The sequence below is a fragment of the Janthinobacterium sp. FW305-128 genome (genome assembly GCF_020858135.1).
GTDB lineage: Bacteria > Pseudomonadota > Gammaproteobacteria > Burkholderiales > Burkholderiaceae_D > Janthinobacterium.
In genome coordinates this window covers 1-230,686 of the sequence record NZ_JACYMK010000013.1, presented here as the reverse complement: position 1 = coordinate 230,686, position 230,686 = coordinate 1, and the positions used below count along the sequence as shown (strand labels likewise).

Sequence of the window (230,686 nt, the reverse complement as noted above, 5' to 3'; positions counted from 1 at the left end):
TGGGGGAACTACCAGGCGATGGGCTTGCCGTCGTAGTTGCGGAACACGGCCTTGTCCGTGGCCGGCAGGCTGGCCAGGGTGGCGCGCATGCCGGCGGCGCTTTCTTCCGGTGAAATATCCGCGCCGGCACCGCCCATGTCCGTGCGCACCCAGCCCGGGTGGAAAGCGACGCAGCTGACGCCTTGCGGGCCATGCACGAGGGACGTGTCGATCAGCACGGAATTCAAGGCGGCCTTGCTGGCGCGGTACAGCGAACCGCTGGGGTTGCCCCGCTCGCTCAGGGAGCCCATGTGAGAGGACAGCACGGCCAGCTTGCCCTTGGCGTTAGCCACCAGCGGCGCCAATATCGGCAGCAGCCGCATGGCCGCCAGCACGTTGGTGTGCATGACGAGGTCAAAATCGGCTTGCGCAGGAAACCCGTCGTGGCGGGGGCCATACACGCCCGCGTTGAGGATGGCCACGTCGAGTTTTTCATCGTCGAGCTTCCAGCCCAGGCCGGCACAGCCTTCCACATCCGTCACGTCGAGCTGGTGCGCTTCCGCACCCAGTTGCTTGAGGGCCTCGCAAGCGTCCGGCGTGCGCGCCGTGGCGATCACACGCCAGCCATCGTGGCGGTATTGACGGACGATTTCGTGGCCGATGCCGCGCGAGGCGCCGATGATCAATGCGGTTGGCATATGTTTTCTCCCTGAAAATAAAATGAAAGGCGCGCACCGTGAACCGCGGTGCGCGCCCGTGCTCAGGAACAGCTTATACCAGTTCGATCGCCATTGCCGTCGCTTCGCCGCCGCCGATGCACAGGGCTGCCACGCCGCGCTTGCCGCCGGTTTTTTTCAGGGCGCCCAGCAGGGTGACGATGATGCGCGCGCCCGAGGCACCGATCGGGTGGCCCAGCGCGCAGGCGCCGCCGTGGATGTTGATTTTGCTGTGCGGAATGTCGAGGTCGTGCATGGCGGCCATCGGCACGGCGGCGAACGCTTCATTGATCTCGAACAAGTCGACATTGCTGCTGCTCCAGCCCGTTTTGGCGTAGAGTTTTTTCACCGCGCCGATGGGGGCCGTGGTGAACTCGTTCGGCGCCTGCGCATGCGTGGCGTGGCCGTGGATTTTCGCGAGGATGGTGCAGCCCAGTTTTTTCGCCGTCGATTCGCGCATCAGCACGAGGGCTGCCGCGCCATCGTTGATCGACGACGACGAGGCGGCCGTGATGGTGCCATCCTTCTTGAAGGCCGCCTTCAGGGTCGGGATTTTTTCCAGGCGGGCTTTTTGCGGGCCTTCATCGATGCTGACGACGGTGTCGCCGCCGCGGCCGGAAACGGTCACGGGCACGATTTCCCACTCGAAACTGCCATCCTTGGTAGCGGCCTGCGCGCGTTTCACGGATTCGATGGCAAACGCATCCTGCGCTTCGCGCGTGAACTGGTACTGGCTCGCGCACTCTTCGGCAAACGTGCCCATCGAGCGGGCATTGCCCTTTTCATCGCGGCTGTAGGCGTCTTCCAGGCCATCCATCATCATGTGGTCATAGATCATGCCGTGGCCGATGCGGTAGCCGCCGCGCGCTTTCGGCACGAGATAGGGGGCGTTGGTCATCGATTCCATGCCGCCCGCCACCACCACGTCGGCGCTGCCGGCGAGCAAGGTGTCGTGCGCGAACATGGTCGTCTGCATGGCCGAGCCGCACATTTTCGACAGGGTCACGGCGCCCGTGGAATCGGGCAAGCCCGCCTTGCGCAAGGCCTGGCGCGCGGGCGCCTGGCCCTGGCCAGCCATCAGGCAATTGCCGAAAAACACGTGTTCAACGGCATCCGGCGCCACGCCAGCCCGCTCGACGGCGGCGCGGATGGCCACGGCGCCCAGGTCGCTGGCGGTGACGTTGGCAAAGTCGCCCTGGAAGGCGCCCATGGGGGTGCGCGCGGCACCGACGATTACGACTGGATCATTCATGTTGGATCTCCGGTTGAGGGGTGGGAAGGTGACTGCATACAAAAACGCAGGTGCTGCGGATACGGGAAGACGTCCTCGATATGGCCGTCTTCGATGCGCTGCTTGCGCGCCTGCCAGTAGGCGGCCGTCAGCAGGTCGGCATGGTGCTGTATGAAATATTTACGGATACGGGGATTGCCCAGCAGGAAGGTGCCGAATTGTTCGGGAAACACATCGTGCTTGCCGATGGGATACCACGGTTCGGCCGACATTTCTTCCTCCTCCGTGCGGGCTTGCGGGATGACGCGGAACTGGCAATCGGTGATGTACTCGATTTCATCGTAATCGTAAAAAACGACACGCTGATGACGGGTCACGCCAAAATTTTTATACAGCATGTCGCCAGGAAAAATATTCGCCGCCACCAGTTCCTTGATGGCGTTGCCATACTCGACGATGGCGTGTTCGACCAGGTCATCGCGGCCTTCCTTCTCGGCATTGCTCAGCCACATGTTCAGCGGCACCATGCGCCGCTCGATGTACAGGTGGCGGATGATGATCTGCTCGTGGTCTTCCTCGATCAGCGAGGGGGCGAACTGTTTCAGTTCGGCCAGCAGTTCCGCGGCAAAGCGGGCGCGGGGAAAGGCCACATTGGAATACTCGAGCGTGTCGGCCATGCGGCCCACGCGGTCGTGGTGTTTCACCAGTAAATACTTTTGCTGGACTTGCGCGCGCGTGGTTTCCTTGGGAGGAGGAAAGAAATCCTTGATCACCTTGAAGACATACGGAAACGAAGGCAGGGCAAACACCAGCATCACCAGGCCGCGAATGCCGGGCGCGCTTTCGAAGTGGTCCGACGAGTGTTTTAAATGCTGCAGGTAGTCGCGGTAAAACAAGGTCTTGCCCTGCTTTTGCAAGCCCAGTATCGTATAAATCTCACTGCGAGGCTTGCGCGGGAGCAAACTTCGGAGAAATTGTACGTAGGCGGACGGTACTTCCATATCCACCAGGAAGTAGGCGCGCGTAAACGAAAACAGCACGGCGATCTGCTGCTGCTCGAACAGCACCGTGTCGAGCACCAGCTTGCCGTGGCGGTTGTGCAGGATGGGCACGACGAACGGGTATTCGCGGTTGCCGTTGATGGCCTTGCCGACCAGGTAGGCGCCCTTGTTGCGGTAGAACAAACTGGTCAGGACCTGGAGCTGGTGGTTCGGCTCCAGCCGGTCGCTGCCGAACAGCTGCTGCAGGCGCGCTTCCACCTGGGCTACATCGCGCTCCAGGTTGGCAAATGCGCAGTCCAGCTGGAAGTTGTTCACCATGCGCTGCAAGGTGTGGCGCAAGCCGTCCTGGCCCGGGTAATACACGCGGTAGGTGGGTGCGGGGTCTTGCGTTTCGATGTATTCCGTGGAAACGACGGGGCGCACGAAAATATAGTCGTTATTGAAATACGTGCGGTGCAGGATGTTGCAGCAGACGGAATTGAAGAAGGTTTCCGCCAGTTCCGGCTGCTTGTGTTCCGTCAGCATGCCGATGTAGTGCAGCTTGAGTTCTCGCCACACTTCGTCGCTCAACTCCGACTCTTCGTATTCATCTTCAAGCATCTGCACGCATTCCTGCACGCGCTTGTCATAGAAGTCGATGCGTTCGCGGGCCGCCGTCTGCGCCGCGCTCCAGGCACCTTGCTCGAAATACCGCTTGGCTTGCTGGCTCGTTGCGCGGAACAGGCGGTAATGCTTGTCGAAGCCGTCGCGGATGGTGCGCGCGATATCGAATGCAATCTGGGAAGAGAGCAATTTGGGGAAGGCAATGTGCGTCATAGCTGTGCTCGCATGAATGGCTCCTCACCCAGTCGATCGCCGCGCGCCCGTGCTTACTTGGTTTCCGCAAACAGTTCGCGGCCTATCAGCATGCGGCGGATTTCGCTGGTCCCGGCGCCGATTTCGTACAGCTTGGCATCGCGCCACAGGCGGCCGGCCGGATACTCGTTGATGTAGCCGTTGCCGCCCAGTGCCTGGATCGCTTCGCCCGCCATCCAGGTCGCCTTTTCCGCACTATACAGAATGGCGCCGGCCGCATCCTTGCGCAACTGGCGCACGGCTTCCGGCGTGGTGGCGCGGTCGCAAGCCTGGCCCACGGCGTAGACATAGGCCTTGCACGCCATCATGGTCGAATACATATCGGCCAGCTTACCTTGCATCAACTGGAATTCGCCGATGGGCTGGCCGAATTGCTTGCGGTCATGCACGTAGGGCACGACCAGGTCCATGCAGGCCTGCATGATGCCCAGCGGGCCGCCGGACAGCACGGTGCGCTCGAAATCGAGGCCCGACATCAGCACGTTGACGCCCTTGCCCAAGCCGCCGAGCACGTTTTCGGCCGGTACTTCGCAATCCTGGAATACCAGTTCGCCCGTGTGCGAGCCGCGCATGCCCAGCTTGTCGAGCTTTTGCGCGATGGAAAAGCCCTTGAAATTCTTTTCGATCAGGAAAGCCGTCATGCCGCGCGGACCCGCTTCCAGGTCGTTCTTCGCGTACACCACCAGCACGTCCGCGTCGGGACCGTTGGTGATCCACATCTTGGTGCCGTTCAAGACCCAGCGGTCGCCCTTGAAGTCGGCGCGCAGCTTCATGCTGACGACGTCCGAACCCGCGTTCGGTTCCGACATGGCCAGCGCGCCGATGTGTTCGCCCGTGATCAGTTTCGGCAGGTACTTCGCCTTTTGCTCGGCCGTGCCGTTGCGCTTGATCTGGTTCACGCACAGGTTCGAGTGGGCGCCGTAGGACAGGCCGACGGAGGCCGAGGCGCGCGAGATCTCTTCCATGGCGATGATGTGCGCCAGGTAACCCATGCCGGCGCCGCCGTATTCTTCGCTGACGGTTATGCCGAGCAAGCCCATGTCGCCCATCTTGCGCCACAGGTCCATGGGGAACTGGTCGGTGCGGTCGATCTCGGCCGCGCGCGGCGCGATTTCGGCGGCGGCAAATTGTTGGATCGCTTCGCGCAGGGAGGCGATGTCGTCGCCGTGGTCAAAGGTCAAGCCTGGGAGATGGAGCATGTCGTCCTCGTCGTCGTTATAAGTGTGGCGGTCATGGGTGCCGGGTCAGTGAAGCTATGATACTCAGTTGTGACGTTTACGTAAACGTAAAGTGGCGCACGCGGCAGGTGTGCGCCGCTTGCCTTGCTAGCTTGTTTGCGCCTTATCAAGGTTCAAGTCCGCCAGCATGCGCGCGCACGCGTCTTCATGCGCGCTGATTTCCGCCAGCGCCATTTCGATATCGATGCGTTGCTGCTCCAGGGTCTGCCGGTGCTGCGCCAGCACGCCCAGGAAGCGGTCCATCTGCGCGCGCGTGTCCTTCGGCGACTCGTACATGTCGACCAGGCTCTTGATCTCCGACAAGGCCAGGCCCAGGCGCTTGCCGCGCAGGGTCAGTTTCAGGCGGGTGCGGTCGCGCGGCGTGTAGACGCGGCTACGGCCGCCTGCGCCTTCGCGTTTCGGGCTGAGCAAGCCCTGGTCTTCATAGAAACGGATGGCGCGCGCCGTGATGTCGAATTCCCGCGCCAGTTCGGTAATGGTATAGGTCGTCATGGGTGCGGGCGGTGTCGGTTGCATGGGTGGTCGGTCGTCAGATGGGATGCGGCGAGACAGGTGGTGGCAAAGTGCCGTTTACGTCAACGTCAATACTATTGTAGCGTGCCCTGCCCGTGCTGCAACAAAGAAAAAAGAAGGCGTAAAGGGAGAATTTGGCGAATCAGACAACAATTACTGAAAATAAATTGATTCTTCTTGCAAAAACGCGCTTAAGATCGAGAGTTGGTGGCCAAGATGACACCAAAAAGAGCTTTCCTGGCATAACGGCGACATTCTTTTCGCTGCGATGGCAGTAAAATTTTTTAGGTGCAGATTCTTTCCAGTAGGCACGATCAAAAAACAACGTTTCACTATGAACACGTTGTTCATGTCGTTTCCATATTGGAAACAAAATGGCCCTTCTGAAAACTTTGTCTACAAGAAATTGTATGACATGGGCATTGCATGTATCGGTAGAGGAGGGCATTATCCGATACCGTACGTTGTAATGCCAAACCGAGGCTTTGAATCGTGCTGCAGTGCGAAAATCAAGGCTAGCCGCGAATTTGACCCGAAGCCACGCAGAATCGCAAGAGAAAATTCGGCCCACTTTTTGACCTGAAAAGCCCGGCCGGAGTGTTAATTGTTAATTGATACTCTTTTCAAATGTAACAATCTGTATGGTCATTCAAGAAACTGACTTTCATGTTACAACATGAAATAGTACACCTATGAATTCTTCTAACGAACGCGAAAGCTTCAGCCAGCGACTTCAGTTGGCTCTCAAAAACGCCCATTACTCTCCAGACAGCCCGACCAGACTGGCCCGGGAGTTCAACATCCGTTTCGATGGACGCCCGATTACTGTGCATGCAGCTAGGAAATGGTTAGTAGGTGAAGCAATTCCCACGCAAGAAAAATTGCGCATGATTGCCCAATGGTTGGGCGTTCCCGCGGAATGGTTGCGTTTTGGCGGTCCGGAAAGCGCCACGCCGAATGGCGAAGCGGGCAGCGCTTTATCGCGCTTTGAGTCCGCTGATGTGAAATTAATTGCCGATTTGCAAAGATTAGATGAACATCATCGTCAAATCGCGCGAGAATTTATTCGCATGCTGGTGAGAGTCAACTACCAAAAGTAAGCATTCAGGCCCTCCCCGGCCGGCGCCGTCCACCTTACGCTGACGGCGCTCCCCCTGTCCTTTTATTTGCGCAAGGTCATACTGGAGACATGATTTTGCCGCACAATAAGACCTCGCATGTTGCGCTGCAGCGGAATTATTTGACAATAATCCCGTACGCAGCGGCGCAGCGGCCAATACCAGCGCATAATCACATCAGAAGCAGCCAGTTCATCCACTACGGAGCCGAGCATTTGAGCCGTCTTATGAAAAGTAACTACAGCAATACCGCGCAGCTGAAGGACTTGATGACCGTGCCCCCCATGACTGCCGCGCAACATGCGGAAGTGATGCGCAAACGGATCGCCCACCGCAGGATGGTTGAAGAAGCCAGGGATTTGAAGCAGGCCAGTGCTCATCAGTTCGACAAGCGCTGAGTGGTGGATGCCTGACCAAAGCTACTGCGCGTCGGCATAGGTAGTCTGCGATGCTCACCGTGCTTCAGCACGGTTGCGCTTCTCGACCACCTCTTCCTTCCGCTCGCTACGCTTTTGTCAGGCATCGTGATGCCAGTTAATTCGTGACGCCAACTAGAGGATAGGGGTGTCGCCAGCGGACTTCAAACCATTCCACCGCGGTGCCAGGGCGTGCTCGATGCCGAGCAGGTCGATGACCCTCGCGACCGTATGGTCGACCATCTCCGCAATGCTGTGCGGGTGGTGATAAAAGCTCGGTAAGGGCGGGAAGATGATGCCGCCCATTTCGGTCACGGCCGTCATATTGCGCAGGTGCGCCAGGTTGAACGGCGTTTCGCGCACCATCAGGATCAGGCGCCGGCGCTCCTTGAGCACCACATCGGCGGCCCGCGTGATCAGATTATCCGACAAGCCGTGCGCGACGGCCGCCAGGGTCTTCATCGAGCACGGCGCGACGACCATGCCATCCGATTGAAACGAGCCGCTGGCGATCGACGCGCCGATGTCGCGCAGCTTGTGCACGACGTGCGCCTGCGCTTCGACGTCCTTGCGTCCCACGCCCGTTTCCTGGTGCAGGGTCAAAACAGCGGCATCGGACAGGACCAGATGCGTCTCGACGCCGGGGATGGCGCCGAGCAATTGCAGCAGCCGCAAGCCATACACGGCACCCGTGGCGCCCGTGATGGCCACGACGACACGGCGCGGCCGCTGCGTTTGGCTATCAGGCATCCAGCAGGGACTTCAGTTCGCCCGATTCAAACATTTCATTCATGATATCGGAACCACCGATGAACTCGCCTTTGACATACAGCTGCGGAATGGTCGGCCAGTTCGAGTAATCCTTGATGCCCTGGCGAACTTCCGGGTCATCCAGCACGTTGACGGTAGCGATGTTTTCCACGCCGCACGCTTTCAGGATCTGGATGGCGCGGCCGGAAAAGCCGCACTGCGGGAACTGGGCCGTGCCCTTCATGAACAGCACGACTGGCGTGTTCGTCACGGTTTCTTTGATCCAGGTTTGTACGTCGCTCATAGCTGCCTCTGATGGGTAAATAAATAGATGCCGTCATTTTATAAGAAAACGACGGCACGGGTATGCGCTCAAGTCATAAATCGGGCAAGTCAGCCACGTTGACACTTATAAGGTCTTGCCCAGGCAGGTCGATTGTGCCGCGCCCACGTATTTGCCCCAGGCAAGGACCGGCGCATAGCCGTGCCTGGCATAAAACGCCACCGCGCGGGCATTCGCCACGCGGGTGGACAGGTGCAGGGCCTGGTAGCCATGTGCACGCGCCTGCGCCTCCACATGGGCCAGCAGGGCCGCGCCCACGCCCAGGCCACCTTGGCCGGGGCGCGCATACATGCGCTTGAGTTCGCCTATGGCGCTGTCCGCTTTGCCCAGCGGGCGCAGGGCGGCGCAGCCCAGCAGTCCTCCAGCCGCATCGCGGGCCAGGTAAAAGCCGCCGCGCAAGGTTGCCGCTTCGACATCGAAGGAAGAGCGGCCGCTGTCGCCGTTGATGCGCAGCAGCGCGTCCGACAATGCGTCGAGCAGCAGCTGGGCATCCGGGCTGGCGGCGTCCACCGCCAGGATGACGAGGTCATGCCCGGCGGCCATGGACTTAACCGCGCAGCTTGGCGAAGGCGGCGGCCATGCTGCCGGCCGGCTCGGGCGCGTTGCGCGACTGCGACTGGTGCTGCGCCATGCTGCGGCGGTCGTTGCGGTCGCCACGCTGCTCGGGCTTGCTGCCCGCTTGCGGCGCACTGTCCGTCAGGCGCATGGTCAGCGCGATGCGCTTGCGTTTCTCGTCGACTTCCAGCACTTTCACGCGCACCACTTGCCCGGCTTTCACCACCGTGTGCGGGTCTTTCACAAACGTGTTCGACAGGGCCGAGATGTGCACGAGGCCGTCCTGGTGCACGCCGATATCGACAAAGGCGCCAAAGGCGGCCACGTTGGTGACCACGCCTTCGAGAATCATGTCCGGGCGCAAGTCGCGGATTTCTTCCACGCCTTCCTTGAAGGTGGCGGTGGTAAATTCCGGACGCGGGTCGCGGCCCGGCTTTTCCAGTTCCTTCAGAATGTCGGAAATGGTCGGCACGCCGAAGGTTTCATCCGCGTATTTTGCGGGGCTGAGGGTTTTCAACAAGGCGGTCTCACCGATGACGGCCTTGATATCCTTCTTGATGTCCGCCAGAATCTTTTCCACCAGCGGATACGATTCCGGGTGGACGGCCGAGGCGTCCAGCGGGTTCTCTCCGCCCATCACGCGCAGGAAGCCGGCCGCCTGTTCGTAGGTCTTGTCGCCCAGGCGCGGCACCGCCTTCAAGGCCGCGCGCGAGGTGAACGCGCCCTTCATGTCGCGGTAGGTGACGATGCTTTGCGCCACGCTGGCCGACAGGCCGGATACGCGCGCCAGCAGGGGCGCCGACGCCGTGTTGACGTCCACGCCCACGGCGTTCACGCAATCTTCCACCACGGCATCGAGCGAGCGAGCCAGCTGGCTTTGACTCACGTCATGCTGGTACTGGCCCACGCCGATCGATTTCGGGTCAATCTTGACCAGCTCGGCCAGTGGGTCTTGCAAGCGGCGCGCGATCGAGACGGCGCCGCGCAACGACACATCCATGTCCGGCAATTCCTTCGAGGCGAATTCGGACGCCGAATACACCGACGCGCCCGCTTCCGAGACGACGATCTTCGTCATCTTCGCTTCCGGGTGCTGCTTGATCAAATCCTGCGCCAGTTTATCGGTCTCGCGCGAGGCGGTGCCGTTGCCAATCGAAATCAAGGACACATTGTGCTTGGCAGCAAGACGGCCCAGGGTATGCAGCGAACCGTCCCAGTCGTTCTTCGGCTGGTGTGGATAGATCACGGCCGTGTCGACGACCTTGCCGGTGGCATCGACCACGGCGACCTTGACGCCCGTGCGCAGGCCAGGATCGAGGCCCATGGTGGCGCGCTGGCCGGCCGGCGCGGCCAGCAGCAGCGCTTTCAGATTGGTGGCGAAGACGTTGATCGCGTCGAGTTCCGAGCGTTCGCGCAGCGCGCCCATCAGTTCAGTTTCCAGGTGCATGAAGCTTTTCACGCGCCAGGTCCAGCGCGCCGTGTCTGCCAGCCATTTGTCGGCCGGGCGGCCTTGCTGCTTGATGCCGAAGCGGGCGGCGATGCGGCCTTCGCACGGATTGTGCGGCGCATCCCATTTCGGTTTTTCCGCTTCTGTGTCCAGGCGCAGGGTGACGTCGAGGATGCCTTCGCGGCGGCCGCGCAGCAGCGCCAGCGCGCGGTGCGATGGCACGGTGGAAATGGTTTCCGAGTAATCGAAATAATCGGCGAATTTTTCGCCTTCGTCCTGCTTGCCTTCCACCACTTTCGACTCGACGATGCCGTGTTCCTGCACGTATTCGCGCAAGGTTTGCAGCAGGGTCGCGTCTTCGGCGAAGCGCTCCATCAGAATCTGGCGCGCGCCGTCGAGGGCCGCTTTGGTGTCGGCCACGCCCGGGTTGTTGCCGTCGGCACTAGTAAACGCGTCGCGCAGGAACTTGCCCGCTTCCATTTCCGGCGTCAGTTCCGGGTTTTCCAGCAAGCCGTCGGCCAGCGGCATCAGGCCCGCTTCGATGGCGATCTGCGCCTTCGTGCGGCGCTTCTGCTTGTATGGCAAATACAGGTCTTCCAGGCGTGTCTTGTCTTCCGCGTGCATGACGGCGTCGAGCAGCTCGGGCGTCATCTTGTTCTGTTCCGTGATCGAGGCCACGATGGCGGCGCGCCGCTCTTCCAGCTCGCGCAGGTAGCGCAGGCGCTCTTCGAGCAGGCGCAGCTGGATATCGTCGAGGCCGCCGGTCGCTTCCTTGCGGTAACGGGCGATGAAGGGCACGGTAGCGCCTTCGTCGAGCAGTTCGATGGCGGCGGCAACCTGCACCGGTTTGGCGGCAAGTTCAAGGGCAAGGCGTTGTTCGATAGTGGGCAGCATGGTTGTTTCCAGAGCGATCAAGCCTGGAATGATACGCAATCGGCGCGATTGCGCAATCTTGACAGCGCAAATGGACTGTGCGTTGACAAGCGCTTCAACGGGCCGGCAGCAGCGGGCTGGCGGGCGCGGGAGCCGGCGGCCTCTGCGGCGTGACGGACTTGCCAAAGGCATTGCCCATGCGGTGTTCGAGGGCGGCGCGGTTGTACAGGCCCAGTTGGTTCGACGGACGCTGCATGATCGCTTCGGCGCCGGACAGGGCGGGCGGCGGCCGGTTCATGGTGTTGCTATTCGGCAATAATTTTTCATTCAGGCAAGACATCGATGGCGCGCGCTGGCCGTTCGCTTCCACTTCCACGCAGCCCTTTGGCGGCGCGGCGGCCTTCACGACGACGGTGTGCTCGTCCGCCTGCGCGGGCAGGGCGGCGCAGGCCAACAGCAACAGTGATAACAGGCGTGCCATGGCGGCTCCCGGAGCGGTGAATAAGCGTCCAGCATAGCAAGGTCATGTGTCGCGGCGATGACACAGAGCGGGACGCGGGCTGGCGCCATGTCATGCAGTTGTCATTTTATGAAGCTACCATCCTGCCATTCTGCAGACAACATTGCAGTCAAGACACTTCATGAGCAGGATTTTTCGTTGCGTCCCCTGGAAAATGACACTAAGCCACCGCCGCGCCGCAAGGGGCAATGCCCTGTCCGCCTGCTTGCTGATGACATTGATGACATTGATGACATTCGCGCGGCCCGCTGCCGGTGCGGATGGCGCTGATGCCGGCGCGCACTCTACCCTGCGCTTCGACTTGCCCGCCCAGCCGCTCGACGCGGCCCTGGTGGCGTTTGGCGAAGTGACCGGGTATTCCGTGCTCGTCAGCAGCCAGCTGGCGGCCGGCAGAGTGGCAGCGCCCGTGCGCGGCGACTACACGCCGGCCGAAGCGCTGCAGCGCCTGCTGGCCGGCACGCAACTGGGCGCGCGCTTTAGCGGCAGCAATGCGTTTACCTTGCTGGCGCTGGCCGACGCCCCGGCAGCGCCGGCGCCCTTGCCGGCCCAGGCCGCTCCTGCCGCGCCACCGCTGCAAGGCTATGCGGTCATCCTGCAGCGTTCGCTCACGCGCGCCCTGTGCCGCTTGCATCCGGACGCCTTCGGCCGCTACCGCCTGGCCTTCCAGTTGTGGCTCGACGAGCGGGGCAAGGTGCGCGCCGTGCACGTGCTGGAAGCGAGCGGTGTGGAACAGCGCGACAACGCCGTAGTGCAGCGTCTGCGCAGCCTGCTGATGGACGGCGCGCCACCGGCGGGCTTGCCGCAGCCGCTGACGATTTTACTGACGCCGCGGCCCGACCCAGCTGCCGATTGTGCGCCCTACCTGCCGGCCGGAGCGACTTGAGCATGTCGGACTTGCTGAAAGCCACCTTGCGCAAGCTGTTCCTGGAACGCTATGGACAGTTTCGCCGCCACCTGCAGCGCCGCCTGGGCTCGGAAGACCTGGCCAACGACGCGCTGCATGAAACATATTTAAGAGTGGAAAAGATGACCGCGCCCGAAGCGATCAGCTATCCGTCCGCGTATCTGATGCGCATCGCCATCAACATTGCGGAAGATCAACGCCGTGACAATGCGCGCCTGCTCAGCCTTCCCGATATCGACAACTTGTACGAGATGGCCGACGAGCTGGCCGACCCGGCCCGCACCTTCAGCGCGCGCGCCGAACTGGAAGAACTGGAACGGGCCTTGCAGGAGTTGCCGAAACGCCGGCGCGCCATCGTCATCGCCGCCCGCGTCGATCAGTTGCCGCACCGCGACATCGCCGAGCGCTTCGGCATTTCCGCCCGCACGGTGGAGAAGGAATTGCGCGCCGGCCTCGAACATTGCTGCGAGCGCATGGGACGCGATTTCATCCAGCGCTTCGGTCCCGGCGCGGGAAAAACGTCTAAACATCATGATTGAACAAGCGGAAGACGACATGGGTGTCATCCAGAAGGAAGCGCAGGCATGGGTCGTGCGCCTGGCCTCGGGCCAGGTCAGCGAACGCGATGCGCAAGTGTTTCGCCACTGGTGCGCGCGCAGCCGCAGGCATGCCAACGCGTTTGCCGAGGCGCGCGCCGTGTGGGGCGCCATGGCGCCGGCCGCGCATGCCGTCAAGCGGGCGCAGGCGCCGGTGAATACGGCGCGGCGCGCCTGGCTGGGCGCCGGCGTGGCCGCCTCGCTGGGCTTGCTGGCGCTGCGCCCGCCGACGGACCTGTGGCCGGCCGTGGCGGGCCTGGCCGCCGACTACGCCACGGGCACGGGCGAGCAGCGCGAAGTGGCGCTCGATGGCGGCGTGCTGGTGCAGATGAATACGCAGACGCGCCTCGACGCGGCGCCCGTGCAGGACGGCGCCGCATCGCTGGTGCTGCTGGCGGGCGAGGCGGAATTCCAGGCCGGCCTGCGCGGCGCGGCGCGGGTGCGCGTGCAGGCGGGCGACGGCAGCGTGTCGGCCGGCAGCGCGCGCTTCAATATCCGCCTGTTCGGCCAGGAAGTGTGCGTGACGTGCCTGGCGGGCCGCTTGCGCGTGGCGCAGGCCGGCCACGATGCGGAGCTGGCGGCGGGCCAGCAGCTGCGCTACCGGCCCGAGCATTTCGGTATTGCCCGCGCGGTGGCCAAGAGCGACGTCAGCGCGTGGCGCCACCGGCTGCTGGTTTTTAAACAAAGCACCCTGGCCGAGGTGGTGGACGAGGTGAACCGCTACCGTCCCGGCAAGCTGATCCTCAATGGCGACGCCTTGAAACAGACGCGCGTGCAAGCGAGCTTTTCGCTCGACCGCCTCGACGATGTGATCGCCCTGATCCAGGATGCGTATGGCGCGCGCGTGACGCGGCTGCCGGGCGGCATCGTGCTGTTCGGCTGAACCCCGTCTTGGCGCGCCAAGGCGGGGCGCCAATTATGACATTTTGATGACCTTTTGCAGTCCCGGACCTTGTTCCCTGTCAATGCTGCTGGAAGCCGCGAATCAGTGCCTGCCGCCCGCCCCGTGCGTGGTGCGCGCCGCCTCGCGATATCGGTCAGCAACGGAACATGAAAAGGGAATGTCGCCATGCAGCGAAGCAAGTCGGTCACGAAACACGCATCCTCCTCCGCCATGGCGGGCAACCGGACCGGTCTCCCGGTGCGTCTGAAACCGCTGGCGCTGGCCATCGCCATGCTGCTGCAGGCGGGCGGCGCGCAGGCGCAGCAGCCATTCAGCGGCGCCTGGTTCGCGGGCAAGGGTGCGCAGCAGGGCACGGCCGCCACCACGGGGCGCTTGCCGAATGGCCAGCCGGCTACCTCGCTGAACAATCCCCTGCTGCAGCAGCAAAAGGCCGAAGGCAAGCTGCAGCAATCGCTGAATAACCTGTTGCTGGCCGCGCGCGGCATCGCCGCCGAGCAGGCGGTGCAGGCGGCCGCGCGCCAGGCGGCGCTGGCGGCGGGCGGCGCGCCCGATGGCCTGGTCAAGGGCGGCTTGCAGGTCGACACGAACAGCCTGACGGCCGGCTGGCTCAATGCCCAGGGACCTGTGCAGACCCAGGCCGACGGCAAGACCGTCGTGAAGATCGTGCAGACGGACGACAAGGCGATACTGAACTGGGAAAGTTTTAACGTCGGCAAGAACACCAGCTTGCAATTCGACCAGAAATCGAACTGGTCCGTATTGAACCGGGTCAATGATCCGCTGGCGCGCCCCAGCCAGATCCAGGGCCAGATCAAGGCCGACGGCACGGTGATGATCGTCAACCGCAACGGCATCGTGTTTACGGGCAGCAGCCAGGTCGATACGCGCAACCTGGCGGCGGCCGCCATGGGCATGAGCGACAGCCAGTTCAAGAGCGGCCTGTACGGCAAGGCGCAGGGCACGGGCGCCGTACCGACCTTCGCGAATGACTTGCTGCTGGGCCAGAATACCTCCACGCATGGCAAGGCCGAGGCGGACGTCGTCGTCGCCGCCGGCGCGCGCATCGACACGCGCAAGCCGCAGACGGTGACGGAAGGCGGCGGCTACGTGCTGCTGGCCGGCCGCAGCGTCGACAACGCGGGTGCCATCACCACGCCGAATGGCCAGACCACCCTGGCCGCCGGCGACGCCATCATCGTGCGCCCGGGCCAGGGCACGGACAAGAACCAGTACTCGAGCACGCGCGGCAATGAAGTCGAGATGCTGCGCGTGGCGGACAGCAAGGCGGGCAGCGTCGTCAACAATGGGCTGATCCAGGCGGCCGGCGGCGACATCACGCTGAGCGGCAACACGCTGCGCCAGGATGGCGTGCTGCTGTCGAGCACCAGCGTCAACGGACGCGGCAGCATCCACCTGGCGGCGGCGGGCGAGAATGCCGGCGTCACCCTGGCGCGCGGCAGCGTCAGCGCCATTGTCATCGACGACAACGGCGCCACGGCGCTCGACGTGCAGCGCGATACCTTGCTGAAGGACACGGGCAAGGGCACGGACACGCCGCAGGACCGGCGCGACCAGTCGCTGGTGCGCATCGTCTCCGCTGGCAATGTCGAGTTCGAAGGCGATTCGCTGACCCTGGCCACGGGCGGCCAGGTGCTGGTCGACGCGGCCCGCCGCAGCCACGTGGCGCGCGACGCCGCCATCGACGTCTCGGGCGCCGTCGGCGTGAAGGTCGACATGAGCAGCAACAATGTGCTGATCAACGTGCAAGGCAACGAACAGCGTGACGCACCGGGCAGCCGCGACGCGAAATACCTGAACAACAGCGACGTGTGGGTTGACCGCCGCGACCTGGTGCTGGTGCCGGCCGGCACGAATGGCTACGCCACGGACCGCTGGTACACGGCCGGCGGCTTGCTGGAAGTGAGCGGCTACCTGAACACCAGCGGCCACGGCATCGGCGAATGGGCGGCCCAGGGCGGCACCGTCGGCTTTGGCGGCGGCGAAGTGGTGACGCAGGCCGGTTCGCGCATCAACATCGCCGGCGGTTCGCTGGACGTGCAGACGGGCATGGTCAAGCAGACGTGGCTGAAGGGCGCCGATGGCGCGATGTACAAGCTGAGCACGGCGCCCGGCGACAACCTGTACACGGGCCTGTACCGCGGCTATGAAAGCACGCATGCGCGCTGGGGCGCGAACACGACGGAAACGTACGCGAATGCCCTGATCGGCCCGCGCGAACGCCTGGAAAACGGCTATACGGTGGGCCGCGACGCGGGCCGCCTGATCGTGTCCACGGGCGCCGCCGTGCTCGAAGGCGATATCGACACCTCCGTCTTCCAGGGCGAGCGCCAGCAGCGCAAGCGCGATGACGGCATGGACAGCTACAAGCAGGCGCAGACGGCGGCGGCGCGTGCCGGTCAATTGATCGTCGGCAAAATGACGCCCGTCTTCGATCCGAAGGCGGGCCGGCTGCGCGACAGCCCGCAAGCCGTGCTGGAAAAGGTCGAGATCGGCAAGGTGGCGGGCATCGCCGATGGCCAGCTGCTGAGCGAAGCCTTGCCGGCCGCGCGCAGCAAGACCTTGCAGCTCGATGCGGACTGGCTCAACGGGCTGGAATTGGGTGCCCTGAATATCTACGCCTACGACAAGCTCGACGTCAATGCCGACGTGCGCGTGGCCGATGGCGGTGACATCGCCCTGCACGCCACCGACGTGGCCATCAAGGCGAATGTTAGCGCGCGCGGCGGCAGCATCGCCGCCGGCGACATCGTCTCGCGCTACCTGGCGGGGGCGGGCGACGTATGGGCTGAAGGCAAGCTGGTGCCGGACAACCGTCCCACGGGAACGGCCGGCGTGCGCGTGGCGCCCGGCGTGCGCCTCGATGCGCGCGGCCTGTGGAGCAACCTGGAACTCGATCCGGGCGCGGTCGCCGGCTTGCCGTATGTGAATGGCGGCAAGGTTACCCTGAAGAGCTCCGGCGGCATCGACCTGATGGGCGGCAGCGTCATCGACGTCTCGTCCGGCGCCGCCCTGATGGGCAATGGCAGCCTGCAGGGCGGGCGGGGCGGCGACATCACCCTGGCCGTCGACCTGCCGACGGAGAAAGCGCCGACGGGCGCCATGCTCAAGCTCGACGGCGAATTGCGCGGCCATGGCGTGAAGGGCGGCGGACGCCTGGTGATCGACAGCGGCGCGGCCGTCAGCATCGGCGGCAAGCTGCAGGGCGGCGACGTGCTGGCGGCGGGGACCGGCGCTGCGCCAGGCCTGCGCCTGGCCGATGAATTCCTGATCGCCCAGGGCGAGAAGATCCCCTTCGATCTTGCGCTCAGCACCAGCCTGATCAAGCCGGGCCAGGTTTTGAGCAAACCCGTGACGGCGGACGTGTCGGTGCAGAAACCGCTGGTGCTGGGAGCCGACCTGCTGGTGCCGTCAGGCGCCTATGTCGTCACCGCCGGCGGCACGTCTGTCTACCAGGGTTCCATCGTTCGCGCCGGCAGCGTGCTGACAGCCGTCAACAACCTGCCGGTCGGTTTCGTGGTCTCGGCGGCGGTCTTTCCGAACGGCTTGCCGATCCCGCCGGTGACGACGCAGTATGCGGCCGGCAGCATCGCCACCGACGACCTGCGCGCGCCGCGCGGCATGCTGCTGCCGGCCGGCACGGTGCTGGGGCGCGACGTGACCGTCAAGCCGCTGCTGGCGCTGGACGCCAGCCTGTTCCAGAGCGGCTTTGCCGACTATGCCGTCACGGGCCGCGATGGCGTGGTGGTGGTCAAGGACGCGCACATCGACGTCACCATGCCCGTGCTGCGCTTTAATCCCGCCACCGGCCACACGGTGGCAGGCGGCACCGACCCGGGCGCCGCGCTGGAAGTGTGGACGCCGCCGCTGTACCAGGAGGATGCGCGCAAGGCCCGCTTGACGCAGCGTACCGGCGCCGACCTGTCGCTGACGGCCGGCAGCTCCTACGTGAAGGGCGCCCTGGCGGTGCAGGAAGGCGCCGCCATCAAGGTCGATCCGGGCCGCCAGATCAGCCTGACGGGCAATGACCAGATCACCATTGACGGCCGCCTCGACGCCTGGGGCGGCAAGATCGCCGTCCTGCCGGGCACGTTTGGCATGGGCAATGAGGTGGATGTGCCGAACGGCAAGGGACATGCCACCTCGATCTGGATCGGTGACAAGGCCGTGCTCGACGTGGCCGGCCGCGCCACGGTCGCCACCGACATGCGCGGCGGGCGCTATGGCCGTGCCGACCAGGGCGGCAGCATCGAAATCGGCGCCCGCTACAAGGCCGATGCGGCCAGCGTCGACGTGGCCGATGCCTTTGTCGTCGTGCGTCCGGGCGCGCTGCTCGACGCCAGCGGCGCGCACGCCACGCTGGACTTGCCGCAGCAGGGCACCGTCAACGTGGCCGGCAACGGCGGTTTGATCTCGCTCAGTTCGTATAACGGCATCTTCGCCGACGGCACCCTGCGCGCGGCGGCCGGCGGCGCCGGGGCGGCCGGCGGCACCTTGGCACTGGCGCTGGACACGCCCAATTATGGCAAGGTCAACCGCTACACCTTGCAAGGCGACAACGTGGACAACGCGGTGCGCGTGCCGCGCGAAATGCAGCTGGCGCAGGTGCAGGGCGAGAGCGCCTTGCCCGACGACTTGCGCGCCGGCCAGCAGGATGCGGCGCTGCGCTACGGCAGCGCGCGCCTGGGCGCCGACCGCGTGCAGGCCGGCGGCTTCGACAACCTGGCCCTGCACGTGAACGGCATGCTCAGTTTTGACGGCGACGTCAGCCTGTCGCTGGGCCAGAGCCTGCGCCTGAGCGCCAGTTCGCTGGGGCTGGCGCAGCAGCCTTTGCCCGATGGCGAGGACAAGGCGGCCAGCCTCGCCAGCCAGGTGCGCCTGGCGGCGCCGTATGTGCGCCTGGGGACGGCCGCGCGTGCGCAGAAGGATGACTACATCGTGCCCAATGCCGTGAAAGGCTCGAAGAACCTGGGCAAGGGACGCGGCATGCTGGGCGTGCCGCTGGTGGCCGAGGATTCCTTGCTGCAGATCGATGCGGGCATGCTCGACATCGCGGGCGAGGTCAACATGGGCACGCGCGGCACCATCGCGCAGAGCAGCGGCGCCGACCTGGTGGTCGAACGCGACGCCTTCGAGCAGCTGACCCTGAGCAGCCGCGGTGACATGCGCCTGTCGAACAGCGCCGCCCTGTACCAGCCCGGCAATGCCAGCCTGGTGGCCGCGCAGATCTACCCGGCCACGGGCGACAGCGGCATGGTCACGGTGGGCCAGAAGAGCGGCATCGACGAGTATGGCAATATCCGCGTCTCGCTCGACCCGTTGCGCACGCTCAATATCGGGCGCAGCGGCGACGGCGCCACGCCGAACCAGCCGTTCTCCGTGTTCGGCACCCTGAGCCTGGTTGCGCCCACCATCAACCAGCATGGCGTGCTGCGCGCGCCGCTGGGCCAGATCAACCTGGGCGCCGAAGGCTTTGAAGCCAATACGGGCCGCGTCAATCTGTTGCCTGGCAGCCTGACCTCGGTCAGCGCGAAAGGCTTGACGATGCCCTACGGCGGCACGCTCGATGGCTTGAGCTACCTGTATGACGGCAACGATGTCGTCTTCAAGGGCGTGGGCAACGGCCCGGAGATCGCCTTGACGGGCGCCGCCATCGACGTGCAGCAAGGCGCCGTCCTCGACATGTCGGGCGGCGGCACCTTGACGGGCGCGGCCTTCCTGGCCGGACGCGGCGGCTCCACCGACGCGCGCCTCAATCCGCTGGTGCAGATGAAGCCGAACGGCGGTTTCACCTTGCCCGGCCTGAACACCAACCCCGTGTACGCCATCCTTCCCGGCGTGCAGCCGGACGTGGCGCCTTTGACGGCCGAGCAAGGCGCGGGCAAGCCCGCCGTGGGACGTCAGATCACTATCGGCGCGGGCGTGCCCGGCCTGGCGGCCGGCACCTACACCTTGCTGCCGTCGAATTTCGCCCTGCTGCCTGGTGCGTTCCGCGTGGAACTGAATGGCCTGGCCGGCGCCGTCGAGGCGGGCGGCACGGTGGCCATGCGCAATGGCTCGTATGCGACGGCGGCGCAGACGGGCGTGGCCGGCACGGCGATCCGCGACGTGGTGGCGCGCCAGGCCATCCTCACGCCGGCTGACGTGCTGCGCACCTATTCCCAATACAACGAGACGGGCTATGCCGCCTTCGCCGTGGCGCAGGCCACGCGCGACGGCGTGCCGCGCGCCGCGCTGGAGCGCGATGCCAAGGGCGTGCGCGTGCAGCTGATCGCCCCGTCCGTGCACAGCGTCAAGGACAACCATACGCCGTTGATGATGGATGGCAGCGCCCTGTACGCGCCGGCCGAGGGCGGCTTCGGCGGCTCCCTGCTGCTGGGCACGGGCAACCATGCGTCGACGCGCTACGAGGTGCTGGCCGACGGCACGGCGCCGCTGGCCGATTTCAATGGCGTCTCCGTGCATGCGTCGCAGATCAATGCCTTCGGCGCCCAGCGCGTGGGCATCGGCGGCTTGCCGCGCGTGACCTACAGCGACTTTGGCACGGGCAGCAACCAGCGCGCCAATATCGCCGCCATCAAGGAATCGGCGGGCGGCATCGTGCTGCGCGACGGCGCCGTGCTGAAGGCGGCCGAAGTGTTTCTGGTGACGGCGAGAAAAGACGACGGCATCATTCTGGAACAGGGTTCCGGCATCAATACGCTGGGCCGCGGCAAGGCCGCCTGGGACTCCCGCGACGGCTATGTGTACGAGCCCATGGGCAGCGTGCTGGCCGTCTCGAACGGCTGGCTGGACATGCTGCCGGCCGCGCCGCCGTCGTCCGAATCGTATGGTCCCGGCATCATCGATATCGGCGCCTGCGCGAAAACGGGCGGCGCCTGCGGCGGCAGCACCTCGCTGTATTCCGAGGGCACCATCGCCGCCGTGACGGAGCGCGCGTTTACCCTGCGCGACAACGTGCGCTACGGCACGCGCAACCTGGTGCTGGCGATGGGGTCGATCAATGTCGGCAGCGAGGCGTCGCTGGCCGACGCCAGCGCGCGCGGCGCCCTGCCGGACGGCCTGGCGCTGAACCAGGGCGTGCTCGACCGCCTGCTGCGCGGCGACACCAGCACGGGCGCACCGGCGCTGGAAAACCTGGGTTTGACGGCGCGCAATTCCTTCAATTTCTATGATTCGTCGCAACTGTCGACCATCGATGCGGCCACGGGCAAGTCGTCGCTGTCGCGCCTGGTGCTCAACACGCCTGCCATCTACGGCTATGGCGGCACCGACGCGCTGGCGCGCATCCACACGGACACCCTCGTGTGGCAGGGCGCGACGAATGCGCCCGGCGCCGTCGTCGCCAACGGCCCCGGCACGGGCAGCGGCCGCCTGCAGGTCGACGCCAGGCGCATCGAATTCGGCTTCACGCCGGACAGCCGTCCCGACACCATCCACAAGCTGGACCGTCTGGTGCTGGGCTTTGGCCAGGTGGCGCTCAATGCCAGCGAACAGCTGACGGCCAACAACAAGGGCAGCCTGTCCGTCTACCAGTCGCAAAGCGCGTGGGATACGGCCACCAATGGCTACCGCTACAGCGGCGGCGATTTGCTGATCAACACGCCGCTGTTGACGGGCGCGGCCGGCTCCGTCAACCGCATCACGGCGGGCGGCGCCGTCAAGGTGAGCGCACCGGCCGGTGCCGCCGCCGCCACGCCGACGAATGCGGCGCTGGCCGGTGCCCTGGGCGCCGAAGTGGCCCTCAGCGGTAACAGTGTCAGCGTGGATACGTCGGTGGTCTTGCCGAGCGGAAAATTGACCCTGTCGGCCGAGCGCGATGTATTGCTGGGTGACAAGGCCAAGCTGGACCTGGCGGGCCGCAAGATCGATTTCTACGACACCAGCAAGTACAGCTGGGGCGGCGACGTGATCCTCGACAGCCGCGAGGGCGACGTGCGTCAGGCGGCCGCTTCCGTGATCGACGTGTCGGCCGTGAACAACCGCGCTGGCAAGCTCAGCGTAATCGCCACGGGCGAGGCGGCCGGCACGGCCGACTTGCGCGGCAGCCTGCTGGGCGGCGCCAGCGGCAGCTATGACGCGGGCGGCACTCAGGTAGCCTACGCGGCGGGCGGCCTGGAGCTGCGCGCCCAGCATGTCGGCGATTTCGCCGGCTTGAACCAGCGCCTGAACACGGGCAAGGTATTCGGCAGCCGCGGCTTCCAGCTCAAACAGGGCAATCTGGCCATCGGCGACGAGCTCAAGGCGCGCGAAGTGAGCGTCTCCGTCGATGGCGGCAGCCTGACGGTGAATGGCCGCATCGACGCCAGCGGCGAACAGGTGGGCAGCATCCGCCTGGCCGGCCGCGACGGCGTCACCATCCAATCCGGCGCCGTGCTCGATGCGCACGGCACGGTGCTGCGCACGGACAGCTATGGCCAGGTGATCGAGGCGCCGAACCGCGCCGTGATCGAACTGGCCGCGCCTGGCGGCCGCCTGACCCTGGAAAACGGCGCGCGTTTCGACCTGCGCAGCGGTGACAAGGGCGGCAACTACGGCAGCATCGACCTGAACGCGCGCCGCCTCGGCGGCGCCACGGGCGACGACATCGACATCGACGCGGCTGGCGCGCTGAACATCGCCGGCGCGCGCACGATCAACGTCAATGCCTTCTGGCAATACAAGGATGCGCCAGCGGGCACGGGCAAGGATGCGGACGGCCGCAGCTACCAGAGCATCAACCAGGCTTACCTGAACGAGAAGCACGGGGACAGCCAGGCCTTCATGGCCAATGCGCTGGCGAACGGCAACTTGATGAACAACAAGCTGCGCGGCTTGCGCGGCGACGCCAACGCTTTCCACCTGCGCCCCGGCGTCGAGATCGTCAGCGCCACGCCGGGCGGCGACCTGCATATCGATGGCGACATCGACCTGTCCGGCCACCGCTATGACGGCGTCAATCCGCTGGCGCGCCTGAGCGGCGTGTACGGCTCGGGCGAAGCCGGTGCGCTGGTGCTGCGCGCCGGCGGCAAGCTCAGCGTCTTTGGCAGCATCACCGATGGTTTCGATACCAGCGTCCTGCCCGTCACGATCGATGACAAGGGCTGGCAGCTGGTGAAAGGCCGGTTGCCGTGGGGCGGCGAGGTCGTCGTGCCACAAGCGGGCCTGGTGACCCTGGCCGAAAACACCTATTTCAAATCGGGCACGAGCGTCAATTTCGCCGTGCCGATGAAAGCCATGGAGTTGCGCAGCGGTACCTTGCTGGCGGCGCGCGCCACCTTGACGGCGGAGTTGAACTTGCCTGCAGGCAGCGTGCTGGGCGGCGCCGTGCGCAATGCCGACGGCAGCGTGCTGTACGCGGCCGGCACCGTCTTGCCGAAGGCGCTGACTTTATCGAGCGGGATGCAGCTCGATGCCGGCCTGCGCCTGCCTGGCGCGGCCCAGGTGGCGGCCATGGTGTGGCCGGCGAACGTGGCCCTGCCTTTCCCGGAAGGCCGGCCGTGGGACGTGGCCGATGGCACGAATGCCGTCAATGGCGTGGTGCTGGCCTCGGCGCTGGCGCTGGACAAGGGCAGCGTGCTGCCCGCCGGCACCGTGGTCAGGCTGCCGGGCGACGTCACCATGGTGTCGCTGCGCAGCGCGGATGGCAGCGGAAGCCAGGGCCGCAACCTGGCGCTGGCGCCCATGCTGGCCCAGGGTTCGCAAGCGTGGTCGCTGCGCCTGGTGGGCGGCGCCGATACGGCGGCGGCCGACACGCGCGCGTTGAAACCGCATGCGAAGGACGCCCATCTGATGCTGGCCGATACGCATTACGGCCTGGACGCGGTGACTTCCATCGTGCCGGGCACGGGTTCGCCGGCCAAATATATCTTCAGCGAAGCGGCTCTCCTCGAAGGATATCCCGAAGGCGAGGTTGACATCAGCTGGTTTGGCGACGAGGCAAACATGCTGGAAAACTATGGCTATCTGGTGGTCAAGGTGGCCGACGGCACGCCGCCTGAGAAGGTGACCAGCGTGGAGCCGGCGCGCCAGCCCCTGTTCAGCGTGCTGCGCACGGGCACGGGCGACCTCGATTTGCTCGCCGCGGGCGACTTCGACATGCGTTCGCTGTATGGCGTCTACACGGCGGGCACGCAGTCGGCCTCGCCGCTGGTCGGCGGCAAGGATCTGTTCAACCTGCCGCGCGGCCTGAACGCCAAGGGCCAGCTGCTCGGTGCGCTGGGCACGGACTTTACGCCGTTTGTCGATGGCGGCAGCCAGAGCCTGTACCGCGCCTGGTATCCCGAGCACGGCGGCAATCTGCTGCTGCGCGCCCAGGGCGACGTCAAGGGCGATACGCTGGGCACCTCCACGCAACGCCGCGAGGATGCCATCGGCTGGCTGCGCGCGCAGCAGGACAGCAGCGATATCGGCACCTGGCTGTGGCGCCAGGGCAGCGGCAGCACGGGGGGCGGCGTGCCGACGGCATGGTGGATCAATTTCGGCACCTATGTCGCGCGTCCCGAAGGCGTCGACCTGTTCTCGGGCTTGCCGGGGCTGTCGGGCTTTACGGGCATCGGCACCCTGGGCGGCGGCAATCTGCTGCTGCAGGCGGGCGGCGATGCCGGCATGCTGGCCTCGCGCGCCGATCCGGGCGGCGAGTTCGCGCCGCGCAGCCAGGGCCTGAACGTGGCCGTGGGCAGCACGGGCAGGGTGACGCCGGACGGCAAGCTGCTGCTGACGGGCGGCGGCGACCTCGATATCCGCATCGGCGGCGGGCTGAACCCCGTGGCCGAGGTGCGCAGCTTCGACAGCAATAGCGACCGTCCTAACCCGAATACGCGTTTCGAACGCCAGATCCCTGGCCTGAACAGCACGCTCACCAACCTGCGCGGCGCGCTGCGCCTGGAGGCGGGCGCCGTGGGCGGCATCGAATTGCGCTTCGACCGCGCCGATCCGACGGAATCGCGGCCGTACGAAACCTACACGGCGGGCACGGCGATCGCCAGCGGCGGGCCGATTCTGGTGCCGGGCGACAGCGGCGTGCGCATCGATGCGCGCGGCGACGTGGTGCTGGGCGGCGTGGCCGATGCGGGCCGCGTGAAGCAACTGGGCTATGGTTCGCCGTTCAGCTACCAGGGCGTGGAGCGCACGGGCGAAGGCTGGAGCTGGTTCTCGCTGTGGACGCCGGCCACGGCCATCGACCTGTTCAGCGCGGGCGGCAACCTGACGCCCACCTCGTCCTGGATCAATGCGATGGCCGGCGACAACCACGCGCCGACGGACGGGCGCTTCGTCATGCCGTCCGTGCTGCGCGCCGTGGCCGCCAGCGGCAGCTTGTACTACGGCAATGCCAGCCTGGGCAGGCTGGGTGATGGCGGCAAGGTGGACATGCCGCAAAACGGCGTGATCCTGGCGCCGTCGCCAGTGGCGCCGCAATTTGTCAGGACGGGCGCGGGCCAGCTGGAAATGCTGGCCGCCGACTCCATCCATGCGGCCGGTTATCCGATCACGCCATCGGGCGCCGACCCGCGCCTGCTGCCGAATCCATTCAACCCGGGCTTCGTCGGCGCACTGGACAAGGTCTGGTTCGGCCTGCTGCCGCTGCATAACGTCAGCGCCGATGCGCTGGCGCCGGGGCCATTGAAATGGTTTGGTACGACGTCGAATGGCGCCAGCGATGCCAATCAGCAAGTGTATCCGCTGTTCAGCATGACGCCGCCGACGGTCTCCGACTATGTGCCGGCAGGCCAGATGCCTGCGCACTTCTATGCCAACAACGGCGACATCGTCGGCCTGCGCACGGGCGGCATCGTGTACCGGGCGAAGCTGAAGGGCGAAACGGGCCCGCTGGGCCTGTGGTACGAGGGCGGCGGCGCCGTGGCCGTGCGTGCCGGACGCGACATCGTCAACTCCGGCACGCCGCTGGGAACGGTCGAGAGCGTGCCGGACGGCGCGGCGGGATGGACCGGCCAGCCCTTTGCCAACAGTCCCGAGCTGCCGGAAAAGCCGGTCGTCTTCGGCAGTTCGTCGGCGCGCGGCAATCTGTTCGTGCACCGCCATGCCGACGACGTTTCCGTCGTCAGCGCCGGGCGCGATATCCGCTACAGCACCTTCTATGTGGCGGGGCCGGGCCAGCTCAATGTGAGCGCCGGGCGCGACCTGTACATGGCCGACAAGGCGGAATTGCGCAGCCTCGGCTCCATCGTCAATGTCGGCCAGGACAAGCGCGGCGATGGCGCCGGCATCAGCGTGGCCGCCGGCGTGGGCCGCAACGGTCCCGACTACGCGGCCTTCGCGGCGCGCTACCTGGACCCGGCCAAGCTGGCCGATCCAAGCAAGCCGCTGGCCGACCAGGCCGGCAGCGCCGTGTATGTCTACGGCGGCAAGCTGACCCTGGCCGACTGGCTGCGCGGCCAGTTTGCCTACAGCGGCGACGAGGCGGGCGCTGCCGCCTTCCTCGGCACGAAGCAGGCCGAGCTGGAGAAAGCCGGCCAGCAGACGGGCGGCGTGCGGCGCGACCTGGCGCGCGAATACGCGCAGGTCAGCCAGCTGCACCTGGTGAACTGGCTGACGACGCGTTTTGGCGGCGACAGCGGCCTGGGCATCCGCTACGACCCGGCCACCGATGCGCGCAGCTTCTTTGCCGCCTTGCCGAAGGAACAGCAGCAGGTGTACCTGAGCAATGTCTACTTTGCCGAGCTGAAGGCGGCCGGACGCGAGTACAACGATGCGGACGGCGCGCGCCGCGGCAGCTATCTGCGCGGCCGCGAAGCCATCGCCACCCTCTTCCCGGCGCAGGACAAGGCGGGCAAGAAGATCGAGTACCAGGGCGATCTGACGATGTTCAGCAGCGCGCTGTACACCGTCAGCGGATATGGCGGCGTGTTCACCAAGCGTCCCGTCGCGGGCGTGCGCTACCTGAGCCCGCAGGAATGGGCCGAGGCGGGCCGTCCCGACTACAACGTGCCTTACGTGACCGTCAACGATGCCGGCATCCACACGGATTTCGGCGGCGACATCGGCATCACGGTGCCGGGCGGCCGCGCGCTGATCGGCGTCGACGGCGGCTATGCGCCGGGCGAAGGCTCGGGCGTGCTGACGCAGGGACAGGGCGACATCCAGATGTATGCGAAAGACAGCATCCTGCTGGGCCAGAGCCGCATCTTTACTACCTTCGGCGGCAACATCCTGGCCTGGTCGGCCACGGGCGACATCAACGCGGGCCGCGGCACGAAGTCCACCGTCGTCTACACGCCGCAGCGCCGCGCGTACGACAGCATCGGCCTCGTCAGCCTGTCGCCGAGCACGCCGACGACGGGCGCCGGCATCGCCACGCTCAATCCGATCCCGGAGGTGCCGCCCGGCGACATCGACCTGATCGCCCCGCTGGGCAGCATCGATGCGGGCGAGGCGGGCATCCGCGTCTCGGGCAACGTCAATCTGGCCGCCCTGCAGGTGGTGAATGCGGAAAACATCCAGGTGCAGGGCAAGTCCACGGGCGTGCCAACCGTCGCCTCGGTGAACGTGGGAGCACTGAGCAATGCCAGCGCGGCCGCGACACAGGCCGTGACGGCGGCGCAGGACGTGCTGCAGCGCGAACGGGCCGCCACGCGCCAGGCGCAGCCATCGTTGTTCACCGTGAAAGTGTTGGGTTTTGGCAACGAGCAGGCGGATGAGGGCGGCACCGGCAAGCAGCAGGGCGGCGAGCCGCACGCGTCCAGCTACCAGCCGGCCGGCGTGGTGCAGGTGCTGGGCGCGGGACCGTTGACGGCGCCGCAGCTGCAGGCGCTCACGCCGAACGAGCGGCGCGGACTGCAACCGTGAGTTTTATGAACATTTGATGACATTCGGCAGTCGTCGCGCGCGGCGGCTGTCTAGGCATCAGTAGATGAACATCAGCAACAAAAAAACGCCGGCCCAGCGCCGCAATACAGGGCAACCGTTTGATTTTAAGGTGAATGGAAGATGCGTGAAATGACAACCAAGGGCAGGGGCGTGCCGCCAGCGGCGCCTGCAACCGCCTTGACGATGCTGTGCCTGGCCATGCTGGCGTTGCCCGGCATGGCGCGCGCGCAGGATGCGGTGCCGGCGGCGGCCCCCGTGGCCGCGCCGGAACGGCAAGTGACGATCGAGGAATACCTGGTGCGCGGCAATACCGTGCTCGACGCCCGCGCCATCGAAGAGGCGGTCACGCCCTTCCTGGGGCCGGGCCGCACTTTGAAGGACGTGGAAGGGGCGCGTGACGCCCTCGTTGCTGCATATCAAGCCCGGGGCTACCAGTCCGTCTACGTGGACTTGCCGGAGCAGCAGGTGGAGCAGGGCGTGGTGGTGCTGCAGGTGAGCGAAACGAAGGTGGGGCGCTTGCGCGTGGTCGGCGCGCAATACAACTCGCCGCTCGACGTGCGCCAGCAAGTGCCGGCCCTGACGGAAGGCACGGTGCCCGACTTTACGCAGGCGCAAGTGGAACTGACGGCCCTGAACCGCGGTCCCAAGCGCCAGGTGATGCCGCTGGTCAAGCAGGGCAGCCTGCCCGGCACCATGGACGTGGACCTGAAAGTGGACGACAGCAGCCCGTGGCGCGCCAGCGTGGGCTTGAACAACGATTACAGCGCCGATACGAAGAAATTGCGTACCAGCATGTCGGTCGGCCACGACAATCTGTGGCAGCTCGGGCATAGCGCCACCATCAGCTTTTTCGGCACGCCGGGCGACCTGAACCAGACCAAGGTGTGGTCCGCCTCGTACGTGGCGCCGATCGGCACGCAGGGCTGGAGCGTGGAAGCGACCGGCTACCAGTCGAACAGCAATGTGGCCAGCACGGGCGGCACCAGCGTGCTGGGCAAGGGCCATGCGCTGGGCATGAAAGTCAACTACACGGTGCCCAACAGCGGCATCTGGTGGCACAGTTTTTCTGCCGGCATCGATTTCAAGGATAACCAGGAAGCGCTCAAGCTCAATGGCACGGGCAGCAATATTCCGCTCAAGTACGTGCCCCTGAGCGTGTCGTATAACGGCTTTGCGCAGACGGAGGCGGCGACGTATGGCCTCGGCCTGTCGCTGGTGGCCGGCACGCGCGCTTCGTTCGGCTACGGCAGCGACAGCGCCGCCTATGACAACAAGCGCTACAAGGCCTCGCCCAGCTTCCTCGTGTTGAAGGGCGACGCCAATGCCACCACTACCCTGGGCAGCGGCGCGCAGCTGTACGGCAAGCTGGCGGGCCAGCTGGCCGATGCGGCGCTCGTGTCGGGCGAGCAGATGGCGGCCGGCGGCGCCAATTCCGTGCGCGGCTATCTGTCGGCCGAAGCGACGGGCGATTACGGCGTGTCCGGCACGGTCGAATGGCGCACGCCCCAGCTGACGTATTTCAGCCGCCTGGAAAATTGGCGCCTGTTCGCTTTTGCCGATGGCGCGCGCCTGCGCCTGCGCGATCCGATGATCGAGCAGAAAGACCTGTTCGGCCTGGCCTCCGTGGGCGTGGGCAGCAGCTTCCAGTTCCTGCGCTACCTGAATGGCCGCATCGACTTTTCGTATCCGCTGCGCGATGGCCCGCGCACGCACAAACACGTGCGCCGCATCAATTTCAACCTGTCGGCCAGCTACTGACGGGCCAGCTCAACAGCACTGCACTTTTTTAGACTTTTCTTCGGAGAATCACTGTCATGCAACGTTTTCTTTTTCTGCTCACGATCCTGGGCACGCTCGTTCCCGGCCTGGCGCATGCCTGGTGGCAGCCCGACTGGGCTTACCGCAAACCCGTCACCGTCGACGCCGGCCCGAAGGCGGGCGCGGTGGGCGGCGATCCCGGCCGCATCCCCGTGCTGCTGCGCTTGCATTCGGGTAACTTCAACTTCGAAGGCGTCAGCGATAACGGCGCCGACCTGCGCTTCGTGGCGGGCGACGATAAAACGGTGCTGAACCACCAGATCGAGCAATTCAATCCGCTCTTGGGCATCGCCCTGATCTGGGTCGACGTGCCGGCCCTGACGGCCGGTACGCCGCAGCAGCTGTGGATGTACTACGGCAATCCGAAGGCGCCCGCCTCCGGCAACGGCCAGCGTACGTTTGACCCCGACTACAGCCTCGTGTATCACTTCAGCGAACCGGGCGTGCCCTCGCGCGACAGCACCGCCTACGGCAACCATGCCCAGACAGCCGTGCCGGCGCTCGACGGTTCCGTCATCGGCGCCGGCGCCCGCCTGGGCACCACGCCATTGATGCTGCCCGCCTCGCCATCGCTGGCGCTGGCCGCCGGCGCGCCGTTCACCTTTTCCGCCTGGGTGCGTCCGGACAGCCTGGGCGCCCAGCAAGTGCTGTATGCGCGCCGCGACGGCGCCAATGAATTGCTGATCGGCGTGGACCAGGGCGTGCCTTTCGTGCAGGTCAATGGCCAGCGCAGCAAGCCGGGCCAGCCTATCCAGGCCGCGCAATGGTCGCACCTGGCCGTCAAGGCCGACAAGAACAATGTGGCCCTGTACGTGGGCGGCCGTCCGGCCGTCTCGCTGGCCACCGCCCTGCCGGCATTCAGCACGGCCGCCTCGGTGGGTACCGACGCGCCGCCGGTCGCCGGTGGCGCCGCACTGGCCAACTTCACGGGCGCCATCGACGAGCTGCGCCTGTCGCGCACGGCCCGTCCCGACGCCCTGCTGCTGGCCGACGCCGTCTCGCAAGGCTCCGAATCGCGCCTGGCCGTGTTTGGCGCCGATGAACAGCAGGCCGGCAAAAGCCATTTCGGCTTCATCATCGCCGCCATGCCGCTCGACGCGTGGATCGTCGTCGGCGTGCTGGGCCTGATGATGGTCTTGTCGTGGATCATCATGATCGGCAAGGGCCGCAGCTATGGCGCCATCTCGCGCGCCAATGCCCAGTTCATGCAGTCGTTCCACGAAGCGGCCGGCGCGCCGCTCGATCACCTGGCGCGCAACGGCAAGCTGAGCGCTTCCGTGAAAACGGATTCCTCGCTGTGGCGTCTGTATGACGTGGCCATCGACGAGATGCGCCGCCGCCACGACCGCGGCTACGACTTGAACGCCGTCTCAAACGCGACGATCGGCGCCATCCGCGCCGCCATGGATGGCGTGATGGTGCGCGAAAGCGAGCGCATGTCCAAGCGCATGATCTGGCTCTCGACCACCATCGAAGGCGCGCCGTACGTCGGCCTGTTCGGCACCGTGATCGGCATCATGCTGGTGTTCGTCGTGGCGGCCATGGCGGGCGCCGTGGACATCAACTCGGTGGCGCCGGGCATGGCGGCAGCGCTGCTGTGTACGGCTGCCGGCCTGGGCGTGGCGATTCCCGCCCTGTTCGGCTACAACTGGCTGTCCTCGCGTTCGGACGCCATCGTTGCCGATATGGCCGTCTTCGTCGATGAATTCGCCACGCGTCTGGCGGAAGAGCAGGGCGACGGACGCCAGATGCGTCCCGCGCTGCATCAGGCGTGAGGGGCGCATAACCATGGCCACCTCCGCCAAGTTTACCCCCCGCAAGCGTAGCGGCGGCATCAACATCACGCCCTTCGTCGACGTGCTGCTGGTGGTGCTGGTGATCTTCATTTTGACCAGCAACGCCAGCATCCCCGGCATCAAGGTCGACCTGCCCAAGGCCAGTTCGGCCATGGCGCTGGAAAAACCGAAGACCAAGGCCATCACCATCGACAACGCGGGCCAGGTCTTCCTCGACGCCTATCCCGTCACCCTGCCCGAGCTGGAAGAGCGGCTGCGCACGGAAAAGGCGCTGACGCCCGACTTCCCCGTGATCGTGCGCGGCGACGCCGCCGTGCAATACGCGAAAGTGGTCGAAGTGCTGGACCTGCTGCGCCGCATCGACCTGAACCAGGTGGGCCTGGTGACCGGCAAGCCGGCATGAGGAGCGCAAGGTGAAGCGTGACGACATGATGAAGACGGCCGGCTCGGAATCGTCGGGCGCGGCGCAGTGGTGGCGCCGCTGGGGCGGCGTGGCCGGCGGTGCGCTGCTGGCCGCTGCGCTGGCCGCGCTGGTCTGGTATTTGCTGTCCGATACGGCGGCCACCAAGCGCGAAGTGGCGGCGCCGCCGATGCTGATGCTGCCACCGCCGCCACCGCCGCCGCCGGAACCGGAAAAACTGCCGGAACCGACACCGGACAAGGTGGTGCCGGAAGTGTCCGAGCCGGAACCGACGCCTGCCGACAAGCCCATGGATGACGCGCCGGAAAGCCCGTCGCCGGACAAGGGCGACCCCGTCACCATCGACGGCGCGGCGCAGGCCGGCAGCGACGCGTTCGGCATCCAGGCCGGGCGCGGCGGCGGCATGAGCGGTAGCGGCGGTGGCGGCGGACTCGGCGCGGGATCGTATGGCCGCTACGTCGCCAACGCGCTGCAGCTGGCGTTCGCCCGCGACCCGCGCACGCGCCAGCTGGCGTTCGCCGACATCCGCGTCGACCTGTGGCTCGATACGGAAGGCAGGGCGACGAAAGTGCAGCTGGTGCAAGGCACGGGCAATGCGCAGACGGATGAGCAGGTGCTGGCCATGGTGCGCGACTTCCGCGCCGATGAGCGGCCGCCGGCATCCCTGCGTTTCCCGGCCCGGGTATCCATTAAAGGCCGCCGGCCATAGCGTCCCCAATTCATATTAATTTTTTTCGAAAGAAACAATGAATTCCATATTTTCTTCCCCACAGCGTGCGCGCCGTCTTCCGCTGGCGCTGGCCGCTTTCGCCCTGAGCGTGGCGGCGGGCGCGGTACAAGCGCAGGCACCGGCCGACAGCACCATGGTCAAGCTGATCCGCGGCCTGATCCAGAGCGGCGCCCTGAACAAGGATGCCGGCGAAGCCTTGCTGGCGCAGGCGCAGAGCGAAGCGCTGGCCGCGGCGCAAGCCCGTCCGGCCGCCGCACCGGCCGCCCTGGCGCAGGTGCAGCCTGGCGACGTGCGCGTGCCGTATATTTCGCAAACCGTGCGCGAGCAGATCCGTGACGAGATCAAGGGCCAGGTCATGGCCGAAGCAAAAGCGGGCGGCTGGGCGGCGCCGAATGAAACGCCGGCCTGGACCAAGCGCATTCGCCTGGAAGGCGACGTGCGCGCGCGCTACGAATCGCGCTACTACGACATGGCCAACAGCAATATCGAGATCGACTGGCGCTCGCTCAACAGCGGCAGCGGCTACGACGTCAATTCGAACACCAACCTGGCCCTGCCGGCGTTGCTCAACACGCGCGAAGACCGCAAGCACTTGCTGCGCGCCCGTGCCCGCCTCGGTATCCTGGCCGACATTTCTGATACCACGCAAGCGGGCATCCGCCTGGCCAGCGGTAATGACGACAGCCCGGTATCGACCACGCAAACTCTCGGTGGCGGCCTGGGCAAGAAAAACATCTGGCTGGACCAGGCCTGGCTGTCCTACCAGCCCGCTTCGTGGCTGAAACTGACGGCGGGCCGCTTCGACAATCCATTCGTGTCCGGCGACGAACTGTTTTCCAGCGAACTCAATTTCGACGGCATCGCCGCCAAGGTGCAGCAGCCGGTCGGCGAGAGCAAGGACGTCACCGTGTTCGGCACCCTGGGCCTGATTCCGCTCGAGTATTCGTCCGACAATGCGCCTAGCCGCAGCCAGGCAAAAATGTCGAGCGAAAACAAATGGCTGCTCGGTGCGCAAGTGGGCGCGTCGTGGAAGATCAATAGCGACCATCAATTGCGCGGTGCGCTGGCCTACTACAACTTCCGCAACATCAGCGGCGAGTATTCGCAGCCGTGCGCCTTGTACGCGGGCGCCGATGGCTGCAGCACCGACTGGTCGCGTCCATCGAGCATGCAAAAGGGCAATAGCTTGATGTTGCTGCGCAATATCGCCCTGAACCCGCTCGATCCGGCCAATACGCCGCAGCCGCAATTCGTGGGCCTGGCGTCGAAATTCCGCCTGGCCAACCTGAATGCGCGCTGGGATAGCAAGGTCGCGGGCGGCACGGACTTGCGCATCGAAGGCGACTATGTGCGCAACATGGCCTACGACAAGAATGAAATGTGGGCGCGCGCCAAGGGCGGCATCATGAATAACTTCGGCGGCACGGGCGGCGTCTCGCAAGCTGATTTCAAGAGCGGCGGCAATGCCTACATGCTGCAGGCGACCCTGGGCAAGGCCAGCCCGGCGGCGCGCGGCGACTGGAACGTGCTGCTCGGTTACAAGCGCATCGAACCGGACGCCTTGCCTGACGCCTACAACGATTCCACCTTCCATCTGGGCGGCACGAATGCGCGCGGCTACTACCTGGGCGGCGCGTATGCGCTCGACAAGAATACCTGGCTGAACGGCCGCTGGACGTCGAGCCGCGAAGTGTTCGGTTCGGCACTGTCGATCGACACCCTGCAAATCGAATTGAACGCGCGTTTTTAAGGAGCCATGATGTTGATATCCAACAAAATGCGCCTGCCTTTATTGCTGTTGAGCTTGCTGGCCGCCGGCACCGCCCAAGCGCAAAAAGGGCAAAGCATGGAAGAGCGTTTGCGTGCCGAGTTGCGCAATGTCACGGCGCAGCTGCAGCAGACGCGCGGCGAACTGGAAGCGCTGAAAGCCAAGGGCGTGCCGGCCGCCAAGGCGGCGCCCGCCGCCGCCGCGGCGCCTGCCAGCGATGGCTTGAAAAAGGAGCTGGCGCGCAGCCAGTCGCAGCTGGCGCAGGAACGCGCGCAGCGGGAGAAACTGGCCGCCGAGCAGCAGCGCAGCGCCGCCGCCGCACAGGAGGCAACCGCGAATTTGGCGCAGTACCGCCAGGCCGGCGAACGGCTGGCCGTCACGGGCAAGCAGATCGAAGCGGAGCGGGCGCGCCTGGACGGCGAAGTGGCGGTGCAGCGCAGTGCCCTGGCGCGCTGCGAAAGCAAGAATGCCCAGCTGTATGCGGCAGGGAAAGAGATCCTGCAAGCGTATGAAAGCCTGGACGTGCTCGACGTCATGAAAGCGCGCCAGCCGTTCGCCGCGCAAAGCCGGGTGAAACTCGAACAAATCGCGCAGCAGTACGGCGACCAGCTGTACCAGGGCCGCTTTGATGCGCGTCAAACCGAAGCGGCAGCAACGCCGGCCGCGCCCGCGCCGGCCCCCCAATAATCTTTTTGAAATGAATGGAATGACGATGGAAAACACGAATAGCTTGCTGACCACCCTGAACGCTGAACAAACGGCCGAGGCCATCAAGGCGGCCGGCTGCGCCGTCACCAGCATCGAACACGACGGCGTCGTGCGCCTGCACAGTGCCAGCCATGGCATCGGCTTTCAGGTGCTGTGGGGTAACGAAGCCGCGCCTGGCCAGTACGCGGACCTGACCCTGAGCTGCCCGCTGCGCGTGCAGGGCGGCGACTTGCCGGCCGGTTTGCTGGCCGAATGGCACCGCAGCAAGCGTTTCGCCCGCGTGGCCCAGCATGGCGATTTCGTCGTGCTGGAGATGGATGTGCTGGTCGCCGGCGGCGTCAGCAAGGAGTACCTGAATATCAATCTGCAACTGTGGACGCAGATGATGGGCCAGTTCTTCTTGTTTTTGCGCAACTTTACGCCGGCCGATACGAGCACGGCACCGGTAGTCGAGGCCGCCAGCGTGGCCGAAGAAGAAACTGTGCCGGCCTGATAATCCCTCCACAGGCGGCGAAAAAAGGCCCATGACGGGCCTTTTTTGCCGTCAGCGGACCCCAAGTGTCGTATTAAATACTTATTTTTTAGGCATCGCGCATTAAAACTGCTCAAAGAGCGTGTGTGAATCAAGCCAGCAACGCCTGTATGGCGGATAATATTGCCTGTTGCCGATTTGGATACGACCTTTACACAAAAATGCGCCCCATGGATTTTACCCGCGACGAAACCAGTGAAACCCCAGTTGCCCCGGCCAGCGCGCCGGGAGCGCCTTTGCCGTATGCCGTCGCCACCTGGCTGCAGCGGGTGGAGGCTGCCGCCCATCCGAAGGCCGTGCTGACGATTGCCGAGCCCGATCCCAAACTCAACCAGCACCGCCTGATCTACGTGCTGGCGCCCACCAGCGGCGGCCGCCACGTGGCCCTGTGCTTGTACAAGGCGCGGCTGCGGCCGAACGGCGACGTGGCGGCGGCGTCCCCCATCAGCGAAATCTTTTCCCTGCTGTCGGCGCCGCCCACGTTCTTGACGCCGGCGGACGAAGACCTCGTGCGCTTCTTCGTGGCCATGCGCAGCGGGCAGAATTCGCAGACGGGCAGCGCCACGGAGCCGAAGGGCAAGGTGGGTGCGGCCCTGCTGAAAATGCTGGCAGAGCAGGATAAATTGTTGTGGGCCAATTCCTGGGCCGACGTCGGCAATGGTCTCGTGTATCCATTGAAGGAAGGTCCCGTGCGTCCCGCCCGCCTGTTCTGGCGCGACGAAGGCAAGACCATGCGCCTTGGCTGGCAAGTGGACCCGCCGGAAGGCGCGAAGCACCATGGCGCCGACCAGATCGACTACATGCTGCCCACCGATCCGCCGTGGTACATCGACAACCTGTCGTGCGGCGTGCTGGAACTGAACCAGGGCGGCTCCGACATTTCCCTCGCCGATCTGCAGGCGCTGGTGGCGCAGGCGCCGCCGTTGAATGCGAACGACAAGGTGCGCGTGTCGCAACTGCTGCTGGCGCAAGGCTTGCAGCATCTGATGCCGCTGCCGCAACCGTTGCCGCAGCGCTTGCGCAAGGACGTGCCGGCGCAACCGGTGTTGCTGCTGGACAGTGCCATGCTGGCCGATGGCAGCCTGCAGCGCTGGAGCGACTTCGCCGTGCTGTCCTACGACTACGATGGCGAAAGAGTCTCGTTCGACCCGTCGCAGCGCGTGGTGCGGCAAGTGGGCGAGGTGACGGAAATTATCCAGAGAAATACGGTCGATGAAGCGCGCGCACTGGCCACCCTGGCCGAGCTGCAATTCAAGAAGCCGGGCTCCGCTCCCTTGAGCGGCTTGAAGGGCGCCTTGCTGCTGCCTTCCCAGGCGGAATGGCTGCGTTTTGCCGAGTCCGGCATCGACGCCTTGCTGGCGCAGGGCTGGATCGTGGAAAAGACGGCCAAGTACCGCTACGACGTGAGCGACGTGGGCGACTGGTACGCGGAAATCGATGACCAGGATCCGGACAGCGGCAACGCCTGGTTCGAGCTGGAACTGGGCATCGTCGTCAACCACGAGCGCGTGCCGCTGCTGCCCGTGCTGGTGCAGCTGATCCGCAACGCGCCCAACGATTTCAATCCGAAAGTCATCGAAGCACATGCGGACGATGACCAGATGCTGGCAACCTTGCCGGACGGCACGCGCGTCGCCCTGCCGTGGGGCCGCGTGCGTCCGATTTTGAACACGCTGGGCGAACTGTATTTCAGCGACAAGATCAAGCGTGCCGTGCGCATGTCGACACTCGATGCGGCGCGCCTGGAAGAGCTGGCGCGGGGCCTGGACATGCAGTGGACGGGCGGCGAACAGCTGCGCGCCATGGGCCGCAAGCTGAGCCAGTTCGGTTCCGTGCAAAAAGTGGCGGCGCCCGCGGGCCTGCAGGCAACCTTGCGCGATTACCAGGCCGACGGCCTGGCGTGGATGCAATTCCTGCGCGACCACGACCTGGCGGGCATCCTGGCCGATGACATGGGCTTAGGTAAAACGGTGCAAACCCTGGCGCATATCCTCGTGGAAAAGGAAGCAGGCCGCCTTACGCATCCGGCCCTCGTCATCGCACCGACGAGCTTGATGGGCAACTGGCAGGACGAGGCGGCCAAGTTCGCACCCAGCCTGAAGGTGTTGCTGCTGCAAGGCAAGGACCGCGCCCAGCAATTCGACCAGATCGACCAGTGCGACCTGGTGCTGACCACGTACGCGCTGTTGCCGCGCGACGAGGAAACCTTGCGCGAGCACGATTTCCACCTGGTTATCCTCGACGAATCGCATTACATCAAGAATACGCGCAGCAAGGCGGCGCAAAGCGCGGGCCTGCTGCGCGCGCGCCACCGCCTGTGCTTGTCCGGCACGCCGCTGGAAAATCATCTGGGCGAACTGTGGTCGCAATTCCACTTCTTGCTGCCGGGCTTGCTGGGCGACGAGAAGACGTTCAACACGCAGTTCCGCCACCCGATCGAGCGCCAGGACGATCCGCTGCGCCGCATGCTGCTGAACCGCCGCATCAAACCGTTCCTGCTGCGCCGCACGAAGGACAATGTGGCCAAGGAGCTGCCGCCGAAAACGGAAATGGTGCGCAAGGTGGAATTGACGGGGCCGCAGCGCGACCTGTATGAAACCGTGCGTCTTGCGATGGATCAAAAGGTCCGTGAAGAAATCGACAAGAAGGGCGTGGCGCGCAGCCAGATCGTCATCCTCGAGGCGCTGCTGAAACTGCGCCAGGTCTGCTGCGACCCGCGTCTGGTGAAATCGCTGCCGGCGAAGAAGCAGTCGGCCGGTTCGGCCAAGCTGCTCGACCTGATGCAGATGGTGGAAGACTTGCTCGATGAAGGACGCAAGATCCTCGTGTTCTCGCAATTTACCAGCATGCTGGAATTGATCGAGGAAGAGCTGGAATCGCGCGACATCCCCTACGCGCTGCTGACGGGCGAGACGAAGGACCGGGGCGCGCAAGTGGCGGCCTTCCAGCAGGGCGCCGTGCCGATCTTCCTGATCAGCCTGAAGGCGGGCGGCGTGGGCCTGAACCTGACGGCCGCCGACACGGTCATCCACTACGATCCGTGGTGGAATCCGGCGGCGGAAAACCAGGCCACGGACCGCGCCTGGCGCATCGGCCAGGATAAGCCTGTGTTCGTCTACAAATTGATTGCGAAGGGCACCCTGGAAGAAAAAATCCAGCTGCTGCAGCAAAAGAAATCGGAGCTGGCGCAATCGATCCTGGCCGAAGGCGAATCGCAGAAGATGGCCCTCACGCAGGAAGACTTGCAGCAGATTTTCGCCCCGCTGGAAGATTAAGGGCAGCGCACGCTTATACTTGGCAATTCTTTCTTGCCAGGTATAACGCATGCTGCCTATTTTCCTCCTGCTGCTTGCCGGCGCCGTCCTCATGGCGCTGCGCTTCGTCCAGTTGCGCCGCGCCCTGCTGCGCGCGCGCGCCGGCGAAGCGACGTTTCGCCTGCTGGCCGAACATGGGCGCGACGCGGCCTTCCTGCTCGACGCCACCACCCTCGAATTACGCTACATCAGCCCCGCGGCGCAACGCCTGACCGGTTACGACCAGGCAGCCTTGCGCGAACACGCGGCACGCCTGGCGGCGGACGTGCCGGCCCGCTTGCAGCGCTGGCGCGATGGCGACACCAGCCGTTTGACCCTGCTGCGGGAAGTGGAATTGCCGCACGCCGACGGCCGCCTGCTGGCGCTGGAAATCAGCTCGACCATCGTGCCCGCGTCGGCGAGGGAACGGGGCATCACCATCGTCGGCACGGTGCGCGACGTCAGCGCCGCCCACGCGCAGGAAGCCGAGCGGGAAAAGGAACAGAAGCGTTTCGCCTCGATGCTGTCGCATGAATTCCGCACGCCGCTGGCCACCATCGACGGCGCCATCCAGCGCCTCGTCTCGACATCCCGAGACGCCGACGAGGCCACCCGCAAGCGCTACGTGAAAATCCAGACGGCCGTCGACCGTTTGTTGGCCATGATCGACGACTATTTGTCGCCCGAACGCATGGCGGCCATCGGCCGCGAACGGGCCGCCGATGGCATCGCGCCGCTGGCCTTGTTGCAGCAGGCGGCCGCCACCGTGCCGGCCAGTCACCGCGTACAGCTGGAACTCGATGAAGACTTGCCGGCCCGGCTGCGCTGCGACGTGCCCGGTATGGCCCTGTGCCTGAAAATCCTGCTCGACAACGCGGTCAAGTTCAGCCCGCCGGGCAGCAGCATCACCGTGTCGGGCAAGCTGGTGCCCGAAGGCGGCGTGGCGCTGTGTGTGCGCGATGCGGGGCCCGGTTTGCGGGAAGAAGAACTGGCGCAGCTGTTCGAAAAAGGTTTCCGTGGAACCGATGCCACGCATGCCGGTGCGGGCCTGGGCCTGTACATGGCGCGCGCCGTGGTGGACGTGCATGGCGGGAGTTTACAGGGGCATAATCTGCCCGAAGGCGGGGCTATTTTCCGCATTTGGCTGCCGCTTCCTGGCTAGACTAGAAAAAAGTTGCTTCCGCTGAAGGCAACCGTGATAATTCCTTGACGTAAACCTATTGTGCCGTCCATCATGGTGCAGAAGTGAATGGCATGGTTTGCCCACGGTAGCTCACTAATGGAAGAATGGCGTTGCAATGACGAAAATACTGATCGTCGAAGACAATCTGGACTACGCCGAAGACATGGCGGAGTTTCTCGTTGAGCTCGAACACGAAGTGCATATCACCAGCTCCGCTGGCGGGATGTGGACGGCGTTGAGCCATGGCAATGTCGGGGTGGTCGTGCTGGACCTGGGCTTGCCCGATGAGGACGGCTTCAACGTCATCCCCCGCATGCGCCAGCTGTATCCGCAGATCGGCGTGCTGGTGCTGACGGGGCGTGTCGCCTTCGACAGCCGCATCCTCGGCTTGCGCCTCGGTGCCGACCACTATCTGACCAAGCCGATCAAATTCCCCGAACTGGCTGCCCACATCGAGGCGCTCGACCGCCGCGTCGGCCCGCAAGATCCCGTTCCCGAGCCGGGCAAGTGGACCTTGAAAGTAAGCGCTCGCCAACTTGAATTGATGGGCGCCGTCATCGCCCTGACGGAAAAGGAATTCAACTTCCTGCACCTGCTGACCATCAATACCCGCCCCGTGCCGCGCGACGTCATCGTGGCCGGCATGGGCGGCGAAGATCCGGATGCGGGCCGCCGCGTCGACATGCTCGTGTACCGCCTGCGCAAGAAAGCCAAGACGGGCCTGGGCCAGGACTTGCCGCTGCGCAGCGCGTATGGCGAGGGCTACAGCCTGTCGGCCAGTTTTAACCTGTCCTGACCGCCAGAGGCGGCCAGTAGCATGAAACGGCGCTTCCTATCTGGCCTGTTGTTGATCGTTGCACTGGCCAGTGCCGCTCTCTGGCTGCGCAAGGAGTGGAAAATTGATAGTTGCCTCGATCATGGTGGTCGTTGGGACTACCAACTTGCCGCCTGCGAAGGTGCATAGTCTCCTGCTGGACAATTCAGGGACAGAGTCAATCGCTTTTTCCAGCATTTCAAATAAAACAGGGTCAGAGTCGCGTCCTGCGCTCGCAAGTGTGTAAAATCAAGGCCTTAGCCTTCACTTTTCGATTTTGCCATGGCCCGTTTGCCCCGCCTCATCATTCCCGCACTGCCCCATTACGTGATCCAGCGCGGCAGCAACCGCCAGAGCGTGTTCCAGGACGCGGCGGACTATGCCCAATTTCTGTCCTGGCTGAAAACGGGCGCGAAAATGTTCAAGGTGGCCATCCATGCCTACGTTTTATTGCCAGATCAGCTACATTTATTGGCGACGCCAGCCGATGCGACGGGGCTGGGACAGCTGATGCAGTGGCTGGGGCGCTATTACGTGCCGTATTTCAACCAGAAATACGGCCGTGAAGGGGCGCTGTGGCAGGGACGCTACAAAACTTCCGTCATCGATCCCGACAATTTCTTCCTTACTTGCTGCCGTTACCTGGAATGCGTGCCCGTGCAGACGGGCCTGGCGGGCCAGGCGCTCGATTACAGCTGGTCCAGCTATGCCCACCACGCTGGTGTGCGGCCCGATCCCGTCATCACCGACCATGCGCTGTACTGGGCGCTGGGCAACACGCCGTTCGACCGCGAGGCGGCGTATCTGCGCCTGTTCGAGCAGGGGCTGGGCAGCAGCCAGGTAAACACCGTGGAACAGGCTGTATTGAAGGGCTGGCCGCTGGGTTCCGATGCTTTCAAGCAGGCGCTGGAGCAGAAAATGCAGCGGCAAGTGCTGCCCGCCAAGCGCGGCCGCCCCCGCAAAACGGTGGCCGAGTCCGCCCCCAATTGATAGGTATTCGCATTTAAAACAAAAAATGGTTTCTTTCTGACGTTTTATTGAAATGGCTTCGACTGTGTCCCTATTAAATTTTTAGAGCGACGGAATCGAATTTAATTCGACTCCGACCCTAATTGTTCTGGTTGAGTTTTTTGTTGCGTTGCACTACTCTAGTTTTTCGATAGTCATATGCAGCGGAGAAGCCCATGAAAGCGCAAGGCCTGTACGACCCAGCCAATGAACACGATGCCTGCGGCGTCGGTTTCGTCGCCCATATCAAGGGCAACAAGACCCATTCGATCGTCGAACAGGGTTTGCTGATTCTGAAAAACCTCGATCACCGGGGCGCCGTGGGCGCCGATGCGCTGATGGGCGATGGCGCCGGCATCCTGATCCAGATTCCCGACCAGTACTACCGCGAAGAAATGGCCAAGCAGGGCGTGGAATTGCCGCCGCCTGGCGAATACGGCGTGGGCATGGTCTTCCTGCCGAAGGAACACGCGTCGCGCATCGCCTGCGAACAGGAAATCGAACGCGCCGTGCGCATCGAGGGCCAGGTCGTGCTGGGCTGGCGCAACGTGCCCATCGATACCGATATGCCGATGTCGCCCACCGTGCGCGCCAAGGAACCGGTCATCCGCCAGATCTTCATCGGCCGCGGCCCGGACATCATGGTCACCGACGCGCTCGAGCGCAAACTGTATGTGATCCGCAAATCGTCGGGCCACGCCATCCAGGCCTTGAAACTGCTGCACGGCAAGGAATTCTTCGTGCCGTCGATGTCGGCCCGTACCATCGTCTACAAAGGCTTGCTGCTGGCCGACCAGGTGGGCGTGTACTACAAGGACTTGCAGGATGCGCGCTGCATCTCGGCCCTGGCCCTGGTGCACCAGCGTTTCTCGACGAATACCTTCCCCGAATGGCCGCTGGCCCACCCGTACCGCCTGATCGCCCATAACGGCGAGATCAACACGGTGAAAGGCAACTTCAACTGGATGCGCGCGCGCGAAGGCGTGATGAAGTCGGCCGTGCTGGGCGACGACCTGCAGAAACTGTTCCCGCTGATCTATGAAGGCCAGTCCGACACGGCCTGCTTCGACAATGCGCTGGAACTGCTGCTGATGGCCGGCTACCCGATCGCCCAGGCGATGATGATGATGATTCCGGAAGCGTGGGAAAACCACACGACGATGGACGACAACCGCCGCGCCTTCTATGAATACCACGCGGCCATGATGGAACCGTGGGACGGCCCCGCCGCCATGGCATTCACGGACGGCCGCCACATCGGCGGCACCCTGGACCGCAACGGCTTGCGTCCGGCGCGCTACATCGTCACGGACGATGACCTGGTGGTGATGGCGTCGGAATCGGGCGTATTGCCGATTCCCGAGTCGAAGATCATCCAGAAATGGCGCTTGCAGCCCGGCAAAATGTTCCTGATCGACCTGGAAGCGGGCCGCATCATCGACGACCAGGAATTGAAAAACACCTACGCGAACGCCAAGCCGTACAAGGCGTGGATCAATTCGGTGCGCATCAAGCTCGACGAGATCAAGCTGGCCGAAGGACAAGCGAAACAGGACCGCGCGCAGGGCGAAAAAGCCCAGCCGTCGCTGCTCGACCGCCAGCAGGCGTTCGGCTACACGCAGGAAGACTTGAAATTCCTCATGGCGCCGATGGCACTGGCCGGCGAAGAGGCGACGGGCTCGATGGGCAATGACTCGCCGCTGGCCGTCATGTCGAACAAGCTGAAACCGCTGTATAACTACTTCAAGCAGCTGTTCGCGCAAGTGACGAATCCGCCGATCGACCCGATCCGCGAAGCGATGGTGATGTCGCTGGTGTCCTTCATCGGCCCGAAACCGAACTTGCTCGATACCAACAACGTCAACCCGCCGATGCGCCTGGAAGTGGCACAGCCCGTGCTGGGCTTTGACGACATGGCGCGTCTGCGCAACATCAGCGCCCACACGGGCGGCAAGTTCAAGTCGTACGAACTGGACATCTGCTACCCGCTGGCCTGGGGTAAGGAAGGCGTGGAAGCGTGCCTGGCCTCGCTGTGCGCGGAAGCCGTCGATGCCGTGAAATCCGGCCACAATATTTTGATCGTTTCGGACCGCGCCATTTGCGCCGACCAAGTGGCGATCCCCGCGCTGCTGGCCACGTCCACCGTGCACCAGCATTTGGTGAGCAAGGGCTTGCGGGCGTCCACCGGTCTCGTCGTGGAAACGGGCTCGGCCCGCGAAACGCACCACTTCGCCTTGCTGGCCGGCTATGGCGCGGAAGCCGTCCACCCGTATCTGGCCATGGAAACCCTGGCCGAGATGGCGCACGGCTTGCCCGGCGACTTGTCGGGCGAGAAAGCCATTTATAACTACACCAAGGCGGTCGGCAAGGGCTTGATGAAGGTCATGTCGAAGATGGGCATTTCGACCTACATGTCGTACTGCGGCGCGCAAATCTTCGAAGCCATCGGCCTGAACAAGTCGCTGGTGGACAAATACTTCAAGGGCACGGCCTCGAACGTGGAAGGCATCGGCGTGTTTGAAGTGGCGGAAGAGGCGCTGCGCCTGCACGCGCTGGCCTTCGGCAACGATCCCGTGCTGGTCGATAAGCTCGACGCGGGCGGCGAGTATGCGTTCCGCGTGCGCGGCGAAGACCACATGTGGACGCCGGACGCGATTGCAAAGCTGCAGCATTCCACGCGCAGCAACAATTTCTCCAGCTATAAAGAGTACGCGCAAATCATTAACGACCAGAGCCGTCGTCACCTGACCCTGCGCGGCCTGTTCGAATTCAAGCTCGACCCGACCAAGGCGATCCCGCTCGACGAAGTGGAACCGGCCAAGGAAATCGTCAAGCGTTTCGCCACGGGCGCCATGTCGCTCGGCTCCATCAGCACGGAAGCGCACGCAACGCTTGCGGTCGCCATGAACCGCATCGGCGGCAAGTCGAACACGGGCGAGGGCGGCGAAGATCCGAACCGCTACACGCAGGAATTGAAGGGCATCCCGATCCGCCAGGGCGATACGATGGCGTCCGTCGTGGGCGCCGAGCAGATCGTCGTCGATATTCCGCTGCAGGAAGGCGATTCCATGCGCTCGCGCATCAAGCAGGTGGCGTCGGGACGTTTCGGCGTCACGGCCGCCTACCTGAATTCGGCCGACCAGATCCAGATCAAGATGGCGCAGGGCGCCAAGCCGGGCGAAGGCGGTCAGTTGCCGGGCCATAAGGTGTCCGAATACATCGCCAGCCTGCGCTTTTCCGTGCCGGGCGTGGGCCTGATTTCGCCGCCGCCGCACCACGACATCTATTCGATCGAAGATCTGGCGCAGCTGATCCATGACTTGAAGAACGCCAATCCGCGCGCCTCGATTTCCGTGAAGCTGGTGTCGGAAGTAGGCATCGGCACGGTCGCTGCCGGCGTCACCAAGGCCAAGGCCGACCACGTGGTCGTTGCCGGCCACGACGGCGGCACGGGCGCCTCGCCTCTGTCGTCCGTGAAACATGCGGGCACGCCGTGGGAGTTGGGTCTGGCTGAAACGCAACAAACGCTGGTCTTGAACGGTTTGCGCAGCCGCATCCGCGTGCAGGCCGACGGCCAGATGAAGACGGGCCGCGACGTGGTCATCGCCGCCTTGCTGGGCGCCGACGAGATCGGTTTCGCCACGGCGCCGCTGGTGGTCGAAGGCTGCATCATGATGCGCAAATGCCACTTGAACACGTGCCCGGTGGGCGTGGCCACGCAAGATCCCGTGCTGCGCGCCAAGTTCTCGGGCAAACCCGAGTATGTCGTCAATTACTTCTTCTTCGTTGCCGAGGAAGCCCGTCAATTGATGGCGCAGCTGGGCATCCGCACGTATGACGAGCTGATCGGCCGGGTCGACTTGCTCGACAAATCGAAGGCGATTTCGCACTGGAAGGCGCAGGGGCTGGACTTCTCGTCCATCTTCTACAAGCCGGAAACCCCGGATGGCCAGGCTTGCCGCCACGTGGAATTCCAGGACCATGCGCTGGAAAAGGCGCTCGACCACAAGCTGATCGCGCAAGCGCGCGCGGCGCTGGAAAAGGGCGAGCGCGTCTCCTTCATCTCGCCCGTGCGCAACTTGAACCGCACGGTGGGCACCATGCTGTCCGGCGAAGTGGCGAAGAAATACGGCCACGCCGGCTTGCCGGACGACACCATCCACATCCAGTTGCAAGGCACGGCGGGCCAGTCGGCCTGTGCCTTCCTGGCGCACGGCATCACGATCGACCTGGTGGGCGAGGGCAACGATTACGTCGGTAAAGGCTTGTCGGGCGGACGCATCATCGTGCGGCCCAATACCGAGTTCCGCGGCTGGGCCGTGGACAACATCATCATCGGCAACACGGTGCTGTACGGCGCCATCGCCGGCGAAGCCTTCTTCAACGGCGTGGCCGGTGAACGCTTTGCCGTGCGCAACTCGGGCGCCACCACGGTGGTCGAGGGCCTGGGCGACCATGGCTGCGAATACATGACGGGCGGCACGGTGGTGGTCTTGGGCAACACGGGACGCAACTTCGCGGCCGGCATGTCGGGCGGTATCGCCTATGTGTATGACCCGGCGGGCGACTTTGCCAGCAAGTGCAACACGGCCATGGTCAGCCTGGACAAGGTCGTGTCGGCAGCGGAACAGCATGTCGACCGCGACGCCTGGCACACGCAGCACCGCGACGGCGTGCCGGAAGCGGACGAAGTCATCCTCAAGCGCCTGATCGAGCGTCACTTCAAGCACACGGGCAGCACCCGTGCCCGCGTCCTGCTCGACGACTGGGCTGCGGCGCGCGGCAAGTTCGTGAAAGTCTTCCCGAACGAATACAAGCGCGCGCTGATCGAGATGGCAGCGGATGCCGCCATGGAAGTGCAAGCCGTCGCCGCCTGAGCCAGCCAAGCTCATTGCCAAATGAATGACCAGGGAGCGGCCATGCCGCTCCCCGCCAGCCAAATACAAAGGAAACATCGTGGGTAAAATTACCGGCTTCATGGAATTCAAGCGCCAGGACGAACACTATCTGGAGCCTGCCGCGCGTCTGAAGAACTACAAGGAATTCGTCTTGCACCTGTCGGACGCGCAAGCGACCGTGCAGGGTGCGCGCTGCATGGATTGCGGCATTCCCTTCTGCACCACGGGTTGCCCCGTGAATAACATCATTCCCGACTGGAATGACCTGGTATACCGCGGCGCCTACCGCGAAGCGCTCGATATCTTGCATTCGACGAATAACTTCCCGGAATTTACGGGCCGCATCTGCCCGGCGCCGTGCGAATCGGCCTGTACCCTGGGTATCCATGAAGATCCGGTCGGCATCAAGTCGATCGAGCATAAAATCATCGACATGGGCTGGGAGCACGGCTGGGTCACGCCGCAGCCGGCGAGTTTTAGCACCGGCAAGAAAGTAGCCATCGTCGGCTCCGGTCCTGCCGGCCTGGCGGCGGCGCAGCAGCTGGCGCGCGCCGGCCATGCCGTCACCGTGTTTGAAAAGAGCGACCGGGTCGGCGGCTTGCTGCGTTACGGCATCCCCGACTTCAAGATGGAAAAATCGCACATCGATCTGCGCGTGAAACAGATGGAAGCCGAAGGCGTGGTCTTCCGCACCAGCGTGCTGGTCGGCAAGGATTTCCCTGCCAACGTCAACAACTGGGCCAAGGAAACCATTTTCCCGGAAGACCTGGAAAAAGAATTTGACGCCGTCATCATGGCCGGCGGCGCCGAGCAGCCGCGCGACTTGCCCGTGCCGGGCCGCGAATTGAAAGGCGTGCACTTCGCCATGGATTTCCTGCCGCTGCAAAACAAGGTCAACGCGGGCGACAAGCTCAAGGACCAGATCAAGGCGACGGGCAAGCACGTGGTGGTGATCGGCGGCGGCGACACGGGTTCCGACTGTGTCGGCACCTCGAACCGCCACGGCGCCGCCTCGGTGGCCCAGTTCGAACTGATGCCGCAGCCGCCGGAACAGGAAAACAAGCCGCTGGTCTGGCCGTACTGGCCGACCAAGCTGCGCACCTCGTCCTCGCACGAGGAAGGCTGCGAGCGCGACTGGGCCGTGGCCACCAAGCGTTTCGAAGGCAAGGGCGGCAAGGTGGAAAAGCTGATCGCCTGCAGAGTCGAATGGAAAGACGGCAAGATGAGCGAAGTGCCGAACTCGGAATTCGAGATGAAGGCGGATCTGGTCTTCCTGGCCATGGGTTTTGTTTCACCAGTACAACAAGTGTTGCAAGCGTTCGGCGTCGATACGGATGCGCGCGGCAATGTCAAGGCAACAACGGATGGCGCCGGCTGCTACCAGACCTCGGTGGCCAAGGTGTTTGCGGCCGGCGACATGCGCCGTGGCCAGTCGCTGGTGGTGTGGGCCATCCGCGAAGGGCGCCAGTGCGCGCGCGCCGTCGATGAGTTCCTGATGGGGGCATCCGTGCTGCCACGCTAATTAACGAGCAACTGTTCGTTTTTTTGACAGGGCCACGGCGCGGATTGCGGCGTGGCCCTTGTTATTTTAGTTATCAAGTGGACGGCCATGAACGCCGGTGGATGGGGGCGCGATGCGCAGGTCAAATTTCCACTACAATATCTGACTTTCGATTCATTAGTGTTGTATTCTTCCCCTTTACGGGGCTGTCCCAAGGGGTGTCTCAGCAGAGGTTGGCGTTTCTGCACTACAATACGCCATTAAAATAGTGAGCTTCGTCGTGCCAAATCTTGTTGAGATCCGTGATTTACACTTTGCCTATGGAGAACGTTCGATTTTATCGGGCCTTCAAATGGATTTCCCACGTGGAAAAGTTGTGGCCGTCATGGGTGGCTCCGGCAGTGGCAAGACGACCGTACTGCGCCTGATCGGCGGGCAGTTGCGCCCCAGTTCCGGTTCCGTGAATGTGGACGGCCAGATCGTGCATACGCTGGGAACCGACGAGCTGTATCAGCTGCGCCGCAAGATGGGCATGCTGTTCCAGCACGGCGCGCTGTTTACGGACCTGACGGCGTTCGAAAACGTGGCCTTCCCCCTGCGCGAACACACGGACTTGAATGAAGAGCTGATCCGCACCCTGGTGCTGATGAAGCTGCACGCCGTGGGTTTACGCAATGCGGCGCAATTGAAGCCGGCCGAGATTTCTGGCGGCATGGGCCGCCGCGTCGCGCTGGCGCGCGCCATCGCGCTCGACCCTGAACTGATCATGTACGACGAGCCCTTCGCCGGCCTGGACCCGATTTCCATGGGCGTGACGGCCAATTTGATCCGCAATTTGAACGATGCGCTGGGCTCCACGTCTATCCTGGTATCGCACGATGTGAAGGAGTGTTTCGCCATCGCTGATTACGTCTATTTTCTGTCATCGGGCAAGATCGTGGCGCACGGCACGCCGGCCGAGATGGCCGTGTCGACGCATCCGTACGTCAAGCAATTCGTCAATGCCGAGGCCGATGGCCCCGTGCCGTTCCATTACCCGGGCAAGTCGCTGGCCGACGACCTGGGCCTGCATGCGGGAGCGGGCCGATGATCGCGCGTTTCCTCGCGTCGATCGGAGCATGGTTGCGCAATTCGGTACAAGACCTCGGCTTTGCCGTGCGTTCGTTCTTTATCATCATCGCCTCGTCGGGCGGCCTGTGGCGCCGTCCGCGCCTGGTGATCGAGCAACTGTTTTTTATCGGTAACCGCTCGCTGGTGATTACCGCCGTCTCCGGCCTGTTTGTCGGCATGGTGCTGGGTTTGCAAGGCTATTACACCTTGACCACGTATGGCGCCGAGCAGTCGCTGGGCTTGCTGGTGGCGCTGTCGCTGACGCGCGAACTGGGCCCTGTCGTCACGGCGCTGCTGTTCGCCGGCCGCGCCGGCACCTCGCTGACGGCGGAAATCGGCCTGATGAAGGCGGGCGAGCAACTGTCGGCCATGGAAATGATGGCCGTCAACCCGATCCAGCGCGTGCTGGCGCCCCGTTTCTGGGCCGGCGTGATCGCCATGCCGATCCTGGGCGCCATCTTCACGGCCGTCGGCATCATCGGCAGCTACCTGGTCGGCGTGGTGCTGATCGGCGTCGATGAAGGCTCGTTCTGGTCGCAGATGCAAGGCGGCGTGGATGTCTGGAAAGAAGTTGGCAACGGCACCATCAAGAGCCTGGTGTTCGGCATCGCGGTGACCTTCATTGCGCTGTTCCAGGGTTACCAGGCGCAGCCGACGCCGGAAGACGTGTCCGGCGCCACCACGCGCACGGTGGTCATTTCGTCGTTGATGGTGTGGTGGCTCGATTTCATGATGACGGCGTTGATGTTTAGCAAGTAATTGCCGATAGGCGACAAAATTATCGGCCTGGGCAGTGTTCTGCGCAGGTGGCGGCAAGTAAAAATTATTTAGGATTGTTTATGCAACGTAAATCTTTGGATGTCTGGGTCGGCTTGTTCGTCTTGCTGGGTGTGGCGGCATTGATGTTTTTGGCGCTCAAGGCCGGCAATATGAGCTCGCTGTCTTTCAGCAAGACGTATACCATTACGGCCAAGTTCGACAATATTGGCGGCCTCAAGCCGCAGGCGCCCGTCAAGGGCGCTGGCGTGGTGGTGGGGCGCGTGGCGGAGATCCGCTTTGACGACAAGACGTATCAGGCGCTGGTGAAACTCGATATCGAAGATGGCTACAAATTTCCGAAAGACAGCTCGGCCAAGATTTTGACGGCCGGTTTGCTGGGTGAGCAATATATCGGCCTGGAAGCAGGCGGCGATTTGGCGAACCTGGCAGAGGGCGACAAGATCGCCCGTACTCAATCGGCCACAGTGCTGGAAGACCTGATCAATCAGTTCATCTACAGCAAGGCAGCGGAAGGAAAGGACAGCAAATGAGCGAGTCGACCAAGAAACCCCAAGGCAGCCTGGCGCGTATCGGCCTGGCCATGGCCATCGCCGCCAGCGTGAGCGCTTGCGCCACCGGCACCAATCCGCGCGACCCGCTGGAAGGGTATAACCGCGCGATGTTCAAGTTTAACGATACCGTCGACCAGGTGGCGCTGAAACCGGTCGCCACGGCCTACAAGACGGTGACGCCGTCGTTCGTGCAAACGGGCGTGGGCAACTTCTTCGGCAACCTGGCCGATGTGTGGAGTGCCGTGAACAACTTGCTGCAAGGCAAGGGTGAGGCGGGCTTGCAAGACGTCGTGCGCGTCAGCATGAACTCGACCTTCGGCATCCTCGGCCTGATCGACATCGCGTCGCAGGCCGGCATTCCCAAGCATAACGAAGACTTTGGCCAGACCCTGGGCTGGTACGGCGTCCAGTCGGGTCCGTACGTGATGCTGCCGCTGCTGGGCCCATCGACCGTGCGCGACACGGTGGCCTTGCCGCTCGATATCGCGGGCGACCCATGGCGCTACAAGGATCCCGTCAATGTACGCAATATCGGCACGGTGACGCGCGTGGTCGACAAGCGCGCCGCGCTGCTCGACGCGACCAACCTGATGGAAGCGGCCGCGCTGGACCGTTATGAATTCATCCGCGACGGCTTCCTGCAAGCGCGTGAAAGCAAGGTTTTCGACGGCGATACGGACCGCCGCGACCGCAAAGTGCCAAAAAACGACAGCAGCGATTACGAGCCGGAGTACGAGGCAAAACCGCAAGTTGCCAATGACGCGCCTGCGGCCACGGCCGCCGCCGAGGTGGCGCCAGCGGACCTCGTAACATCTGGTAGCAATACCGTTGCTTCCGAGGCCAGGCCCCAGGAGTAAACTCCGGTACAGAAACACCACGGCTGCGATCAACGCCAGCCGGTGCATAGCAACACCATGAAAGGTAGAACCATGAAATTGATGAAACAACTGCTGGCGATGGCGACCATCGCCTTTGCCACCGCCGCCCAGGCCGCTCCTGCTGTCGAAGCGCCGGACGTCTTGGTCAAGCGCATCAGCCAGGATGTGATCGACACGGCCAAGAACGACAAGGCCATCCAGGCTGGCGATATCAAGCGCGTCACCGAGTTGGTGGAAAGCAAAATCCTGCCTTACGTGGATTTCCAGCGTATGACGGCCCTGGCCGCCGGCCGCTTCTGGCGCGACGCCACGCCGGACCAGCAAAAGCAGCTGGCCGCGGAATTCCGCACCCTGCTGATCTATACGTACTCGGGCGCCCTGTCGCAGATCAAGAACGAAACCGTGGAATTCAAGCCGCTGCGCGCCGACCCGGCTGACACGGAAGTGGAAGTGCGTTCGCAGGTCAACGTGGCGCGCGGCGAACCCGTGCCCCTGAACTACCGCGTGGCGAAAACCCCGTCCGGCTGGAAGATCTATGACATCAACGTGCTGGGCGCGTGGCTGGTGGAAACGTACAAAAGCAGCTTCGCCAGCGAGATCAGCAAGGGCGGCATCGATGGCCTGATCAAGACCTTGCAGGCAAAAAACAAGGCCCTGGCCAGCCGTCCCGCTGCCAAAGCCAAATAATCGGCTATCATATAGCTCCAGACCCAGCTCCAGACCAGCGCAGCCCGACGCCATGCCCGACTCTCTCGACACCTTGCAGTCCCTGACTTCCCTGACCGTGCACAATGCCACTTCGGCATTGGAGCAGGGTCTGGACGCCATCCGCTCGGGTCAGACCAAGTTCGACTTGCGCAACGTCAAGGCCGTCGATTCGGCTGCCGTGTCCGTCATGCTGACGTGGCAGCGCGCCGCGCAGGATGCGGGCGCCGTGCTGGAGCTGAAAAACCTGCCGAACAACCTGAAAAACCTCACCAAGCTGTATGGCGTCTGCTCGCTCGTCTCGAGCACGTTGACGGCCGACGACTGCGCCAGCGCCGGCGGCCACGCCGAACGCAGCCCGTCCGACCTGCATCATCATTGATCCTGTCCCACTCCCCGCATCAGCAGTAGCTTTCAAGCCGGCAGGCCAGCAGCGCCGCCGGATTGATCTCCAAGTGTTCCACGAATTTTCCAACTATAATTGACTGTTGCGCCGTCCTCGCCTGAAGGTGGCGCCCTGCACCGGCCTGCCGGCCTGGATGTCTCCGGCAACTGGCGCATCACACCAGACGCATTACACTTGAAACAAGCACATGACCGCAATTCAAATAACGAATGTAGAAAAGAGCTATAAATCGCTCAAGGCGCTGGGCGGCGTGTCGCTGGCCATCGAAGAAGGCGAGTTCTTTGGCCTGCTCGGTCCCAACGGCGCCGGCAAGACCACCCTCATTTCCATCATCGCCGGCCTGATACGCCCCGACGCTGGCACCGTCAAGATCCATGGCCACGATGTGGTCAAGGACTTCCGCAATGCGCGCCGCAACTTGGGCGTGGTGCCGCAGGAACTCGTGTTCGACCCGTTTTTCACCGTGCGCGAAACCCTGCGCCTGCAGTCCGGCTATTTCGGCCTGCCGAACAACGACAAGTGGATTGACGAGGTCATGGAAAACCTCGACCTGACCGGCAAGGCCGACACGAATATGCGCGCGCTGTCCGGCGGCATGAAGCGCCGCGTGCTCGTCGCCCAGGCGCTGGTGCACAAGCCGCCCGTCATCGTGCTCGATGAGCCGACGGCCGGCGTCGACGTGGAACTGCGCCAGACCCTGTGGAAGTTCATCTCGCGCCTGAACCGCGAAGGCGGCCACACGGTCGTGCTGACCACCCACTACCTGGAAGAGGCGCAAGCCATGTGCCAGCGCGTGGCCATGCTGAAGACCGGCAAGGTGGTGGCGCTCGACACCATGTCGGCCCTGATCCGCCGCATCGCCGGCTCGCAGCTGCAGGTGCACCTGAAAAACGGCAGCCTGCCGGCCGACCTGCGGCACCTGGTGCTGCACCCGGAAGAACAGCAGGCGCCGAACAAGTTCAGCCTGCGCGTCAACGAATACAGCGAAGTCGAGAAAATCCTCGCCCGCCTGCGCGAAGCGGGCGTCGAGATCGATGAAATGCAATTGCAACAAGCCGACCTGGAAGATATCTTCTTGCAGATCATGGATAAAGGTACCGTATGATTTCGACAGGATTTCGCACCCTCGTCTACAAAGAGACGCTGCGCTTCTGGAAAGTGGCGACGCAAACCGTGGCCGCACCTGTGCTCACGTCGATGCTGTACCTGCTGGTGTTCGGCCATGTGCTCGACGGCCGCGTCGAGCCGAGCCCCGGCGTCAGCTACACGGCCTTCCTGATTCCCGGCCTGGTGATGATGAGCGTGCTGCAAAACGCGTTTGCCAATTCCTCGTCCTCGCTGATCCAGTCGAAGATCACAGGCAACCTGGTGTTCGTGCTGCTCACGCCCCTGTCGCACTGGGAAATCTTCTCGGCGTATGTACTCGCTTCCGTCGCGCGCGGCCTGGCCGTGGGCTTTGGCGTGTTTGCCATCACTTGCTGGTTCGCCGACCTGTCGTTTGTCGCGCCGCTGTGGATCGTCATCTTCGCGTTTCTCGGCGCCGCCATGCTGGGCACCATGGGCCTGATCGCCGGCATCTGGGCCGAGAAATTCGACCAGCTGGCCGCCTTCCAGAACTTTTTGATCATGCCGGCCACCTTTTTGTCGGGCGTGTTCTACTCGATCCACTCGCTGCCGCCATTCTGGCAGACGGTATCGCACCTGAACCCCTTCTTCTACATGATCGACGGCTTCCGCTACGGCTTCTTCGGCGTGTCCGACGTCAGCCCCTGGATCAGTCTTTCCATCGTCGCCGGCTTCCTCGTGATCCTGGCGCTGGCGTCGATCCGCCTGCTGAAAAGCGGCTATCGTTTGCGCCATTGATTACGGCACATCACATCACTACATTATTCAATATCAAGGACTTATCGTGACCACCACTCCAGAACTGATCCACGGCTACCTGTCAGCCGGCCTCGAATGCACGCACCTCGAAGTGGAGGGCGACGGCCAGCACTTCCAGGCCGTGATCGTCTCGCCCGCATTCGCCGGCAAGCGCCTGATCCAGCGCCACCAGATCGTCTACGCGGCGCTGGGCGACCGCATGCGCGAAGAAATCCACGCGCTGTCGATGAAAACCCTGACACCTGAAGAATTCCAAGGATAAGCACATGGACAAGCTCCTCATCAACGGCGGCAACCGCCTGAACGGCGACATCGCCATCTCCGGCGCGAAAAACGCCGCCCTGCCCATCCTGTGCGCGGGCCTGCTGACCGCGGGCGACCTGGACCTGACGAACGTGCCGCATTTGCACGACGTGGCCACCATGCTCAAATTGCTGGGTCAGACGGGCCTGAAAGTGCAGCAGGACGGCGACCGCGTCGTTCTCAACGGCAGCGCCATCGACACCCTGGAAGCGCCGTATGAACTGGTGAAAACCATGCGCGCCTCGATCCTCGTGCTGGGCCCCATGCTGGCGCGCTTCGGCGAAGCCAAGGTCTCGCTGCCAGGCGGCTGCGCCATCGGTTCGCGCCCCGTCGACCAGCACATCAAGGGCCTGGAAGCGCTGGGCGCCGAGATCCGCATCGAGGCCGGTTACATCTACGCCAAGTGCGCCAAGCTCAAGGGCGCGCGCATCGTCACCGACATGATCACCGTCACCGGCACCGAGAACCTGCTGATGGCCGCGACCCTGGCCGAAGGCGAGACCATCCTGGAAAACGCCGCCTGCGAACCGGAAGTGACCGACCTGGCGCACCTGCTGGTGGCCATGGGCGCGAAGATCGACGGCATCGGCACCAGCCGCCTGGTGATCCAGGGCGTCGACGCGCTGCACGGCGCCTCGCACGCGGTGATCGCCGACCGTATCGAAACGGGTACCTTCCTGTGCGCCGTGGCGGCCACCGGCGGCGACATCACCCTGCGCAACGTGCGCACCGACATTCTCGACGCGGCGCTCGACAAGCTGCGCGCCATGGGCCTGACGATGACCTTCGGCGCCGACTGGATCCGCGCCGAGATGTCGGCCCGTCCGAACCCCGTCAGCTTCCGCACGACGGAATACCCGGGCTTCCCGACCGACATGCAGGCGCAGTTCATGGCCGTCAACACCATCGCCAACGGCGCCAGCCGCGTCACCGAGACGATTTTCGAGAACCGCTACATGCACGTGCAGGAAATGAACCGCCTGGGCGCCGACATCACCATCGAGGGCAACACGGCCATCATCGCCGGCGTCAAGCAGCTGCGCGGCGCGCCCGTGATGGCGACCGACCTGCGCGCTTCGGCCTCGCTGGTGATCGCGGCCCTGGCCGCCGACGGCGAAACGCTGATCGACCGCATCTATCACCTCGACCGCGGCTACGACCGCATGGAAGTCAAATTGTCGGCCGTCGGCGCGAACATCGTACGTATTAAATAACAAGGAACGAGCATGAACGGATCGAACAACGGCGACAGCTCCCAGCTGATCCTGGCGCTCTCGAAGGGCCGCATTTTTGAAGACACCATGCCGCTGCTGGAAGCGGCCGGCATCAAGGTGCTGGAAAACCCGGAGACCTCGCGCAAGCTGATTTTGGCCACCAACGATCCGAACGTGCGCGTCATCATCGTGCGCGCCAGCGACGTACCGACCTACGTGCAGTACGGCGCGGCCGATTTCGGCGTGGCGGGCAAGGACGTGCTGCTGGAACACGGCGGCGAAGGCCTGTACCAGCCGATCGACCTGAATATCGCTTCTTGCCGCATGTCGGTGGCGGTGCAGGCCGGTTTCGACTATGAAAAGGCCGTGCACCAGGGCGCGCGCTTGCGCGTGGCCACCAAATTCGTGCACACGGCGCGCGAGCATTTCGCCGCCAAGGGCGTGCACGTCGACCTGATCAAGCTGTATGGCTCGATGGAGCTGGCGCCGTTGGTCGGCTTGTCCGACGCCATCGTCGACCTGGTCAGCACGGGCAGCACTTTGCGCGCAAACAACCTCGTCGAGGTCGAGCACATCATGGAAATTTCGTCGCGCCTGGTGGTTAACCAGGCGGCATTAAAGCTCAAGCGCGAGCGCTTGCAGCCGATTATCGAGGCGTTTGAACGCGCCTCGCAAGCCTAGACACATTCAGTAGCAGAAAGCCGATTATGCCGATACAGATACGCAAGCTCGATTCAAGCCAGGAAGGTTTCCAACAATCGCTCGACACCTTGCTGGCGTTCGAGGCGGGCACCGATGCAGCGATTGAAACGTCGGTCGCAAAAATCCTGGCCGACGTGAAAACGCGCGGCGACGCCGCCGTCCTGGAATACACCAACCGTTTCGACCGCATCCCGCATGGCGGCGCGGCGGAAATGGCGGCCTTCGATATTTCGCAAGCCGAACTGCAGGCGGCCCTGAACGGCCTGCCGTCGGCCCAGCGCGAGGCGCTGCAGATCGCCGCCCAGCGCATCCGCGCCTTCCACGAACGCCAGCGCGAGGAATTGCGCGGTTTTACTTACACCGAGCCCGATGGCACGGTGCTGGGGCAAAAAATCACGCCGCTGGACCGGGTCGGCATCTACGTCCCGGGCGGCAAGGCAGCGTATCCGTCGTCCGTGCTGATGAACGCCATTCCCGCGCACGTGGCGGGCGTGGGCGAGATCATCATGGTGGTGCCGACGCCCGATGGGGTGAAAAACCAGATGGTGCTGGCCGCCGCCGCGATTGCCGGCGTGACGCGCGTGATCACCATCGGCGGCGCGCAAGCCGTCGGCGCGCTGGCCTACGGCACGCAGACGATCGCCGCTGTCGACAAGATCGTCGGCCCCGGCAACGCCTATGTGGCGGCCGCCAAGCGCCGCGTGTTCGGCATCGTCGGCATCGACATGATCGCGGGGCCTTCCGAAATCCTCGTGCTGTGCGACGGCACGACGGACCCGGACTGGGTCGCGATGGACCTGTTTTCGCAGGCCGAGCACGACGAACTGGCGCAGGCGATCCTGCTGTGCCCCGACGCGGCCTACATCGCGAAAGTGGAAGAGAGCATCGCCAGGCTGCTGCCGACGATGCCGCGCCAGGCCACCATCAGCACTTCGCTGGCCGACCGCGGCGCGCTGATCAAGGTGCGCAGCATGCAAGAGGCGTGCGAGATCGCCAATGCCATCGCGGCCGAGCACCTGGAAATCTCGGCGGACAACCCGCAGCAGTGGGCCGAGCAGATCCGTCACGCGGGCGCCATGTTCCTGGGCCGCTTTTCGTCCGAATCGCTGGGCGACTATTGCTGCGGTCCCAATCACGTGCTGCCGACCTCGCGCACGGCGCGCTTCTCGTCGCCGCTGGGTGTGTACGACTTCCAGAAGCGTTCGTCCATCATTCACGTAAGCGAGGCGGGCGCGCAAACCCTGGGCCGTGTCGCCGCCACGCTGGCGTATGGCGAAGGCTTGCAGGCGCACGCGCGCAGCGCCGAACTGCGTCTGAAGCCGCAGCCATGACGAATATGGCGGAGCGGCCGGACTGGGTCAACCGGGTCTATTGCGAAGATGCGCTGGCGGGGCTGGCGCGCATTCCCGATGGCTCGGTGGACCTGATCCTGACGGATCCGCCGTACAACCTGGGCAAGGATTACGGCAATGCCTCGGACCAGCAGTCGGTGGCCGACTACCTGCGCTGGACGGAACAGTGGATCGATTCGGCGCTGCCCAAGCTCAAAGCCAACGGCAGCCTGTATATCTTCCTCACCTGGCGCTATTCGCCGGAGATCTTCGTCATGCTGAAACAGCGCATGGCGATGATGAATGAAATCATCTGGGATCGCCGCGTGCCGTCCATGGGCGGCAGCGTGCGCAGCTTTTCATCGGTGCACGACACCATCGGCTTCTTCGTCAAGCGCAAGGATTACTACTTCGACCTTGACGCGGTGCGCATCGCCTACGACGCGGCCACCAAGAAAGCCCGTTCGCGCTCGATCTTCATCGGCGCCAAATGGCTGGAAGTGGGCTACAACCCGAAAGACTTGTGGAGCGTGTCGCGCCTGCACAAGGAGCACCCGGAACGGGCCGACCACCCGACCCAAAAGCCGCTGGAAATCATCGAGCGCATGGTCAAGGCGTCGTGCCCGCCCGGCGGCGTGGTGCTCGACCTGTTCATGGGCAGCGGCACCACGGCCCTGGCGGCCAAGCGCTGCGGGCGCGATTTCGTCGGTTTTGAACTCAATCCCGACTACTGCGCCATCATCGAACAGCGATTGGCGGCCCTCGCGCAGGAGCTGGCCGAACCGGCCACATCGCCCGCGGCCAAGCCCGCCAAGGCGGCGAAAAAGCCGGCGGCGGTCAAGAAGCCTGCGGCGGCGAAAAAGCCGCCCGCCGTGAAAAAAGCGCCGGCCCGCAAGGCGCGCAGCGCCAGCGTGCCGGAAGACGTCGTCATTTAGTCTCCATCTCATTTCATCAGGAGTGTTTGCAGCATGTCTTTCCTCGATCAGTTAATCAGCAACACCGTGCGCGCCGATGTGCGGGCCGTCAAGAGCTACCAGGTAGCCGATGCCAGCGGTTACATCAAGCTCGATGCGATGGAAAACCCGTATCCGCTGCCGCAGCATCTGCGCGAGGAACTGGGCGCGCGCCTGGCCGGCGTGGCGCTGAACCGCTATCCGCCGTCGTACGCCAGCCTGCAGGCGGCCATCTGCGCCAAACTGGGCGTGCCCGCCGGTTACGACGTCATGCTGGGCAACGGCTCCGATGAACTGATTTCCATCCTGGCCATGGCCTGCGCCCGCCAGGCGCCGGGCCAGCGCGCCGTGCTGCTGGCGCCCGTGCCGGCCTTCGTCATGTATGCGCGCTCGGCGCAGTTTGCCGGCATGGATTTCGTCGGCGTGCCGTTGAACCCGGACTTCAGCCTGGACATGCCGGCCATGCTGGCGGCCATCGAAGCGCACCGCCCGGCGCTGGTTTTCCTCGCCTATCCGAACAACCCGACGGGCAACCTGTTTGCCACTGCCGATATCGAAGGCCTCCTCGCCGCCCTGGGCGACACGGGCATCGCCGTCGTCGACGAAGCCTACGAGCCGTTCGCGCAGCGCAGCTTCATGGGCCGCCTGCCCGAATATGAAAACCTGGTGGTGATGCGCACCGTGTCGAAACTGGGCCTGGCCGGCATCCGCCTCGGCTACATGTCGGCCGCGCCGGCCTTGCTGGCGCAGTTCGAGAAAGTGCGTCCGCCGTACAATGTCAATGTGCTGACGCAGGCGGCGGCCGAATTCGCGCTTGAGCACCTCGACGTGCTCAATGCGCAGGCGGATCTGCTCAATAGCGCGCGTGACGCGCTGGCGCTGCGCCTGGCGGAACTGCCGGGCGTGACGGTATTTCCCTCGAAGGCAAATTTTCTTCTGATTCGTGTGGCGGATTCCGACGATGTTTGCGCAAAACTGCTTGCCCGCAGGGTTTTAATTAAAAATATGAGTAAAATGCATGCTGCGCTGGCCAATTGCCTGCGCATCAGCGTCAGCACCCCGGAAGAAAATTCCCTTTTTTACGATGCCTTCAAGGCATCCCTCGTTTAGCCTACCGCCAGAGCCTCCCATGAACCGCACCGCAGAAATCACGCGCAACACCAATGAGACGCAAGTTCGCGTCGCCCTCAACCTGGACGGCACGGGCCAGCAAAAGCTCAATACCGGCGTGCCCTTCCTCGACCACATGCTGGACCAGATCGCCCGCCATGGCTTGATCGACCTCGATATCGAAGCGACGGGCGACGTGCATATCGACAACCACCATACGGTGGAAGACGTGGGTATTACGCTGGGCATGGCCGTGGCCAAGGCCATCGGCGACAAGAAGGGCATCCGCCGCTATGGCCACGCCTACGTGCCGCTGGACGAGGCGCTGTCGCGCGTGGTGCTCGATTTCTCGGGCCGCCCTGGCATCGAATACCACATCCCGTTTACGCGCGCCATGATCGCCGGCTTCGACGTCGACCTGACGCTGGAATTTTTCCGCGGCTTCGTCAACCACGCGGGCGTGACCTTGCATATCGATAACCTGCGTGGCACGAATGCCCACCATCAGTGCGAAACCGTGTTCAAGGCCTTTGGCCGCGCGCTGCGCATGGCTGCCGAGCTCGACGAGCGCGCGGCCGGCATCATTCCATCGACCAAGGGCAGCCTGTAAGCGCCGCTCTCGCTATATTGTAGATTCCGGGATCAAACATGAATAAAATTGTGGTGGTGGATTACGGCATGGGCAATTTGCGCTCGGTAGCGCAGGCGTTGCGTGCCGTGGCGCCGGACGCCGATGTGCGCATTTCCGGTGTCGCTGCCGACATCGACAGCGCCGACCGCATCGTCCTGCCGGGCCAGGGCGCCATGCCTGACTGCATGCGCAGTCTGCGCGAATCGGGCGTATTGGAGGCGCTGCTGCGCGCCGCCGACAGCAAGCCCGTGCTGGGCGTGTGCATCGGCGAGCAAATGCTGTTCGACGGCAGCGAAGAGGGCGACGCGGCCGGTTTGGGCTTGCTGCCAGGCAAAGTCGTGCGTTTCCAGCTCGACGGCCAGGTGCAGGAAGACGGCTCGCGCTTCAAGGTGCCGCAAATGGGCTGGAACCAAGTGCGGCAAACGGCGTCCCATGTCATGTGGGATGGCATCGCCGACAACGCGTATTTTTACTTTGTGCACAGCTATTTTGCTCAACCTCAAGAGGCAGCGCACACGGTGGGCGAGACTGTCTATGGCGCGCCGTTCGCCTGCGCCGTCGCCCGTGATAATATTTTCGCGACACAGTTCCACCCTGAAAAAAGTGCTGCCGCTGGCTTGCAGCTGTACAAGAACTTCGTTCACTGGCAACCTTAACGTTGGCTCTCCGGCTTTTTTTCCGCCTCTCACTCACTTTTAAATCACACTGACCATGCTGCTTATTCCCGCCATCGACCTGAAAGACGGTCACTGCGTACGCCTGAAACAAGGCGATATGGAACTTGCCACCGTATTTTCCGAAGACCCGGCCGAGATGGCCCGCCATTGGCTGATGCAGGGCGCGCGCCGGCTGCACCTGGTCGACCTGAACGGCGCCTTTGCCGGCAAGCCGAAGAACGAAGGCGCCGTGAAAGCCATCCTGAAGGCCGTGCAAGATTTCGCCGTGGAAAACGACATCGAGGAAATCCCCGTGCAGCTGGGCGGCGGCATCCGCGACCTCGACACCATCGAGCGCTACCTCGACGCCGGCATCACCTACATCATCATCGGCACGGCGGCCGTGAAAAGCCCCGGCTTCCTGCACGACGCCTGCGGCGCCTTCCCGGGCCACATCATCGTCGGCCTCGATGCCAAGGATGGCAAAGTGGCAACCGATGGCTGGAGCAAGATGTCGGGCCACGAAGTGATCGACCTGGCGAAAAAATTCGAAGCCTACGGCGTCGAGTCGATCATCTACACGGACATCGGCCGCGACGGCATGATGGGCGGCATCAATATCGAAGCCACCGTCAAGCTGGCGCAAGCCGTCAAGATCCCCGTCATCGCCTCGGGCGGCCTGCACAACATCGGCGACGTGGAAGCGCTGTGCGCGGTTCAGGCCGAAGGCATCGAAGGCGTGATCTGCGGCCGTTCCATCTATGAAGGCACGATCGACCTGGCGCAAGCGCAGGAACGCGCCGACGAACTGACCGACGCCGCCGTTTAAGCCTGCCCGGCCGGGACGCGCCTGCGCGCGTTCTGACCTGGCGACAATCTGGAACCCATCATGCTTGCAAAACGTATCATCCCCTGCCTCGACGTGACCAATGGCCGCGTCGTCAAAGGCGTCAATTTCACGGAATTGCGCGACGCGGGCGATCCCGTGGAAATCGCCCGCCGCTATGACGAGCAGGGCGCCGACGAAATCACTTTCCTCGACATTACCGCTTCGAGCGACAACCGCGGCCTGATCTTCGACATCATCGAAGCGGTGGCGTCGCAAGTGTTCATTCCGCTGACCGTGGGCGGCGGCGTGCGCGTGGTGGAAGACGTGCGCCGGCTGCTCAATGCGGGCGCCGACAAGGTCAGCATCAACACCTCGGCCGTGACGAACCCCCAGCTGGTGTTTGAGGCATCGCAAAAGCACGGTTCGCAATGCATCGTCGTCGCCATCGACGCCAAGCAGGTGTCGCCCGGCAAGTGGGAAGTGTTTACCCATGGCGGACGCACGGCCACGGGCCTGGACGCGTTCGAATGGGCGCGTAAAATGGAAAGCCTGGGCGCCGGTGAAATCTTGCTCACCAGCATGGACCGCGACGGCACCAAGGTGGGCTTCGACCTGGGCCTGACGCGCGGCGTGTCCGATGCCGTCAGCATTCCCGTGATCGCCTCGGGCGGCGTGGGCGGCTTGCAAGACCTGGTCGACGGCATCAAGGTGGGCCGGGCGGACGCCGTGCTGGCCGCCAGCATCTTCCACTATGGCCAGCACACGGTGCAGGAAGCCAAGCGCTTCATGGCGCAGCAGGGCATCCCCATGCGCCTGGCGTAAAGACAAGCAAGTCAATATCAGCGGGATAGAAGAACATGCAGAACGGAACCATCGTAGCAAGCAATGCCAAGTGGCTGAAAAAGGTCAAATGGGACGAGCACGGCCTGGTGCCCGTGATCGCGCAGGAAGCGGGCAGCAATGACGTGCTGATGTTCGCCTGGATGAACCGCGACGCGCTTGCGCGCACGGTGGAGCTGGGCGAAGCCGTATACTGGAGCCGTTCGCGCAAGAAACTGTGGCACAAGGGCGAAGAATCGGGTCACACGCAAAAGGTGCTGGAAATCCGCCTCGATTGCGACGAAGACGTGGTCTTGCTGAAAATCGAGCAAGCGGGCGGCATCGCCTGCCATACGGGTCGCCATTCTTGCTTCTTCCAGAAGTTCGAAGGCGACGAGAAAACGGGCGAATGGCAGATCACCGACCCCGTCCTGAAAGACCCTGAGACGATTTATGCGGAAAGCAAGAGCAAATGAGTGAAACGTTAAAACGCCTGGCCGCCGTGATCGAATCGCGCAAGCTGGCCAATGGCGGCGACCCCGCCACCTCGTATGTCGCGCGCCTGTTTGCCAAGGGCGATGATGCCATTTTGAAAAAAATCGGCGAGGAAGCGACGGAAACGGTGATGGCCGCCAAGGATGCGCGCCGCGACAACGACCCGTCCAAGGTCTTGTACGAATGCGCCGACCTGTGGTTTCACTCGCTGGTGATGCTGGCGCAGTTCGACCTGACGCCGCAGCAGGTGCTCGACGAGCTGGCGCGCCGCGAAGGCCTGTCCGGCCTCGAGGAAAAGGCGGCGCGCAAGGACGAGCTGCGCGACGCCGGCGAAACAGACAAACACTGACCTACTGGAGCGTGCGTGGATAACTGTATTTTCTGCAAGATTGCTGCAAAACAAATTCCCTCGACCATCGTGTATGAGGATGACGACTTGCTGGCCTTCAAGGACATCAACCCGGCCGCCCCCGTGCATCTGCTGTTGATCCCGAAGCGCCACGTGGCCAGCCTGTCCGATTGCGACGACAGCCATACGGAAATACTGGGCAAGCTGCTGCGCCTGGCGCCGAAACTCGCCGCCGAATTTGGTTGCGCCGTCAGCTATGACGCCGATGGCACGCCTGCCGGCGGCTTCAAGACCATGATCAACAGCGGCCCGAACGGTGGGCAAGAGGTGTATCACCTGCACATGCATGTGTACGGCGGTCCCCGTCCCTGGCGCGGCCAGCACTGATTTCGCCGTGCGCCGGGTTCGCGTGTATACTACCGGCATTGGTTGACGCTATTCGGGCACCGTCCCGCAAGGAGAATGTGATGGGTTCATTGAGTATTTGGCACTGGGTGATCGTTCTGGTTATCGTGATGCTGGTCTTCGGCACCAAGAAACTGGGCAATATCGGCGGTGATATCGGCAAGGCCGTCAAAGGCTTCAAGGATGGCGTCAAGGGCGACGATGACGCGCCGGCAGCCAATACCCCTCCTGCTGCGCCATCGCAAGTGGCCGACAAAAGCACCATCGACGTCGAAACGAAAGAGAAAAGCAAGTCCTGATAGCGTGGCGGGGCGCTTGCCTCGTCCGGTAACAGCCTTGTCCGCTTATGATCGATCTCGGTCTCTCTAAAATCGCCATCATCGGCGTGGTTGCGTTGATAGTCATCGGCCCTGAAAAGTTGCCGAGAGTGGCGCGCATGGCCGGCACCCTGTATGGCCGCGCGCAACGCTACCTGAACCAGGTGAAATCCGAAGTCACGCGCGAAATCGAGCTGGAAGAGCTGAAAAACCTGCAGAAGGAAGTGCAGGAGGCGGCCCATTCCGTCCAGCAAAGCGTGGAGAAATCCATGCATGGCGTGGAAAACTCGATCTCCGGCAACCTGGCCGAGGTGGAAAACGCGTGGCGCGGCGATTCCAGTGCGTATGAGGGGCATCACGACGCCCATGAAGCCATGCTGCGCGCCACCAACGATGACCTGGCCCGCAAGGCGCGCGAATTTCGCCGCAAGAAGCTGGTGCGCAATTCCGCCGTTCCCGGCTGGTACAAGCAGCGCCATGGCGGCAAGCAGCACGTGCAGTCGGCGGCCGCCCGCGTGGCGCGTTTCCGTCCGCGTGCCAGTTCCTCCTCCTTTTACTCATGAGTAGCAAATTCCCTGTGGAAGAAACCTTTATCTCGCATCTGGTCGAGCTGCGCAACCGCCTGGTCAAGGCCTCGATCGGCATTGCCGTGGTGTGCGCGTTGCTGTTCTGGTGGCCTGGCCCGGATAAAGTCTACGACATCATCGCCCAGCCGATGCTCAGTTCGCTGACCGGCAAAGATTCCAAAATGATTGCCACCGGCGTCATTTCGCCGTTCCTGATACCGATGAAGGTGACCCTGCTGGTGGCCTTTGTCATCTCCTTGCCCTGGGTGCTGTACCAGCTGTGGGCATTTATCGCACCAGGCCTGTACGCGCATGAAAAACGCCTGATCGCGCCACTGGTGATTTCCTCATCATTATTGTTCATGAGTGGAGTTGCCTTCTGTTATTTCTTTGTCTTTGGCAGGGTATTTCACTTCATCAACCAGTTCTCGCCCGACAGCATCACCCTCATGCCCGATATCGAAAATTATCTCGAATTCGTCATGTCGATGTGCCTGGCCTTTGGCGCCACCTTCGAAGTGCCGGTGGTGGTGGTGATCCTCGTGCGCATGGGCCTCGTTTCCATCGCGAAACTCAAGGAAATACGTCCTTACATGATCGTTGGTGCCTTCGTCATCGCCGCCATCGTCACGCCACCCGACATCGTCAGCCAGTTTGCCCTGGCCATCCCGATGTGCCTGCTGTTCGAACTGGGCTTGTTATTGGCGCCGATATTTGTCCGCGCCACCCAGGCGCCGGAAGAAGCGTCCTAGACGGCAGCCACAGGCGCAGACAAAAGCCGCTGACCTCCCCCGGGAGCAGCGGCTTTTTTGTTGTCAGGAAAGTTGGTGTGCGCTTACTGCAGCATCAGTTTGCTGAGGATGCCCAGGTTGAGCAGGATCAAGGTGCTCATCATCCAGTAGACGTGTTTCATGTCCGCGCCATGGCGCAAGTCCAGGCGTTCCAGGCGGGCGTCGAATTTTTGCTCCAGGGCGTCAATTTTGGTGTCGAGCCTGAGCTCCAGCGCATCGATCTTCACCTCCAGGGCGCCTACCTTGGTATCGACGTTCTGCGAAACCAGCTTGATTTCCCCCAGCAGATTGCGCTCCAGCGCCGCCAGTTCGCCATGCACGACGACGGCCGAACCCTGTACCTCGCCCAAGGCCGTGGCATGGGCTTCCGCCTGCTGTGTGGGCACGCCCGCCGAGGCGAGGCGTTTGGCGTAATCGAGGGTGTCGAACTGGATGGGCATATGCATGGACGCTCCCGACTCTCACCCTAGCAGAAAAATCGGCAATTGCCAGTGAGGAGTGCGGTGGCGCCTGCCTTCCCGTCAGCTTGATGGACAGGGTAGCCGGTGGTTTGCGGCGGCGCAAACGCATGCAAAAAGGGCGCCGCGGCGCCCTTTGCAAGCTGACGGCGAGCGCGGCTTAATTCATCAATTCCTTGATGACTTTCACGGGGGCGCTGCCATAGCTGAGGAATTGCTCGTGGAAATCCTTCAGCACGAACTTGTTGCCCAGCGCCTGCTTGCGCTGTTCGCGCAAGTCCATGATTTCGCTGTAGCCGCTGAAATAGCTGGTCAGTTGCACCGAGCTCAACTGCACGCGGCGCCATTTTTCCGTGGCTTCACGCTTGGTCTGGAAAGCCTGGCGCGTCAGCAGGTCGAGCGCTTGCGCTTCCGTCATGCCCAGCACGTGCACGCTGTAGTCGAGGATGGTGTTGGTGACGCTGCGCAAGTTCCACTTCGAATACATCAGCCACATTTCCGGCGCGTTGTTGCCATAGCCCGATTCGAGCATCATGCGCTCGCCATACACGGCCCAGCCTTCGATCATGGCGCCATTGCCGAAGATCGATTTGACCAGCGACGGCGACTTGTTCGCGTACACGAGCTGCGTGTAGTGGCCGGGGATGGCTTCGTGGATGTTCAGGATCTGCAAGATCCAGTGGTTGTACTCGCGCAAGCTGCTTTCCGCCTGTTCCGGCGTTTCGCCGTCGAGCGGCGTCACGTTGTAATAGGTGCGGTCCTGCGGACGGTAGGGGCCGGGCGCCTCGATGCTGGCGCCGGCCACGCCGCGCTGGTAGGCGGGTGTTTCACGCACGACCAGAGGCTTTTTCGGGTCCATCGTCAGCAGGTTGTGGCTGGTCACCCATTCCTGCAATTCCGGGATCTGGCGGCGGATTTCCGGCACGAAATCGGCGGGGGCCACGTGCTTGCTGGACAGCTTGTCGATCACCATGCCGATCTTCGCCGTGCGGTCCGCCGGCTTGGCCGTGCTGCCCATGGTTTTCACCCACAGCTCGTCGGACAGGCTATCCATGTGCTCGAGCAGCTTTTCGCGCGCGGCCAGGGCTTTCTGGTACATCTGCTCGGCGCTCACGCTGGCCTGGATATCGTAGGCGAATTTCTGTTCATATAAATCTTTGCCGATGCGGAAGGAGCGCGCATTGCCGTTCTGCGCTAGCGCGGCATCCTGTTCCGTCAGCCAGGCCGCATAGCCTTGCACGGCCGTGCGGGCCGCGGCGATGCGCGCGTTGTACAGCTGCTTTTCCGCCGGCGTCAGGATGGAACCCTGTGCCGTCTTGTTCAGGTCGTCAAGCACGCTGAGCACGCCGGCGCTCTGGGCGATGGCCAGCTGCGTGTGCTCGCGCGTGGGGTTGACGATGCTGGCGCGGGCGGCCGCATAGTATTGCGGCACGCTGGCGATACGCTTGAGCAAGGTGCGCAGGCGCTGCGGCTGGGCCGCGTATTCCGTGTTCAGGATGAAATCGATGGAGCCGGCCACGTTGTACTGGGCGGGATTCCATTCGAATTCGCGGAAGGTGGTCAGATACCAGCGGTCCGACTGCAATTTATTCGTCAGCAAGGCCAGGTCGGTGCGTTGCTTGTCCGACATCTTGCCGGCATTCAGCTTGCCGAACTTGCCCAGCCATTCTTCGATGAAGGCCAGCTGCTTCTGGCGGCTGGCCGCGTCGGGAATGCTCAGGTTGGCGGCGCCATCGTACTTGCCGACCGAAATCGCGCTTTCCGGGTCCAGGCGCCACAGGGCCGTGAGGAACTGGCCGCTGAGGTTATTCATGGAGCGGTCGCTGCTGTTCTCGCTGGCGACGGCGGCGACCGTTGCTGCCGTGGCCGCCGTGACGACGGCCGCTTTCTTGCCGACGGTTTTCTTCTTGCTGCTGCTGGTGCCGGCCTTGCCTTGCTTCTGCGGTTTCTTGGCGGCGCTGGCTGGTGTCAGGGTAAAAGCCATCATCAATGCGGCGAGCGCAACTTTATTTTTGATCAGCATAGTTTATCTCTTGAATATTTTGCTGTCTGTCAGTATCAGAAAATAATAAACTGATAATATAAGTAACAAACAACTATTGAAAGGTTGGCCTTGCTTGCCTGGGCGGCCCAAAGATTAGCATTAATTGCCGCCGCTGCGCAGTTTTTTGCGCCGGGAGCGCGCGGCGCTAGACGACGATGGCGCTGCCGCGCAGCATGTCCTGGTGGCGCGCATTGATGGCCGCCACGGCATCCTTGCCGCGCGCCATGCCGGTGGCGTGGATTTCCGTTTCCTGCGTGTAGCGCTGGCGGACTCTTACCGTATAGGACTGGAACAGCCAGCTCCAGAAGTTGGTTTCATAGACGGCTTCATCCATGTCGCGCCACTTGACGCCCGTCAGTTTCTTTTTCCACGGCAAGATGCCGGACGCCAGCCACACGCCCGCCTCGTCGTAGTACAGCTGATAGCTGCGGATCGTCAGCAGGCGGTAGCCGACGATCAGCGCCGAGCCGATCAGCACGACGAAGGCGGCGCGCGCGTTGTACTTGAAGGCCAGCGGCAGGGCGGCAAAGAACAGCAGCACGGCGATGATGAAGGTGCTGACATAGGCTGTCCAGGATTTGCCGCACAAAAAGGTGGCGCGCTGGCCGGCGCTGGTGGCGATATAGTCGGTCATGGCGTGGCATCAAAACAGGGAAAAACGATCATCGCATGGAACGCGGCTTCCCCGTGCGTTTTTTCAAACTCATCGCTTCAACCCCTCCTGCAGCATGCCCAGCATGTCACTGGCCGACATGCGCGCGGCCGCATCGCTGCCTTCCAGCAGACTGTCGGCCAGATCGCGCTTGTGCTGGTGCAATTCGACGATGCCTTCCTCGATCGTGTGTTTCGCCACCAGGCGGTAGATGGTGACGGGGCGCAATTGCCCCATGCGGTGGGCGCGGTCCGAGGCCTGGTCTTCCACGGCCGGGTTCCACCACGGGTCCATGTGGATCACGTAATCGGCCGCCGTCAGGTTGATGCCCATGCCGCCCGCCTTCAGGCTGATCAGGAAGACGTCGCCTTCGCCCGCCTGGAAGGCGTCGACCCGGCGCTTGCGCTCCTGCATGGGCGTGCTGCCGTCGAGATACTGATAGCTGACGCCATGCTGCTCCAGGTGCTTGCGGATGAGTGTCAAATGGTCGACGAACTGGCTGAAGACGAGCACCTTGTGGCGGTTTTCCAGCAAGCCCGACAGCAGTTCGGCGAAGGCGGCCAGCTTGCTGCTGGCCAGGCCCAGCTCGGGCGCCACCAGCTGCGGATTGCAGCAGGCGCGGCGCAGCTTCATGATTTCCGCCAGGATCTGGATGGCCTTTTTCGAGGCCGGTCCTTCCACCATGGCCAGCTTTTCCAGCGCTTCGCGGCGCAAGGATTCGTACAGCGCCGTTTCCTGCGGCGACAATTCCACTTCCAGCACGATTTCCGTGCGTGACGGCAATTCCGACAGCACTTGCGTTTTTGTCCGGCGCAGGATGAACGGCGCGATCAGGCGGCGCAGCCGCAGGCGCGCGCCGGCCGCCGCCCGCTTGTCCTGATCCTTTTCGATCGGTCCCGCAAAACGCAAATTGAACTGGTCCAGGGTGCCCAGCAAGCCCGGGTTAATAAAACGGAACAGATTCCACAGTTCGCCCAGGTGGTTTTCCAGCGGCGTGCCGCTGGCCACCATGCGGAAATCGCCTTGCAAGGCCATCACGGCTTGCGAACGCTTGGTGGCGCCATTCTTGATCGCCTGCGCTTCGTCGAGCACGATCGTATGCCAGCGCACGCCGGCAAACATGGCGGCTTCCTGCTGCAGCAAGCCATAGCTGGCCACCACCAGGTCGAACGGCTGCAAGGTGTTGAGCATGTCGGCCCGGTCGCCGCTGCCGAACAGTTTGACGTTCAAGGTGGGCGCGAAGCGCTGCGCTTCGCTGATCCAGTTCATGCACACGGACGTGGGGGCGACGACGAGGGTGGGGCCGTTCGGCGCGCGCGCGAGGATCAGCGCCAGCGCCTGCAAAGTCTTGCCGAGTCCCATGTCGTCGGCCAGGCAGGCGCCCACGCCCCAGTGCGCCAGGCGCGCCAGCCATTCGTAGCCGGCCAGCTGGTAGTCGCGCAAGTCGGCCTGCAGGGTGCTGGGCAGCTGCGGTTGGTAATCGTCGAGCGCGCGCAGGCGCAGCAGGTGTTCGCGCCACAGTTTGTCGGCCTTCACGCCGCCCGCATCGTTGGCCAGCTCTTCCAGCGCAAACGCGGCCAGCGGGTGGATGTGCACGCCATCGGGATGCGCTTCGCCATACGCAGCCAGTTCCGACAGGCGCCGGTGCAGCTCGTCGCTGAGCGCGAGGAACTGGTTGTCGCCCAGGGCCACGAAGCGGCTTTTATTGTTCTGCATCAAATCGAGCAGGGCGCGCAAATCCATCACCTTGTCTTCATCGATCTGCACTTCGCCGCTGGCGGCAAACCAGTCTTTTTCGCTCTTGATATTCAGGCGCATCTGGCCGCTGTCGATGCGCTTCGACACGCGCATGGTTTCGCCTTCGGGCCACGCCAAGACCATGCCGGCGGGGTCGAGCGCTTGCAGCTCCACCAGCAATTGCAGGCCCAGCGCTGGCTGGCCCAGCAGCCATTCGCCATGCTCTTCTTCCGCCTCTTCCAGCACCAGACATTTTCCGATCAGCTGGCGCTGCGCTTCGCGTTCCGCATTCAGGTCACGCCGCGCTTGCACGGCCCGGCCCGCCACATCGGCAAACACGCTTTCGGCGCCGCTGCCCGGTGCGTAATAGGCGCCGTTGTCGAGCAGCGGGCGCACGAGAATTTGCATCTTCAACCCCTGCTGGTAGGGCAGCAAATGCACGTGCAGGCGGTGGTCGGCCGTGATGACTTCCGCGTCGCCCGCGCCGCCGCCGATATCGGACTGCACGGTGACCATGGACGAGATGGCACCGATGGCCTGCATCACCTGTTTTTCCGCATGCAGGGGCACGGACAAGCCCAGGCCCACGATGGCGCCGATGCGCCGGTGTTCGTCGAGGATGTGCACCACGCGCAGGCGCGTCGGCGTTTCCTTCTGCACCACGACGTTGCCGCCGTTGTCGGGCAGCGGCGGCTGCATGCCCAGCCACAGTTGCCCCTCGTGCGACTTGATCAGGAGCTCCGGTGCGCCGGCGATCAGTTCCACGCGCGTGTCGGGGTGATCGAGCCAGAAGACGAGCGGGTGGCCCACCAGCAGGATGGCGGCCTTGTCCAGCTCGATTTCATAGCGCGGTGCCGACGAATAATATTGTTTGAACGGCGCGATGCTGCCGACCGCGCGGGCGTCCTGCGGCGTGAGGAAATCGATGTCGCCCGCCTCTTCGGCCAGGCGTTTGAGGCCCATGGCGCGGCCCTTGCTCCAGCCGCCCCGCGCGTCGCGTTTCTGCTCGCGCACTTCCACGGCCGTCAAGCCGAAGCGCGGGTCGAACGCCACCAGCCACACGAGGCGCGAGACGCCGCCCAGCGCTTCGGCGGGCGCGTTCTGCTGCAGGTTGATCAGGGCGCTCAGCTGGCGCTGCCACGCTTCCTGGCGCTCGAACCACGGCGCCATGTCCGTCAGACCGTGTTGCGCGCGCTTGGCCGTGGCGTAGCGCTCCTGCTGCGGCTCGCCCAGCAAGCCCAGCAAGCCGGCCGCCTGCGCGGCAATCAGGTCGTAGCCGGCCGCGTCCGCTTGCTGCACCAACAGGCGCAGTTGATCCTTGCGCTCGCTCAATTGCGGCAGGGCCAGCCAGTAGTACAGCAAGGCCTGGAACAGCTGCGCCTGCAGTCCCGTTTCCCAGCTGCGCGTGGGGATCGCATCGGCTTGCAGCACGCCGGCGCGCACCAGGCGCAAGGTATTGAGTTGCTGGTAGACGATGCTGTCGTGGTTCGGTTGCGCATGCAGCGCGATATCGAGGTAGGTCTCCGCGCTTTTCAGCAGCTTGGCGTCGTTGCCGCGCAGCAAGGCCAGCACGTACAGGTGGCCGCCGATGCCCGTAAAGCACAGCTTGCGCTTGCCTGTTTCCTTGCGTAACCCTTTCAGGGCCGTTTCAAAGCCCGCCACGGCGTGCGCATGTTCGCCGCGCAACAGGGCGATGCTGCTGTCGACAAACAGCGCCTGCGGCCCCTGCTGGCCCGCCAGGTAGCGCGCGGCCGCGTCGAGTTCGCCGCACAGCAGGGCGTCCTCGGCCAAGGCCAGCGGCAGGGCGGCGCCGATGTGGTCGCCGGCGGCCGCCTGGCGCGCGTGGTGCGCGCGCGCGTAGGTACGGATGGCGTGCGCCGTGGCCGGTTCGCGCGGGGCGTTGCCCAACAGCACGGCGAGGATGTCGTCCTGCAGTTGCGGCATGACGAAAGACAACATTTCCGGCTCGAACGGCCGGCCGAAGATCTCGATCAGCGGATGCAGCTGCTGCGCTTCATAGCACGCCATGCAGGCGGCCAGGATGGCGGCCACGTGGCGCACCTCGTCATTGCGCAAGAGGGCGATGCGCAGGCGCGCCACGCCTTGCCGGTAGCTGCGCAATTCCACATAGCCATCCCAGTTGCGGCGCACGGGGTTGATCAGCTCGATGGCCTGGCACAGGTCGCGGAACACCAGGTGCTCGATGGCGGCGCGCATGGCGGGCCAGCGCAGCTTCGCTTCGCAGGCATAGCCCCGTCCCACCACTTCGGACGCCAGCGCGTGCCGCGTCAAATGCTGCAGCATGCCCGTGACGGTGAGCAGGGCAAACGGCGTGCCGTCCGGCTCGACGACATTGGCGCGCTGCAAGTGTTCATACACGGCATGCTTGCCCACGGGTTCGCCCGCGATGGCCAGCAAGGCCAGGATCATCTGTTCATGCTGCTCCAGGGCGGCGAATTCATCCAGCAAGCGCTGGTCTGCATGCGGGTCGGTCATGCGGACAAGTTGGCGATGTGCACGGGCGGCTCGCCGGCCGCCACGGGCAGGCCGAACACGCGCTGGTAGAAATACAGTTCCGCTTCCAGCGTGCGCACGATGTTTTCCGCCTTGCGGAAGCCGTGGCCCTCGCCTTCGAGCGGCACATACGCGACGGGCACGCCGCGCGCCTGCAGGGCGTCGACCATCAGCTGCGACTGCTGCGGCGGCACTACCTTGTCATCGAGGCCCTGGAAGAAGATCATCGGGCGCGACAGTTTGTCCGTGTGGTGGATGGGCGAGCGCTCGCGGTACAGGGCCTCGGCTTGCGGCTGCGAAGCGATCAGGTAGTCGGTGTAGCGCGATTCGAACTTGTGCGAATCGTCGTCCAGACCCTTCAGGTCGGATACGCCATAGTAGCTGGCGCCCGCCTTGAAGACGTCGTGGAAGGTCAGGGCGCACAGGGTCGTCAGGCCGCCCGCGCTGCCGCCGCGGATGATCAGGCGTTCCGGGTCGGCCAGGCCGTTGGCGGCCAGGTAGCGCGCGCCGGCGATGCAGTCTTCCACGTCGACGATGCCCCACTGTCCGCGCAGCGCGTCGCGGTATTCGCGGCCGAAACCGCTGCTGCCGCCGTAGTTGACGTCGAGCACGCCGATGCCGCGGCTGGTCCAGTACTGCGTCGCCAGCTTCAAGGTATTGCTGGCCATGCTGGTGGGGCCGCCATGACTGATGACGATGACGGGCGGCAAGGTGCCTGCCGGCGCCTGCACGTCGCCATTGGTGGGCGCATAAAAGAAGGCATACGCCGTGCGGCCATTGCTGCTAGGGAAACTCAAGCTGCGCGGCACGGACAAATACTCGAGCGCGGGCAATTGTGCGATCGACTGGGCCAGTACTTCCAGCTCATGGTTGGACAAATCGATGCGCGCCAGTTCCAGCGCGATGGTGGGGCTGCCGCCCAAGAGCGCGACGAAGCCGGGTCCCACGCGCAGTTCGCGGATTTCCTGGTACGGATGCGGTATCGGCTCGAGCTTGGCCGCCGCCACGTTCAATTGCGCCAGATAATTGACGCCGGCCTGGATATACGTGCAGACGATCTCGTCGTCGGAAAGAAAACCGTACATGCTGCCGCCGAAGGTCCAGTGCGGCGTGGCAAATTCCGCTTCCATCGGGCACAGCGCCTCGATGTCGGCGCCATGCAGGCGATACAGATTCCACCAGCCGCTGCTGTCGGAAACGAAGTGCAGCAAGCCGTTCGGCGACCATTCCGGCTGGCAAATCGACTCGCGCGCGCCGCCGGCGATCAGGCGGGGCGAACCGAGGCTGCCGTCCGCCTGCACGTCGGCCAGCCACAGTTCCGTGCCTTGCCACGGCAGGCGCGGGTGGTCCCAGCTGATCCAGGCGAGCTGGCTGCCGTCCGGCGACAAACGCGGCGCCGCATAAAAATCGTGGCCACGCGCCAGCACCGTTTCGTGCCCGTCGAAGCCGACGGCCGCCAGGCAGTTTTCCGGCTGCGCATGGCCCTCTGCCGGATGCTGTTCGCGCACGGCGATCAGGCGGGCACGGGCCGCATCGACGACGAAGTCCGCATGGCGCGTATTGCCGCCCGTGGTGAACGCTTCGGGCGCGGCGTCGCCGGCCACGCGGTACAGGCAATTGTCGGCGAAATGCGAGAAATACACGGTATCGCCGGCCACCGCATACGCGCCGCCGCCGTATTCATGCACGCGGGTGCGCACATTGAAGGGCGCTGGCGTGAGTTCATCGACACGCGCGCCGCGCTGGCGCAGCAGGGTGTTGCGACCCGCCTCGCTGGCGCGCCCGGCCAGCCAGAACACGTCGGCGCCATCCGCTCCCCCGAGGGCCAGCTGCGTCAGCGGCGAGGCGCCGGCGGCGACGATGGCCGCGCTGATCGGCGATGGCCAAATGCCATAAGGGGTGCTGGATGCGGTCGAGGTCATGCGGGCTCCGTGTCGTGGTGGGTAGAGGGGCCTCCAGGCGGCGTCAGGCAGCGCGGCGGCGTTCATCATCATAATGGAAGGGCAGGCACAACGAAAGTCATCGCTGTGCGTGGCAAATGCTGCAAAGCGGCACCGGAATCAATGAAATGGCGGCGATTGGATGCGATAATACCGCTTCTCCAAGCTCGATTGCCTGCCATGCCACAATTTGCTCCGCTCCAGAATGACACTTTCCTGCGCGCCCTGCTGCGCCAGCCGACCGAGCACACTCCTGTCTGGCTGATGCGCCAGGCAGGCCGCTACCTGCCCGAATACCGCGCCACGCGCGAGCGGGCCGGCTCCTTCCTGGGCCTGGCGAAGAATCCCGATTACGCAACGGAAGTGACCTTGCAGCCCCTGGAGCGTTTCCCGCTCGACGCGGCGATTTTGTTTTCGGACATTCTGACGGTGCCGGACGCCATGGGCCTGGGCCTGTATTTCGCCGATGGCGAAGGCCCGAAGTTCGAGCGCCCGCTGCGCACGGAGCAGGACGTGAAGGCCTTGCAAGTGCCGGACCTGGCATCGCTCGACTATGTCTTCAAGGCCGTCACGCAAATCCGCACGGAACTCAATGGCCGTGTGCCGCTGATCGGTTTTTCCGGCAGCCCGTGGACCCTGGCGTGCTACATGGTGGAAGGCGGCGGCTCGAAAGAGTTCCATACCATCAAGAAGATGCTGTACAACCGCCCTGACCTGATGCACCACATCCTGGCGATCAACGCCACGTCCGTGGCGCAGTACCTGAATGCGCAGATCGACGCCGGCGCGCAAGCCGTGATGATCTTCGATTCCTGGGGCGGTGCGCTGGCTGACGGCGCCTACCAGGAATTCTCGCTGGCCTACATGCAGCAAGTGGTGGCGCAGCTGAAACGCGACAAGGATGGCGTCAAGATTCCCGCCATCGTGTTTACCAAGGGCGGCGGCCAGTGGATCGAGCAGATCGCCGACATCGGCGCCGATGCCGTGGGCCTGGACTGGACCGTCAACCTGACGCGCGCGCGCCAGCTGGTGGGCCATAAAGTGGGCTTGCAGGGCAACCTCGACCCTGCCATCCTGTTCGCCAGCCCCGAGCAGATCCGCGCCGAAGTGGCGAAAGTGCTCAACGCCTTCGGCGCGCCATCGGCTGGTACGGGCCACGTGTTCAACCTGGGTCATGGCATTTCCCAGTTCACGCCGCCGGAATCCGTGGCAGCGATGGTGGAAGCCGTGCACAGCATGAGCCGCGCCATGCGCAGCGGCCAGTAAGTCGTCGTTTTCCCCGCAGGGGCAGAAAAGGCAGGCTTTCCAACGGAAGCCTGCCTTTTTCTTTGCTGCGCCTTAGCAAGACATACCGACTTATGCACAATTTTTTTTGCTGCGGAAATAAGAGGCAGTGTCAAAGCCATGCCCGGGGGCGATTTTCAAGTGATTGATTATTAAGGAATAAAAAATTCATTGACTAGCGGACTTTGTTGCTATTGATAAGGTTATTCTTTCGTCCGCTTGCATTATTCCTTCATTGTCCACAAAGTTATCAACAGATTCTGTGGATAAAATTGAAAAGTATTTTGTTAACCGATACTTAGCGCCGATGTTCAGGTTTCACCTGAAGTGAATGTTGCAGCGCATGATAATTGAACAATGTTTCGCCGTCCGTCAGGTAAAAACGAACGCTTGCCCGGCAATTGTCAATTTTGCTGCATGCCGTCCGCGTTTTTGCCGATCGGACGCCTCAAAATGGTGCTGATTTCTGTATAAATACATTACAAATGGCTCAGTTATGCACAGCGGCGGAAATGCCCTGTGGATTTGTGGCCGCCCGGGCATCAATTTTTAAGCCATTGATTTTAAATGATTAATTTTTCTTGCGTGCCGCTCTTGACGGCAGTCGAAATTTTATGTCCACATTTTTCTGAAAGTTAATTTTGCTTTGTCCACAAAGTTATCCACAGAATTTTCTTCAGGCACGAGAGCACGCCGTCCCGTCCGTCGTTAGGCGTTTGACGGATGAAACAAGTATCATGGCCCGCTGGCTTGATGCCGGACATCCCGCCGCGCCATCGCCCCTGCGGCGCGCTTTTTTATTGAGATAGGCCCTACCCCCATGTCGCAGTGCATTTTGACGTCGTGCATCCTGAAAATCGCGCTCGACACGCCCTTGAACGCCTTGTTCGACTACCGCTGGACAGCGGCGGCGGATACGGGCGCTGCCGTGCCGCTGCCGCAAGTGGGGCAGCTGGCGCTGGTGCCATTCGGCCGGCGCGAAGTGATGGGGCTGATCGTCGGCGTGTCCGACAGCACCGATGTGCCCGCCGCGAAATTGAAGGACGTGCTGGCCGTGCGCAGCCAGCTGGCGCCCCTGTCTGAACAGTGGCTGGCGCTGGCCGCCTTCGCCGCCGATTACTACCAGCGCCCGCTCGGTGAAGTGGCCTTGCCGGGCTTGCCGAAGAATTTGCGCGTGCTCACCACCGTGGCGCTCGACCGCGCCATCAAGAAGCTGGGCAAGCTGGCCGACGCGCATGACGGCACGCCGCTGAACATGCCTGCGCTCAATGCTGCCCAGCAAGAGGCGGCGGACGCCATCGGCGGCGCGCAGGGTTTCAAGCCGACCCTGCTGTACGGCGTGACGGGCAGCGGCAAGACGGAAGTGTATCTGCAGGCGTGCGCCCAGGTGCTGGCGCGCGAGGACGATGCACAAATCCTGATTTTAGTGCCGGAAATCAACCTGACGCCCCAGCTGGAAGGCAATATCCGCGCGCGCTTTCCCGGCGTCATGCTGGCCACTTTGCACAGCAGCCTGTCCGAAGGCGAGCGCATGCTGCACTGGCTGGCCGCGCACCAGGGCCAGGCGCGCATCGTGCTCGGCACGCGCTTGGCCATCCTGGCGTCCTTGCCGAAACTCAAACTGATCGTCATCGACGAAGAGCACGACCCGTCCTACAAGCAGCAGGAAGGCTTGCGCTATTCCGCGCGCGACCTGGCCGTGTGGCGCGCCTGGCAATTGCAGATTCCCATCGTGCTCGGTTCGGCCACGCCGTCGCTGGAAAGCTGGCACCACGCGCAGACGGGGCGCTACCGCAAGCTGGAATTGCGCGAGCGGGCCGTCAAAAATGCGGTCCTGCCGCGCGTCAAGATCCTCGACATGGAGCGCGACAAGCCGAAAGACGGCCTGACCTCGCATCTGGTCGCCGCATTAAAACTGCGCATGGAGCGCGGGGAGCAGTCGCTGCTGTTCCTGAACCGGCGCGGCTATTCGCCCGTGATCTGCTGCGAATCGTGCGGCTGGATCAGCAATTGCACGCGCTGCACCTCGTTCATGGTGCTGCACAAGCCCGAACACCGCTTGCGCTGCCACCATTGCAGCCTGGAATTGCGCATTCCCCGCCATTGCCCCACCTGCGGCAACGTCGACCTGCAGCCGCTGGGACGCGGCACGCAACGCGTGGAAGAGGGCTTGCAGCAATTGTTTCCCGAGGCGCGCATTTTGCGCATCGACGCCGATTCCACGCGCAAGAAGGGCAGCGCGCAGGAAGCGTTCGACACCGTGCACCGGGGCGAAGTCGATATCCTGATCGGCACGCAGATGGTGGCCAAGGGCCACGATTTCAAAAAGCTGACCCTGGTCGGCATCCTGAACCCGGACACGGCCCTGTTTTCCCAGGATTACCGGGCCAGCGAACGCCTGTTCGCCCAGCTGATGCAGGTGGCGGGCCGGGCCGGACGGGCTGCGCAGACGGAAGGGGGCAGCGTCAGTGAAGTGCTGATCCAGACGCGCTATGCGCGTCATCCGCTGTACGACGCCGTCGTCAACCACGATTACGATCACTTCGCCACGACCTTGCTGGAAGAGCGGGCCCAGGCGGCGCTGCCGCCGTATCTGTTCCAGGCCCTGCTGCGCGCCGAGGCGCCCGAGCTGGCCACGGCCATCGAATTCCTGCAGGCGGCGAAAGAGTGCATGGAACACCCGCAGGTGACCATCAACGACCCGATTCCCATGAGCATGACGCGCGTCTACAACGTGGACCGCGCCCAGCTGCTGCTCGAATCGCCTTCGCGGCCGGCCTTGCAGGCGTTTTTGAAGGAATGGTTAGCGGAGCTGCGCGCCATGAAGACGCGCGTGAAATGGTCGCTGGAAGTGGACCCGCTCGATATTTAAATTACTGCAGGTAATCGCGCGCCGATTTGACGATCTGTTCCGACAACAGCTTGGTAAACGGCGTGTCCAGCGTCCACGCGTGCCAGCTCAGCGGCACGTCCAGGGTGCTGCCGGGCATCAGGTCGACGAGCCGGTCCGTCGCCAGCGCCTGCGCGGCCAGGCGCTGCGGCATCAGGCCGTAGGCCAAGCCGTCCTGGACGCAGGCGCGGCGCGCCGCTTCGACCGGCAAGGTATGGTGCGGAAACGGTTCACGCATGCTCAATTGTTCAGCGAGGAAACGCGCCAGCAAGCCGTGCTGGCCCACGACGGCCGGCGCCAGTTGCACGGCCTCGGCAATAAAACCATCGCCGAACCAGTGACCCGCAAACACGGGCGTGGCCACGCAGACATAGCGCAAGGTGCCCAGCGGCGTGACGCTGGTGGCCGCCGCCGCGTCGAGCGCCGTGCCGGACTCGGCCGCCACGCAGCCAAACACGGAGCCGTCGCGCACCATCTGCAGGGCGCTGTCGCTGTCGGCCAGGCGCACGTCGAGTTGGCAGCGCGGTGGCGCCAGCAGGGCGGACAAGGTGTCGGGGAACCACGTGGCCAGGCTGTCGGCATCGATGGCGATGGCGATTTCCGGCATGCTGACGCTGTTGCCCAGGTCGATGTCGAGCGATGCTTCCATCAGCTTGACGTTGCGGTGATGCACGATCAATCGCTGGCCCAGGCCCGTCGGCACGGCTGGCTGGCCACGGATGATCAGCAAGCGCCCGCTGGCGTCTTCCAGCGCCTTGATGCGCTGCGAGACGGCCGACTGGGTGATGCCCAGCGCCAGGGCGGCCTTGTCGAAACTGCCATGGCTGGCCACGGCGTCCAGCACGGCCAGCGCGCGATAATCGAGTGATCCCATTAGCTCAGCTTATAAATTTTAGAATTGATTAGTTATACTAATACACATATTGCAGCAAAGTAAAACCTTATTTTCGGCAAACGGGTAGTATCGAACGCTGTGAGCAATCTGACGCGGAGATAAGTAGCACGATGAAAACGATACAAGTGGATGTAGCCGTGATCGGCAGCGGCACGGCCGGCATGACGGCGCACAAGGCCGCGCGCATGCAGGGCAAGCGCGTGCTGATGATCGAAAGCGGGCCGTACGGCACGACGTGTGCGCGCGTGGGCTGCATGCCCAGCAAGCTCCTGATCGCGGCGGCCGAGGCGGCCCATGCCGTGGCCGCCGCGCCCGCTTTTGGCGTGCATCCGGGCCCCGTGCGCATCGACGGCCGGCAAGTGATGGCCAGGGTGCGCAGCGAGCGCGACCGTTTTGTCGGCTTCGTGCTCGACGGCGTCAACGCCATCCCCGAGGAAGAAAAACTGCGCGGCCACGCCCGCTTCATTGCGCCGGGCAAGCTGCAGGTCGACGAACATACGCTTGTCGAAGCGGCCAGCGTGGTGATCGCCACCGGTTCCACGCCCATCGTGCCGCCCGAGTGGCAGGCGGCGGGCGAGCGCGTCATCACGAGCGACGCCGTGTTCGAATGGACGGACTTGCCAAAGTCAGTCGCCGTGGTCGGCAGCGGCGTCATCGGTCTGGAACTGGGCCAGGCGCTGGCGCGGCTGGGCGTGCGCGTGACCTTGTTTGCGCGCGGTAATAAAGTCGCGCAGCTGACGGACCCGCTGGTGCTGCGGGAGGCCGATGCCGTGCTGGCGCGCGAACTCGATATCCGTTTCATGACCCAGGTCGCGCACATGGCAACAACGCCGGACGGCGGCGGCATCGCGCTGACCAGCCGCGATGATGCGGGTCAGGAAAAAACCGAGCAGTTCGAGTACGTGCTGGCCGCCATCGGCCGCCGTCCGAACGTGGACAAGATCGGTCTGGACACGGCGCAAATCGAGCTCGACCGCCACGGCATCCCCCTGCATGACCCGCACACCATGCAGTGCGGCACCAGCGCCATCTTCATCGCGGGCGATGCCGACAACGCCTTGCCGCTGCTGCCCGAAGCGGCCGACGAGGGCCGCATAGCGGGTGACAACGCGGCGCGCTTTCCCGACGTCAAACCTGGCTTGCGCCGCACGCCGCTGGCGATCGCTTTCACGGAGCCGCAGATCGCCACTGTGGGCGCCACCTACCAGCAATTGTGCGTCAGTCACGCGGGCCGCTTTGCCGTCGGTGCCGTGTCGTTCGGCAACCAGGGCCGCAGCCGCGTCATGCTGCAAAACCAAGGCATGTTGCGCGTGTATGCGGAATTCGGCAGCAAGCGCTTTCTCGGCGCCGAGCTGATCGGCCCACGGGCGGAACACCTGGGCCACTTGCTGGCCTGGGCCTGCCAGGCGCAGCTGACGGTGCCCGCCATGCTCGACATGCCGTTCTACCACCCCGTCATCGAGGAAGGCGTGCGCACGGCCTTGCGCGAGCTGGCGCTGCACCTGGAAAAAGACCCGGAACACGCACCGGACTGCGCCGACTGCTCGCCTGGCGTCTGATGCAATTTTGATATTTATACAATTTTGTAGACAAGCGCACATGATTGCGCGATCATCGCTGCCACATTGAAATATTGATTAAAAGCAAAAAACATTTCAATTGGCACATGCCGCTGATGCCAGGATGGTAAAAACAAGCGGGTGCAGGCGATGATGGAGACGATGTGAAAATTCGGCGCATTTACGCGGGAGAACTCGCCCTGGGCGTGGCCCTGCCCTGGGACGTGCATGGCGAAACGGGCGGCTTGCTGGCCAGGCTGGGCCATGTCATCAGCAGCGAAAACCAGATCGCATTGCTGCTGGCGCGCGGCGTCATCGCCGATACCAGCGCCGACGTGCCGCGCACGGCCACGGAAGCGCCATCGGCCCTGCGCATGCTGAACCTCGTCACGGCAGGGCTGGCCCTCGTCTTGCCGGTCATCGCCGCCGGGCAGGCGGGCAGCCACCTATCCCTGGCGCCGCTGGCGCAACTGGTGGAAGAGGCCGTTGTTCTGGATGCCGACGTGGCGCTGGCCTGCATCCTGCACAACCAGAGCGCGGGCGACTTTGCCGTGCGCCACAGCGTCGACACGGCCGTCATCACGGCCCTGCTGGCGCGCGCGCTGAAACTCGACGACGCCGTCGTGCGCAGCGTGCTGCTGGCCGCGCTGAGCATGAATGTGGGCATGCTGGAACGCCATGCGGATTTCCAGCACAAGGCGGGCCCGCTGGACGCGCAGGAACGCGCCTATTTGCGCGCCCATCCGCAAGCCGGTGTCGACTTGCTGCGCGCGGCCGGCGTCACGGATGCCGTCTGGCTGCAGGCCGTGCTGCAGCACCATGAAAATATCGATGGCAGCGGCTATCCGCTGGGCACGCAAGGCGAGGCGATCGGCATCGGCGCCCGGCTGATCATGCTGGCCGACCGCTATTGCGCGCGCGTCTCGAAGCGCAGCTACCGCCAGCCTTTGCTGCCGAACGTGGCCTTGCGTGAAATGTTGATGGCCGACAAGGCCACCCTGGATGCGCCGCTGGCGTCCCTGCTGGTGCGCGAGCTGGGCATCTACCCGGTCGGCACTTTCGTCAAATTACTCAATGGGGAAATCGGCGTCGTCACGCGCAAGGGCTTGAACGCCACCACGCCCCACGTGCAGTCGCTGGTCGGCCCCCGCGGCGCGCACCTGGACGTGCCGCTGCGGCGCGACACGCGCGTGGACTTGCACGCCATCCGCGAAGTGCTCAGCGCGGAGCAGGCGGGACTGCAATTTCGCCCCGACCAGCTATGGGGCCGCAGCGCACGAATTTAGCGCGGGAGCTTAATTCAGCAGACCCGCATCGAGCCGTCCCTCGAGCGCCAGCTCGCGCATGATGCGCACCGTGTCGATGTCCGACTCCTTGTAGGCCGAGCGGCGGAAGTCGTCGTACAGGGCGTTGGCCGCATCGGTGGCCGCGTCATGGCCGTCGTCGTACTGGAAGCGCACCCACAGGCTCGCTTCGTCGGGCATTTCGATGGTCATCACCAGCGAGGAAGCGCTGATATCCTGTTGCGCCGGCACTTCATAGCGCACCTGCAGTTGCGGCACCAGCACCACCTTGTCGTTGATGACCAGTTCGCCATAGCGCAGGCTGCGCGCGAAACCGGCATCGCAGCGCTCGCTGATCCGGCACTCATCGAGGTGCGGCACGAACAGCTTCGGCGACTCGGCGCGCAAGACGAGGCCGCGCCACACTTGTTCCAGGGTCAAGGTATCGATCAGCGGATTCAACGGATCATTGATTTCAATCAGGTGTTCAAATTTCATGGGACTGCCATTCGGTAAGTGGGCGCGCACGGGCGATATAGGCGGAATGGTACTCCAGGCGTGGCATCGCCGCACGCATTGCATCGGCCAAGATGGCGGCATATGGCGATATATCAATGCCATTGCCTGTTTTTCGGGCATGCTCCGCCATGCAAATAGGCTGCGCGACGCTGTTACAATGGGCTGCTGTTCCCTGCGGAAATACCCTGATGTCCAAAGCACCACAGTTCGGTCTGAATGCGCCCCAAAGCGAAGCGGTTACCTACCTCGACGGCCCCTGCCTGGTGCTGGCGGGCGCCGGTTCGGGCAAGACGCGCGTGATCACGCAAAAGATCGCCCATCTGATCGAAGACCGCGGTTATGACCCGCGCACCATCGCCGCGCTGACCTTCACCAACAAGGCGGCGCTGGAAATGCAGGAGCGCATCGCCAAGCTCTTGAAGCAACCGCGCCAGGCCAAGCAGTTGACGGTGTCGACCTTTCACTCGCTGGGCGTGAAAATCCTGCGCCAGGAAGCCAATGGCGTGGGGCTGAAGGACCGCTTTTCCATCATGGACAGCGACGACTGTTTTTCCCTCGTGCAAGACCTTGCCATTACCACCGATAAACAGGTGATCCGCGGCATCCAGAATGCCATGTCGCTTTGGAAAAATGGCCTGATCGATCCGGACATGGCGCTGGCGCAAGCCAAGGATGAAGATGAAGCCAACGCGGCGCGCATCTACCGCAGCTATGTGGCCACGCTTTCCGCCTACCAGGCCGTCGATTTCGACGACCTGATCCGCCTGCCCGTGGAATTGTTCCGCAACAACGGCCCCGTGCGCGACAAGTGGCAGCGCCGTTTGCGCTATCTGCTCGTTGACGAATACCAGGATACGAACACCTGCCAGTACGAACTGGTCAAATTGATGGTGACGGGCATCGGCAAGAAGCCGATGTTTACGGCCGTGGGCGACGACGACCAGGCGATCTATGCGTGGCGCGGCGCCACGGTGGAAAATTTAAAAACGCTGGAAACGGATTTCCCCGACTTGCGCGTGATCAAGCTCGAGCAGAATTACCGCTCCACCATGCGCGTGCTCAATGCGGCCAATGCCGTCATCGGCAACAACCCGAAACTGTTTGAAAAATCGCTGTGGTCCGAGCACGGCCTGGGCGAGCCGATCAAGGTGCTGGGCATGCAGACGGACGAGCAGGAGGCGGAGCAGGTCGCCATCATGATCTCGGCCGACCATTTCGAGCGCAAGAACAAATTTTCCGATTACGCGATTCTGTACCGGGGCAACCACCAGGCGCGCATCATCGAACAATGTCTGCGCAAGGAGCGCATTCCGTACACGATCTCGGGCGGCCAGAGTTTTTTTGATAAGGCCGAGATCAAGGACATCATCAGCTACCTGCGTTTGCTGGCGAACGAAGACGACGACCCGGCCTTCATTCGCGCCGTGACGACGCCGCGCCGTGGCGTGGGCCAGTCGACGCTGGAGGTGCTGGGCGCATTCTCGGGGCAGTGGCAGTGCTCGCTGTTCCAGGCCGTGTTCAAGGGCGGCATCGAGGCCAAGCTGACGGATCGCCAGCTGGGTCCGCTGCGCGACTTCTGCAACTTCATCAACGACCTCGAGTCGCGCGCCAGCCGTCCCGGCGCTGCCGGCAGCGGCGACAACGCGGCCGAAGTGCTGGACGACATGATGAAGGAAATCCACTACGAATCGTATCTGTATGACGCCTTCGAGGAACGGCAAGCGCAAAGCAAGTGGCAGAACGTGCTCGAATTCGTCAACTGGCTCAAGGAACGGGGCAGGGGCGGCAAGGACCGCGACGGCGAAGAAAAGAACGTGCTGGAACTGACGCAGATGGTGGCCCTGATGACCATGCTCGAGGGCAAGGACGAAGAGCAGGACGCCGTGCGCATGTCCACCTTGCACGCGTCGAAAGGGCTGGAGTTTCCGCACGTATTTCTCGTTGGCGTGGAAGAGGGGATCTTGCCGCACAAGGGCGATCCTGACGCGCCGGCCGAAACCATCGCCGCGCGTATCCAGGAAGAGCGGCGGCTGATGTATGTGGGCATCACGCGCGCGCAGCGCACCTTGCACGTCACCTGGTGCAAGAAGCGCAAGCGGGCGGGCGAGCAAGTCCATTGCGACCCGTCGCGCTTCATCAAGGAAATGCAACTCGACGTGGGCGATGCCGTGCCGACGGAGGCGGAAGTGATTTCGCCCAAGGAAAGATTGGCGCGCATGAAGGCCTTGCTGGCCGCGCCGAAGGCTTAAGCAGCGTTCACGCTTCCACGGTGCTGTCGGGCGTGGTTTTGGGCACGATGGCCAGCTGCATGCCCAGCGCATCGAGCATCTTCAAAATGGTTTCAAAGCGCGGCTTGCTGCCTTCGCGCAAGGCTTTATATGCGCCTTCGCGCGTGATGTCGGCCCGGGCCGCCACCTTGCCCATGCCGTACGCGCGCACCACGTCGTTCATGGCCGACTGGAACAGTTCGGCGTTACCGGTGGCGACGATTTCGCTCATGTAGGCGGCCACGGCGGCCTTGCTGGTCAGGTGTTGGGTTGGGTCAAATTTGCTAAGGCCTAAGGCTTCCAGGTCGTCGAGGTCGAAGGTGTCATGGTCGATATGGTGGTTCATTTCTTTCGTGCTCCTGTCGATGGGCTTGCCGCCGCTTTCCGGATGGCTGCCTGCCGGGCTTTCAAGTCCTTGAGTATCGCTTGCGCCTGTTTGATGTCGCGCTGCTGGCTCGATTTGTTGCCACCCAGCAGTAGCAAGATCAGGGTGCCCCGATTCGTTTCGTGAAAGTACACGCGCCAGCCGGGTCCCGTCTGTAAAAAACGCAGCTCGCACACGCCTTCGCCCACTGGCCGCCAGTCGCCCTTTTTACCGTGCTGTAAATGCTTGATGCGTGCATCGATGGCGGCGGCCGCCACATCGTGCAGGGAGTCTTCCCAGCGCCGGTATTCGGCCGTCTTGCGCGTATCGATCAGTACTGGTTCGGGTCGCGTTGGTGTGTTCATTGTAATCGTTTGTTCTCATTCGTCAAGCGGCTTGAGCCCATCCAGGAAGAATAAACAGAAATCGGGGCCCGTCCGGCGGCGAATGGACGCAGTTTGTCCTGGCGCACGCCGCTGCGGCGGTAGAATGCCCCCTTTCAGTCAGGAATCACCGAGAGCACCATGGACAATGCAGAACAGATGGAAACACGTTTCGTCGATATCGAAATCAAGCTGGCGCAGCAGGAAGATCTGGTCGAGTCGCTGAACCAGATGGTGTACCAGCAGGGCAAGCGCATCGACCAGCTGGAAGCGATGCTGCACAAGCTGGGCGAGCATGTGCGCGACGGGGCGCAGCAGGCGAATGGCGGGCTGGTCAACGAACGTCCGCCGCATTATTAAATCGGCATCGTAGTGCGGGGCGCATGAAAACCGTTCATCACTGGCAGGCGCGCTACCACCGGTAGTTGCTGGTGACGCAAGTGTGTCAGGCTGTTATTATTTCAGGCTGGCCCGCGACACAATCGCGGCTCTCTTGCGTTCCTTGAAAGAAGACATGACCCGTCCTACAATGCTCGTCATCGCCGCCAGCCTGATGCTGGCGCCAGCCGCCGCCGCTTTTGCCGCCACCGCCGCTACCACCGTGCCCGCCGCTACCGCCGCCTTGCCCGCCTCGAACCCGTTTGCACAAGCGAGCAGCCTGCCATTCCAGTATCCGCCGTTCGACAAGGTGCAGGACGCCGACTACGCGCCCGCCTTTACGGCAGGCATGGCCGCCAACCTGGCGGAAATCAACGCGATTGCGAATAACAAGAAAGCGGCCACGTTCGACAACACCATCGTGGCCATGGAACGCTCGGGCCAGCTGCTGGGCCGCGTGCGCACCGTGTTTTCCGTGATGTCCGGTTCCAACACGAATGACACGATCCAGGGCCTGGAACGCGAACTGGCGCCGAAGATGGCGGCCCACAGCGACGCGATCATGCTCAACGACAAGCTTTTCCAGCGCATCGACACCCTGTACGCCAAGCGCGACAAGCTGGGTCTGGATGCGGAATCGAAACGCCTGCTCGAGCGCTACCACACCGATTTTGTCCGCGCCGGCGCCAAGCTGTCGGCGGCGGACAAGGAAAAGCTGCGCGCCTACAACGGCCAGCTGGCTGCCCTGTCGACCAAGTTCGCACAAAATGTACTGAAGGAATTGAACGCTTCGGCTGTCGTCGTCGATACGCGCGAAGAACTCGACGGCCTGTCGCCGGCCGCCATCGAAGTGGCCGCCGGCCTGGCCAAGAAGCGCGGCCTCGATGGCAAGTACGTGATCGCCCTCGTCAACACGACGGGCCAGGCGCCGCTGTCGCTGCTGACCAACCGCGCCGTGCGCGAACGCATCATGGCGGCATCGCAAGCGCGCGGCAGCCGTGGCGGCGAGTTCGATAATACCGAGGAAGTGCTGGCACTGGCAAAGCTGCGTGCCGAACGTGCCGCGCTGATGGGCTACCCGAACTACGCGGCCTATTCGCTGGAAGACCAGACGGCGCACGACACCACCGCCGTCAACGCCCTGCTGGGCGAGTTGGCGAAGCCGGCCGTCGTCAATGCGCGCCGTGAAGCGGACGATATCCAGAAGGTTATCGATGCAGGCAAGGGCGGCTTCAAGGTGGGCGCCGCCGACTGGGCCTTCTACAGCGACAAGGTGCGCGCCGAACGCTACAACTTCGATGAGACGCAGTTGAAACCGTACTTTGAAATGCACAGCGTGCTGACCAAGGGCGTGTTCTTTGCCGCCGGCAAGTTGTACGGCCTCACTTTCAAGCAGCGCACCGACTTGCCCGTCTACACGTCCGACATGCTGGTCTACGACGTCTTCAATGAAGACGGTACGCAACTGGCCATCTTTACGCTCGACCCTTACGCGCGCAGCAACAAGCGCGGCGGCGCCTGGGCGAATGCCTATGTGGGCCAGTCGACCTTGCTGAACCGTAAGCCGGTGATCGCGAACAATCTCAACATTCCGAAACCGGAAGCGGGCCAGCCGACCCTGATGACGTTTGACGAAGTCAACACCATGTTCCACGAATTCGGCCATGCGCTGCACGGCATGTTTTCGAACGTGAAATACCCGCGCTTCGCCGGCACCAGCGTGCCGCGCGACTTCGTCGAATACCCGTCGCAAGTCAATGAAATGTGGGCGCTGTGGCCGGAAGTGCTGCAAAACTACGCCAAGCACTACCAGACGGGCGCGGCCATTCCGGCCGAACTGCTGGCGAAAGTGACGGCGGCCGACAATTTCAACCAGGGCTACAAGACGACGGAATACCTGGCCTCGGCCCTGCTGGACCAGCGCTGGCACCAGCTGACCCCGGCACAGATCCCCACCGACGTGCTGGCGTTTGAAAAAACCGCCTTGACGGAAGCGGGCGTCGATTTCGCCCCGGCGCCGCCGCGCTACCGCACCACGTATTTCTCGCACGCGTTCGCGGGCGGTTATTCGGCCGGTTACTACGCGTATCTGTGGTCGGAAAAGCTCGATGCCGACACGGTCGAGTGGTTCAAGGAAAACGGCGGCCTGACGCGCAAGAACGGCGACTGGTTCCGCAATAAACTGCTATCGCGCGGCGGCAGCGCCGACGCGCTCGACATCTACCGCAACTTCCGCGGCCGCGATGCGAAGATCGAGCCGCTGCTGGAACGCCGTGGCTTGAACGGCAAGTAATCGGGTGATTCCGGCGTCAAGGCCGGGTCAATGAAAAAATGGCTGCCAAGCAATTGGCGGCCATTTTTATTTGGGGATTTTGCCTGTAAACCGTGGTAAACCGCGCATTTGGCGTGCTGCACCACAGGATCGCCCATGTTGGATGACGCCTGTGTGACAGGCTGCTATGATCTGCCACTGGCCCGCGACGCGATCGCGGTTCTTCCCCGCGCTTCCTGAAAGATGTCATGATCCGTCCACAACTGCTCGTCATCGCCGCCAGCGTCATGCTGGCCCACGCCGCCCCATCCGCCATGGCCGCCGCCGCTGCACCTGCCGCCGCCGTCAGCGCCCAGAATCCCCTGCTCAAAGTGAGCCCGCTGCCGTTCCAGATGCCGCAGTTCGGCCTGATCAAGGATGGTCACTACGCGCCGGCGTTTGCCGAAGGCATGAAACGCCAGCTGGCCGAAGTCAATGCGATTGCCAACAACCGCCAGCCGGCCACGTTTGAAAACACCATCGTGGCCCTCGAGCGCACGGGACAGCTGCTGCACCGCGTGCAGAGCATCTTCAGCAACATGACCTCGACCAATACCAATGCCGTGCTGGAAGCGGTGGAAGTGGACGTGTCGCCGAAACTGGCCGCGCATGGCGACGCCATCACGCTGAACCCGAAACTGTTTGCCCGCATCGACACCCTGTACGCCAAGCGCGACAAGCTGGGCCTCGATGCCGAATCCCTGCGCCTGCTCGAGCGCTATCACACGGATTTCGTGCGCGCCGGCGCCAAGCTGTCCGATGCGGACAAGGAAAAACTGAAAGCCTATAACGCCGAGCAGGCGGGCCTGGAAACGGCCTTCGCGCAAAACGTGCTGAAGGAAACGAATGCCAAGAGCATCGTCGTCGACACCCGTGCCGAGCTGGCCGGCATGACGGACAGCGATATCGATACGGCCGCCACGGCCGCCAAGGAACGGGGCTTGACGGGCAAGTTCGTCATCGCCCTCGTCAACACCAGCGGCCAGCCGCCGCTGGCCGTATTGACGGATCGCAAGACACGCCAGCGTTTGATGGATGCCTCGCTGAATCGGGGCAGCCAGGGTGGCGAGTTCGACAACCGCGCCATCGTGCTGAAGCTGGCCAAACTGCGCGCCGAACGGGCGACCTTGCTCGGGTACGCCAACTACGCCGCGTACTCGCTGGAAGACCAGACGGCCAAGACCACGACGGCCGTCAATACCCTGCTGTCGGAACTGGCGAAACCGGCCGTCGCGAATGCGCGCCGCGAAGCGGCCGACCTGCAGCAAGTGGTCGATGCGGAAAAGGGCGGTTTCCAGGTGGCAGCGGCCGACTGGGCCATCTACACGGACAAGCTGCGCAAGCAGCGTTTCAATTTCGATGAAAACGAGCTGAAACCGTACCTGGAACTCAACAGCGTGCTGAACAATGGCGTCTTCTTTGCCGCCAATAAGTTGTACGGCATCAGCTTCAAGGAGCGTAAGGACTTGCCGGTATACAACCCGGACGTGCGCGTCTACGACGTTCTGGATGCCAACGGCAAGCCGCTGGCCCTGTTCATCGCCGACTTCTATGCGCGCGGCAACAAGCATGGCGGCGCGTGGATGAATGAATATGTGTCGCAATCATCGCTGATGGGCACGCATCCCGTCGTCGCCAACCAGTTGAACATTCCGAAGCCGCCCGCCGGCCAGCCGACCTTATTGACGTTTGATGAAGTGACGACCATGTTCCACGAATTCGGCCATGCGCTGCACGGCATGTTTTCGAACGTGAAATACCCGCGCTTTGCCGGCACCAGCGTGCCGAGCGACTTCGTCGAGTATCCATCGCAAGTCAATGAAATGTGGGCCGTCTGGCCGGAAGTGCTGCAAAACTACGCCAAGCACTACCAGAGCGGCGCGGCCATGCCGCAGGAATTGCTCGACAAGGTCACGGCGGCGAAGAAATTCAACCAGGGCTTCATGACGACGGAATACCTGTCGGCGGCGCTGCTGGACCAGCGCTGGCACCAGCTGGCGCCAAGCCAGATCCCGACGGACGTGCTGGCCTTTGAAGCGGCATCGTTGAAAGACGCGGGTGTCGACTACGCGCCCGTGCCGCCGCGCTACCGCACCACGTATTTCTCGCACAGCTTCTCGGGCGGCTACTCGGCCGCGTATTACGCCTACCTGTGGTCGGAAAAGCTGGACGCGGAATCGGTCAACTGGTTCAAGGAAAACGGCGGCCTGACGCGCAAGAATGGCGACTGGTTCCGCAGCAAATTGCTGTCGCGCGGCGGCAGCGTCGATGCGCTGCAGCTGTTCCGCGACTTCCGCGGCCGCGACGCCACGGTGGAACCGCTGCTGGAACGCCGCGGCTTGAACGCGAAGTAAGTCGTCTTTACCACAAGCTTGCGTTGCGTTGACATGGCGCACGCAAGCTTTCCGTGCCGGCGGCGTAGAATTGAGTAAGATGTAAATAAAGACGTAAGCAATGCAGTCGAAAGAGCATATGAGTCAGCAAGATTTGAATGGCATTACCCTAGAAGGTATCGTGACGCGCCTGCAGGCCCATTACGGCTGGGACGGCCTGGCCAAGCACATCGATATCAATTGCTTCATCAGCGATCCCAGCATCAAGTCGAGCCTGAAGTTTTTGCGCAAGACCCCGTGGGCCAGGAGCAAGGTGGAACAATTGTTCCTGGACACGCAATTTACTGACTGACAGGAAAAAACATGGATAGCAAACTCAAGGAATCGCTGCAACAGCTGCATTCGACACTGGCAAGCAGCGGTCCCGTCGATGAAGAACTGCATGGTTTGCTGCAAAAACTCGATGTCGACATCAAGTTGCTGATGGAAAAGCGCGCCGCGCAGGAGCAGGAAGAAGAGTCGACCACGTATGGACTGGCCGAGCGCAGCCAGGAATTGTCGGCCAAGTTTGCCGTCAAGCATCCGAAACTGGAGCCGGCTTTGCGCGAACTTGGCGAGATTCTTGCCAATATGGGGATTTGATGTAACCCGGGGAAAAGCTGGGGTCAGACCCCCGAAGGGTCTGACCCCAAGGGCCTTCTTTCCCCAAGTGATTGAAAAATAAACGTTTTTTGTACTGAAATCCAACAGTAAAAAGCAGGCCGTCAGGTTGGAAATGGCCAATTCCGGTACAATCCGTACCCTATGAGCTCCCCTACCAATTTATTTGCGACCGTTCCCAAGCGGTCTGCCCGCGCTGCCGTGGCGCCTTTCCTGCCGATGTCGCGTGCCGAGATGGACGCGCTGGGCTGGGACCAGTGCGACGTCATCCTCGTCACGGGCGACGCCTACATCGACCATCCGAGTTTCGGCATGGCCCTGGTCGGCCGCCTGCTCGAAGCGCAGGGTTATCGCGTTGGCATCATCAGCCAGCCCGACTGGCTGTCGGCCGACGCCTTCCGCATCCTCGGCAAGCCGCGCCTGTACTACGGCATCACGGCCGGCAACATGGATTCCATGGTCAACCAGTACACGGCCGACCGCAAGATCCGCTCCGACGATGCCTACACGGCCAATGCCGAACCGAACAAGCGCCCGGACCGCGCCGTCACCGTGTACGCCCAGCGCGCGCGCGAAGCGTATTCCGACGTGCCCATCGTCATCGGCAGCATCGAAGCGTCCCTGCGCCGCATCGCCCATTACGATTACTGGTCGGACAAGGTCCGCCGTTCCGTCTTGCCCGATTCCAAGGCCGATTTGCTGATTTTCGGTAATGCCGAGCGGGCGCTGGTCGACCTGACCCACCGCCTGGCCGCCGGCGAAGCCATCAAGGATATCCGCGACTTGCGCGGCACGGCCTTCATGGTGCCGGCCGGCTGGCTGCCCGGCGACGGCTGGGGCGTGCACAATTCCACCCGCGTCGACGTGCCCGGCAAGATCGACCCGCACTACAGCCCGTACGAGATGGTGCAGGAAGACAAGACCGCCTGCGCCACGGAAAACGCCTCCAAGTCGGCCGAAGTCATCAAGCCCATCCGCATCATGAGCCGCGAAGAGCGCCTGGCCATGGCCAAGGAAAAGCACGACAAGACGGTCGTGCGCCTGCCCGCCTACGACGTCGTCAAGGATGATCCCGTCATGTATGCGCACGCGTCGCGCGTGTTCCACCTGGAATCGAATCCCGGCAATGCGCGCGCCATGGTGCAGGCGCACGGCGAACGCGACGTGTGGCTCAACCCGCCGCCCCTGCCGCTGGCCATGGACGAGATGGATGGCGTGTACGACATGAATTATGCGCGCGCGCCGCACCCGAGCTATGGCAAGGCGCATATCCCCGCGTGGGAAATGATCCGCTTTTCCGTCAACATCATGCGCGGCTGCTTCGGCGGCTGCACCTTCTGCTCGATCACGGAGCACGAAGGCCGCATCATCCAGAGCCGTTCGGAACCGTCGATCCTGCGCGAGATTGAGCATATCCGCGATAAAACCAAAGGCTTTACGGGTACCATTTCCGATATGGGCGGTCCGACGGCGAATATGTACCGCCTGGCCTGCAAGGAAAAAGAGATCGAAGTGTCGTGCCGCCGCCTGTCCTGCGTGTACCCGTCCATCTGCGTGAACCTGGGCACGGACCACAGCAAGCTCATTTCCCTGTACCGCAAGGCGCGCGCCATTCCCGGCATCAAGAAAGTGCTGATCAGTTCGGGCTTGCGCTACGACCTGGCCGTGCGTTCGCCCGAGTACGTGAAGGAACTGGTCACGCACCATGTGGGCGGCCTGTTGAAGATCGCCCCTGAGCACACGGAAGAGGGCACCTTGTCGAAGATGATGAAGCCCGGCATCGGCGCCTACGACGAATTCAAGGAAATGTTCGACCGTTTTTCGCTGGAAGCGGGCAAGAAGCAATACCTGATCCCGTATTTCATCGCCGCCCATCCGGGCACGACGGACCTGGACATGCTGAACCTGGCCCTGTGGCTGAAGAAAAACAATTTCAAATTGGACCAGGTACAGACCTTCATGCCCACGCCGATGGCCATGGCGACCACCATGTACCACACGCGCAAGAATCCGCTGCGCAAGGTGACAGCCGACTCGGAAGTGGTGGAAACGGCGCGCAGCGGCAAGATCCGCCGCACCCATAAAGCGTTCCTGCGCTACCAGGACCCGGCCAACTGGCCGATCTTGCGCGAAGCGCTGGTCAATATGGGCCGTGGCGACTTGATCGGCAATGGCGACAAGCACTTGATACCGGCCTGGACGTCGTCGGAATCGGGCGGCCTGGCCGCAGGCGAACGCAGCCGCCAGACGCATGGCGCCGGCACGCCGGACAAGTTCAAGGTCACGCCGGGCAAGAACCGCATCGCCCTGGGCGGCACGGCAGCGGCGCCCAAAGCGTCGGCCGCCGAGTCGAAAGTGCGTCCATCGATTCTGTCGACCATCAAGACGAAGGCCAAGCCGGCCGCCGTGCCGATGGGCCGTGGCAGCAAGCCGCCAGCCAAGGGCGGCCATGCCGCGCCGGCACGGGGTGGACGCAAGTAGATAGTCTTCGGCTCTCGGGCATCCTTTGAAAAACCCGGCAACGCGTACTGCGTTGCCGGGTTTTTTGCTATGGGCGCACCAAGATGGGGCGGCAAACCGCCTTGGCGGCGGGATTTTTACCAATATTTAAAAATTGAATAGAGCAAAAGGCAATTTTCCCTTGTGACAACTTGGTGTTTGAAAATATACTCGTTGGATATTTAGCCGTACGGCAACAATGCTGCCTTTCTGGCAAGCGCCAGCGTACGCGACTCCCAGCGTTGATATGAAAAGAGATGCCAATTGAAATGCCTTTCCTGCCAAGCCGAGAATAAGCCGGGCGCCAAATTCTGTTCTTCCTGCGGCACCACGTTTGCCGCCGCCACGACCGCCGCCGCTGCCGTGCCGGGCAAATCCTGTGGCCAGTGCGGCCATGATTGCAAGCCCGACGCCAAGTTCTGCCCCAAATGCGCGTTCAGCTTTGCCGTGGCGCCAGTGCTGCCGCCAGAACCTGTTGCGGCACCTGTGCCGGCGCCGATTCCCGAACCAGTGAGTGTGGTCGTTCCTGAGCCCGCTCCAGTGGCAGAAATGGTCGCGCAAGCTGTTCCGGAACCCGTTCCCGTCTTCATCCCGGAGCCGGTCGCGCCACCGCCGCCACCGCCCGTGCTGGAAAAGCGCCGTGCCGATCCTGCACCCGCACCAGCACCAGCACCAGCACCAGCACCAGCACCAGCACCAGCTCCCGTGGCCGACACGCCAAGTGACAGCCCAGCGGCGGGCAGCCGCATGAAACTGATCGCTGCAGCCGTCGCCGCAGTAGTACTGCTGGGCGGTGCGGGCGCTTACTATTTTCTCTCAAGCAAGCCGGCAGCGCCGGCGCCGGAAGCTGTTCCAGTCTTGCCCGCGCAGGTGGAACCTGCGCCTGCCGCCGAGCAGCCGCTGGCCATCAGCGACCCGGCGCTCGACGGCGCGACGGCGGCCGAGCCTGCCGTTGCGCCTGCTGCGCCCGCCCCGGCATCTGTCGCCGCGCCCGCCCCCGAGCCGGTGCCCGCACCAGCCCCGGCCCCGGCTGTGGAAAAACCGGCTCCCGTCGCTGAAAAGCCGGCCAAACCGGTCAAGGTGATACCGCCAGCGGCGCCTGTCAAACAGACTAGCGGCCTGGAAAGCGTGATCACGGACAGCCTGTCGGAAGCGAGCCACTGCATGAGCCAGCGCAAGTACGACTGCGCCATTGCCAACGCGAATGCCGTGTTGCGCATGGACACTGGCAACCGCCATGCGCTCGACATCAAGCGCAAGGCGAAAGAAGCGCAAGACAAGGCGCTGTCGCAAATCCAGATCGAGTAAGCCGCGCGGCTTGCCTTCCCCCTATTTTTGATCCTTCCGGAGAATAACGTGAAAAACTTGAAACAAATTGCCAAGCCCATGGTAGCGCTGCTGGTCGTGTCTTCGATGCTGGCCGGTTGCGCCGCACCGGGCGGTCCTGGCGCCACGGGCAATACCACCACCGCCGGCACGGAAGCGGGCAGCGGCGAATGCAATACGGCCATGCTGGCCGGCATCGGCGCCGTCGTGGGCGGCTTGCTGGGCGGCGGCAACAATACCGTGCGCGGCGCGGCACTGGGCGCCAGCCTGGGCGCACTCGCCTGCGTGGCCCTGAATTATCAAAGCCAGCAAGTCAAGACGTCGCAGCAGGTACAGGCCGACTACAAGGTGGCCAACAAGGGCAAGCTGCCCGAGCAGTCGACGCTGGTGAAGTACGAGACGGGCTTTACGCCATCGTCCGTGCGTCCGGGCCAGAAGGCGCAGACCAATTCGTATATCGAAGTGGCGGCCGGCACGCGCGATCCGAACCCGCTGGTGGAAGAGGAATTGAGCCTGTACAAGCCCAATGGCGACTTGATCAAAACTGTGCGCAAGGTGGTCAGCAGCAATAACGGCAGCGGCGCCTACAAGGGCGGCTTCTCGATTCCCATGCCTGAAGGCGTGCCGCAGGGCATTTACCCGGTACGCACGGCCCTGTACCTGAATAGCAAGCGCGTCGGCGGCCAGGACGTCAAGCTGCAGATCGTCCAGCGCCAGGCGCCTGCGTCCGACCTGCAACTGGCCCGCGCTTACTGACACTGATTGCCACGGGGCGGCCATGCCGGCCGTTCCGTTCCCGATTTACCCCCATCCAGGCTAGACATGACCATTTCCACAGAAGCACCTAAACCTCTTCCCTTTTCCTCCGCGCTCGGTTCGCTGATCGAAGCGACCGACGCCATCAAGAATTTCCGCGCGATTGCCCTGCTGGCCCTGACCTTCATCGGCGCCGTGCTCGTCGGTGGTGTACTGACGATGCTCGCCGGCAGCATGAGCAGCGTGCTGCTGGGCTTCCTGGGCGGCCTGATGGCCTTCCTCGTGATGTTTTACGGCTCCAACGCCGTCGGCATCCTGCTGATGCGCGATGCCCAGGGCCAGCCTGGCTTGAGCCTGGTGGATGCCGTGCTCGTTTCGCTGTACACGAGCCACCGCCTGATCGCGGTCGTGTTCCTGGAATTTCTGATCGTGCTGGCGGCCATGATCGCCATCGCCATCATTTTGTTCGTCTGCAAGATCCCCGTGCTCGGCCCCGTGCTGTACACGCTGGTCTTCCCGTTGTCGGCCATCGTGCTGGGCGTGCTGGTGTTTGCGCTGTTTTACGTGATGCTGCCGCTGGCCGGCCCCGCCGCGTGGTCGGGCGCCACCGTGTTCCAGATCATTGCCCGCCTGAACCTGATCGTGCGCACCAAGCTGGTGTCGGTGATCCTGCTGGAAGTGCTGCTGTTCCTGATCACGACGTTTGTGGCGCTGCTGATCTTTGGCGTGGTCGGTACCGGCGTGTCGCTGACCAGCGGCATGTCGGCTGGCATCCTGGGCCTGGGCGGCCAGATGAATATGTATTCCCTCGCTTCGGGTCTGAGTGGCGGTTCCGGCTACATCATCGCAGCGGGTCTGGGCGGCGGCTTGCTGATGGCGGCCGCGGCTGTGGTGCCCGGCCTGATCTTTACCAAGGGTGTGTGCATCATTTACCTGAACGCCACGCGCAATGTCGATTTCAGCGCCTCGGAAGCGAGCCTGAACGACGGGCTGGCCACGGTCAAGAAGAAAGCCGAAGAAGCGCGTGAACGCGCGCGTGCCCTGGCCGAACAGGCCGCGGCACCTGCCGCACCGGCCGCTGCGTCGGTTGACAGCCTGCATTGCCCGAGCTGCAAGGCCCCGGTCGCGTCCGATGACGTGTTCTGCGGCGAATGCGCGCATAAACTCAAGTAAGGCAGACCATGGCGCAATTCTGTAAACAGTGCGGCACCGCCCACGCGCCCGACGCGCGCTTTTGCGACGAGTGCGGCAAGGCCGTCAATGCCGCGCCAGTCCCATCACCCGCGTCGGCCGCGACACCGGCGCTGTCCGGCGTGAAGCGGCGCCACGTCGTCATCGCCGGCGGCGTGCTGGCGGCGGTCATCGTGGCTGGCGGCGCCCTGGCGTGGCTGCTGGCGCCGGAAGCGGCGTCGGCCAGCAGTTTTGGCCGCGCCATCGATGCCCACCTGGCGGCCGACGAGGCGGCGCGCGACAAGCTGCTGTGCTTCACCAACTTGCCGTACCAGAAGGAAGAAATCCGCGTGGCGTCGTACGACAGTTCCACTCGACAATGGCTCGATATCCTCGTGCGTGGCGGCTTGTACAACGCGCCCGTCGAACAAAGCAGCGGCGGCTGGCTGGCGCAATCGCAATTCGTCTATGCGCTGGCCGCGCCGGGCAAGGCCGCCTTGCGCGGCGACAAGCTGTGCGTGGCCAAGGGCGTGAAAGTGGCCAAGGTCAGCGGCTACGAGCAGGTGCGCGAGATGGGCGGGCGGCCGACGGCGATGGCCACGGCCACCCTGGCGCTGAGCGATGAGGCGGCATGGCTCGTCAAGTCGCCGGACCGCGCGCAGATCCTGCAACGCTTGCCGGGCGGTGGCCTGGAAGTGCAACTGCCGCTGGCGCTGGTCGACAAGCAATGGCAAGTCACCGACCGTGCGCAACTGCACCAGGCCGCCATGGCCATGGCGGGCGCCATGCGCAATGCCTCGGGTGCGCAAGAAGCGGGCATGCTGGACAAGCTGAAAAGCCTGTTCCGCTTTGGCGGTCACCCGCTGGTGGGCAAATGGAAGGGCTCGACGGGCAAAATCCTGGAATTTACAAAGGACAGCATTATCGAGAACGGCAACGCAAGCACGGCCACGTTTGCCACCGAAGGCAATGTCGTGACGATCGTCTCGGAAGAGGGGGGCGGCATGGCCATGCAGATCAGCCTGAGCAACAGCAACAACGTGGCCACGCTCACCGTCGGCGGCATGCCGGTCGCGGTGCTGCAGCGCGTGCGCGATTAAGCGTCGGGCAGGCGGCGCAGAGTGCCGCCTTGCCTCATTCCCGAAGCCCGGCCCTGCCGGGCTTTTTTACGCCCGCCAGGCGCCGGTGCATCCGTCAATTTATCTTGACATCAAGATAGTTCGCGCCCACACTGGCTTTTTATCTTGATGTCGAGATAGTACATGTCCGCCTTTTCTGTCCGCCCCGCCTGGGGCGATATTCTGCTCACGGCGCTGGCGCCCCTGATCTGGGGTTCCACGTATATCGTCACGTCCGAACTGCTGCCGCCGGACCGGCCCTTCACGGCGGCCCTGATCCGCGTGCTGCCGGCCGGCCTGCTGTTGCTGCTGATCATGCGGCGCCTGCCCGCGCGGCGCGACTGGGGCCGCGTGCTGATCCTGTCGGCGCTCAATATCGGCGTGTTCCAGGCGCTGCTGTTCGTGGCCGCCTACCGCCTGCCCGGCGGCTTGGCGGCCGTGGTGGGCGCCATCCAGCCGCTGCTGGTGATGGGCCTGGCCTGGGGCGTGGAAGGGCGCCGTCCGGCCCGCCTGGCCTTGCTTGCCAGCGTGCTGGGCGTGGCCGGCATGGCCGTTTTGTTGTTGTCGCCGCGCACGGTGTGGGAACCGATCGGCATCGCCGCCGCGCTGGGCGGCACGGCCTGCATGGCGGCCGGCACTTACCTGACGCGGCGCTGGAAGCCGGACTTGCCCGTGCTGGCGCTGACGGGCTGGCAATTGCTGCTCGGCGGCCTGATGCTGGCGCCCGTCGCCTGGCTGGCCGACGCACCGTTGCCGGCCTTGTCGCTGCAACAAGTGCTGGCCTACGCCTACCTGTGCCTGGCCGGCGCGCTGCTGGCGTATGCCTTGTGGTTTCGCGGCATCGCCCGCCTGTCGCCCGTGGCCGTCTCCTCGCTGGGACTGCTCAGTCCCCTGATGGCCGTCGTGCTGGGCTGGGCCTTGCTGGGCCAGGCCATGACGGGCTGGTCGATGCTGGGCTTGCTGCTGGTACTGGCCAGCGTGCTGGCGGTGCAGTGGGCCAGCGCCCGTCCCGCAACAAACGCCTGACTTCCGCGCATTCCCCCTCGGCAGGCCGATCGCATCGGCCTGCCCGTTTCCCTCTGAGCGCCCTCTTTTTGCTGCACCGCACATACTGTTTTGCTTGCACTGATATGGGGCATTGAGGCACTATTCGCTTCGCGCAAACGTTTGCGCGCAACGAATTTCCTAAAAAGCATGCAGTACACGTGCTTGACCAACAACTCTGGAGACGCTCATGACATCCCGTATTCGCCTGAAAATGATTGCCGCCGCTGTCCTGGTATGTGCTTTGCCCGCCGTGCCGGCCATGGCGCAGACGCCTGCCAAACCGAAGGTGGCGCTGGTGATGAAGTCGCTCGCCAATGAATTTTTCCTGACCATGGAAAATGGCGCCAAGGCGCATCAGAAGGCCAATGCCGCCAAGTACGACCTGCTGTCGAACGGCATCAAGGATGAAACGGATACGTCGAGCCAGATCAAGCTGGTCGAGCAAATGATCGTCTCGCGCGTCAACGCGCTGGTGATCGCCCCGGCCGACTCGAAGGCGCTGGTGCCGGTGCTGAAAAAAGCCATTGACGCGGGCATCATCGTCGTCAATATCGACAACAAGCTCGACGAGGGCGCGCTGAAAGAGAAGGGCATCACCGTGCCGTTCGTCGGCCCGGACAACCGCAAGGGCGCCAAGGTGGTCGGCGACTTCCTGGCCAAGCAGATCAAGAAGGGCGACCCCGTCGGCATCATCGAGGGCGTGTCCACCACCTACAACGCGCAGCAGCGCACCCTGGGCTTCCAGGACGCGATGAACGCGGCCGGTGCGAAAGTGGTCAGCGTGCAGTCGGGCCAGTGGGAAATCGCCCCTGCCAACACGGTGGCGGCCGCCATGCTGAACGCCAATCCGAATATCAAGGCTTTGCTGTGCGGTAACGACAACATGGCCATCGGCGCCGTGTCCGCCATCAAGGCGGCCGGCAAGACGGGCAAGGTCCTCGTCGTCGGCTACGACAACATCAACGCCATCAAGCCGATGCTGGCCGATGGCCGCGTGCTGGCTACCGCCGACCAGTTCGGTTCGCAGCAAGCCGTGTTCGGCATCGACACCGTGCTCAAAGCGCTGGCGCAGAAGAAGAAACAGGCCGATCTCGGTGGCGTCATCGAAACCAAGGTCGAACTGGTCGCCAAGGGCGCCAAGTCCTGATCGTCTGATCCCGCCGGGGCCAGCGCCCGCGTCTCAGCCTGAGGCTGCGGCGCCGGCCCCGCCGCCTTTTTCCGCGGAGTTTTATCATGCCCACCGACATCCTCCCGGCGCCATCAGCCGCCATCCCTCTATTGACCCTGGATAACATCGGCAAGTCCTATGTTGGCCCCGTGCTGGGCGGCGTGGGCCTGCGTTTCGCCCCCGGCCAGGTACTGGCGCTGACGGGAGAGAACGGTGCCGGTAAAAGCACCCTGTCGAAGATCATCTGCGGCCTGGAGCAAGCGACCACGGGCACGATGCTGCTCGACGGCAAGCCCTACCAGCCCGCCTCGCGCGGCGCGGCCGAGGCGCTGGGCATCCGCATGGTGATGCAGGAATTGAATTTGATTCCCACCCTGTCGATCGCGGAAAACCTGTACCTGAAAAACCTGCCGCAGCGCTTTGGCTTCATTGACCGCACGCGTCTCGAACGCGACGCGCGCGAGCAGATGGAGAAAGTGGGCCTGGGCGGCCTCGATCCGTGGACCCTCGTGGGCGAACTGGGTATCGGCCACCAGCAGATGATCGAAATCGCGCGCAATTTAATTGGCGCCTGCCGTTTGCTGGTGTTAGATGAGCCGACGGCCATGCTGACGCACCGCGAAGTGGAATTGCTGTTCCTGCAAATCGAACGCCTGAAAGCCGACGGCGTGTGCATCATCTACATTTCCCACCGCCTGGAAGAACTCAAGCGCGTGGCCGACCGCATCGCCGTGCTGCGCGACGGCCAGCTCGTGTGCGACGACGATATCGCCGGCCACTCCGCCGCCGACCTGGTCAGCCTGATGGTGGGCCGCTCGGCCGACGATGCCGTCGACCTGAGCGGGCGCACCATCGGCGCGCCGCTGCTGCGCGTGCGGGGCCTGGCGCGCGGCAAGGTGGTCAAGCCGACATCGTTCGACTTGCGCGCCGGCGAAATCCTCGGCATCGCCGGGCTGATCGGCTCGGGCCGCACGGAATTGCTGCGTTTGATCTTCGGCGCCGACCGCGCCGATGCCGGTGACGTGTTCCTCGGCGACAGCGAGGTGCCCGCCGCCTTGCACTCGCCGCAGGCGGCCGTGAAAGCCGGCATCGCCATGATCACGGAAGACCGCAAGGGACAAGGTTTGTTGCTGCGCCAGTCGATCGCCGTCAACACGACCCTCGCCTCGCTCGACACGGTCAGTGGCGCTGGCTGGCTCAACGACGCGGCCGAAGCGACGGTGGCCGACGACTATATTCAGCGCCTGGGCATCCGTTCGCGCAACAGCGCGCAAACGGTGGCCGAGCTGTCCGGCGGCAACCAGCAAAAGGTCGTGATCGCCCGCTGGCTGTACCGCGATTGCCCCGTGATGCTGTTCGACGAGCCCACGCGCGGCATCGATATCGGCGCCAAGTTTGATATTTATCAGGTGCTGGCCGAACAGGCGCGCCAGGGCAAGGGCCTCGTCATCGTCTCGAGCGACTTGCGCGAACTGATGCTGATCTGCGACCGCATCGCCGTCATGAGCGCCGGCAGCATCGTCGACACCTTCGAGCGCGGTGCCTGGAGCCAGGACGCGCTGCTGTCGGCCGCCTTCTCCGGCTATTTGACCCCCAACTCCACTCCAGCTGCGGCCTGATCCGCCGGAAAGATTCCCATGACCTCCAACTCCTCTCCTTCGTATCTGCAGCGCAGCCTGGCCGACCTGAAAAACTATGCGGGCCTGATCGGCGCTTTGCTGGCCATGTGCGTGCTGTTCTCGTTTGCCAGCGAAAACTTTTTTACTTTGGCCACCTTGAGTACCCTGTCGAACAACATCCCGACCCTCGTCGTGATGGCCGTCGGCATGACGTTCGTGCTGATCATCGGCGGCATCGATTTGTCTGTCGGTTCCGTGATGGCGCTGGCCGCTTCCGTGCTGTCCTTGGCCGTCGTGCACTGGGGCTGGCCCGTGTGGAGCGCGGCCCTGCTGGGCATGTTCGTCGCCGCCCTGTGCGGCGCGACGACGGGCCTCATTTCCGTCGGCTGGCGCATCCCCTCGTTCATCGTGTCCTTGGGCGTGCTGGAAATGGCGCGCGGCATGGCCTATCAGGTGACCAATTCGCGCACGGAATACATCGGCAGCGCCGTGGACGGCATCAGCTCGCCGATTGCGTTTGGCCTGTCGCCCGCCTTCATCGCCTCGATCGCCATCGTCGTCATCGGCCACCTGGTGCTCACGCGCACGGTGCTGGGACGCCACTGGATCGGCATCGGCACGAATGAAGAAGCCGTGCGTTTGTCCGGCATCAACACAAAACCGTCGAAAGTGCTGGTCTTTGCCTTGATGGGCTTTCTTGCCGGCGTGGGCGCGCTGTTCCAGGTGTCGCGCCTGGAAGCGGCCGACCCGAACGGCGGCGTGGGCATGGAATTGCAGGTGATCGCCGCCGTCGTGATCGGCGGCACGAGCCTGATGGGCGGACGCGGTTCCGTCATCAGCACGTTTATCGGCGTATTGATCATTTCCGTGCTGGAAGCGGGCCTGGCGCAGGTGGGCGTGTCGGAACCCGTGAAACGCATCGTCACGGGCCTGGTGATCGTCGCCGCCGTGGTGCTCGACACTTACCGCCGTCGCGGCGAGCGTTCATAATACTGGCCCATGGCAACCATCAAGCAAGTGGCGCAGGCGGCGGGGGTATCGTTTACCACCGTCTCGCACGTCCTCAACAATACCCGCCCCGTCAGCGACGAGGCGCGCCGCGCCGTGCTGGCGGCGGCGGAGGCACTGCATTACGTGCCCAGCGCGCTGGCGCGCTCCTTGCGCAGCCGTAGCACGGGCACCATCGGCCTGATCATTCCGAACAATACGAACCCGTATTTCTCGGAAGTGGCGCGCGGCATCGAGGACAGCTGCTATGCGGCCGGCTACAGCGTCATCTTGTGCAATTCCGATGACGACCCCGCCAAGCAGCGCGACTACCTGAACGTGCTGCTGACCAAGCGCTGCGACGGCCTGATTTTGTCCGCGCTGGCCGACAGCGATGGCGAATTGCTGCGCAAGATGAAAGTGCCGGCCGTGCTGCTCGACCGCGCGCCCAGCGACCTGGCCATCGATGCCGTGGCCGTCGACAACCGCGCCGGCGGAGCCCTGGCCGCGCGCCATCTGCTGGGACTGGGACGCCGGCGCCTCGCCTGCATCGCCGGTCCCCGCGAAGTGAGCATTTCCAATGAGCGCATCGATGGCGCGCGCAGCGCCATGGCGGACGCGGGCGTGGTCCTGGCCGACGCCCTGTGCCGCCACAGCGATTTCACGAGCGCGGGCGGCTATGCGGCCGCGCTGGACTTGCTGGCGCTGCCGCCAGGCCAGCGCCCCGACGCCCTGTTCTGCTGCAATGACTTGATGGCCTTTGGCGCCCTGCGCGCCGCCGCCGAGCGGGGCATTGCCGTGCCGGCGGAACTGGCCGTCGTCGGCTTCGACGATATCGACCTGGCCAGCTTCGTGCATCCGGCCTTGAGCAGCGTGGCGCAAAATACGCGCGAGCTGGGCCACATCACGGCCGCCTGTCTGCTGGCGCGCATCGCCGACCCCGCCTTGCCGCGCCAGCAGCGCAGCATCGCCCCCGAGCTGCACGTGCGCGGCTCCAGCGTGGCCGCCACGCTACCTTCTTCCGCACCTACTTCTTCACCTGCAACTGAACTGATGGGAATGACATCATGATCGTGGTTATCGGCAGCATCAATATGGACCTGGTCTTGCGCGTGCCGCGCATGCCCCTCCCCGGCGAAACCCTGACGGGCGGCGCGTTTAGAACTATTCCTGGCGGCAAGGGCGCCAACCAGGCCGTGGCCTGCGCGCGCCTGAGCGGCAAGGTGGCGGGCGCCCAGCAAGTGGCCATGGTCGGCTGCGTGGGCGACGACGCGTTTGGCGCGACCTTGCGCGCGGCCCTCGTGGGCGACGGCATCATCGACAGCCATATCACGACCTTGCCGGGCGTCGCGTCCGGCATCGCCTCGATCCTCGTCGACGACAACGGCCAGAACAGCATCGTGATCGCCGGCGGCGCCAACGATCTGCTCAGCCCCGCGCATATCGACGCGGCCAAAGAGCTGATCGAGCAGGCCGACATCGTCGTGCTGCAGCTGGAAACGCCGATGGCCACCGTTGTGCACGCCATTAAACTGGCCCGCTCGCTGGGCAAGACCGTGGTGCTGAACCCGGCCCCGGCGGCCAGCCTGCCGCAAGGCGTGCTGGAACTGGTCGACTACCTGATTCCGAATGAAATCGAAGCGGCCATGCTGGCCGGCGTCAGCCCGGAAGGCGCGGATGCCAAGGCGCTGGCGGCCGCGCTGCAAAAGCTGGGCAGCGACAACGTCATCATCACCTTGGGTTCCAAGGGCGTGCACGCGGCCCTGTATGGCGGCGATTTCACCTTTCCGGCCGAAGCGGTGCAAGCGGTCGACACGACGGCCGCCGGCGACACCTTCATTGGCGGTTTTGTGGCGGGCCTGGCGTCCGGCATGGACGAGGCGGAAGCGATTAGCCAAGGCCAGCGCGCTGCCGCCTGGAGCGTCACCAAGCCCGGCGCGCAAACCTCGATCCCCCACTTGCACGAGCTGTTCTAACGACACCAGGCCCATGAAAAAATCACCGTTGCTCAATATTGCGCTGTCGCAACTGATCGCGTCGCTCGGTCATGGCGATATGCTCGTCATCGGCGACGCGGGCTTGCCGTCGCAGCCGGGCGTGCCCCTGATTGACCTGGCCCTGACGCGCGGCATTCCCGGCTTCATCGATACCGTCAACACGGTATTGACTGAAATGCAGGTGGAATACCATTTGCTCGCCAGCGAACTGCCGCAGCATAATCCGGCCATGGCGGCGCAAGTGGCGGCCTTGGCCTTGCCCGATGCGCGCCAGGTGACGCACGAGGAGTTCAAGCAATTGAGCAAGGGCGCGCGCGCCATCGTGCGCACGGGCGAGTGCAGTCCGTATGCCAACATCATTTTGGTCGCCGGCGTCGTGTTCTAGCGCAAACAAACGCGCAATTGTTTGCCAAAAACATCAACGCTATTGTTCTCAATGAAATAATTATCCAATGGCAAAAGGGGCGGCTACAATAGCCTTACCCCTGCCAGCTCGGCAGCTTCCTGTGGTGTTCCGCCATGCCGATGAAAGCCCTCGATGCTTTCCGCTTTGTCTTGCTGCTCGCCGGCAGGCTGGCGCGCGGCTGGCGCGGCCTTTTCTTCCTGCTGCTGTGCCTGGCCACACAAGCCCGGGCGCTGGAGCCCGTCTCCCTGCAGCTCAATTTCACGCACCAGTTCCAGTTCGCCGGCTATTACGCGGCCATCGAGCAGGGCTATTACCGCGAGGCGGGCCTCGACGTGACGCTGCTCGAAGGCAGCGGCGCGCCGCGCGCCGAGGCGGCCGTGCTGGCGGGCCAGGCCGAATATGGCGTGGGCAACAGCACCTTGTTGCTCAGCCGCCTGGCTGGTAAACCCGTGGTGGTGCTGGCCGTCGTGTTCCAGCATTCGCCCAGCGTGCTGCTGATGCGCCAGCAAGGCGGCGCGCCTGACGTGCGCAAGCTGGCGGGGGCGCCCGTGATGATAGGCGCACCCGCCGACGTGGCGTCCGCATCCGATGAAGTGTCGCTGTTCCTGCAGAAAATGGGCGTCGCGCCGCAGCAGATGCGCCACTTGCCGCCCAGCTACCGGGTCGAGGATTTGATCGAGGGCAAAGTCGATGCGATTGCCGCGTATTCCACCAACGAACCGGACTATCTGGACCGGGCGGGATTTCCCTATTACCAGTTTACGCCGCGCACGGCCGGCATCGATTTCTACGGCGACAACTTGTTTACCAGCGAGCGCGAACTGCGCCGCCATCCCGAGCGCGTAAAAGCGTTCCGCGCGGCCAGTTTGCGCGGCTGGCAATACGCGATGGCGCACCGCGAGGAAATGGCGCAATTGATCCATCTCAAATACAGCCAGCGCCACGACCACGCGCACCTGCTGTACGAGGCGCAGCAGATGGATTTACTGCTGCAGCCTACGCTGGTGGAGCCGGGCTACATGAATCCCCAGCGCTGGCAGCATATCGCCGATACGTATGCCGCCATGGGCGTGCTGCCGCGCAATGCCACGGAGAGCCGCGCCTACCAGGGTTTTTTGTATCGCCCCGTGCCAGGCGCGGACCTGGGCTGGCTGTACCTGTCGCTGGGCGTGGCGGGCAGCCTGTTGGCCGTGTCGGCCGCCTTTCATTTCAGCAATCTGGCGCGTGAGCGCCGCCGCACCGAGGACACCATCCGGCAAGGGGAATTGCGCTTTCGCACCATGTTCGAGCAGGCGCCCATGGGCATCGCCCTGATCGATACCGTGAGCGGACAGTTTCTGGATATCAATCCGCGCTATCTGGCCATCGCCGGGCGCACGCTGGAGCACATGAAGCAGACGAGCTGGATGGAAATCAGCCATCCCGACGACGTGGCGGGCGAGCAGGCGCACGTGGCGCAGCTGCTGGCGCGGCGCATGCAGGGTTTTCGCCACGCCAAGCGCATCGTGCGTCCCGATGGCGGCGTGGTGTGGGTCGACGCCTCGGTGACGGCCATCGCCACGGCGCGCCATGGCGGCCCGCAGCACCTGTGCATGCTGGAAGACGTGACGGACAAGCGGCAAACGGAAGCGCTGATCTGGCAGCAAGCCAATTTCGATACCCTGACGCAATTGCCGAACCGCCGCATGTTCCACGAGCGCCTGCGCCTGGCGCTGGCCCAGGCCCGGCGCGACGCAAGCCGCGTGGCCATCCTGTTTATCGACCTCGACCATTTCAAGGAAGTCAACGACACCCTCGGCCACCACCAGGGCGATATCTTGCTGATCGAAGCGGCGCGGCGCATCCGCGTGGGCGTGCGCGAGACGGATACGGTGGCGCGCCTGGGCGGCGATGAATTCACGGTGATCCTGTCCGACCTCGAGGACCTGCAGCAAGTCGACCGTATCGCGCGGCAAATCCTCGACGGCTTGCTGGCACCATTCCTGCTGGGGCAAGAGCAGGCCTTCGTCTCGGCCTCGATCGGCATCACCCTGTATCCGGACGACGCGGGCACGATCGAGGACTTGCTCAAGCATGCGGACCAGGCCATGTATGTCTCGAAAGGCGCGGGGCGCAACCGCTACAGTTATTTCACGCCGGCCATGCAGGTGGCGGCCGTCAACCGCATGCGCATGGGGGCGGACTTGCGCACGGCCCTGCGCGAACAGCAGATGCAGCTGTATTACCAGCCCATCGTCGAGCTGCATAGCGGCAAACTTGCCAAAGTGGAAGCCTTGCTGCGCTGGCAGCATCCGCAGCGGAGCATCGTGTGCCCGCCCGATTTCCTGGCGCTGGCCGAGAGCAGCGGCCTGATCGTGGAGATCGGCGACTGGGTGCTGCGCACGGCGGCCGCGCAGCTGCGGCGCTGGCGTGCCCAGGGCCAGGCCATCGGCTTGCCGGGGCTGCAGCTGTGCCTGAACCAGTCGTCGCTGGAATTGCAGCGCGAAGTCGAGGCGCCCGGCACCTGGCTGCGCCAGCTGCTGGCGCTCGATGTGCCGCCTTCGGCCATCGTGCTCGACATGCGCGAAGATGTACTTTTACCTAGCGGCAATAGCATGGCGCCACGCCTGCAGCACTTGCGCGAGGCGGGCTTGCAGATCGCCCTCGACGACTTCGGCAGCGGCCATGCCTCGCTGACGCAATTGCAGCAGTGCGGCATCGATTACCTGAAGCTCGACGGCGTGCTGGTGCGCAAGCTGGCCTTGGGTGCCAGCGAACTGGTGCTGTGCGAAGCCATCGTCACCATGGCCCACAAGCTGGGTTTGCAAGTCATCGCCGAAGGGGTGGAGACCGAAGAGCAGCGCGCGCGGCTGCTGGAGATCGGCTGCGATTTTGCGCAAGGCGAGCTGTTTGCGCCGCCGCTGGCCATCGACGCGTTCGACGCGCTGCTGCACGCCCGGCGGCCCTTGCACCCTTGAAACAGGCGCGCCGCGCTACCAGATGTTACGCAAGCCTGCGGGACGGGGCTCCCGGCCTGAACGGGCTTATACTCGACGGGCTGGCGCCTGCGCCCGGCATTGCTGTCACGGGTCCTGGACCTGGTGCGCAGGCAAACCTTCTTCCATTCACTCAACTCGAGGTGACCTCATGGGCATTTTCAGCAATATCTATAACAAAATCTTCCACCATTCATCCGACGCTGCCCCGGCAGCCACGCCAGCCGCCGCTACCGAAGCGCCAGCGGCAGCCGCACCGGCGGCAGCGCCTGCACCGGCCGCCGCCGTGCCGGTCGTCGACGTGGAAGTGGTGCTGGTCGACCTGGCCAGCAAGAACGCGGAAAAACTCAATTGGCGCACGTCCATCGTCGACCTGATGAAACTGCTTCAACTCGACAGCAGCCTGGCCGCGCGCAAGGAACTGGCGCAAGAGCTGCACTTCACGGGCGACACCAACGATTCGGCCAGCATGAATATCTGGCTGCACCGCCAGGTGATGATCAAGCTGGCGGAAAACGGCGGCAAGGTACCGGAAGAGTTAAAGAACTAGGAATGAAACACCTGGCGGCGGCAGGGGTATCCACTGTCACCGCTATCCAATCCTGTGGGAACTGCCTATCATGGAGTTCCCATGGCGTCATGATAGCTAAAACCAATTGAAACTATTGTGACAATCAATTTTGAATATTGGTTAAAACCCCTTACACTAGAGTCTTACTGATTCACCACACGAGAGGAAATGACATGTCGCTGATCAATACCCAAGTTAAACCATTCAAGGCAACCGCATACCACAATGGCAAATTCGTCGACCTGACGGAAGCGTCGCTGAAAGGCAAGTGGTCGGTATTCGTCTTCTACCCAGCCGACTTCACCTTCGTTTGCCCAACCGAACTGGAAGATCTGGCCGATCACCACGCCGAGTTCCAGAAGCTGGGCGTCGATGTCTACGGCATCTCGACCGATACCCACTTCGCGCACAAAGCCTGGCACGACACTTCGGACGCCATCAAGAAAGTGCAATACGCACTGATCGGCGACCCGACCGGCGCCCTGTCGCGCAACTTCGAAGTCATGATCGAAGAAGAAGGCCTGGCACTGCGCGGCACCTTCGTCATCAATCCGGACGGCTTCATCAAAGTGCTGGAAGTGCATGACAACGGCATCGGCCGTGACGCATCGGAACTGTTGCGCAAAGTCAAAGCCGCCCAGTACGTGGCGAACCACCCAGGCGAAGTGTGCCCGGCAAAATGGACGGAAGGCGCCGCAACGCTGACCCCATCGCTGGACCTGGTCGGCAAGATCTAAGTCTCGATGCACGACGTAGCAAACAAGTAGTTACCGCGATGCCGGACCGGGCGTCCGGCCCGGCATTCGCCTAAATATTTGTAAAGGAAGAAAAAATCATGTTAGATGCAACCCTCAAAACCCAACTGAAATCCTACCTGGAAAAAGTGGTGTATCCGCTTGAGCTGGTCGCTTCTCTCGATGACAGCGCAAAAGCCCGCGAGATGAAGGAATTGCTCCAGGAAATAGTCCTGTTGAGCGACAAGATCACGCTGGTCGAGCGCCTTGACGCTGGCGTACGGACCCCGTCGTTCAGCATCAACCGTACCGGCTCCGACATCGGCGTGCGTTTCGCCGGTGTGCCGCTGGGCCACGAATTTACCTCGCTGGTGCTGGCGCTGCTGCAAGTGGGCGGCCACACCATCAAGTTCGACGACGCCGTGATCGAGCAGATCCGCAACCTCGACGGCGATTACGAGTTTGAAACGTTTATTTCGCTCTCCTGCCATAACTGCCCGGAAGTGGTGCAGGCCTTGAATGCCATGGCCGTGATCAACCCGCGCATCAAGGTCACCACCATCGATGGCGGCGTGTTCCCGCAAGAAGTGGAAGAACGCCAGATCATGGCCGTGCCGATGATGTTCCTCAATGGCCAGCATTTCGGCCAGGGACGCACGAATGTCGAGGAAATCCTTGCCAAGCTCGACACCAACGCCGGCGCCCGCCAGGCGGCAGCGTTGAGCAAGAAAGACGTGTTTGACGTGCTGATCGTCGGCGGCGGCCCCGCCGGCGCGGCAGCGGCGATCTACGCTGCCCGCAAGGGCATCAACACGGGCGTGCTGGCCGAGCGTTTCGGCGGTCAGGTGCTCGATACCCTGGCGATCGAAAACTTTATTTCCGTCAAGGAAACCGATGGTCCGAAGTTCGCCGTGGCGCTGGAACAGCACGTCAAGGAATACGACGTCGACATCATGAACACGCAGCGCGCCGCGAAATTGACTCCAGGCAAGCTGATCGAGATTGAAACGGCGAATGGCGCCGTGCTGAAAGCCAAGACCGTCATCCTGGCCACCGGTGCCCGCTGGCGCGAAATCAACGTGCCGGGCGAGAAGGAATACCGCAACCACGGTGTCGCCTACTGCCCGCACTGCGATGGTCCCTTGTTCAAGGGCAAGCGCGTGGCCGTGATCGGCGGCGGCAACTCGGGCGTGGAAGCGGCGATCGACCTGGCCGGCCTCGTGAAACACGTGACCCTGATCGAGTTCGGCGCGGAACTGCGCGCCGATGCGGTGCTCCAGCGCAAGCTGCACAGCCTGCCCAATGTGACCGTGATTACGTCGGCGCAGACCACCGAGATTCACGGCGACGGCAAGATCGTCAATGGCCTCAGCTACACGGACCGCATCAGCGGCGCGTCGAAGAAGGTCGAGCTGGAAGGCGTGTTCGTGCAAATCGGCCTGGTGCCGAACACGGAGTGGCTCAAGGGCACGGTCGCCTTGTCGCGCCACGGCGAAATCGAAGTGGACGCCCGCGGCCAGACCTCGATCCCCGGCGTGTTTGCGGCCGGCGACGTCACCACGGTGCCGTACAAGCAGATCATCATCGCCACCGGCGAAGGCGCCAAGGCAGCTTTGTCCGCCTTTGACCACCTGATCCGCTCGGACGACGAGGAAGTGGTCGAAGAGTCCGCCGCGAAAGAAGCATTGACGGCGTAACTCGTCACGCTCAAAAGAAACCGGAACGGCCGCGAGGCCCTTCCGGTTTTTTTATGCGTAGAGGAAACTTAGCTGCCTGTGTACAGCGGGTTGGCGGCGACATACACCTGCACGCCATCGACGGCCATGTCCTTCGGCGCGATGTCGCTCAGGGCGAATGTCGTTTGATGGTTAAAAGTTTGCACGTGCCACGTAAAACGCTGGCCGGCGCGCGCGATGGTGACGGTTTCGCCGTGCGTGACGTTGATGTGGCGCGTGTCGGGCTGCAGTTCGATGCTGCGCTGGGCGGCGGCGTGGGGCGCGCTGCTGCCATAGTCGGCGGCCGTGCCCGTGGGGCCGGCGGCGAGGGCCGAAGTGGTGCAGGTGGTGATAGCGGCGCACAGGATGGCCAGGGCGCTGCGGTGGATGTTCAACATGATTTCTCCAAGAATAAGCCGGGCGCGGTGAATAACCGTGCCGTGTTGTTGTCGTGGCTGCACCGGGATCGCCGGTTTTTGCAACACGGCATCCTAAGCGGTTCTTGCCGATCTGAAAAGCTGTATTTCCTGTCTATATTTCCACCGTCGCCGCCAGCGGCACGTCCGGCGCCAGATGGCTGGTCAGCACGATGCACTGGCGCGCCAGGCGGGCTGGCTCGGCCAGTCGCTGGCGCAAGTACGCCATGGCGGCCGTGTCGAGGCCATTGAACGGCTCATCGATCAGCAGCAGGCGCACGGGCAAGGCCAGTGCCAGGGCCAGCTGCAGTTTTTTATGCTGGCCCAGGGACAGGGCGGTGATGCTTTGTTGTAAGGTCTGCAGCAGGGAAAATGCGCTCAGTTCGTCGTTCAGCAGGGCCTGGTCGCTGCCCGGGTACAGGGCCAGGTGCAGGTCGAGAAACTCGTGCACTTGCAGCCAGGGCAGGGCGGGCGCATCGCCGCCGCAATAGAAGGCCCGGGCGCGGTAGGCCAGCGGCATGAAGCCGCTGTCGATATTGTTCAGGCGGATGGCGCCGCGCGCGGGCAGCAGGGCGCCGCCCGCCAGCTTCAGCAAGGTCGTCTTGCCGGCGCCGTTCGCGCCGCGCAGCCAGGTGACGCCGGGGCCGAATTGCTGGCTGAACCCCTGGAACACGCTGTGCGTAGGGAAGTGAAAATCGAGGTGCTCGATATACAGCACGGGAGAAGGCAGGTTCAATTCCATAATTCGCTTCCGATGGCGCTCAAGGCAAGGATGGACAGGACGACGAGGGCGACCCTGCCGCGCGCCGTCAGGCGGGGCAGGCCCACGATGGCCAGCAGGGCGACGCTGGCGGTGAGGGCGTACACCCTGGTCACGCGCTGTTGCAAGGCGGCGGGATCGGTGGCGTACAGCAAGACGCCGGCGGACAGCAGCACGGCAAATGCTGGCAGCAGGCTGGCCGCGCAGGCCAGGCGCAGCAAGGGCGCGCTGGCCAGCGGCCAGGCGTTCAGCGCTGGGCGCAGCACGGCGATCTGCTCGCGCACGGCCTTGTCGCCCCGGTCCGTCACAATGACCAGGCTGGCGCTGGCCAGCAAACCGAGCAGCGGCGCGGGCAGCAGGGGCGCGCGCAGCAGCCAGGCCAGCATGCTGGCGCCCGCCGTGGCCAGCAAGACGCTTTGCTGCAGGCCGATCACATTCTCATTGCGCCAGAACGGCAGCCAGAACAGCTGGCGCCACAGGAACAGGGTAGGCCAGCGGGGCCGTTGCGGCACATAGGCCGTCATCGTGGGCGGGCGCGCCCTTTGTGCGGGGCGCGGCGCGCGCAGGCGTTGCGCCACGATGAGCGTCGTCAGCAGCCAGGCCAGCAGCCAGGCACCGACGGTGGCGGCAATGCCGGCCGCCGCAATGGGGCGCAGCCACGGCGGCGACTGCAGCAGCCAGATGCCGGCCGAGACGGCATACGCAAGGCCCAGCGGCAGCATCAGCAGGCCGGCGACGGCGATATCGGCTTGCCAGCGCAGGCGCGGCGGCAAGGGGAGCTGGCGCAGCCAGACGGCGGTACTTGCCGGCAGCAGCCGTTTGCGCAGCAGCCAGGCGGGCAGGCAAGTGAGGACCGTCTGCGTGACGATGATACTCAGTGCGGCGGGCCAGGGCTGGCTCGCGGCGAGAAAGCCGGGCAGGGCGATGACGCTGAGCAAGCCCAGCAGGACGGGACCGGCCAGGAAAAAGAAGATTTCCATGGAACTCGTCAGGCTGGCGGCAAATTGCAGCAAAGCATGATGGGCCAGGCGCAGCCGCAGGGCGATATAGGGAGGAGTACTACGGGGCAAGCGCATGCGGGCAGGGGCGAAGTCAGGGTAGCGCTGATTCTAACAGCCGGGGTCAGACCCCCGGACAAGTCAGCGTTGGGGTTGACGTTGGCGGTGTTGTGGATCTGACCCCAGAATGGGAAAAGCCCTTCGGTTCCAGGAACCAAAGGGCTTTTCTTTTATTGGCGGAGCGGACGGGACTCGAACCCGCGACCCCCGACGTGACAGGCCGGTATTCTAACCAACTGAACTACCACTCCAAGCTCGTATGATCTGTGTTGCTGATCCATGAAGCACTGGATAATTTTCTGTATTGGTGGTGGGTGCTGAGAGGCTCGAACTCCCGACCTACGCCTTGTAAGGGCGCCGCTCTACCAACTGAGCTAAGCACCCGCATACCCAGAAAACTATCCCGACGTTTGTCACCACGTCTGGAAGAGGCACTATTATAGGGGGCGCTTTCGTGCTTGTGCAACTATTCTTGAGGGGGAATGGCAGTTTTTTTGCTGAAAAGCGCAAAAATGTTCAGGGGAGCGGGTAATGACGTGTTTTTGGCTTCTGAAATGGGAAAAGCCCTTCGGTTCCAGGAACCAAAGGGCTTTTCTTTTATTGGCGGAGCGGACGGGACTCGAACCCGCGACCCCCGACGTGACAGGCCGGTATTCTAACCAACTGAACTACCACTCCAAGCTCGTATGATCTGTGTTGCTGATCCATGAAGCACTGGACAGTTTTCTGATTTGGTGGGTGCTGAGAGGCTCGAACTCCCGACCTACGCCTTGTAAGGGCGCCGCTCTACCAACTGAGCTAAGCACCCGTTGCTTGTCTCAGAAAACCATCCCGACGTTTGTCACCACGTCTGGAAGAGGCGCTATTATAGGATGGCTAAAATCCTTCTGCAAGCGCTTTTTTCACATTATTGCGTGATGTTCCACTGCGACAGCATCCACGCCATATTGAAGGCGTTTTCGGCGATGGCGTTGTAGCGGCCCGACGCGCCGCCGTGGCCGGCGCCCATATTCGTTTTCAGCAGCAGGGGATTGCCGTCCGTTTTATACGCGCGCAGCTTGGCCACGTATTTTGCCGGTTCCCAGTACATGACCTGGCTGTCGTTCAGGCCCGTCGTCACCAGCATGGCGGGATAATTCTTGCGCGCGATGTTGTCGTAGGGCGAGTAGCTGAGCATGTAGTCGTAGGCCGCCTTCTGGTTCGGGTCGCCCCATTCCAGGTATTCGCCCGTCGTCAGGGGCAGGCTGGCGTCCATCATGGTGTTCATCACGTCGACGAATGGTACGGCCGCGTGCACGGCGTGGAACAGCTCGGGACGCATGTTGACGACGGCGCCCATCAGCAAGCCGCCGGCGCTGCCGCCCTGGATGATCAGGCGGTTCGGACTGGTCCATTTTTCGCGCACCAGGTAGTCGGCGCTGTCAATGAAGTCATGGAAGGTGTTTTTCTTCTTCATCAGCATGCCGTCTTCATGCCACGCTTCGCCCATGTCGGTGCCGCCGCGGATATGCGCCTGCGCATAGATGACACCGCGTTCCAGCAGGCTGATGCGGCTGATGGAAAAAGTGGCTTCCGTCGAGATGCCATACGAGCCATACGAGTACAGCAGCAGCTGCGCGGAACCGTCGAGCTTGACGCCCTTCTTGTAGACGACCCACAGCGGCACTTGCACGCCATCGCGCGCTGTCACCCACAGACGCTGCGTGGTGTAGCGGCTGCCGTCAAAGCCGCCGACGATTTCCTGCTGCTTCAGCACCGTGCGCTGTCCATCCTTCATGCCGACATCGATGATGGTGGGCGGCGTGACGGGCGACTGGTACGACATGCGAAATTGTGTGGCGGAAAACTCCGGCGTGCCGGCCGCCGTGGCCAGGTAGACGGGGTCGTCGAACTGCACGGTTTTCCAGTTCTTTTGCGCAAAATCAAGGATGCGCGCGCGGTTCAGGGCGCGCGCCTTTTCCATCACCACCAGATAGCCCTGGAAGACGTCGATGGACTGGATCACGGCATCCTTGTTGTGCGGCACGACGGGTTTCCAGTGTTTCGGCTGCGGGGTGCTCAATGGCGCGCTGACGACGCGGAAATTCTTCGCATCCTTGTTGGTCAGGATGTACAGCTGGCCGTCGCGGTGTTCGACGACGTAGCGGTGGCCTTTTTCGCGTTTCAGTACGCTCTGGAAACTGCCTTGCGGCTTGTTCGTTGGCAACAGCAGCACTTCGCTCGTATCCGTGCTGCGCGCCGTGAGCACAAAGTAGCGCTGGTCGCGCGTGCGGCTCACGCCGATGGCGAATTGCTCTACCGGCTCTTGATAGACCTGCTGCGGCATGCCGCCCAAGGCCAGGCGGAACAAGCGGTCAGCGCGCTTGGTGGTGGCGTCTTCCTGCGTGAGCATCAGGGTGGCGTTGTCGGCCGCCCAGGCCAGGGATGTGACGCGCGGCATGCTGTCGCCCAGCAACTTGCCTGTCTTCAAATCCTTGACATGCAGCGCGTACTGGCGGAAACCCGTCGTGTCGGTGGTGTAGGCCAGCAATTGTTCGTTCGGGCTGATGGCAAACGCGCGCACGGCAAAAAATTTGTGGCCTTCGGCCAGTTGATTCTGATCCAGCAAGATTTCTTCAAGCGCCTGCGCATCGTAGGCGCCGCTGGTGCCGACGGGGCGGCGGCAGTGAATCGGATACTGCTTGCCCGCTTCCGTGCGCGTGTAATAGTAGAAATTGCCCTGGCGCGCAGGCACGGACAGGTCCACTTCCTGCATGCGTCCCTTGATTTCCGCAGTCAGCTTGTCGGCCAGCGGCTGGATCGGGGCCGTGACGGCCGCCGTATAGGCGTTTTCCGCATTCAGGTAGTCGATCACGGCAGGATCGGTCTTCTTTTGCAGCCAGCGGTAGTCGTCCGTAACCACGGTGCCGTGGCGCGTTTCCTGCCAGGCCGTCTTGGCGGCGACCGGCGCGGTGGCGGCGGCATCGGCGGCCAGCGCGGATGCCGCCAGCGTGGACAGCAGGATGGATGAGCAGACGGCCAGGCGGCGCAAAGCTTGATGTGCTGTAGACAAGGCAACTCCTTTTATAGTCGTGTCAGGATTGTAATCTTGCTATTGAGAAAAGCAACTGCGGAGCGCGTGCGTTTCAACTTGCATCCATGGGCATTTCCAGCGATACTGTATATAACTACAGTATTCCGCCGCGAGGTGTCCTTGACCACATCTGCCCCTACATTGCCTGAACCGCGCCGCTGGATAGCCCATCTGGACATGGATGCCTTTTTCGCCTCCGTGGAACTGTTGAAATATCCGGAATTGCGCGGCGAAGCCGTCGTCATCGGCGGCGGCCGGCTGCAGCAACCCCTGTTGCAGGAAGACGGCACGCGGCAATTCGCGCGCATGCGCGACTACGTGGGGCGCGGCGTCGTCACCACGTCGACCTATGCGGCGCGCAAGTTTGGCGTGTTTTCCGCCATGGGCATCATGAAGGCGGCGAAACTGGCGCCCGACAGCATCCTGCTGCCGGCCGATTTCGAGGCTTACCGCGAGTATTCGGCCCGCTTCAAGCAGGCCGTGGCCCAGCTGTGCCCCATCATCCAGAACGTGGGCATCGATGAAATCTATGTCGACCTGACCGAATACGGCGAGCAGGCGCCGGCCATGGCGGCGCGACTGAAGGCGGCCGTGTTCGAGGCGACGGGCCTGTCGTGCTCGATCGGCCTGGCGCCGAACAAATTGCTGGCAAAAATCTGTTCCGATCTGGAAAAGCCCGACGGGCTCACCATTTTGTCGCCCGAGGATGTGGAAACGCGGGTCTGGCCCTTGCCGGCGAAAAAGATCAATGGCATCGGCCCGAAAGCCACGGCCAAGCTGGAAGCGCTGGGCATTATCACCATCGGCGAGCTGGCGCGGGCCGACATGGCCATGCTGCGCACGCAGTTCGGCGACCTGTACACGGGCTGGCTGCGCCAGGCGGCGCTGGGCATCGACGAGCGGCCCGTGCAGACGAGCCGGGAAACCAAGTCCGTCAGCCGCGAAACGACGTTCGAGCGCGACTTGCAGGTGGTGCGCGACCGCGCCACGCTGTCGGAAAAGCTGGAAAGCCTGTGCACGCGCGTGGCGGGCGACCTCGACAAGCAGTCGCTGGCGGGGCGCACGGTGGGCATCAAGCTGCGCTTCGAGGATTTCAGCACGGTCACGCGCGACATCACCCTGCCCAGTGCCACGGCGGACGCCGCCGCCATCCTGCGCGCCAGCCGCGACTGCTTGCGGCGCGTGCCATTTGACAAGAAAATCCGCCTGCTGGGCGTGCGCATCTCGACCTTGTCCGATCCGGCCGTCATGACGCGGCAGGCGCCAGCCCAGGCGGAGCTGTTTCCCGCCCTGTAGCGGCATTCCCCATGCATCAACAACACCGCGCCAGTCCGCGCTTTTGACGGCATTCCCGTGTCGAAAGTGTAGAATGGCGTTCCCCTGGCACTACTGAAACAAACGGAAGACAAAAACTATGTGGTTCAAGAATCTTCAGATTTACCGCCTGCCCGCACCGTGGGCTTACACGCCAGAACAACTGGAAGAGGCTTTGTCCTCGAACAAATTTACGCCGGCGACCAGCATGGATCTGATGCGCCAGGGCTGGGATACGCCACGCCCGAACGGCGGCCTGGTCCACGTGGTCAACAAGCAAATGCTGATCTTGCTGGGCACGGAAAAGAAACTGCTGCCGGCCACCGTCATCAACCAGGTGGCCAAGGCCCGCGCCGCCGAGATGGAAGAAGCGCAAGGCTTTGCGCCTGGTAAAAAGGCCATGAAGGAATTGAAGGAACGCGTGGCCGACGAGCTGCTGCCGCGCGCGTTCAGCATCCGCAGCAACGTCTGGACGTGGATCGACCCCGTCAATGGCTGGCTGGTGGTCGATGCCGCCAGCCCGGCGAAGGCCGATGAAGTCATCAAGCTGCTGCTGAAAGCCGTCGACAAACTGCCGCTGGAAAGCCTGCGTGTGCAGCGCTCGCCCGTGGCGGTGATGACGGAGTGGCTGCAGGCGGACGACGCGCCGGCCGGCTTCACGGTCGACATGGATACGGAATTGCGCGCCACGGGCGAGAGCAAGGCCACCGTGCGCTACGTGCGCCACACCCTGGAAGCGGACGATGTGCGCCGCCACATCGCGGCCGGCAAGCAGTGCACGCGCCTGGCCATGACGTGGAACGACAAGATCTCGTTCGTGCTGACGGAGTCCTTGGCCATCAAGAGCGTCAAGCCGCTCGACGTGATCAAGGAAACGGAATCGAGCACGAAGAACGACGAAGAGCGTTTCGACGGCGACGTGATGCTGATGACGGGCGAGCTCTCCAAGCTGATGGCCGACGTGGTCGAAGCATTGGGCGGTGAAGCAACTGCATAAAAGCAGTTGTGCAGGTACGGAAAAGGAGCTGAGGCTCCTTTTTTTTCGCCTGTGCAATTTGCGGGCGCATAAAAAAAGCGCCTTGCACGGTGAAGTGCAAGGCGCTTTCGGACAAGCTAATTCAACACGTCAAATTAGAACTTGTAGTTGCCGGTGACGTAGAACGAACGCATCATCGGATCGGCGTAGCGTGGGTCGAAACCGATCTGGTGGCCCGACGAAGCGCGCAGCGACAGCGGCGGTGCACGGTCGAACAGGTTTTTGATGCCTGCGCGGATCGTGGTTTGCTTGTCAAAGGCGAAACGTGCTTGCCAGTCGAACGTCGTGTACGACGGTACTTGCAGGCGGAAGTTTTTCTCTTCTTTTTGGGTCGCCAGGTTGTACACGGTAGCGGGAGCATCGGTGTAGCCGTTACGGTAGTTGACCGTGACCGTGTTGCTCAGGCGGCCCGTGTCCAGGGTCGTCGTCAGCTTCATCAGGTTGCGGAACGTGACTTCGTTGGTGTCGCCGAAGAAGTTCATGTTGCTGGTGAACACATTGTCGCTACCGGCTTTGGTGTAGTTGGCGTGCAACATGTGCGTACCGCTCAATTGGGCGGTCAGCTTGCCGAAAGAAAACTTGTGGTTGGCCGACAGATCCCAGTCGATACCACGGTATTCCTTCTTGCCGATGTTGACCGACAGTTTCTTGAACGCGTAGTAAGCGATGCCGGTCGATGGTTCGATGTATTCACCGAAGCTCGATGCATACTTGACCGGATCGGCAAATGCTTGCTCTTCGGATACTTCCGACACGGCATTGCGCAATTTCACATCCCACAGGTCGGCGCCGAACGAGAATGCCGAGCTAGGCTCGACACGGAAGCCCAGGGTGAACTGCTTCGATTTTTCCGATTGCAGATCCGGGTTGCCTTGCGATACCGCGTTGTATTGCGTTGCTTCCGCGCGGCACAGTGCGTTACCTGGGTATGGGCAGTCAAATTTCTTGGCGGTAAAGCCGGCGTTGACCAGTGGTTGAGCGATGTCCAGCATGCTTGGCGCCTTGAAGCCCGTGCCGTAGGAACCGCGGATCAGCACGGTCTGTACCGGCTGCCAGCGTGCCGATACCTTGTAGGTATTGGCGCTGTCTTTTTTGCCGACAGTTTTGTTGTTCAGCTTGTCATCGATCGCCTTGACAGCATCGTAACGGCCGCCGACGGTCATTTCGAACGACTTGGTCAGCGGTGCCAGCAACTCGACGAAGGCGCCGTAGGTGTCGCGGCTCATGTCGTAGGCTGGCTTGGTGTTGAAGCTGTAGATGTCGTCGCCGGTGGCGCCTGGCGATTGCTCATACGTATAGGTGCGGTAGTCGCCACCGATACCCAGGCTGGCCTTGCCGCCTGGCAGGCTGAACAATTCACGCGAGCCGTGCGTGTCGATGCCGCGCATGGTGGTCGATGCGGTGCGCACGGAGCCGACGAATTGCGCGCCAGCGACCTGTGCTTGCACGGATGGCTTTTGTGTCGCAGCAAAAGGATTGAAGTCCGGATTGGCCAGGATATTCTTGAATTCCTGGCTCTTCTGGTAACCGCCCGTGTAGCGCTCGTCGATCGAGTTTTGCGACCAGGTCAGGCCGCTTTCGAAGTTCCACGCGCCCAGTTCGCCTTCCACACCGACGACCATGTGTTTGGTTTCGGTGATGGTGTTGCTGGCACGCAAGCCGAAGTCGGTGCTGCGGTAGTTGGCCGTCACGGATTTGACGTCGGCACGTTGCGCTGGCGTCAGGTAGGGCGACACATAGGTGTTGTACAGCGCGCTGTCCTTGGCGATTGCGATCGGGATCGGATTGGCGGCGATACGCGCCGTCAGGTCGTAGCGCGAGTAGGCCAGTTCGGCGAATGCATTCAGGTTGTCGTTCAGCTTGTACGTCGCTTTGGAGAACAGGCTGTCGCGTTTCGATTGCGGCACGATTTCCACGGTGGAACCCGTGTCGAAGCCGCAAGCGCGTGCATTGGCGGTGGTGACGTCGAAACCTTCAGGGCAATTTTTGCCGCCATTCTGAGCCAGGTAAGGCGAAAACGCGGTCGATGGCGCACCGCTCTTGTAGGCAACCGTGGCGCCTGCTGGCGAAGCCGATGTGCTGGTGCGGTCCCAGATGTAGTTATTGCCGTTGCGGCTGAATGGCACATACGAGGTAGCGGCGAACGTGCGGTCAGTGGCGCGCAGTTTCGATTGCTCGTCATGGCGGTACGACAACAGCACGTTGAAACGGTCTTCGTCCAGGTCGCCGAAACCGTAGGTGACGCTGGTGTTCCAGGCGTTGCCGCCCTTGTCTTCCGGACCGCCGTAGGTGGCTTCCAGGGTGGCGCCTTGCTGGTTTTTCTTCAGGATGAAGTTCAGTACGCCGGCGATGGCGTCCGAGCCGTACAGTGCCGAAGCGCCGTCGGTCAGGATTTCGACGCGTTCAACGGCGCTCATCGGAATGGCGTTCAGGTTGACCGTGGTGCCGGAACCTTGTGGCGCGATGCGGCGGCCGTTCAACAGCACCAGGGTGTAGGTTTCGCCGATACCGTGCAGCGAAGCACTGGTATTGCCGCCCGAGTCGGAACCGGCGGCGACGGCGCCGATGGTGAAGCCTTGCATCGCTGGCAAGGCCTGGATCAGGTCGGCAACCGAAGTGGCGCCCGATTTGGCGATCGCTTCTTGCGACAGGCGCTGTACAGGCAAGGCGCCTTCGACAGCGATACGCTTGATGCTCGAACCGGTAATTTCAACTTTTTGAATTGCTTCGTCCGCCATGGATTGGCCGGAGAACAAAACGCTGCCTGCCAGGACGGTCAGGGCCAGGCGTACGCTGCGTACGCCAATCTTTTCTTTAAATGCCATTGTAACAATTACTCCGTAGTAGTTTTAATAACGACAAGCAGTACACGAGCACCGTTCTGGTCATCGGGTAGATGCCCAGCGGTGCTCGTGTACGGTAGGCGGAACCACGTCGGTGGGAGGTGGAAGACTACTTAGCGCAATATTGTTATAAATGCACTTTTGACTTGTCGAGGCAAACATTATGTCGTCTCAGCAAGAAAAAATGCACCTCAACCGTGTCGGATTTGGCAATAAATTCGAGATACTGAAGAATATTTGATTTAAATGTTAAATATAGATTTTATATTTATAAATATCTGCGTTTTTAAAAATGATCAATGGCGTTTTTTTGCAACATAAAATTATTGTATTGGCAATTCGATGTTTTACCAGCAATAATTAGATGAAAAATGTTGTATTGCAGAATTTATGCAAAGCAAAAAAATGTAAAAAAGCCCGCTGAAAGCGGGCGGGTCGAATTGTGACAGAGTGTCGGTCAGGCCGTTTGCTGGTCTGCTTGTTGCACCCTGTCCTGTGCCATCGCTTACAAGGGCTGAAACACCCCGGCGGCGCGGTTCTTTTGCACATTGTCCCATGCAAATATCTGGCCATTCATGGCCACGTAGACGCCGGCTGGCAAGGTTTGCGCCACGCCGCAGGCAAAGCCCAGGTTGAACAGGGCATCGGAGTTGTCGATTTCGTAGGGAATCATGGCGCCCGTCAAAATGACCGTTTGCTGCAGGTTCGCCGCGCCCAGCACTTGCGCCGTTTCGCGCATGGTGTCGGTGCCGTGGATGATGACGATGGCTTTTTCCTGTGCCGCGCGGCACGAGGCGAGCACGCGCTGGCGGTCCGCATCCTGCATGTCGAGCGAGTCCAGCAGTGGCAATTGCTCCAGCGCCACGGGCGCCGTCATGCGCGCGCGGGCAATCGCTGCCGGCAAATGACTGTCGGAAAAGCCCAGGGTACCGTTCAATTCGTTGTAGTGCTTGTCGAAAGTGCCGCCGGTGGCGAGTATGCGCAATGTCATGATGTGGTCACGATGTCAGTGGAGAATGACGCGCATGATATCGTGGATTGCCGCCCTTGCGTGAATGACGCTGCGGATGGGACGGCGTGCTTGCCGCCTGCGCTTGCGCCGCATCTGGAAAATTTGGCCATCTGTGAGTACACTGGTTTCTTTGTTTGCCAGCCACCCCCGACTCCGTATGAAAGCGCTCGCTCCCGGCACCGTCATTTTTCACCGCCACCGCGGTTACGGGGTGATCACGTCCGTCAATTTGCTGACGGGCTGGATCGCCGCCCGTTTCGGCAGCGAAGCGCGGACCCTGGACCTGAACCTGTCGACCGACGACGTGCAGTTTGCCGATGGCGAAGCGATCCTGTTTCGCCGCGCGCCGCCCGACCGCATGCCGCACGCGCGCCTGATGGCGATGGTGCGCGCACTGCACCAGGCCGGCTATCAAAAACTGTATCTGTATTCCTGGCCCAAGCCATCCGGGCTGCACTGGCGCTGGCATTTGTTTACGGGGCCGCGCGACTGGATGCAGCGCCCCTGGCGCGAAGGCTGGTATGGCTCGGGCGCCGATTACAACGTCAATCCCGTGATGGGCTGGGGAGACTCTCCCGGCGCTTCCACTGGCGAGTTGATCGATGCACTGGCCCGTTTCGATCCGCAAGGCCTGGCGCAGGCGCTGGGGCGCGACGACGACCATAGCGAGTGGTTTGGCCGCGTCTGCGACGCTTTATTACCCGATTACATGTACAGCCTGGACATGCAGCGCGCGCCAGGCGAACCCTTGCAAGACATGCCGCCCGTGCCGGTCGTGGCCGTGCGCGCCGGCGTGGCGCCGTACAGTGGGCCTGACATCGCCTGGCCGCCCGGCTGGACCGGCCTGTGGCGCGGCCGGCACGTGCTGTCGGCGCCCGCCATCCGCATCACGGGCGAGCCCGACCTGATCAAGGGCTTTCAGCGCTCCTGAGGGGCTTGGCGCGCATGCTGCAATGCTTCGGGATTGAGCAGGCGCGTGCATTGATTCTGCGTAAAATCGACGATGTTTTGCAAGGCGTAGCGGAAATACAGCTCATAGCTGTCACGCTCGACGTAGCCCAGGTGTGGCGTGGCCAGCACGTTCGGCAGCAGCAGTAGCGGCGAGCCTGGCGGCAGCGGCTCGTCCGTAAACACGTCGAGCGCGGCGGCGCCCGGATGCCCCTGTGGCAGCGCCGCTTCCAGTGCGCCATCGGCCACCAGTTCGGCGCGGCTGGTGTTGACGAACAGGGACGTCGGCTTCATGCGCGCCAGATCCTCGCTTGTGACCAGGCCGCGTGTCTTGTCGGACAGGCGCAGATGCAAGCTCAGCACGTCGGCCTGCTCGAAGAACGCCGCGCGCGAGACCGCCGCCGTGTCGCCGGCCGCCACGGCCGCTGCGCGGCTCGCTTCGCTGCCCCACACGAGGATGGTCATGCCGAAGGCGCGGCCATAGCCGGCGATCAATTGGCCGATCTTGCCGTAGCCCCAGATCGCCAGGGTGCGCCCTTTCAATACCGTCCCGAGCGTGTTGTGCTTTGGCTCCAGCGACGACGTCTGCCACAGCCCCTCCTGCAAATGTTGCGCGTATGGCACGATCTTGCGCTGCGCCGCCATGATCAGCGCCCACGTCAGTTCGGCCGGCGCCGTGGGCGAGCCGATGCCTTCCGCGATGGCGATGCCCAGCTCGGTGGCGGCCGCCACATCGATGTGTCCGCTGACCTTGCCCGTTTGCGAAATCAGTTTCAGGTTCGGCAGTTTCGACAGCAAGGCACGGTTGAAACTGCTGCGTTCGCGGATCAGCACCAGCGCGTCGAACGGCGCCAGGCGGATCGCCAGCTGGCCCAGGCCCCGTGCCGTGTTGCTGAACACTTTGACCTCGTGGCCATCGAGCAATTGGAAGCAATCGAGGCCGCGCACGGCATCCTGGTAATCATCGAGTATGGCAATTTTCATGGTGGATGGCCGATTTTAGTAAGGATTTGGTAGGGAAATAACAGGATACGGGAAATGCTGAATAGCCTACTACATTAGTCAAGCTATTCTCCTACATTTTTGCGAGAATAGCCGTTACGCGGGTGTACAATCGCCGGCACTTTTGAAGCTTCGTGATTATAGTGATAGCGCAAACTGTTCCTGCATCCCGGGAGCATGATCCAGGTAAATGCCGCTGGCGCGAACGCCGCGGCGGACACGACACCAGAGCCCTGCCCGCGTGAACACACCGCCCGCAGTGAGCCGCAGCCACCTCTCAACGATGCTGCCTGTCTTGCCGGAACGACCAGAATTTCTTTTATTGGTATTGGAGGTAATATGAATCAGCCCGTCATGGGTGGCGTCGCCGCACTCAACGTCCCAGCTTATATTAAACAACAGAAACTGATCAACTGGGTGGCCGACATTGCCGCGCTGACCAAGCCAGACCGCATCTACTGGTGCGACGGTTCGCAAGAAGAGTACGAGCGCCTGTGCGCCGACATGGTTGCCAGCGGCACCATGAAAAAACTCAATGCCGACAAGCGCCCGAATTCCTACCTGGCCTGCTCCGACCCGAGCGACGTGGCACGCGTCGAAGACCGCACGTATATCTGCTCGGCAACGAAAGAAGCGGCCGGCCCGACGAATAACTGGACCGAGCCTGGCGAAATGCGCCACACCCTGAACGGCCTGTTCGATGGCTGCATGCGCGGCCGTACCATGTACGTCGTGCCATTCTCGATGGGCCCGCTGGGCTCGCCAATCGCCCACATCGGCGTGGAACTGTCCGACTCGCCTTACGTCGCCGTCAACATGAAAATCATGACCCGCATGGGCCGTGCCGTGTACGACGTGCTGGGCACCGATGGCGCATTCGTTCCATGCGTGCACAGCGTGGGCGCACCGCTGGCTGCCGGCCAGGCCGACGTGAAATGGCCGTGCAACAGCACCAAGTACATCGTGCATTTCCCGGAAACGCGCGAAATCTGGTCCTTCGGTTCCGGCTACGGCGGCAACGCCTTGCTGGGCAAGAAATGTTTCGCCCTGCGCATCGCCTCGAACATGGGCTACCAGGAAGCGCAAGCATCGGACAACAACCCGGGCTGGCTGGCCGAACATATGCTGATCCTCGGCGTGGAATCGCCGGAAGGCAAGAAGCATTATGTCGCGGCAGCGTTCCCGTCGGCTTGCGGCAAGACCAACTTCGCCATGCTGATCCCGCCGGCAAGTTTTAACGGCTGGAAAGTGACCACCATCGGCGACGATATCGCCTGGATCAAGCCGGGCGCCGATGGCCGTTTGTACGCCATCAACCCGGAAGCCGGCTACTTCGGCGTGGCACCGGGCACCAACGAAAAAACCAATTACAACTGCATGGCCTCCATGCGCGACAACACGATTTTCACCAACGTGGCGCTGACGGACGATGGCGATGTCTGGTGGGAAGGCTTGAGCAAGGAAGCACCTAGCCACCTGATCGACTGGCAGGGCAAGGACTGGACGCCGGCGTCCGGCACCAAGGCCGCGCACCCGAACGCACGCTTCACGGTTGCGGCAACGCAAAACCCCGTGATCGACGCGGCCTGGGACGATCCGGCCGGCGTGCCGATCTCGGCCTTCATCTTCGGCGGCCGCCGCTCGACCACCGTGCCGCTCGTCACCGAAGCGCGCAACTGGGTCGAAGGCGTGTACATGGCTGCCACCATGGGCTCGGAAACGACGGCTGCGGCCGTGGGCCAGATGGGCGTCGTGCGCCGCGATCCGTTTGCCATGTTGCCGTTTATCGGCTATAACATGAGCGATTACTTCCAGCACTGGCTGGACATGGGCGTCAAGGTGGGCAAAGTCAACGCGGCGGCCCTGCCGAAGATCTACTGCGTCAACTGGTTCCGCACGGACGAGGCAGGCAAGTTCGTCTGGCCTGGCTTTGGCGACAACATGCGCGTGCTGAAATGGATGCTGGAGCGCATCGAAGGCAAGGCGGGCGGCGTGGAAAACCTGTTCGGCACGACACCGCAGTATGGCGACCTGAACTGGGATGGCTTGCCATTCACGCAACAACAATTCGACACCATCACCTCGATCGACAAGGCCGCGTGGGTGGAAGAATTGAAATTGCATACGGAATTGTTTGAAAAACTCGCGTATCATCTGCCGCAAGAATTGGCAGATCACAAGGCTGCGCTGGAAAAGCGGCTGGCTGAGTAAACGTTTAGTAGTGGGGGAGAAACACGCCGGCAAAGACTGGCGTGCGATAAACGACACGCCGGCAATGACTGGGGTGCTATCAAAAAGAGAAACGGTGCGGATTGCATGAGCAATCCGCGCCGTTTTTTATTGTCGGTATAATATTTCTATATGGAAATTATTGCTGTCATGCCTGCCCGAAAAATGAAAAACACGCTCATCATTATTAGCACCGTGGCCGCCTGCCTGCTCGGCAGCGGCGCTCATGCCGACCACCGCCAGGATTGTGAAAGTGCGGACTATGCCAAGCGATATGACGACACATTTGCTGCAGGCATGAAGAACAATGTCGAGCGCCTCAGGCAGCAGCAGGCCGCACATCAAAAAAAGCTGGACGGCATGGTGGCTGCCTTGAAACAACGCGGCGTGTGGTCGGACGACGACTCCGTGACGTTCTTTACGAATATCTGGGCGGATGAGAGCGGGAAGGCTGTGGAGGCTGGCCGGAAGAAGGCGACCGAGCGATGGAAGATTCAAGTGCTGACGATACAGTCCTGGGATGCCACCATGAGCGACCACCCAGCGCAGAAGACGCGCGGCATGTGTTTGCTTGCTCCCCGTGTACTTGATGAGGCCGTTGTCTTTTATGATGCGCTGGAAAAGGTCTGGAGCTATATGGAAATGAAAGTTGCGGAAGTAGCCAAGGACAAAAACGTGACCCTGCCGGCGTTGCCGTAGACTCGGGAATAAAAAATGGCGCGGATTGCATGAGCAATCCGCGCCGTTTTTTATTGCGCTGCTGTTGTTACTGCTTGAGCAGCGGTCCCAGGTACTTGCCTGTCACGCTGGCAGGATTGACGGCCACGTCTTCCGGCGTGCCGCTGGCGATGATCTGCCCGCCGCCGGCGCCGCCTTCGGGACCCAGGTCGACGATCCAGTCGGCCGTCTTGATGACGTCCAGGTTGTGCTCGATGATGACGAGCGTGTTGCCCTGGTCGCGCAGGCGGTGGATGACTTTCAGCAGCAAGTCGATGTCGTGGAAGTGCAAGCCCGTCGTCGGTTCATCGAGGATGTACAGAGTGCGGCCCGTGTCGCGCTTGGACAGCTCCAGCGACAGTTTCACGCGCTGCGCTTCGCCGCCGGACAGGGTGGTGGCGCTCTGGCCCAGCTTGATGTAGCCGAGGCCCACATCGAGCAGGGTTTGCAGCTTGCGCGCGATCAAGGGCACGGGCTTGAAGAATTCATGCGCCTCTTCCACCGTCATCCCCAGCACTTCCGTGATGTTCTTGCCCTTGTATTGCACTTCCAGCGTTTCGCGGTTGTAGCGCTTGCCGTGGCACACGTCGCACGGCACGTAGACGTCGGGCAGGAAGTGCATCTCGACCTTGATCACGCCATCGCCCTGGCACGCTTCGCAGCGTCCGCCCTTCACGTTGAACGAGAAGCGGCCCGCGCTGTAGCCGCGTTCCTTGGCCGTCGGCACGGTGGAGAACAAATCGCGGATCGGCGTAAACAAGCCGGTGTACGTGGCGGGATTCGAGCGCGGCGTGCGGCCGATCGGTGCCTGGTCGACGGAAATGACCTTGTCGAAATGTTCCAGGCCGCTGATCGATTCGTGCGGCGCCGGTTCCGTCTGCGAACCGTACAGATGGCGAGACAGGGCCGGATACAGGGTATCGTTGACCAGCGACGATTTGCCCGAGCCGGACACACCCGTGACGCACGTCATCAGGCCCACCGGCAAGCTCAGCGAGACCTTTTTTAGGTTGTTGCCCGTTGCGCCAGTAATCACCAGCTGCTTTTCCGGATTGCTCGCATGGCGCTTGGCTGGCACGGCGATCTTCAGCTTGCCGTTCAGGTACTGCGCCGTCAGCGATTTCTTGTTTTTCAGGATGTCTTGCAGGGTGCCTTCGGCGATGATCTCGCCGCCGTGCACGCCCGCGCCGATGCCCATGTCGACGATGTAGTCGGCCGTGCGGATGGCGTCTTCGTCATGCTCGACCACCAGCACGCTGTTGCCGATGTCGCGCAAGTGTTTCAAGGTTTCGATCAGGCGGTCATTATCGCGCTGATGCAAGCCGATCGACGGCTCATCGAGCACATACATGACACCTGTCAAACCGGAGCCGATTTGCGACGCGAGGCGGATGCGTTGTGCTTCGCCGCCGGACAACGTATCGGCGCTGCGGTCCAGCGACAGGTAATCGAGCCCCACGTTATTGAGGAATTTCAGACGCGAAATGATTTCCTTGACGACCCTGTCGGCGATTTCTTTCTTGGCACCCGTCAGTTTCAGTTTTTCAAAGAATTCCAGGGTCTCGCGCAGCGGTTTTCCCGCCACTTCATAGATGGCGCGCTGCTGCTTGCCGGTGCCGACCTTGACGAAGCGCGCTTCCACGCGCAGGCGCGCCCCATCGCAGGACGGGCAGCATTTTTCATTGATGAACTTGGCCAATTCTTCCTTGACGGCCATCGAATCCGTCTCGCGGTAGCGGCGCTGCAAATTATTGACCACGCCTTCGAACGTGTGTTCCTTGATGACGGTGCGGCCCCGTTCGTTGACATAGCTGAACGGAATCACTTGCTTGCCGGAACCGTACAGCACGGCTTGCTGGGAATTCAAGTCCAGTTGCTCGAACGGCATGTCCAGGTCGAACTCGTAATACGCGGCCAGGTTCGACAGCATCTGGAAGTAAAACTGGTTGCGGCGGTCCCAGCCCTTGACGGCGCCCGAGGCCAGCGACAGGTTCGGGAACGCGACGATGCGTTTCGGGTCAAAGAATTCAATGTGTCCCAGGCCGTCACACTCGGGGCAGGCGCCCATGGGGTTGTTGAACGAGAACAAGCGCGGTTCCAGTTCCTGCAGGGAATAGCCACACACATTGCAGGCGAACTTGTTCGAGTAAACATGTTCCTGGGCGGTATCCATTTCGTAGGCGATGGCGCGGCCGTCGGCCAGGCGCAGGGCCGTTTCGAAACTTTCCGCCAGGCGCTGCTTGATCTCCTGGTTCACCTTGACGCGGTCGATGACGACGTCGATCGTGTGTTTTTCCGTTTTCTTTAATTTCGGGAGGTCATCGACTTCATAGATCTTGGCCGCATGCGTGCCGCTCTGCACGCGAAAGCGCACGAAGCCCTGCGCCTGCATCTGCTCGAACAGATCCACGTGCTCGCCCTTGCGGTTGGCGACGACGGGCGCCAGTATCATCAGCTTGGTGTCTTCCGGCATGGCCAGCACGGCGTCGACCATTTGCGACACGGACTGGGCGGCCAGTGCGTTTTCCGGATGGTCGGGGCAGTAGGGCGTGCCCACGCGCGCATACAGCAGGCGCAGATAATCGTGGATTTCCGTCACGGTGCCCACCGTCGAGCGCGGGTTGTGCGACGTTGCCTTCTGTTCGATGGAGATGGCGGGGGATAGCCCCTCGATCAGGTCGACATCGGGCTTTTCCATCAATTGCAGGAACTGGCGCGCATACGCCGACAGCGACTCGACATAGCGGCGCTGGCCTTCCGCATACAGGGTATCGAAGGCCAGCGACGACTTGCCGGAGCCGGACAAGCCGGTAATCACGATCAGCTTATTGCGCGGCAAATCGAGATTGATATTCTTGAGGTTATGCGTGCGAGCGCCGCGAATGCGGATCTGTTCCATGTGATTGCCTTGCTTTCAGTGAGTGGTGCGGCCGGCGCATTGTGCCTGGGTGCAGATGAGGAGCCACAACGGGTCAACCTGTAACTATAGCCGGGTTTTGCTCTGCATGCCTGAGGCGTCCATGGGCGGATTGCGCCGCCGGGCGAACGTGCCCTGACAAAGTTTGATGCAGATGCGTACTGACGTTTGAATACTGTATATAATACCAGTATTCAAGTTTCTTGTTTTCCTCTGCCGTGAAAAAAACGTGCCACCGCACGGGAGATGGCGTCCGCCAGAAAGCGGGTGCTTTGCGTCGCGTGGTCGCTTATAATCCTCGTTTAGTACACTAAACTAACGCGCGGGACACCGGCTCCCGCTGCAGTTCATCAGGAGTTATTCATGGCATCAGTCAACAAAGTCATCATCGTCGGCAATCTGGGCCGTGACCCGGAAATCCGCTACATGCCTAGCGGCGACGCGATCGCCAACATCGCCGTGGCCACTTCGTACAAATCGAAGGACCGCAACACGGGCGAACAAAAAGAATTGACAGAGTGGCACCGTATCTCGTTCTTCGGCCGCCTGGCGGAAATCGTCGGCCAATACCTGAAAAAAGGCTCGTCCGTCTACGTCGAAGGCCGTCTGCAAACCCGTAAATACACGGACAAGGACGGCGTCGAGAAGTACGCAACCGACATCATCGCGGAACAGATGCAAATGCTGGGCGGCCGTTCCGGCATGGGCGGCGACGCCGGCGGTGGCGATGACAGCTACGGTGGTGGTGGCGGCGGTTACGACGCCCCGGCCCCGCGCCAGGCGCCAGCCCCGCGTCCAGCTCCGGCACCGGCGCCACGCCCGGCACCGAAGCCAGCGCCGAACTTCTCGGATATGGATGACGACATTCCGTTCTAAGCACGTCGTTCTGACGCCTGGCGTCAGACACTGTCGATAAAGAGCCTGCTTCATCCGTGAAGCAGGCTTTTTTTATGCGCACCGGTGGTAGAAGGCAATCCCGGGTCGCATTGTTCCATTCGGCAGCAAGAAGCGGATGGCGGCGCTGTCCCGATGCTGGTCTGATGGTGTTTTTGACGACGCCGGAGAACAGCATGGATTTTCGCATTACGGGGCTGTCGCCCGAGCCCTTTCTACCCTTTTTTTTCCTATCCGATGCCGAGCTGGCGGCGCTCGGCATGCGGCGCTACGTGGTCGACCAATACCCCGGATTTCCTGACCGTATAACGCTGGAGGACGCCCCGCTGGGCGAGACCGTGCTGTTGTTGAACCATGTGTGCCAGCCCGCCATGACGCCTTACCGGGCTTGCCACGCCATTTTTGTCCGCGAGGGCGCCACGCAAGTGTACGATGCCATCAATCAAGTACCGGAATCGATGCGGCGGCGTTTGTTGTCGCTGCGTGCTTATTGCGCCGACGGCATGATGCTCGATGCCGATGTGGTGGAAGGCACCGCCATCGAGGCCGTCATTGCACGACTATTCGGCAATGCGGACGTCAGTTATATCCACGTCCACAATGCCAAGCGGGGCTGTTATGCAGCGCGCATCGACCGCGCGGACTCCCTTGCCTAATCGCGCAAGCCCATTTCCAGACTGTAGCTGGCTACCGCATTCCTGCGCGCCGCGTTGCGCATCAAATACACCTGCACCGTGTACTCGCCATCGGCCGGCAGTTTCGCCTGGTAAGCGTTGCCGCTGGTCGAGCCGATGAACAGGGCTTCCTCCTGGCCGGCCTGGCGGATGTTGAAGTAATTCGATGCTTGATTGGTTTTCAGCTTGACGCTGAGGGTCTGGCCGGCCTTGCCTGTCAACGTATATTCGGCCGTGGCGTAGCCCTTGATCTTGCCTTTCACGCTGCGCGCGGCTTTGCCTGCCGACAATTCCACTGTTTCCTTGTGGACAGGGTCGGCGCTCCAGGCGGGCGTGGCAAACACGAGGGCCGCCAGCAGCAGGCCGGGGCAAAGGGACAGGTGACGACGCAGCATATGGCATTTCCTTTGAACGTGGATGAATAAGCAGACGGTGGCGATGCCGTCCATGTTACGCCAGCGGTTGCCATGCGCCTGTACGGCAGCGCGCGTATGGCCAGTTCGAGGACGGTTTTTTCACCTTTCTTGACCTATGTACTTTTTCTGGACGCGCACGTTTCAAGATGCGGCGAAATACGATTTTCGGGTAGGCTGAAGCGTCTCTTCGATGCGGAACTGGCCGCGGGCGCCGCTGCGCCGGACCGGTTTTGCAGCTCTTCTTCCCTGTATTGAAAGGAACGCAGAATGGGTATTTCCGGAAAAGTCGCGCTGGTCACGGGTGCCGCGCAAGGTATCGGCAAGGCCATCGCCTTGCGCCTGGCCAAGGATGGCGCCGATATCGCGCTGGTCGACCTGCACCAGGAAAAACTGGACGCGGCCGCCGCCGAAGTGCGCGCGCTGGGGCGCCGCGCCATCACCTTCATTGCCGACGTGTCGCAGCTCGATCAGGTGAGCGCGGCGGTGGCGTTTGCCGAACAGGAACTGGGCGGCTTCGACATCATCGTCAACAACGCCGGCATCGCGCAAGTGCAGCCGCTGCTCGACGTCACGCCGGAAGAGGTCGACCGCATCATGCGCATCAATGTGCAAGGGACGCTCTGGGGCATCCAGGCGGCCGCCAAGACCTTCAAGAAGCGCAAGCAGAAGGGCAAGATCATCAATGCCTGCTCCATCGCCGGGCATGACGGCTTTGCTCTGCTGGGCGTGTATTGCGCCACCAAGTTTGCCGTGCGCGCGCTGACGCAGGCGGCGGCCAGGGAACTGGCGGCCGACGGCATCACCGTCAACGCGTATTGCCCTGGCGTCGTCGGCACGGACATGTGGGTCGAGATCGACAAGCGCATGGCCGAAGTGACAGGCGCCGAGCTGGGTGCGACGTATAAAAAATTTGTGGACGGCATCGCGCTGGGACGCGCCGAGACGCCCGATGACGTGGCGGGACTCGTTTCCTTCCTGGCAGGGCCTGACGCCGATTACATGACGGGCCAGGCGCCGCTGATCGATGGTGGTCTCGTGTACCGTTGAGGTATTGACCGCGCAGAAAAAACAGCCCGCGCTGTCACCGATAGCGCGGCCTGTTGGCGTGGCAATGCAGCGCTGGAATGCAGCAGGGAGATGAGTGACCCGGTGCTACACTCGCTATTTTCAGCGACGCCAGGCGTCGGAAAGACGGGACCATGCCAGTCGCACAGAACATGATATTACGCGCCGTTGCGCCCGGCGAAGAAGGGGCGCTGGCGCGGCTGTTCCAGCTGTACTGCTACGAAAATACGGCCTGGAGTGGCGAAGACGTGCTGGCCGACGGTCGCTACGATGTGTGCGATGCCGGGCTGGCCGAGTATGTGCATGCGCCCGCGCATACTGCCGTCTGGATCGAGGTCGATGGTGCGCTGGCGGGCTTTTTCATCACGGAGCCTGGCGTGGCGGGCAAGCTGCCGGTGCAGGAGTTCAGCGACTTCTTTATTTTGAAGAAGTACCGGCGCCGGGGCGTGGCGCTGGAAGTGGTGCGCCGCGTGCTGCTGGGCAGCGAGCAGACGTGGCTGGTGGCGACGTTCCGCGCCGATGCCGCTGCCTGCGCGTTCTGGCGGCAGGCATTTGCGCGCCTGCCGTTTGCCAGGATCGAGGCGTACGAGGATCCGGACTTGCCGCAGTTCCAGCTGACTTTGCTGAAACCGGCGGCCTGAGCCGGTTTAGAAGCGTACTTTCACATATGCCGACGGTCCCGTCAGGCGGATGTTCAGGTCGGCATCGCGTTCGCTGTCGCGGTGCAGCTTGATTTTCGAGATGCCGTAGTCGGCCACGAAACCGATATTCTTGAACGGGAACCACTCCACGCCGATATTGCCGCCGTAGATGTGGCCGTTGATGCGCCCGCCATTTTTCTTGATGCCCGACGCTTCCGCATACATGCGCAAATCCGGCGTGAAGGCATGGCGCCAGCCCACTTCCAGCAGCGGCGCAAACGCGTGCTCGCCGATGGAATCGTGCGCCGTGGCTGTTTCGCCATTGACGACGCCGGTGGCCGTGCCGTTCAGGTTGGCATGGTAATAGGCGGCGCCCAGACCGATGCCCAAGGTGTCGTTGCCGCTGCCGAGCCACCATTTATAGGCCAGCTTGGCCAGGTCCAGCTTCAGATCGGCATTTGCCGTGGCCGTTCCCGTGACGGGCTGGCCATTGATGACGGTCTCGCCCGTCAGGCTTGGCGTGTAGGATTTGTCGTAGCGGTAGTAGTCGAATGCCAGGCCATGGCGGTCGCCGATCAGCAAGTCCGCCTTGATGCGCGGGATGGTCGTATGGCTTTGCTTCGATTCGGGCGCGTCGATGCGGCCAAATTGCGTGTCGGCGCCGATATTGATGCGCGGATCGGCGGAAAACGCCCCCACCGAGATGCTGACACGGTCCAGCGTGGGCGATGGCTCGGCCCGTGCAGTGGCGGCCGCCGTGGCAATGCCCAGCACGCCCAGCATCATGGCGCCGCGCAAGGCGAGGTGGTGCGGGCGTGGTGGGGACAGGCGGGTGGACACGGACATGACAGACATGGGGTAACTCCTCAAAATAAAGTGAAAACTGTCGCGACGTTTTGGGCAACAGTGCAATGAGGAAATGGTAGCAATTGTTACTTTTGAATTACGTAGCCGCACGGCGCAAATTACCGTCGGATTTGTCCTACCGTATGTAAGTCCTGGTTAGAGGAGAGGAAAACGATGCAAGCAATCATCGAGCTGGCGACACCGCGTTTGCTGCTGCGCCAATGGCGCGACAGCGACTTGGCGCCATTCGCGGCGCTGAATGCCGATCCCCGCGTGATGGCATATTTCCCGGCCGCCCTGTCGCGCGACGCCAGCGACGCTATGGCGCGGCGCTGCAGCGGATTGATCGCCGGGCGGGGCTGGGGTTTATGGGCGGTAACCTTGCGTGAAAACAATGCCTTCATCGGCATGACGGGGCTGCATAGCCCCGACGCGCAATTGCCGTGCTCGCCATGCGTGGAAATCGGCTGGCGTCTGGCGTTCGATTACTGGGGACAAGGTTACGCGCAGGAAGCGGCGCACGCCGCCCTGCAGGTTGGTTTCGAGCGTTTGCAACTGCCGGAGATCGTCTCGTTCACGGCCTTGCCCAACGTGCGCTCGAGCACCCTGATGGCGCGCCTGGGCATGCGCCGCGATGCTGCCACCTTCGAGCATCCGGCCCTGCCGCCAGGACACGCATTGCGCACCCATTGCCTGTATCGTCTGACGCGCGCAGAATGGGGCGCACAGGAGGGAACATGAGAATCGCCGCCATTTCCGATATCCACGGCAACCTTGATGCGCTGGAGGCCGTGCTGGACGACATCGCCCGGCGTGACGTGGACGTGACCGTCAATCTGGGCGATATCGTCTCGGGCCATCTGCAGCCGCGCGCCACGGCGGCGCGCCTGATGGGGCTCGGCTTGCCCACCATCCGCGGCAACCACGAGCGCCAATTGTTCGGCGACCCGGCCCGCATGGGCGTGTCCGACGCTTTTGCGCGCGCGCAACTGCTGCCTGAGCAACTGGACTGGATCGCGGCGCTGCCCGCCACCTTGCGCTTGCGCAAAGACGTGCTGCTCGTGCATGGCACGCCGACAAGCGATCTCGTGTATTTTCTCGACAGCGTCACGCCGCAAGGCAGCCGCGCCGCCACGCAGCAGGAGGTGGCCGAACGGGCCGGCGATGCCGACGCGGCCTTGATCCTGTGCGGCCACACGCACATGCCGCGCCAGGTGCGCCTGGCCGATGGGCGGCTGATCGTCAATCCGGGCAGCGTCGGCTTGCAGGCCTACGACGACGACCACGGCTATCCGCACGTGATGGAAAACGGCACGCCGCACGCGCGCTATGCCATCGCGGAACAGGGCGCCGATGGCGCCTGGACGGCGCAGTTGCATGCGGTCAAGTATGACTGGGACAAGGCGGCCCGGCTGGCGCTGGCCAACGGGCGGCCCGACTGGGTCGTGCCCTTGCGCACGGGATTCGTCGGGCCGCTTGATGTTGCTTAGCAGCTTGGCGCGCGCGTGATGGGCACGGGCACCAGTTCCGTCTTGCCGTCCTTGGCGATCACCCGGTTGATGCTGATGCTGCAGCGCTTGCCTTCCCACGAGAACGCCGCTTCGTAATCTTCGCCCGCGCGCGGCGTGAAGGTGATGTCGCCACTGCAGCTGGGCGAGACGGTTTCATAGTTGATGCCGTTGACCACATAAAATGGCGAAACGTCCTGGAAGCCGATACGCAGGCTGCTTGGCTTGTCGGCTGGAACTTCGTATTCGCGGAAATAGGCTTTCGAGAAAATCCCATCCTTGCGCGACAGGTTTTTCGACGTTTCCGTCTCCGGGATGCCCAGGCTGGTATTGCTGACACTGCCGATCAGGGAACCGAAGGCGGAACTCATGCCGCCACTGGCTTTTTCCACGCCATCGCTGAACATGCCGCGGATGCAGCTGCTGTCGCGGTACAGGAAGGCCGTGGCGCCATTCTGGCCGAACAGGCGCAGGCGGCTGATGGCCGATGTTGCCGGCGCCGCTGGCGCGCTGGCCGCTTCGGCGGCGGGTGCTTCGGTGGTGGCGGTATCCTGGGCAAAACTGGCGCTGCAGAGCAACAGGGAAAAGAGGAAAGCAGGTTTTTTCATTGGTTTTAAAAATTATCAAAAAGAAACAATATATACCATTCGGCAATATTTTGTTGCTTTTTTGAATCGCTTCGCCTCCTCCAGACGCCTAGCGGAATTCTTCCGCCACCAGGTTGTACTTCTGCATCTTGTGATACAAGGTTTGTTTCGGCAATCCGAGCACCGTGCTCACTTCGCTGACGTTGCCCGCATATGCGCGCAGTTCCTGTTCGATCAGGGCGCGTTCGAAGCCGTTGACTTGCTCCGCCAGCGACAACGGACTGGGCTGGGCGCTCGCCAGCAGGCTCGAGGCGCCGCCGGCGATGCCGAGCACGAAGCGGTCGGCGATATTGCGCAATTCGCGCACATTGCCGGGCCAGGAATGGGCCATCAGGTTGCGCATCTGGGCGCTCGAGACGACGGGCGCGGCGCGGTTGTAGCGGGCGGCGGCGGCCAGCACGAAGTGCTCGAACAGGATGGGAATGTCTTCGCGCCGTTCGCGCAGCGGCGGCAGGTGCAGCACGATCAAATTCAAACGGTAATACAGGTCGCTGCGGAATTTTTGTTGCTGCGACAAGTCTTCCAGGTCCAGCTTGGCCGCCGCGATGACGCGCACGTCGACGGGTGTGGGCACGTTCGAACCCAGGCGTTCGATATAGCGTTCCTGGAGCACGCGCAGCAATTTCACTTGCAGGGACAGGGGCAGGCTTTCGATTTCATCGAGGAAGAACGTGCCCTGGTCCGCGTGCTCGATCTTGCCCACCTGCCGTTTGGCCGCGCCCGTAAATGCGCCCGGTTCGTGGCCGAAGACTTCGCTTTCGAATATGCTTTCGGGAATCGCACCGCAGTTGACGGCGACAAAGTTGTGCTTGCGGCGGTGGCTGAAGTCGTGCAGACAGCGGGCCACCATTTCCTTGCCCGTGCCCGTATCGCCATAGATCAGCACGTCGGCCGGTTCGTCTGCTACGTCGAGTATCAGGCGTCGTATGTCGCGCATCGCCACGGAATTGCCCAATAAACGTGCTTCGATGCCGCCGCCGTCCTCGAGCTGGCGGCGCAGGCTGTGCACTTCCAGGGTCAGGCGCCGGGTTTCCAGCGCGCGCAGGATGACGTCGACCAGCTGGTCGGACGAATACGGTTTTTCGATGAAATCGTAGGCGCCCGTGCGCATGGCGTGCACGGCCATGGTGATGTCGCCGTGGCCCGTGACGAGGATCACGGGCAGGTTGGCGTCGAGCGTCTTGACCGCTTGCAGCAATTCCAGGCCGCTCATGCCGGGCAGGCGCACGTCGCTCACGACGATGCCGGGGAAATCGGGCGTCAGCAGTTTATAGGCCAGTTCGGCCGAGTGGAAGGCCAGCACGTCCAGGCCGGCCAGCTGCAGTGCCTGTTCGCTGCCTTCGCGTACGGTGGGGTCGTCTTCGACCAGCAAGACCTTCAAGCCGTCAAACATGTTTTTCCTCCTGCGTTGCAATCTGTAGTTCGATGGTGAAGATGGCGCCGCCGCCTGGGGCGTTTTCGGCGCGCAGCACGCCGCCGAACTGGCGCGTGATCTGTTCGGAAATGGCCAGCCCCAGACCCAGTCCCAGGCCTTGCGGTTTGGTCGTGAAGAACGGTTCGAACAGGTGTTCATACACTTCCGTCGACAGGCCCGGCCCTGTGTCGGCCACGTGGATCAGCACGTGCTCGGGCGTGCACTCGACGGCCACGCGCAGGCTGCGCACCTCGCTGCCGTTCATGGCGTCGAGCGCATTGGCGTACAGGTTCACCAGCACCTGCTCGAGGCGGTTGCTTTCGCACATGGCGAAGATGTCCTCGGGCGGCAGTTGCAACGTAAAACGCACATTTTCCACCTGCAGCCGGCGTTCGACCAGGAACAGGGCGTTGCTGATCGCCGTGGGAATCGAGACGGAGGTCAGGCTGGTCGTCGATTTGCGCGCAAAGATCTTCAATTGCCCCGTAATGGTCCCCATCCTGGCCGCAATTTGCGAGATCTTCGCCAGGTTGCGCCGCGCATCGTCGAGCCGGCCCCGCTCGAGCAGAATGACGGCATTGTCGGACATGGTGCGCAGCGCCGTCAGCGGCTGGTTCAGTTCATGCGTGATGCTGGCCGACATCTGTCCCAGTACGGCCATCTTGCCAGCCTGGAAAAGTTCATTCTGCGTGATGTGGAGTTTCTGTTCGGCCTTGCTGCGCACCTCGATTTCCTGGCTCAGGCTTTGCGTCATGGCGTTGAGTTCCGAGGTGCGCTCCTCGACCATGGCTTCCAGGTTGTCGTAGGCATGTTGCAAGTCTTCGCGGGCGCGCAGTTTTTGCGCCACGGCCGCGCGCCGCTGGCGCAGGTAAAAGAACAGCAGCATGAAAAAGCCCAGCAGCACGCACGAGAAGGCGGCCGCCGCGCGCGCGCTGGCCTTGGCCTGCGCCAGGTCGGACAGGTAAATGAAGGTCCAGCCTTGCGGCGACTTGAGCTTGATCTGCGTCATGACGCTCGAGCTGGTCTTCGGTGGCGTGTCGGCGTGTTCCTGCTCGCGCACGCTGATCACGCGCGCTCCATTGCCCAGTTGGCGGTCGGAAACGAAGGGAATGGCTTCCAGCTGCTTTGAATAATACTGGCGCGTGCGGTTGAGTTCTTCGACGATGGCGGGCGACAGCGGCGCCAGGGTCTTGTACTTCCAGTCCGCCATGGAACTGAGGAAGATTACGCCGTGCTCGTCGGCCAGCATGACCTTGTCTGCGCCCTGTACCCAGCGTTTTTCCAGGGTTTCCAGGTTCACCTTCACCGTCGCCAGGCCCAGCATGTGGCCATTCTGGTAGATGCCGTGGGCAAAGAAGTAACCGGGCTCCAGCCGCGTCGTGCCCACGCCATAAAAGCGGCCCGGCGTGCCGCGCAAGGCATCCTGGGCGTAGGGGCGGAACGAGATGTTGTCGCCAATAAAGCTGTCCGGCCCCTGCCAGTTGCTGGCCGCCCGCGTGTTGCCGTCGAGGTTGCTGATGAAAATCGTCGAGGATTTCGCCTGGGCATTCATCTGCTCGAGGTAGTGGTTGACGGTGTCGACCAGCACCGGGTCTTCCGGGTGCTGCAGCAGGCGGATCACGTCGCGGTTCAGTTCCAGGGTCTTGGGCAGGAAGTCGTATTTCTCCAGCGCGTTTTCCAGGCTGCTCACATACACCTCGAGGCGCTGCGCGCCGCTCGCCTGCAGCTTGCCGATGGCGATGCGTTCCGTCCAGAAATACACAAGCCAGACGGTGGCCAGGCAGGCGGCCAGCACCACGCCCCAGGCCAGCGTTTCGCGGCCCGACCGTTGCGACAGGCGCTGGCGCCAGGAAAGGGTGGGTTTGTTACTGCTATTCATAAAATCAGCTGCCAACTTGCAAGAACCCACAGTATCGCATCTTGATGTGTCTCAACATAAAAAAAGCCGCCGGACATGCATCCGGCGGCCTGCGCATTTACGCATTTATTTCACGGACCTTTCGACGTCCGACAAAATCGTAGCGAGCGGCAGTGATTTGTGGCCGAGAAGCGCAACCGTACTTTAGTACGGTGAGCATCGCCGGCCGCAAAGCGCGCCGCGCAGTAGATTTTGGCCGACGTCCTTAGAACGTATGACGCATACCGAGGTTGAAACCGCTGTTGCCGGTGCCATTGTCGGTGGCGTTGCCGACGACGAAGGTGGCGCCGTTCTTGTTGCTGATGTGGCCATAGCCGGTGTACAGGTCGGTGCGCTTGGACAGGGCGTAGAACGCGCCGATGGCCCACTGCTGGGCATCACGGTTCAGGTTGCTCTTGTCGTTGTGGCGGATGTACGAAGCGACCAGCTTGGTGGCGCCGAACGGGGCGCTGAAGCCGACGAGGATGTCGTTGCTCTTGCTGTTGTCGAGGGCACGGTTGTCGGCGTAGCCGAAGTTGCCTTGCAGCACGCCAAAGTCGTAGCGCGTGGCCAGCAGGGTGTTGCGCGTTTGCTGGGTCGCCAGCGCATTTTCCTTGCGGTGGTGCGTCAGGGTCACGTTCAGCGGGCCATCGATGTAATGCACGGCGCCGCCCATGCTGCGGTTTTTCGCGTTGTCGCCGGCCACTTCGCCAAAGCCGTACGCCAGGTCGGCCGACAGTTTGCTCCAGGTCGGCGTGCTGTATTGCACCATGTTATCGACGCGGATATTCGTCACCATCAGGTTCGACGCCGTGCCGGCCAGGCCGATGACAAACGGATCGGCCACGTCGCGCAGGGCCAGGTAGTACGGAGAATATTGGCGGCCCAAGGTGACGGCGCCGGCGCTGCCGGTCAGGCCGACATACGCCTGACGGCCGAACAGCAGGCCGCCCTGGCCCGAGGTGCCGGTATCGATATTGAAACCGCTTTCCAGCACGAAGGTAGCGGCCAGGCCGCCGCCCAGGTCTTCCTTGCCCTTGAAGCCGATGCGCGAGCCCGAGGCGACGCCGGAAGCGACGCGGTTCAGGCGGTCTCCGGCCGCATCCTTGTCGAACACCAGGCCGGCGTCAGCCACGCCGTAGACGGTCACGCTCGATTGGGCCATGGCGCCGGTGGAGGCTGCGCCGAGGGTCAGCAGGGTAAACAGGACTTTTTTCATGAAAATCTCTCTAATAAGTTGGAATGACTACTGATCGCACTACCTGACTGCTTGTTACTCAACATGGACAACAAATAAATAGCCCGCTTGTGGCGGGCCATGGCGCTATCAGGCTTTGCTAGCGTGATCCGCTTCGCCCCAATGGCTTTCCGTGTTCTGGTTGGCCGCGTTGGCCGCGGCTGCTTCTTCCTCGGTGGCCAGGCCACCTTCCCACTTGGCGACGACGGCCGTGGCGACGGCATTGCCGACCGCGTTGGTGGCCGAACGGCCCATGTCGAGGAACTGGTCGACGCCCATCAGCAGCAGCAGGCCCGCTTCCGGAATATTGAACTGGTTCAGGGTAGCGGCAATCACCACCAGCGAGGCGCGCGGCACGCCGGCCATGCCTTTCGAGGTCAGCATCAGCAGCAGCAGCATGGTGATCTGCGTGCCGATCGACAGGTCGATACCGTAGGCTTGCGCGATGAACAGCACGGCGAAGGTGCAGTACATCATCGAGCCGTCCAGATTGAAGGAGTAGCCCATCGGCAACACGAAGCTGGAAATCTTGCGGTCCACGCCGAACTGGTCGAGCGCCGTCAGCAGTTTTGGATAGGCCGCTTCCGAGCTGGCCGTCGAGAATGCCAGCAGGAATGGTTCGCGGATCAGGCCGACGAGCTTGAAGATGCGCGGGCCGATGACGACGAAGCCGGCGCCGATCAGCAGGGCCCACAGGCACATCAGGCCCAGGTAGAAGCCGCCCATGAACTTGGCAAACGTGACCAGTACGCCCAGGCCGTGCGTGGTGATGACGGAGGCCATTGCAGCGAACACGGCCAGTGGGGCCAGGTTCATGATGGTGCCGGTGATGCGCAGCATGACTTGCGCCAGCTGGTCGACGACGGCCGTCAGGGTCTTGCCCGATTCGCCCAGGCCGGCCAGTGCGCCGCCGAAGAAGATCGAGAACACCAGCACTTGCAGGATTTCATTGTTGGCCATGGCCTCGATCGGCGACTTCGGCACCAGGTGCGTGAAGAAATCTTTCAAGGTGAAGGCGGCCGTTTTCAGATTCGTTGAAGCGTGTACGTCCGGCAATGGCAAGCCCAGGTTGGTACCGAGCTGCATCAGGTTCGACAGCACCATGCCCAGCGCCAGCGAGACCAGCGAGGCGACGACGAACCAGCACATGGCTTTCAGGCCGATGCGGCCGGCCGTCTTGCCGTCGCCCATGTGGGCGATGCCGACCGTCAGGGTGGAGAACACCAGCAGCGCAATGATCATCTTGATCAGGCGCAGGAAGACGTCGGTGACGATGGAAATATTGCCAGCGATTTGCTTGCTCATGTCCGCATCGGGGAAAGCGGAATGGCATCCATAACCGACGGCAATGCCGAGGATCATGGCAATCAGGATGTACAGGGTTAATGGCCGTTTCTTTTTCATTATGACTCCTCCGGTGAAACGCCGCTGTGAGCGGATTATTGATTGCGAGCAACTCAAGCTTGGAGTCAATATTTCTCAAAAACAAGCCCTTGCGTGCCAGCGATTATTTGCAGCAAAACCTGTACATAGCAAAGGATATGCCTGAAATGGGAATTTGGAACCTAACTTCTTAAGTTGTTGATTTGAGGAAGCTTTTTTGTTGCTTAGATGTTGCAACTTTGCACGTTTGCGCGAAATATTGGACGCGCAAGCGCATCGCTGTATGACTTTTCATACGCTAGTCGCGGCAGGGCGGCGGTACGCCAAAAAGACAAGATTATCAGGACAATAAAAAAGCCCCTCCGAAGAGGGGCTTGATGTGACGCGATGCGTGTTCTCTAGATGTTAGAACTTGATATTCGCCGTCAGGCTGAACGAACGGGGCTGGCCTGGCGTGTAGCGGAAGCCGGACTTGTTGATGGCTGCCACATAGGTCTTGTCGGCCAGATTGTAGGCGTTCAACTGCAAGTCGAGGTTCTTGTTGACGGTGTAGGTTGCCATGGCGTCGAAGACCCAGTAGGCATCCACGCGGGCCGGCGTACCGACGGCGCCATCGGTGCCGCGCAGCATTTCACCCACGTAACGCGCGCCGCCGCCGATCTTCAGGCCGAAGGGCAGGGTGTACGAGGTCCAGCCCGTGAACGCCTGTTTCGGCGTGTAGCTGAGGTTATTGATGCCGCTGGCCGTGACGACCTTGCCCGACTCGACCTTGGTATTCATGCGTGTGTAGCCGGCGCTGACCAGCCAGTTCGGCATGATCTCGCCCACCATGCCGATTTCGACGCCCTGCACGCGTTTCTTGCCATTCTGATAGTAGATCAGGTCGACGGGATCTTGCTCTACTTCATTTTTCACGTCCGTCTGGTAGACGGCGGCCGACAACGACAGTTTTTGTTTCAGGAAATCCCATTTGGTGCCGATTTCCTTGGTGGTGGTTTCCTGCGGATCATACATCGGATTTTGCGCGCTGCTGGCGCCCGTGCTCAGCGTGAAGTTGGTGCCCGGCGGCGCCTTCGAGGTGGCCCACAGCGCATACACGCTGCTGTCCGGCGTCGGCTTGTACAGGGCCGAGATCTTGCCGTTGGCGAAGGTGTCGTTCAGGGTGATGTGAACAGGAATAGGCGTGCCTACCGGCAGTTTTTGCACCTGGCCTGCGGCGACGGCCGTCTGCAGGGTGACGGAGTCATAGCTGGTGTTGAAATGGTCGAAGCGCACGCCGCCGTTGAAGATCCATTTGTCGCCGAACTTGATGGTGTCGAAGACATAGGCGCTTTGCGTGTTGACTTCGCCTTGGCTGTAGGCGCCGCTGCGCACGGGCTGGTAGCCGGTGACGGGGGCGCGCGGGTTCGGATGGTACAGATTGGCGTCCGGCATGGTGCCCAGGCTGGCAGGCACATAGCTGTAGTTGGTCTGCTTTTCGCTGGTGAATTCGGCGCCGGCCACCACGGAGTGCTTGAGCACGCCCGTATCGAATTGCGCGCTGACCACAGTCTGGTTGGTCAGAATCGTGTTTTCCTGATCCTTGACGGTGCGCAGCGAGCGCGCCAGGGTCCAGGTCGACGGATCGGTGGCCACCGGCGTCTTCAGGTTGGCGGTGCTGCCCATGAAGGCCGTCAACAGGTAATCCTGCTTGGTCTTGCCGTAGCGCGTGGTGTTCTGAATCTGCACGTTGGGCAAGAAATCATGATCGATGCGCAAGGTAGCCATATCGGCCTTGACCTTGTCGTGGTCCGCGGTGGAGCCGTAGAAATTCTTTGGATCGACCTTGGCGGCGCTATTCAGGAAGGTGCGGATGACCTTGTTCGTCGGCGTGATACTGTCCGGCGTGCTGTAGCCGGGCAGGCCGATGGTGGGCACGAAGCCGTCGGGCACGTTATTTTGATCCACGTGCAGGTAGCTGGCCGTGATGCGCGTCGGCTTGCCGATGCCGAAGGTGACGGTAGGCGCGAAGGCCCAGCGCTTGTTCTTGACTTCGTCGCGCGCCGGATTGCCGCTGTCCTGCGTCATCAGGTTCAGGCGGAAAGCCGTGCCGGAATCGGCGTCGATGATGCGGTTCCAGTCGGCCGTAGCGCGTTTCTGCTTGCCGCTGCCGGCCGTCAGCAGCGAATTGAACTTGTTTTCCATGGTGGCCGTCTTGCTGACCAGGTTGATCGAACCGGTCGGCGAACCGCGGCCGCTGTCCGTGCCCGCCGGGCCCTTCAATACGTCGATCTGTTCGATGTTGAAGACGTCGCGCGAGATGGAGCCCACGTCGCGCACGCCATCGACATAGATGCTGCCCGAGGCATCGAAGCCGCGCATGTAGACGGCGTCGCCCGTGTTCGTGTTGCCGTTTTCACCGAGGAAGAAAGTACCGACGCCAGGCGTGTTGCGCAGCGCATCCGTCAGGGTCAGCGCGCCTTGCTGTTCGATCAATTCCTTCTTGATCACGACGATGGTTTGCGCCGTGTTGACGAGATCTTCCGTGTATTTCGGCGACGAGGCTTTTTCGGCCTTGAAATCATTTTCCTTCGAGCCCACGACCTTGATTTCGTTCAGGGTTTGCTGCGATGCCGGGGCGCTTTGGCCGGCCGGGTCGGCCGCTTGGGCGACGACGGGCAGCAGCATCACGGCCAGGGCGGCGCCGATGTGCTGGTTGAAACGGGTTGGGGCGTGTTTGCGGCTCTTGATTGCCATCTTGCTCTCTCGATAAGTTCAGGGTGGTGGTTCCTGGCTGGCTCTGCGCCGCAGTGCTTGGGCACGCGGGCAAGTGGCTGGCGATGGAGACGGAATAGGCGGTATTGTAATAACTGGGCGCTATTTCGTAAATGAGAATCGTTATCAGTATCGTTTACGCAACGGATTGGACTTAGCGCAAAAAAAACACGCGCATGGCTCATGAATGCTTGCTTTGCAGTCCGGGCGCTGCTATGCGCGCAAGCGTTTGGCAGCGGGAGTATGATGAGCAACCTTTACAAATTTCTTCCCAGCACATGCTGCACACGCCCCTTGCCTTCGTCCCCCTGATCGACACGCCCGAACCGGCCCCGGCCGCCACCGAAACGCTGACATTCGTCTTTCACCGCGGGCGCCTGCTGTTGCGTATGCCCGGGCTGACCCTGCCCACTGCCGCCGAGGTGGCCGTGCTCGATATCGACCTGAGCCGCGCCCAGCCCGTGGGCTGGTGGCAGGGCCGCTATTGCCAGACGGTCTGGACGGATGCGGAGTTGTTGCCCGCCGATAGCGGCTTGGCGTATCACGGCATGCGTTCGCTGTTCAACGCCGTCGACGATGACTTCCTGGGCCTGGCCAGCCGCGCCGTGCAGCTGGCCGAATGGGCGCGCACGCACCGCCATTGCGGCGTGTGCGCCACGCCCATGCAGCGCACGCGCGGCGAACGCTGCTTTACGTGCGCCGCCTGCGGCATGCTCGCGTACCCGCGCATTTCGCCCGCCATGATGGTGCTCATCCGCAAGGGCGACCAGGTGTTGCTGGCGATGCATAAAAATTCGCCATCGCAGCGCTTCAGCCCGCTGGCCGGTTTCCTGGAAGCGGGCGAATCGATCGAGGAAGCCGTGCACCGCGAGGTGATGGAAGAGGTGGGCTTGCGCGTGCATAACTTGCAGTACTTCATGAGCCAGTCCTGGCCGTTTCCCCATTCGCTGATGATCGCGTTTACAGCCGATTATCTCGATGGCGAGATCCGCCTCGACGAGAACGAGATCGCCGAGGCGCGCTGGTTCGGCCCCGGCGATGCGTGGCCGGAAGCGAGTTCGAGCGTGTCGATTTCCGCGCTGCTGGTCGGCGCGCACCGGCAGCCGGCGCAGTCGTAAAGCTGGGGCTGCTCAGGCAGCCTGCCGCATTTTCTATATACTGGCGGCAATTGAAAATTTTAGGGTGGTTTAGCATGTCTCAAGAAGAATTCTCCGAAAACGACTGGCGCCGGCTGATCAGCAGCCTTGGTGAAGATCCGCAGCGTCCTGGCTTGCTGGAAACGCCGGCGCGCGTGGCCAAGGCGTGGAAGCACTGGACGTCCGGTTATGGCCAGGACCCGGTGGACTTGCTGAAAGCCTTTGAAGATGGCGCGGAACAGTACAACGAGCTGATCGTCGTGCGCGGCATCCCCGTCTACAGCCATTGCGAACACCATCTGGCACCGTTTTTCGGCAAGGCCACCATCGGCTACGTGCCCAACGGCAAGATCGTCGGCCTGTCGAAACTGACGCGCCTCGTCGATTGCTTCTCCAAGCGCCTGCAAGTGCAGGAACGCATGACGATGCAGATCGCCAACGCGCTGATGGAAGTGCTGGAACCGAAATCGGTGGGCGTGGTCGTGCGCTGCCGTCACCTGTGCATGGAAAGCCGCGGCATCCGCACGCCGGGCGAAGAAACCATCACCTCGGCCATGCTGGGCGAGATGCAGCCGAACCTGGCGCTGCGCACGGAATTTCTGGCCCTGGCGCGCGAAGTCTGATTTTCGGCGACGATGCGTGACGAAGGCGGCATATGCCGCCTTTTTTCATGCGCGCCCGGATTCCCGTTCCGCCAGGTAGCGGGCCGGCGGCTTGCCCACGGCCTTGCGGAACATGGTGACAAAACCGCTGGTATTTTCATAACCGAGTTCCAGCGCCACCGCTTTCACGCTGTGGCCTTGCGCCAGCCGTTGCAACGCCAGGATCACGTGCAGTTGCCGGCGCCAGCCGCCCACGCTCATGCCCATTTCCTCCAGCGACAGCCGGGTCATGCTGCGCTCGCTCATGCCGATGCGGCAGGCCCACTCGGCCAGGGTGCTTTTATCGGCTGGCTGCGCCAGCAGCAGGGCGGCCAGGCGGCGCAGACGCGCATCGCGCGGCATTGGCAAATGCAAGTCTTCCACGGGCGCGACCGCCAATTCGTCGAGCAGGGTGGCCACCAGGCGTTCCTGCGCGCCCTGCAGCGCGATCAGGGTGGGAAAACCGGCCGCCTTGGTGATGAGTTCGCGCAACAGGGGCGAGACAGCCACGGTGCAGCAGATGGCCGGCAAGGCCGGCGCCGTGGCCGGCTCGATAAACAGGCAGTAGCACTCGGCCTCGCCCACGCCCTGCGCCGAATGCATCAGGCCGCCCGGTATCCACACGGCGCACTGGGGCGGCACGATCCACACTCCACTTTCTACTTCGCAATGGATCACGCCCCGCGTGGCGTACAGCAGCTGCCCCTTGCGGTGCTGGTGCGGCGCCTGCTCCGCATCCTCTGGCACGCTGGCCAGGCCCACGGCCAGCAAGGGGCGCAGCACGCCGTCGACGTCGAAATCGAGGATGGAGGCATCGTCGTCCAGACCCAGATGGGCCGTCAGCATGCTGGGCAAGAGGGGATGGGGCATGGGATGACTTTGGCTGGATTGAATAATATTGTGGCTATTGTATGCAATGACGTCGGGCGCCGTCATCGGTATCGTATGGCTATCCGCAGTCCCGCTTCAACGGCAACCGCCGCCGCCCGTGTTCTGATGAAGGTGAGGAGAAACGGCAACCCCCTTGAAGGAGTCCCCCATGCAACTCGATATCACCGATTTCCCCCTCGTCTGGATGCGCCGCGACAACGCCGCCAGCGGCCCCGACGATGCCTTGTTCAGCCAGTTCGAGGACTTGCTGGCGCGCCAGCAAGCGTTTGTGATTCTCAGCGAAGAAGGCCTGGACGAGGATGGGCATGACCATCCGCAGGAAGAGCGCAAGCGCGCCGTGCTGTGGATGAAACGGCACAAGGCCGCCCTGCGCGCGTATATCCAGGGCATGGTGCTGGTCGAACCGAGCGCCGCCAAGCGCCTGGCCGGCAAGGCTTTCGCCGTCATGTTCGGCCAGTTCTGGGGCTACCCTTTACACTTTGGCACCAGCCGCGACGACGCGCTCGACATCGCCCAACATTTGCTCAGGGCCTGGCTGCCTCCAAGGGAAAACTAACAACGCCAAGAGCACCTGACAAAACCGTAGCGAGCGGCAGTGATTTGTGGCCAAGAAGCGCAACCGTACTTTTGTACGGGGGCGCCGAGCCGGTGAGCATCGCAGGCCGCAAAGCGCGCCGCGCAGCAGGTTTGGTCAGGTGTTTTAGTAGCGGTAGTCGTTGACGAAGTGTTTTGTAAAGTTGTACTTGCTGCCGCCGTCGAGCAAGTCGACCAGGCGTTTCGGCGCCGAGGCCGACATGAAGGCATCGGCCGCGCCGCCCGTGCTGCGGAACTTCATGCCCGGGCTGAGAATCTGGTTGGCGCCGATCTTCAGGTGCTGGAAGCTTTTCGTTTTTTCATTGTTGAGGATGAAGTGCAATTCCTGCTTGAACGTCAGGAAGGGGATCTTCAGCCACCAGCCTTCGTCCGTGCCATAGCTGGCGACGCTGGCAAAATGCGTGTTCTTGTCCGTCAGCGTGGGTTTGCCCAGGCGGTCGTTGATGCGTTTCATGGCTTCATTCTTGGTCATGCTGTGCTTTCGTGATTCAATCGATCTGGCGTGCATTTTGACACACGCCCGCCACCTCCGCCTGCCTTGACGCTGCCTATCCGCATCCTTTTTTGCTGCAATGCAATATCGCAATGCAACCTCAATTCTCATCAATTGTCGCAACGCATTAACAACACCGGGCAAAAATCATTGCCTCCCGGCATTGTAAATATCGGTCGTTCGAGCGTATGCTGGAGACGTCTGAACGGTGTCGCCAGAGCACCGTCGCCGCCGCATTCCGGGCTTGCCCAGCTGGAAGCGGGCCACGCCCCATCGCCGCACAATAGAGAGTCGGAGACACAGCATGAAGAAATTGACGTTCCAGCAGAAGTTATGGATTCCCCTGATTTGCAGCCTGTTGTGCATCACCGTTATTTTTGTCTACAACGCGCTGGAAATTCGCAAGATCCGCATCGAAGAACGCAGCGCCGACCTGAGCAATGCCGCCGACCTGGGCCTGGGCGCCGTCAAGATGTTCGGCGACCTGGCCGCCAGCGGTGCCTTGACCAAGGAAGAAGCGCAAAAGCAGGCCACGGCCGTCATCAAGAGCATGCGTTTCGGCGAGACCGGTTATTTGTCCATCATCGATCTCGATGCCGTCGTGGTGATGAATCCCGCCGCGCCGCAAACCAACGGCAAGAACATGTCGGATTTCAAAGATGCCAACGGCACCTATCTGTACCGCGACATCGTTGCCGTCGGCAAGAGCGATGCGGGCAAGGGCTTCGTCCATTATTATTTCCCCCGCCCGGGCCAGAAGACGCCCGAACCGAAGATGAGCCGCGTGGTGGCCTACAAGCCGTGGGCCTGGACCCTAGTGGTGGGCGTGTACATGGATGATATCGATGCGGCCTTCCGTCAGTCGCTGCTCACCTCGCTGGGCGTGCTGGTGCTGGTGTGCGGCCTGCTGGCCGCCGTCGTCGTCGTGATCAACCGCAGCCTGCGCCATGCGCTGGGCGGCGATCCCGAGTATGCGGCCGACGTGGCGGAAAAGATCGCGAATAACGATTTGAGCGGCGTCGTGCGCACGCATGCCAGCGACCGCCACAGCGTGCTGTACGCGATGAAAACCATGCAGGCCAACCTGGTCGACGCGATCAGCGAAATCCGCCACAGTGCCGAGACGATCGCGACGGCATCGAGCGAGATTGCCAGCGGCAATATGGACTTGTCGGCGCGCACGGAAATGCAAGCCAGTTCGCTGGAAGAAACGGCGGCCTCAATGGAGGAATTAACCTCGACCGTGACGCAAAACGCGGGCAATGCCGTGCAGGCGAATGAACTGGCGCAGTCCGCTTCCGCCGTGGCCCGCCAGGGCGGCGCCGTGGTGGCGCAAGTGATCGGTACCATGGACACCATCAACGCGTCGTCGCGCAAGATCGTCGACATCATCGGCGTCATCGACGGCATCGCTTTCCAGACGAATATCCTGGCCTTGAACGCGGCCGTGGAAGCGGCGCGCGCGGGCGAACAGGGACGCGGCTTTGCCGTCGTGGCGTCGGAAGTGCGCAATCTGGCGCAACGATCCGCAGGCGCGGCGAAGGAAATCAAGGAACTGATCGGCGCTTCCGTCGACAGCATCGCGGCCGGCAGCACGCTCGTCGCACAGGCGGGCACGACCATGGATCAGGTGGTGGCCAGCGTGTCGCGCGTGACCGACATCATGGCCGACATCACGGCCGCCTCGCACGAGCAAAGCACGGGCATCGGCCACGTCAACCAGGCGATCACGGAGATGGACAGCGTGACGCAGCAAAATGCGGCACTGGTGGAAGAAGCGGCGGCAGCGGCGTCGAGCATGCAGGACCAGGCGGCCGTGCTGGCGCAACTGGTGGCGCGCTTCAAACTGTCGGCGCAGGAACCGGGAACGTCGCCGCGCCTGACGGCAAGCTCGGCTGGCGCACCGCGCGCCGTGGCGAAAAAGCCCCTGCGCAGCCTGGCGGCGCGCTAAGTTCCTATTGGGCCGGTGCCGCCGCTTGCGGCGCCGGCTCGAATTCCAGCTTGTCATCGACGACCACGAATTGCCCGACCGGCTGGCCCAGGTCGGCTTTCGGGTCGTTTTCCATTTCCGTCAGCTCATTGCAGGTATTCGTTTCCGCCTGCCACAGCTGCTTGCCCATGCGGATATTCCACAGGCCATCGCCGGCCGCAAACAGCTCGACCTTGATGTCGGCCGGCGCATCGGTGGACAGCGTATGCAGGCGCTGGCATTGCGGCAGGTTGGTGGCCATCAGCTGCACTTCCACGGTGTCTTGCCAAAAATAACGTTGCTGGCGACGCACGGTCAGGGAATGGTCTTGCCCATCGAACATGTAGATGGCGAAGTCCTGGACACAGCCTGACAGCAGGACGGACAGCGTGACGATCAGGAGTTTGCGCATGGTCGGCTTTCTTTGTTTGTGCTCTGGAATGTCGGGATGCCTGCGTGACGGTGCCAGTGGGTGCTTGCCCTGCCTGGACGCCGTCTTGTTTTTCGCTTACGTGGCATTATATCCATGCATATCAGTTGCGGCGCGACAATAGTTCTGCCAAGTGCGCCTGCCCCTACTCATCTACCTGGAAAGACCACGATGATCGACCTGTATTACTGGACCACGCCCAACGGGCACAAAGTGACGATGTTCCTGGAAGAAGCGGGCATCCCCTACAACATCATTCCCGTGCATATCGGCAAGGGCGAGCAGTTCAAGCCCGAGTTTCTCGCCATCGCGCCGAACAACCGCATCCCCGCCATCGTCGACCAGGCGCCGGCGGATGGCGGTGAACCGCTATCCCTGTTCGAATCGGGCGCGATTTTGCAATACCTGGCCGAGAAAAGCGGGCAATTCCTGCCGGCCGACGTGCGGGGACGTGCCGAGGTCATGCAGTGGCTGTTCTGGCAAATGGGCGGCCTTGGCCCCATGGCCGGGCAAAACCACCATTTCGTGCAATATGCGCCCGAACCGATCGATTACGCCATCACGCGCTACGTCAATGAAACGAACCGGCTATACGGCGTGCTGAACAAGCGCCTGGCGGACCGCGCATTCGTGGCCGGCGACACGTATTCCATCGCCGACATGGCGATCTACCCGTGGATCGTGCCGCACGCACGCCAGCGCCAGAAGCTGGAAGACTTCCCGCACCTGGCGCGCTGGTTCGCGGCCATCGCCGCCCGTCCCGCCACCGTGCGCGCGTATGCGCGGGCAGCCGAAATCAATGTGCAGCCCACCGTCAGCGGCGACGCGAAAAGCGTGCTGTTCGGGCAGACGGCGAAGACGCTGGGCTAAGCTTCAGTTTCCGCGGTAGGTGGAAAAGCCGAAAGGGCTGAGCAGCAAGGGAATGTGATAGTGCTGCTCGGTCTTTTCCACGTGGAATTGCACGGGGATTTCCGGGAAGAATGTTTCCTGTTTCAGCCGCGCATAGTGTTCGCCAGTTTTAAAAACGATGCGGTAGTCGCCCGCCTGCATGGGTTGATTTTCCGGATACATGGCCGCGATGCGTCCTTGCGCGTTCGTCACGGCGCTGCCCAACTGTTGCCAAGCATCCCCTTTTTTCTGCTCCAGCGTGACCGTCACGCCCGCGGTCGGCTGGCCGCTCTGCAGGTCGAGGATGTGCACGCTCAAGGGATTGGCGGCCAGCGCCATGCTGGACAGGCTGGCGAAGGCCAGGGTGGCGGTGATTTTTTTCAGATAGGTCATCGTTGTTGCTTTCACAGGGTGGGGGAATCGAGTTCAGGAATGGCGGCCAGGGCGGCATGGGCGCAGGCCCGGTCTTGCAGGGCGCCACCGCCACCGGCGACGCCGATGGCGCCGACGACTTCGCCCTTGGCGCGCAAGGGCAGGCCGCCGCCCAGCAGCAACAGTTCCGGCACGGTCGTCAAATTGGCCATGTCGGGATTGCCGCGCGCGGCCACGGCCAGCGCCTGGGTATCGTTTTTCGTCGACAGGGCCGTGTAGGCCTTGCGCCGGCTGGCGTCCGTGTTGTGCGGCCCGACGCCATCGGCGCGCTGCACGGTCACGACATTGCCGCCACGGTCGAGTACGCTGACGACGATATGCCGGCCTTGCGCCTGGCACGCGGCGATGGCCGCATTCGCCAGCTTGTTGGCCATTGCCAGAGAAAGATCATCGACCTGGCGCAGCTGGGCGTGGGCGGGGCTGGCCAGCAGGTACAGCAGGGTAATGCCGAGTAACAGGGTTTTCATGTGGCTGTCCGTTGATAAGGTGGCGCCAGTATGGTCAGTGTTGCCCTACGAGAAGATGATCGCCGCATGACATTTTTATCATCCGCGGTGCCCGGCGCGCGGCGTAGAATGGTCTTATATTCCCCTTAGAAAGCTGCCATGCGCATCCTGGTCATTGAAGACGAACCGAAGACGGGCGACTATCTGCTGCGCGGCCTGGCCGAGTCCGGCTTCACGGTGAGCCTGGCGCGCAATGGCCGCGATGGCTTGCACATGGCGAGTACGGAGTCACCCGATCTGATCGTGCTCGACGTGATGCTGCCCATCATGGACGGCTGGCAAGTCTTGCGCGCGCTGCGCCTGCAAGAGGGTGGCGCCGACGTGCCCGTGATTTTCCTGACGGCGCGCGACGAGGTGCAGGACCGCGTGAAAGGGCTGGAACTGGGCGCCGACGATTACCTGGTGAAACCGTTCGCCTTTGCCGAACTGGTGGCGCGCATCCGCACCCTGCTGCGGCGCGGGCCACCCCGTGAAGACGACGTCATCCGCATCGGCGACATGGAAATCGACGTGATGAAACGCAAGGTCAGCCGGCAAGGCCAGCGCATCGCCCTGACGGCCAAGGAATTCGGCTTGCTGCATTTATTGGCGCGGCGCCAGGGCGAGGTGCTGTCGCGTTCCATCATCGCCTCGCAAGTGTGGGACATCAATTTCGAGAGCGACACCAACGTCATCGACGCAGCCATCCGCCGCCTGCGCAGCAAGCTCGACGATCCGTTCGAGCCCAAGCTGATCCACACCTTGCGGGGCATGGGCTATGTCTGCGAATTGCGCGCGCCCACGGTACCTGACAATGGCGCCGCCGCATGAAGCTGGCAGAACTGCGGCGCTCGCTGACCCTGCGCGTGACGCTCGTCTTCGTGCTGATCGTGGCGCTCGTGTCGGCCGGGCTGGGCATGCATTTGTACCGTTCCTTTGTGGCGGAAATCGAGCGCCGCGACGATATTTTGTTGCTGGGAAAACTGCGGCAGATCCAGCAATTACTGGGCAATGCCGGCACCCTGGACATCATCCGCGAGCGGCCCCAGTATTTCCGCGACACCATGAGCGGACAAGAGAATTCCCTGGTGCGCATCGTGCGCGCCGATGGCACGCGATTGATCGATGTCAATCCGAACAGCGAGAACGTCGCGCATGCTGTTCCCGTGGCCGTCGACGCGCCCGTGACGGCCAGCGACATCGTCAGCTGGACCAGCCGCGACGGTTATCCGGCCCGGGTCGTGGCGGCCAGCGCGCGCATCGGCGAGCCCGCGCAGATGGCCGATATTGCCGTCGCCCGGGTCTACGGCGACCGCACGGCCATGTTCGCCGCCTACCGCTGGCAGATCGTCGTCTCCGTCGCCGTCAGCGCACTGGTGGCGGCGATTCTGGCCAGCGTGATGCTGCTGCGGGGCTTGCGGCCGCTGCGCAATATCGCGGCCCATGCGGCCCTCGTGCGGCCGGGCAAGCTGGGGCAGCAGCTCGAGGCACGCGGCGCGCCGACGGAACTGCTGCCCCTGATCCAGGCCTTGAACGCCATGCTGGCGCGCCTGCAGGAAGGCTACGCGCGGCTGTCGCAGTTTTCCGCCGACCTCGCGCATGAATTTCGCACGCCCGTCACCAATCTGCTGGGACAAAGCCAGGTCATGCTGGCCCGCCCGCGCAGCGCGCACGAATATGAACAGCTGGTGTCGTCAAATGTGGAAGAGCTGGAACGGCTGTCGCGCATGATCGACAGCATGCTGTTTCTGGCGCGCGCGCAGCAGGATGAAATGGTGCTCGTCAAGCAAGTCTTGCCCGTGCAGGACGAGTTCTTGCGCCTGGCCGATTTCTTTGAAGGCCTGGCCGAAGAGCGCGAGCTGGCGCTGGCCTGCCACGGCAGCGGCACGGTGACGGCCGAGCCGCAACTGCTGCGCCGCGCGCTCGGCAATTTGCTGTCGAACGCCATCCGCCACGCGGCGCCGGGCAGCACGATTTTATTGCGTTCGCACGCGACGAACGAGGGCGTGGAACTGAGCGTGAGCAACCTCGGCCCCGCCATCCCCGCGCGTCATTTGCCGCACCTGTTCGAGCGCTTCTACCGCGCCGACCCGGCCCGCAGCGACTCGGCCGCCTCCACAGGATTAGGGCTGGCCATCGTCACGGCCATCATGCAGTTGCACGGCGGCAGCGCGACGGTCGCATCCGACGCTGCCGCCACGACATTTACCTTGGTTTTCCCGGCGTAATATTGATGGTGGTGGTGTCGGATTACGCGCTTGCGCGCTAATCCGACCTACATCTTGGTTTTCCCGGTGCAGGAAAGTAGGTCGGATTAGCGGGGCGTAGCCGCGCGTAATCCGACAATAGCGATTCGGCCGCTTCCGCAGGCCTGGGCATGGCCTGCGTCACGGCCATCGTGCAGTTATACGGCGGCAGCGCGAGTGTGGCGTCCGACGCGGCCGCCACGACGTTTACCTTGGTCTTCCCGGCGCAGCAACGTAGGTCGGATTAGCGGGGCGTAGCCGCGCGTAATCCGACAAGAGCGGCCAACAATGTTGTCGGATTACGCGCTGGGGCGCTAATCCGACCTACGCCTGCCAATCAGCCCATCTCCACCAAAAACTCATGCATGCCCGTATGCGGCAATTGCGCGCACGCCGGCGCAAAATGCGGCAACTGGCCCCACAGCAGCGGGTTGCCGACGATGTACACATAATGCTGCGCGCGCGTCAGGGCCACGTTGAGCAAATTCGGCGTGGCCGCCGCCCACTGCGCGGCGCCGGTCGTGCTGTCGTCGGCGCCGAGGACCAGCATGACCACGCTTTGTTCCTTGCCCTGGAAGGTATGCACGGTGCCCACCATCTGGCTGCTCCACTGGCGCAGTTCGCGCGCCGTCGGCGCCTTGCCGTAGCCGAGGCGGCGGTCCCAGTCCATGTCAACGATGCGCGAACGCAATTCGTTGCGCACGGCCTTGAACGGCGTAATCACATACATGTCCGGCAGCTTGCCGTCGCGGCGATATAGTTTCAATAACACTTCCAGCACGAAATCGAGCTGCACCGGCACCACCTGCTTGTAGCTGACGGCGCCGACGGCGTCGATCCAGCGGCTCGGTCCCCGCGTCAGGCCCCGCGCGCCGGCCGGCGGCGTGCGTTCAGCCAGCCCATAGACCATCTTGTCTTCGTAGGCGATGCTGTTGGCCAGCGAAAACATCGGTTCCACGCAGCGGCGGTGCACGCGCAGGGGGCTGCCTATCCACAGGGGCTGCGCGCTGCCGGTGCCGACCGTTGCGCCATAGCGGTTGGCCTTGTCGGCCAGGGTCTGCACGGAAACGGAAGTCGGCGCGTAGCTGCCATCCTGCGTATGCGGCGACAGGGCGGACAGGGTTTGCACGAGACGGTCCGGCACCGTGAACACGGGTTCGATCTGCAGCGGGTCGCCCACGACGACGGCGCGTTTGGCGCGCCACAGGCTGCCCAGCGCCGCTTGCGGCACGGCCTGGCCCGCTTCATCGATGAACAGCCAGCCCAGCGATTCCGGGCCCATGCCCTGGAACTGGCGCGCGAACGAGGCAAACGTGGTCGACACGACAGGCACCACCATGAACAGGCTGTGCCAGACCATGGCGACGTGCGACTGGTCATACGCGCGCTTGTTTTTCAGCAATTTCGACACAGCCAGCAAGTTGCCGCCAAAGCCGGGTCCGCCCTTCTTCGCCACTTCCGCCAGCCACGCTTCGTGCAGGGCCAGGGCCTTGGCGAACAGGCGCGAGCGCAGGCGCGCCAGCGCCGGTTCATGCCACAGGCCGCCTATCTGCAACGCGTCGCCGTCCAGCTCGTCCAGGCTGGCCGGCGCGCTGATGGTGGGGAAACGCATGCGCGCGCGGCGCAGCAATTCCGTGCTGTCATCCCATTCGCGCTGGCGCGATTGCGCCGTGCGCAGGGCAATGTGCAGGCTGTTGCGGGCCCGCTCGCAGCGCGGCTCCAGCTCGCCCTTGAGCAGCAGCTTGATGGCGGACACGTCGCGCGCGGCCTGGCGCTGCGCTTCGGCGTTGGCCACGACGGCGTCCTTGTAGGCGCGCGCCGGGGCCGTGCGGAACAGGCGGGCAAAAAAGCCCGGTTGCGTCAGCGCCACCAGGCGCTCTTCTTCCAGCAATTCCTTCTTGCTGGCAAGCAGGGTGTCCTGCTGCGCCAGCGCGCCGGACAGGGTGCCATTCGCTGCATCCATCTCTTGCTCAGCTTCAATTAACGCTTGCTGGCTGGCCTGGATAAAATCGGCTTCCGTGCACGTGCCCACGGCTTGCCACAGGGCCGCGTATTGCGCGTGCTCGGCCAGGGCCTTTTCCACCACGTGTTCCGTTTCGCGGAACTCGCGCGCCGCCTGGGCGAAGCTGACGCCCTGGTAGCTGGCCAGCCACTGGCGGATATTCTGCGCATTCGGCGTCTTGCGCGCCGTGCTCTTGTCCCAGTCGTCGTCATAGAAATTGCTGACGAAGCGGCGGCGGTTCGCGCTATTGCCCAGCGCGCAGGACATCAAGCCCCACGGCGCTTCCGTCTCGTCCAGGGCGCGGTTGGCGCCATTGCCGTCGGCCACCACGCGGCGCGCCACGCTTTCAAAATAGCGCGTGCGCGCCCATTCCTTGCCCAGCTGTTTCGGTTTTGGGAGGTCGCCGGAAATATTTTCCACCGCCGCGTTGTTCGACGAGGCGACGACCATTTCAAAGCCCGTCAATTCCGGGCGCAAGCGGGCGATGGTGATCGGGTCGCGCACGCCTTCGAAGGCCACGGCCACCTTGCCGATGAAGGCGTCGCCGGCGCGGTCCAGGCAGGACAGCACGGCCGCGCGGCGCACGATGTTGTCGGCAAACAATTCGCGCAATAACGTCGTCTTGCCCGTGCCGGGCGGGCCGTTGACGGAAAAGATGCCGCGTTCGCTCAAGCCCGTGCGCGCGCCGTGGATGGCGAATTGCTGCATCAGGCTCATGGCGTAGCTGGCGTCTTCCAGCCAGTGGCCGCGGTTCATGTTCGCGGGATTGAGCATGGCGGCCAGCGCCTGGCGTCCGGCCGGGCTGTACAGATCGATGCGCTCGTCCTGCGCCAGCGGCGTCAGGTAGGCGGCCACCGTGGCCGGCAACTTGCCGCCACGCAAGGCGCGGATGATCTGCTCCAGGTCATCGAGGTAAAAACTGTTGAGGATATCGATCGACGGCTCCACCGCGTCGCCAAAGTCCAGGCTACGGTTCTGGCTGGCCTCAGCCAAGTCGCCTTCCGTCACGGCCGCGCGTTTCTTGCGCGTGCGCAATTCCAGCACGGCCAGCGGCTGGCCGGCGGACGGGCGGAAGCCGGCCCAGTCGATGAGCAGGTCGGCCAGGGCCGCGATTTCTATGCCGGACAGGGGCGACGAGACATTGCCCGCCTCGTCCGTCACTGGCTGCGGGGCGCGGGCGGCGGCAAAGTTGCGCAGGCTGTCCTGCAGCGCCAGTTGGCTGTCGCTGAAGGCGTCCAGGCTCAGGCCCGACCAGTCCGGCGTGCGGGCGCGGCCCAGGGCCCACGGCAAGGTCGACACGGAGACGGGGTCGAACTGCGGCTCGCCCAGCGCATTGAGGTTGATGCGGGCAAAGCACGAGCGTCCCAGCAGCTCTGTTTTTTCTGTCTCGGCAATGTTTTCCGGGCCGTTGGCCGGCGGGCAAGCCTTGTTGATTTCGGCCTTGTCGAACACGCCGAGGAACAGTGAAAAGCCGTCGATCTCGCGGTCGGAAGGGACTGGCCACTGCGTGGCGAACTGCGGCGGCAATTGCGCCAGCTGTTCGCGGTGGAGGAGACGCACGGTGGATTGGTCTTCAACGTCCGTGATTTGATTCAGGTCAAACGGGATAAAGAATTCGATCTTGTGCCAATACTCCAGGATAGCCAGGAGGCGCTGCTGTTCTGCCTGATTCATGATGACCAATATTTTGTAAAGCGAGCGAGGATTGTAAAGCGTATGCGCGGTGCACGTTTTGCACTTTTGTCTATTGCGCGGGCTTTGCCGCAAAAAAAGTGGTATTGGCGGACGAAAAAAAGCCAGGCAGCAACTTCCTGCCTGGCTTTTCCCGTTGCGGTGTTGCCGGGTGTTAAAACTCTGGTATTAACACGGGTGTTTTAAAACTCTTCCCATTCGCTTTCGGCGGCGGCGTTGCTGCGGCGCGCCGGCGCGGCCGCGACGGCCTTGCGCACAGGGGCGGGCTTGGCTGCGGGGCGAGCGATGGCGGGCGCAGCCGCTGCCGGCGTGGCGCGCACAGGCGTCAGCTTGCTGACGCTGGCAACATGGTTGCCGGTTTTAAAGAAGCCCACCACGTGCGCCAGTTCGCCCGCCTGTTCCTGCATGCTTTGCGAGGCGGCCGCCGCTTCTTCCACCAGGGCCGCGTTTTGCTGCGTCACTTCATCCATCTGGGCAATGGCCATGTTGATCTGTTCGATGCCGATGGTCTGCTCGTGCGTGGCGGAGGTGATTTCGCCCATGATGTCGGTCACGCGCACGATGCTGTCGACGATGTCGCCCATGGTCTGGCCCGCTTCATTGACGAGGCGTGAACCCGTGTCCACGTTGGCGACCGAAGCGGCGATCAGTTCCTTGATTTCCTTGGCGGCCGAGGCCGAACGGTGCGCCAGATTGCGTACCTCGGTGGCGACGACGGCGAAGCCACGGCCCTGTTCACCCGCGCGCGCCGCTTCCACGGCCGCGTTCAAGGCCAGGATGTTGGTCTGGAAGGCGATGCCGTCGATGACGCCGATGATGTCGACGATTTTCTTCGACGAGTCATTGATCGTGCCCATGGTGTCGACCACTTGCGCGACGATGCTGCCGCCGCGCACGGCCACCTCGGATGCGCTTTTCGCCAGCTGGTTTGCCTGGCGCGCATTGTCCGCGTTTTGCTTCACGGTCGAGGTCAGTTCCTCCATGGCCGACGCCGTTTCTTCCAGCGAACTGGCTTGCTCTTCCGTGCGGGACGACAGGTCGAGGTTGCCTGCGGCAATTTCGCTCGACGCTGTGGAAATCGCATCCGTACCGTTGCGCACTTGCGCCACCACGCCCAGCAAGCTCGTGTTCATGGCTTTCAGGGCGCCCAGCAGGCGGCCCGTTTCATCGCTGGAATCGACGACGATGTGCGACGACAAATCGCCCGAAGCGACGGTTTCGGCCACGCTGACGGCCGCATTGATGGGCTGGGTGATCGAGCGCGTGATGATCCAGGCAACAAAAGCGCCCAGCAGCACGGCCACGCTGCCCAAGGTAATCATGGAAGCGCGCGCACTGTTGCTCAGCGTTTCGGCGTCCGTTGCCGCCTGGGCCGCCTGCTCGCCTTCATACGCGACCAGGCTGTCGAGCGCGCCCAGCACGCGTTTCAGGCTCGGCGCCGCCTGCTGCGTCAAAAAGGCGATCGCTTCATCCGTCTGGCCCGCATTGCGCAGCTCGATGACCTTGTTGTTCAGCGGCGCGCCCGATTTCAGGGCCGCGTCCAGTTCAGCCATCAGCGCCGTTTCCTTGTCTGTCGAAATTTTCTTTTGCAGGGTTTCCTTGGCGGCGCCGTATTTCTTGCGTGCTTCGCCGATCTTTGCCAGTTCCGCCTGCACCAGCGCTTCCGTCGGCGCCACCACAATGCTGGTGATCGCCAGGGTAATGTTGCGCACGTTGTCGCTCATGGTATTGGCGGCCGCCATCTTGACGTTCTTGTCGGCCACGATGTCGTGTGTGCGTGCGCTCAGTTGCCCCATGGAGTACAGGCCGACGAGCAAGACGGCCACCAGCAGACCGAGAACGACAGCAAATCCGATCCCGAGCCGGGTGCCGATTTTGAATTGTGTAAGTGACATGATTGCTTTCGTATTGCGGAAGTGAGGGAAAACGTCGACAGGCCAAGGCTACGGGTTTATACGTAAGGGCAGCCAGCCTGTAATTGTTCCTCAAAATTCCGCACTGCAATACAAAAACTTGTATCAAGTCCGCGAAAAGTTTAAAAAATGGTAGCAAATTAAATAAGTTGTCGTGTGGAAACAACGAGCGCGACGCCGGATGCGGGCTTAGTTTTCCGGAAACACGTGCGTGGCGAGGAAGTCGATGAAGGCGCGCAGTTTCGGCGTCAGGTGGCGGCTGCTGGGCCACAGGATGCGGAAGGCGCCGTCGTGCCGGCGGTGCGCGTCCAGCACCGGCTGCAAGCGGCCCGCCGTCAGCGCCGCGCGCGCGGCAAAGTCGGGCAGGGCGGCGATGCCCAGGCCGCTTTCGGCAAAGTGCAGCAGGGTGTCGACGTTGTTACAGTTCAGCACAGTCGGCAAGCCGGCCGCGTGCAGGGCATGCCACTCGGGCAAGGGCCACGCCTCGACCTTGCCGCTGCTGGGAAATTTGTACAGCAAACAAGTGTGGCGGGCCAGGTCGGCCGGCAGCAGCGGCGTGCCGTTGCGCGCCAGATAGGCTGGCGAGGCCACCAGTTGCAGCTGGAACTGGCCCAGCTGGCGGCTCATCAAACGGCTGTCGGCGCTTTCTCCCGCGCGCACGACGGCGTCGTAGCCTTCTTCGATCACGTCGACCCGGCGGTCGCTGAAATCGAGGTCGAGTTCCACCTGCGGATAGGCACGCGCAAAGGCCGCCAGCACGGGATTGAGCAGGCTGCCCACCTGCGGCAGGCTGACGCGCAGCCGGCCTTGCGGCGCGCGCTTGCTGTTCGATAACTCCAGCTCGGCCGCTTCGATTTCGCTCAGGATGCGCCGGCAGCGCTCGAGAAACACGGTACCCTCGCTGGTCAGCGCGATGCTGCGCGTGCTGCGGTGAAACAGGCGCACGCCGAGCCGCTCTTCCAGCCGCGCGATGCTCTTGCCCACGGCCGAGGCGGAAATGCCGAGCACCCGGCCCGCCGCGACAAAACTGCGCGTTTCCGCCGCCTGCACGAAGGCCGTGAATCCCGCCAAGTTATCCATGATTTTCCTTTTGATTGCGGATGTCAACGTCCGCACAGACTGAAACTATAGCCTGTTTTTCTTTGATCGCGTCTCGCTTACCTTGGCAGCCTGATCATTTGAAAGGCTACGCCATGATGTACAACTTCTCTCCCGCGGCCTTGGCCGCCCGCATCGACCCCTTGCTTGATGCCGTGCTGCATCAGCAGCGCCTGGTGGGCGCCGTGGTGCTGGTGCGCCAGCGCGGCCAGGATATCTATCGCCGCGCCGCCGGTCACCTGGACCGCGAGGCCGGTACGCCCATGGTGGAAGATGCCGTCTTCCGCCTGGCCTCGGTCAGCAAACCCATCGTCTCGACGGCCGCGCTGGCGCTGGTGGGGCAGAACCGCCTGGGCCTGGACGACCCGGTGGCGCGCTGGCTGCCGTATTTTGCGCCGCGCCAGCCGGACGGCGCCGTGGCGGCGATGACCGTGCGCCACTTGCTCACGCATACGGCCGGGCTCGACTACGGCTTTTTCCAGCCGCCGGGCGGCGCGTATGCGCGGGCGGGCGTGTCCGACGGCATGGATGCATCCCGTATTTCCCTCGAGGACAACCTGCGCCGCCTCGCTACCGTGCCGCTCGCGTCTGCACCGGGCGAGCGCTGGGCGTACTCGATCGCCACCGACGTGCTGGGCGCCGTGATCGAACAGGCGGCCGGCATGTCGCTGGCACAGGCCGTGGAACGCCTGGTGACGGCGCCGCTGGCCATGCACGACACGGGTTTTATGGCCACGGACGGGGCGCGCCTGGCCGTCGCGTATGCGGACCGCGCAGCGGAAGAAGCCCGGCCGCGCCGTTTGCTGGACGAGGGGGAAGACCATCTGCCGTTTCTCGAAGGCATGGCCGGCTTTACCTTGTCGCCGGCAAGGGCGCTCGACGCGTACGCGTATCCGTCCGGCGGCGCCGGCATGGTCGGCTCTGCCCCCGATTTCATGCGCCTGCTGGAAACCCTGCGACTGGGCGGCGCGCCGCTGCTGCCGCCAGCGCTGGCGCGCCAGATGGGAGCAAACCAGACGGGCGGTTTCGACTTGCCGTTCTGGCCCGGCCGTGGCTTCGGCCTGGGGTTCACGGTCTTGACGGACCCGCTTGCCGCCGCCACGCCGGAAGCGGCGGGCAGCTGGCGCATGGGCGGCACGTATGGCCACTCGTGGTTTGTCGACCCGGCGCAGGAACTGTCCGTGGTGGCGTTTACGAATACGGCATTGGAGGGCATGGCGGGACCGTTCGTCACGGAACTGTGCCAGGCCGTGTATGGCGCCAAGGAAATGCCATGACGCGCCCGCACCCCATCGTTTTTCTTGCGCTGGGCCTGTTCGGCGTGTATTGCATCGAGTTTGGCGTGGTCGGCATCTTGCCGATGATCATGCAGCGTTATGGGGTGACGGCCGCGCAGGCGGGTTCGCTGGTGAGCCTGTTCGCGCTGGTGATCGCCGTGGGCGGCCCCTTCCTCGTGCTGCTGGCCACGCGCTGGCGCCGCAAGAGCGTGCTGATCGTCTCGCTGCTCGTGTTTGCCCTGGCCAGCGTGGCCTCGGCGTATGCACCGCGCTTCGGGCTGCTGCTGGCGCTGCGCATCGTGCCGGCCCTGTTCCACCCCGTGTATTTCTCGCTGGCCATGGTGGCCGCCGCCGCCCTGTATCCGCCGCGCGATGCGGCGCGGGCCGGCGCGCATGCGTTCACTGGCACCAGCATGGGCATGGTGCTGGGCATCCCGCTGACCACCTGGATCGCTGCCCAATATGGCTATGAGGCATCGTTCCTCGCGTGCGCCCTCGTGAATGCCCTGGCGGCGCTGGGGCTGTATCTGTTTCTGCCCGACACGCCGCGCGAGGCGCCGATGGCGTATGGCCGCCAGCTGGCCGTGCTGCGCAAACCTGCCCTGTGGTTCACCATTGCCGCCGCCGTGCTGGTGTTTGCCGCCATGTTTGCCGTGTATGCGTATGCGGCCGCGTATCTGCAGCAGGAAGCGGGCTTGTCGGCGCGCCAGACGGGGCTGGCGCTGGTGGTGTTTGGCGTGGGCGGCGTGGCGGGCAATCTGTTCGCGGGGCGCCAGCTGGGCACGCACGTGCTGCGCACGGTCTTGCTGCAGCCTGTGCTGCTGGGGCTGGCGTACTGGCTGCTGTATGAATATGCGGGCGGCGGCATCGGCTGGGCGGCGCTGGCCGTGTTGCTGCTGTTCTGGGGCGCCGCGCATACGAGCGGGTTGATCGTGACGCAAGTGTGGCTCAGCAGCGAAGCGCGCGAGGCGCCCGCGTTCGCCATCGGCGTGTATATCGCCGCCATCAACCTGGGCGTGACGCTGGGCGCATTGGCCGGCGGCATGGCCATCGAGTCCTACGGCATGCAGGGCGCGCTGGCTTGCGGCGCGCTGCTGGGAGCGCTGGCGCTGGCCTTGATCGGGATCAAGGCGTGGCGCTACCGCCCCGTGTCAGTCCTCGATATGGTTGGGGATGCGAAACAGTAGATCCGTGTCGCCGATGTCCACGCCCGCTTGCGACAGCAAGGTGCTGGCCTGGCCCCGGTGGTGCGTCTGGTGGTTAAAGAAATGCATGAGCAGGCTGAAAAACTCGCGCCGGTTAGGCCCCTTGCTGTTGCGGTAATCGAGCAAATGGTCGAGGTCTTCTTCGCGGATGGACGCCGCCCAGTCGATGATGAGCTGGTCCAGCCATTGCCGGTGCGCGTGCATGGCGGCAAAATCGTCGGCCGCGAACAGCGGCTGCGTGAGCGACGCGGGCGGCGTGATGGCGCGGATGGGATCGAGCAGGGGGAAACCGGCCGGATGTTTCGCGTAGCGCTGCAGCCACAAGGTATCGCCCACCATCACGTGGTTCAGGGTGGCCAGCAGGGAGCCGAAAAAGGCGCCCCGCTCGCGCTGCAGCTCGCCGGGCGGCAGGCTGGCCGCCGCTGCGTAGACCTTGGCATTCATCCACTGGTTGTAATCGGCCATCAGGCAAATGTGGGCGCAACGGCTCATGGTGATTCCTCCAGTGGATGAATGACAATATTAAACGGACTTCAGGAACGCGCGTATGCCAGCCAGCAGCATTTCAATGGCCATCGCCGTCAGGATCAAGCCCATCAGGCGCTCGAACGCCGTCATGACCCTTGGACCGAGCGCCCGCTGCAAGCGTTCGGCGCACAGGAAGACGGCCAGCCAGACGACGGCCACGGCCGTCAATCCCGCCACGTGGGCGATCACTTCATTGACTTCATGCGAGGAAAACAGCAGCACGGTGGCCAGGGCCGACGGGCCGGCCAGCGCGGGGATGGCCAGCGGCACGATGAACGGCTCGCCGCCCATCTCGTGGTCGCTATTGCCCGCGTTTGGCTGCGGAAACACCATGCGCATGGCGATCAGGAACAAAATCACGCCGCCGCCGATGCGCAGCGCCACTTCCGACAATTGCAAGGCGTTCAGGAAATGGCGGCCGAAGAACATAAACAGCAGCAAGATGCCGAAGGCGATCAGGCATTCGCGCACCACGACTTTCCAGCGCCGCTCGATCGGTACCCGTTTCAGGGCGTTGACGAACAGGGAAACGTTGCCGAATGGATCGGTGACGAGCAAAAGCAGGATAAAAGTCTGGAAGAAATTCTGTGTCATGGTGGTGTGATAGAGGTCAACACCGCTGCCAGGATGGGCGCGGTGCGATAAGGCTTGCGATGATAACAAGCCCGGCGCTTATCGCCCATGATTATTGATGCATAGCAGCATTTTTTTTACGCGGCGATGACTTTTGCCTGGTAAAACGCCGTCGGCGTCGTGCCGAAATGCTTTTTGAACATGGCTGTAAACGCGCTCTGGCTCGTGTAGCCATTGTCCATGGCCACGTCGATGACCTTGCCGCCGCGCGCCAATTGCTCCAGCGCCCGCAGCAGCCGCGCCTGCTGGCGCCACTGGCCAAAGCGCATGCCCGTCTGCTTCTGGAACAAGCGGTGCAGGCTGCGCTCGGTGATCGCCAGTTCCTGCGCCCAGTGCGCCACCGTCACTTGCTCGCCCGGCTGCTCCATCAGCCGCGCGCAGATGCCGCGCAGGCGCGCATCCGCAGGCAAGGGCAGATACAGGGGCAGCACGGGCAGGCTGCCCAGTTCGTGCAACAGCAATTGCAGCAGATGCCAGTCGCGGCTGCCTTCCGTAAAATCGGGCGCGATGTCGACGGCGGCGACGATCAGTTGCCGCAGCAGGGGGCTGATGTCGAGCACGCAACTGTGGCCAGGCAGCAATGGAGAATTGGCGCAGTTGACGAACACCGTGCGCATTTTCACGGCGCCGCTCATGCGCACCTGGTGCGCGATGCCGGGTTGCAGCCACACGCCGCGCGTGGGCGGCACCACCCAGCGCCCGCCCTGCGCCTCAATGGTCATCACGCCCTCGATGGCATACAGCAATTGCGCATGCGTGTGGCGGTGTACGGAAATCACGTGGCCATGCGCATAGTCGACGGCCAGCGCCATGGCGCGCGCCGTGACGGGCAGCAATTCCTGAAAGGCGGGGGAGGAACAATCCATGAAAGCAGGTCAGTTTTGCGATAGGTATGGACATCTTAGCGCGAGAAGGCGCGGCGCGCCTGCGGCATGATGGTTTCCCGCAACTATTCCTGGAGCTACGCATGCCTGTGCGCGCCTATCTGTATCCGTTTCTCGCCATGCTGCTGTGGGCCGGCAACGTCGTCGTCTCGAAGCTGGCCGCGTCCAGCATCGCCCCCACGGCCATCACGTTTTATCGGCTGGTGCTGGTCTTGCTGGTGATGACGCCGTTTATCGCCCGTCCCCTGTGGCGCAACCGCGCCGCTATCCGCCGCCAGTGGTGGCAGCTGGCTTTGTGCGGCCTGATGTCGATGGCGCTGTTCCAGAGCCTGTCCTACCGCGCCGCCGAATCGACGACGGCGACGAATATGGCCATCGTCACGGCGCTCGCGCCCCTGATGACGGCACTGCTCAGCGTGCTGCTGCTGGGCGAGCGCCTGACGGTCGGCATGGCGGCCGGCGGCGTGCTGTCGTTCGGCGGCTTGCTGTACCTGGTGGGGCGCGGCGACGTGCTGGCCTTGCTGCAGCAGGGCGTGCATGCGGGCGATGCGCTGATGCTGCTGGCCTGCCTGAGCTTTGCCCTGTACGGCGTGCTGCTGCGCCGCTGGCGTCTGTCCATTCCCGCCTGGCAAGCTATTTATTGCCAGGCGCTGGCGGCCCTGGTGTGCATGCTGCCGTTTTTCCTGCTGCTGCCGCCCGGCAGCGCCAAGCTGGACGCCACCACCTTGCCCCTGATCGGCTATGCGGGCATCGGCTCGTCCATCGTGCTGTCCTACCTATGGATCGAAGGCGTCAAATTGCTGGGGCCGAACCGCTGCAGTATCTACGTCAACCTGCTGCCCCTGCTGACGGCCTTGCTGGCCATCGTCTGGCTGCAGGAAAGCATGCATCTCTATCACCTGGTCGGCGGCGGCATCTCGCTGCTGGGAGTGCTGCTGGCGCAGACAGTGCAGCGGCCGCTGTTTGGCCGGCGTGCTGGGGTGTCCGGCCTTGCCTGAACGGCCATGCATAATGGCGGCTTTCGGCAGTGGAGTTGACATGCGGTACACATTTTGGGTGAGCACGATGGCCATGGCGCTGGCCTTGGGTACCCTGGCGCCGGCCCAGGCCGCGCCGCGTTTTTATGAGGGTGCGCCCATGGCCTACGCCAGCGCCGTCGAGCGCCGCGACGGCGGCGTGGTGCTGGCCTTCCTGCAGGAAAATGGCGAGGTCAACGGCTACTATTGCCAGTGCAACGGCATCAGTGAAAAACGCATGAACCTGGACAAGTACGGCCAGGCCAGCATCGAGGCCGTGTTCCAGCTGGATCTCGACAGCGAGGGTGAAACCACGTTCGTGCTCAGCCGCAGTGCTAACAGTGGCGCAGCCTACGGCTTGCATGCCTACCGCTACGAGCGCAGCGGCGGCAAGATGTTCAATGTGCCGGCCTTGCAGCCCGCGCTGGACGCCATCGTGCGCGGCGCAACAACCATGGACGAGGCGCAGGTGCGCGCCGCGCTGGCCTCCTTGCAGTTGATCGATTACAGCATCGCCTACGCGCCCACGGGCGTGGCCGGGTTCGACGCCATCGAGCATGCGCATGGCAAGCTGGTCGGCTATTTCAATATCGATGGTGAATTATTGCCCGGCAAGCCGGCCGACGCCCCCGCGTTTGCCTATAAAAAGACGTACCAGGAAAAGGATGGCCATTATCTGACCGTCACGTATCTGCTGGGCAAGGGCTGGGAAGGGGGCTTCGCGCCCAGTTATCACATCAAATGGATCACCTGGGAAACGCAGCCGCAACGCTTTGCCGGCAGCCAGGACGGGCCATTCATCGAGTACGACGTCAATTGCTGCGTGGGCAGCGTGTTTGCCCGCGGCCTGTATGCGCAGGGCAAGCGCACCGGCGTATGGCACTTCGAGGAGCCGAACACCATCCGTTCGTCTGGCGCTTTTGTCGACGACAAGGCCGAGGGGCCGTGGACGTATGCAAGCGGCGACGAGACCACCACGGGCATGATGCAGCGGGGCCAGCGCACGGGGCGCTGGGAAGTGCGCCCGGGCGTGGCCGAATGGCGCGCAGCGGACATGCACAGCTACACCGGTTACGACCATTTCGTAAAAGACCGTCTGGACGGCCCCAGCGAGCGCCGCGCCGGTGGCGTGGTGCAATGGCAGGGTAGTTATGTGAATGGCAAGAAACAGGGCCAGTGGGTGGAACCTGGCGGTGGCGGCAACTATGCCGATGACATCAAACAGGGGCCATGGAAGAAATCGACGCCGGACGGCGGCTGGCAAGTGTTGACCATGCTCAATGGCAAACCCGATGGCAAGCTGGAGCAGTATGCGGCCGATGGCCGGCTGGAACTGGTCGAACATTACCGCCTCGGTGTCCTCGATGGCACGATGGAAAGTTTTTATCCGGACGGCAAGCGGCGCTACCAAGGCACGTTTGCCGACGGCAAGCTCGATGGTGCGGAAACCCTGTTGTATCCCGATGGCGAACTGCCGCAATTTCACCGCAACTGGCACATGGGCGTGCTGCATGGCGTCAATATCGAGAATTTCCAGAACGGAAAGCCGAAGCAGATCGGTGCCTACAACATGGGCAGGAAAACGGGCCGATTTCAGTATTTTCGCGATGATGGCCAGCTCATCGAAGAAACCATGTATTAACTAGATGGCTAGCATAAATGGCATTCCCAAGCGACCGCGCACGTCAGCGGAATGCCAGTTCTGCGCAAAAAACATCATCCGCTTGTTACAAAGCGTGAAAATTCCAGACGGATGTTGCTACTGGTAATCTTTCCCTGTATCTTGCAGTCAGGAAATTAAAAGTACAGGAAACCTCGACCTCGTTGCCCTGTCTTGCACTCCTGACGATATGCGCGGGCCGCCTTCCCCCCTGCCGCCGCACACGCCGTATCGACCTGTCCTGAACAATTCACGTGATCCGCCCATCTGGCGTTTGCCGCTATCTCGTCCGGCAGGCGGTGGCACGGTCGCGCCCTTACCAAGGAAAACTGCATGCTGTCGAATATAACAATAAAAATGCGTCTGATCGCTACCATGAGTGTGCTGGGCGTGTTGATCGCCTTGCTGGGCGTGATGAGCATCATCAGCCTGAAATCGGCCAACAACAGCCTCAACGAGGTCTACAGCAATCAGCTGGCCTCGACGCAGGCGATCGGCGAATCGCAAATTGCCCTGGGCCGCGCGCGGTTCACGATGGACCGCGTGATGGTGCACCCGGACGCGCCCGATGCCAAGGATACCCTGGCCCGCGCGGAACAATTTCTGGAAGCATCCAACAAGTCGTGGAAGGTGTACCTGGCCTTGCCGCAGAGCGCGGAAGAAAAGCGCCTGTCCGACGACATGGACAAGAAGCGCAGCGATTACATGAACAATGGCGTGCTGACCATGAGCAAGGCTTTGCGTGAAGGCAACATCGCGCAAGCGGACGGCTTGATGATGAAAGGGCTGACGCCGCTGTACCGCACCTTGGACCAGGCCGCTGAAACCTTGACGCAATACCAGGCCAGCTCGGCCGCCAAGATGTATGCGGAAAGCCAGTCCAGCTTCCGTACCCAGGTGACCATGGCCATCGGCGGCATGATCGTCGGCGCCTTGCTGACGATTATTTCCAGCTTCTTGCTGCTGCGCGCCATCTTTGGCCCGCTGGACCAGGCCCTGCGCCATTTCGGCGCCATTTCCGACGGCAACCTGGCCAACGACATCGTCATCACGCGCCACGACGAGATGGGCGCGTTGCTGACGGGCTTGCAGAAAATGCAGGAACGCCTGTCGACCACCGTGCGCGGCGTGCGCGACGGCAGCGGTGCCATCGCCACGGCCAGCAATGAAATTGCCTCGGGCAACCTGGACTTATCGAGCCGCACGGAACAGCAAGCGTCGAGCCTGGAAGAAACGGCCTCGTCGCTGGAAGAGCTGACCTCGACCGTCAAGCAGAACTCCGACAATGCGCGCCAGGCCAACCAGCTGGCCGTTTCCGCTTCGGACGTGGCGGTGAAAGGCGGCGCACTGGTGGCGCAAGTGGTCGACACCATGGGCACCATCAGCGAATCGTCGAAAAAGATCGCCGACATCATCGGCGTGATCGACGGCATCGCCTTCCAGACCAACATCCTGGCCCTGAACGCGGCCGTGGAAGCGGCCCGCGCCGGCGAGCAAGGCCGTGGCTTTGCCGTCGTCGCCACGGAAGTGCGCAACCTGGCGCACCGCTCGGCTTCCGCCGCCAAGGACATCAAGATGCTGATCGAAGCATCGGTACAGAACGTGGGCGCCGGCAGCGCGCTGGTCAGCCAGACGGGCACGACGATGGACGAGATCGTGTCCAGCATCCGCCGCGTGACGGACATCATGGGCGAAATCAGCGCCGCCGGCCGCGAGCAGGAACTGGGCATCGGCCAGATCAATCAAGCCGTGGCAGAGATGGATACCGTGACGCAACAGAATGCGGCGCTGGTGGAAGAAGCGGCAGCCGCTTCGGAATCCATGCAGGAGCAGGCGGCGGCGCTGGCCGAGATGGTCAGCATTTTTAAACTCGACGCCAACCACAGCGGCCCGGCGGCGGCCAAGCCTGCCTTGCGCAAGCCTGTCGTGGCCGCCGCCAGCACGGCCTTGAAACGCCCGGCGTTGCGCCTGACGCCAAGCCGTACTGCCTCGGCAGCCGCTCCGGCCCAGCCACGTGCTGCCAAGCCCGCTGCAGACAGCAGCGGCGAATGGGAAGAGTTTTAATCTAGCGGGGTTACAGGGCCACCTTGCTGCCCTGTTCCTGCAATAGCGCCGCCTCGGCCAGGGCCTGGGCGCGCGCTTCCTCTGCCGCCTGTTCGGCTTTCTCCAGTGCATCGTGGCGCGCCTGCAAGGCTGCCCGCGCGCGTACGAAGACGATCTTGATGGCCGCCATCACGGGCACGGACAGGAAGATGCCCACCACGCCACCCAACTGGTCGCCGGCCAGCAAGCCGACGATCACCATCAGTGGACTCACTTCCACGCCTTCGCTCATCAAATACGGGTTGACCACGTAATCCTGGAACAAACGGTAGGCGGCGATAAAGCCGATCAGCCAGAACACGTGCTCGAAGCCGCTGAAACCGGCCACGACCACGGCGATGACGGCCGCCGCCAGCGGACCGGCAAACGGGATGAATTCCAGCAAGGCGGCCGCGCCGGCCAGCAGCAGGCTGTACGGCACGCCCATCAGGGAAAAGGCGATGCTGTAAGACACAAACGTGGCGATCGACAACAGCAGCAGGGCGCGTACATAGCGCGACAGCAGGATGTCGAGGTCATCGATGATGGCGCCCCAGAGTTTCTTGTTCGGGCGGTTCAGCAGGGACAGCAAGCCGTCGCGCATGTCCGGGCCTTCCTTGATCAGCAAAAAGCTCAGCACGGGCACCAGCACCAGATAGATCAGGTTGCTGGCCGCATGCATGACGGTCAAGCCCAGTTCCTTCGCCAGCGGCATGGCTTGTCCCGTACCGCTGCTCAGCTGCGTCTGCATGAAGGACAGCAGGCGCGCGCGCAAGGGCTCCATGAATTCGGGCAATGGGATGCGTTCGGCAAAATTATTCCCCTTGAGCAAGGTCGGCAGCTGATCGCTGAGCTTGATCGCTTCTTCCTCGATGCGCGACCCGAAGATGGACCCCAGCACCGCCACCAGCAAGATCACCACGAGGAAGACGATGCCGATGGCGGCCGTGCGCGGCAGGCGCTTCGGGCCATGGCGCTCCAGCAGTCCGATCAGCGGATACACGAGGTAGCTGAAGAAGATGGCAAAGACCACCACGATCAGGGTCGACGAGACCTTGTAGGTGAGAAAGAGCAGGAAGGCGATGAGGAACGCCGTCCACACCATCTTGGCAACACGCAAGTTAAAACCGAACATATGAATTCCTTAGGGCAGGATGCGACGCAAGCGTGGCTGGCTTGAAGGGCAGGGTGGGCAACGCAGGGATGAGGCCGCGCCGCACGGCCGGAAATCATACCGCAAAATGCCAAAATGCCATGCTCTTGTGCGTAATGGCAATGCTTTCCCTGTTCGCCTTCCTTAATTTTTCCGCCAGATGGCCACGGTGATGAGCACGCTGTCTTTCTTGCCCGGTTCGCGCAGGGTGATCGTGTAGCGGCCGCTCGTATCGCTGCCCGTGAACACGACCTTGTCGTCATGGCCCTGCACTTGCGCGCCTTTGGCCAGCTTGGCATAGGTGTTGAGCACCCAGTGGAAATCGGCATAGCTGCGCAGGGTGATGCTGGCATCGGGCATGGGCTCGTCACCGGCCTCGGCCGCTTCCGCAGGCGTGCGCATGGGCAAACCGCCCAGGCCCGCCGGTGCAATGAGCTTGCCGCCGCTGGCGCTGCTATTCAATTCCGCGTCCGGCAGCAACAGGTGCAGCAAGCTGGGGGGAAAGCCGGGCGGCACGTCGCGCGGCTCCCAGCCGGGCTGGCCGGGAAGAGTGGTGATGTATTCCACCGCAGCAATACTTTGCCGCTGTTCCGGCGCAGCCTGCGCCAGCATGGGCGGCAGTTGCCGCGCCCACACGAGCAGCGGCGCGGCCATCTCGTCCTCCGCGCCCGGCGGTACAAACACCGTCAGCACGGCGTGGGTGGACGGCAGGCAGGCGGGCACGGCATCGCCGATGGCGGCCTGGCAATGACCGTTGACGAGGCCCAGGGCCAACAGCTTGCGTTGCGGATCGAACAGCATGGCGGCACGCTGCGCGCCGTGTGTGTCGGGGTTGATGGACGCCAGCACGGAACGCCCGTCGGGCAGCATGGTGCGCTGGATGTCTTGCAGCGAACGCATGCTGTCGAGTACCTGGAGCGCGATCAGGGTATCGCCCTGCGTGTAGTTGCCGCGCGCATAACCGAGCAGCTTGAAGACGCCGGCGCGAATTTGTGGATGCTCGTTCAGGCTGAGCGGCGGCGATGGCACGGAGACAGGCACGGTGGCGGCCACGAAGGCGGCGTCTTCGGCGGAAACGGCTTGAGCCATGCTGACAAGCGGCAGGCACAGGGCGGCGCACAGTGACAGCATGCGCAGAGTGAATTTTCCTGGGGTGTTCAATGGCTATCCTTGTCGAGACGCCAGGCCGGTCGGCTTGCCGGCATGCGCGCGCCGCGATCTTAGCATTTCAGGAATGAAAAGCTTTCTGCTAAGCTAGTCTATTGAATCACTGCCCCGCTTGCCATGGCCAAGATCACCATTTCCTGCAGTATTCCCGTTGACGATGAGGTCGTGACCGAGTTCTTGCACAAGTACGTGCTCCAATCGCGTGTCGGGGCGGCCAGGAAATTACGCATGGGAGAGAAGGGCTGCTTCTATACGTGTTCTTTATACTTGGAAGACCATGCCAGGGTCAGCCAACTGCTCCGCCGCATGCTGGCCTTCTTTGAGAGCAAGAACATTCCCTTGACCATCCTCAAGATCGGCGCGCAGGACAGCTGGTGCGAGGTGGATCCCGAGCAGCGCGATCCATGGAAGATTGCGCCGCAAGCCTTGCTGGCGCTGCTCGACGCGACGCCGGACGGCGGTATTCAGGCGGCGTTGAACACGTAGCGGTTCTTGCCGTTTTTCTTGGCCTGGTACAAGGATTCATCGGCGCGCCGGTAGCTGTGCGACAAGTCCGCTTCCTTGATCAGTTCCGCCATGCCGATGCTGACGGACACCTTGCGTTCCGGCACGAAAGCCGCCTCGACCGCATCGACCAGCTGCGCGGCAAAGGCGCAGGCCGCGTTCTTTTCACCCACGTAGATGACGGCAAATTCCTCGCCGCCCAGGCGGCCGCACAGGTGCTCGCCCGACAGCCCCGCGATCACCTCGGCGATCCTTTTCAGCACTTCGTCGCCCACGTCATGGCCATGCACGTCATTGATCTGCTTGAAGTCGTCGATGTCGATCATCAGGAAATACGCGGGCGTGCGCGCCGTGCGCTGCAAGGCGCGCGCGCTTTGCGTGAACATGCGCCGGTTATTGAGTCCGGTCAAGCCATCCTTGTAGGCCATCGTCGCCAGCTCGCGCTGGGCGCGGTAGTTATGGATGCGCAAGACGAGAAAATAGATGTTCAGCGCCAGACCGATGATCACGCTGATGGTGACGGCCAGCACGGGCCAATGCTGGTCGGCCTGGCCCGCATGCACGGGAAACTGCCCCAGCCCCAGAATGGCCCACACGCACAGCGACACGCCCAGGTAATACGCGATACCGCTGAAGATGGGCGCCGTCGTCAGGGTGATCATCACGCCCAGCGGCAATACCCAGAAAGCGGGGTCTTCCGTGCCCAGCATCAGCACGCGAAAGCCGAAAGCGATGAACAGCACGCTGATGGTGCCGCTGGTGATGATGGCCTGCAAGGACTTCGCATACACAGTCAGCAGCAGCCCGGCCAGCATGCCCGTCACGCCCAGCGCCGCCTGCGCATGATCGAGCGACGCGCGCGACAAGGTCAGGCTGAACGTGACCAGCCAGCAAGCCAGGCCAAACGTCAGGATGGCTATCGAAATGAAATGCAGTTCCTTGAAAAAGCGCTGCTGCTGCTCCCGTTCTCCTGAAAAGAACAGGTAATAGAAGGCAGGCGACAGGCTGCGCGAAGTGAACATTGCATTTGTCCAGAGACAACGTGCCTTGCGGCAAGGGCCGCCTCCCGGCAACAGCAGGCGGCATGACGCGCGTACAAAACTAGTTGCGCTCAGGAACTAGTGTACTCGTTTCTTAATAGAAATGGATGTGACCGTGGTGGCTCATCAAGTAAACTGGACGGTTTTGAGACTTGTGAAATACGGAAGTAGATAATTTGTAGCAACGCGTTGTTTGTGCGCCACTATCGATCCGAAGAGAGCTTCTCTAAGTCTACGGGTGCAAGCTTACAGCTTGTCTAGGAGCGCTAACTGCGCACTGATATTTCAGATCAACGTTTGTCTTAAAAAACACAAACATGATATGATTGCGCGATCATGGCTGACAATTTTTCTTATGTTTTTCCTGCAATTAGAGGGGTGCAGGCGGGCCGAGAATACTACGTCTCGATGTGTCCGTTGCGTCTGCTTGCCAAGATTTTTGTTTTTGATAATGAAGAACTTGTACCTGAGTTACGCGCTCAACGATCGCTGAACAAGGCTCGTGTACCAGATATTTCTCGTTACATCGTAGCCAATCCAGGTAACTATACGTTCTCAGCGATCACTGCGTCGATTGACGGAGCAGTTTCGTTCGAACCCATAGGTAACGATAGCGTTGCCAGTTTTCGTATGGGGACATTAAAAGTGGATATGCATGCAAAGTTCATCGTAAACGATGGACAGCATCGTCGTGCAGCCATTGAACAGGCACTGCATTCTGCGCCGGAACTAGGCGACGAAACGATAGCAGTAGTGTTCTTTCTTGATCGTGGGCTTGAGCGTTGCCAGCAGATGTTTGCGGATTTGAATCGACATGCAATCAAACCTTCATCTTCACTCGGCGTGTTATATGACCATCGTAGCGCAGCTGCAAATGTAGCGAAGCACTTGAGCTTGACGTCCAATGTCTTCAAAAATTTGATCGAAACTGAACGCTCATCGTTGTCGGAGCGATCAAGGAAGCTATTTACCTTAAGTGCGATGCACTTTGCTATTCTGGAAATGTTGCCGGAAAAAGAGCTGGAAGATTTTACTGCGGCATCAAAAAAATGTCAGGAATTTTGGGAAGCGGTAGGCGCTCAAATTCCTGAGTGGAATTATGTTCGCCAGTCAAAAATGACCGCCGGCGAAGTGCGTATAGATTTCATTCATACTCATGCTGTTGTATTGCAAGCCTTAGGCCGTGTAGGTAAATATATCTATCAGTCCGAGCAACCAGACTTATCGAACGCCCTGCAAGGGCTACGTGAGATCGACTGGTCCAGACGGAACGCGGCAACGTGGGAAGGTAGGGCAATGATAGGCGGTCGTATGTCCAAATCGAGCCAGAATGTCACGCTCACCTGCAATGAAATTAAACGTGTGTTAGACCTGCCTCTTACTCCTGAAGAACAGGATGTAGAGAATGCCTTTCTTGCAGCACACGAATCAACGTAACAACTTACAAGGGGCCGTACATGACGCCCGTCACAGAAATTATCAAAGAAATTCAAGAGATTTACGTCTCGGATACCATCCCATGGATCATTGGTTACAGCGGAGGCAAGGATTCGACTGCCTCCCTGCAGTTAGTATGGAATGCTGTCGCGGCTCTTCCAGCAGAAAAGCGTACAAAGGCTATTCACGTAATCAGTACGGATACCTTGGTCGAAAACCCTATCATTGCAGCATGGGTGGCACATTCTTTAGATTGCATCCGTAGCAGTGCGATTAGTCAAGGGCTGCCTATTCAAGCCCACCGCTTAACGCCTGCCTTGGAGCATAGATTTTGGGTTAATCTGATCGGTAAGGGATACCCTGCGCCACGTAATCGTTTCCGATGGTGTACAGATCGCCTCAAGATTAGTGCGTCTACTAAATTCATTCAAGACCTGTCAGAGCTCCATAAGGAAGCGATCCTTGTGCTCGGCCAACGTCGCGGCGAGAGCCAGGCACGTGACAAAGTGATGAATGAGTACAGCGGCAGCACTCGCGGAAGACTCAGTCGTAACAAGGATCCCAAACTGTCCCGCGTTTGGGTCTATCTGCCTGTTGAGACTTGGACTAGCGATGATGTATGGGAGTACATCGTTACGGAAGAAAATCCTTGGGGAGTCAACAATCAAGAGTTGTTCGATATCTACCGGGGCGCTACTGCCGATTCAGAATGTCCAATTGTTGTCGATACCTCTACTCCAAGCTGCGGCGACAGCCGCTTTGGCTGTTATGTCTGCACGATGGTGACGCAAGATAAGTCCATGCAGGCCATGATTCAGAACGATGATCAGAAAACATGGATGCAACCTATTCTTGACTTCCGCAACAGAAATTTATCGATCAAAGATCGAGATGTACGTGATTTTCAGCGTATGAATGGTCAAGTCAAAATAATGAATACAAAGGATGAGCTAATCCATGGCCCATATTTGCAGGAGCAACGTGCAAAGCTATTGGAAGAGTTATTGCTTACACAGAAGGCTATTCGTGCGGCTAAAGTACCTGGACATGATCGAGTAGAGTTGATCTCAATTGAAGAAATCGATGAAATTCGTCGTCTGTGGGTAGAAGATAAGGGCGAGATTGAAGATTTAGTTCCTGAAATTTATGATCGAGTTTTCGGTCAACCCTACCCAGGGAAAAAACTCGAACCGGTTCCATTGGAATCATCCGATTTACAAATGCTAAAAGAGTTGAGCGCGGAACTTGACCCCGAAGCTGCTGACAGATTATATCGTCTTACACGCTCTTTGTTAGCAGTGCAATTTCAATCGATGCATTCGCAAAAACGCGCTAAACACTTAGATCGGCTCGAAACTGTATTGACTTCTAATGCGTTCCGTACAGAACAAGAGGCATTGGAATTTGCCATTGCTACAAAAGAATCAAACGGTGATGATATTGGAAGTGACAACGCGTCTGATGAACCTGTAACAGACGAATAACGATATGGCTAAACTGACTATTAACCAGGTTTCTATAGAAAACCTTGGTCCCTTCCGTGAAAAGCAAGTTTTTGATCTTAGCATCAAAAATGGTCGTCCTGTAATTTTGGTCAAAGCACTTAATGGTAGTGGAAAGACGACCTTACTTACAGCATTACAGATTGTGATGTATGGATATAGAGCAATCAATCAGGCGAGGCGATCTGAGTATGATCAACTTGTCAATGGATTGCAGCGCCATGATGCAACTGGAAATTCTGTGGTTGAGTTAACGTTAAGTATTGAAATTGGTTCTAGTGAAAAAATAGTAACGATCCGCCGAGAGTGGTTTAAGCGCGGTAAAAATCTATCTGAAGAATTTAGTGTTTTTTCTGATGATATTTTAGATCTTGATTTTACTGAAGATTGGGACGAATTCATCAATGGAATACTGCCTGTTGAATTAGTGAATTTATTTTTGTTCGATGGTGAAAAGATTGAGTCGTTGGCTAATCCAGAGCGCTTACCGGCACTATTGAAAAGAGCGACTGAAGTATTTCTTGGGCTAGGAGGGATAGATGCGCTAGCCAATGATTTGAGAGCAATCGAAAGACGTGCTGGTAGTTTCAAAAAAGATAAGTCCAATGAGTTTACAGAGATGCGTACTCAAGTGGATACTTATTCGGCTGAAATTTCTGCTGTTACAGAGAATATTGCAATATTAATTCAGCAGCATGCGGGTGCTCAGGTAAATTTGGATAATGCACAGAGAAAACTAGATGATTTTACTATAGAAGCAAAGCGTAAAGGTTTAAGCGCATATCAACAAGCTGCACACTTACAAGCCACACTGAAAGCAGCTGAACTGAGAAATGTAGAAGCTCGTAGTGAAATTATCGGTGCGCTAGAGAATCCAATATTGCCATTATCTTGGCTAGGGCCACTTTGGTCACGCTACAAGGAGCAATGGAAAATTGATGAAAAATCAAAAAATTCTGGACTGCTACTTGATGCTTTTTCTAAGCGAGATGAACGTATCCTGAAGTTATTTTCTGAAATATCTAAAAATAATAATTCACTTCTATCCGATTTATTTAAGAATGATCGGCTTCAATTTCAAGAATCAGAAAGTAGTTGTCAAGTTCTTATGTCAGGTGAAAATCCTGACGTAATTGATATTGGATTAAGTAATGCAATAGATCGATTAAGCCAAAGTTTGATGATAGCAGAGAAGGAAAAACTTAATTTCGAAAAAGCAAAAGAGTTGATTGGAAGGGTTCCTGCAGAACAACAGTTAGCAGATGTATTTGAAGAGCTGAAAAATAGGACAAAAATAGTTTCAAATAATAAGTCTACACTTCAAGAAGTTGGTTCATTATTGGCTGATGCACAAAAAAACAAAATACATTTAGAAAACCGTTTAAATTCCGTACTTCAGCGTTTGCGTTTAGAGTTTAAAAAAGATTCTTTAGAAATAAAATCATTAGATGCAGCAGAAAGAGCAAAGAAGACATTATTGATTTTTCGTGAACGTCTTTTAGCTTCAAAAGCTAATTGGCTTGCTGAAATGATTACGATTGAATTTCAACAACTATTGCGTAAAAAGAATTTAATTTCCAAGGTTTTAGTTGAGCCTACTTCATACGCAGTATCAATTGAGGATAGCTCAGGCCATATATTGCCAATGGAACGGTTATCTGCTGGCGAACGTCAACTTCTTGCTATTTCAGTTTTAAGTGCATTAATTCGTGAGCGAAAAGGTCGTTTCCCTGTAGTTGTCGATACTCCATTAGCTCGATTAGACAGAAATCATCGGGAGGCTTTAATTAATACATTTTTTGCAAAAGTATCGCATCAAGTATTAATTTTGTCTACAGATGAAGAAGTTGAAGGAAATGCTTATAATGCATTAAAAAAACATATGAACAGAGAGTACGAGTTGAATTTTAATGATGAGGATGGAAGTAGCATTGTTAAATTCGTTAATAATAAAATTATCAATGAAGCAATATCATGATTGATCGCTTGCGCCTTAGTGGAGTGGCAAAAAACCAATTATCTAATATTAAACGAAAAACAGGAATAGAGCACTATAATATAATTTGTCGCCATGCATTATGCTTGTCTTTAGCCAATCCAGCTACTCCACCGGTAGAAATATTTGATTTCAATGGTGGCCTTGAAATTGAGTGGAAAACTTTTACAAGTGGCAATGAAATTCTTTATTACAACATAATATTAATTCGATTATTATCTGAGTCAAAATCTATTGATGTAGATAATGTTCGACTTGCATTATCGCAACACGTCCATAGGGGGCTTGCCTATCTTGCTAGTAGAGTAGAGAGTGATTTAGCTATTGCTCTTGCGAAAAATATACTTGAAGTAATAAAAAAATAGTTATTTTTATAAAATTGGCATTTCAATAATGCCAATGTAAATTATCAATTATCCGTTCTAGGTAAAACTGGTACGCCTGTCTCCCAAGGATGTTTATTTTTCATGTTTTGATTTATTTTCCTCATTGATTCAATAACTTGTTCTCGAACCAATTTTGTATCTGCAATACTGATATTCCATTCGATAGACCAAAATTCTTCTTTTTGTAATTGCAATATTTTTTTTACTGCATTTGTTACATCTTCTAAATTTGTTAGATCAATACTAATATCAACAATGCTAGATAATATATCTATAGTGTCTACTATATATTTTGTCATGCAAAATATGCCAATTTTGCTTAAAAGTTTGTTACTTTTTCCTTGACTAAACGTGTTTCCCCACTCTGTTTTTATGGTATTCCATATGGCAATAAACAAGTCATAAGATGCGTCGCTATTACCGGCATCAATAATATTTTTTGATTGAATATATGCGACAGATGTTTCAATTGATGCTGGAATAATTATTCTAGAATCTTCTTGAGTATCTGGTAGGCCAACTATTCCTTTAAACGGGCTATCTTCAGAAGTGTTAGCCATGCCTACGTAGGTTAGATTTTTATTTAAGGAAAGTCGTGCTAAATTTAGTCTTTTTTCTAATCCTTGTTCCTTATCCGGATTGGTGAAGTTTAAGGTTAAAGCTCTTATGTGATCCGGCGCAACTTTTGAAACTTTATTATTAATTACTATAAATTGAAAAGCTCGCTCTTCTTCGCTAGCCTCTAATATGGCTACAATAGGAACTCTGGAATGCGGATCAAATTCATGTAATCCGTAAAGTCTATGCTGTCCATCAACTACGAATATGCCATCTTCTGTACCTTGAATAATATCTATTTTAGTGGTAGTCTCGGTAGAATTTATGTTATATGAGTTGCTTGCGACGGTTATTACGATTGCTGTAGGTATTGTATTTCTAGGGTCTGATTCGAGAAATTTCTTAATACCTCTAACTTTTATATCATTTTTTGCACGCTGAATTCCTCCCTTTTTATCTGGTGATAACCTAGGAATAGTTGCCCAGCTTAAAACGTTACTGACAGGAGCCTCAAATATACAGAATTTGGGTGCTTGTTGATTATCTTTTTGATTAAATACTAAACATGGATATTCCATCATTAAACCTTTATAAAGGAGAAGTTAAAAAAATCTATCGAATCATCTTCATCATCCGCGCGCATATTTTTTATGTCAGCAGGACCGACCTCAATTGCTGCCTCGACAAGAGTAATTTTTTTATGGCAAGCCATATCAAAAATAAATTTTCTATGTTTTGCTACCCGTTCTCTACGTTGAATTCTTGTCCATTCATCGTTAGATGGATTAGGCTTTAAAACAAAAGAATGTAAGTGTGAATTTTGCCATAAAAGCATATCGTCTTTTGCATTATTGCACCATTTGCATGATGGCAATAAATTTCCTTTTATGGAATTTCCACCATAACTACTTGGCCATAAATGTTCATATTGAATTTTAACGTCATCGTTCCCTGTTTTTATAAATACTGTCGCATCACATATATAACATTTACATGTTACATTTCCACCATTGACTTCCTTTTTTGTGGTGTTGTTTATTTTTTGGCCGGAATCTTGGTGAGCTAAATATGCTAAAGAAGCCAATTTATCCAGTGCATTACTTTGAGGTTCCCTTGGGATGCCTAGACTTTCTTGAAAATATCTAATTATTTCACCATGAAATAATGATTCATTATCAATCTCTTTAATAATTCTTGCTGTCTTCTTTGATATTCTTGCCAGTAAGTTCATTGTGAATATTCCAAAAAGATATTCACCCATTTCATCTGATCGCATACCAAATCGTAACATTGGTAAGCCGGAAAGTTGCTCCATTCCCTTTTTATCTATAATCTCGCTTATTAGGTACTGGAAAAGTTTTTCTCCTGATGTACTTGCTGAAAAATCTAGATATTTCATTTAATTTTCTAATGGTTGGTGTTTCTAAATACTTAACGCAACGCTAGTTTAATTAATGCTTTCTCTCGGGTGCTCTAGTAACTGAATCTGCCTAGTCTAGTTGTGGCCTATCCAAGTTACGTACAAGTCGTGTATGAGATAGTATAGTATTGTAGTGGTTTAATGTACCCGGACACTGATTTAGGCGAGAATGCTCGCCACAGAGAGGTGTTTGATGAGCAAGCAAAGACGTACGTTTTCCCCTGAGTTCAAACAGCAGGCGGCATGCCTGGTGCTGGATCAAGGATACAGCCAAGCCGGTCGGTGGGCATCGGCGAATCAGTGCTGCGCCGCTGGGTGCGGCAGCTTCAGTTGTAGCGGCAGGGCATCACGCCACAGAGCAAGGCAATGACGCCTGATCAACAGCGAATACAGGAACTCGAAGCACGCATTGAGCGTCTCGAGCGGGAGAAGTCCATTTTAAAAAAGGCTACCGCGCTCTTGATGTCGGAAGGGATAGAACGTACGAGGTAATCGATCAGATTTGTGGTGACGAATCAATCGAGTTGATCTGCGCGGTGTTCGACGTAGCGCGGTCATGCCTGTATGCATATCGGGAGCGCGCCCGCCACATTGATGTTGAGCGCATGGCATTGCGTAGCCGTGTGCACGAGCTGTTCGTCGAGAGTCGTAGTTCGGCGGGAAGCCGCAGCATCATGGGCATAATGCGCGAGGAAGGCACAGCAATTGGCCGCTTCAAAGTCAGTCGTTTGATGGAAGAGTTGGGGCTGATCTGCAAGCAGCCTGGCAGCCATGCCTATAAGCAGGCCACGGTGGAGCGGGTCGATATTCCGAACCACCTCAATCGTGAATTCACAGTAGAGGCGCCAAATCAGGTCTGGTGCGGGGACATCACCTATGTCTGGGCGCAAGGCCGATGGTATTACTTGGCAGTGGTGTTGGATTTGTTCGCCCGCCGAGCGGTGGGCTGGGCATTCTCGCTACGACCCGACGCCGACCTTGTTGTGCAAGCGCTGGAAATGGCTTACGAGCAGCGAGGTCGACCGATGGCGCTGCTGTTTCATTCGGATCAAGGTAGCCAGTACGCCAGTCGAAAATTCCGTCAGCGCTTGTGGCGCTATCGGATACGACAGAGCATGAGCCGGCGGGGAAATTGTTGGGATAACTCCCCGATGGAACGGCTATTCCGTAGCGTCAAAACGGAATGGGTGCCGTCAACCGGTTACGTGACGGCACAAGAAGCACAACGGGACATCAGCCACTACCTGATGCATCGGTATAACTGGATACGGCCACATCAGTTCAACCAGGGACTGGCACCGGCCGTCGCCGAAGAAAAACTTAACGTAGTGTCCGTGATGGGTTGACCACTACAAAATGCTCCCCTCGATGTTGCGTTAGCTTCTTCAAATCGCGCCTGTTTTGCTAAAATGAGCTAATCGTGTTCGTTTAGACATGAGCGCATCGGTGTCAGCTCGAGTTTAATACGTTCAGATGCGGAGCTTAGACAGATCGAATGTTGGCGTATCTAATTCATCTTGCTTTCGGGTATCGCCCACCATCAATAGAATTGCTTGGCTGAAGTCGACCTGTCCTCGCGTTTCCTCTGCAAGGATGCTGAGGCCGCCGTTCGCGAACTCCTCGAAAATGACGGCTCTTCTCGCAATCATTTCATCTGAATCCTCTAAAACCGCAGCTGACATTTCGGCCTGCACTGCTAGCAAGTTGACCAAAGTGTCATATCCCTGGCGGTCAAAGACTTCTTGGCGAATCGGTTCGCCTATCGCCTCTGGCAGCGATTCACGCCGGCCGCGCGCAGCCCCGAGCGATGCTGCGAATGCTAGGACGTCCGCTTGTAAACGGAAGGGGCCCGTGCCGTCGTCTGAAGAAAGAAATCGTTTTATCAGATCCTGCTTATCCTTTGCGAATCTAATTCTCCGCTCAATCATGTTCTACCTCTCGAATGATGGTGTATTCAAATTCGTTGGGACTCTTTACGACCAGGCTATGTGCGTGGCCATCGATTTCTATGCTTTCAGACGGGACGTCATCCTTTGTCGTGCAGTATTCGAGCAGATAGCGTCTACCGACACGCCCAGAAAGCGCAGTTGCCACTTCGCCCGCCCATTGGGTGGGTGTGACCATCATTACAACCTGGTCAGCAAGCGCAGTGATCTTCTCGGCGACTTGAGTTCGATAGGCAGATCCGAGGCTTCCGAACGGCGAGTCCATGACAATCGGGTAAGTGCTCACCTCCGGACCGGGCAACTTTTCCTTGCTCTTGGTGAAATCACGCGCAACATCGATCACGGCGCCAATGAAGGCAAGACTGAGTATCTGGTTTTCGCCTTGTGATGCGGCAACCGGCAATGCACTACCACCCGCAGACTCGAGTAGGCGCAATGAATACGTCTCGGTGATTTCCGGTACATACGGCGTGTAAGAGATCTTGGCGAAGAGGCTTCTGACCTTCTCGGTAAGTGTGCGTCGAAATCTTGCCTCGTAGAGAACCCGTGACTCGCAGAGACGCGTGATCGCGTCAAGAGTGGCTTCCAGACGCCTTTTCGCCAACCGCTGTTTCGCTTCGCTCTGCTCACACTTTCGAAGATCCGAAAGACACTTTTCTAAGTCCTGTTCGAGTCCTTTGCGCTCATACTCTGCGCTGCCGATGTCTTGATTCGCTTGCCCGATTGCCTCTCCTGCGAGAACTAATTGCGCCTCAAGCTCTTTAACACCTTCTTGAGGACTGTGTTTCAAGCGCAAGTGAATATCCTCGAGTTCGGTCTGGACACGGCTCAGTTCTTCGCGGTCTGTACTGACTCGCCTCTGCAAGGCATCGCTTTGTTCCCAGAACGCGTCTTGGTCAATACTGATTCGACGGACCTCTCCACCCATGCGAATTGCTTTTTCTTCCACTTGAGCGAGACCGGCCTTTGCCTTCCAATTTTCAACAGCACAGCGGGCAGTGTGAGCGGAGGCTACATCCAGCGGCCGTTCGCAAATACAGATATCCTTCTCAAGCAAGTCATCAACAAATTGGCGCTTGATGCCAGCCGGGAGCTCGCCTTTTTCGCGAAGACTTTCAATTAACTCCAGAAACGATTGACTTGCTCCATCAAGAAAGGCCTTGTAACCCTGCGAGCTGAGAAGTTCTTTCTGTTGTTGCTTCGCATTCGTGAATCGCTCCGTGGCGCGATCACGGTCCAGTTCCAACTGGTCGCGGCGCTGTTGATCGGCCTTAACTTCATCAAGTTTTGACAAGCGCACTTTGAGTTCATGCGCGCGTTCGCGCTGTCCTGCTAAGTTGCGCTCGGCTTGACCTGACCGCTCGTTGGTCTTGGCAAGCTTGGTTTCGATGTATGCTTTGCGATGCAATATCTCCTTTGTTGCTGCGTCGCCGACTTGCTCAAGTTCCTTTTCCAAAGTCTTCTTGGCTGCGCCAAGATGCCGCACAGCTCGCTCGATAACTTCTAGTCCCAAAAGTTTCTTGGTAGCGTTTGCAATATCCGCTTGATCGTCACCTGAAGGCTGGACAATTCTCTCAATCCGTTCTCCGTCGAAGAAGAAGTATGTGTGAAGATCTCTAGGTAAAATTCGTCCAATTACGTCAGCTGTGCTAGTCTCGGACTTCCACTTTCCATCCGTGTCCGCCCACATCAAGGTTGTTTGGGACTCGCCCTTCGCTACTAACTCGGCGTCCATTCCTTTGATGGCTTGAACGCTCTTCTTCAGAAGATGGATCCGGCCGAGGTGCTCAAACTTTATCTGGACCGAAGCTTCCAAAGTTGATCCAGGAGCCGCTTCACGCACGGCCCGCTTATTAATGATCTGATCTTCGAATAGGAAGCCTTTGCTTACCGAGTCATACATTGCCCAAGTAAACGAGTTAAGGATCGCCGTTTTACCCGCGCCATTGGAGCCGAAGAGCACGTTGATATTGTTCGAGCCGGTAGCAAATTTGATCGCTGGTGACGAACCGTAGAACTGCCGAAAATTGTGGAGTTGAAGCTCAAGGAGAATCATTCACTGCCTCCTTAATTATCCGCAGAATGTCGTCGTTGATATGGGGACGTTCTTGAAACAGCCGCTCTGCCTCTAGCTTGAGAACGCGTTGGATGATGATCCTGACTTCACTCGGCTCGCGCATAAGTGGTTCTATTGGATCTTGAGTATCTATTGTTTCCATCTTTTTCTAAATATCCATTAGGTTGAACTTCTTCTGAAACGGAAAGATTGCTGCTCGAGCTTCACCTGAGTTGGTGGCGAGATCCGCAAATTCGACGAAGCGGATTAGTTCTTTTCGAAGGAGTTGGCGTTCTGATTCGCTCATAACTGTCTCGATTGGAGGGACGACCACCATGTCATAGACGGTCGCCGATTCTTTGCCTGGCGACTTGCGCAGCACTCTGCCGCGTCGTTGGATGAATTGGCGTGGGTTACTACTGCTGGCGAGAATGACTGCTGTTGTCACAGAGGGAATATCTACCCCTTCATCCAAGCAGCGGATTGCGACGAGCCCTTGTAGTGTCCCAGCTTCGATTTGGACGCGAAGTAGCTCTCGTTCCTCAAGATCTTCGCCAGAGGTGTAGCGTGACATCCTCATACCAAGTTCGCTACCCAAGATCCGCAAGGCTTCATCAACCTGACGTGCTACGCCGTCGTCTAATGCAGATTCGACAGTGCCATCGCCGCAATACACGAGGAGGTGACCGTGGTCCTTCAGCGTGGTTTGTCCCAGCGATCTTAGCGCCACGAGTTTATTACGTGCGGAAGCGACCAGGCGACTGCGCTCAAGCAAAATGTACTTGGCCGAGCCGGTTTCCTGGTCGTGTAAGTTCCACACCTTTGCCAGCTTTGCGCTGAGCTCCAAATATTTTTCGCGTTCATCGTCATCCAATTCAATGAGGATAGGAACGTACCGGTATGGAACGAGAACATTGAGCTCTAGCGCACGCTTTAACGTGAGGCGTGGTTCGATTACCTCTCCAAAGTATTTGAATAGGCGGGCAGTACCTTCAGGATCAAACCATCGCTCTGGAGTCGCTGACAGCCCAAGGCGTAGTCCAATTGAATCCGGAAGCGACTCAGCGAGACCTTCGGCGCCAAGATTGTGTACCTCATCGCCAACGATCATCGTATTCCTAGGGAAGTACCTCAGTCTGCTTTGGAATGCTTGGGACGAAAATGTGCTGTTCGTCGTCATTACCGTCAGGAACGCTCTTGTTCCTATGCCGACCTCATTTAACTGGATGGCTAGCGTTTCAGCCCAACGATGTATATTTTCGAACGCTAATAGTGGTGCAAAACCAAAGTTCTCGGCCTCACGGCTCCACTGTTGCACCAAATGTCTGTACGGACAGATCACGATCAATGCTTGTAGTCCAAGCTGCTCTGATAACTTAACCGCCGCCGCCAATGCTGTGATTGTCTTGCCAGCGCCTGTAGCCATTTGAAGAATGCCTCTTCCCTGCGCTGCCACCCAGTTTTGAATGCCCTCAATTTGATGCGGACGCAGCTGTAAATTGACCGGCAAGCTAGGGCGGTTGGAAGCTTTTCCACGTGGAGAACGCCAAGCCAGTTGGCCTGGGTCAAGCTCTGGCGGCGAAGCGGGAGTGTATTTCAGCAGTAGTTCTTTGGCTACGCTCGTAAAGTCTAGTATTTCAAGCCCCGAGTCGGATATTGCTCCGTTCCACAAGTCGTCAAAGTCCGCGGCCTTAGCTTGTGCACGACGATGCGGATCTTCCCACGACCAATAAACGTCAATTGATTCGAAATTGTCGACAAAACCGCCTTCCGTTTCGTTCTGCGATCCTGTGAAGGAGATTAGGTTGCCCTCGGAGTCCGCAAATATCCCTATCTTTTCGTGATAGATGCCACGGACGAGCTGCTTGGTATTTGGATTCACCCGCAGGGCGAGTTTTATCTCGAGCGCGCCTACCGAAATAAGCCAAGCGAGCGCTGCCAATCGTTCGTGCTCCAACTCGTTTGCCAATTCATCGAGCTCGACTTCTATTACTTGCCGAATACGTTGCCCACGCGATTCATAGCCCTTTTCGATTGCCTCTATATCCGATTCTTGCAGATGCGGTGAGGTAATCAGCTGAATTCGGCCGCCCGATTTGATCAGATGGGCGGCACCGCGTGCGGCAAGACTCAGCGCCTTGCTAGTAAAGTAACCGACCGCTCGACGATACAGAACTGAACGCTCCATGCACGGTACGTAGAAATCATCAACTACGTTGCCCGTGTTGGATCGATAGCAAATACGAGGAGTGAATTCACGAAGGCTCATCAGCGCATCAATGCTTTTAGGATATCCCCAACTGTTTTAATGGCAACTGTTTTCACTAATTTGGCACAGTTTTCACTTAATGTGTCACCCGACAGCTTAAACGTCAATATTCCCCGCCCTCAACGCATTATTCTCAATAAACGCCCTGCGTGGCTCCACATCATCCCCCATCAGCGTCGTGAAGATCTGATCCGCCGCAATGGCGTCTTCGATCTGCACTTTTAACAGGCGGCGCACGGTCGGGTCCATCGTCGTTTCCCACAATTGGTCCGGGTTCATTTCGCCCAGACCTTTGTAGCGCTGTTTCGAGACGGTGCGTTCGGCTTCGTCGCGCAGCCATTGCATGGCTTGGTGGAAGTCGACCACGGCGATTTCCTTCATGCGCTCGCCTTCGCCGCGGCGGACAAACGCGCCTTCGCCGATCAGGCCTTCGAAGGTGGCGGCGCCGCTGCTCAGCACGGCGTAGTCCGGGCCTTGCACGAAGTCGGCGTCGATGGCGCTGACTTTGATGTTGCCGTGGTGCATGCGCTCGATGCGCAGCATGTGTTTTTCCGACAAGTCGTCGGAACGCACATGCACTTTCACGGCGCTGTCGTTGATGGCCGTCTGCAGGGCCAGGGCGGAAGCTTCCGCCAGGTCCAGGGTCGACAGGTCCAGCTGCACGCCCGTCATGATGGCCGTCAGGGCGGCGCGGTCGATGACGCGCGTCAGACGCGTCATGATGGTGTTCGACAGGTTGAACTTGCGCACCAGTTCCGTCAGGGTGTCGCCGGAAATGCCTTCCGCGCCTGTGCGCGGCACCAGCACGGCCGTGTTCAGCGCCACCGTCATCATGTAGCTCGCTTCTTCGGCGTCATCTTTCAGATAGCGCTCGTCGCGGCCCGCTTTCACCTTGTACAGCGGCGGTTGCGCGATGTAGATGTGGCCGCGCTCGACCAGTTGCGGCATCTGGCGGTAGAACAGGGTCAGCAGCAGGGTACGGATGTGGGCGCCGTCGACGTCCGCATCGGTCATGATGATGATGCGGTGGTAGCGCAGCTTCTCGACGTTGAATTCGTCCGGTCCGATCGAGGTGCCGAGGGTGGCGATCAGGGTGGTGATCTGCTCCGACGACAGCATTTTCTCGAAACGGGCTTTTTCCACGTTCAGCACTTTACCGCGCAACGGCAGGATCGCCTGGAATTTGCGGTCGCGCCCTTGTTTTGCCGAGCCGCCTGCCGAGTCACCCTCGACGATGTACAGTTCGCACAGGGCGGGGTCTTTTTCCTGGCAGTCGGCCAGCTTGGCCGACAGGCCCAGGCCATCCATGATGCCTTTGCGGCGCGTCAGGTCGCGGGCCTTGCGGGCCGCTTCACGGGCACGTGCCGCTTCGACGATCTTGCCGCAAATGATCTTGGCGTCGTTCGGTTTTTCTTGCAGGTAATCGGCCAGGGTCTTGGCGACGATCTCTTCGACAGGACCGCGCACTTCGCTCGATACCAGCTTGTCTTTCGTCTGCGACGAGAATTTCGGTTCCGGCACTTTTACCGACAGGACGCAGGTCAGGCCTTCGCGCATGTCGTCGCCGCTGATTTCCACTTTCGCCTTCTTGGCGAACTCGTGTTCATCGATGTATTTGTTGATCACGCGCGTCATGGCCGCGCGCAGGCCCGTCAGGTGGGTACCGCCGTCGCGTTGCGGGATGTTATTCGTGAAGCACAACACCTGTTCATTGTAGGCATCGTTCCACTGCATCGACACGTCGACCGAGATGTTCGTGTTCTGGTCCGACAGGCGCTCGCCCGTAGCCTGGAAAATCGTCGGGTGCAAGACCGATTTGGCCTTGTTGATGTATTCGACGAAGCCGCGCGTGCCGCCTTCGAAGGCGAAGATTTCTTCCTTGCCCGTGCGCTGGTCGGACAACTTGATGTTGACGCCATTGTTCAGGAAGGACAGTTCGCGGATGCGCTTGGCCAGGATTTCGTAGTGGAATTCCACATGCGTGAAAATCTCTTCGTCGGCCCAGAAGTGCACGTCGGTGCCGCGCTTGTCGGTGTCGCCGATGACCTTGATCGGGGAGGTGGCGACGTCGCCGACCATGACGATCTGGCGGTCTTGCGGCACGCCGCGCACGAATTCCATGTAATGGACCTTGCCGTCGCGGCGGATGGTCAGTTTCAGCAATTTCGACAGGCCATTCACGCAGGACACGCCCACGCCGTGCAAACCGCCCGAGACTTTATACGAGTTCTGATCGAACTTGCCGCCCGCGTGCAGTTCCGTCATGACGATTTCCGCCGCCGAACGCTTCGGATCGTGCTTGTCGTCCATTTTCAGGCCGGTCGGCACGCCGCGGCCATTGTCGGTGATCGAGATCGAATTGTCGCTGTGGATGGTGACGTGGATTTCCGTGCAGTGGCCGGCCAGCGATTCATCGATGGAGTTGTCCAGCACTTCGAATACCAGATGGTGCAAGCCGGTGCCGTCCGAGGTGTCGCCAATGTACATGCCCGGGCGTTTGCGTACGGCTTCCAGGCCTTCCAGGATCTGGATGGAGGAGGCGCCGTATTCTTCCGTTTTGGCCTGGATCGGGGTGTCTTGTGGATTCTCGGACATGGACTGCTTTCTCAAATAACGATTGCTGATTGATTCGGGGCTGCTGGCTGATGACCGCAGGTCGGGTTAGCCGGAACGGCGTAACCCGACAGACGGCGCTCAGCATGTCGGATGACGCTGCGCTCATCCGACCTACGTCACTGCTGTGGTCTTTAGATCCGCATCGGCATGACGACATACTTGAAGTCGGCATTGTCCGGGATGGAGATCAGGGCGGACGAGTTCGAGTCGCCCAGCGCGATGTTGACGTATTCGCATTTCAGGTTGTTCAGCACGTCCAGCAGATACGTCACGTTGAAGCCGATGTCGACAGAGTCGCCGCCGTAGTCGATTTCCAGCTCTTCGACGGCTTCTTCCTGGTCCGCATTGGTCGAGCTGATCTTCATGCTGCCCGGGGTGATGATGCAGCGCACGCCCTTGAACTTGTCGCTGGTCATGATGGCGGCACGTTGCAGCGAGCGCAGCAGTTCATCGCGGCCGATGGTGAAGTCGTTCTTGTAGCCTTTAGGAATGACGCGCGTGTAGTCGGGGAATTTGCCTTCCACCAGCTTCGAGATCAGCTCGATGTCGGCAAAGGTCAGTTTCACCTGGTTGGCGGCGATGTCCAGCTGCACCGGCTCATCGTTCTCTTCCAGCAGGCGCTGCAGTTCGATGATGGTCTTGCGCGGAATAATCACTTCCTGGCGCGCGAACGTCTGCTCGGTGGCGACCTGGCAAAACGCCAGGCGGTGGCCGTCGGTGGCCACGGCGATGACATTATTACCATCCAGAACCAGCAGCAAGCCGTTCAGGTAATAGCGGATGTCTTGCTGCGCCATCGAGAAATGCACCATGTTGAACAGGTGCTTCAGCGTTTTCTGGGGCAGGGTGACGGACGCGTTGTAGCTTTCCGCCTGTTGCACGGTTGGAAACTCTTCCGCCGCCAGGGTTTGCAGGGCGAAGCGCGATTTGCCCGTTTGCACGGTCAGGCGCTTGTTGAGCAGGGTCATCGTGACGTCGCCCGATTCGGGCAGCGCGCGCAAAATGTCGAGCAGCTTGCGCGCGGCCACGGTGGTACCGGTGACGTCCGCGCCGGAACCGATTTCCGCGTGCGTGGTGATCTGCACTTCGGTGTCGGTCGACAGGAAGGAGACATTTTCACCGTCTTTGCGGATGAGGATATTGGCCAGAATCGGCATAGTGTGCCGACGCTCGACAATACCGCTCACGATCTGCAGTGGCCGGAGAAGGGTATCTCGGGTGGTTTTGACCAATTGCATATTTATCCTCAATGTATAGGTTGAATAGTACGACGTTTAACGTATTAATTTAACAATTCTTGCCATAAGGAGCCCCGACAGACCGGCTGCGGTGCCCTCCCAGATGATAAGGGTAAAGCACGTTTTGAGCCAGTCTTGCCCAGTCGTGCTTGCAACGCCTGACAAAACCGTAGCGAGCGGCAGTCAGTCGTGGCCGAGACGCGGAGCTGTGCTTTAGCACAGTGAGCATCGGAGGCCGCGAATCGCGACGCGCAGTAGGTTTGATCAGGCGTTCTTAGCCTTTCAATGTTTGCTCCAGCACATGCAGTTCATGGTTGCATTCCGGATTCTTGGTGCGGTCCAGCGCGATCTTGCGCACGGCATGGAGCACCGTGGTGTGGTCGCGGCCGCCGAACAGCTCGCCGATTTCCGGCAGGCTCTTCTGTGTCAATTCCTTGGCCAGGTACATGGCGATCTGGCGCGGCCGGGCGATATTTGCGGGGCGGCGCTTCGAATACATGTCGGCAACCTTGATATTGAAGAAGTCGGCCACGGTTTTCTGGATGTTTTCCACGGAAATCTGACGGTTCTGCACCGACAGCAAGTCCTTCAAGGCTTCCTTGACGATATCGATGGTGATGTCTTTGCCATGGAAACGCGAGTACGCCAGAATTTTGCGCAGCGCGCCTTCCAGTTCGCGCACGTTCGAGCGCAAGTGCTTGGCGACAAAGAAGGCCACGTCGTCGGAGAAGGTCACGCCTTCCTGCTTGGCTTTTTTCAACAGAATCGCCACGCGCATTTCCAGTTCCGGCGGTTCGATGGCCACCGTCAGGCCCGAGTCGAAGCGCGAAATCAGGCGGTCGTCCATGCCCGTGATTTCCTTCGGATACGTATCCGAGGTGATGATGATCTGTTTCTTCGCAGCAATTAATGCCTCGAACGCATAGAAAAACTCTTCCTGCGTGCGGCTCTTGCCGCCAAAGAACTGGATATCATCGATCAGCAGCATGTCGAGCGAGTGATAGTAGTGCTTGAAATCGTCGAAACCCTTGCGCTGGTAAGCGGTCACTACGTCGCGAACGTACTGTTCCGCGTGGATGTAGCGTATCTTCGCGCCCGGATTGTCGGCCATCACCTGATTGCCGATGGCGTGGATCAAGTGGGTTTTACCCAGGCCGACGCCGCCGTAAAAGAACAGCGGGTTATACGACACGCCCGGATTGTTCGCCACCTGGATGGCGGCGGCGCGCGCCAGCTGGTTGGCCTTACCGGTCACGAAGCTGTCGAAGGTCAGGTCGGTGTTGATGCGGCTCTGCTCGCGGCGCGGCGCGGCGCCGATGCTCAGTTCCGGCACGCTCGGCTGCGGCTCCGCCGGGCGGGCGCTGGGCGCGCCGCCATTCGGATCGCTGGCCGGGGTGCTGGCGGTGACTGGCTTTTTCGGCAGGGCCAGGCGCGGGTCGAGCACGAACTGCACTTCCGTCGGCGCTTCGAAATACTGTATGGCCAGCGCCGTGATGCGGCTGGCGAACTGGGTCTTGACCCAATCGAGCTTGAAGCGATTGGGCGCAGCAATGCGCAGCTTGCCCTCTTCGTAATCGAGAGGGATAAGCGGTTTGATCCACGCACTGAATTGTTGCGGTGTCAGCTCCAGTTCCAACTGCGCGGAACAGGCCTGCCAGAAATTATCCATGTATGTCTATGTGAAAAGGTGTGGGAGGGCGTATCGATTCTGCCCTGCGGTCACCGTGTTGCAAGGCCGGCGTCGCGCGAGGGCTCGCCACACGTAACGCGCTATTCTACTCCCGACTGACAAAGTTATCCACAGGCACGACGCTTATTTTTGTGTGGCGGGGTGGGGCGCCATGTGTATAAGAAGCGACTTATCCCCCGGTTATCCCGTCACAGGCAGTGCTGGCGCGGCCTGCGGCGGGGCCTTGCCGGCAGATGGGGAGCCGCGCGCAAATTTCCAGGCGATCACGGCAATCCTTGACAAGAGGGGGGCATATGCTGAATAATTCAGGGTTCCCCGCCCGTATTCCGTGTTTATTCATTTGGAACGACAATATGGACTAAGCGTGGATTAACGACGCAGTACCAAATCGTAGCGAGCGGTGATGAGTTGTGGCTGAGGCGCGCAACTGTGCGAAGGCACAGTGAGCACCGGAGGCCGCAAATCGCTCCGCGTAGTCGATTTGGTGCGCGTTCAAGCGGGCGATGAGATTGGCCAGCTTGTGCCTTGGCATAAGTGCGCGATTGTCATTGGCACCAAAAACTGACGGGACGTCAGACCCGATTTTGCATTTTTTTTGTTTTTAGCGAGACCAACATGAAACGTACTTACCAACCTTCCGTCGTTCGCCGCAAGCGTACGCACGGCTTCCGCGCTCGTATGGCTACCCGTGGTGGCCGTGATGTGCTCAACGCACGTCGCGCAAAGGGCCGCAAACGTCTGGCCGTCTAGGCTTGTCGTTGACAGCTGATCGCGTGGCTAGCTGTACTCCAGTCGGCAATCAACGCGAAGGTTCACACGACTTCGCGCGCTTTCGGCGTATCGTTAAAACGGATGAATTTTCATCCGTTTTTCGTTTGCGCCCTTCGCAAAAAACAGCGCATTTTGTGCTGTACACCCGACACAATCAATTGCCGCATGCGCGGCTGGGCGTCGTTGTGGCCAAGCGTTTCGCGCCGCGCGCGGCGACCCGCAACACGATCAAGCGCGTCACGCGCGAGCTGTTTCGCAACAGCGCGATGCCGCCGGTCGACTGCGTGGTGCGTTTGTCGCGCGCCGTCAACAGCAAGGATGGCCCGGCCACCACGACCAAGCTCAAAGCCGAGCTGCGTGAAGAATTGAGCCGCCTGTTCGCGGCGCAAATCGCCGCCCAGGCCCGTTCTGTTGCTGCGCCACCACCATCCGCGCCATGAAAACCCTGCTGCTGTTCCTGCTGCGTGCTTATCAGTTGCTGATCAGCCCCATGCTGGGACAGAATTGCCGTTTCTATCCGAGCTGTTCGCATTACGCGATGGAAGCGCTGCGCGTGCACGGTACGGCCAAGGGCAGCCTGCTGGCTGCCAAGCGCCTGTGCCGTTGCCACCCCTGGAATGAAGGGGGCGTCGACCCGGTGCCGCCGGCCGATGGCAAACAATCTTCAACGACCGCTTGCGGTTGCAACCACTCCTGACAAATACCCTAATGGATATCAATAAACGTACCATCCTGTGGATCGTGTTTTCCGTCTCGCTGGTAATTCTCTGGAACGAATGGATGATCTCGAACGGCAAGCCGTCGATGTTCTCCGCGAACACGGAACAAACCGCCAAGGCGCCTGTCACCCCGGCCAAGACGGCCGCCCTGCCTGCTGCCGGCGCGACCGCCGTGCCTGGCGAAGCGACCGATCCCGCCGCGTTCAAGCGCGAAGTGATTACCATCACCACCGACGTCATCAAGGTCGATATCGACACCCTGGGCGGCCAGGTCAAGCGTCTGGAATTGCTGAAGTTCAAGGGCGCCGGCAATCCGGGCTGGTTCGGCGGCTGCTTCGGCCTGTTCAAATGGTGCCAGCCTGACGAAGGCAAGCAAAACGAAGTGCTGTTCGACGAAGGCGCGAACCACACCTACCTGGCGCAGTCGGGCCTGGTCGGCGGTCCGTTCCCCACCCATGCGAGCGGTTTCACTGTGCAGCCTGGCGTGCGCACCCTCGGTGACGGTAAGCAAGTGCAACTGGTGATGGAAGCGGTCGAAGGCGGCGTCAAGCTGACCAAGACGTTTACGTTCAAGCGCGGCGACTACGTCATCGACGTGCGCCACGACGTGGCCAACGTGGGCGCGGCCCCTGTCACGCCGCAGCTGTATCTGCAACTGACGCATGACGGCAACAAGCCGGTCGGCGACTCGTTCTTCAACAGCAGCTTCACGGGTCCGACCCTGTACACGCCGCAAGACAAGTACCAGAAGCTGACGTTCGAGAAAATCGAAAAAGCGGCCGTGGAAGACGAGAAGAAGGGCAACGACAACGCCATGAAAGGCCTGCATCCGGCCACGGCGAATGGCGGCTGGTTTGCGATTTCGCAACACTTCTTCGTGTCGGCTTTCGTTCCGCCTGAAAACGCCAAGCGCGATATCTTCACGAAAAAGCTCGGCACCAACCTGTACGCCATCGGCAACGTGCTGCCATTGCCTACCCTGGCGCCAGGCGCCACGGCCAGCATGGACAGCAAGCTGTACTCGGGTCCGCAAATCGCGCACCTGCTGGAAAACGTTTCGCCTGGCCTGGAACTGGTCAAGGATTACGGCTGGCTGACCATCATCGCCAAGCCGATCTTCTGGGTCATGGAACACATCCACAGCGTGCTGGGTAACTGGGGCTGGACCATCATCGCCTTCACGATCCTGATCAAGCTGGCCTTCTTCCCCCTGTCGGCCGCTGGCTACCGCAGCATGGCCAAGATGAAACTGGTCACGCCGAAGATGCAGGCGATCCGCGAGCGCTACAAAGGCGATCCGCAAAAGATGAACCAGGCCACGATGGAGCTGTACAAGACGGAAAAGATCAATCCGCTGGGCGGCTGCCTGCCGATCCTGATCCAGATGCCCGTCTTTATCGCCCTGTACTGGGTGCTGAACGCGTCCGTGGAAATCCGCGGCGCGCCATGGATCGGCTGGATCACCGACCTGGCCCAGCATGACCCATGGTGCATCCTGCCGGTGCTGTACGCGATCTCGATGTACATCACGACCAAGCTGAACCCGGCCCCGGCCGATCCGATGCAAGCGAAGATGATGCTGTTCATGCCACTGGCATTCTCGGTGATGTTCTTCTTCTTCCCGTCGGGCCTGGTACTCTACTGGGTCGTCAACAACGTCCTGTCGATCGGCCAGCAATGGGTGATCACCAAGAAATACGCGCCGTCCACTGTGTAAGCAGGGTTAGCGAAGTAAAAGCCCGCCTAGTGCGGGCTTTTTAATTCTTGTAGGTCGGATTAGCGTGGCAAGGCCACGCGTAATCCGACACTATCGCCAGCGTGTGCTGCGTCGGCTTACGCGCTGCGCGCTAAGCCGACCTACGTTGCTGCACCTTCCCTTGCCGTACCTATTACAATATCCCCATGAAACTCGACTCTTCCCCTATCGCCGCCATTGCCACCGCTCCCGGACGCGGCGGCATCGGCGTGGTACGCGCCTCCGGCAAAAATCTCGCCCCGCTGATGACGGCCCTGTTCGGTGCGCAAACGCTGAAACCGCGCCACGCCACCTATCTGCCGTTCACGGAAGCCGATGGCAGCATCATCGACCAGGGCATCGCCATCCACTTCAAGGGCCCGCATTCGTACACGGGCGAAGACGTGCTGGAATTGCAGGGCCACGGCGGCCCCATCGTGCTGCAGCTGCTGCTGGCGCGCGTGCTCGAAGCGGGCAAGGACAGCGGCCTGCGTCTGGCAGAACCGGGCGAATTCACGCGCCGCGCTTTTCTCAATGACAAGCTGGACCTGGCGCAAGCCGAAGCCGTGGCGGACCTGATCGACGCCTCGACGGAAGCGGCGGCCAAGTCCGCCTCGCAATCGCTGTCGGGCGCGTTCTCGAACACCATCCACGCGCTGGTGGAACAGGTGACGGGTTTAAGGATGCTGGTCGAGGCGACCCTGGACTTCCCGGAAGAGGAAATCGATTTCCTGGAAAAATCGAATGCGCGCGGTCAATTAAAAGCCGTCATCGAAGCGTTAAATAAAGTGTTTGCGCAGGCGGCGCAGGGCGCGCTGCTGCGCGAAGGTCTGAACGTGGTGCTGGCCGGCCAGCCGAACGTGGGCAAATCGTCCTTGCTGAACGCGCTGGCGGGCGCCGACGTGGCCATCGTCACGCCGATCGCCGGCACCACGCGCGACAAGGTCAGCGAAACCATCCAGATCGAAGGCATTCCGCTCAACATCATCGACACGGCCGGCATCCGCAGCGCGGGCGACACCATTGATGCCGTCGAGCGCATCGGCATCGAGCGCACCTGGGGAGAAATTGGCAAGGCGGACGTGATTTTGCACCTGCTTGACGCAGATCATGGCCCGACACTGGCCGATGAAACCATCGTCGCCGCCTTCCCGGAAGGCGTGCCCGTGGTGCGCGTGTGGAACAAGATCGATCTCTCTGGCCACAAGCCCGGCGTCGACAACATGCCGGACGCCACCCACGTGTATCTGTCGGCGCACGAGCACATCGGCATCGACCTGCTGCGCGCGGAACTGTTGCGCATCGCCGGCTGGCAGCAGACGGGCGAATCGCTGTACCTGGCGCGCGAACGCCATCTGATCGCCTTGAAATCGGCCGGCAAGCATCTCGATATCGCCGCCGCGCACGCGGCGCAGGACGACCAGTCGCTGGACCTGTTCGCCGAAGAGCTGCGCCTGGCGCAGGTGCAGCTGTCGAGCATCACGGGCGAGTTTTCGCCTGACGATCTGCTGGGCGTGATCTTCAGCCGTTTCTGCATCGGCAAGTAAGGAGAATCGGATGAAGCTGCTGTTTGTCGTCATGTTCGCCTGCCTGCCCCTTCTGGCTGGCGCGCAGGAAAAGTTGCCGCAAGACGTGGCGAAATTCGTCGAAAATGCGCAGATGTGCGAGCACTTCGCCGGCGAATGGGATGACAACGACAAGGCGCGCCAGCGCGAGATCACGCAAGCCGTGGCCAGCTCGTGCGGCCAGGCGCAGCGGCAGTGGAAGCGCTTGCGCGTGAAATACGCGAAGCAGCCGAAGCTGCAACAAGTCATTGCCGAGAATGCCAATGACGCGGTCAGGAGCTTTCGGAAATAAGTCCGAACGGCGAAAAGGCCGGGGTCAGACCCTCAACACCGCTAACACAAAGGTCATCGCTCAGGTGCGAGGGGGTCTGACCCCAGGTTTTGTCACCCCTTCCTCCCCTTCGCCTGTTCTTCCTTGAACTTCTGGAAGGCCTCGATATGTTCAGCCTGGCGCAGCACGCGCGAGTGCGGGTCGAGCGTGTATGTGGCGCCGGCCGGCAGGGGCAGTTCGCCGAAGCCCAGCGACATGGGAACGGTGTGGATTTCTTTGCCGATACGCACTTCCACCGGCATCGGGAAGGCGATGTCGGCAGGCGTCTTCCATAGCAGGCGCAAGGTGTCGCCGTCGCGCACGGCGGACAGTTCCGGCAATGCCGCCTGGTACAGATAAACCTGGAAGAACCAGTCGTAATTGCTGCCCGTGACTTTGTTGACGATGGCCATGAATTCCGCCGTGCTGCCGTAGCGCGGCTGGAACTGGCCCGGCAGCGGCTGTTCCGTGCCGTAGACGAGCAGGCGCACGGCGCGGAAGAAGGCCTCGTCGCCGATCAGGCCGCGCAAGGTGTGCAGCACCAGCGCCCCTTTCACATACAGGTCGCCGCCCGGTCCGCCCTTTTTCTGGTCGTAGACTTCTTCCTCGCTTCTCGGCTTGCCCGAAACCATGGGCGCCTTGTTGACGATGCCGGCCCGCATTTGCTGCAACGAAGCAAAATACTCTTGCTCGCCTCGCAGATATTGCATGTACAGCGGCTGCATAAACGTGCCGAAGCCTTCGTGCAGCCACATATCGTCCCAGTTGCTGTTGGTGAGCTGGTTGCCGAACCATTCATGGGCAAACTCATGCTGCAGCAATTCATCGTAGCCATAGCTGGTCTTGGCGAATTTGTTGCCATAGGCATTGATGGTCTGGTGTTCCATGCCCTTGTGCGGGGTTTCGGCGATGCCGACTTTCTCATCGCCAAACGGGTAGGGGCCGATGACGCTTTCAAAAAAGTCCAGCATTGGCGGCAATTCCGCGAACAGGGCGCCCGCCTTGGCCTCGCTTTCCGGCAAGTACCAGAATTGCAGGGGGATGCGGTTGCCGTAGCGGCTAGCATACTCGCCCTGCAGGCTGCGGTAGGGCGCCACGTTCAGGGCGATGCCATAGGTGCTCGGGTGTTTGGCGCGCCAGTGCCAGGTGCGCCAGCCGTCGGTCTCATCCATGCCGAGCGCAATGCCGTTGCCGGCCGCCACCAGCGGCGCCGGTACCTGGATGTGCTGGTCGATCAGCCGGGCCTTGCCCATCGGGTGGTCGATGCAGGGCCAGAACAGGTCGCAGCCTTCGCCTTGCACGGCGCTGGCGATCCACGGCGCGCCATCGGCCGTGCTCGACCATACCATGCCGCCATCCCACGGCGCTTTCACGGCGACGTGCGGCACGCCGTGGTAGACGATGCGGATGGTGGTGCGCGCGCCTGCCGCGAGGGTGGCCGGCAAGGTCATGCTCAGGCGGCCGTCCGGGTTGGCATAGTCTTGCGGCCGCAGCGCCTTGCCGTCGACTTCGATGGCATCGACGGGCAGGTTGCGGTCCAGGTCCAGCGCGAACCGCGAGATCGGCTGCGTGGCCAGGAAGGTCAGGCGCGCATCGCCGGCAATGCTGCGGCGGGCCGGATCGATGCGCAGGGTCAGGTCGGCATGTTCGAATACCACCGCCAATTGTTCCGGCGTGCGTTCGGCACCCGAATTGAGGGTGTAGGCGGTGGGCGCGCGCGTGGCGCAGGCGCTGAGCAGCAGGCAGGAGAGCAACAGGGGGATGTGTTTCATGGCGTGCGCGCAAGTGAACGGAGCACTGATTGTAGTGTGAAGTGACAACGTTGTCGTTTGGAAATTTCAAGGTGCCGATGGGGCAAGCGTGGCCACGGTTGAGAAATGTCATGGGCTTCAAACTGTGCTGACGTAATCTTGCTGAGCGGCCTTGAAGTGCCGCTAGGAAAGGAAGCGCCATGGACAGCGAACAGCCGGAAGTCGTGGAAAGCAGGGGCATGGCGGCGCCGCCATTGCCTTCCCTGCCGCAATTGATCGCAGCGCTGCCGCCGAAAGGTGCATGCTGGTACTGCGACAAGCCGCTCGATGCCGTGCGCCGCTTCTGTTGCAAGAGTTGTTGCGTGGCGTATGCGGAAGAGGCGCAGTTCAACAGCTGAGCGGCAGCTCGCTGTGCGCTAGCGGCGCCGCAGCAGCGCCGCCAGGGCGCCTTCGAAATCGAACTCGTGCGCGGCGGCGGCCACCTCCTGGTACACGTTCACGCCCAGGCTGGCCGCGAGCAGGCTGGCCGAGTTTTCCAGGATGTCGATGGCCGCGCCGTCGCCTTCGCGCAAATGGCTGGCCAGGCGCGCCAGCAGCAGCTGGATGGCGGGCGCGGCCGGGTCGGGCGCCACGTCCTGCGCCGCCGTGTGGTTTGCCTCCGGCGTGCCCAGCATGCTGCTGACTGCGCCGAGCAATTGATCCTGCGCCAGTTCCAGCTGCAGCATCTGCTGGGCCAGGTCGGGCGCCTGCGCACGCAGTGCCGATTCCAGGGTTTCCGACAGGCTGTGCACATGGCGCGCCCCGATCATGCCGGCGGCGCCTTTCAGGGTATGCGCTTTCAGGCGCGCGGAAACGTAGTTGCCCGTGTCGAATTCGGCGCGGATCTGGCACGGCGTGGTGCCGTGGTCGTGCAGGAAACGGCGCAGGATTTTCAGGTACAGGATGCGGTCGCCCATGATGCGGCCCAGTCCGTTCTCAACGTCGAGAATACGGACCATGTCGGATGCCGCAACGGCGGCATCATCATCGCAAGTGGCGTGTGGTTTCAGCATGCTGTGCAGAGCGCCCCAAAACTTGTCAATGTCAGTAAAGCAGGAACTGCTATTTTACATCCAGTCGTACTCTGCACTGCGTCCGCTTGGCGCCAGCTTGCCGCCTAGCGCGTCGTGAATGACCAGCTCTGCGTGACGTCCGCGCCATTGACTTTCCCGATGAAACTCACGTCATAGCTGGTGTTCGCGTTCAAGGCCGCCAGCGGGATGATGGATGCGGCCGAGACCGGCGTATGCACGTCGTTGCCGCTGGTGAGCAGGCGCACGGCCAGGTCCGCGGCGGCGCCGCGCTGGCGCACGCTGAACGCCGTCACGCTGACGGGCGTGCCGTAATTGGCATGCACGCTGATCGGGTAGCCGACCACGTCCTGGTTCGGCACGGGATCGGGCGATTCGTTATTGCTGGAAAAACTGACGGCCACCTTCTGCTGTCCGCTGTAGGGGTAAGTGACGATCTGTCCCGCCGCCAGCCCCGGGCCATAGCTGCGGTTGCCGGCCAGGTCGGTGGTGAAATACGCATAGCCGGCGCTGCTGACGGCCGCGCCCGCGCCGCCTTCCTTGAACAGCGGCTCGAAAATGACGAAGCGGTGATAGATGGCCGTGACCAGTTCTTCGGCCAGGTAAAAGCCGGACGTGTTGCTCGCGCCGGCGATCACTTCGCCCTGCAGCGAGGTGACGACGTAGCCGGCCTTGGCCAGGCGGTCGCCCAGTGTGACGCCTGTAAAGCCGGGCTTGCCCTGCACCTGTTCGTGCGCCACCGTATTGTTGAGATTGAGATAGCTGGAATGGCCGAGGGCCGCGCTGTCGATCAGGCTATTGCGCACCAGCGGCGACAGGCCGATCTGGCTGCGCCGGTAGTTGAACCAGTTGAAGCCATCGGTGGCAATATTGTTGCTGAGAACGGGAGCACCCGGCTCCTGCGTCAATTGCCCGGCCGGGGTCGAGTTGCTCAGCGACGTATTGCCGCTATCGCTGCCGCCGCAGGCGCTCAGCAGGGCTGCGCTCAGCAGGGCAGGTATCCAGTATTTCCAACGCAGTGACGAGGCAATCAAGTCGACTCCTGTAGAGGTAGGCGGGCAGCGGTGGGGGCAGCGTGCTGTCCTGTAAAACGATTCTAAGGTATTTTGACCACGCGTAGAGCATCCGTGAAAAGATATGTCGCGCTCGTGCGGGGACGGTGCCGCCGCTGCGCAGGGTAGAATGGGCGCAGCGCAGCGTTTGCCGCTGCATTGCCTTACTTCCGATTTTTTTGATTGCCCATACATTTGAACACATTGCCCAAGTCGCGCCTGCAGCGCGCCAAATACGCCTTGCCCAGCATGGTGACTTTGCTTTCGATAGCCTGCGGTTTTGCCAGCATCGTCATTTCCGTCGACAACGCCGCCGTGGGCGACGCGGATGCCTACCGGCTGGCGGCGGCGCTGCTGGTGCTCGCCGGCGTGTTTGACGCGCTCGACGGCTACGTGGCCCGGCTGACGGGAACCAGTTCGCAGTTCGGCGTGCAGCTCGATTCGATCGCCGACGTGATGAATTTCGGCTGCGCCCCGGCCGTCCTGTTGTATTGCTACGGCTTCGTGCAGATGGGCGTGCACGATCCGCTGCTGCTGCGCTTTGGCGGCATGGCCAGCTTTTTCTTTGTCGCCTGCGGGGCCATGCGCCTGGCGCGCTTCAATGTGAACGTGGGGCGTACCGATCCCCTGTATTTCGTCGGCATGCCGATCACGGCCGGGGCCGCTTGCGTGGCGGCGGTGGTGGTAGCCTGGCCGGCGCCCATTGATTCCATGCTGCACAGCTATCTATTGATGCTGCTGCTCGTCGGCGTGGGCAGCCTGATGGTGTCGACCTTGCGTTTCCCCAGCTCCAAGCAAAAGAAAAGCCTGGCCGCGCTGCTGGTGCTGATCCTTGCCATCGCCCTGCTGGTGTGGCTGAAGACGAGTTTCTTCGCGCTGTTCTTCGCCGTCTACATCGCCGCCACCCTGCTGCTCAACCTGGCGTGGCATCTGGGCTGGCGCGGTATTGCCTTACCCCAGGTTTTTAATGACCTGGACGAGATTGATTAAACGTTAAGCCACCTCGTGCCCACGCGCGGCGCGCAGGATGGCGAACCAGTCGCTGCGGCTGAGCGTGAACTGCGTGCCTTCCACGGCCACGCCCACGGCCTCGATGCGGCCCGTGCCCGTCAGCGGCAGGGGGCGGCAAGGCAATTGCATGATCCAGGCAAACACCACGCTGGCAAACGGCCGCTGCAGCTGGTCGGCGATCTGCTTGATGACATTGCGCAAATTCTCCACATTCGCATCGCCACCCTGGAACAGGCGCCCGCCCGCCAGCGGCGACCAGATCATCGGCGCCACCCCCACGTCCTGCAAGCCGTCGAAGGTTTCGTCGAACAGGGGCGCTACGTGCAGCGGCGAGCATTCCACCTGGTTCGTCACCAGCGGGAAGCGCCGGTGCAGGCATTCGAACTGGTGGCGGCTGAAGTTCGACACGCCAAAGTGCAGCACCTTGCCATCTTTCTGCAATTGGGTGAACGCGCTGGCGATCTCGTCGAAATCCATCAGCGGGTCGGGGCGGTGGATCAGCAGCAGGTCCAGGCGGTCCGTTTGCAGCTGGCGCAAGCTGTGTTCCACGGAACCGGTGATGTGCGCCGCGCTCGTGTCGTAGTGCTGGATGGCGTGGCCGGGACGGTGCGGCGAGAGCAGCTTGATGCCGCACTTGCTGACGAGCTCCATCTTGTCGCGCAAGCCCGGCTGCAGGGCCAGCGCTTCGCCAAATAGCCCTTCGGCGCTGTAATCGCCATAGATATCGGCATGGTCGAAACTCGATACGCCCAGCGCCAGGCATTGCTCGATGAAAGCCAGGCGCTGCTGCGCCGACATATTCCACTCGCCGATGCGCCACATGCCGGCGACGATGCGCGACAGTTCGGGACCGTTGCTGCTTAAACGGCTGCGCGGCGCTTGCAGGCTGGCGGGAAATACATGGCTCATGGGCTGGCTTTCTGGTGGTGATGTGATGGGACTCGCCACGATTATAGCCAGCTAATCTACAGCATGCTGCGGATAAAGCGGCAGCAACGCTCCTGCAGGGCATCGTCGAGCTGGCCGCCCAGTTGCATCTGGTACACGAGCGCCGATTGCAGCATGAAGGCGAACAGGCGCAGGTCGAGGTCGGCGCGCACGCCGATGTTGACCAGGCGCTGCACCACCAGGGTGATCCATGGCGCGACGATCTGCTCGCGAAAGCGCAGCTGGGCCGCCGCATCATTGTGGATCAGCACCAGCAGGTCGCAGGTGAAGCGGCCGTCGGCGTTCAGGTTGTCGAAGATGCGCGCGCAGATCGCCTCGATTTCCTGGCCGTCCGGCATGTCGAGCGCGCGCTGCAGTTTTTCCGCCGTGCGTTTGACGAGCGCGTCGAGCAGCATGTCTTCGCGCCGCGGCCAGCGCCGGTAGATCGTCTGGCGCCCCACGCCGGCCACGTCGGCCACCATCTGTATCGTTACCGCCTCCAGTCCATGCTGGCGCACCAGCATGACGATCGCTTCCAGTACCGCATCTTCCACGCCCGCCTTGCGCGGGCGGCCACGCACTGGTGCCTCTTTTGTAGTCACGTCTCACCTGTCTCTGAATGTTTCTTTTAATTATGGTACGATGCGCACCGTAAATGCAAAGCTAGCGCTTGTCAATCATCTTGATCAATTAACCGGCAGGCGGATGCACTGCGCCGCGATACTCCAGCCATCTTTACGTGAAATCTGCCATCTCAGCGGCGCGTGTCCGCATTTTCTTTCTGACTCCCACATCCATCACTGTGGCGGCTTATGCCGCCTGAGGACAACCTATGAAAATCATCGGGATTTCGCCCCACCGGCGCAACTTCTTGCGCAAGGCCGTCGGCGCCGCGCCTGCCGTGGCCTTGCTGGCTGGCGCCGGCGGCGGCCTGGCCATGGCCGTCTCCAAAGACCAGCCTGCCTACAAACCGCGCTTTTTCGACGCCACCGAGTGGGCCACATTGAGCGCGCTGGTCGACCGCCTGATCCCCGCCGATGGCGAAGGGCCGGGCGCGCTGGAATCGGGCGCGCATGAATTCATCGATGCGCAGATGAACACGCCTTACGCGTATGGCGCGCTGTGGTACATGCAGGGGCCGTTCGTGCCCTCGATCGAACAGTTCGGCTACCAGTTCCACATGGCGCCGCGCGAGCTGTACAAGAGCGCCCTGGCCGGCGTGAATGCGGCCGTGCAGAAACAGTCGGGCAAGCCCTTCGTCCAGCTGAACGCGGCCGAGCGCGACGCCGTCATCACGCAATTGCAAAAGGGCACCTTGGACATCGGCGAAGTGCCGTCGAAAATCTTCTTCAACCAGCTGCTGCAAAACACGCGCGAAGGCTATTTTTGCGACCCCGTGCACGGCGGCAACAAGGACATGCTGGCCTGGAAGATGGTCGGATTCCCTGGCGCGCGCGCCGACTACATGGACTGGGTGGAGCAGTATGGCAAGAAATACCCGTTGCCTCCAGTATCCATCGCCTGAAAACGTCCATGGCGGCGTTGCACTGCCTGGTCGTACTAGCGTACTGCCTGCGGCAATGCGCCTTGCCCTGAACCTTTTCAGTTATTCGTACCCGATCAAAGAAAAAGAAAAACCATCATGAGTGATATCAAACCCGATGTAAAAATGAAGCCTGTCGATGCCGTGATTGTGGGCTTCGGCTGGACCGGCGCCATCATGGCCAAGGAAATGACGGAAGCGGGCCTGAACGTGGTTGCGCTGGAACGGGGCGAGTACCGCGACACCTATCCCGACGGCGCCTATCCGAAGACCCTCGACGAGCTGACCTATATCCAGCGCAGCAAGCTGTTCCAGGATATGTCGAAGAGCACGTTCACCTTCCGCCACAGCATCACGGGCGTGGCCGTGCCGTACCGCCAGATCGGCGCCTTCAAGCCGGGCACGGGCGTGGGCGGCGCGGGCTTGCACTGGTCGGGCATGCACTGGCGCGTCCTGCCGGAAGAGCTGCAGATCCGCAGCCACTACGAACGCCGCTACGGCAAGAAATTCATCCCTGAAGGCATGACGATCCAGGATTTTGGCGTGACTTACGCCGAGCTGGAGCCGCACTTCGATTTCGTCGAAAAAGTCTTCGGCACCTCGGGCCAGGCGTATAAGGTCAACGGCATCGTCGTCGGCGACGGCAATGTGTTCGAGGGCGATCGCTCCGACAATTACGCGCTGGCGCCGCAAAAAGTGCCGTACACGGCCGAATTGTTCCGCCGCGCGGCCAAGGCCGTCGGCTACCACCCGTTCGTCAACGCCTCGTCGAACGCGTCCGGTCCGTACACGAATCCGTACGGCTGCCAGATGGGCCCGTGCAACTTCTGCGGTTTCTGCTCCGGCTACGCCTGCTATAACTATTCGAAGGCGTCGCCCAACGTTAACATCATGCCGGCCCTGCGCATGGTGGCGAACTTTGAATTGCGCGCCAATTGCAACGTCGTGCGCATCAACCTCGACGGCAGCAAGGGTGGCAAAGCGCGCGCCACGGGCGTGACCTACATCAATGCGGACGGCAAGGCCGTCGAGCAGCCGGCCGACCTGGTCATCGCCAGTGCCTTTGCCTACAACAACGCGCATCTGTTCCTGCTGTCGGGCATCGGCAAGCCGTACGACCCCGTCAGCAACGAGGGCGTGGTGGGGCGCAATATCGCTTACCAGATGATGTCCACCATCCAGACTTTCTTCAAGGAAGACACGAACACGAACCCGTTCATCGGCGCCGGCGGCACCGGCGTCGCGCTCGATGACTGGAATGGCGACAACTTCGACCATGGCCCGCTGGGCTTTGTCGGCGGCTCGCCCGCCTGGTGCAACCCGGCCGGCTCCAAGCCCATTTCCGGCATCGCCACGCCGGACGGCACGCCCGCCTGGGGCGCTGCCTGGAAAAAGGCCGTCAAGAAGAGCTATTTGAACACGGTCTCGTTCGACTGCCACGGCGCCAACATGACTTACCGCGACTGCTATGTCGACCTCGACCCGACCTACACGGACAAGTATGGCCAGCAATTGCTGCGCTTTACCTTTGACTGGAAGGAAAACGACATCAAGATGAGCCGTTTCGTCACCGACAAGATGATGAAGGTGGCCGAGGCCATGAATCCGGAATCGATCAAGGTGTCCGTCAAGAGCGTGGGCGACCACCTGGACTTGCGCAATTACCAGACCACGCACTGGGCGGGCGGCACGGCCATGGGCGCGGACCGCAAGACCAGCGTCGTCAACCGCTACCTGCAAAGCTGGGACGTGCACAACGTGTTTGCCGTCGGTTCCAGCGTGTTCCCGGTCGGCATCGGCTACAACCCGACGGGCCTGGCTTGCGCGCTGACCTACTGGTCGGCCAAGGCCATCCGCGAGCAATACCTGAAAGATCCCCGTCCCCTGGTCGCTTGATAAAGAACAAGAAGATGAACAACACATTCACCCATACCGTGGGCGCGCTGCTGCTGGCGCTCGCCTCCGGCACCGCCCTGTCTGCCGGCGCCACCGCCACCGTCCCGAACGCCCAGCTGATACGCCAGGGCGAATACCTGGCCCGCGCCGGCGACTGCATCGCCTGCCACACGGCCGGCACGAAAGGCAAACCGTTCGCCGGCGGCCTCGGCATGGAAACGCCGATCGGCAAGGTGTATTCCACCAATATCACGCCCGATAAAAAGGCCGGTATCGGCGACTGGAGCTTTGCCGATTTCGACAAGCTGATGCGCACCGGCGTGACGAAACACGGCTACACCGTGTATCCGGCCATGCCGTATCCGTCGTATTCGCGCCTGAGCGAAGCGGACATGCAGGCGCTGTACGCCTACTTCATGCATGGCGTGAAGGCGGACCCGACGCCGAACAAGGCGGCCGACATTCCATGGCCCCTGTCGATGCGGTTCCCGCTGACCATCTGGCGCTGGGCCTTCGCCCCCACGCCGCAGCCGTACAAGGTGCCGGCCACGGGCGACGCGCAATTGCTGCGCGGCGCCTATCTGGTGCAGGGCCTGGGCCACTGCGGCGCCTGCCATACGGCGCGCGGCGTGGGCATGCAGGAAAAATCGCTGACGGACGAGGGCAACACGACCTTCCTGGCCGGTGGCGGCGTGATCGACGGCTGGTCCGTGCCTTCGCTGCGCAATGAACATGGCGGCGGCCTGGCGCGCTGGAGCGCAGCCGAGATCGCCGAATTCCTGAAGACGGGCCGCAACAGCCACACGGCCTCGTTTGGCGCCATGAACGACGTGGTGGCCCATTCCATGCAGCACATGACGGATGGCGACCTGGCGGCGATGGCGAAATACCTGAAGTCTTTGCCGCCATCGGAGCCAAGCACGCCCGCCTTCGTGGCCGACGACAAGCTGGGCAAGCAATTGTTCAGCGGCATCGTCAACTCGAAAGGCGCGCAGCTGTACCTGGACCGCTGCGCCGGTTGCCACCGTTCCGACGGCAAGGGCTACGACAAGGCTTTCCCTGCGCTGGCCGGTAACGCCGTGCTGCAGACGAACGATCCGACCTCGGCCATCAATATCGTGCTGTCGGGCGGTGCCGTGCCGGCCACGCGCACGGCGCCGTCGGCGCTGACGATGGCGCCGTATGCCGACATTTTCAATGATGAGCAAACTGCGCAAGTGGTGACCTTCATCCAGACCAGCTGGGGCAACCGCGGCACGCCCGTGACGGCGGCGCAGGTGGCCAAGGTGCGCAAGCTGTCCGTGCCGGTGCAAGCGTCGCAGACGGAAGCGACGTTTGCGGCAGGCCGTCACGGTACGTTCGCGCCCGTGCCGCGTGCGCCGCACCTGAAGGATGCGCCGGCGAAGTAACGTCGACGGACGAAAAAAAATGCCCGCAGCGATGCGGGCATTTTTTATGGGGAATGCTAAGGGCTTATTTCATCCACAGGCGCATCGAATCCCAGGCGCGGCCGAAGATCGTTGCCTGGTTGATCGGTTCCAGCGCCACGACAGGCAGTTCCAGCAGGACCTTGTCGTCGACCATCATTTTCAGCTTGCCGACAGGGGCGTTTTCAGCCAATGGCGCCACCAGCGGGTCCTTGCGTTCCAGCACAGGTTTCATCTTGGCCGCCGTGCCTTTTGGTACGGTGACGAGCACATCGCGGGCGAAACCGATTTTCACGGTGCCTTTCGAGCCTTTCCACACTTCCGGCGTGGCCACGGCCTGGCCTTTCGAGTACAGCTTGACCGTATCGAAGTTCTGGAAGCCCCAGTTCAGCAGCTTCTGGCTTTCCTGCGTGCGGGCCTGGTCGGACGAGGTGCCCAGCACCACGGAGATCAAACGGCGCTCGCCGGTGCCGCCTGGGCGGCGGGCCGAGGCGATCATGCAATAGCCGGCCGCTTCCGTGTGGCCCGTCTTCATGCCGTCGACGGTCGGGTCCAGCCACAGCAGGCGGTTGCGGTTAGGCTGGGTGATCTTGTTGTAGGTAAAACTTTTGATGGAATCGATTTTGTAGAATTCCGGATAGTCGGCGATCACGCGCTTGGCCAGCACGGACAAGTCTTGCGCCGTGGAATAGTTTTCGGGGCTAGGCAAGCCATGCGGATTGGCAAAACGCGTGTTTTTCAGACCCATGCGCTGGGCTTCGCGGTTCATCAGCACGACGAAGGTGCCTTCATCGCCGGCGACGGCTTCGGCCAGTGCCACGGCAGCGTCGTTACCCGATTGAATCATCAGGCCGTGCAGCAAGTCGTCGATCGACACGGGCGTGGCCGGGTCGATGAACATCTTCGAGCTGCTCGAATCGACTTTCCATGCGCGCACGGACACGTTCACTTTCTGGTCCAGCGCCAGTTTCTTTTCGCGGATGGCGGCAAACGTCAGGTAGGCCGTCATGATCTTGGTCAACGAGGCCGGCTCGATGCGCGCGTCCGGATCTTGCGAAGCAATGATCTGGCCACTGGTGGCGTCAAGCAGCAGCCAGGACTTGGCGGCGATGGTCGGGGCTGGAACGGTTTGCGCGTAGGCGGCGGATAGGAAAAGTACACTGGAGGCCAGTGCCGCTAAAAGTTTTTTCATGGAGGCTGGTCTGCGAAAAAGATGAAGGCTGAGGGCCACGCAGCTGCTGCGTACGTGGCCGCGTGGAAAAAACGGATCAATTATAGCCGTGGAGGCGGTAGTAAGCCCACACTTCAATGATCATCTGCTGCGATTGCGGGTTTGTCACCATGCCACAGCGCAATCACGAGGTTCTTGATGTGGTTGAGCTTGCGGTGGAAAAAGTGGTCGGCGCCGGGGATCACGATCACGGGGATGTCTTGTGGACGGGCCCAGTCGAAGACGGCGGACAGGGGAATCGTGTCGTCCAGTTCGCCGTGGATCAAAATGGTGTCGGCCGGAATGTCGGCCATCGCCCATTTGCCGGCCGCGCTGCCGATCAGCGCCAGACGCTCGGCGGGCGTGCCGGCGGCGGCCAGGCGTTCCTGCAGTTTCGATTGCACGAAGGTGCCGAACGAGAAGCCGGACAAGGCCACGGGCAAGCCCGGGTACAGGCCGACCATGTGTTCGTATAACAGTTGCATGTCGTCCGTTTCGCCCGCGCCATGGTCGTGTACGCCTTCGGAGGCGCCCACGCCGCGGAAGTTGATGCGCGCCACCACGTAACCGAGGGCGACAAACGCGCGCGCCAGGGTTTGCGTGACCTTGTTATCCATCGTGCCGCCGTACAACGGGTGCGGATGAGCAACGAGGGCGATGCCGCGCGGGGTGTCTGCCGGGAAATCGAGCAAGCCTTCCATGCTGCCTGCATGGCCGGCGAGGGTAAATTTTTCCGAGTTTCTGTTCATGATGCTCATACTGGTGGCGTAGGCTTAAATTAGGATTAAATATGCGGCATAGAACGCCTAACAAAACCGTAGCGAGCGGCAGTGAGTTGTGGCTGAGAAGCGGAACTGTGCTTGAGCACAGCGAGCATCGGAGGCCGCAAATCGCGACGTGCAGTAGGTTCTGTTAAGCGTTCTTAGATTTTCAGGCGTTCGACGACCTTGCCGCCCACCAGGTGGGTATCGATGATTTCATCGATATCGCTGGTGTCGACATAGGTGTACCAGGTCGCTTCCGGGTAGATCACCAGCAGCGGGCCTTCCTCGCAGCGGTCCATGCAGCCGGCCTGGTTGATGCGGATCTTGCCCGCGCCGTTCATGTCGAGTTCCTTGATGCGGCGCTTGCAATGCTTTTGCGCCGCTTCCGCGCCATGGTCGCCGCAGCTGTTGCGGCCATCTTCACGTTTGTTCATGCAGAAAAAAACGTGGCGTTCAAAATACGGTGCGTCGCTCATACTATGCTCCTGCTGATTCATCAATGCGCCATGATAGCGCTTATGGGTGGTCTTCGCGACGCTGGCGCTGCACATCGTCCTGCCGGTTCAGGCGGTGCGAGGGCAGGCACAGGAACCACAGGGCCACGAAGGGCCACAGCAAGGCGAGAAATTGCGCCGCGCCATTAAAGTTCAGGAACTTGCCTTGTACCCAGCCTTGCAAGGTTGACATGAAATAGGGATTGATCGGCGTCGTATTCACCATCACCAGGCTCAGCAGCAAGGTGGCGGCTGCGATGCGGCGCTGCGCCACGTGCGGCGCGAAGGCCAGGCCGCCCAGCATGATCAGGCCGATCAAAAAGCCGCCCTGGGCGCCCGGCGTGATCCAGACGAAGGCATTTTCCGGCGAAAACAGCAGCGCGCTGGCCATCGAGCGCACGGTCAAGGCGGCGGCGATCAGGGTCAGCATCAGGATGGCGCGCGGCGCGGCGCGGCGCAGCAGGCATAGCAAAGTGAGCACGGCGCCCGTCATGCCGCAAGCCGTGATGATGGTTTCCGAAAGCCAATATTGCTCAACCGTTAAGACCACGTCGGGACGCAGATACGTGGCCAGGTCGATGTCGACGCCCGCCAGCTGCGACAGCCAGTCCGACAGGATGGGCAGCAGCTGGCCCAGGCCGAACAGATAGCCTTGCGGATAAATCTGCGCCAGCGGCCACAGGGCCACCAGCACCAGGCCCTGGCTGGCGTGCTGGGCAAACCAGCGCTGGCGCAAGCGGTACAAATGGCTGTGGTCGAGCAGCTTGCGCGCCGTCAGGGCGCCGATGATGGAACCGATGCAGCAGCCGGCCGCATTCGTATAGAAATCGAGATTCGACGATACGCGGCTGGGCAGATAGGTTTGCACGGCTTCCATGCTGCCGGAAATCAACATGCCGCACAGGCTGGCGACGATGACGGCAAAGAAACCCGTGATCCTTGGAAACAGCGAATACACGATCAGCGCGCCCAGCGGGATGTAGCCGACGATATTTACGCCGACATCGAAGCCCGTCCAGTAACGGGGCATGCGCGTGTTTTCCAGGAAAGTCAGCGGCGACAGGCCATTGCTGTGCCAGCCCGTGAACGGAAACCAGCTCGCGTAGACGATCAGGAAGACGTAGGCGAGCAGGGTCGCGCGCGACACGGGCGAGGAACGGACGGGCGGCAGCGGCGCCGCCGGGCTGGCGGGGGATGCGGGGTCGGTCATTCTTTCGGAATATTCAGCGTGCCCAGCCAGGTGAGCAGGTCGGCGGCGATGGCATCCGAGGCCGCCGCCAGCGCCTGCGCGCCGCCTTGCGCATCGGCGCTGCCGGCCGGACCGCTGCGGCTGAATGTTTTCTGGTCGATCAGGCGGTGGCCGCGGAACAGCGAGGCGCGCAGCGACACATGGCCGCTGCTTTGCGTCTGCGTGTCAAACGCTTGCGAAAAATCATCGACGTCGATCCGCAGCAGCGGGATGCCGGCGGCCGCGTCCGTGGTCGACAGCACTTTCACGCCGCTTTGCGCCACGCGCGTTTTCAGGCGCTGGCTCAGCAGTTGCAGCGGCGGCGTGTTCCAGCGGTTGTAGGCGTACGGCCGCGATTGCTGCGCATCCGCGTACAGCAAGCGGTAATACATGCGCTGGCTGTCCAGCCACGAAGGGCCGTTGGCGTCGGCGATCACCAGCACGGGCACGGCTGGCGCGGCAGCCGGTGCCGCTGCCTGCGGTGCGGCCGGGCCGAAATCATAGAACGTGGGCACGGGGCCGCGGCTGGCGCAGCCGCCCAGCAAAAAAGCGCCGGCGACGATGAGTGCGGTGAGATGGCGAGGAATAGGCATGCGGTGTTCTCCTTATTTGCCGGGCGCCGAAAAACCGGGCTCGCCCGGGCCGGGCGGGATGTCTGGGGCGCCGAACAAGATGCTCTGCGGCTGTTCATTGAGCGTGCTCATGGTGGTTTTCAGGGCGCGCATCGAGGAGCGCGCCTCGCCGCTCAGCTCTATCACCTGCGGCAAGACTTCCAGCGATACGCCATTGGCCACCGTTTCCACGGAATTGCCGACCCGGTCGACCGTGCCATTGACCTTGTCGAGCACGCCGCCGGGCGCCTGGATGTCGTTGCCGAGTTTTTTCCACGTGGCCGTCAGGTCCGACACGTTCTTGCTGGCCGTGCTGACGGCCGTCAAGGTTTGCCGCGTTTGTTCCGTCAGTTGCGGCAATTGCGTCAGGGTCGGTTCCAGCTGCTGCGGGATGGCGCCAAAGGCCTTGGCCGCCTTGCCCACTTCAGTGAAGGCACCCAGCATGGCCGCCTGGTTGTCGGGGCTGAGCAAATTATTCACTTTATTGGTGATCTGCTCGGCCTGGTCGAGGATGCGCTTGCCCCGTTTTTCCAGCTGGTCGAGCAAGCCCGCGCGCAGGGGGATCAGCGACGGCTTGTCCTTGCTGGTGCCCAGCAATTTCGAGCCCACGTGCTCGTCGTCGAGCTGGATGTAGGCGATGCCCGTCACGCCCTGGTAGCCCAGGGTGGCAAAGGTGGTATTCGTGACGGGGGTATCGGGCGCCACGCTGATGTGCACGAGGATTTGCCCCGCCTTTTGCGTGTCGAAGTCGATGGCGTCGACCTTGCCCACTTCCAGGCCCCGGTAGCGCACGGTCGCCTGCGGGTTCAGGCCCGGCACGGACAGGGTGGTGGCGAGCAAATACGGGACTCTTTCCACGCGGTCGCGGTTGAACCAGACGCCGAACAGGATGGCGGCCACCAGCAAGGTCAGTGTAAAAAATCCCGTCATCAGGGCATGTGATCTGTTTTCCATTACTTCTCCGCTTTCTTGTCTGTGCCGGCGTCGTCGCCTGGCTGCGCCGCATTGCTTGCTGCCGCCTGTTTTTCATCGAGGACGGCCAGCGCGCGCTTGCCGCGGTCGCCGAGGAAAAATTGCTTGATGAACGGATGGTCCACTTCGATCACCTCGCGCGTGGGGCCGATGGCGATCACGTGTTTTTCCGCCAGCACGGCGATACGCGTGGACAGGGCAAACAAAGTGTCGAGGTCATGCGTGACCATCACCACCGTCAAGCCCAGTTCGCGGTGCAGCGACTGGATCAGGGCGACAAAACTTTCCGACAAGTCCGGGTCCAGGCCGGCCGTCGGTTCGTCGAGGAACAGCAGCTTCGGTTCCAGCGCCAGGGCGCGCGCCAGGGCCACGCGCTTGATCATGCCGCCAGACAAGTCCGAGGGCATTTTCAGCGCATGTTCCGGGCCCAGGCCCACCATGTTCATCTTTAATAGTACCGCGTCGTGGATCAGCGCTTCGGGCAGCACGCGCAATTCGCGCATGGGCTGGGCCACGTTGTCGAACACGGTCAGGGCCGAATACAGCGCGCCTTGCTGGAACAGCATGCCCCAATGGTTGCGCAACTGCTGCAGCTGGTCGGAACTTGCCTTGTTGATATCTTCGCCAAAGACTTTGACGCAGCCGCGCGCCGGATGTTCCAGGCCCAGCATCTGGCGCAGCAGCACGGTCTTGCCCGTGCCGGAGCCGCCCACGATGGAAAGGATTTCGCCCCGCTCGATTTCCAGGTTCAAGTCCTGGTGCACGACGGTGCGGCCGAACTTGGTCCACAGATTGGTGATTTCCACCACGGGCGCGTCGCCATGCAGATTGAACTGGCCGTCCTGGCCCTCGCTCGCCTTGCAGGCGATATCGGTGTCGTTCGCCATCAGTAGCCCACTCCATTGAAGACGATGGCAAACACGGCGTCGGCCAGGATGACCACGGTGATGGCCGTGACGACGGCGGTGGTGGTGCCGCGCCCCAGGCTTTCCGTATTGGCCTTGATGCGCAGGCCGAAGTGGCAGGAGACGAGGGCGATCAGCATGCCGAAAATCACGCCCTTGCCCAGGCCGATCATGTAATTGGCCAGCGGCACGGCATCGGGCAGCTTCTGGATGAAGTAGCGTGCCGACAGATTCAGTTCCACCTTGGCCGCCACCATGCCGCCGATCAGCGCGGCCGTATCCGTCCAGATGACGAGCAGGGGCATGGAAATGGCCAGGGCCAGCACTTTGGGCATGATCAGGCGGAAACCGTGCGAAATGCCCATCACCAGCATGGCATCGAGCTCTTCCGTGACACGCATGACGCCCAGCTGTGCCGTGATGGACGAGCCGGAGCGGCCTGCCACGAGAATGGCCGCCAATAAGGGCCCCAGTTCGCGGATGACGCTCATGCCCAGCAGGTTGACCAGGTAAATATCGCCGCCAAAGGCCCGCAGTTGCTGCGCGGAAAGATAGGACAGCACGACGCCGATCAGAAAGCCGACCAGGGCCGTAATACCCAGCGCCTGGAAGCCCGCATGGAAGATATTGGCGGAAATTTCACGCCACGGCCCGCGCATGGGATGGCGTGCGAAGCGACCGATATCCTGCGTCACCTGGCCGACAAGGGCAATAAAGCCCTTCAAATGTTCGAAAAACAGCAAAATGGCCATGCCCAGCTTCATCACGGGCGTGAGGCGGTTGGCGCGCGACGGCGGCGTTTGCAGCGGCCCCGTCTCTTCGATGCGCCGGAAAAACTCTTCCTGCGACGGCGCCAGGGTCAGCTGCGCGGGGCGCTGCTTGCCCCAGGCATTCCAGAACAGCTGGGCGCCGATATGGTCCATGCTGTCGATGGCCGACAAATCCCATTGCGCCTTGGCATCGCCCTGCAGGGGCTTGAGCTGGGCCTCGATGGCCTTGATGGCATTGTCATGCGCCAGCGCGTGCACCTGCCAGGTGCCGCTGGCAGTGACAAGGGCTCCCTGTTGGGAGCTGGTCTGGGAGAGGGTCAGTTTCGGCGATTGTACAGTCGGCATCGTGCCAGTTTAAGGGAGAATGGCGCAGACCGCCACCGCTGTTCAATCGCCCGCCCCTCAGGACGCCAGGTGGCGCGCCTGCCGCTGCGGCAGGGCGACGTCCGGACGCACCTTGGCGTTGCTAGTACTCACTTCGCTTGGCTTGGCATGTGCGGCCGCCTGTGCGCCGCCCGCATAGTCGCTGGCCACGAGGGCATTGGCCTCGGCCGCGCTCATGCCGCGCGTCTGCAGCCATTGCGCCACCAGCTTGGCCAGGCGCTCCATGGCGATGCGGTGGGTGGCGTCCGTGTGGGCGTACAGCCAGTTCGAAAAATCCATGAAGTTTTCAAACGGCGACTCGCCCAGCATCCATTGCACCGTATTGGCGAAGCGGCCCGAGTTGGCCACCAGGTCCCAGTAGCGGGCGAAGCGCACGAGGCGCTGCATGCTCATGAAATCGAGCTGTTTATTGGCCAGGATGGTGTACGGCGGGTGCGGGTCGAACACCATGCCATAGTTTTCCGTGTGGCGGATGATGGGCGTGCCGCGCAGCCGTTTCAAGATGCCGAACTGGATTTCATGCGGTTTCAGTGCCACCAGCTTGTTGAAGCCGGCCGCAAAGCTCGCTTCATCCTCGCCCGGCAAGCCGGCGATCAGGTCCACGTGCAAGTGGGCGTTCGATTCCTCGCACAGCCAGCGGATGTTGTCGGCCGCCTTTTGGTTGTCCTGCTTGCGGCTGACCAGCGATTGCACGTCCGGATTGAAACTCTGGATGCCGATCTCGAACTGCAGCGCGCCGGGCGGGAACTTGCTGATGCCTTCTTTCAAGGCGTCGGGCAAGTGGTCGGGCACCAGCTCGAAGTGGGCGTAGATGGGATCGTCCGGATTCGCTTCGATCTTGTCTAAAAAGAACTGCATGATCTTCAAACTGGTCTTGATGTTCAGGTTGAAGGTGCGGTCGACGAACTTGAACAGGCGCGCGCCGCGCGCGTGCAGGGATTCCATCTCGGCCAGGAAATTCTCCAGCGCGAAGGGCCAGGCCGTCTTGTCCAGCGCCGACAGGCAGAATTCGCATTTGAACGGGCAGCCGCGCGACGCTTCCACGTAAATCGTGCGGTGGCGGATATCGTCGTCTGTATACAAGGAGTAGGGCAGCTGCAGTTCCGCCAGCGGCGCCTGCACGCCCGCATGGATCTTCATCAGCGGCTTCGGGCCGTGGAGGATCTCGCCGCACAGCTTGGGGAAGGTGACGTCGCCCCAGCCCGTGATCAGGTAGTCGGCCAGTTTGACGATTTCCTGCTCGCCCGCCTCGTGCGACACTTCCGGCCCGCCCAGCACGATGATGACTTCGGGCGCCACGCGTTTGAGCATGGCCACCAGTTTGGTGGTTTCCTCGACGTTCCAGATGTAGACGCCAAAACCGATGATACGGGGCTTGTTGATGAGGATGCGCTCGACCAGTTCCGTCGTCTTGGTGCCGATGACGAATTCCTGCAGCCGCGTCTGCGCCTGCAGCGGGCCCATATTGGCCAGCAGATAGCGCAATCCCAGCGAGGCGTGGGTATAGCGGGCGTTCAGGGTGGAGAGCAGGATGGTCATGGGAGGCGATGGAAACGGCGAATCCGCTATTTTACGCTGTCGCGTCAGCTGTGCGCTGCGGCTGCCAATGCCATGTTACCATTTGTCAACAATTACTAACTTGTCAATGCTACGGCAGGCTAAAAGGGATACAAGGTGCTGGCGAAAAAAGTACTCAATAAAAAAGTCCTGGTCGGGGCACTGGCCGGCGTGGCGCTGGTGGCGGCCGCGCTGGTCGGCTACCGGGTCTTCGGCTGGGGCACGCTGGGGCCGGTCAACGGCCTGAAGCTGGATTTATCGCGGCCCGACGCGCTGGTCCGCACGAAAAGCCTGTCGGCCTTGCCGCGCGACCTGCTGACGGTGCCGCTGGCGCGCGACGTGCTGCGCGAGGATTTCCTGTTCTATTACGAGCAGAGCGAAGACCGGCTGGGCCTGAAGGGCAGCCTGCGCCGCATCGCCTATGAACATGAATTGGGATGGGGCGACCAGCTGCTGCGCATGGTGCTGGACCAGCCGGCGGAAGTGGCCCTGTGGCGCGACGCCGACGGCTCGCTCAAGCATTTCGCCATCGCCGTCTCGCGCAGCCAGCTGACGCGCCTGCTCGAGGAAGCGGGCAAGATCGCCTTGAAGGATACGCAGATGCGCGTGGCCGGCAGCTTGCGCGTCGATGGCGGCCAAGTGCCCGTGTATGCGCTGAACTATGCCTACCAGCGCACCTTGCTGTTCGCCGCGCACGGCCAGCGCCTGGTCATCCTGTCCCATCCCGGCATGCTGTACGGCGGCAGCGACGGCAAGCATGGCGATGGCACGGCCGAGAAAACCGTGGCCAGCCTGCTGGCGCCGGAGCCGGCGAAACAAAACGTCTTTCATGCGCAATTCCATCTCGATCCAGCCGCGCCGGAGGGACACAGCATCGCCGTCAAGGCCGACTTCCTGTCGTTCGGCTACCAGCCTTTCTTTGGCGCGCTCGAAGCGCTGCGCTTCGATTTTCAACAGGGCACCTGGCAATCGAAGGTGCTGCTCAATGCCGATAAACTGAAAAACGGTGCGTATGATAGCAGCGCCCTGTGGCCGCAGCTGCCGCATAATCCCAGCGCCTGTTTCAGCGTGCCGGTGGACTGGGCCGCGCTGCAGCCCGTGCTCAAGCGCCTGGGCAGCAAGACATCGGAGCCGGTGGTGCCGCTGGCCGGGCACTTGCAAGGCCCCGCCGCCGCCTGCTGGTACGGCAGTTCGCGCCTGCATACGCCCGTGTTTGTCGCCACGCGCAGTGCGCAGGCCGGCGACGACGCTGTCTATGGCAGCCTGTTCGCGGCGGCCATCGGCGGCAAGGACCCCGTGCGCAAGACCACCGGCAAGGATGGCGCCATTCGCTGGGAGCGCGGCGTCGCCACGGCCCTTGGCCAATCCACGCCGGCGCTGGCCGTGGCCGGCAATACCGTTGTCTTCTCGGCCGACGGCAAGCTGGTGGACCAGGTGCTGGCCGTGCGCCGCAAGCAGGCGCCGGCCGCCAGCGACCTGCTGCCCGATGGCGCGCACACGATCGGCCTGATCGCGCCGGCCTCGCTGGCCCGCCTGATCCAGCTGGAAGCCTTCGATACCCTGCCGGCGAATAACGAACCGGTCTTGCGCGCGGCCGCCAACGAACACCTGGTGCCGCGCCTGAACGCCCTGAAAAAATATCCGCCGCTGCGCATGGTGCTCAAGCGGCAGCCAGCCAGCGGCACGTCGTGGGAAACGCTGGAATGGCAGGAGACGGCGCGATGACGGTGTCGCATGGACGGCGCGCTGCGCTGGCGGTGTGCGTCGCTGCTGTCGCCGCACCCAAGGCCTGGGCGCTGCGCGCGGCCGCCGGGGGGCAAGTACTGCTGTCGCAAGCCCAGAGCCGCGCGTTTCAGGCCTGGATGCTGCGCATCGTCAACGCGCAGATCGAACGGGGGCCGTCGCCGCGCTGGACGCACCGCGATTGCGCCGGCCTGGTGCGCTTTGCCGTCAACGAAGCGCTCACCGTGCATGACGCGAAATGGCTGCACGCGAACGGCATCGCCAGCGACCGGCGCTTGCCGCCCGAGCTGGAACTGGACGCGAACCAGGCGGCCCTGCGCAACCGCTGGGTGCAGACGGGCGGCAGTGTCGGCCACTTCGTCACGGCGCTGGCGCTGGTGCAGCACAACAGCCGTTTCGTCGCCCGCGAGATCAGCCAGGCGCTGCCCGGCGACTTGCTGTTTTTCGACCAGGGCGACGAACAGCACCTGATGGTCTGGATGGGCGCGCGCATCGCCTATCACACCGGCACCGTCACCCCCGACGACAATGGTCTGCGGACCGTCGATATCAAAGAACTCACGAGCTGGAAGGACACGCGGTGGCAACCTGTGGTCAACAATCCGAATTTCGCCGGCGTGTTCCGGCTGGCGTTTTTATCATGAAGCCGATTTTTGTCATGAAGCTGTTCCTTGCCAGCCTGCTGGCCTTGGTCCTCATTGGCGGCGCCTCGGCGCAGCAGCGCGAACCGAGCAACTACAGCACCTTCAAGGGCGAGCCCTTCTTCCTGCTGTCGGACGCCAGCTACGGCAGTCTTGATGAAGCGCGCGTGCGGCTCGAGGTGCCCGGGCGCGACATGGGGCGCATGAACCTGGAAGCGTATTCGGGCGCCGACATCATCGTCTACCGCGTGCCCGAGCCGATGGAATTCCTGAAAAAGCAGCGTAATCTGCACCGCATCCAGGTCGAGGGCAATTACCAGGGCGAGGGCCTGGCCAATACCTTGAGCTTTCTGTGGGATAGCTGGTGGAAGCAGTCGCGCCTGGCCTGGCGCAAGCTGTTTTCCGGCGAAGCGCGCCTCGCGGTCACGAAAGAACAGCCGCAACTGGCAACGAAGGACGCGATCCGCAAGCCGACCGTATTTGCCAATCATCCGCAGTACAAGCCGATCAAGGGCATGGAGCTGGTCGACAGCTTCCGCTATCCGATCTGGCAGGCCAAGGCCATCGCGCCGCCGAAAGGCGTCAAGCTCGATGGCTCCAGCAGCGACTTCATCGTCGCCGGCGCCGGCAACGTGATGATCCCGCTGGGCAAGCGCAAGCCGGGCTTGTACCTGGTCGAAGCGATCATCGGCGAGCACCGCGCCACCACCCTGGTGTTCGTGTCGGACACGGTGGCCGTCACCAAGGTCTCTTCCGGCCAGATGCTGGTATGGACGGCGCGGCGCGACAACAGCGCCGCCGTGGCCGGCGCCAGCGTGGCGTGGACGGACGGTACCGGCGTGCTGCAGTCGGCCGTGACGGGCATTGATGGCGTCGCGTCGCTCGAGCGCGGCAGCCCTGAACACACGTATGTGCTGGGCCAGGACGGCGCCGGCGGCGTGTTCGTGTCCGAGAATTTTTACTATGACAGCGAAATCTATAACACCAAGATTTATGCGGTGACCGACCGGCCCCTGTACCGTCCCGGCGACGAGGTCAACGTCAAATTCCTGGGCCGCGAATTCACCTCGGCGCGCACCTCGCAGGCAGCAAGCGCTGCACCGATCAGCTTGAGCGTGCTCAATCCGAACGGCACGCCGCTGCTGACGCAAACGCTGCAGCTGTCCGGCGATACGGGTGCCGACACGCGCTTCCGCCTGCCCACGGAAGCCACCGCCGGCGGCTATGAACTGCGCTTCAATTACAAGGATGGCGTGTATGGCGCGGCCTTCCGCGTGGCCGAATACGTCAAGCCGCATTTTGAAATCAACGTCCAGCCATCGAAACCGGAATTCAAGACGGGCGAGGCGGTCAAGGGCAGCATCGCGCTGCGCTACCCCGATGGCAAACCGGTAAAAAACGCGAAGATGACCTTGTCCTTGCGCGGCCAGCAAAACACCATGGTCGAGGGGGAGCTGCGCTACAGCGGCCTGTTCCCCGTGGCCTTGAAGACCGAGGAAGTGACGAGCGACGGCAGCGGCAATGTGGACTTCACCTTGCCGCCCGCCGCCGATCCGTCGCGCTACATCTTGACCGTGCTGGCGACCGATGGCGCGGCTTACCGCGTCAAGGCGACGCGCGAACTGATGATAGAACGCTCGAGCAGCAGCTACCAGTTGAAGGCGACGCGCCAGTTTTCCGATCCGGGACAAAATGTGCATTTCGATTTGCTGGCCGATGGCCAGGGTGCGGCGAAGCCCGTGCGCTGGGAGATGGTGCAGCTGGAAAAACAGAGCAAGACCGAGGGCGCCTTCGATCCAAACGCCAAGGGCTGGGACGTGACATTCCCGGCTTCCGGCTCGTATCAACTGGCGCTGCGCGACGAACGGGGCAACCTGCTGGCCGCCGCCAGCCACTGGGTCGCCGGCGATGGCGTGCAGACGACGCCGGGCAGCATCGAGATCGTACTGGACCGCGCCCGCTACCGTCCTGGCGACACGGCCGAGGCCTTGATCACCTTCTCCGACAAGGTCGACCAGGCCTTGTTGACGCTCGAGCGCGACAAGGTGGAACACCATGGCTTGATGGCCGGCGCCGCGGATTGGTACCAGGCGAAGCGCGTGGCGCCGCGGCAGTGGAGAGTGCGCATCCCGGTAAAAGAAGAGCATGGCCCGAACATGACGTTCTCGGTGGCGTACACGCGCAATGGCGATTTTGTGTTTGAGAACGCCGGCCTGCAAGTGATCGAGCCGCGCATCGCGCTGCAGTTCAAGAGCGACAAGGAGGTCTACCAGCCCGGCGAAAAGGTCACGCTGGACGTCAAGGCCACGCTGGACGGCAAGCCCTTGAGCACCATGGTGGCGCTGGGCGTGGTCGATGAAATGATCTATGTGCTGCAGCCGGAAATAGCGCCCGACATCGGCGACTTCTTTTACCATCCGCGCCGCAACAACGTGCGCACCACGGCCAGCCTGTCCTTCATCAGCTACGACATGGCACAGGGCCGCACGGCCGGCGCGCCCGCACGCCACAACTACAACGAGCGCGGCGTCAAGGTGCTCGAACGTCCGCGCCGCGACAATATCGATACGGCCTACTGGGCGCCGTCGCTGAAGACCGACGCCAATGGCAATGCGCGCGTGAGCTTCACCATGCCCGACGCGCTGACGCGCTGGAGGATCACCGGCCGCGCGATGGATGAGCAGGGGCGCGTGGGCCAGCGCACCGCCTATCTGCGTTCCGACAAAAACTTCTATGCCAAGTGGACGGCGCCCGACTGGATGCGTGCCGGCGATGCGCCGCGCGCCTCGGTGGCCGTGTTCAATCAGACGGGCAAGGAGCAGGCGCTCGACGTCGTCCTCTCGGGCGGGGCGCAGCCGAAGACGGAAAAGCTGTCCGCCAAACCGGGCGTCAATTACGTCGAGTTCCCGCTGGTTGCGGGCAGTGGACCGCTGCGCCTGGAACTGAAACAGAATGGCAAGCTGGTCGACGCGTTAGAGGCAGCCATGCAAACCTTGCCCGCCGCCTGGAGCAGCCCGCGCACGCTGGTGCTGCCGCTCGATGGCGCCACTGTTGATATTCCACTCAAGCTGCCGGCGGACGCGCGCAATCTGCGCGTCTCGTTCGCTCAAGGAGCAGCCAGCCACTTCGCGCGCATTGCCGACGACCTGATCGACTATCCGTATGGCTGCGTCGAGCAGACGGCGAGCCGCCTGATTCCGCTGGCGCTGGCCACGCAAAGCCTGGGGCCGGACGCCGGCGTGGCCAGCGAGCGCCTGCAAACGCTGCTCACGGCGCAGCGCCTGCGCCTGGTCTCCATGGCCGGTCCGAATGCCGTCTTCGGCTGGTGGGGCAACGCCACGGCCGGCAATGCGCTGATGACGGCCTACGCCTATTACGCCGACTGGTATGCGGCGCGCGCGCTGCGCATCGAGCTGCCGCCCGAGCACTGGAACAAGCTGCTGGCCGTCTACAGCGAACATGGCTTGAAGGATGCGATGGGCGACCGCGCGCTGGTGCTGTGGATGGCGCGCGAGATGGGCTTGCCCACGCAGACGCTGGCGGCGGGCCTGGTCGACGACAGCGCTGGCGCGACCTTGGGCGGCAAGCCGCGCCAGGCGGGCGACAGCGGCAGCCTGTTGCTGGGCGGAGCCCTTGATCGCGAAGCGCAGGCAATGAGCTTTGGCCTGGTGGCGCTGGTCGCCAGCCAGAATGGCATCGCCCTGCCTTCGGCGTTGCAGCAGCAGGTTGCCGATTCCTGGCAGGTACTGCGCGCGTCGAAAGCGCCGGTGGCGCAAGCCTTGCTGATGCTGGCCGGCGAAGTGCCGCCATCGCAGGCGGACGCGGTGCTGGCCGGCGTGCGCGCCGAGATGCCGACCCTGGACCGCGCGATGACGTTGATGTGGGTGCAGAAGAAGCTGGGTGGCGCATCGTTCGGCAAGGGGCCGGCCGTCGCGCTGGACGGCGCCTGGCAGAAACGCGACAGCCGCAGCGGCCATCCGCTGTGGCGCTGGCTTGACGCCAAGGGCGTGCCTGATAAATTGCGTCTCGCCGCCCCGGCGCCGGCCGGCACGGTGGCCGTGGTGCAGTACGACAGCTACGCAGCCGAAGCGCAGACCTTGCCGGTCACCGTCGAACGGCGCATCCTGCGCATGAAGGCAGGCAAGGGCGGCTACACGACGGAGCTGGTCAAGCCGGGCGAGGCGCTCAGCACGGACGCGTTGTACCTCGATGAAATCACTTTGAAAGCGGCGCCGGGTGCGAAACACCGCTTTGGCTTGCTGGAGGTGGCGTTGCCGCCGGGCGCCATGGTCGAATCGACCACCTGGGGCATGGTCATGGCGGGCGACAAGCCGGCAGCGCTGGAACGCGCGCGCCACACGGAGCGCCGCGACGGTTATGCCGTGCCGGTCGAGCCGTTGGAAGGCGAGGTAACCGTGCGCCATTTGCTGCGTTTTGCGCAGAAGGGCAGTTATGTGCTGCCGCCAGCGCGCTTTTACCGCATGTACCAGCCGGAGCAGAAAGCCTTCGAGGGCGGCGGCAAGAGCACGCGCGCGCTGAAGGTCGAGTGATGCGCGTGGCACGTCCTGCATTGATGGCGACCCTGTTATTGGCCGCGCCAGCGTGGTCGGCATCGCTGGATGTGGCCTGGCGGCGCGATGGCAAGACGGAAGTGCGGCAGCTGCGCCAGGGCGGCGCCACGCTGCCACTCTCGCCGCCGTTTGACGGCACGCGGCAAGTGCCGCTGGCCAGCCTGTGGAAGCTGTTCGTGTATGTCTACGCGAGCGATAACAAGGTGGCGATGCCCGATTACCGCTGCGGCGGCCGCGATCCGGAAGAAGTGTATTGCTGCGATGCGGGCCAGAGCATCGGCCACGACGCGGCGCTGGCGCAGTCCTGCGGCCCCTTCTTCTCGCCGAAGCGCCTGATGATCACGGCCGCGCCGTGGCGCCAGTACTGGACCACCCGTTTAGGTAGCGCGCCGGCAGGGGACTTTGCCTGGCTGGCGGATCCCGCGCAGCTGGCGCCGGGGCGGCTGGTGCGTCTGGACAGCCTGCTGCGCGCGTTGGACAGCATACCGGCTGCCAGCCGGATGGATGCCGAAGCGGCGCTGCTGCGCGTGGTGCTCGATGGTCGCGGTGCCGGCACGGCGCGCTGGTTCGGCAGCCAGCTGCGCGTGAAGACGTATTCCTGGCACGAGCAGCGCCGGGCAGATGAACGGATTGGCGGCGCGGCCGGCTGGCTGGCCGATGGCACCCCCATCTGGTTTGGCGGCGCGGGCGGCAGCAGCAATGTGTTCGAGCAGTGGGCGCCCAGGCTGGCCGCCAGTCTGCCGCCAGTGGGTGCGGCCGATGATGGCGGTTGCGTGGTCGTCGATTACTTCAAGCGCTATCCGATCCGTGCCGTGCGCGGCGAGCGCGGCGTTGCCGCACCCGGGCCGCTGAATGGCCGCTACCATGTGCAGTTCGAAAATGGCCAGAACCTCGCCCTGCGCAGCACCGGTGAACTGATGCTGTTGCAGGAGACGGGTGGCCGCCCGCAATTGCGTGGCCGCTTCGGCGTCAATGAATATGTGGCGCGCGTGCTCGACCGCGAAGCGAGTGCGAATGAGCCGGAAGCGGCCAAGGCGCTGGCGATTGCCGCGCGCACGTATCTGCAGCAGAACGCGGTAACCGTGGCGGGCTGCCAGCAGATCGCCGACAGCAGCGCGACCCAGCGCGTCAGTCCCAGCCCCGCCACGCCGGCGGCGCTGGCGATTGCGCGCTGGACCGATCAGCTGATCGTCGATGGCGTCACCGTGCGCTATCACAGCAACCAGTCGTCCGAGGGCACGATGGCGTGGAGCGAGGCGGTACGCCAGGCGAAACAGGGCAAGCACTATGATGAATTGCTGGCGCAGGCTTATCCCGGCGGCGCGCTGAGCACCTTTGGCAATACCGGCGCGCGTTGCCGCCGCCTGGCGCAGAACGAGGATTGGCTGGCGCGGTCCGTGCCGCGCTGGCAGCGCGTGCTGCTGCGCGAGGCCGGTTACGAGGCGCCGCCGCAAGCGCCGCTGGTCTGCGCCCTGTCCAGCGGCGCGCCGTATTCGGAGCAGTCGCGCAACCGCATCTTCATGCGCCCGTTGGCCACGCGCGAAGACCGCATCACCTTGGCCCATGAATATTTACACCTTGGCCTGCGCCGTCATCCGCGCGGCCAGGACGAAGAATATGTCGAGCGGCTGGCCCGCCGGCTCGTCGATCTTAACCTGGAGGCTCTGTGAGTTTTTATATCCGTTGCGCGATTCCGCTCATGTTATTGCCACTCTGGGCGCAGGCCCAGGTCACCATCGATGCACCGAAGAGCGGCTGGCGCAATTCGGCCGGCGCGCAGGAGGAATACACGCAAGCGGTCAATTATCCCGCCGCGTCGGCCAACCTGCAGCCGGGCCAGGCCGAGACGGCGCAGATACGGGGGCGTATCGCGGGTGCTATCAAGGGCAAGCCCGCCACTTTGGTGGTCAATGGCGTGGCGATGCCGATGGAGGTGGGGGAGGATGGCAGCTACGGTCGCCCCTATGGTTTCGGCAGCGGCTCGAACAGCGTGGAAGTGCGCTCGCCCGATGGCAGAAGCCGCGCGCGGACCCAGTTTGTCGACAGCTACCAGGGCAAGACGCAAGCGCGCTTGCGTATCGTGCTGTCGTGGGACAGCGCCGGCACCGATCTTGATCTGCATGTGGTCACGCCGGACGGCGGCCACGCCTGGTACGGCAACCGCGTCCTGAAAGATGGCGGCGCGCTGGATGTGGACGTGACGACCGGCTATGGCCCTGAAATCTTTTCCAGCGCGGCACCCCTGAAGGGCAATTATCACGCGTATGTCAATTACTACGGTAGCGGCGAGAACACCGCCATGCTGACCGTGGCCCGTCTGTCGATCATCACCAATGAAGGCACGCCGCGGGAAAAGCTGCAGAGCTTCCAGGTGCCGATGCGGGCCGCCGGCGAGCTGACCTTGGTGAAATCGTTCGTCTTGCCATAAATGGCTCTTGCGGACACGCTGTCGCTTGGCTATAATTCGCCCCCTCGCTGAACGACGCATGCAAATGCCGAGTAAAGCAGGGTAAAAAAGAAGGTTGACGAATGAGCCGAAACGCTTCATACTCTTCCTTCTTCGCAGCTGACAAACACAACGCTTTGTC

General features: G+C 61.9%; 185 protein-coding genes, 4 tRNA genes and 2 pseudogenes. 116 read left to right on the top strand and 75 right to left on the bottom strand.

Annotated features, from left to right (window positions below; all coding sequences use genetic code 11):
- Nucleotides 1–8 precede the first annotated feature (8 nt).
- From IGS60_RS24960 to IGS60_RS24940, 5 genes are all read right to left on the bottom strand, one after another.
- On the bottom strand, nt 9–677 hold the full coding sequence (locus IGS60_RS24960) for an SDR family oxidoreductase (RefSeq protein ID WP_230506500.1): 669 nt from the start codon (nt 675–677) through the stop codon (nt 9–11).
- A 73-nt stretch (nt 678–750) separates the two neighbouring features.
- A complete protein-coding gene (locus tag IGS60_RS24955; RefSeq protein ID WP_230506499.1) occupies nt 751–1,947 on the bottom strand; it encodes an acetyl-CoA C-acyltransferase in 1,197 nt (398 codons plus the stop codon).
- Entirely contained in the window at nt 1,944–3,743 is a 1,800-nt protein-coding gene (gene aceK, locus IGS60_RS24950; protein WP_070221735.1) for a bifunctional isocitrate dehydrogenase kinase/phosphatase, read from the bottom strand. The genes IGS60_RS24955 and aceK overlap by 4 nt, the downstream gene beginning before the upstream one ends.
- Nucleotides 3,744–3,796: 53 nt before the next feature.
- Entirely contained in the window at nt 3,797–4,981 is a 1,185-nt protein-coding gene (locus IGS60_RS24945; RefSeq protein ID WP_070260712.1) for an isovaleryl-CoA dehydrogenase, read from the bottom strand.
- 126 nt (nt 4,982–5,107) lie between these two features.
- The gene (locus IGS60_RS24940) at nt 5,108–5,512 is read right to left on the bottom strand and encodes a MerR family DNA-binding transcriptional regulator (protein WP_046683171.1); all 405 of its coding nucleotides are present in this window, start codon (nt 5,510–5,512) and stop codon (nt 5,108–5,110) included.
- 713 nt (nt 5,513–6,225) lie between these two features.
- On the opposite strand from IGS60_RS24940, the gene IGS60_RS24935 reads away from it, so the two are divergent.
- Together IGS60_RS24935 and IGS60_RS24930 are read left to right on the top strand one after the other, a co-directional pair.
- On the top strand, nt 6,226–6,633 hold the full coding sequence (locus IGS60_RS24935; RefSeq protein ID WP_034753756.1) for a hypothetical protein: 408 nt from the start codon (nt 6,226–6,228) through the stop codon (nt 6,631–6,633).
- A gap of 89 nt (nt 6,634–6,722) precedes the next feature.
- Nucleotides 6,723–7,049 (top strand): hypothetical protein, encoded by a 327-nt coding sequence (locus IGS60_RS24930; RefSeq protein WP_070221736.1) that lies wholly within the window; start codon nt 6,723–6,725, stop codon nt 7,047–7,049.
- 153 nt (nt 7,050–7,202) lie between these two features.
- Here the strand turns inward: IGS60_RS24930 and IGS60_RS24925 are convergent, their stop codons facing one another.
- From IGS60_RS24925 to IGS60_RS24905, 5 genes are all read right to left on the bottom strand, one after another.
- On the bottom strand, nt 7,203–7,817 hold the full coding sequence (locus IGS60_RS24925; RefSeq protein ID WP_230506498.1) for a UbiX family flavin prenyltransferase: 615 nt from the start codon (nt 7,815–7,817) through the stop codon (nt 7,203–7,205).
- Nucleotides 7,810–8,121 carry a Grx4 family monothiol glutaredoxin gene (gene grxD, locus IGS60_RS24920; protein ID WP_034753766.1) on the bottom strand — a complete coding sequence of 104 codons (312 nt, stop codon included), beginning with the start codon at nt 8,119–8,121 and terminating at the stop codon, nt 7,810–7,812. The genes IGS60_RS24925 and grxD overlap by 8 nt, the downstream gene beginning before the upstream one ends.
- Nucleotides 8,122–8,226: 105 nt before the next feature.
- Nucleotides 8,227–8,703, bottom strand: coding sequence for a GNAT family N-acetyltransferase (locus tag IGS60_RS24915; RefSeq protein ID WP_230506497.1), 477 nt, complete (start codon nt 8,701–8,703; stop codon nt 8,227–8,229).
- Nucleotides 8,704–8,707: 4 nt separating this feature from the next.
- Complete coding sequence (locus IGS60_RS24910) at nt 8,708–11,056, bottom strand: Tex family protein (RefSeq protein WP_070221739.1); 2,349 nt, start codon at nt 11,054–11,056, stop codon at nt 8,708–8,710.
- Between the two features lie 94 nt (nt 11,057–11,150).
- Nucleotides 11,151–11,516, bottom strand: coding sequence for a hypothetical protein (locus IGS60_RS24905; RefSeq protein WP_230506496.1), 366 nt, complete (start codon nt 11,514–11,516; stop codon nt 11,151–11,153).
- A 259-nt stretch (nt 11,517–11,775) separates the two neighbouring features.
- On the opposite strand from IGS60_RS24905, the gene IGS60_RS24900 reads away from it, so the two are divergent.
- The 41 genes from IGS60_RS24900 to tatC all read left to right on the top strand — a co-directional run bounded on the left by IGS60_RS24900 (nt 11,776) and on the right by tatC (nt 65,999).
- Nucleotides 11,776–12,438 (top strand): secretin and TonB N-terminal domain-containing protein, encoded by a 663-nt coding sequence (locus IGS60_RS24900; RefSeq protein ID WP_230506495.1) that lies wholly within the window; start codon nt 11,776–11,778, stop codon nt 12,436–12,438.
- Nucleotides 12,439–12,440: 2 nt separating this feature from the next.
- Complete coding sequence (locus tag IGS60_RS24895; protein ID WP_230506511.1) at nt 12,441–12,998, top strand: RNA polymerase sigma factor; 558 nt, start codon at nt 12,441–12,443, stop codon at nt 12,996–12,998.
- On the top strand, nt 12,991–13,938 hold the full coding sequence (locus IGS60_RS24890; protein ID WP_230506494.1) for a FecR domain-containing protein: 948 nt from the start codon (nt 12,991–12,993) through the stop codon (nt 13,936–13,938). The genes IGS60_RS24895 and IGS60_RS24890 overlap by 8 nt, the downstream gene beginning before the upstream one ends.
- A gap of 186 nt (nt 13,939–14,124) precedes the next feature.
- Entirely contained in the window at nt 14,125–27,762 is a 13,638-nt protein-coding gene (locus tag IGS60_RS24885) for a filamentous haemagglutinin family protein (RefSeq protein ID WP_230506493.1), read from the top strand.
- 141 nt (nt 27,763–27,903) lie between these two features.
- Nucleotides 27,904–29,541 carry a ShlB/FhaC/HecB family hemolysin secretion/activation protein gene (locus IGS60_RS24880; protein ID WP_230506492.1) on the top strand — a complete coding sequence of 546 codons (1,638 nt, stop codon included), beginning with the start codon at nt 27,904–27,906 and terminating at the stop codon, nt 29,539–29,541.
- A gap of 56 nt (nt 29,542–29,597) precedes the next feature.
- A complete protein-coding gene (locus IGS60_RS24875) occupies nt 29,598–31,376 on the top strand; it encodes a DUF2341 domain-containing protein (RefSeq protein WP_121670715.1) in 1,779 nt (592 codons plus the stop codon).
- Between the two features lie 13 nt (nt 31,377–31,389).
- The gene (locus IGS60_RS24870) at nt 31,390–31,800 is read left to right on the top strand and encodes a biopolymer transporter ExbD (RefSeq protein WP_034753784.1); all 411 of its coding nucleotides are present in this window, start codon (nt 31,390–31,392) and stop codon (nt 31,798–31,800) included.
- Between the two features lie 10 nt (nt 31,801–31,810).
- Entirely contained in the window at nt 31,811–32,527 is a 717-nt protein-coding gene (locus IGS60_RS24865) for an energy transducer TonB (protein ID WP_227742072.1), read from the top strand.
- Between the two features lie 37 nt (nt 32,528–32,564).
- Nucleotides 32,565–34,298: a putative porin gene (locus IGS60_RS24860; RefSeq protein ID WP_230506491.1), complete on the top strand. Its 1,734-nt coding sequence runs from the start codon at nt 32,565–32,567 to the stop codon at nt 34,296–34,298.
- 6 nt (nt 34,299–34,304) lie between these two features.
- Nucleotides 34,305–35,003, top strand: a complete 699-nt coding sequence (locus IGS60_RS24855; RefSeq protein ID WP_230506490.1) for a hypothetical protein — start codon at nt 34,305–34,307, stop codon at nt 35,001–35,003.
- Nucleotides 35,004–35,028: 25 nt separating this feature from the next.
- The gene (locus IGS60_RS24850; protein WP_230506489.1) at nt 35,029–35,517 is read left to right on the top strand and encodes a YbjN domain-containing protein; all 489 of its coding nucleotides are present in this window, start codon (nt 35,029–35,031) and stop codon (nt 35,515–35,517) included.
- Between the two features lie 209 nt (nt 35,518–35,726).
- Nucleotides 35,727–38,831, top strand: a complete 3,105-nt coding sequence (locus tag IGS60_RS24845; protein ID WP_070290329.1) for a DEAD/DEAH box helicase — start codon at nt 35,727–35,729, stop codon at nt 38,829–38,831.
- Between the two features lie 49 nt (nt 38,832–38,880).
- Nucleotides 38,881–40,011 (top strand): PAS domain-containing sensor histidine kinase, encoded by a 1,131-nt coding sequence (locus IGS60_RS24840; RefSeq protein WP_230506488.1) that lies wholly within the window; start codon nt 38,881–38,883, stop codon nt 40,009–40,011.
- 136 nt (nt 40,012–40,147) lie between these two features.
- The gene (locus IGS60_RS24835) at nt 40,148–40,828 is read left to right on the top strand and encodes a response regulator transcription factor (protein WP_034753797.1); all 681 of its coding nucleotides are present in this window, start codon (nt 40,148–40,150) and stop codon (nt 40,826–40,828) included.
- Nucleotides 40,829–41,128: 300 nt separating this feature from the next.
- Nucleotides 41,129–41,836 carry a transposase gene (locus IGS60_RS24830; protein WP_230506487.1) on the top strand — a complete coding sequence of 236 codons (708 nt, stop codon included), beginning with the start codon at nt 41,129–41,131 and terminating at the stop codon, nt 41,834–41,836.
- A gap of 194 nt (nt 41,837–42,030) precedes the next feature.
- Entirely contained in the window at nt 42,031–46,731 is a 4,701-nt protein-coding gene (locus IGS60_RS24825) for a glutamate synthase-related protein (protein WP_070313401.1), read from the top strand.
- A gap of 79 nt (nt 46,732–46,810) precedes the next feature.
- On the top strand, nt 46,811–48,274 hold the full coding sequence (locus tag IGS60_RS24820) for a glutamate synthase subunit beta (RefSeq protein WP_070219665.1): 1,464 nt from the start codon (nt 46,811–46,813) through the stop codon (nt 48,272–48,274).
- A 259-nt stretch (nt 48,275–48,533) separates the two neighbouring features.
- Nucleotides 48,534–49,343, top strand: a complete 810-nt coding sequence (locus tag IGS60_RS24815) for an ABC transporter ATP-binding protein (protein WP_070219703.1) — start codon at nt 48,534–48,536, stop codon at nt 49,341–49,343.
- Nucleotides 49,340–50,122, top strand: coding sequence for a lipid asymmetry maintenance ABC transporter permease subunit MlaE (gene mlaE, locus IGS60_RS24810; RefSeq protein ID WP_070219663.1), 783 nt, complete (start codon nt 49,340–49,342; stop codon nt 50,120–50,122). The genes IGS60_RS24815 and mlaE overlap by 4 nt, the downstream gene beginning before the upstream one ends.
- An 80-nt stretch (nt 50,123–50,202) precedes the next feature.
- Entirely contained in the window at nt 50,203–50,673 is a 471-nt protein-coding gene (gene mlaD, locus IGS60_RS24805) for an outer membrane lipid asymmetry maintenance protein MlaD (protein WP_070219660.1), read from the top strand.
- Complete coding sequence (locus tag IGS60_RS24800; protein ID WP_070219658.1) at nt 50,670–51,551, top strand: VacJ family lipoprotein; 882 nt, start codon at nt 50,670–50,672, stop codon at nt 51,549–51,551. The genes mlaD and IGS60_RS24800 overlap by 4 nt, the downstream gene beginning before the upstream one ends.
- A 72-nt stretch (nt 51,552–51,623) precedes the next feature.
- Nucleotides 51,624–52,259 (top strand): phospholipid-binding protein MlaC, encoded by a 636-nt coding sequence (locus IGS60_RS24795; protein WP_230506486.1) that lies wholly within the window; start codon nt 51,624–51,626, stop codon nt 52,257–52,259.
- A gap of 52 nt (nt 52,260–52,311) precedes the next feature.
- Nucleotides 52,312–52,659 (top strand): lipid asymmetry maintenance protein MlaB, encoded by a 348-nt coding sequence (locus IGS60_RS24790; RefSeq protein WP_034753819.1) that lies wholly within the window; start codon nt 52,312–52,314, stop codon nt 52,657–52,659.
- Nucleotides 52,660–52,870: 211 nt separating this feature from the next.
- A complete protein-coding gene (locus tag IGS60_RS24785; protein ID WP_230506485.1) occupies nt 52,871–53,788 on the top strand; it encodes an ABC transporter ATP-binding protein in 918 nt (305 codons plus the stop codon).
- A complete protein-coding gene (locus IGS60_RS24780; protein ID WP_071074993.1) occupies nt 53,785–54,546 on the top strand; it encodes an ABC transporter permease in 762 nt (253 codons plus the stop codon). Before IGS60_RS24785 ends, IGS60_RS24780 begins: the two co-directional genes overlap by 4 nt.
- A gap of 46 nt (nt 54,547–54,592) precedes the next feature.
- Nucleotides 54,593–54,829, top strand: coding sequence for a BolA family protein (locus IGS60_RS24775; protein WP_034753824.1), 237 nt, complete (start codon nt 54,593–54,595; stop codon nt 54,827–54,829).
- A gap of 4 nt (nt 54,830–54,833) precedes the next feature.
- Nucleotides 54,834–56,084, top strand: a complete 1,251-nt coding sequence (gene murA, locus IGS60_RS24770) for a UDP-N-acetylglucosamine 1-carboxyvinyltransferase (protein ID WP_070290314.1) — start codon at nt 54,834–54,836, stop codon at nt 56,082–56,084.
- Nucleotides 56,085–56,096: 12 nt separating this feature from the next.
- Nucleotides 56,097–56,765 (top strand): ATP phosphoribosyltransferase, encoded by a 669-nt coding sequence (gene hisG / locus IGS60_RS24765; protein WP_070219646.1) that lies wholly within the window; start codon nt 56,097–56,099, stop codon nt 56,763–56,765.
- 26 nt (nt 56,766–56,791) lie between these two features.
- The gene (gene hisD / locus IGS60_RS24760) at nt 56,792–58,117 is read left to right on the top strand and encodes a histidinol dehydrogenase (RefSeq protein ID WP_070219644.1); all 1,326 of its coding nucleotides are present in this window, start codon (nt 56,792–56,794) and stop codon (nt 58,115–58,117) included.
- 5 nt (nt 58,118–58,122) lie between these two features.
- Nucleotides 58,123–59,052 (top strand): site-specific DNA-methyltransferase, encoded by a 930-nt coding sequence (locus IGS60_RS24755; protein WP_230506510.1) that lies wholly within the window; start codon nt 58,123–58,125, stop codon nt 59,050–59,052.
- A gap of 33 nt (nt 59,053–59,085) precedes the next feature.
- A complete protein-coding gene (gene hisC, locus IGS60_RS24750) occupies nt 59,086–60,180 on the top strand; it encodes a histidinol-phosphate transaminase (RefSeq protein WP_230506484.1) in 1,095 nt (364 codons plus the stop codon).
- Nucleotides 60,181–60,199: 19 nt separating this feature from the next.
- Entirely contained in the window at nt 60,200–60,790 is a 591-nt protein-coding gene (hisB, locus tag IGS60_RS24745) for an imidazoleglycerol-phosphate dehydratase HisB (RefSeq protein ID WP_010402123.1), read from the top strand.
- Nucleotides 60,791–60,828: 38 nt separating this feature from the next.
- Nucleotides 60,829–61,467 (top strand): imidazole glycerol phosphate synthase subunit HisH, encoded by a 639-nt coding sequence (gene hisH, locus IGS60_RS24740; RefSeq protein WP_071650181.1) that lies wholly within the window; start codon nt 60,829–60,831, stop codon nt 61,465–61,467.
- Nucleotides 61,468–61,522: 55 nt separating this feature from the next.
- On the top strand, nt 61,523–62,296 hold the full coding sequence (hisA, locus tag IGS60_RS24735) for a 1-(5-phosphoribosyl)-5-[(5-phosphoribosylamino)methylideneamino]imidazole-4-carboxamide isomerase (protein ID WP_070219639.1): 774 nt from the start codon (nt 61,523–61,525) through the stop codon (nt 62,294–62,296).
- A 60-nt stretch (nt 62,297–62,356) separates the two neighbouring features.
- On the top strand, nt 62,357–63,118 hold the full coding sequence (hisF, locus tag IGS60_RS24730; protein ID WP_070219637.1) for an imidazole glycerol phosphate synthase subunit HisF: 762 nt from the start codon (nt 62,357–62,359) through the stop codon (nt 63,116–63,118).
- A 35-nt stretch (nt 63,119–63,153) separates the two neighbouring features.
- On the top strand, nt 63,154–63,591 hold the full coding sequence (gene hisI, locus IGS60_RS24725; RefSeq protein ID WP_070219635.1) for a phosphoribosyl-AMP cyclohydrolase: 438 nt from the start codon (nt 63,154–63,156) through the stop codon (nt 63,589–63,591).
- Nucleotides 63,588–63,959 (top strand): phosphoribosyl-ATP diphosphatase, encoded by a 372-nt coding sequence (locus tag IGS60_RS24720; protein WP_034753849.1) that lies wholly within the window; start codon nt 63,588–63,590, stop codon nt 63,957–63,959. Before hisI ends, IGS60_RS24720 begins: the two co-directional genes overlap by 4 nt.
- A gap of 15 nt (nt 63,960–63,974) precedes the next feature.
- The gene (locus IGS60_RS24715; protein ID WP_070313395.1) at nt 63,975–64,346 is read left to right on the top strand and encodes a histidine triad nucleotide-binding protein; all 372 of its coding nucleotides are present in this window, start codon (nt 63,975–63,977) and stop codon (nt 64,344–64,346) included.
- Between the two features lie 80 nt (nt 64,347–64,426).
- On the top strand, nt 64,427–64,663 hold the full coding sequence (gene tatA, locus IGS60_RS24710) for a Sec-independent protein translocase subunit TatA (RefSeq protein WP_046683197.1): 237 nt from the start codon (nt 64,427–64,429) through the stop codon (nt 64,661–64,663).
- A gap of 47 nt (nt 64,664–64,710) precedes the next feature.
- Nucleotides 64,711–65,244 carry a Sec-independent protein translocase protein TatB gene (tatB, locus tag IGS60_RS24705; RefSeq protein ID WP_230506483.1) on the top strand — a complete coding sequence of 178 codons (534 nt, stop codon included), beginning with the start codon at nt 64,711–64,713 and terminating at the stop codon, nt 65,242–65,244.
- On the top strand, nt 65,241–65,999 hold the full coding sequence (gene tatC, locus IGS60_RS24700) for a twin-arginine translocase subunit TatC (protein ID WP_230506482.1): 759 nt from the start codon (nt 65,241–65,243) through the stop codon (nt 65,997–65,999). The genes tatB and tatC overlap by 4 nt, the downstream gene beginning before the upstream one ends.
- An 83-nt stretch (nt 66,000–66,082) precedes the next feature.
- Here the strand turns inward: tatC and IGS60_RS24695 are convergent, their stop codons facing one another.
- The 5 genes from IGS60_RS24695 to IGS60_RS24675 all read right to left on the bottom strand — a co-directional run bounded on the left by IGS60_RS24695 (nt 66,083) and on the right by IGS60_RS24675 (nt 75,365).
- The gene (locus IGS60_RS24695; protein WP_230506481.1) at nt 66,083–66,484 is read right to left on the bottom strand and encodes a hypothetical protein; all 402 of its coding nucleotides are present in this window, start codon (nt 66,482–66,484) and stop codon (nt 66,083–66,085) included.
- Nucleotides 66,485–66,656: 172 nt separating this feature from the next.
- Nucleotides 66,657–68,516 (bottom strand): DUF885 domain-containing protein, encoded by a 1,860-nt coding sequence (locus IGS60_RS24690; protein ID WP_070312009.1) that lies wholly within the window; start codon nt 68,514–68,516, stop codon nt 66,657–66,659.
- Nucleotides 68,517–68,685: 169 nt separating this feature from the next.
- Entirely contained in the window at nt 68,686–69,174 is a 489-nt protein-coding gene (locus tag IGS60_RS24685; protein WP_230506480.1) for a hypothetical protein, read from the bottom strand.
- A gap of 69 nt (nt 69,175–69,243) precedes the next feature.
- Nucleotides 69,244–73,425 (bottom strand): DEAD/DEAH box helicase, encoded by a 4,182-nt coding sequence (locus IGS60_RS24680; RefSeq protein WP_230506479.1) that lies wholly within the window; start codon nt 73,423–73,425, stop codon nt 69,244–69,246.
- The gene (locus IGS60_RS24675; RefSeq protein WP_230506478.1) at nt 73,422–75,365 is read right to left on the bottom strand and encodes a prolyl oligopeptidase family serine peptidase; all 1,944 of its coding nucleotides are present in this window, start codon (nt 75,363–75,365) and stop codon (nt 73,422–73,424) included. Before IGS60_RS24675 ends, IGS60_RS24680 begins: the two co-directional genes overlap by 4 nt.
- A 198-nt stretch (nt 75,366–75,563) precedes the next feature.
- On the opposite strand from IGS60_RS24675, the gene hemE reads away from it, so the two are divergent.
- Both hemE and IGS60_RS24665 read left to right on the top strand, forming a co-directional pair.
- Entirely contained in the window at nt 75,564–76,649 is a 1,086-nt protein-coding gene (hemE, locus tag IGS60_RS24670; protein ID WP_070312001.1) for a uroporphyrinogen decarboxylase, read from the top strand.
- Between the two features lie 838 nt (nt 76,650–77,487).
- Nucleotides 77,488–79,539 (top strand): primosomal protein N', encoded by a 2,052-nt coding sequence (locus tag IGS60_RS24665; protein WP_070219618.1) that lies wholly within the window; start codon nt 77,488–77,490, stop codon nt 79,537–79,539.
- A 1-nt stretch (nt 79,540) separates the two neighbouring features.
- Here IGS60_RS24665 and IGS60_RS24660 read toward each other — a convergent pair whose 3' ends face one another.
- A complete protein-coding gene (locus IGS60_RS24660; RefSeq protein ID WP_230506477.1) occupies nt 79,541–80,431 on the bottom strand; it encodes an ArgP/LysG family DNA-binding transcriptional regulator in 891 nt (296 codons plus the stop codon).
- A 131-nt stretch (nt 80,432–80,562) separates the two neighbouring features.
- Between IGS60_RS24660 and IGS60_RS24655 the strand changes: the two genes are divergently transcribed.
- Nucleotides 80,563–82,011: a dihydrolipoyl dehydrogenase gene (locus IGS60_RS24655; protein ID WP_230506476.1), complete on the top strand. Its 1,449-nt coding sequence runs from the start codon at nt 80,563–80,565 to the stop codon at nt 82,009–82,011.
- A gap of 164 nt (nt 82,012–82,175) precedes the next feature.
- The gene (locus IGS60_RS24650; RefSeq protein WP_230506475.1) at nt 82,176–83,297 is read left to right on the top strand and encodes an HD domain-containing phosphohydrolase; all 1,122 of its coding nucleotides are present in this window, start codon (nt 82,176–82,178) and stop codon (nt 83,295–83,297) included.
- Between the two features lie 9 nt (nt 83,298–83,306).
- Here IGS60_RS24650 and IGS60_RS24645 read toward each other — a convergent pair whose 3' ends face one another.
- On the bottom strand, nt 83,307–83,792 hold the full coding sequence (locus IGS60_RS24645; protein ID WP_070219615.1) for an SRPBCC family protein: 486 nt from the start codon (nt 83,790–83,792) through the stop codon (nt 83,307–83,309).
- Nucleotides 83,793–84,001: 209 nt separating this feature from the next.
- Here IGS60_RS24645 and IGS60_RS24640 point away from each other — a divergent pair, with 209 nt between their 5' ends.
- Entirely contained in the window at nt 84,002–86,062 is a 2,061-nt protein-coding gene (locus IGS60_RS24640) for a UvrD-helicase domain-containing protein (RefSeq protein WP_070219613.1), read from the top strand.
- Between the two features lie 7 nt (nt 86,063–86,069).
- Here IGS60_RS24640 and IGS60_RS24635 read toward each other — a convergent pair whose 3' ends face one another.
- Nucleotides 86,070–86,426: an addiction module antidote protein gene (locus IGS60_RS24635; protein WP_070290278.1), complete on the bottom strand. Its 357-nt coding sequence runs from the start codon at nt 86,424–86,426 to the stop codon at nt 86,070–86,072.
- Nucleotides 86,423–86,809: a type II toxin-antitoxin system RelE/ParE family toxin gene (locus tag IGS60_RS24630; RefSeq protein WP_070290276.1), complete on the bottom strand. Its 387-nt coding sequence runs from the start codon at nt 86,807–86,809 to the stop codon at nt 86,423–86,425. The genes IGS60_RS24635 and IGS60_RS24630 overlap by 4 nt, the downstream gene beginning before the upstream one ends.
- Nucleotides 86,810–86,968: 159 nt before the next feature.
- Here IGS60_RS24630 and IGS60_RS24625 point away from each other — a divergent pair, with 159 nt between their 5' ends.
- From IGS60_RS24625 to ahpF, 22 genes and pseudogenes are all read left to right on the top strand, one after another.
- Nucleotides 86,969–87,187 (top strand): SlyX family protein, encoded by a 219-nt coding sequence (locus IGS60_RS24625; RefSeq protein ID WP_070290273.1) that lies wholly within the window; start codon nt 86,969–86,971, stop codon nt 87,185–87,187.
- Nucleotides 87,188–87,341: 154 nt separating this feature from the next.
- Complete coding sequence (locus tag IGS60_RS24620) at nt 87,342–89,498, top strand: M3 family metallopeptidase (RefSeq protein WP_230506474.1); 2,157 nt, start codon at nt 87,342–87,344, stop codon at nt 89,496–89,498.
- 227 nt (nt 89,499–89,725) lie between these two features.
- A complete protein-coding gene (locus tag IGS60_RS24615) occupies nt 89,726–91,870 on the top strand; it encodes a M3 family metallopeptidase (protein WP_230506473.1) in 2,145 nt (714 codons plus the stop codon).
- 118 nt (nt 91,871–91,988) lie between these two features.
- Nucleotides 91,989–92,201 carry a VF530 family DNA-binding protein gene (locus IGS60_RS24610; protein WP_034753881.1) on the top strand — a complete coding sequence of 71 codons (213 nt, stop codon included), beginning with the start codon at nt 91,989–91,991 and terminating at the stop codon, nt 92,199–92,201.
- A gap of 11 nt (nt 92,202–92,212) precedes the next feature.
- Complete coding sequence (locus IGS60_RS24605) at nt 92,213–92,491, top strand: DUF4404 family protein (protein ID WP_070219601.1); 279 nt, start codon at nt 92,213–92,215, stop codon at nt 92,489–92,491.
- 237 nt (nt 92,492–92,728) lie between these two features.
- Nucleotides 92,729–94,990 carry a YgiQ family radical SAM protein gene (locus IGS60_RS24600; RefSeq protein ID WP_230506509.1) on the top strand — a complete coding sequence of 754 codons (2,262 nt, stop codon included), beginning with the start codon at nt 92,729–92,731 and terminating at the stop codon, nt 94,988–94,990.
- Between the two features lie 282 nt (nt 94,991–95,272).
- A pseudogene (locus tag IGS60_RS28520) lies at nt 95,273–95,380 on the top strand (zinc-ribbon domain-containing protein); the annotation flags it as partial.
- 168 nt (nt 95,381–95,548) lie between these two features.
- Nucleotides 95,549–96,316: a hypothetical protein gene (locus IGS60_RS24590; RefSeq protein WP_230506471.1), complete on the top strand. Its 768-nt coding sequence runs from the start codon at nt 95,549–95,551 to the stop codon at nt 96,314–96,316.
- 48 nt (nt 96,317–96,364) lie between these two features.
- Complete coding sequence (locus IGS60_RS24585; protein ID WP_070219459.1) at nt 96,365–97,090, top strand: hypothetical protein; 726 nt, start codon at nt 96,365–96,367, stop codon at nt 97,088–97,090.
- A gap of 66 nt (nt 97,091–97,156) precedes the next feature.
- Nucleotides 97,157–98,263 (top strand): zinc ribbon domain-containing protein, encoded by a 1,107-nt coding sequence (locus tag IGS60_RS24580; RefSeq protein WP_070219458.1) that lies wholly within the window; start codon nt 97,157–97,159, stop codon nt 98,261–98,263.
- A gap of 8 nt (nt 98,264–98,271) precedes the next feature.
- Complete coding sequence (locus tag IGS60_RS24575) at nt 98,272–99,360, top strand: zinc ribbon domain-containing protein (RefSeq protein WP_230506470.1); 1,089 nt, start codon at nt 98,272–98,274, stop codon at nt 99,358–99,360.
- Between the two features lie 162 nt (nt 99,361–99,522).
- Entirely contained in the window at nt 99,523–100,404 is an 882-nt protein-coding gene (locus IGS60_RS24570; protein ID WP_070219456.1) for an EamA family transporter, read from the top strand.
- Between the two features lie 232 nt (nt 100,405–100,636).
- On the top strand, nt 100,637–101,572 hold the full coding sequence (locus tag IGS60_RS24565; protein WP_227742192.1) for a sugar ABC transporter substrate-binding protein: 936 nt from the start codon (nt 100,637–100,639) through the stop codon (nt 101,570–101,572).
- A gap of 86 nt (nt 101,573–101,658) precedes the next feature.
- Nucleotides 101,659–103,212, top strand: a complete 1,554-nt coding sequence (locus IGS60_RS24560) for a sugar ABC transporter ATP-binding protein (protein WP_230506469.1) — start codon at nt 101,659–101,661, stop codon at nt 103,210–103,212.
- Nucleotides 103,213–103,230: 18 nt separating this feature from the next.
- Nucleotides 103,231–104,202, top strand: coding sequence for an ABC transporter permease (locus IGS60_RS24555; RefSeq protein WP_070312235.1), 972 nt, complete (start codon nt 103,231–103,233; stop codon nt 104,200–104,202).
- A 9-nt stretch (nt 104,203–104,211) separates the two neighbouring features.
- The gene (locus IGS60_RS24550; RefSeq protein WP_230506468.1) at nt 104,212–105,270 is read left to right on the top strand and encodes a LacI family DNA-binding transcriptional regulator; all 1,059 of its coding nucleotides are present in this window, start codon (nt 104,212–104,214) and stop codon (nt 105,268–105,270) included.
- Nucleotides 105,267–106,175 carry a ribokinase gene (rbsK, locus tag IGS60_RS24545; RefSeq protein ID WP_230506467.1) on the top strand — a complete coding sequence of 303 codons (909 nt, stop codon included), beginning with the start codon at nt 105,267–105,269 and terminating at the stop codon, nt 106,173–106,175. Before IGS60_RS24550 ends, rbsK begins: the two co-directional genes overlap by 4 nt.
- Before the next feature lie 13 nt (nt 106,176–106,188).
- Entirely contained in the window at nt 106,189–106,581 is a 393-nt protein-coding gene (gene rbsD, locus IGS60_RS24540; protein ID WP_230506466.1) for a D-ribose pyranase, read from the top strand.
- Between the two features lie 134 nt (nt 106,582–106,715).
- Nucleotides 106,716–109,559: an EAL domain-containing protein gene (locus IGS60_RS24535; protein ID WP_230506465.1), complete on the top strand. Its 2,844-nt coding sequence runs from the start codon at nt 106,716–106,718 to the stop codon at nt 109,557–109,559.
- Nucleotides 109,560–109,728: 169 nt separating this feature from the next.
- Nucleotides 109,729–110,127, top strand: coding sequence for a DUF3597 domain-containing protein (locus tag IGS60_RS24530; RefSeq protein ID WP_070219448.1), 399 nt, complete (start codon nt 109,729–109,731; stop codon nt 110,125–110,127).
- Nucleotides 110,128–110,321: 194 nt separating this feature from the next.
- Nucleotides 110,322–110,885 carry an alkyl hydroperoxide reductase subunit C gene (gene ahpC / locus IGS60_RS24525; protein WP_070219447.1) on the top strand — a complete coding sequence of 188 codons (564 nt, stop codon included), beginning with the start codon at nt 110,322–110,324 and terminating at the stop codon, nt 110,883–110,885.
- 98 nt (nt 110,886–110,983) lie between these two features.
- On the top strand, nt 110,984–112,579 hold the full coding sequence (ahpF, locus tag IGS60_RS24520) for an alkyl hydroperoxide reductase subunit F (RefSeq protein WP_230506464.1): 1,596 nt from the start codon (nt 110,984–110,986) through the stop codon (nt 112,577–112,579).
- Nucleotides 112,580–112,647: 68 nt separating this feature from the next.
- Here the strand turns inward: ahpF and IGS60_RS24515 are convergent, their stop codons facing one another.
- The 8 genes from IGS60_RS24515 to IGS60_RS24480 form a co-directional block, all read right to left on the bottom strand.
- Complete coding sequence (locus IGS60_RS24515) at nt 112,648–112,995, bottom strand: CzcE family metal-binding protein (protein ID WP_230506463.1); 348 nt, start codon at nt 112,993–112,995, stop codon at nt 112,648–112,650.
- A 133-nt stretch (nt 112,996–113,128) separates the two neighbouring features.
- Nucleotides 113,129–113,755, bottom strand: a complete 627-nt coding sequence (locus IGS60_RS24510; RefSeq protein WP_230506462.1) for an ATP-binding cassette domain-containing protein — start codon at nt 113,753–113,755, stop codon at nt 113,129–113,131.
- Nucleotides 113,746–114,843: a hypothetical protein gene (locus IGS60_RS24505; protein ID WP_230506461.1), complete on the bottom strand. Its 1,098-nt coding sequence runs from the start codon at nt 114,841–114,843 to the stop codon at nt 113,746–113,748. Before IGS60_RS24505 ends, IGS60_RS24510 begins: the two co-directional genes overlap by 10 nt.
- 162 nt (nt 114,844–115,005) lie before the next feature.
- Nucleotides 115,006–115,082 (bottom strand) — tRNA-Asp (locus IGS60_RS24500).
- 57 nt (nt 115,083–115,139) lie between these two features.
- Nucleotides 115,140–115,215 (bottom strand) — tRNA-Val (locus IGS60_RS24495).
- 217 nt (nt 115,216–115,432) lie between these two features.
- A tRNA-Asp gene (locus IGS60_RS24490) sits at nt 115,433–115,509 on the bottom strand.
- A 54-nt stretch (nt 115,510–115,563) separates the two neighbouring features.
- A tRNA-Val gene (locus IGS60_RS24485) sits at nt 115,564–115,639 on the bottom strand.
- Between the two features lie 99 nt (nt 115,640–115,738).
- Nucleotides 115,739–117,883, bottom strand: coding sequence for a S9 family peptidase (locus IGS60_RS24480; protein ID WP_230506460.1), 2,145 nt, complete (start codon nt 117,881–117,883; stop codon nt 115,739–115,741).
- A gap of 141 nt (nt 117,884–118,024) precedes the next feature.
- On the opposite strand from IGS60_RS24480, the gene dinB reads away from it, so the two are divergent.
- Nucleotides 118,025–119,200: a DNA polymerase IV gene (gene dinB / locus IGS60_RS24475; RefSeq protein WP_268994190.1), complete on the top strand. Its 1,176-nt coding sequence runs from the start codon at nt 118,025–118,027 to the stop codon at nt 119,198–119,200.
- Between the two features lie 118 nt (nt 119,201–119,318).
- Nucleotides 119,319–120,215, top strand: a complete 897-nt coding sequence (locus IGS60_RS24470) for a recombination-associated protein RdgC (RefSeq protein WP_034754435.1) — start codon at nt 119,319–119,321, stop codon at nt 120,213–120,215.
- Nucleotides 120,216–120,349: 134 nt separating this feature from the next.
- On the opposite strand, the gene IGS60_RS24465 is transcribed toward IGS60_RS24470, so the two are convergent.
- Both IGS60_RS24465 and IGS60_RS24460 read right to left on the bottom strand, forming a co-directional pair.
- Nucleotides 120,350–123,079, bottom strand: a complete 2,730-nt coding sequence (locus tag IGS60_RS24465; RefSeq protein ID WP_230506459.1) for a TonB-dependent receptor — start codon at nt 123,077–123,079, stop codon at nt 120,350–120,352.
- A gap of 523 nt (nt 123,080–123,602) precedes the next feature.
- Nucleotides 123,603–124,088, bottom strand: a complete 486-nt coding sequence (locus tag IGS60_RS24460) for an asparaginase domain-containing protein (RefSeq protein ID WP_034781194.1) — start codon at nt 124,086–124,088, stop codon at nt 123,603–123,605.
- A gap of 178 nt (nt 124,089–124,266) precedes the next feature.
- On the opposite strand from IGS60_RS24460, the gene IGS60_RS24455 reads away from it, so the two are divergent.
- Nucleotides 124,267–125,040: a DUF3022 domain-containing protein gene (locus IGS60_RS24455; RefSeq protein WP_230506458.1), complete on the top strand. Its 774-nt coding sequence runs from the start codon at nt 124,267–124,269 to the stop codon at nt 125,038–125,040.
- Here IGS60_RS24455 and IGS60_RS24450 read toward each other — a convergent pair.
- The gene (locus IGS60_RS24450; protein ID WP_230506457.1) at nt 125,028–126,041 is read right to left on the bottom strand and encodes a D-2-hydroxyacid dehydrogenase family protein; all 1,014 of its coding nucleotides are present in this window, start codon (nt 126,039–126,041) and stop codon (nt 125,028–125,030) included. The two genes, IGS60_RS24455 and IGS60_RS24450, sit on opposite strands and share 13 nt — an antisense overlap.
- A gap of 357 nt (nt 126,042–126,398) precedes the next feature.
- Here IGS60_RS24450 and IGS60_RS24445 point away from each other — a divergent pair, with 357 nt between their 5' ends.
- Both IGS60_RS24445 and IGS60_RS24440 read left to right on the top strand, forming a co-directional pair.
- Nucleotides 126,399–128,270 carry a phosphoenolpyruvate carboxykinase (GTP) gene (locus tag IGS60_RS24445; RefSeq protein WP_230506456.1) on the top strand — a complete coding sequence of 624 codons (1,872 nt, stop codon included), beginning with the start codon at nt 126,399–126,401 and terminating at the stop codon, nt 128,268–128,270.
- A 150-nt stretch (nt 128,271–128,420) separates the two neighbouring features.
- Nucleotides 128,421–128,987, top strand: a complete 567-nt coding sequence (locus IGS60_RS24440; protein ID WP_230506455.1) for a hypothetical protein — start codon at nt 128,421–128,423, stop codon at nt 128,985–128,987.
- A 67-nt stretch (nt 128,988–129,054) separates the two neighbouring features.
- On the opposite strand, the gene uvrA is transcribed toward IGS60_RS24440, so the two are convergent.
- Nucleotides 129,055–131,904: an excinuclease ABC subunit UvrA gene (gene uvrA, locus IGS60_RS24435; protein WP_230506454.1), complete on the bottom strand. Its 2,850-nt coding sequence runs from the start codon at nt 131,902–131,904 to the stop codon at nt 129,055–129,057.
- Between the two features lie 381 nt (nt 131,905–132,285).
- Here uvrA and ssb point away from each other — a divergent pair, with 381 nt between their 5' ends.
- A complete protein-coding gene (gene ssb / locus IGS60_RS24430; RefSeq protein WP_058050329.1) occupies nt 132,286–132,798 on the top strand; it encodes a single-stranded DNA-binding protein in 513 nt (170 codons plus the stop codon).
- 194 nt (nt 132,799–132,992) lie between these two features.
- Nucleotides 132,993–133,472 (top strand): DUF1203 domain-containing protein, encoded by a 480-nt coding sequence (locus IGS60_RS24425; protein ID WP_070292010.1) that lies wholly within the window; start codon nt 132,993–132,995, stop codon nt 133,470–133,472.
- On the opposite strand, the gene IGS60_RS24420 is transcribed toward IGS60_RS24425, so the two are convergent.
- Entirely contained in the window at nt 133,469–133,885 is a 417-nt protein-coding gene (locus tag IGS60_RS24420; RefSeq protein WP_230506453.1) for a hypothetical protein, read from the bottom strand. The genes IGS60_RS24425 and IGS60_RS24420 overlap by 4 nt on opposite strands.
- 288 nt (nt 133,886–134,173) lie before the next feature.
- Between IGS60_RS24420 and IGS60_RS24415 the strand changes: the two genes are divergently transcribed.
- Nucleotides 134,174–134,953, top strand: a complete 780-nt coding sequence (locus IGS60_RS24415) for an acetoin reductase (RefSeq protein WP_230506452.1) — start codon at nt 134,174–134,176, stop codon at nt 134,951–134,953.
- Between the two features lie 152 nt (nt 134,954–135,105).
- Nucleotides 135,106–135,612: a GNAT family N-acetyltransferase gene (locus IGS60_RS24410; protein ID WP_139143771.1), complete on the top strand. Its 507-nt coding sequence runs from the start codon at nt 135,106–135,108 to the stop codon at nt 135,610–135,612.
- Nucleotides 135,613–135,618: 6 nt separating this feature from the next.
- Here the strand turns inward: IGS60_RS24410 and IGS60_RS24405 are convergent, their stop codons facing one another.
- On the bottom strand, nt 135,619–136,467 hold the full coding sequence (locus IGS60_RS24405) for an OprO/OprP family phosphate-selective porin (RefSeq protein WP_230506451.1): 849 nt from the start codon (nt 136,465–136,467) through the stop codon (nt 135,619–135,621).
- A gap of 165 nt (nt 136,468–136,632) precedes the next feature.
- Here IGS60_RS24405 and IGS60_RS24400 point away from each other — a divergent pair, with 165 nt between their 5' ends.
- Together IGS60_RS24400 and IGS60_RS24395 are read left to right on the top strand one after the other, a co-directional pair.
- A complete protein-coding gene (locus IGS60_RS24400) occupies nt 136,633–137,199 on the top strand; it encodes a GNAT family N-acetyltransferase (RefSeq protein ID WP_230506450.1) in 567 nt (188 codons plus the stop codon).
- Nucleotides 137,196–137,948: a metallophosphoesterase gene (locus IGS60_RS24395; RefSeq protein ID WP_230506449.1), complete on the top strand. Its 753-nt coding sequence runs from the start codon at nt 137,196–137,198 to the stop codon at nt 137,946–137,948. The genes IGS60_RS24400 and IGS60_RS24395 overlap by 4 nt, the downstream gene beginning before the upstream one ends.
- Here IGS60_RS24395 and IGS60_RS24390 read toward each other — a convergent pair.
- From IGS60_RS24390 to IGS60_RS24365, 6 genes are all read right to left on the bottom strand, one after another.
- Entirely contained in the window at nt 137,945–138,574 is a 630-nt protein-coding gene (locus tag IGS60_RS24390; protein WP_121670680.1) for a hypothetical protein, read from the bottom strand. The two genes, IGS60_RS24395 and IGS60_RS24390, sit on opposite strands and share 4 nt — an antisense overlap.
- A gap of 88 nt (nt 138,575–138,662) precedes the next feature.
- Complete coding sequence (locus tag IGS60_RS24385) at nt 138,663–140,006, bottom strand: sigma-54 dependent transcriptional regulator (protein ID WP_121670679.1); 1,344 nt, start codon at nt 140,004–140,006, stop codon at nt 138,663–138,665.
- The gene (locus IGS60_RS24380) at nt 139,999–141,906 is read right to left on the bottom strand and encodes an ATP-binding protein (RefSeq protein ID WP_230506448.1); all 1,908 of its coding nucleotides are present in this window, start codon (nt 141,904–141,906) and stop codon (nt 139,999–140,001) included. The genes IGS60_RS24385 and IGS60_RS24380 overlap by 8 nt, the downstream gene beginning before the upstream one ends.
- Before the next feature lie 244 nt (nt 141,907–142,150).
- Complete coding sequence (locus tag IGS60_RS24375) at nt 142,151–143,143, bottom strand: porin (protein ID WP_070224794.1); 993 nt, start codon at nt 143,141–143,143, stop codon at nt 142,151–142,153.
- 108 nt (nt 143,144–143,251) lie between these two features.
- Nucleotides 143,252–144,565, bottom strand: a complete 1,314-nt coding sequence (locus IGS60_RS24370; RefSeq protein WP_070224793.1) for a dicarboxylate/amino acid:cation symporter — start codon at nt 144,563–144,565, stop codon at nt 143,252–143,254.
- A gap of 384 nt (nt 144,566–144,949) precedes the next feature.
- Nucleotides 144,950–147,280: a catecholate siderophore receptor Fiu gene (locus IGS60_RS24365; protein ID WP_230506447.1), complete on the bottom strand. Its 2,331-nt coding sequence runs from the start codon at nt 147,278–147,280 to the stop codon at nt 144,950–144,952.
- A 296-nt stretch (nt 147,281–147,576) separates the two neighbouring features.
- Between IGS60_RS24365 and nudC the strand changes: the two genes are divergently transcribed.
- Both nudC and folE read left to right on the top strand, forming a co-directional pair.
- Nucleotides 147,577–148,416 (top strand): NAD(+) diphosphatase, encoded by an 840-nt coding sequence (gene nudC / locus IGS60_RS24360; RefSeq protein WP_230506446.1) that lies wholly within the window; start codon nt 147,577–147,579, stop codon nt 148,414–148,416.
- 74 nt (nt 148,417–148,490) lie between these two features.
- On the top strand, nt 148,491–149,057 hold the full coding sequence (gene folE, locus IGS60_RS24355) for a GTP cyclohydrolase I FolE (RefSeq protein ID WP_034781250.1): 567 nt from the start codon (nt 148,491–148,493) through the stop codon (nt 149,055–149,057).
- Nucleotides 149,058–149,102: 45 nt separating this feature from the next.
- Here folE and IGS60_RS24350 read toward each other — a convergent pair whose 3' ends face one another.
- Entirely contained in the window at nt 149,103–149,945 is an 843-nt protein-coding gene (locus IGS60_RS24350) for a helix-turn-helix transcriptional regulator (RefSeq protein ID WP_230506445.1), read from the bottom strand.
- Between the two features lie 169 nt (nt 149,946–150,114).
- Between IGS60_RS24350 and IGS60_RS24345 the strand changes: the two genes are divergently transcribed.
- Nucleotides 150,115–150,522, top strand: coding sequence for a hypothetical protein (locus tag IGS60_RS24345; protein WP_070224790.1), 408 nt, complete (start codon nt 150,115–150,117; stop codon nt 150,520–150,522).
- Nucleotides 150,523–150,666: 144 nt separating this feature from the next.
- Here IGS60_RS24345 and IGS60_RS24340 read toward each other — a convergent pair whose 3' ends face one another.
- On the bottom strand, nt 150,667–151,032 hold the full coding sequence (locus IGS60_RS24340) for a hypothetical protein (protein ID WP_034781254.1): 366 nt from the start codon (nt 151,030–151,032) through the stop codon (nt 150,667–150,669).
- Nucleotides 151,033–151,357: 325 nt separating this feature from the next.
- On the opposite strand from IGS60_RS24340, the gene IGS60_RS24335 reads away from it, so the two are divergent.
- Nucleotides 151,358–153,004, top strand: a complete 1,647-nt coding sequence (locus IGS60_RS24335) for a methyl-accepting chemotaxis protein (RefSeq protein ID WP_230506444.1) — start codon at nt 151,358–151,360, stop codon at nt 153,002–153,004.
- A 4-nt stretch (nt 153,005–153,008) separates the two neighbouring features.
- On the opposite strand, the gene IGS60_RS24330 is transcribed toward IGS60_RS24335, so the two are convergent.
- On the bottom strand, nt 153,009–153,434 hold the full coding sequence (locus IGS60_RS24330) for a hypothetical protein (RefSeq protein WP_070224787.1): 426 nt from the start codon (nt 153,432–153,434) through the stop codon (nt 153,009–153,011).
- Between the two features lie 189 nt (nt 153,435–153,623).
- On the opposite strand from IGS60_RS24330, the gene IGS60_RS24325 reads away from it, so the two are divergent.
- On the top strand, nt 153,624–154,322 hold the full coding sequence (locus IGS60_RS24325; protein ID WP_230506443.1) for a glutathione binding-like protein: 699 nt from the start codon (nt 153,624–153,626) through the stop codon (nt 154,320–154,322).
- 3 nt (nt 154,323–154,325) lie between these two features.
- Here IGS60_RS24325 and uraH read toward each other — a convergent pair whose 3' ends face one another.
- Entirely contained in the window at nt 154,326–154,733 is a 408-nt protein-coding gene (gene uraH, locus IGS60_RS24320; protein WP_121670675.1) for a hydroxyisourate hydrolase, read from the bottom strand.
- 11 nt (nt 154,734–154,744) lie between these two features.
- Nucleotides 154,745–155,239, bottom strand: a complete 495-nt coding sequence (locus IGS60_RS24315) for a heme-binding protein (RefSeq protein WP_230506442.1) — start codon at nt 155,237–155,239, stop codon at nt 154,745–154,747.
- A gap of 138 nt (nt 155,240–155,377) precedes the next feature.
- Here IGS60_RS24315 and IGS60_RS24310 point away from each other — a divergent pair, with 138 nt between their 5' ends.
- Both IGS60_RS24310 and IGS60_RS24305 read left to right on the top strand, forming a co-directional pair.
- Nucleotides 155,378–156,088 carry a heavy metal response regulator transcription factor gene (locus IGS60_RS24310; protein WP_070224783.1) on the top strand — a complete coding sequence of 237 codons (711 nt, stop codon included), beginning with the start codon at nt 155,378–155,380 and terminating at the stop codon, nt 156,086–156,088.
- Nucleotides 156,085–157,485 (top strand): heavy metal sensor histidine kinase, encoded by a 1,401-nt coding sequence (locus IGS60_RS24305; protein WP_230506441.1) that lies wholly within the window; start codon nt 156,085–156,087, stop codon nt 157,483–157,485. Before IGS60_RS24310 ends, IGS60_RS24305 begins: the two co-directional genes overlap by 4 nt.
- 355 nt (nt 157,486–157,840) lie before the next feature.
- On the opposite strand, the gene IGS60_RS24300 is transcribed toward IGS60_RS24305, so the two are convergent.
- On the bottom strand, nt 157,841–161,065 hold the full coding sequence (locus IGS60_RS24300; RefSeq protein WP_230506440.1) for an AAA domain-containing protein: 3,225 nt from the start codon (nt 161,063–161,065) through the stop codon (nt 157,841–157,843).
- Between IGS60_RS24300 and IGS60_RS24295 the strand changes: the two genes are divergently transcribed.
- Complete coding sequence (locus IGS60_RS24295) at nt 161,033–161,383, top strand: hypothetical protein (protein ID WP_230506439.1); 351 nt, start codon at nt 161,033–161,035, stop codon at nt 161,381–161,383. The genes IGS60_RS24300 and IGS60_RS24295 overlap by 33 nt on opposite strands.
- On the opposite strand, the gene IGS60_RS24290 is transcribed toward IGS60_RS24295, so the two are convergent.
- Nucleotides 161,380–163,092: a methyl-accepting chemotaxis protein gene (locus IGS60_RS24290; RefSeq protein ID WP_070291942.1), complete on the bottom strand. Its 1,713-nt coding sequence runs from the start codon at nt 163,090–163,092 to the stop codon at nt 161,380–161,382. The genes IGS60_RS24295 and IGS60_RS24290 overlap by 4 nt on opposite strands.
- A gap of 207 nt (nt 163,093–163,299) precedes the next feature.
- A complete protein-coding gene (locus IGS60_RS24285) occupies nt 163,300–164,190 on the bottom strand; it encodes a LysR family transcriptional regulator (protein WP_230506438.1) in 891 nt (296 codons plus the stop codon).
- Nucleotides 164,191–164,303: 113 nt separating this feature from the next.
- Between IGS60_RS24285 and IGS60_RS24280 the strand changes: the two genes are divergently transcribed.
- Both IGS60_RS24280 and IGS60_RS24275 read left to right on the top strand, forming a co-directional pair.
- Nucleotides 164,304–165,485 (top strand): serine hydrolase, encoded by a 1,182-nt coding sequence (locus IGS60_RS24280; RefSeq protein WP_230506437.1) that lies wholly within the window; start codon nt 164,304–164,306, stop codon nt 165,483–165,485.
- Entirely contained in the window at nt 165,482–166,672 is a 1,191-nt protein-coding gene (locus IGS60_RS24275; protein WP_230506436.1) for an MFS transporter, read from the top strand. The genes IGS60_RS24280 and IGS60_RS24275 overlap by 4 nt, the downstream gene beginning before the upstream one ends.
- Here the strand turns inward: IGS60_RS24275 and IGS60_RS24270 are convergent.
- The 3 genes from IGS60_RS24270 to IGS60_RS24260 form a co-directional block, all read right to left on the bottom strand.
- Nucleotides 166,637–167,182: a DinB family protein gene (locus IGS60_RS24270; RefSeq protein ID WP_230506435.1), complete on the bottom strand. Its 546-nt coding sequence runs from the start codon at nt 167,180–167,182 to the stop codon at nt 166,637–166,639. The two genes, IGS60_RS24275 and IGS60_RS24270, sit on opposite strands and share 36 nt — an antisense overlap.
- A gap of 30 nt (nt 167,183–167,212) precedes the next feature.
- Complete coding sequence (locus tag IGS60_RS24265) at nt 167,213–167,812, bottom strand: MarC family protein (RefSeq protein ID WP_070224777.1); 600 nt, start codon at nt 167,810–167,812, stop codon at nt 167,213–167,215.
- A 116-nt stretch (nt 167,813–167,928) separates the two neighbouring features.
- Nucleotides 167,929–168,717 (bottom strand): helix-turn-helix transcriptional regulator, encoded by a 789-nt coding sequence (locus IGS60_RS24260; RefSeq protein ID WP_230506434.1) that lies wholly within the window; start codon nt 168,715–168,717, stop codon nt 167,929–167,931.
- A 101-nt stretch (nt 168,718–168,818) separates the two neighbouring features.
- On the opposite strand from IGS60_RS24260, the gene IGS60_RS24255 reads away from it, so the two are divergent.
- The 3 genes from IGS60_RS24255 to IGS60_RS24245 all read left to right on the top strand — a co-directional run bounded on the left by IGS60_RS24255 (nt 168,819) and on the right by IGS60_RS24245 (nt 173,475).
- On the top strand, nt 168,819–169,733 hold the full coding sequence (locus tag IGS60_RS24255) for a DMT family transporter (RefSeq protein ID WP_070224776.1): 915 nt from the start codon (nt 168,819–168,821) through the stop codon (nt 169,731–169,733).
- Nucleotides 169,734–169,773: 40 nt separating this feature from the next.
- Nucleotides 169,774–171,393, top strand: a complete 1,620-nt coding sequence (locus tag IGS60_RS24250; RefSeq protein WP_230506433.1) for a toxin-antitoxin system YwqK family antitoxin — start codon at nt 169,774–169,776, stop codon at nt 171,391–171,393.
- Between the two features lie 351 nt (nt 171,394–171,744).
- Complete coding sequence (locus IGS60_RS24245) at nt 171,745–173,475, top strand: methyl-accepting chemotaxis protein (RefSeq protein WP_070224774.1); 1,731 nt, start codon at nt 171,745–171,747, stop codon at nt 173,473–173,475.
- A gap of 10 nt (nt 173,476–173,485) precedes the next feature.
- Here the strand turns inward: IGS60_RS24245 and IGS60_RS24240 are convergent, their stop codons facing one another.
- Both IGS60_RS24240 and IGS60_RS24235 read right to left on the bottom strand, forming a co-directional pair.
- Nucleotides 173,486–174,628 carry an AI-2E family transporter gene (locus IGS60_RS24240; RefSeq protein ID WP_070224773.1) on the bottom strand — a complete coding sequence of 381 codons (1,143 nt, stop codon included), beginning with the start codon at nt 174,626–174,628 and terminating at the stop codon, nt 173,486–173,488.
- Between the two features lie 162 nt (nt 174,629–174,790).
- Complete coding sequence (locus tag IGS60_RS24235) at nt 174,791–175,807, bottom strand: hypothetical protein (RefSeq protein WP_139143180.1); 1,017 nt, start codon at nt 175,805–175,807, stop codon at nt 174,791–174,793.
- Nucleotides 175,808–175,930: 123 nt separating this feature from the next.
- On the opposite strand from IGS60_RS24235, the gene IGS60_RS24230 reads away from it, so the two are divergent.
- Nucleotides 175,931–176,299 carry a hypothetical protein gene (locus IGS60_RS24230; protein WP_230506432.1) on the top strand — a complete coding sequence of 123 codons (369 nt, stop codon included), beginning with the start codon at nt 175,931–175,933 and terminating at the stop codon, nt 176,297–176,299.
- On the opposite strand, the gene IGS60_RS24225 is transcribed toward IGS60_RS24230, so the two are convergent.
- Nucleotides 176,278–177,339, bottom strand: coding sequence for a GGDEF domain-containing protein (locus IGS60_RS24225; RefSeq protein WP_070224770.1), 1,062 nt, complete (start codon nt 177,337–177,339; stop codon nt 176,278–176,280). The genes IGS60_RS24230 and IGS60_RS24225 overlap by 22 nt on opposite strands.
- Nucleotides 177,340–177,693: 354 nt before the next feature.
- Here IGS60_RS24225 and dndB point away from each other — a divergent pair, with 354 nt between their 5' ends.
- Genes dndB through dndE form a run of 4 tightly spaced genes read left to right on the top strand, consistent with a single transcriptional unit; the run spans nt 177,694 to nt 182,657 of the window.
- Nucleotides 177,694–178,794 (top strand): DNA sulfur modification protein DndB, encoded by a 1,101-nt coding sequence (gene dndB / locus IGS60_RS24220; RefSeq protein ID WP_230506431.1) that lies wholly within the window; start codon nt 177,694–177,696, stop codon nt 178,792–178,794.
- A 20-nt stretch (nt 178,795–178,814) separates the two neighbouring features.
- Complete coding sequence (dndC, locus tag IGS60_RS24215; RefSeq protein WP_230506430.1) at nt 178,815–180,278, top strand: DNA phosphorothioation system sulfurtransferase DndC; 1,464 nt, start codon at nt 178,815–178,817, stop codon at nt 180,276–180,278.
- 4 nt (nt 180,279–180,282) lie between these two features.
- The gene (gene dndD / locus IGS60_RS24210) at nt 180,283–182,274 is read left to right on the top strand and encodes a DNA sulfur modification protein DndD (protein ID WP_230506429.1); all 1,992 of its coding nucleotides are present in this window, start codon (nt 180,283–180,285) and stop codon (nt 182,272–182,274) included.
- Entirely contained in the window at nt 182,271–182,657 is a 387-nt protein-coding gene (gene dndE / locus IGS60_RS24205; protein WP_230506428.1) for a DNA sulfur modification protein DndE, read from the top strand. Before dndD ends, dndE begins: the two co-directional genes overlap by 4 nt.
- Before the next feature lie 44 nt (nt 182,658–182,701).
- Here the strand turns inward: dndE and IGS60_RS24200 are convergent, their stop codons facing one another.
- Nucleotides 182,702–183,817 (bottom strand): DGQHR domain-containing protein, encoded by a 1,116-nt coding sequence (locus IGS60_RS24200; RefSeq protein ID WP_230506427.1) that lies wholly within the window; start codon nt 183,815–183,817, stop codon nt 182,702–182,704.
- Nucleotides 183,817–184,635 carry an HNH endonuclease gene (locus IGS60_RS24195; RefSeq protein ID WP_230506426.1) on the bottom strand — a complete coding sequence of 273 codons (819 nt, stop codon included), beginning with the start codon at nt 184,633–184,635 and terminating at the stop codon, nt 183,817–183,819. Before IGS60_RS24195 ends, IGS60_RS24200 begins: the two co-directional genes overlap by 1 nt.
- A 214-nt stretch (nt 184,636–184,849) precedes the next feature.
- Between IGS60_RS24195 and IGS60_RS24190 the strand changes: the two are divergent.
- Nucleotides 184,850–186,002 (top strand): annotated as a pseudogene (locus IGS60_RS24190) (IS3 family transposase).
- Nucleotides 186,003–186,125: 123 nt separating this feature from the next.
- Here the strand turns inward: IGS60_RS24190 and IGS60_RS24185 are convergent.
- The 6 genes from IGS60_RS24185 to dnaA form a co-directional block, all read right to left on the bottom strand.
- On the bottom strand, nt 186,126–186,584 hold the full coding sequence (locus IGS60_RS24185) for a DNA phosphorothioation-associated protein 4 (RefSeq protein WP_230506425.1): 459 nt from the start codon (nt 186,582–186,584) through the stop codon (nt 186,126–186,128).
- Nucleotides 186,577–188,658 carry an AAA family ATPase gene (locus IGS60_RS24180; protein WP_230506424.1) on the bottom strand — a complete coding sequence of 694 codons (2,082 nt, stop codon included), beginning with the start codon at nt 188,656–188,658 and terminating at the stop codon, nt 186,577–186,579. Before IGS60_RS24180 ends, IGS60_RS24185 begins: the two co-directional genes overlap by 8 nt.
- 169 nt (nt 188,659–188,827) lie before the next feature.
- The gene (locus IGS60_RS24175) at nt 188,828–190,927 is read right to left on the bottom strand and encodes a DEAD/DEAH box helicase family protein (protein ID WP_230506423.1); all 2,100 of its coding nucleotides are present in this window, start codon (nt 190,925–190,927) and stop codon (nt 188,828–188,830) included.
- A gap of 96 nt (nt 190,928–191,023) precedes the next feature.
- Nucleotides 191,024–193,522, bottom strand: coding sequence for a DNA topoisomerase (ATP-hydrolyzing) subunit B (gene gyrB, locus IGS60_RS24170; RefSeq protein ID WP_070224768.1), 2,499 nt, complete (start codon nt 193,520–193,522; stop codon nt 191,024–191,026).
- A 152-nt stretch (nt 193,523–193,674) separates the two neighbouring features.
- Nucleotides 193,675–194,781 (bottom strand): DNA polymerase III subunit beta, encoded by a 1,107-nt coding sequence (gene dnaN / locus IGS60_RS24165; RefSeq protein ID WP_034754341.1) that lies wholly within the window; start codon nt 194,779–194,781, stop codon nt 193,675–193,677.
- A gap of 274 nt (nt 194,782–195,055) precedes the next feature.
- Nucleotides 195,056–196,450 carry a chromosomal replication initiator protein DnaA gene (gene dnaA / locus IGS60_RS24160; RefSeq protein ID WP_070224767.1) on the bottom strand — a complete coding sequence of 465 codons (1,395 nt, stop codon included), beginning with the start codon at nt 196,448–196,450 and terminating at the stop codon, nt 195,056–195,058.
- A 636-nt stretch (nt 196,451–197,086) separates the two neighbouring features.
- On the opposite strand from dnaA, the gene rpmH reads away from it, so the two are divergent.
- From rpmH to IGS60_RS24130, 6 genes are all read left to right on the top strand, one after another.
- Nucleotides 197,087–197,221 (top strand): 50S ribosomal protein L34, encoded by a 135-nt coding sequence (rpmH, locus tag IGS60_RS24155; RefSeq protein ID WP_010401996.1) that lies wholly within the window; start codon nt 197,087–197,089, stop codon nt 197,219–197,221.
- A gap of 23 nt (nt 197,222–197,244) precedes the next feature.
- Entirely contained in the window at nt 197,245–197,682 is a 438-nt protein-coding gene (rnpA, locus tag IGS60_RS24150) for a ribonuclease P protein component (RefSeq protein ID WP_176389458.1), read from the top strand.
- Nucleotides 197,679–197,939, top strand: coding sequence for a membrane protein insertion efficiency factor YidD (gene yidD, locus IGS60_RS24145; RefSeq protein ID WP_034754335.1), 261 nt, complete (start codon nt 197,679–197,681; stop codon nt 197,937–197,939). The genes rnpA and yidD overlap by 4 nt, the downstream gene beginning before the upstream one ends.
- A gap of 11 nt (nt 197,940–197,950) precedes the next feature.
- Nucleotides 197,951–199,678 carry a membrane protein insertase YidC gene (yidC, locus tag IGS60_RS24140; protein WP_070291974.1) on the top strand — a complete coding sequence of 576 codons (1,728 nt, stop codon included), beginning with the start codon at nt 197,951–197,953 and terminating at the stop codon, nt 199,676–199,678.
- 185 nt (nt 199,679–199,863) lie between these two features.
- Nucleotides 199,864–201,243: a tRNA uridine-5-carboxymethylaminomethyl(34) synthesis GTPase MnmE gene (mnmE, locus tag IGS60_RS24135; RefSeq protein WP_070310263.1), complete on the top strand. Its 1,380-nt coding sequence runs from the start codon at nt 199,864–199,866 to the stop codon at nt 201,241–201,243.
- Nucleotides 201,244–201,253: 10 nt separating this feature from the next.
- Entirely contained in the window at nt 201,254–201,553 is a 300-nt protein-coding gene (locus tag IGS60_RS24130) for a hypothetical protein (RefSeq protein ID WP_070224763.1), read from the top strand.
- Between the two features lie 92 nt (nt 201,554–201,645).
- On the opposite strand, the gene IGS60_RS24125 is transcribed toward IGS60_RS24130, so the two are convergent.
- Nucleotides 201,646–203,343: a M1 family metallopeptidase gene (locus tag IGS60_RS24125; RefSeq protein ID WP_121670660.1), complete on the bottom strand. Its 1,698-nt coding sequence runs from the start codon at nt 203,341–203,343 to the stop codon at nt 201,646–201,648.
- A 179-nt stretch (nt 203,344–203,522) separates the two neighbouring features.
- Here IGS60_RS24125 and IGS60_RS24120 point away from each other — a divergent pair, with 179 nt between their 5' ends.
- Entirely contained in the window at nt 203,523–203,720 is a 198-nt protein-coding gene (locus IGS60_RS24120) for a hypothetical protein (protein ID WP_070224761.1), read from the top strand.
- An 18-nt stretch (nt 203,721–203,738) separates the two neighbouring features.
- Here IGS60_RS24120 and IGS60_RS24115 read toward each other — a convergent pair whose 3' ends face one another.
- Together IGS60_RS24115 and IGS60_RS24110 are read right to left on the bottom strand one after the other, a co-directional pair.
- A complete protein-coding gene (locus tag IGS60_RS24115) occupies nt 203,739–204,374 on the bottom strand; it encodes an Hpt domain-containing protein (protein WP_070224760.1) in 636 nt (211 codons plus the stop codon).
- A gap of 104 nt (nt 204,375–204,478) precedes the next feature.
- Nucleotides 204,479–205,426, bottom strand: a complete 948-nt coding sequence (locus IGS60_RS24110; RefSeq protein WP_268994189.1) for a CAP domain-containing protein — start codon at nt 205,424–205,426, stop codon at nt 204,479–204,481.
- A gap of 267 nt (nt 205,427–205,693) precedes the next feature.
- Here IGS60_RS24110 and pssA point away from each other — a divergent pair, with 267 nt between their 5' ends.
- Nucleotides 205,694–206,434: a CDP-diacylglycerol--serine O-phosphatidyltransferase gene (pssA, locus tag IGS60_RS24105; protein ID WP_230506506.1), complete on the top strand. Its 741-nt coding sequence runs from the start codon at nt 205,694–205,696 to the stop codon at nt 206,432–206,434.
- Nucleotides 206,435–206,437: 3 nt separating this feature from the next.
- Here pssA and IGS60_RS24100 read toward each other — a convergent pair whose 3' ends face one another.
- Nucleotides 206,438–207,364, bottom strand: a complete 927-nt coding sequence (locus IGS60_RS24100; RefSeq protein WP_230506422.1) for an aldo/keto reductase family oxidoreductase — start codon at nt 207,362–207,364, stop codon at nt 206,438–206,440.
- Between the two features lie 56 nt (nt 207,365–207,420).
- Nucleotides 207,421–207,984 (bottom strand): TetR/AcrR family transcriptional regulator, encoded by a 564-nt coding sequence (locus IGS60_RS24095; protein ID WP_205602303.1) that lies wholly within the window; start codon nt 207,982–207,984, stop codon nt 207,421–207,423.
- A 230-nt stretch (nt 207,985–208,214) separates the two neighbouring features.
- Here IGS60_RS24095 and IGS60_RS24090 point away from each other — a divergent pair, with 230 nt between their 5' ends.
- The 3 genes from IGS60_RS24090 to IGS60_RS24080 all read left to right on the top strand — a co-directional run bounded on the left by IGS60_RS24090 (nt 208,215) and on the right by IGS60_RS24080 (nt 212,230).
- On the top strand, nt 208,215–208,907 hold the full coding sequence (locus IGS60_RS24090) for a gluconate 2-dehydrogenase subunit 3 family protein (protein ID WP_070310266.1): 693 nt from the start codon (nt 208,215–208,217) through the stop codon (nt 208,905–208,907).
- 117 nt (nt 208,908–209,024) lie between these two features.
- Nucleotides 209,025–210,821, top strand: coding sequence for a GMC family oxidoreductase (locus IGS60_RS24085; protein ID WP_230506421.1), 1,797 nt, complete (start codon nt 209,025–209,027; stop codon nt 210,819–210,821).
- A gap of 14 nt (nt 210,822–210,835) precedes the next feature.
- Nucleotides 210,836–212,230, top strand: coding sequence for a cytochrome c (locus IGS60_RS24080; RefSeq protein WP_230506420.1), 1,395 nt, complete (start codon nt 210,836–210,838; stop codon nt 212,228–212,230).
- A gap of 64 nt (nt 212,231–212,294) precedes the next feature.
- On the opposite strand, the gene IGS60_RS24075 is transcribed toward IGS60_RS24080, so the two are convergent.
- The 9 genes from IGS60_RS24075 to IGS60_RS24035 form a co-directional block, all read right to left on the bottom strand.
- Nucleotides 212,295–213,440 carry a D-alanyl-D-alanine carboxypeptidase family protein gene (locus IGS60_RS24075; protein WP_070224754.1) on the bottom strand — a complete coding sequence of 382 codons (1,146 nt, stop codon included), beginning with the start codon at nt 213,438–213,440 and terminating at the stop codon, nt 212,295–212,297.
- Nucleotides 213,441–213,553: 113 nt separating this feature from the next.
- On the bottom strand, nt 213,554–214,207 hold the full coding sequence (locus IGS60_RS24070; protein WP_070291993.1) for an alpha/beta hydrolase: 654 nt from the start codon (nt 214,205–214,207) through the stop codon (nt 213,554–213,556).
- Between the two features lie 173 nt (nt 214,208–214,380).
- Nucleotides 214,381–214,698 carry a ferredoxin gene (locus IGS60_RS24065; RefSeq protein ID WP_070310269.1) on the bottom strand — a complete coding sequence of 106 codons (318 nt, stop codon included), beginning with the start codon at nt 214,696–214,698 and terminating at the stop codon, nt 214,381–214,383.
- A 40-nt stretch (nt 214,699–214,738) separates the two neighbouring features.
- Entirely contained in the window at nt 214,739–215,926 is a 1,188-nt protein-coding gene (locus IGS60_RS24060; RefSeq protein WP_070224753.1) for a VanZ family protein, read from the bottom strand.
- Nucleotides 215,923–216,537: an ABC-type transport auxiliary lipoprotein family protein gene (locus tag IGS60_RS24055; protein ID WP_070224752.1), complete on the bottom strand. Its 615-nt coding sequence runs from the start codon at nt 216,535–216,537 to the stop codon at nt 215,923–215,925. The genes IGS60_RS24060 and IGS60_RS24055 overlap by 4 nt, the downstream gene beginning before the upstream one ends.
- Nucleotides 216,538–216,549: 12 nt before the next feature.
- On the bottom strand, nt 216,550–217,509 hold the full coding sequence (locus IGS60_RS24050; RefSeq protein ID WP_230506419.1) for an MlaD family protein: 960 nt from the start codon (nt 217,507–217,509) through the stop codon (nt 216,550–216,552).
- A complete protein-coding gene (locus IGS60_RS24045; protein WP_230506418.1) occupies nt 217,509–218,414 on the bottom strand; it encodes an ABC transporter ATP-binding protein in 906 nt (301 codons plus the stop codon). The genes IGS60_RS24050 and IGS60_RS24045 overlap by 1 nt, the downstream gene beginning before the upstream one ends.
- Nucleotides 218,414–219,547, bottom strand: a complete 1,134-nt coding sequence (locus IGS60_RS24040; protein WP_070224749.1) for an ABC transporter permease — start codon at nt 219,545–219,547, stop codon at nt 218,414–218,416. Before IGS60_RS24040 ends, IGS60_RS24045 begins: the two co-directional genes overlap by 1 nt.
- Before the next feature lie 57 nt (nt 219,548–219,604).
- Nucleotides 219,605–221,125 carry a B12-binding domain-containing radical SAM protein gene (locus IGS60_RS24035; RefSeq protein ID WP_230506417.1) on the bottom strand — a complete coding sequence of 507 codons (1,521 nt, stop codon included), beginning with the start codon at nt 221,123–221,125 and terminating at the stop codon, nt 219,605–219,607.
- Between the two features lie 135 nt (nt 221,126–221,260).
- Here IGS60_RS24035 and IGS60_RS24030 point away from each other — a divergent pair, with 135 nt between their 5' ends.
- From IGS60_RS24030 to IGS60_RS24010, 5 genes are read left to right on the top strand one after another with little or no spacing between them, the layout of a single operon-like run.
- Entirely contained in the window at nt 221,261–222,868 is a 1,608-nt protein-coding gene (locus tag IGS60_RS24030) for a DUF2138 family protein (protein ID WP_230506416.1), read from the top strand.
- On the top strand, nt 222,865–223,530 hold the full coding sequence (locus tag IGS60_RS24025) for a DUF1175 family protein (RefSeq protein ID WP_230506415.1): 666 nt from the start codon (nt 222,865–222,867) through the stop codon (nt 223,528–223,530). The genes IGS60_RS24030 and IGS60_RS24025 overlap by 4 nt, the downstream gene beginning before the upstream one ends.
- Nucleotides 223,527–228,077: an alpha-2-macroglobulin gene (locus tag IGS60_RS24020; RefSeq protein ID WP_230506414.1), complete on the top strand. Its 4,551-nt coding sequence runs from the start codon at nt 223,527–223,529 to the stop codon at nt 228,075–228,077. Before IGS60_RS24025 ends, IGS60_RS24020 begins: the two co-directional genes overlap by 4 nt.
- Before the next feature lie 5 nt (nt 228,078–228,082).
- The gene (locus tag IGS60_RS24015) at nt 228,083–229,768 is read left to right on the top strand and encodes a DUF2300 domain-containing protein (protein ID WP_230506413.1); all 1,686 of its coding nucleotides are present in this window, start codon (nt 228,083–228,085) and stop codon (nt 229,766–229,768) included.
- A 29-nt stretch (nt 229,769–229,797) separates the two neighbouring features.
- Nucleotides 229,798–230,526 (top strand): YfaP family protein, encoded by a 729-nt coding sequence (locus IGS60_RS24010; protein ID WP_230506412.1) that lies wholly within the window; start codon nt 229,798–229,800, stop codon nt 230,524–230,526.
- Nucleotides 230,527–230,686: the final 160 nt, after the last annotated feature.

Bases quoted from the DNA above. Each gene is read 5' to 3' on its own strand.
- IGS60_RS24960 (WP_230506500.1), bottom strand. From the start codon at position 677: ATGCCAACCGCATTGATCATCGGCGCCTCGCGCGGCATCGGCCACGAA.
- IGS60_RS24955 (WP_230506499.1), bottom strand. From the start codon at position 1,947: ATGAATGATCCAGTCGTAATCGTCGGTGCCGCGCGCACCCCCATGGGC.
- aceK (WP_070221735.1), bottom strand. From the start codon at position 3,743: ATGACGCACATTGCCTTCCCCAAATTGCTCTCTTCCCAGATTGCATTC.
- IGS60_RS24945 (WP_070260712.1), bottom strand. From the start codon at position 4,981: ATGCTCCATCTCCCAGGCTTGACCTTTGACCACGGCGACGACATCGCC.
- IGS60_RS24940 (WP_046683171.1), bottom strand. From the start codon at position 5,512: ATGACGACCTATACCATTACCGAACTGGCGCGGGAATTCGACATCACG.
- IGS60_RS24935 (WP_034753756.1), top strand. From the start codon at position 6,226: ATGAATTCTTCTAACGAACGCGAAAGCTTCAGCCAGCGACTTCAGTTG.
- IGS60_RS24930 (WP_070221736.1), top strand. From the start codon at position 6,723: ATGATTTTGCCGCACAATAAGACCTCGCATGTTGCGCTGCAGCGGAAT.
- IGS60_RS24925 (WP_230506498.1), bottom strand. From the start codon at position 7,817: ATGCCTGATAGCCAAACGCAGCGGCCGCGCCGTGTCGTCGTGGCCATC.
- grxD (WP_034753766.1), bottom strand. From the start codon at position 8,121: ATGAGCGACGTACAAACCTGGATCAAAGAAACCGTGACGAACACGCCA.
- IGS60_RS24915 (WP_230506497.1), bottom strand. From the start codon at position 8,703: ATGGCCGCCGGGCATGACCTCGTCATCCTGGCGGTGGACGCCGCCAGC.
- IGS60_RS24910 (WP_070221739.1), bottom strand. From the start codon at position 11,056: ATGCTGCCCACTATCGAACAACGCCTTGCCCTTGAACTTGCCGCCAAA.
- IGS60_RS24905 (WP_230506496.1), bottom strand. From the start codon at position 11,516: ATGGCACGCCTGTTATCACTGTTGCTGTTGGCCTGCGCCGCCCTGCCC.
- IGS60_RS24900 (WP_230506495.1), top strand. From the start codon at position 11,776: ATGACATTGATGACATTCGCGCGGCCCGCTGCCGGTGCGGATGGCGCT.
- IGS60_RS24895 (WP_230506511.1), top strand. From the start codon at position 12,441: ATGTCGGACTTGCTGAAAGCCACCTTGCGCAAGCTGTTCCTGGAACGC.
- IGS60_RS24890 (WP_230506494.1), top strand. From the start codon at position 12,991: ATGATTGAACAAGCGGAAGACGACATGGGTGTCATCCAGAAGGAAGCG.
- IGS60_RS24885 (WP_230506493.1), top strand. From the start codon at position 14,125: ATGCAGCGAAGCAAGTCGGTCACGAAACACGCATCCTCCTCCGCCATG.
- IGS60_RS24880 (WP_230506492.1), top strand. From the start codon at position 27,904: ATGCGTGAAATGACAACCAAGGGCAGGGGCGTGCCGCCAGCGGCGCCT.
- IGS60_RS24875 (WP_121670715.1), top strand. From the start codon at position 29,598: ATGCAACGTTTTCTTTTTCTGCTCACGATCCTGGGCACGCTCGTTCCC.
- IGS60_RS24870 (WP_034753784.1), top strand. From the start codon at position 31,390: ATGGCCACCTCCGCCAAGTTTACCCCCCGCAAGCGTAGCGGCGGCATC.
- IGS60_RS24860 (WP_230506491.1), top strand. From the start codon at position 32,565: ATGAATTCCATATTTTCTTCCCCACAGCGTGCGCGCCGTCTTCCGCTG.
- IGS60_RS24855 (WP_230506490.1), top strand. From the start codon at position 34,305: ATGATGTTGATATCCAACAAAATGCGCCTGCCTTTATTGCTGTTGAGC.
- IGS60_RS24850 (WP_230506489.1), top strand. From the start codon at position 35,029: ATGGAAAACACGAATAGCTTGCTGACCACCCTGAACGCTGAACAAACG.
- IGS60_RS24845 (WP_070290329.1), top strand. From the start codon at position 35,727: ATGGATTTTACCCGCGACGAAACCAGTGAAACCCCAGTTGCCCCGGCC.
- IGS60_RS24840 (WP_230506488.1), top strand. From the start codon at position 38,881: ATGCTGCCTATTTTCCTCCTGCTGCTTGCCGGCGCCGTCCTCATGGCG.
- IGS60_RS24835 (WP_034753797.1), top strand. From the start codon at position 40,148: ATGACGAAAATACTGATCGTCGAAGACAATCTGGACTACGCCGAAGAC.
- IGS60_RS24830 (WP_230506487.1), top strand. From the start codon at position 41,129: ATGGCCCGTTTGCCCCGCCTCATCATTCCCGCACTGCCCCATTACGTG.
- IGS60_RS24825 (WP_070313401.1), top strand. From the start codon at position 42,031: ATGAAAGCGCAAGGCCTGTACGACCCAGCCAATGAACACGATGCCTGC.
- mlaE (WP_070219663.1), top strand. From the start codon at position 49,340: ATGATCGCGCGTTTCCTCGCGTCGATCGGAGCATGGTTGCGCAATTCG.
- mlaD (WP_070219660.1), top strand. From the start codon at position 50,203: ATGCAACGTAAATCTTTGGATGTCTGGGTCGGCTTGTTCGTCTTGCTG.
- IGS60_RS24800 (WP_070219658.1), top strand. From the start codon at position 50,670: ATGAGCGAGTCGACCAAGAAACCCCAAGGCAGCCTGGCGCGTATCGGC.
- IGS60_RS24795 (WP_230506486.1), top strand. From the start codon at position 51,624: ATGAAATTGATGAAACAACTGCTGGCGATGGCGACCATCGCCTTTGCC.
- IGS60_RS24790 (WP_034753819.1), top strand. From the start codon at position 52,312: ATGCCCGACTCTCTCGACACCTTGCAGTCCCTGACTTCCCTGACCGTG.
- IGS60_RS24785 (WP_230506485.1), top strand. From the start codon at position 52,871: ATGACCGCAATTCAAATAACGAATGTAGAAAAGAGCTATAAATCGCTC.
- IGS60_RS24780 (WP_071074993.1), top strand. From the start codon at position 53,785: ATGATTTCGACAGGATTTCGCACCCTCGTCTACAAAGAGACGCTGCGC.
- murA (WP_070290314.1), top strand. From the start codon at position 54,834: ATGGACAAGCTCCTCATCAACGGCGGCAACCGCCTGAACGGCGACATC.
- hisG (WP_070219646.1), top strand. From the start codon at position 56,097: ATGAACGGATCGAACAACGGCGACAGCTCCCAGCTGATCCTGGCGCTC.
- hisD (WP_070219644.1), top strand. From the start codon at position 56,792: ATGCCGATACAGATACGCAAGCTCGATTCAAGCCAGGAAGGTTTCCAA.
- IGS60_RS24755 (WP_230506510.1), top strand. From the start codon at position 58,123: ATGGCGGAGCGGCCGGACTGGGTCAACCGGGTCTATTGCGAAGATGCG.
- hisC (WP_230506484.1), top strand. From the start codon at position 59,086: ATGTCTTTCCTCGATCAGTTAATCAGCAACACCGTGCGCGCCGATGTG.
- hisB (WP_010402123.1), top strand. From the start codon at position 60,200: ATGAACCGCACCGCAGAAATCACGCGCAACACCAATGAGACGCAAGTT.
- hisH (WP_071650181.1), top strand. From the start codon at position 60,829: ATGAATAAAATTGTGGTGGTGGATTACGGCATGGGCAATTTGCGCTCG.
- hisA (WP_070219639.1), top strand. From the start codon at position 61,523: ATGCTGCTTATTCCCGCCATCGACCTGAAAGACGGTCACTGCGTACGC.
- hisF (WP_070219637.1), top strand. From the start codon at position 62,357: ATGCTTGCAAAACGTATCATCCCCTGCCTCGACGTGACCAATGGCCGC.
- hisI (WP_070219635.1), top strand. From the start codon at position 63,154: ATGCAGAACGGAACCATCGTAGCAAGCAATGCCAAGTGGCTGAAAAAG.
- IGS60_RS24720 (WP_034753849.1), top strand. From the start codon at position 63,588: ATGAGTGAAACGTTAAAACGCCTGGCCGCCGTGATCGAATCGCGCAAG.
- tatA (WP_046683197.1), top strand. From the start codon at position 64,427: ATGGGTTCATTGAGTATTTGGCACTGGGTGATCGTTCTGGTTATCGTG.
- tatB (WP_230506483.1), top strand. From the start codon at position 64,711: ATGATCGATCTCGGTCTCTCTAAAATCGCCATCATCGGCGTGGTTGCG.
- tatC (WP_230506482.1), top strand. From the start codon at position 65,241: ATGAGTAGCAAATTCCCTGTGGAAGAAACCTTTATCTCGCATCTGGTC.
- IGS60_RS24695 (WP_230506481.1), bottom strand. From the start codon at position 66,484: ATGCATATGCCCATCCAGTTCGACACCCTCGATTACGCCAAACGCCTC.
- IGS60_RS24685 (WP_230506480.1), bottom strand. From the start codon at position 69,174: ATGACCGACTATATCGCCACCAGCGCCGGCCAGCGCGCCACCTTTTTG.
- IGS60_RS24680 (WP_230506479.1), bottom strand. From the start codon at position 73,425: ATGACCGACCCGCATGCAGACCAGCGCTTGCTGGATGAATTCGCCGCC.
- IGS60_RS24675 (WP_230506478.1), bottom strand. From the start codon at position 75,365: ATGACCTCGACCGCATCCAGCACCCCTTATGGCATTTGGCCATCGCCG.
- hemE (WP_070312001.1), top strand. From the start codon at position 75,564: ATGCCACAATTTGCTCCGCTCCAGAATGACACTTTCCTGCGCGCCCTG.
- IGS60_RS24665 (WP_070219618.1), top strand. From the start codon at position 77,488: ATGTCGCAGTGCATTTTGACGTCGTGCATCCTGAAAATCGCGCTCGAC.
- IGS60_RS24660 (WP_230506477.1), bottom strand. From the start codon at position 80,431: ATGGGATCACTCGATTATCGCGCGCTGGCCGTGCTGGACGCCGTGGCC.
- IGS60_RS24655 (WP_230506476.1), top strand. From the start codon at position 80,563: ATGAAAACGATACAAGTGGATGTAGCCGTGATCGGCAGCGGCACGGCC.
- IGS60_RS24645 (WP_070219615.1), bottom strand. From the start codon at position 83,792: ATGAAATTTGAACACCTGATTGAAATCAATGATCCGTTGAATCCGCTG.
- IGS60_RS24640 (WP_070219613.1), top strand. From the start codon at position 84,002: ATGTCCAAAGCACCACAGTTCGGTCTGAATGCGCCCCAAAGCGAAGCG.
- IGS60_RS24635 (WP_070290278.1), bottom strand. From the start codon at position 86,426: ATGAACCACCATATCGACCATGACACCTTCGACCTCGACGACCTGGAA.
- IGS60_RS24630 (WP_070290276.1), bottom strand. From the start codon at position 86,809: ATGAACACACCAACGCGACCCGAACCAGTACTGATCGATACGCGCAAG.
- IGS60_RS24625 (WP_070290273.1), top strand. From the start codon at position 86,969: ATGGACAATGCAGAACAGATGGAAACACGTTTCGTCGATATCGAAATC.
- IGS60_RS24620 (WP_230506474.1), top strand. From the start codon at position 87,342: ATGACCCGTCCTACAATGCTCGTCATCGCCGCCAGCCTGATGCTGGCG.
- IGS60_RS24615 (WP_230506473.1), top strand. From the start codon at position 89,726: ATGATCCGTCCACAACTGCTCGTCATCGCCGCCAGCGTCATGCTGGCC.
- IGS60_RS24610 (WP_034753881.1), top strand. From the start codon at position 91,989: ATGAGTCAGCAAGATTTGAATGGCATTACCCTAGAAGGTATCGTGACG.
- IGS60_RS24605 (WP_070219601.1), top strand. From the start codon at position 92,213: ATGGATAGCAAACTCAAGGAATCGCTGCAACAGCTGCATTCGACACTG.
- IGS60_RS24600 (WP_230506509.1), top strand. From the start codon at position 92,729: ATGTCGCGTGCCGAGATGGACGCGCTGGGCTGGGACCAGTGCGACGTC.
- IGS60_RS24580 (WP_070219458.1), top strand. From the start codon at position 97,157: ATGACCATTTCCACAGAAGCACCTAAACCTCTTCCCTTTTCCTCCGCG.
- IGS60_RS24575 (WP_230506470.1), top strand. From the start codon at position 98,272: ATGGCGCAATTCTGTAAACAGTGCGGCACCGCCCACGCGCCCGACGCG.
- IGS60_RS24570 (WP_070219456.1), top strand. From the start codon at position 99,523: ATGTCCGCCTTTTCTGTCCGCCCCGCCTGGGGCGATATTCTGCTCACG.
- IGS60_RS24565 (WP_227742192.1), top strand. From the start codon at position 100,637: ATGATTGCCGCCGCTGTCCTGGTATGTGCTTTGCCCGCCGTGCCGGCC.
- IGS60_RS24560 (WP_230506469.1), top strand. From the start codon at position 101,659: ATGCCCACCGACATCCTCCCGGCGCCATCAGCCGCCATCCCTCTATTG.
- IGS60_RS24555 (WP_070312235.1), top strand. From the start codon at position 103,231: ATGACCTCCAACTCCTCTCCTTCGTATCTGCAGCGCAGCCTGGCCGAC.
- IGS60_RS24550 (WP_230506468.1), top strand. From the start codon at position 104,212: ATGGCAACCATCAAGCAAGTGGCGCAGGCGGCGGGGGTATCGTTTACC.
- rbsK (WP_230506467.1), top strand. From the start codon at position 105,267: ATGATCGTGGTTATCGGCAGCATCAATATGGACCTGGTCTTGCGCGTG.
- rbsD (WP_230506466.1), top strand. From the start codon at position 106,189: ATGAAAAAATCACCGTTGCTCAATATTGCGCTGTCGCAACTGATCGCG.
- IGS60_RS24535 (WP_230506465.1), top strand. From the start codon at position 106,716: ATGCCGATGAAAGCCCTCGATGCTTTCCGCTTTGTCTTGCTGCTCGCC.
- IGS60_RS24530 (WP_070219448.1), top strand. From the start codon at position 109,729: ATGGGCATTTTCAGCAATATCTATAACAAAATCTTCCACCATTCATCC.
- ahpC (WP_070219447.1), top strand. From the start codon at position 110,322: ATGTCGCTGATCAATACCCAAGTTAAACCATTCAAGGCAACCGCATAC.
- ahpF (WP_230506464.1), top strand. From the start codon at position 110,984: ATGTTAGATGCAACCCTCAAAACCCAACTGAAATCCTACCTGGAAAAA.
- IGS60_RS24515 (WP_230506463.1), bottom strand. From the start codon at position 112,995: ATGTTGAACATCCACCGCAGCGCCCTGGCCATCCTGTGCGCCGCTATC.
- IGS60_RS24510 (WP_230506462.1), bottom strand. From the start codon at position 113,755: ATGGAATTGAACCTGCCTTCTCCCGTGCTGTATATCGAGCACCTCGAT.
- IGS60_RS24470 (WP_034754435.1), top strand. From the start codon at position 119,319: ATGTGGTTCAAGAATCTTCAGATTTACCGCCTGCCCGCACCGTGGGCT.
- IGS60_RS24465 (WP_230506459.1), bottom strand. From the start codon at position 123,079: ATGGCATTTAAAGAAAAGATTGGCGTACGCAGCGTACGCCTGGCCCTG.
- IGS60_RS24460 (WP_034781194.1), bottom strand. From the start codon at position 124,088: ATGACATTGCGCATACTCGCCACCGGCGGCACTTTCGACAAGCACTAC.
- IGS60_RS24455 (WP_230506458.1), top strand. From the start codon at position 124,267: ATGAAAGCGCTCGCTCCCGGCACCGTCATTTTTCACCGCCACCGCGGT.
- IGS60_RS24450 (WP_230506457.1), bottom strand. From the start codon at position 126,041: ATGAAAATTGCCATACTCGATGATTACCAGGATGCCGTGCGCGGCCTC.
- IGS60_RS24445 (WP_230506456.1), top strand. From the start codon at position 126,399: ATGAATCAGCCCGTCATGGGTGGCGTCGCCGCACTCAACGTCCCAGCT.
- IGS60_RS24440 (WP_230506455.1), top strand. From the start codon at position 128,421: ATGGAAATTATTGCTGTCATGCCTGCCCGAAAAATGAAAAACACGCTC.
- uvrA (WP_230506454.1), bottom strand. From the start codon at position 131,904: ATGGAACAGATCCGCATTCGCGGCGCTCGCACGCATAACCTCAAGAAT.
- ssb (WP_058050329.1), top strand. From the start codon at position 132,286: ATGGCATCAGTCAACAAAGTCATCATCGTCGGCAATCTGGGCCGTGAC.
- IGS60_RS24425 (WP_070292010.1), top strand. From the start codon at position 132,993: ATGGATTTTCGCATTACGGGGCTGTCGCCCGAGCCCTTTCTACCCTTT.
- IGS60_RS24420 (WP_230506453.1), bottom strand. From the start codon at position 133,885: ATGCTGCGTCGTCACCTGTCCCTTTGCCCCGGCCTGCTGCTGGCGGCC.
- IGS60_RS24415 (WP_230506452.1), top strand. From the start codon at position 134,174: ATGGGTATTTCCGGAAAAGTCGCGCTGGTCACGGGTGCCGCGCAAGGT.
- IGS60_RS24410 (WP_139143771.1), top strand. From the start codon at position 135,106: ATGCCAGTCGCACAGAACATGATATTACGCGCCGTTGCGCCCGGCGAA.
- IGS60_RS24405 (WP_230506451.1), bottom strand. From the start codon at position 136,467: ATGTCTGTCATGTCCGTGTCCACCCGCCTGTCCCCACCACGCCCGCAC.
- IGS60_RS24400 (WP_230506450.1), top strand. From the start codon at position 136,633: ATGCAAGCAATCATCGAGCTGGCGACACCGCGTTTGCTGCTGCGCCAA.
- IGS60_RS24395 (WP_230506449.1), top strand. From the start codon at position 137,196: ATGAGAATCGCCGCCATTTCCGATATCCACGGCAACCTTGATGCGCTG.
- IGS60_RS24390 (WP_121670680.1), bottom strand. From the start codon at position 138,574: ATGAAAAAACCTGCTTTCCTCTTTTCCCTGTTGCTCTGCAGCGCCAGT.
- IGS60_RS24385 (WP_121670679.1), bottom strand. From the start codon at position 140,006: ATGTTTGACGGCTTGAAGGTCTTGCTGGTCGAAGACGACCCCACCGTA.
- IGS60_RS24380 (WP_230506448.1), bottom strand. From the start codon at position 141,906: ATGAATAGCAGTAACAAACCCACCCTTTCCTGGCGCCAGCGCCTGTCG.
- IGS60_RS24375 (WP_070224794.1), bottom strand. From the start codon at position 143,143: ATGAAAAAAGTCCTGTTTACCCTGCTGACCCTCGGCGCAGCCTCCACC.
- IGS60_RS24370 (WP_070224793.1), bottom strand. From the start codon at position 144,565: ATGAAAAAGAAACGGCCATTAACCCTGTACATCCTGATTGCCATGATC.
- IGS60_RS24365 (WP_230506447.1), bottom strand. From the start codon at position 147,280: ATGGCAATCAAGAGCCGCAAACACGCCCCAACCCGTTTCAACCAGCAC.
- nudC (WP_230506446.1), top strand. From the start codon at position 147,577: ATGCTGCACACGCCCCTTGCCTTCGTCCCCCTGATCGACACGCCCGAA.
- folE (WP_034781250.1), top strand. From the start codon at position 148,491: ATGTCTCAAGAAGAATTCTCCGAAAACGACTGGCGCCGGCTGATCAGC.
- IGS60_RS24350 (WP_230506445.1), bottom strand. From the start codon at position 149,945: ATGCCCCATCCCCTCTTGCCCAGCATGCTGACGGCCCATCTGGGTCTG.
- IGS60_RS24345 (WP_070224790.1), top strand. From the start codon at position 150,115: ATGCAACTCGATATCACCGATTTCCCCCTCGTCTGGATGCGCCGCGAC.
- IGS60_RS24340 (WP_034781254.1), bottom strand. From the start codon at position 151,032: ATGACCAAGAATGAAGCCATGAAACGCATCAACGACCGCCTGGGCAAA.
- IGS60_RS24335 (WP_230506444.1), top strand. From the start codon at position 151,358: ATGAAGAAATTGACGTTCCAGCAGAAGTTATGGATTCCCCTGATTTGC.
- IGS60_RS24330 (WP_070224787.1), bottom strand. From the start codon at position 153,434: ATGCGCAAACTCCTGATCGTCACGCTGTCCGTCCTGCTGTCAGGCTGT.
- IGS60_RS24325 (WP_230506443.1), top strand. From the start codon at position 153,624: ATGATCGACCTGTATTACTGGACCACGCCCAACGGGCACAAAGTGACG.
- uraH (WP_121670675.1), bottom strand. From the start codon at position 154,733: ATGACCTATCTGAAAAAAATCACCGCCACCCTGGCCTTCGCCAGCCTG.
- IGS60_RS24315 (WP_230506442.1), bottom strand. From the start codon at position 155,239: ATGAAAACCCTGTTACTCGGCATTACCCTGCTGTACCTGCTGGCCAGC.
- IGS60_RS24310 (WP_070224783.1), top strand. From the start codon at position 155,378: ATGCGCATCCTGGTCATTGAAGACGAACCGAAGACGGGCGACTATCTG.
- IGS60_RS24305 (WP_230506441.1), top strand. From the start codon at position 156,085: ATGAAGCTGGCAGAACTGCGGCGCTCGCTGACCCTGCGCGTGACGCTC.
- IGS60_RS24290 (WP_070291942.1), bottom strand. From the start codon at position 163,092: ATGTCACTTACACAATTCAAAATCGGCACCCGGCTCGGGATCGGATTT.
- IGS60_RS24285 (WP_230506438.1), bottom strand. From the start codon at position 164,190: ATGGATAACTTGGCGGGATTCACGGCCTTCGTGCAGGCGGCGGAAACG.
- IGS60_RS24280 (WP_230506437.1), top strand. From the start codon at position 164,304: ATGATGTACAACTTCTCTCCCGCGGCCTTGGCCGCCCGCATCGACCCC.
- IGS60_RS24275 (WP_230506436.1), top strand. From the start codon at position 165,482: ATGACGCGCCCGCACCCCATCGTTTTTCTTGCGCTGGGCCTGTTCGGC.
- IGS60_RS24270 (WP_230506435.1), bottom strand. From the start codon at position 167,182: ATGAGCCGTTGCGCCCACATTTGCCTGATGGCCGATTACAACCAGTGG.
- IGS60_RS24265 (WP_070224777.1), bottom strand. From the start codon at position 167,812: ATGACACAGAATTTCTTCCAGACTTTTATCCTGCTTTTGCTCGTCACC.
- IGS60_RS24260 (WP_230506434.1), bottom strand. From the start codon at position 168,717: ATGGATTGTTCCTCCCCCGCCTTTCAGGAATTGCTGCCCGTCACGGCG.
- IGS60_RS24255 (WP_070224776.1), top strand. From the start codon at position 168,819: ATGCCTGTGCGCGCCTATCTGTATCCGTTTCTCGCCATGCTGCTGTGG.
- IGS60_RS24250 (WP_230506433.1), top strand. From the start codon at position 169,774: ATGCGGTACACATTTTGGGTGAGCACGATGGCCATGGCGCTGGCCTTG.
- IGS60_RS24245 (WP_070224774.1), top strand. From the start codon at position 171,745: ATGCTGTCGAATATAACAATAAAAATGCGTCTGATCGCTACCATGAGT.
- IGS60_RS24240 (WP_070224773.1), bottom strand. From the start codon at position 174,628: ATGTTCGGTTTTAACTTGCGTGTTGCCAAGATGGTGTGGACGGCGTTC.
- IGS60_RS24230 (WP_230506432.1), top strand. From the start codon at position 175,931: ATGGCCAAGATCACCATTTCCTGCAGTATTCCCGTTGACGATGAGGTC.
- IGS60_RS24225 (WP_070224770.1), bottom strand. From the start codon at position 177,339: ATGTTCACTTCGCGCAGCCTGTCGCCTGCCTTCTATTACCTGTTCTTT.
- dndB (WP_230506431.1), top strand. From the start codon at position 177,694: ATGGCTGACAATTTTTCTTATGTTTTTCCTGCAATTAGAGGGGTGCAG.
- dndC (WP_230506430.1), top strand. From the start codon at position 178,815: ATGACGCCCGTCACAGAAATTATCAAAGAAATTCAAGAGATTTACGTC.
- dndD (WP_230506429.1), top strand. From the start codon at position 180,283: ATGGCTAAACTGACTATTAACCAGGTTTCTATAGAAAACCTTGGTCCC.
- dndE (WP_230506428.1), top strand. From the start codon at position 182,271: ATGATTGATCGCTTGCGCCTTAGTGGAGTGGCAAAAAACCAATTATCT.
- IGS60_RS24200 (WP_230506427.1), bottom strand. From the start codon at position 183,817: ATGATGGAATATCCATGTTTAGTATTTAATCAAAAAGATAATCAACAA.
- IGS60_RS24195 (WP_230506426.1), bottom strand. From the start codon at position 184,635: ATGAAATATCTAGATTTTTCAGCAAGTACATCAGGAGAAAAACTTTTC.
- IGS60_RS24185 (WP_230506425.1), bottom strand. From the start codon at position 186,584: ATGATTGAGCGGAGAATTAGATTCGCAAAGGATAAGCAGGATCTGATA.
- IGS60_RS24180 (WP_230506424.1), bottom strand. From the start codon at position 188,658: ATGATTCTCCTTGAGCTTCAACTCCACAATTTTCGGCAGTTCTACGGT.
- IGS60_RS24175 (WP_230506423.1), bottom strand. From the start codon at position 190,927: ATGAGCCTTCGTGAATTCACTCCTCGTATTTGCTATCGATCCAACACG.
- gyrB (WP_070224768.1), bottom strand. From the start codon at position 193,522: ATGTCCGAGAATCCACAAGACACCCCGATCCAGGCCAAAACGGAAGAA.
- dnaN (WP_034754341.1), bottom strand. From the start codon at position 194,781: ATGCAATTGGTCAAAACCACCCGAGATACCCTTCTCCGGCCACTGCAG.
- dnaA (WP_070224767.1), bottom strand. From the start codon at position 196,450: ATGGATAATTTCTGGCAGGCCTGTTCCGCGCAGTTGGAACTGGAGCTG.
- rpmH (WP_010401996.1), top strand. From the start codon at position 197,087: ATGAAACGTACTTACCAACCTTCCGTCGTTCGCCGCAAGCGTACGCAC.
- yidD (WP_034754335.1), top strand. From the start codon at position 197,679: ATGAAAACCCTGCTGCTGTTCCTGCTGCGTGCTTATCAGTTGCTGATC.
- yidC (WP_070291974.1), top strand. From the start codon at position 197,951: ATGGATATCAATAAACGTACCATCCTGTGGATCGTGTTTTCCGTCTCG.
- mnmE (WP_070310263.1), top strand. From the start codon at position 199,864: ATGAAACTCGACTCTTCCCCTATCGCCGCCATTGCCACCGCTCCCGGA.
- IGS60_RS24130 (WP_070224763.1), top strand. From the start codon at position 201,254: ATGAAGCTGCTGTTTGTCGTCATGTTCGCCTGCCTGCCCCTTCTGGCT.
- IGS60_RS24125 (WP_121670660.1), bottom strand. From the start codon at position 203,343: ATGAAACACATCCCCCTGTTGCTCTCCTGCCTGCTGCTCAGCGCCTGC.
- IGS60_RS24120 (WP_070224761.1), top strand. From the start codon at position 203,523: ATGGACAGCGAACAGCCGGAAGTCGTGGAAAGCAGGGGCATGGCGGCG.
- IGS60_RS24115 (WP_070224760.1), bottom strand. From the start codon at position 204,374: ATGCTGAAACCACACGCCACTTGCGATGATGATGCCGCCGTTGCGGCA.
- pssA (WP_230506506.1), top strand. From the start codon at position 205,694: ATGGTGACTTTGCTTTCGATAGCCTGCGGTTTTGCCAGCATCGTCATT.
- IGS60_RS24100 (WP_230506422.1), bottom strand. From the start codon at position 207,364: ATGAGCCATGTATTTCCCGCCAGCCTGCAAGCGCCGCGCAGCCGTTTA.
- IGS60_RS24090 (WP_070310266.1), top strand. From the start codon at position 208,215: ATGAAAATCATCGGGATTTCGCCCCACCGGCGCAACTTCTTGCGCAAG.
- IGS60_RS24085 (WP_230506421.1), top strand. From the start codon at position 209,025: ATGAGTGATATCAAACCCGATGTAAAAATGAAGCCTGTCGATGCCGTG.
- IGS60_RS24080 (WP_230506420.1), top strand. From the start codon at position 210,836: ATGAACAACACATTCACCCATACCGTGGGCGCGCTGCTGCTGGCGCTC.
- IGS60_RS24075 (WP_070224754.1), bottom strand. From the start codon at position 213,440: ATGAAAAAACTTTTAGCGGCACTGGCCTCCAGTGTACTTTTCCTATCC.
- IGS60_RS24070 (WP_070291993.1), bottom strand. From the start codon at position 214,207: ATGAACAGAAACTCGGAAAAATTTACCCTCGCCGGCCATGCAGGCAGC.
- IGS60_RS24065 (WP_070310269.1), bottom strand. From the start codon at position 214,698: ATGAGCGACGCACCGTATTTTGAACGCCACGTTTTTTTCTGCATGAAC.
- IGS60_RS24060 (WP_070224753.1), bottom strand. From the start codon at position 215,926: ATGACCGACCCCGCATCCCCCGCCAGCCCGGCGGCGCCGCTGCCGCCC.
- IGS60_RS24055 (WP_070224752.1), bottom strand. From the start codon at position 216,537: ATGCCTATTCCTCGCCATCTCACCGCACTCATCGTCGCCGGCGCTTTT.
- IGS60_RS24050 (WP_230506419.1), bottom strand. From the start codon at position 217,509: ATGGAAAACAGATCACATGCCCTGATGACGGGATTTTTTACACTGACC.
- IGS60_RS24045 (WP_230506418.1), bottom strand. From the start codon at position 218,414: ATGGCGAACGACACCGATATCGCCTGCAAGGCGAGCGAGGGCCAGGAC.
- IGS60_RS24040 (WP_070224749.1), bottom strand. From the start codon at position 219,547: ATGCCGACTGTACAATCGCCGAAACTGACCCTCTCCCAGACCAGCTCC.
- IGS60_RS24035 (WP_230506417.1), bottom strand. From the start codon at position 221,125: ATGACCATCCTGCTCTCCACCCTGAACGCCCGCTATACCCACGCCTCG.
- IGS60_RS24025 (WP_230506415.1), top strand. From the start codon at position 222,865: ATGACGGTGTCGCATGGACGGCGCGCTGCGCTGGCGGTGTGCGTCGCT.
- IGS60_RS24020 (WP_230506414.1), top strand. From the start codon at position 223,527: ATGAAGCCGATTTTTGTCATGAAGCTGTTCCTTGCCAGCCTGCTGGCC.
- IGS60_RS24010 (WP_230506412.1), top strand. From the start codon at position 229,798: ATGTTATTGCCACTCTGGGCGCAGGCCCAGGTCACCATCGATGCACCG.